Origin of the sequence: Rhizobium sp. 42MFCr.1 (genome assembly GCF_000377185.1) — a bacterium.
In the GTDB taxonomy this organism is placed as follows: Bacteria; Pseudomonadota; Alphaproteobacteria; order Rhizobiales; family Rhizobiaceae; genus Rhizobium; species Rhizobium altiplani.
Genome location: NZ_KB897819.1, coordinates 112,988 through 336,419 on the forward strand (window position 1 = coordinate 112,988; position 223,432 = coordinate 336,419).

Sequence of the window (223,432 nt, forward strand, 5' to 3'; positions counted from 1 at the left end):
CAGCGTCATCGACGCCGAGGCGTCCGTTCTGACGATCGAATTCAAGGTCAACCTGCTGTCGCCAGGCCGTGGCGATCGCTTCCTCTTCAGGGGCGAAATCACCAAGCCGGGATCGAACATCATCGTTGCGGACGGGCGCGGCTATGCGATCGGCGACGGACCGGCAAAGCTGATCGCTTCCATGACAAGCACCATGATGATCATCCGTGGCAGAGAGGGCATTTCGGGATGAAGTTTGAGCTGAAATCGGTCGCCGGCAAATCCATTCTCTTCGTGATGGCGGCGGAGGCCGAGTACGGTCCGTTCCTACGCTCCCGCTTCGAGCCGCTGATGACGGGGGTCGGTCCCGTCGAGGCGGCAATCGTCCTCACCCGGGCGCTGGCGCAATTAGCGCAGGCCGATGAGTTGCCCGACCTCGTCGTTTCGCTCGGCTCGGCGGGCTCGGCAAAGCTCGAGCAGACCGAGGTCTATCAGGCCACCTCCGTATCCTATCGCGACATGGATGCATCGCCACTCGGTTTCGAGAAGGGGCGCACGCCGTTCCTCGATCTCCCTGCCACCATCGACCTGCCGCTTAGAATCCCAGGCATTCCGGAGGCAAGCCTGTCGACCGGCGGCAACGTCGTGTCCGGGCAGGCCTATAATGGTATAGCCGCCGATATGGTCGACATGGAGACCTTCGCAATCCTGCGCACCTGCCAGGCTTACGAACTGCCGCTGATCGGCCTGCGCGGGATTTCCGACGGTGTCGAAGAGTTGCAGCACATTTCCGGCTGGACAGAATACCTGCATGTCATCGACCGCAAGCTTTCCTATGCCGTCGACAGCCTGTTTACGGCTCTGGAAGACGGCGTATTCTGGTTCTAACCCCTGCGGGATAGGGACAATCAGCACAATAAAATCCTCGGCCGGGGGATTTCGCGCATTGCAAGACCGGGTGCTTTTCATTAAAGGCTCGCCATGACCCAGACAGCACATCCAGACAGCGTCCTCATCGTCGATTTCGGCAGCCAGGTAACCCAGCTGATCGCACGCCGCGTGCGCGAAACGGGTGTCTACTGCGAGATCGTTCCCTTCCAGTCCGCCGAAGAAGGCTTCAAGCGCCTGCAGCCGAAAGCCGTGATCCTGTCCGGCAGCCCGGCCTCGACGGTTGATGAAGGCTCGCCCCGCGCGCCCCAGATCATCTTCGACAGCGGCCTGCCCGTTTTCGGCATCTGCTACGGCCAGCAGACGATGTGCATGCAGCTCGGCGGCAAGGTCGAGAGCGGTCATCACCGCGAATTCGGTCGCGCCTTCCTCGAAGTCGACGAAGACAACCAACTGTTCGAAGGCCTCTGGTCGAAGGGCTCCCGCCATCAGGTCTGGATGAGCCATGGCGACCGCGTGACGGCGCTGCCTGAAGGCTTCAAGGTCGTCGCGACTTCGCCGAACGCGCCTTACGCCTTCATCGCCGACGAGAAGCGCAAATATTATGGTGTGCAGTTCCACCCGGAAGTCGTGCACACGCCCGATGGCGCCAAGCTGATCGGCAACTTCATTCACAACATCGCCGGCATCAAAGGTGACTGGTCGATGTCGGCCTATCGCCAGAAGGCGGTCGAAGCGATCCGCGAGCAGGTCGGCGACAAGCGCGTCCTCTGCGCCCTTTCGGGCGGCGTCGACAGCTCGGTCGCAGCACTACTGATCCACGAAGCGATCGGCGACAAGCTCACGTGCGTGCTCGTCGACCACGGACTGATGCGCAAGGACGAGGCGGCCAACGTCGTCGCCATGTTCCGCGAACACTACAATCTGCACCTCATCCACGTCGACGCATCCGACAAGTTCATCGGCGAGCTCGAGGGTGTTTCCGATCCAGAGACCAAGCGCAAGATCATCGGTCGCCTGTTCATCGAGACCTTCGAGGAAGAGGCCAAGAAGCTCGGCGGCGCCGACTTCCTCGGCCAGGGCACGCTCTATCCTGATGTGATCGAAAGCGTTTCCTTCACCGGCGGACCGTCGGTGACGATCAAGTCGCACCACAATGTCGGCGGCCTTCCCGAGCGCATGAACATGCAGCTCGTCGAGCCGCTGCGCGAACTCTTCAAGGACGAAGTGCGCGTGCTTGGCAAGGAGCTCGGCCTGCCCGACTCGTTCATCGGCCGCCACCCCTTCCCGGGTCCGGGTCTCGCGATCCGCTGCCCGGGTGGCATCACCCGCGAAAAGCTGGAGATTCTCCGCGAAGCCGACGCCATCTATCTCGACGAGATCCGCAAGGCCGGCCTCTACGACGCCATCTGGCAGGCCTTCGCCGTGCTGCTGCCTGTCCAGACCGTCGGCGTCATGGGCGACGGCCGCACTTACGAGTTCGTCTGCGCGCTCCGCGCCGTGACGTCCGTCGACGGCATGACTGCGGATTTCTATCACTACGACATGGAATTCCTCGGGCGCGCCGCAACCCGCATCATCAACGAGGTGCGCGGCATCAATCGTGTCGTGTATGATGTGACCTCGAAACCGCCCGGCACCATCGAGTGGGAATGACTTGAGAGTCGCCTCAATCGAGGCGACATCCATCAGAAATCAAGTGACTGCTGCACCGGCTTTGGCGGCGCCAGGCTAACGCCTTCGAGCTCCAACATCCTCTGCTTGGACGTTGAGCCGCCGGGCGCGGAGAAGCCTCCGATCTTGTTTCCGGCCGCTAGCACGCGATGGCAGGGGATGATCAAGGCGACCGGATTTTTCGCCATCGCCTGGCCGACGTCGCGGGCGGCCTCCGGCCCTACGCCGAGTTGTTTCGCAAGCGCACCGTAGGTGGTCGTGTGGCCCCAGCCGATCTGGCGGGCAGCATCGTAAACCTGCCTGAAGAAGGCATCCTGACCAGCGAGATCGACCTTTACGGTTGAGAAGTCCGTCGGCTCTCCGCTGAAATAGCGCTTCACTGCGGCAACAGCTTCGGCAACGGCAGCCGTCGGCTTTGCCGGCTCAGCGCCGGGAATGCGGCGAAGGAGCAATCGCTCGGTTGCCTCGGCACTCGACGTCGGCAGCTGAAACCGCGTAATGCCGACATCATTCCAGGCGATGCCGCAGAAGCCACCGCTCGTCTCGAAAATCAGATAGTGATGCATTGCCTGTTGCATGGGTCATTGCCTCCCTGCTGCTCTTCTCCGAAGATCGTGCCGTCGCGGCCCGAATTCAACCCGTTTCTTGCGTCGCACGAGCTTGCTCCGGTCGATCGCTCGCCCGTATGTTCTTTTTTTGTTCTTGCCATTTCAAGATCAAATGTTAGCAGGCATCTTTCGATTTCGCTTCGCCGAAGACGCGCCAACAACCATCGCGCTTCGCCAGAGAGAGTCTTTTCTTTGCGATATTGCCGGATCCGCAATCGCTCGACGAATGCGTGTCGATCCAGCAGTGGCTACAGCGGGAACACCTTCCCCTCGCATCGCCGCGTCCGCCGGCGGCCGTGCATGTCTCGCTCTATTGTGTCGGCAAGAGCGCCCGCATTCCCGAAGGGGTCATCGCGGCGGCACGCCAGGCAGGAACGGCGATCGAGGCGTGTCAGTTCGAGCTCGTCTTCGACCATATCATCACCTTCCTGCTGCCGCAGGACAACGCGATCGTACTCGCCGGCAATGGCGGACGGGAACTGTTACGGCAACTGCATGTGCAAATCGCGATCGAGATACACCGGTTGGGCGCAGACGCCAATCTGAACCCGAACTTTCAACCTCACGCCACGCTCCTCTGCGACAAGGACGTGGTGCCGCGGATCGCCCTGCGGAGGCCGGTCGTGATGGCTGCGCGCGAATTCGTTCTGCTGCACAATCGCCGGGGTCAAGCAGGCTACGAAGAGCTCGGGCGCTGGCCGCTTCATGCGCGCGGATAACACCTTGCCTCCGGCTATCGAACTCGCTTAAAGCTCCTGCGACAAGGCATCAAGCGGAGAACGACATGAACACGTCCGAGATCATTATTGCCGGTGACACGGCGGGTATCGAGTGGCGTTTGCCGGTTCTTCATTTCAATGGCAGCGATCCCAAGGCACCGAAGGTCTACATTCAGGCGGCTCTCCACGCCAACGAGCTGCCGGGCACGGCGTTGGTTCACTTCCTGTGTGAAAGACTGCGCCAGTCGGAAAACGCCGGTCAGATCAAGAGCGACTTCATCGTCGTCCCGCATGCCAATCCGATCGGGGCGGCCCAGTCGCATTTCGGCGAACTTCAGGGCCGCTTCGATCTTGGATCGCGCACCAATTTCAACAGGGAGTTTCCGCTGATCTCGGTGAAGGATCGCGACGGGTTGCTTGAGGACCTCGAGCGCCGTTCGGCCGTCGAAAAACTGAAGCGCCAGCTGCTGCATATGGCGCTCGGCTGCGATCTGGTGATCGATCTGCATTGCGATGATGAATCCCTGCAATATGCCTATATCGACGAGGCATTCTGGCCGGAGGCGGCCGATCTGGCCTCTGCGATGGAGATGGAAGCCGTTCTTCTCTCCGATGGCGAGAGTTCCGCCTTCGAGGAGGCCGTCGGTTTTGCCTGGAAATACGAGACCCTAGAGAAACAATCGCGCCTGCCCGGCAAGCTGTCTGTCACCGTCGAGCTTCGCGGCCGGCGTGACGTCTATCCCGAGATGGCGAAGAAGGATGCCGAGGGATTGTGGAAATTCCTGGCAAGCCGCGGCGCAATCGATGCCCCGGTCTCGCTGCCCGCTTTCGATGGCCCCGCTGTCCCGCTCGACAATATCGAGGTGGTCCGCGCGCCGGAGGCCGGCACGGTTCTCTTCCAACGCAACATCGGCGAATGGGTTGGCGAAGGCGATGTGCTTGCCACGTTGATCACCCGCCCCGGCATGGCTGACGGCAGCATCGAGATTTGTGCACCACAGGCCGGCCTGATCGTGACGCGCAGCTCCGAACGGCTGGTTCGCCGGCGCGCCGACCTGATGAAGATTGCTTGCAAGACCGCCAGCAAGGCAACACGCAAGCCTGGAACGCTGGAGGACTAAGTGACCGTCACCATCTACGGCATCAAGAACTGCGACACCATGAAGAAGGCCCGAACCTGGCTGGAAGAGCATGACGTCGCCTACCAGTTCCATGACTACAAGGCTGTCGGGATCGATCGCGCGCATCTGCAGGCCTGGACGAAGGAAGCCGGGTGGGAAACGGTGCTCAACCGAACAGGCACGACCTTTCGGAAGCTGCCCGAGGCCGAGCGCGAAAATCTCGACGAGGGCAAGGCGATCTCGCTGATGCTGGAGCAGCCATCGATGATCAAGCGGCCGGTTGTCGAGGCAGACGGCAAGTTGCTCATCGGCTTCAAGCCCGAGATCTACGGCAGCTTCTTCAAGGCCTGATCGATGTCGAAAACCACACGCGCCACGCAGGTTCTGAGCCAAGCCGGAATTGCCTTCACGGTCCATACCTACGACTATGATCCGAATGCGGAGCGCGTTGGCCTGCAGGCGGCAGAAGCGCTTGGCGAGGAGCCGCATCGCGTGTTGAAGACGCTGATGGCGGAGGTCGACGGCAAAGCGGTCTGCGTCGTCGTGCCGTCGGATCGTGAAGTCAGCATGAAGAAGCTCGCAAGCGCCTTCGGCGGAAAGTCCGCCAACATGATGAAGCCCGCCGATGCCGAGCGCCTGACTGGCTACCACGTCGGCGGCATCAGCCCGTTCGGCCAGAAGAAGCTCGTCCCGACAGCAATCGAGGAAACAGCGCTGACGGAGGCGCAGGTCTACATCAACGGCGGGCAACGCGGCCTGCAGGTTCGGCTGGACCCGAAGGACGCGTTGAAGACGCTGAAGGCTGCCGCCGCGCCCCTCATTGCCTGATCTCAGCTGAAGCGTGACAGCAGCGAGGTCAGCGTCGCGACGTCGACCTCGCTCAGCTTGGCGCCGAAGTTTTCCTCGATGGCTCTGGCATAGACCTTCCACATGCGCTTCTGCAGCGCGCGTCCCTCCTCGGTAACGACCACCCACTGCCCGCGCCCGTCCTGATCGAAGCTCTGGCGCTGCACCAGCCCTGCCTTCTCGAGGCGGTCGATCAGTCGCGAAAGATTGTATTGGGCTAGCAACGTTCGTTCTTCGATCTCGAATGGCCGCAACTTGCCCTGCGGCGACCGCACCAGTTCCCAGAGCACGTCGTACCAGCCGAGCGCTGGGAGCCCGGCCTGCTTGAGATCCGCTTCGATCTGACCGAGCAGTCGCTGCTGCGCGCGCATCAGCCCGATCCAGGCATCGATCACCGCATCGGAGGGCGTGGCTCTATTCGTCTTTTCACCCATACATGCATTTACATCTATCTTGAATCCTGGCGCAACAGTTATTACATGCAATTGCATCTACAATGGAGATTGCCACGATGGATCATTTGCCACCTCAAGTATCCGGTTCCGCTCTGCTGCTCATCAGCCACCACCTTTGCCCCTACGTACAGCGCGCCGCGATCGCGCTTGCGGAAAAAGGAGTGCCGTTCGAGCGCGTGAATATCGACCTCGCGGACAAACCGCGCTGGTTCCTTGAGGTCTCGCCGCTCGGCAAGGTGCCTCTGCTTTGCATTCGCCTCAGCGACGGCAGTCAGGACGTGCTCTTTGAAAGCAGCGTAATCTGTGAATACCTGGAGGAGACGCAGGACGGCCGCCGCCTTCATCCATCCGACCCGCTGACACGCGCCCGCCACCGCGGCTGGATGGAGTTCGGCTCTTCGATCCTCTCCGATCTCTGGGTCTACGAAACGACGCAGGATCGCGCGCAGCTGGAGGCGAAGCGGCAGGTGCTCGCATCAAAGTTCGCCACCATCGAGGCGGAACTGAAGGATGGCCCCTACTTTGCGGGCGTGGACTTCAGCCTGGTCGATGCCGTGTTTGCGCCGATCTTTCGCTACTTCGACGTCTTCGACGCCATCGGCGGCAGCGGCATTTTTGCCGGCCTGCCCCGCGTCCAGGCCTGGCGGACAGCGCTGTCCGAGAGACCGAGCGTGAAGGCCGCCGTCGGACCTGACTATGCCGACCGGCTGATGGCCTTCCTGAAGCGCCACGACGCGGTGCTGTTGCAGCAGCCATCCGTTTCGGCGGCCTAATCCCGCGTGTGGGCCGATGGCGGCAAAGAGCTGCCATCGGTCGACAAGCGAGCTTCAATTTCGCCGTAAAGGGGTCTAAGTCTACCGGCCAATCCGTTTTGTTCGAGGAGTGACCGATCATGAATTTCATGCCGCAAAGCCAGACCTCCGTGGATCCCGTAAAGCTTGAGAAACTGGCGGAGGTGGCCGTCAAGGTCGGGCTGCAGCTGCAGACGGGCCAGGATCTCGTGATCACGGCCCCGGTCGTCGCCCTGCCCCTCGTGCGCCTGATTACCCAGCATGCCTATATGGCAGGTGCCGGGCTGGTGACGGCGTTCTATTCGGACGAGGATTCGACGCTGGCGCGCTACCGATATGGCAGTGATCAGAGCTTCGATCGCGCCTCCGACTGGCTCTACGACGGCATGGCCAAGGCCTATGCCAAAGGCACTGCACGCCTTGCGGTTTCTGGCGACAATCCGATGCTGCTTTCGGAACAGGATCCGGCAAAGGTCGGCCGTGCCAACCGGGCGAACTCGGCGGCCTACAAGCCGGCGCTGGAAAAGATCTCGAATTTCGACATCAATTGGAACATCGTCTCCTACCCCAACCCGTCCTGGGCAGCGCTCGTCTTCCCTGACGATCCGGAAGCAATCGCCGTTGCCAAGCTCGCCAAGGCGATCTTCGCGGCGTCGCGCGTCGATGTCGAAGACCCGATTGCGGCCTGGGCCGAGCACAATGCCAATCTCGCCAAACGCTCGCACTGGCTGAATGGCGAGCGCTTCGCCTCGCTGCACTTCAGGGGACCTGGCACCGATCTGACGGTCGGTCTTGCCGACGGTCACGAGTGGCACGGCGGCTCGTCGACGGCCAAGAACGGCATTACCTGCAATCCGAACATTCCGACCGAGGAAGTCTTCACGACCCCGCATGCGTTGCGCGTCGAAGGCCATGTTTCGAGCACCAAGCCGCTGTCCCATCAGGGCACGCTGATCGACAACATCCGGGTTCGCTTCGAAGGCGGCCGGATCGTCGAAGCGAAGGCTTCGCGTGGCGAGGAAGTGCTGAACAAGGTGCTGGATACCGATGAGGGCGCGCGCCGCTTGGGCGAAGTGGCGCTGGTGCCGCATTCCTCGCCGATCTCGGCCAGCGGCATTCTCTTCTACAACACGCTGTTCGACGAGAACGCCTCGTGCCACATCGCGCTCGGCCAGTGCTATTCGAAGTGCTTCGTCAACGGCGCAAGCCTGACGCAGGAGCAGATCAAGGCGCAAGGCGGCAACTCGAGCCTGATCCACATCGACTGGATGATCGGCTCCGGCCAGGTCGATATCGACGGCATCAAGCCGGACGGCTCGCGGGTTCCGGTGATGCGTCAGGGCGAGTGGGCCTGACCGACATCGTGCGCTGACTGAGCCAGACGCTCGCGAGCACCATCGCGAAGCCAAAGATCTGCGCGGGCGTCAGGCTTTGCCCGAGAGCCAGCCAACCGATAAAGGTGGCGGTGACCGGGCTCAGGAAGCCCAACGAGGCCGCAGCTGACGGTTCGATACGCGCGAGCCCCCGGAACCACAGCAAATAGGTGAACGCTGCGCCGATCAGGCCAAGATAGGCGATGCCCAGCACATTGGCCGCGGTCGGCACCGGCAGTGTGGGTTCGACGAAGAAGGCGACGGGCGCGAGCAGGATGCCGCCGGCCGTGAGTTGCCATGCGGTAAAGGCCAGATTCGAAACCGGCGGAACCCAACGTCGCGTCAGCACCGTGCCGAATGCCATCGAAACCGCCCCCGCAATGCCGGCGGCAACGCCGATCGGATCGAGCGCCGCATTGGGTGTGAGCACGAGAAGTGCCACACCTGTCATCCCGACCACGCCGGCCCCAACGGCAACGGCGTGGATCGGCCGGCCGAGGAAGATGCGCGACAGCAGGATGACGATGAGCGGCTGAATGGCTCCGACGGTCGCGGCAACACCGCCCGGCAGACGATAGGCCGACACGAACAGCATTGCCCAGAAGAACGAGAAATTCAGGCCGCCGAGCACGAAGGCGCGAAGCCACCAGATTCCCTGCGGCAGCTGCCGGACGATCGCAAGCAGCAGAAGCCCGGCCGGCAGAGCCCGCAGGAAGGCGACCGTCAGCGGATATCCGTGCGGAAGAAAGGATGTCGTGACGAAATAGGTGCTGCCCCAGATCGTCGGAGCCAACGCCGTGATCAGCACCTCGGAAAGCGGTGCTTGAGTTTTCTTCATCTCAAGAATCTCTACATCAAGATAAATACAATGTAGCGCCATTTATCTTGACGTCAAGATACGCGATGATAACAGTCTTCGCAGAAGAACGGGCTGACCGATGGATCGCGTCGACAAGATACTTGCGCAATGGAAAAACGAGCGCCCCGACCTCGATACCGAGGCGATGGGCATTATGGGGCGACTGAAGCGGCTGACGACGCACCTCGCCCGCGAGGTCGACCACGTGCTGCAGCAGCAGGGGCTCTCCTCCTCGTCCTTCGATGTGCTGGCAACCCTCAGGCGTTCAGGCGCGCCATATCGGCTCTCCCCCGGCGATTTGCTCTCCATGACGATGGTCAGTTCCGGCACCATGACCAACCGGATCGACCAGTTGGAGAAAGCGGGCCTGGTCGAGCGCGTTCTCAATCCGGATGATCGGCGAAGTGTTCTCATCGCCCTGACCGAAGCCGGATTTGCCGCCGTGGAAAGTGCCGTCGGCCTCCACGTCGCCAATCAGCAACGCTTGACGCAGGGTTTCAGCGCGGAGGAGAAGGCCCAGCTCGACGCCCTGCTACGCAAGTTTCTGGCGACATTCGAGTAGCCGGGCCAGCAGCCCTCCTCGTGTGCCGTGACATCGACGGACGGCAGCCTCCCTGTCTTTGGCCTCAGATGTGCAGGTCAACCCAGATGGCGGCATGATCCGACGCCGCGTGTTTCGGCTCGGTGAGTTCCGGATAGGTCTCCCAGCGTTTCGGCCGGCTTCCGGGCCAGGCGCCCTTGCGGAAGACACCGCCTCGCTCGACCTTGTCAAAGAGCTTCGGCGACAGGAACAGGTAGTCGATCTTGTTTCCGGCGTTGCCAAGACCGAAGGTCCCAGGAAAGCCGCCGTCATCGAACGCGGGATGCGTAAAGGCATCCTTCTCCTTCAACGGCGCCAGCGGGGCGCTATCCGGCGTGTCGTTGAGGTCGCCGATCAGTGCGATGTGGTCGAATCCTTCCGCGAGACGCTTCTCGTAGATCTCGCGCGCCCGCTGCGCTTGCGCGTGCCGGCGAGCATCGGAGGACTGAGCGCTGCCGAAACCCTTGCTCTTGAAATGATTGACCATGACAAGCAGCGTCGTTCCCCCGGGCGTCGTCACGTAATATTCGGGGCAATCGCGCGAGAAGATCGGGTTGCTTGCCGCGTCCCTGTCATCGACGTGGCTGCGCATGATGTCGAGCGCTAAACCCTTTCGGGTCATCAGCCCGACATCGATGCCCCGCTCGTCATTTCCGTCGATCACCATGACCTGCGTGAAGGGGTTGCCGCCAACGGCCGGCAGCACCTGGGTGTTGAAAGCGGTGAGCACAGGCCGGCTCTCGACTTCAACGATGCCGAGAATATCGGCCTCGAGATCACTCATGACGCGCGCCGTGTTCTGCATGGCGATCTCGTTGATCGGCTCGTCACGCAATTCCAGCGATCCGACCCAGTCGATGCGACCGTTGGCGGTGATGACCACGCCGCCGGCTCTCGGCCGTTTCAGAAGACTGCCCCTGTTGCGCCGAAGAATGACGAAGGGACCCGTATCACTCTCCTCCATGCCGAGCTCGATAATCAGCGTGGCCATGCGCGCCTTGTCGGCTTCGCTGTAGGTCACCTGCCCCAGCAATTTCTCCAGTTCGGCAAAGCGGTCGAGAACAACCCGGCCGTCGGCCCAGGTTTCCAGGTTCATCGCCTTTGCGCGGTCGAACAGGTTTTCGACATTGAAGGATGCAAGTCTCATGTCACGTCCTCCCGTTTATCGGGGATAATGACACGTATATGTTGCATTTCAATGATGTCGCCCAGGATTGGGTCGTCAGCACCTATCTAGAAGAGAGTGCCTTGCTTTGGCGGCGCCTGCTCATCCTGTGGTTTTTGTGCTCGTTTCTTCGGCGTGGATGAAGACGGGAGCCCCTCGGTGGTCACCGCGCCGACGCGACCATCCGCGAATTGGATTGAGATACCCGAGCCTGCGGACAACATTGCAGCCTGTGACACCGGCCTATTCTCATCGTCCCGGATAACTGCAAAGCCGCGCTTCAAGACATTCTCGTAGGACAACGACTGCAGCACGCGATACTGCGCCGCGACCTCGCCGCGTGCCCGCGTCAGCTGATGCGCCACCGCTGTGTCGGCGTGACGCGATAGATTGGCGAGACGGTCGCGCAGCCGCGATGTCTGCGTCTTCAGACGAGCCGGCAATGTCGCAAAAATAGCATCCGCACGACTGACTGGAGCTCTGGAACGCTCGATAAAACGCTCGATCGTGCGCTCCGCACGCGTGATCCGTTCGTTGAGATACTGGCGGCGCTCGGTGATGCGGTTCGAGAGGACATCGGGCCGCAAATGCGCCGCCGTTCGCTCGAAGCTGCGGCGCTTGTTGATCGTGTTGAGTTCGAGGCCGCGGCCGAGACCGGCGGCAGCCTCGTCGAACCGGCGACGCGGCAGCGCCAAGAGCTGATCCAGCGACGGCAGCGCGCGGACCAGCGCCCGGACGGACTGGCGATGGTGATCCATGCGGCGGCTCATGCAACCCTGTAGGCGGGCGCCAAGAGCGGCCGTCTGCGCCTCCAGTTCGGCCTTCACGGGAACGGCCATTTCAGCCGCACCGGTCGGGGTCGGTGCACGCACATCGGCAGCGTAGTCGATCAGCGTCCAATCCGTTTCGTGGCCGACCGCAGAGATCAGCGGAATCTGGCTTTCGGCCGTCGCGCGAACGACGATTTCGTCATTGAAGCTCCAGAGATCCTCGAGGCTGCCGCCGCCACGCGCGACGATCAGGACATCAGGGCGGGGCATGTCCCCACGCGTCTCGAAGCTATTGAAGCCTCGGATGGCATTGGCGACTTCCTCGCCCGAGCCTTCGCCCTGCACCTTTACCGGCCAGACAATGACATGAACCGGGAAGCGATCGGAGATGCGGTGGAGAATGTCGCGAATGACGGCGCCTGTGGGCGACGTCACGACACCGATCACCTTTGGCATGAAGGGAAGCCGCCGCTTGCGGGACGGGTCGAACAGGCCCTCGGCGCCAAGCCGGCGCTTGCGCTCCTCGATCAGCGCCATCAGCGCGCCGGCGCCGGCCGGCTCCAGCGTCTCGATGACGATCTGATATTTCGATGAACCCGGGAAGGTCGTGATCTTACCGGTGGCGATTACCTCCATCCCTTCCTCGGGACGGAATTTCAGCCTTGAGAAGTTGCCCTTCCAGACGACGGCATCGATACGGGCACGGTCATCCTTCAAGGAAAAATAGGCGTGACCGGAAGAGTGCGGGCCCCGGTATCCGGAAATTTCGCCGCGCACGCGCACCTGGTCGAAGGCTGTCTCGACCGTGCGCTTGATCGAGCCGGACAGCTCCGAAACCGAGTACTCGGTAAGATTGCTCGGCGAATCATTCTCGAAGACGTTGCTCATGATCCTGTTCTAGCCGATGAGGCGGCAAAGAGCAGCCTCCAAAGGGGGATGATTTTATGCGCTCTTCCGTAGCCAAAAACGGCGGCACCCTTATTTTTCGTTCAGCATCAACAGCTTAGATCGGCCGAACCGGAAAGCAGGCGAATCGATCACCTCTCCGTTTCCCTCGGCAATCCTTGCGGAGCGAAGATCGGACAACCGACAAGAGGAGTTTTCCATGTCCGACCGTTTCGCCTCCCATGGCCCTTCGCTCACCGGTCCCGCGAGCGCCGGTTTCGCCATCATCCCCAATGACAGTCTTGACCTCGTTGAGATCACGAGGGCAGTCTCTGTCGGCATCGGTGGAGACCTTGTCGTGACCGTGGCGTCTGGGCAGGCGCTCACCTTTGCTTCGGTTCCAGACGGCTCGGTCCTGCCACTTCGAATCTCTCGGGTCCACGCCACCGGCACCACGGCAGAGAGCATTCTTGGGCTGACCTCGCTTGCCTTTGTGCTGCAGGCCGGAATCGTGCCGGTTGCAACCACTGGGGAAAAAGGTAATAAGCCGCGAGATTAATTGTTCGGTAAGATGGACACGCCTATGCTGCCGCGACTCAGGAGAGGCTGATGATCGCTCTGACGACCACAACACTTGGTTTCGCTACCGCGCCAATGCGCTCGATCTTTTCGATGGTGTTGGTCGGCTGCCTCATCTGCGTCGCCTATGCTGGTGCGGCCTGGGTCTCATCCACATCCATTCTTGATCTTGCGGCCGCCATCGTCTGCTATGACGCTGGTCTCATGATCTGCCTGCTTGGCCTCTACGCCTTCGATCGCAGCCGGGACCGCCGACGCTTCATCTAGGCCTTACGAGCCGGTGGGCATGTAACGGAAGAGCCGGATGGGCGCGCCCCCGGGCGTCGGTATGGATTGCAGGTAAGCCGGAACGACGCCCTTCGCCAGTTGCGCATAGAGGCCGTCCGGCTTCATTTTCGTAAGCTCCCTGGTCTGCGGATTGTCGGCGCAATAGGCAAGGACCGTAGCCCCGACCCCCTTCAGGAAGGCCTCGGCTTCCTGCGGTTCTGCCAGGCCAATATGTATTTCCGTCAGCATGCCGCCCTGGTTTCGATGATACGGCGCCGCCAGTATGCGATTGCCGGTAAAGCGAAGGATCGACACACCGACGTCCGACGGCGCGACCACCAGGCCGGCCGGCAAATCGGCCAAAGGCGCGATCGACGACTTCGACGAGCAGGACGGTTTTGCCGGTGCGGTCTGCAGGATGCTTTCACCATTCCCCATCTGCATGCCGATAAGCCCCCCCGCTAACCCCCACACCGCCGCCACGCTTAAGAGAACCGTGGAAAGGTAGCAAAAGGCGGCCGCGACATCTTCGCTGTCACTGGCCGATAACCGGCGCATGTCGATGATCAGCAATGTCAGCGGCAGGATTGCAAGAAGATTGGAAAACGCGGTGCCGCGCACTTGCACCGCGGCGATTGTCCAACTGACGGCGAGAAGGGACAGCAGAACAAGATGGACCCGCACGCGATCGCCGTAAGCGAGGCGGAACACGCAGACGGCAAGCGCAAAAGCCCCAGTCGAATAGTAGAAGCCAAGCGTAAAAGGGTCCTGCCAATTGGCGCCAAGGATCGACTGTGCCTCCTGCACGCGGTCTAACCAGAGCTCGACAAGAAGCGGATCGAGGTCGGCCAGCGGACTATGAAGGCACTGCGGAGCGATCGTGACGGCGGAGACGAGCACGACCGCGCCGATCCCGCCGACGGCCGCAAATCGCAGCAGTCGGCTCCGTCCGCTCGCGAACGTGGCGGCAAAGAGCAACAGCCCGCCGCCGATGGCCGCAAGACTGTAATAGCCGAGCGACAGGTTATCGCAGGTCACGGCCGAATAAAGCCTTGGCGGTACGGTTCCGACGAAAAGCAGGCTGATGGACAGAGCCAGGGCGAGCCCGAAAGCCTTGGCAGCGCGCGCGAACGGCTCGCCTTCCCAAGCCCACGAAACGGCGACGACAACGCATACCACCGCCACGAACGGCGTCGTTTCGGCCCCAATCGCGATCGCCATCGCGGCCGCCAGCCCGGCGACGGCGTAGCTGAGCGGCCGATGGTTTTCGTCGAGCAACATCGCCGTCATGATGGCGACCAGTGCAAACTGGACGTTATGGTGGTCGATGGCGCCCGGCAGAAAGCGGTTGTTCGGAACCAGGAGCAGAGCGGTGAGCCCCAAGGCGACATGCATGCCGAACGTGCCGCCGATGCGGCGGCCGGCAAGTCCCATGGCCCACAGGCTCGGAACGATCAGCGACAGCGGCCAGACGGCCAGCGCAACCGCCTCTGCCCGCTCTTGCGGGAAAAAGAAGCCGAAAAACCGGATCAGCGTCGCGATCGGAAGGTCGATCAGCCGGGACCAGTGCATCAGCGTACCATCACCGAGTCCCATGCGGTATTGCATGAGGTCGAACCAGCCCTGCCCATTCAGGAAATCACGCACTTCGACAAGCCGCATGCCGTCATCATTATCGGCGCCGACGTAGTCGGTCGCGCTAGGCAGCTTCAGAGCGAGGATCGCGGCAATAAGGACAGCGCTGTAAAAAAGCACCGATGGCCATAACCGGGTCATCATGGCGCGCAGCTTGGCGATCGGCGATGCCGATGTGGAACCAGGGATCATCTGGGCTACATTCGTCATGAAGCGGATCTCACCGTTTGAGTGCCAAGATCCTACCGTTCGCCGGTCAAGAAACCGTAAAAGTCCTGCTCACGCGCAGTTTTCGCCGGCTCCATAGCCACTTGTTAACGCGCGCCGTCTATTCTTGCCGAGATTTCTTCGCCGCGGGTGTGATCATGACCGGATCGCGTATCGACAATCTGAATATTGCCGTGCTCCTGCCCTGCTACAACGAGGCCTCGACGATCGGCGCCGTTGTCCGGGGATTCAAGTCTGCGTTGCCGGGCGCCCCCATCCACGTCTACGACAACAACTCCACGGATGGCACGGCACTCCACGCGATGCTTGCCGGTGCCCACGTGGCGCGCGAACGTCGGCAGGGCAAAGGCCACGTTGTCCGGCGCATGTTCGCCGACATCGACGCCGACATCTACATCATGGCCGATGGCGACGGCACCTACTCGCCCGACGATGCTGAGGAACTGATCCGCACCCTGCTGACGGAGCGCGCCGACATGGTCGTCGGCACACGGCGCGGCGTCCATTCGGATGCCGGCAGGCAGGGGCATGCCTTCGGCAACAAGATCTTCAACATGATGTACCGGACGATCTTCGGTACCGATTTCACCGATATCTTCTCGGGCTACCGCGTCTTCTCGCGACGCTTCGTCAAAAGTTTCCCTGCCGTCTCGGGAGGCTTCGAGATCGAAACGGAAATGTCCGTGCATGCGTCGCGTCTGAAGCTGCCTGTCAGCGAGCTGGAACTGGATTACGGCCGTCGGCCGGAAGGTTCTCACTCGAAGCTTTCGACCTTCAAGGATGGCGCCAAGATCCTCTGGATGTTCGCGATGCTGATGAAGGAAACGCGGCCCTTCGTGTTCTTTGGCATCATCAGCGCGATTTTTATGTCAGCGAGTCTCGGATTCATGACGCCCGTCCTCTTCGAGTATTTTGAAACGGGTCTCGTCAGCCGAATGCCGACATGGGTCCTGTCTATGGCACTGATCATGGTGTCGTTCATGATGTTTACCGCCGGCGTGATCCTCGATTCCGTTTCGCGCGCCCGCGCAGAGCAGCTTCGCATCCACTATATGAGCCTTATGGCTCCGCGCCCGCGCGAGCAGACACCCTTGCTGGCTGATGATCTCGACGATTATCATCAACAGTCGGCCAAGATCAGCACCAGATGAAGAAGCTGCTCCGCTTCGGGATTGCTGGCGGCCTTGGCTTTATGGTCGATGCGGGCGTTCTTGCGCTCTTGCTGCATATCACGCCGCTTGGCCCATTCATTGCTCGCGTGATCGCGATCGCTCTGGCAATGGCAGCGACGTGGATCTTCAACAGAACATTCACCTTCGATCGCTCGGGACACTCGCTCGCCGTCGAGGGATTTCGCTACGGCTCCGTCGGGGTGACGGCGGCGCTGGTGAACTATGGGCTTTATTCGGCGCTGCTGCTGCGGCTACCTGACTTGCAGCCACTCGCGGCGATGGTTCTTTCCACCGCCGCGTCCACGGTCTTCAGCTTCGTCGGCTATTCCCGCTTCGTTTTTCGAGGCGACTGAGCTCAGACGGGCTCCCAGCCGTCCTTCTCGCTGGCGCGGTAGATCGCATCGATGAACTTCTGGCTGAGCTTCGAGCTCTCCAGCGTCACCACCTCTTCATTCTCACCCTTGGCAGCGCGCGCAAAGGCCTCGGCTTCGCGCTTGTACTGGCGGCTGTCGGGGAAGCGGAAGAGCGTTGATTCATTGTGGCTGCGGTTGGTGAGTTCGATCTCCTCGGCGCCCCAGCGGTCAGCATTGAACGGTGACTTCACCTCGATGAAGCCGTCGGTGCCATGGAAAACCATGACCTGGCGGTTCGCCATCTGGGTAGCGATATAGAAGGTCAGTTCAAAATCGCCGAAATCGGCCTTGACGCTGGAATAGATGTCGGTGCCGAATTCCGGGTCGCGGCGGGTGACGGCCTGGACGCGCAGCGGCTCCTTGCCGGTGGAAAAGCGTGTGCCGATCGTCGGATAGACGCCGATATCAGGCAGCGCGCCGCCGCCGAGTTCGGGAATGTTGCGCATGTTGCCGGGGTCGCGGTTGAAATAGGTGAAGGCGCCCTGAACATGCAGGATTGTGCCAATCGCGCCGTCCGTTATCAGCGAGCGAACCTTCCGCCAGACCGGTGCGTAGGTGACCATGTAGGCTTCGGTGATGAGAACCTTGTTGCGGTCGCGGGCGGCAATCAGGCTGTCGATCTCGTCTGCCTTGAGCGCGATCGGCTTTTCGCAGAGCACGTGCTTGCCGGCATCGGCGGCCTTGATCGTCCACTCGACGTGCTGCGAGGTTGGCAGCGGAATATAGACGGCATCGATCTTGTCGGAAGCGAGCATCTCCTCGTAGGAGCCGAAGGCGTGCGGAACGGAAAAACGATCCGCCATCTCGCGAGCCCTCGCCAGATCGCGGCTCGCAACGGCCGTCACGACGCAGTTTTCCGCATCCTGAATGGCGGGTACGACGAGTTCACGGCCGATCTTTGCGGTCGAAAGAATACCAAAACGCAGCATAGCCTGGGTCCTTCTGGTTCGATTTTTGCGCACCTTAGTAAGCCGGCCACGGCGGCGCAATGGCGCGATCACAAATCGCGGAGTTGGTTTCCATTCGTTCGAAGCCACGCTAGGTTAGACTTCGGCGGTGTTCTGCCGCGTCAACGATTTCAATCAATCCTGCACTTTAGGAGAGCGCTATGGATATGCGCCGTCTTGGAAAAACCGGCCTTTCGATCGCCCCGATCGTCTTGGGCGGCAACGTCTTCAGCTGGACCGCCGACGAGAAGACGTCCTTCGATATTCTCGATGCCTTCTTCGACGCGGGCTTCAACACGATCGACACGGCCGACGTCTATGGAGCGTGGGTGCCGGGCAACAAGGGCGGCGAGTCCGAGGAGATCATCGGCAAGTGGCTGAAGCGCGGCAAGGTGTCCCGCCACAAGGCTGTCGTCGTCACCAAGGTCGGCTCCGACATGGGTCAGGGCAAGACGCTGAAGGAAACCTATATCCTGAAGGCGGTTGAGGATTCGCTGCGCCGGCTGCAGACCGACTATATCGACCTCTATCTCTCGCATTGGCCGGACGAGAACACGCCCTATGAGGAGACGCTCGGCGCCTTCGCCAAGCTGAAGCAGCAGGGCAAGATCCGCGCGATCGGCTGCTCCAATCTCGACGCCACGCAGCTTCAGGCGTCCTTCGATGCTGCCGAGAGGGCCGGCGTGCCGCGCTACGATGTCATCCAGCCGGAATACAATCTCTATGCACGCGCGAGCTTCGAGGGACCGTTGGCTGATCTCTGCGTCAAGGAAGATATCGGCGTCATCACCTATTTCAGCCTTGCCGCCGGCTTTCTCTCCGGAAAGTATCGCACGAAGGCCGATACGGAAGGCCGCGCCCGCGAAGGCCGGGTGGCGCAATATCTCGACGACAAGGGACTGCGCATTTTGGCAGCGCTCGACAAGGTCGTGGCGGAAACCGGCGCCAAGCCGGCAGAGATCGCGCTTGCCTGGCTGCTCAGAAAGAAGGGCGTGACGGCGCCGATCGCCAGTGCTACCAGCCTGTCGCAGCTTCAGAGCTTGACCAAGTCAGCGACGCTTTCACTCTCCGATGACGCGATGGCGCTGCTCGACAGGGCCGGCGCCGCCTGACGGGAGGGACCGATGACCGTGACGATCCGCGATGCGAAGCCCGAGGACGAAGCGCGCTGGCGCGAGCTTTGGGCCGGCTATCTCGCCTTCTACGAGGTCACGGTCGATCCTGACATCACCGATGCGACATGGCGCCGGGTCTTCGATCCGGCGTCTGCGATCTTCATGCGTGTCGCCGAGGTGGACGGCAAGATGATGGGTTTCACCCTCAGCCTGACGCATGAGGGCACCTGGATCCGTGGCAAGGACTGCTATCTCGAAGACCTCTTCGTCGATCCGGCCGCACGCGGAAAGGGTGCGGGCCGCGCCTTGATGGACGATCTCGTTTCGCTCTGCAAGAAGAACGGCTGGTCGCGGCTCTACTGGCACACCAGCGAACAGAACAAGACGGCGCGGGCGCTCTACGACAGCTATGTCGAGAACGACGGGCACATCCGCTACCGCATCAATTTCTGAGCGGCGGGAAGCCCTCATACAAGCCGGCGTGGCTGCCCTCCCAGTTCCCCATGCCCGGCTTCGTCAGGATGCCGCGTGGCCTCACATAGCTCTGGATGACCCGGCGCGGGCGTTCGTGCCATTGGATGTTGAAGGCCCAGAGCTTCGGGAAGAAGCAGAGCGAGGCATAGGGCAGATGATCGTGGATCCACCATGCCAGCCTCTGCCAGTCCTCTTCGTTGCTGTAGTTGTCGACCATCCACGGGACGACGACACAGGCGGTGGCACCCATGCAGCCATCGAAATCGCGCAGGTCCCAGATGTGATCGGCGGCCGTCGCGGCATTTAACGAGCAGTTGAGGTTGTTGCGGTTGCCGAACTGGTTGACCTCAGGCGAGCGATAGCCGGAACGGATGTGCAGCCGGCCGAACGTCGCCTGCAGCGGTTCCAGCAACTCCTCGCAGAGCCGCCTTCCCGCTTCGATCGCCAGATCGGGATTTTCGGGGATATTCGGAATGCGATAGAAATCGGCGATTTCGGAATGCAGGAAATCACGGAGGAAGAAATTCTTCGAAAGGCGCGCACGCCCGAGTTCCTCCAGGCCCTTCATCGATCCAGGTTTCTTCACGAAAAGCTCCCGTTGGTTGAACGTCTCACTCTGCCTCCCCCGGCGATCAACGCAACCCGAAAACGACCGGAACAATTAGCTACCTCTTGTCTTTCCCTAGCGTCCGTAGCTCCCCACCAAGGAAGCGCGGATCCCCCACACCCAGGAAGGTAGAGACAATGGCCAAAGAAAAGACCCTCGACGATCTATTCTACGATACGCTCAAGGACATCTATTTTGCCGAGCGGCAAATCCTGCGCACCCTGCCGAAAATGGCGCGGGCGGCTCAATCGCAAGAGCTGAAGGCCGGCTTCGAAAAGCATCGCGAGCAGACCGAGGGACATGTCGAGCGCCTGCAGCAGGTCTTTGACCTCGTCGGCAAGCGCGCCCAGGGCAAGACCTGCGAGGCGATCCAGGGCATCATTGCCGAGGGCGAAGAGATCATCGATGAGTTCAAGGGCTCGCCGGCTATCGATGCCGGTCTCATCTCCTCTGCGCAGGCAGTGGAGCACTACGAGATCGCCCGCTACGGCACGCTGAAGACCTGGGCGCAGACCCTCGGCAAGAAGGACGTCGTTGCCCTGCTCGACAAGACGCTGCAGGAAGAAGCGGCAACCGACAAGACATTGTCGAAGCTGGCCATGACGGCTGCCAACCAGAAGGCCGCGGCCTGACCGTCGATCCGGCGGGATGCCCAACGGCATCCCTCCGCTTCACCCGACATAACGGAAGAAGTCGATGAAGGCACGCAGAGCTGGCCGCATCTGGCGCCGGCTCGGATAGTAGATGAATGGCCCCGGATAGGGCGAACACCAGTCCTCCAGCACACGGACGAGCTTGCCGCTTGCCAGTTCGTGCTCGACGCGCAGGTCGAACAGATAGGCGAGCCCCACGCCATTCAGCGCCGCGATCAATCCCAGCCTGTCCTCACTGACGATCAAGGGACCATCGACTCCCACAACCAGCTCCTGGCCGTCCTTTTCGAATTCCCAGCGATAGATCGTGCCGTTTGTAAAACGCCGCTTGATGCAGCGGTGGTGAACCAGATCGGAGGGATGCAAGGGTTTCGGGTGCCGCTCAAAATAGTCGGGAGAACCCGCAATCACCGTGGTCAGATTCGGCGAGGCCCGCACGGCGATCATGTCCGCCTCGAGGCTCTCCTCCAGGCGAATGCCGGCGTCGAATCCTTCCCGAACGATATCGGTGAACCCATCCTCATTGGCGATTTCGAGCGTGATATCAGGATAGCGGTTCAGGAATTCGCCAAGCCGCGGCGCAAGCAGGATATCCGAGGCAAAACGCGGCGCGGAGATGCGCAGATTTCCGGCCGGCCTTCCACCCGCCTCGGTGACCGCTTCTAGCGCGATCCCGATTTCATCAAGCGCCGGCTTCAGGCGCTGCAGCAGCAGACGCCCCTCCTCCGTCGGCGCGACACTGCGCGTCGTCCGTGCCAGCAGCCGGACGCCGAGGCTTTCTTCCAGGCGCGAGATCGCGTGGCTGACGGCAGATGGCGCAATTTCCAGCTCCTTGGCGGCCGCGCGAAAACTTCGTCGTTCGGAAACGGCGGCGAGAACGACGAGTTGGGCAAGCTGCGTGCGGTTCATTGATCGAACGATTAGAACAGCCTGTTACGGATTGCACCTATTTTTTGAAGGCTGATGGGGCGCTAGGTTTCATCAGTACCCGGCATCGACCGTGGTTTGACCTTTCGCTCACAAAGGAGCCCCGCATGAAAACCCGCAAACTCGGAAACGACCTTGAAGTCTCTGCCGTCGGCCTCGGCTGCATGGGCATGAGCTTCGCCTATGGCGCCAGTGACGAAAACGAGTCGATCAGGACGCTGAACCGTGCCGTCGATCTCGGTATCACCTTCTTCGACACGGCCGAAATGTACGGCCCCTACACCAATGAAGAGCTCCTCGGCCGGGCATTGAAGCCCGTGCGCGACCGCGTCGTCATCGCCACCAAGTTCGGCTTCAAGCTGGATCCGAATAAATCCGGCGCCGCAGCCCTGACCGGGGTCGACAGCCGCCCGGAAAACGTGAAGCGAGTGGCAGAAGCCTCTCTGAAACGGCTCGGCGTCGAAACGATCGACCTTTTCTACCAGCATCGTGTCGACCCCAATGTGCCGATCGAGGAGACCGTCGGCGCAATGGCCGAGCTGGTACGCGAAGGCAAGGTTCGCGCACTCGGCCTTTCGGAAGCCGGCAGCGCCACGATCCGCCGCGCCCATGCCGTCCACCCCATCGCAGCACTGCAGAGCGAATATTCGCTCTGGACCCGCGACCCGGAAAACGGCGTTCTCCACACCTGCCGCGAACTCGGGATCGGCTTCGTGCCCTATAGCCCGCTTGGCCGTGGCTTTCTGACGGGCGCGATCCAGAAGCCGGAGGATCTTGGCGCCGACGATTTCCGGCGCCAGCTGCCGCGCTTCCAGTCGGACAATTTCGACGCCAATGTCGCGCTCGTGGCCAAGCTCGAGGCACTCGCTAAGGAGAAGGGCGTGACCACCGCACAGCTGGCGCTCGCCTGGGTCCTGCACCAGGGCGACGACATCGTGCCGATCCCGGGCGCTCGCAAGGTGAACCATCTCGAGCAGAACGCCGCCGCAGCCGATATCGTGCTGAGCAAGACGGAGCTGACCGAACTGACGGAGACCATCTCGCTCGATAAGATTGCCGGCAAGCGCTACTCCGACGCGTCGCTCGCGATGACCAACCTCTAGCCGAAAGGCGGAGGCATCGATTGCCCCCTGCCGCATCCGGCGATCTTGCCGCACCCATTCGCTGCACTATGCTATTGGGCATGTTCCTGGCGAGGTGAGACATGTCGGACCAGCAGGCAATCGAAGCAGTCGTCCATCTCTACGTCGAGGGCATGACCTTCGCCAACGAAGCTGCATTGCGGAAGGCCTTCCATCCGCAGTGCGACATCATCGGGCACTACGAGAACGCGGTCGAGTGGCTGAACCGGGAAGAATTCATTGCCGCGATCGTCGCCGAAGGTTCGGCACCACCCACAACCCAGCCGCACATGGACATCCAGATGCTTGACATCGTCGGCGATGCGGCGTGCGTGAAGGTCAGCGACGATTTCGCCGGCATGCGCTTCACCGATTACCTCTCGATGCTGAAAATCGACGGCCGCTGGACGATCGTCAACAAGCTCTACTATCTCCACACATAAAAAAGCCGGCGAGACGATCGCCGGCCCAGCTTGCTGACAAAGCCTTATAGCATATTGGGATGGAAGCTCTCTCCGTCGTCACCCCGGCCGATGAGCCGGGGTCCAGCGCGCGCAAGTCCTTGCGCGCAAAAGGCCTTTCGCACCACAGGCGCGGTGCCGCTGGATGCCGGCACAAGGCCGGCATGACGGAGAAACCGAACGTTCCGCAAAAAGAACACTTCGTCAGCAGTCGGAGCCGGCGAAATGATCGCCGGCCCTTTGCTAAGGGAGATCTTGGCCTCAGGCTCTGAGAACACCACCGGTGAACTTCGTCACGCTGGCAACGATCTTCTCAGTCAGCGCCTCGAAATCCTCGTCGGTCAGCGTGCGCTCGACCGGCTGGATCTGCACTTCGATCGCTACCGACTTCTTGCCTTCACCGAGTGACGGACCCTCGAAGATGTCGAAGACATTGACTGATGTGACCAGCTTGCGGTCGGCACCGGTCGCGGCCTTGATGATCGCGCCGGCTTCCACCGACTTGTCGACGACGAAGGCAAAGTCGCGCTTGACGGCCTGGAAGGCAGACAGTTCCAGCGCCGGCTTGGTGCGGGTGGCTTTCTTCTTCGGCTCGGGCATGGCGTCGACATAGACCTCGAAGCCGCAGAGCGCGCCCGAGACATCGAGCGCTTCCAGCGTCGAGGGATGGAACTCGCCGAAATAGCCGAGCACGACCTTCGGACCCATCTTGATCGTACCGGACCGGCCGGGGTGGAACCATTCGGGACCGCCCTGCTCGATCTGGATGTTGCCCATCGGCAGGCCGCAGGCTTCGATCACGGCCAGCGCATCGGCCTTGGCGTCGAAGACGTCCACCGGCTTGCCGCCGCCCTTGGCAGCGTTCGACCACATGCGGCCTGCGCCTGACATCGATGCCGTGCCGCGACGGACGCCGCCGGCAACGCGGCGCTGGCCTTCCGGCCGGTCGTTCTCATAGGTGCCGGACACCTCGAAGATCGCAACGTCGCCATAGCCCTTGTCGCCATTCCGCTGGGCAGCCGTCAGCAGGCCGGGGAGCAGCGAGGGGCGCATGTCGGACATATCGGCAGCAATAGGGTTGGCAAGCTTGAGTGCCGGCAAGCCGCCGCCGAAGAGCTTTGCCTGATCCTCTGAGATGAACGACCAATTGACGGCTTCCAGCATGCCGCGCGAGGCAAGCGCGCGCTTGGCGATGCGAGTGCGGATCTGCAGCGTCGTCAGGATCCTGCCGTTGACGGCTGCATGGCTTTCCAACGGCGCCGGCTTGATGTTGTCGACGCCGTGGATGCGCATGACCTCTTCGACGAGGTCGGCCTTGCCATCGACATCGGGACGCCAGGAGGGAACGGCGACGGAAACGCGTTCGCCCGAACCGGTAACCTTGAAGCCGAGGCGCGTCAGGATCTCGGTGCTTTCCTGCGTGGAAACCTCAAGACCCGTCAGGCGCTTGACCTCGGAGAAGGGGAAGTCGACGATCTTTGCGTCATAACCCATGTAGCCGACGACCTCTGCCTTGGCGGCCGTGCCGCCGCAGAATTCGAGCACCAGCTCGGTGGTGCGCTCGAGACCGGGAACCATATACTCCGGATCGACCCCGCGCTCGAAGCGGTAGCGGGCATCGGTGATGATGCCGAGGCCGCGGCCTGATTTCGCGATGTTCATTGGATCCCAGAGAGCGCTCTCGATCAAGACGTCGGTGGTGTTCTCGTCGCAGCCGGAATGCTCGCCGCCCATGATGCCGCCAATCGACTCGATGCCATCGGCATCGGCGATCACGACATTATTCGGCCCAAGCTTGTACTCGCGCTGATCGAGCGCAAGCACCGTCTCGCCGTCCTTGGCGCGACGGACGGTCAGGTTGCCCTTGACCTTGGCGGCGTCGAAGACGTGCATCGGGCGACCCCGGTCGAAGGTCATGTAGTTGGTGATATCGACGAGCGCGTTGATCGGGCGAAGACCGATAGCGAGCAGACGCTGTTGCACCCATTTCGGGCTCGGGCCGTTCTTGACGCCGCGTACGAGACGCAGCGCAAAGCCCGGGCAGAGCTTCGGATCGTCAAGGTCGAGCGTCAGCCTCACCGGCGTCTCGCCTTCAACAGTGAAGGACGGTGCCGGGCGTGTCTTCAGCGTGCCGAGGCCGGAAGCAGCCAGGTCACGCGCGATGCCGTAGATCGAAGTGCAATCCGGACGGTTCGGCGTCAGGTTGATCTCGATCATGGGATCGTCGAGATGCGCGTAGGCGGCGTAGCTTTCACCAACCGGCGCATCCTCGGGGAGATCGATGATGCCATCGTGGCTGTCGGAGATCTGCAGCTCCTTCTCTGAACACATCATGCCGTGGCTTTCGACGCCGCGGATGTTGCCGACGGTGAGCGTCACGTCGATGCCGGGAACATAGGTGCCGGGGGCCGCGAAGGCGCCGATCAAGCCGGCGCGCGCATTGGGAGCGCCGCAGACGACCTGGACGGGGGCGCCCTTGCCGGTATCGACGGAGAGAACCTTGAGGCGATCGGCCTGTGGGTGTTTCTCGGCGGTCAGGATCTTGGCGATGACGAAGGGCTTGAACGCCGCCTTGTCATCGACGTCCTCGACCTCGAGCCCGATCTCGGTCAGGCGGGTGCAGATTTCATCGAGGGTCGCATCCGTTTCCAGATGATCCTTCAGCCAGGAGAGTGTGAACTTCATAATCTCTATCCTCCCTTACGCGCTCAGGCCGCCGAACAGCGTCGGCATGTCGAGCGGGCGGAAGCCGTAATGGGTCATCCAGCGGACGTCGGCGTTGAAGAAGTCGCGCAGATCAGGCATGCCGTATTTCAGCATGGCGATGCGGTCGAGGCCCATGCCCCAGGCAAAGCCCTGGTATTCATCGGGATCGAGACCGCCGGCGCGGAGCACGTTCGGATGCACCATGCCGCAGCCAAGGATCTCCATCCAGTCGGTGCCTTCGCCGAACTTGACGATCGGACCGGAGCGGTCGCACTGGATGTCGACTTCGAAGGACGGCTCGGTGAACGGGAAGAAGGACGGGCGGAAGCGCATCGTCACACTGTCGACCTCGAAGAAGGACTTGCAGAACTCTTCGAGCACCCAGCGGATGTTGGCGACATTCGCCTTCTTGTCGACGACCAAGCCTTCGACCTGGTGGAACATCGGCGAGTGCGTGGCGTCCGAATCCTGGCGGTAGGTCTTGCCGGGGATGATGATGCGGATCGGCGGCTTCTGCGCTTCCATGGTGCGCACCTGTACCGGCGAGGTGTGCGTGCGCAGCACCTTGCGCTCACCGTTTTCATCCGGATTGAAGAAGAAGGTGTCGTGCATCTCGCGGGCCGGGTGGCCTTCCGGGAAGTTCAGCGCCGTGAAATTGTAGTAGTCGGTCTCGACATCCGGACCTTCGGCGATCGAGAAACCCATGTCGCCGAAGATCGCGGTGATTTCGTCGATGATCTGGCTGATCGGATGGATACGGCCGCGCTCGGCTGGCGAAGAGCGTACCGGCAGGCTGACGTCGACCGTCTCGGCCTTCAGGCGCGCATCGATCGCGGCCTTCTTCAGCTCCGCCTTGCGGTCGGTGATTGCGTCGGTGACGGCGTTCTTCAGTGCGTTGATGGCAGCGCCGCGCGTCTGGCGCTCTTCCGGCGTCATTGCACCGAGCGTCTTCAGGAGCTCGGAGACCGAACCCTTCTTGCCGAGCGCGCCAACACGCACGGCTTCGATCGCCGGCTCGTCGGCAGCGGCTGCCACATCAGACAGAAGTTGCTTTTCCAGGGTTTCGAGTTCGGTCATCTTTTCCTGCCTCACAGGGCGTCAGTCTTGTCGATAATTCACGAAAACATGCATCGAATAGCTCAAGCGCCACGATGAAGCGTCGCAGATCACTACCCATGTGCACGCGGCCAATCAACCGGGCACACCACAAAAAGCCCGCGACGTCGAGAGAGGAACGGCCCATCGCGGGCAATGCCGTCTCAATCGCCATCGCGCCAAATGCAAAGAACCCGCGCAAGCCTGGCCAGCGCGGGTCCTAAATCATCGAAGCAAAAGCTCTGACAGCGCCGGCTTAGTTGACGGCTGCTTCAAACTCGTTCTTCGTACCGGCGTCCTTCAGGTACTCGAGAGCCTTCTTGGAGGCAGCAACGAGTGCACCGAATGCTTCAGGCTCATGGATTGCCATGTCGGAGAGAACCTTACGGTCGACTTCGATGCCAGCCTTGTTCAGGCCGTCGATGAAGCGGCCGTAGGTCAGGCCGAATTCGCGGACAGCGGCGTTGATGCGCTGGATCCAGAGGGCGCGGAAGTTGCGCTTGTTGATCTTGCGGTCGCGGTAAGCGTACTGCTTCGAACGATCGACAGCAGCCTTCGCAGCGCGGATGGTGTTCTTGCGACGGCCGTAAAAGCCCTTAGCGGCCTTCAGAACCTTCTTGTGCTTGGCGTGGGCGGTAACGCCTCTTTTTACACGTGCCATTTCATGATCTCCTTAATCTAAAGCGTTCGCGGAATAGTCTTAGAGACCGTTCGGCAGGTAGTTCTTCACGACCTTGCGGCCATCGGGTTCTGCGAGAACCATCGTGCCACGTGCATCGCGGATGAACTTGTTGGTACGCTTGATCATGCCATGGCGCTTGCCAGCAGCTGCAGCCTTGACCTTGCCGGTCGCGGTGATCTTGAACCGCTTCTTGGCAGCAGACTTCGTCTTCATCTTGGGCATTTTGCTACTCCGTTTCTGGACCCCCTGCTCTTCATCAAAGAAGCCTTCTTGCGATGCCCGGTTTCCGGCCGTCGCAACAAGGTGCGGGAGCGTTTGTTGTTGATCTGCGGCTCCGGTGATGAACCGTTCCGCAAGCATTCGAAACCGCCACGGCATGCCCTGCCGGTCAGTTCGGACGCGCGCTTATAACCGCAGCGTCATAAAAGTGCAACGGGGCGGCCAATGAATCTTCTAAGCAATGGCGGGAGGCCGGCTCGCCATGGCCGGAAGCATCAGTTTCACCTGCAGCCCGCCCCACCGCGAGGCGGAAAGATCGAGCCTGCCGCCGTAAGCCTCAAGGATATCGCCCGAGATCGCCAGCCCTAACCCAGTTCCTGCCGTGCCTTCATCGATCCTGACACCGCGCTTCAGCATCAGGTCGTAGCTACCAGGATCGGCGCCGGGTCCATCGTCGGAAACGCTGAGCACGACATCATCCTGTAAGCGACCGGCGGAAAGATCGATGCGCGTTCTGGCAAAGCGCACGGCATTGTCGAGTACGTTGCCGAGTGCCTCGGCGATGTCCGCGGGGTCCGCCTGAACCGTCAGGGCGGGGTCGATATCGAGATGCCAGTCGATCCCTTTCTCTTCGGTGAAAGGCGTCAGCACATTGACGAGCTTTCCTGCAATGCCGAGCAGCGACGTCGTGGCCATTTGCTCCACTCCCATGCGGGCGGCCTGCAGTTGTCGGTCGGCGCGCTGGCGGACCAGCTCGATCTGTTGCAGAGCCGTTTCGCGCTGGTCCTCGGGCAAGGCTTCAACCAGGTGAGACAGCACCGTGAGAGGCGTTTTCAAACCATGGGCGAGGTCGCTGGCACGCGCGCGGGCGCGCTCGATCGCCGTCTCCCGCTCGCTGAGCAGCAGGTTGATTTCACGAACCAGCGGCTTGACCTCGCTCGGCCCCTGCGTGCCGATATGTGAGCTGCGGCCGGCCCTGATATCCGCAACGCGCTCGCGAAGCCGCACCAGCGGGCGCAAGCCCACCCACCCCTGCAAGAACGCCGCGAGGAGCAGCATGCCGCCGGTCGAAAGCAGCATCAGCCGCAACGGCCGGTGATAGCTTTCAAGCGCCGCTTCCATCTCGGGCTTGGAGAAAGCCGCATAGACGGTGAAATTCTTCTTTGCGGCGCCTTCGCCAAGCGCCATCGTCTTCATCGACACCAGCAGCGGCGAGCCATCCGGCCCGTCCGTTTCCCGGAACCCGCAATACATGTCCTTCGACAGGTCATCCGCGGTGATCTCCTCGTCCCACAGCGAGCGAGACCGCAGCGGCTCCTCGTTGCCATCGGGAGAGATCTGCCAGTAGCGGCCGCCGGCGGGGATCTGGAAGCGCGAGTCGGCAGGCTCGTTCTTCAATTCAAGAGCGCCATTCTCCACGCTGAGCCGCGCCGCCAGCGAATCCATCACCGACGTCATTTCGTTGGAATACTGGTCGGCCAGATAATCCGCGAACAGGTGGCTAAGCACCGCCCAGACGAGCATCAACGCCAGCGCGATCGCGACAAGCGCTCCGGCAGCGAGGCGAAAATGCAGCGAGTGGATCACCGAGGTCGCCCCGGAAGAACATAGCCGAAGCCGCGCCGGGTCTCGATGGCGTCGCTGTCCGTCTTCTTGCGCAGCCGCGCCACCATAGCTTCCACGGCATTCTTGGCGGCATCGTCATCACGGCCCTGAACCTGGCTCGCCAGTTCGGTCGGGCTCAGGACCTCACCGGGCTTGCCGATGAAAAGCGCTATCATCCGGTATTCGAGCGGACTGAGATCAAGTTCGCGTCCATCGAAGGTGACGCGCCTTGCGCTTTCATCGAGAGTGAAGCGGTTGGCGGATTTGACGCGCGATGCGATGGCGCCGGTGCGCCGCAGGAGCGCTCTCAGGCGAGCCAGCAGCTCCTCGGTACGAAACGGCTTCGGCAGATAGTCATCGGCTCCCGCATCAAAGCCGTCGACACGCTCCATCCACGAGCCGCGGGCAGTGAGAACAAGAACCGGCGTGTTGATGCCCGCGCCGCGCCAGCGTTTCAGGATCGACAGGCCATCCATGCCGGGCAATCCGAGGTCTAGGATGATGGCTGAGTAATCGCCCGTCTCGCCCTCTTCCCATACAGCAGGCCCGCTTGCAAATACCTCGACGCGATAGCCTTCCCGCCCAAGCTGTTCGACCACATGGCCGGAAATATTGGGATCGTCCTCCGCCAACAGGATACGCATAGCCCCTACCCTCCCAGCAATGCTCCGTTGCGGGCGTCGACTCGCAATGTCCTGATCGCGCCCGTCCCGTCGCGAACTTTCACTTGATACACATCGCCGAACATGGATCGATGGAGATTGACGTCGATGACCCGACCGTAGCGTTTTGCGTCGATCCGCTGCAGAACGGTCTTCAGCGGCAGGATCCGGCCCTCGCGAACGGCGTCGCGCGCGCGATCGGAATCGGTGTTCCGGCCGCCACTGCCGCGGCCGCTGCTACCGCCGCCTCCGCCTCCGCCGTGGTCGTCGCCGCCGTCATCATCCCCGTGATCGTCGTGGCCGCCACGACCGGAATTGGAACTGCCGCTGCCCGAGTTGGAACCCGAGGATCCGGACGAACCAGAGCCCGACGAGCCGCTGCCTCCGCTCGAACCGCTCCCACCGCTGCTGCCGCCGCCATCATCGCTGCCACCATCCTTGGCCTCAGCATGGGAAACGAACATCGGGCCGGCCGCAGAGAGCGCTATGGCCAGCATCAACATCGTCATGAAACTGCGACGGCTTCTATTCATTGAACTTCAATGTACCTCAATGCTTCTGCAATCGCGGAACCTACACTGAACACTTTATCGCGACCAGACAAGGCTCCGATAAACCAGGAACTCCGCCGGGGCGCGGCGGAGTTCCTTCTTCCGAAGGGGTGGCCGGAAGACCGCGCCGGGCAGATTATTGCGCCGAAGCGGGAAGTATGTTGACGCTGGTGATTGCGCCAGGATTTCGAATAAAGTCACCTCTGTGAGGATGCGCGATCACCTCGTGTGCCCCATGCTCAAGCTCAACCTCGACCTCGAGGCGCCGGCCGAGTTGATCGACGGCGACAAGCGAACCGTTCAGCAGTCCCGTCAGGCTCGCTTCGGACACCGAAAGGGTCACTTCCGGGCGATTGTCGTTGCGGCCGCCGCGGTGCTCGCCAGGATTGTCGTCATTGGCGTCATGGTTGGCTCCGTCATCGCGTCCACGTCCACGGCCGTGATCGTCATCGCCGTCGTCATGACCGCTGCGACCGCTATGATCATCACCGCCACGCCCGCTGCCGCTGTTGTCATCACTGCCACCGCTATGGCTGGATCCACTGTTGCCGCTGCTGCTGCTTCCACCGCCATCATCGCTGCCGCCGCGAGCGAATGCCAACGACGAAAAATGGCCTGACGTGAACGTCTGCATTGTCGGGAGCGACAAGGTCACCGTGATTGCGGCGACGGAAGCCAATAACGCGTGTGAAATGGTCTTTTTCATGATCTTTGCCTTCTGCTCTCTTCTTGTTGAGAACAGATTGCCAAAGTCTCTCTGACAGACTGTTGAGTGCGTTTGTCAGCATCCTGTCAGATTGGTCCGACCACAGCCCCAAAATACAAAAGCCGCCCTTACGGACGGCTTTGATTGGAGAGTGGCGACGCGCCTCACTTCGGCGCGAGTACCATCATCATCTGGCGGCCTTCGAGCTTGGGCTCGGCTTCGACCTTGGCATATTCGGTCGTGTCGGCCTTCACCTGCTGCAGCAGCTTCATACCAAGTTCCTGGTGCGCCATTTCACGGCCGCGGAACTTCAATGTCACCTTGACCTTGTCACCGTCTTCAAAGAAACGGCCCATCGCCTTCATCTTCACCTCATAGTCATGGGTGTCGATGTTAGGGCGCATCTTGATCTCTTTAACTTCGACAATCTTCTGCTTCTTGCGCGCCTCGGCAGCCTTCTTCTGGTTGGCATATTTCAGCTTGCCCAGATCGAGGATCTTGCATACAGGCGGTTCGGCATTGGGGGAGATTTCCACCAGGTCGAGGCCGGCTTCCTCAGCCATTTTCAGGGCCTGGTCGGTGGGCACAACACCCAAGTTCTGTCCTTCAGCATCAATCAGCTGAACTCGGGGGATGCGAATTTCCCGGTTCGAGCGCGGCCCTTCCTTTACGGGCGCGTCGGCTTTAAAGGGTCTGCGAATGGTCGTATTCTCCTCGCGTTGTTTCGGATCGCTGCAGCCCGGGCACTCCCGATGACGGAAGTACAAATGTCGTTTCACCATTGCTGCAACGGAGTCGGTACCATCCTTTAGCGGAAAAATCACCTGCTGTCAGCCTGTCAAGAATCTGTTTTATAGGCCAAAACAACTGGAGTTCCGCGATGTCTGACGCAAATCTCACTTACAACCAACAATATCTTACCGTCGGACAGGGCGAAGCTGCGCGCGAGATCGCCTATATTGCGCGTAGCCAACCTGGCCAAACGGCCGGCCCAACCCTCGTCTGGCTCTCCGGATACCGCTCTGACATGAGCGGCAGCAAGGCGGTGGAGCTGGACAGGTTCGCGGCCGAAAACGGCCTTGCCTGCCTGCGCCTCGACTATTCCGGCCACGGCCTGTCCGGCGGCAAATTCACCGACGGGACGATCTCGCGCTGGCTCGAGGAGGCGCTTGCGGTAATCCTCCACGCGGCGCCCGAGCGCATCCTCGTCGTCGGCTCGTCGATGGGCGGATGGATTGCGCTCAGGCTGGCGCAGGAACTCGCCAAGCGGCAGGACGGGCCGAAGCTCGCGGGCATGGTGCTGATTGCGCCGGCTCCCGACTTCACCTCCGATCTGATCGAGCCGAACCTCACGAAGAAGGAGAAGGCCTCGCTGGCCGAGCGCGGCTACTTCGAAGAGCGGTCGGCCTACAGCCCCGAGCCAAACATCTATACGCGAACCCTGATAGAGGACGGGCGCGACAACAGCGTGCTCAACGGCATCATCGAGACCGGCTGCCCGGTCCATATCCTGCAGGGGATGAAGGATCCGGACGTTCCCTATCAGCACGCTATGAAGCTCGTGGAGCATCTCCCCGCCGACGACGTCGTGCTGACCTTCGTGCGTGATGGCGATCACCGGCTGTCGCGGCCCCAGGACATCGAGCGCATGCTCGCCGCCGTCAAAGGGCTTATCCGCTAGGCCAAACGATCCATGTGTGCCAAATCCTAACGGATTTTAACCATATTGGCGGGTAGTGGCACCTTCCCCAGAAGTAACGATTGACTCTCCGAGCCTCCGTCCGTTAACTTTTTGTTAACAATACATGGGCGATGCAAGGGAACAGCGGGCGTGCGGATCAAGGGTTTCGTCGTGGCCATGATGGCCATGTTTGCTATGTCTACAGCCGCAACGCCGGCTTCCACCAACAATCTCTCGATGGTTACCGGCGCTGCGACGTCCCAGCCGATCGGCCATTACGACTTCTGCCAGAGCCATCGCAATGAATGCGGCCCAAACCGCAACGTCTCGCCGGCCGAGATGTCGGAAGGGAAATGGGGAATGGTGCGGTCCGTCAACACGATGGTCAACAACAACATCACGCCGATGACCGACAAGGAAATCTACGGCAAGGATGAGGTCTGGGCTTATCCGACGACCGCAGGCGACTGCGAGGACTTCGCCCTGCTGAAGCGCCGCATCCTGATACAGCGCGGAATTTCGCCGGCTAATCTTCTTCTCACGGTGGTCCGCAAGCCCGATGGCGAAGGTCATGCCGTGCTGACGCTGCGCACCAGCAACGGCGACTTCGTGCTCGACAACCTGGCGTCCAACATCAAGCCATGGTTCGACACGCCCTACTCCTTCATCAAGCGCCAGTCGAGCAACAATGCCGGTCGCTGGGTCACCATCGAAAATGGCCGCGACGTTCTGGTCGGTGCTTTGCGATAAGCGATAGTAGATTGAACGAAAAAGGCCGGCGAAACGCCGGCCTTTTTTATGCACGACGCCAGTTAGTCTAGCGCGTCATTCCGGCGCATCGCCTGTGCATTCGCGCGCCAGATCAATTCACCGCGTCGATCGCTCCGTAGTGCCGGAGCTCGCTTTATCCATTGCCGATCAGAATGCCGGCACCGAGAACGAGACCGCCGCCCACGACCACCTGGAAGGCAGCGCGCAGGAATGGCGTTTCCATAAATCTGTTCTGGATGAAGGCAATCGCCCAGAGTTCGAAGATCGCGATGATCACGGCCATCGTCGTTGCGATCCAGAAGTACGGGATGAGATAGGGCAAGGTGTGGCCGAGACCGCCAAGCGCGGTCATGACGCCGCAGGCGATGCCGCGCTTGATCGGCGATCCGCGGCCTGAAATCTTGCCGTCGTCATGTGCCGCTTCTGTGAAGCCCATCGAGATGCCGGCGCCAACCGAGGCGGACATGCCGACAAGGAAGGTCTGCCAGGTGTTCTGGGTCGCAAAGGCGGCTGCGAAGATCGGCGCCAAGGTCGATACCGAGCCATCCATCAAGCCGGCAAGGCCGGGTTGCACATAGGTGAGCACCAGTTGGCGGCGGGCAGCGTGATCTTCCTCCGCCTTGACGTCGGCCGGCGTGTGCTTGTCGACAAGCATGTGAGTAATGTCCTCATGGCCCTGCTCCGCCAAGGCGAGGTCACCGAGCAACTGCCGGGTCTGCGCGTCCGTGACGCGCCGTGCCGCTTCGACATAGAAGCGATAGGCCTGCTGCTCCATCGCTTCGGCTTCACCGCGGATTTTCTCGAGCGACAGGTTGCGTCGCAGCCAGTCGGGTTTGCGCTCATAGAAACCCTGAACATGTTCCCGGCGAATGAGCGTGATGCGTTCACCGAACCGCTGGCGATAGATTTCGATCAGGGACTTGCGATGGGTGTCCTCGACCTCGGCCATCTCTTCGAAAATTTTAGCGGACGCGGGATAGTTGCTGCGCAGCATGTCGGCGTAGGCGAGATAGATGCGCGCGTCCTCCTCTTCGGCCCCAATGGCGAGTGCGAGTATTTCCTGTTCCGACAAAGAATCGAACGAGCGCTTGGATGACCAAAAAAGCCTGGACAGCATGACAACCTCAATTTTAGAATTATTCTAAAATAGAGGCTGCCGGCGCGTCGGTCAAGTTTTCACAGGCATGGAAGCCAGTGAATTGACGCATGGCCGCGGCAAGTAAAACGACGCACAGCTTCGCGTACGTGCACCGCCTTTAGCTGGCATCGGAAATAACGTGCACGCTACAGTCTACATCTACGCCGAAAGTGTATGATTATTGGGCAAAAAACCATAACAAAAGCGGGTTGAAATTTACAACTCATGGGATTGAGATATTATGGAAGGCGGGCATAGTACTATGCGTATTGATTGCATTTATAAGGGAACATAACGGTGCCAGATCCGGTAGATATTATTGTTGGTAAAAATGTACGGACACTGAGGGCCAAACGACGCATATCGCAGCTGGAACTGGGCGAGGCGCTGGGGCTGACTTTTCAACAAATTCAGAAATACGAGAAAGGCACCAACCGCGTATCCGCAAGCAAGCTTCACCAGATCGCGGTTTTTCTGGGCGTTGATATTTCGGAACTGTTCGAGGGCGCCAACCCGTCTGACGGATCAGCGCGGCCAGGGCTGAGCCCCGAAGCCTATGAGCTTGCCCTGCACTATGACAAGCTTCGCTCTGCGGCAGGCAAGGAGGCCGTCAAGACCATCTTGTCGATCATGACCGGTGAAAGCTACATCGAGGCTTTGCGCTGAACCCTGTCGGTCAGTGCTCGCACGCGTGAAGCGCGATGAGCAAGTCGTCCTGCGTCCGATGGCCAGCATGGTAGAGATCGATCGCGATGCTCGCGATGGAAAGTCCCTGCTGGCTGCGCAGCTTGATGTTGCGCTCGGCACACCAGGAATAGAGCGCGCCGGCGAGCACATCGACATCATCGGACTGCAAAGAAAAAGAAGTGGCTGCTGCCGTCATGGAAGTTGCCCTTGTTTTTGGTTGATCCCCGAAAGGATACTGGCCGCTTTGCTTCTATTTGCAAAGCGGCATTCACTGCCTGCGTTAACGCAAGGCAGACGTGCATTTTTGCTTGTTTCATAATGGAACACCCGGCAAGCGCCGGCGCTATTCTGACGCGACCCGGTACTCCAGCGAGGCCGAGCATGCCGCGATCGCATCCAGCATTTTCTCGAACCGCGGGTGATCGCGCACCGAATCGAGGTCCGAATCATGCTTGAACCATAGGATGTGATAGCAGGACGATTGCGGCAGCAGTTCTTCCAACAGATCGAGTGCGGCGTCGCATTCGTCCAACAAAGCATAGACACACGCGATGTTGTATTGCGCAACGATGTCATCCGGATCAATCATCTGCGCGCGCTTGACCCACTCCTTAGCGCGTTCCGCATCGCCCATGTGAGCCAATGCGAGCGCACCGCGATGGGCCGGCCCCGAGTTTTCCGGATGCCGCTCCAAGGCCTCTTCCGCACGCTCGATGCAGACGCGCGCCCAATGCGCTCGCTCCTCCTCGAGACCAAGCGACCGGCATGCGCTCATCAGATGAATGGGCGAGAGATAGTCGTCGGGGCGGATCTCGGCCGCCCTAGTGAAGAAGGTGATAGCCCCCTCGAACTTGCCCTCCATGAAAAGGAAGCGACCATAGTGGAAATTCGCTTCATAGAGATCGGGCTCCAGCGCCAGCGCCTTTTCGAACTCGACAAGAGCCTCCTCGTCTCGCCCGTCCTGGTGCAGCGCCAGTCCGCGCGACGCATGCGCCTCGGCAAGATTCGGATCGAGCGCCAGCGCCTTGGCACTCAGATTGAGTATCCCCTGCAGTGTAAACTCACCCGCATGCCAATCGCGCAGCGCCGACTCGCAATCCGCCATGCCGGCATAGGCACGGGCATATTCCGGATCCAACGCAACGGCCGTTGCAAACATGCGCCGGGCCAGAAGTAGATAGGGCCTTGTCCAGGTGTGAGACAGCTGTCGTCCACGCAGATAATAGGTGTAGGCCTCGACATTGCTTGTCGGCTCGGCTGCGATCGCCTGCCTCTCCTCGGGTAGCAGCTTGATCTTGAGTTGATCGACGATTGCGTGGGTGATCTCGTCCTGGATCGCGAAAATATCGGTGAGGTCGCGATCGAAGCGGTCCGCCCAAAGGTGCCCGCCATTTCTCGCATCGATCAGCTGTCCGGTGATGCGGACGCGCTGGCCGACCTTGCGCACGCTCCCCTCGAGAACGAAGTCGACACCGAGTTCCGACGCCACCTGCTTCACCTGCACGGACTTGCCCTTGTAGGTGAAGGCGGTGTTGCGGGCGACCACGTAGAGGTTCGACACCTTCGAGAGGTCGGTGATGATGTCCTCGGTGATGCCGTCGGAAAAATACTCCTGCTCGGCATCGCCGCTCATGTTAGTGAAGGGCAGCACGGCGACAAGCTGCTTGTGCTTTTTTCGGGCTGCGGTCAAAGCCGCCTTGTTCACTTTCAGTGGCAGCGCCCGCTGCGGCGAAATCATATAGACCCGGACCGGTTCCTTGATGTTCTTGAGGCGGTGTTCCCCGCGATCCTCGAAGGACAGGTCGAGCCGTGAGCCGACATGGTCCTTGACGGTGGCCGAAACGGCAATGCCTCCTGGCTCAGCCAGCGCCTCCAGCCGCGCAGCAACATTGACGCCGTCCCCGAAGATATCGCCCTCCTCGACAATGACGTCGCCGAGATGGATGCCGATCCGAAATTCGATACGTTTGTCTTCGAGCACCGACAGGTTTCGTTGCGCGGCCTCTCGCTGCACCTCATCGGCGCAGGCGACAGCATTCACGATGCTGGAGAATTCCGCCAGCATGCCATCGCCGGTCAGCTTGACGATGCGTCCGCGGTGCTGTGCAATCTTCGGATTGAGCAGCTCCGTGCGGCAGGTTTTCACCGCACTTAGCGTTCCGGATTCATCTATGCCCATCAACCGGCCGTAGCCGACGATGTCGATTGCGAGGATGGCTGCGAGACGGCGTTCCAAGTGTCCCTCGACGCTATACGGTTTTCGTCACACTAATTTAGCCTTTTATTATCTCAATGTCCCACCATTCATTCGGTCGACCCGGGATAATAAGGTGTTTTTGACGTTCGAACGTTGAGACAACCCTGCGTAGGCGACCTGACGAAGCAAACAACAAAGGCCCGGCTGCAGCAGCAATCGGGCCTTTGTTACATTTCATATAGGGTCGATCAGCCCTCGAAGAATTCCTTCATGCGCGCGAAGAACCCGGTCGATTCCGGATTGTTCTCCTTCGAGGAGAGCTGCTCGAACTCCTGGAGAAGTTCGCGCTGGCGCTTTGTCAGCTTCTGTGGAGTCTCGATCTGGATCTGGATATAGAGGTCGCCCGTCTGCGGCGAACGCAGCACCGGCATGCCCTTGCCCTTCAGGCGGAACTGCTTGCCGGCCTGCGTGCCTTCGGGCACCGTCACACGCGACTTCGTGCCATCGAGCGTCGCCACGTCAAAGGTGCCGCCGAGTGCCGCCGTCGTCATCGAGATCGGAATGGTGCAGTAGAGGTCGGCGCCGTCACGTTGGTAAAACTCATGCGGCTTCACCGACAGGAAGATGTAAAGATCGCCCGCCGGACCGCCGCGCATGCCGGCTTCGCCCTCGCCCTGCAGGCGGATGCGGGTGCCGTCTTCGATACCGGCCGGAATGTTCACGGACAGCGAACGCTCTTCGGTGACGCGGCCCTGGCCATGGCACTTCGTGCACGGATCGGGAATGATCGTGCCACGACCATGACAGGTCGGGCAGGTCCGTTCGATCGAGAAGAAGCCCTGGGCAGCGCGCACGCGACCCGAGCCCTGGCAAGTGCCGCAGGTCTTCGGCTGCGTGCCGGGTTTCGCACCCGAGCCGGAGCAGACGTCGCAAGTGATCGAAGTTGGCACGCGGATCTGCGCCGTCTTGCTGGAGAAGGACTCCTCCAGCGAAATTTCCATGTTGTAGCGAAGATCGGCGCCACGCTCGCGGCCGCCCGAAGAGCGCTGCCGCTGGCGGCCGCCGCCCATCATCTCGCCGAAGATATCCTCGAAAATGTCGGAAAATCCGCCGCCGCCAAAGCCGCCGCCCATGCCGCCGCCGCCCATGCCGCCATGCTCGAAGGCAGCGTGACCATATCGGTCATAGGCCGCACGCTTCTGCGGATCCTTGAGCATTTCGTAGGCTTCGTTGATTTCCTTGAACTTGCGCTCGGCGTCGTGGTCGCCCGGATTCTTGTCCGGATGGTACTTCATGGCGAGTTTGCGGAAGGCGCTTTTCAGCTCTTTTTCGTCCGCCGTCTTGGCGACACCCAGCGTTTCGTAAAAATCGGCTTTTGCCATTAAGGATTAGACCCCGGAAATGGTTTTCCGGCTGCCGTGGTGGGCAGCCGGAACGTCAGTTTCAAGCTAGACCGTCTCGTCTCGCTTAGGCGGACTTCTTGCGGTCGTCGTCCTTGACTTCTTCGTAGTCGGCATCGACGACATTGTCGTCGCCGGCTTCCGCGGATGCGTCTGCTGCCGCACCGCCTTCAGCCTGCTGTGCTTCGTAGATCGCCTGACCGAGCTTCATGGAGACTTCCATGAGGGTCTGGGTCTTTGCCTTGATGTCTTCAGCATCCGGCTCGGTTGCTTCGACGGCAGACTTCAGAGCAGCGATCGCATCGGAGATCGCGGTGCGGTCGGCCTCGGAAACCTTGTCACCATAATCCTTCAGCGACTTTTCCGTGGAGTGGATCAGGCTTTCAGCCTGGTTCTTGGCTTCCACGGCCTCGCGGCGCTTCTTGTCGGCTTCGGCATTGGCTTCGGCGTCCTTGACCATCTTTTCGATGTCGGCGTCGGAGAGACCACCAGAAGCCTGGATACGGATCTGCTGTTCCTTGCCGGTGCCCTTGTCCTTGGCCGAAACCTGCACGATGCCGTTCGCGTCGATGTCGAAGGTGACTTCGATCTGCGGAACGCCACGCGGTGCCGGCGGCAGGCCAACGAGGTCAAACTGACCGAGCAGCTTGTTGTCGGCAGCCATTTCGCGCTCGCCCTGCGAAACGCGGATGGTGACGGCCTGCTGGTTGTCGTCGGCGGTCGAGAAGGTCTGCGACTTCTTCGTCGGGATCGTCGTGTTACGCTCGATCAGACGGGTGAAGACGCCACCGAGGGTCTCGATGCCGAGGGACAGCGGGGTTACGTCGAGAAGCAGAACGTCCTTGACGTCGCCCTGCAGAACGCCAGCCTGGATGGCTGCGCCGAGTGCCACGACTTCGTCAGGGTTGACGCCCTTGTGTGGCTCCTTGCCGAACAGCTGCTTGACGACTTCCTGGACCTTCGGCATGCGGCTCATGCCACCGACGAGAACGACTTCGTCGATCTCGGCTGGCGTGACGCCGGCATCCTTGAGAGCAGCCTTGCACGGTGCGATCGTGCGCTGGATCAGATCCTCGACCAGGCTTTCGAGCTTGGCGCGGGTCAGCTTCAGCGTCAGGTGCTTCGGGCCGGTTGCATCAGCGGTGATGAACGGCAGGTTGATTTCGGTCTGCTGCGAGGACGACAGTTCGATCTTTGCCTTTTCGGCAGCTTCCTTGAGGCGCTGCAGAGCCAGCTTGTCGCCCTTGAGGTCGATGCCGTTGTCCTTCTTGAACTCGGCAACGAGGTATTCGACGAGACGCATGTCGAAGTCTTCACCGCCGAGGAAGGTATCGCCGTTGGTGGACTTCACTTCGAAGACGCCGTCGCCGATTTCGAGGATCGAGATATCGAAGGTACCGCCACCCAAGTCGTAAACGGCGATGGTCTTGCCGTCCTTCTTGTCGAGACCGTAGGCAAGGGCTGCCGCCGTCGGCTCGTTGATGATGCGCAGAACTTCGAGGCCAGCGATCTTGCCGGCATCCTTGGTTGCCTGGCGTTGTGCGTCGTTGAAGTATGCGGGAACGGTGATGACGGCCTTTTCGACCTTTTCACCGAGATAGGATTCAGCGGTTTCCTTCATCTTCTGAAGGATCATCGCGGAGATCTGGGCAGGCGAATAGCCGGTGCCGCGGGCCTTGACCCATGCGTCGCCGTTGTCGCCCTTGGTGATCTCGAAAGGAACGAGAGCCTTGTCCTTTTCAACCGTCGGATCGTCGTAGCGGCGGCCGATGAGGCGCTTCACTGCGAACAGCGTATCCGTGGGGTTGGTGACTGCCTGGCGCTTGGCCGGCTGACCGACGAGGCGTTCGCCATCTTCGGAAAATGCTACGATCGAAGGCGTCGTGCGCGCACCTTCGGCGTTCTCAATGACCTTCGCGTCCTTGCCGTCCATGACAGCGACGCAGGAATTTGTCGTTCCGAGGTCGATACCAATTACTTTTGCCATGTCATTCTCTCCTTGAAGCAAGCTGTCGGAACCCCGAGAAGGCATTTCCCTGACAGCCCCTTACGGGATGGGTCTTTAAGATTAACGCAATCGTGATTGCGGTGATGCCGCGTATATAAGGAGCGGTTTTCGGGACTGCAAGGCGAGAACTAGCCAGAAAACCGGCAAAAAAAGCGCCCAACAGCTAATTTTGGCACGCACAGGACGATGGCGTTTTTCTGGCCAAAACCCGTCGACTATTGTCCCATGATCAAGTCAAGCAAGGTCGTCCGTTTCCGATGGTGCGCCGGCGACGGTTCAGGCTCGCCAATATCACCCGGCGGCAGCGCATCACCGTAGCCATAACCACCGTCATCGGCGATGTCGGCGGGCGGCACCGGACCGCCATTGACCGGGGCGATCGGCTGGCGTCTTGGCCGGTCATTCGCCTGTGGATAGCGCTCGGCGCTTTCACCAAAGACACCGGAGAGAATGCTGCCGATTGTCGTCGGCTCTTCAAGCGGCGGCGCCATACCGGGCTCCGCAGACGCCATCGGCTGGTCGCCGAAGCCGGGATTGGCTGCCGGATCAGCCATGAATTGCCCGTTGCCGAACAGTGGCGCCGGCGACAGTCCCTTGTGCGCGGCGACCATGAATTCCTGCCAGGCCTTGGCCGGCAAGCCGCCGCCCGTCACCTTCTTCATCGGCTTGCCATCGTCGTTGCCAAACCAGACGCCGGTTGTGAGGTTGCTGGTGAAGCCGACGAAGAGCGCGTCGCGCGAATTCTGGGTCGTGCCGGTCTTGCCCGCGGCCTGCCAACCGGAAAGCTTGGCGCTCTTGCCCGTTCCCTGGTTGATGACGCCCATCATCATCGTGTTCATGTTGGCGGCAATCGCCTCCGACAGGACACGGGGCGGGTTGTCGTAGGTATTTTCGTAGAGCACCTTGCTGCCGTCAGCCGTCGTTACGCGTCGGATCACATGCGGCGTCGCCTTGTAGCCGCCATTCATGAAGGCGGCATAGGCGCCGGTGAGCTCGGTCAGCGACACTTCCGACGTACCAAGAGCGATCGAGGCATTGGGCTGCAGTTCCGATTCGATGCCGAGGCGGTGCGCGAGCTTGATCACCTGGTCCGGCCCGTCATACATGACCAACTGGGCCGCGACGGTGTTCAGCGACTTTGCAAGCGCCGTCGCGAGCGTCACTTCGCCATTGTACTTCTTCTCGTAGTTCTCAGGCGTCCAATCGCCGATGCGGATCGGCGCGTCGTTGAACACCGAAAACGGCGTCAGACCTTTTTCCAACGCCGCTGCATAGACGAACGGCTTGAAGGACGAGCCCGGCTGGCGCTTGGCGGTGACGGCGCGGTTGAACTGGCTGTCGGCATAATCCCTGCCGCCGACGAGCGCGCGGATTGCGCCGGTGCCATCGAGTGAAACCAGGGCTGCCTGCGACGTATCGAGCTTGGCGCCGTCCTTGCCGAGCACATCGTTCAGCGACTGCTCCGCGCGCTTCTCCAGCGTCTTGTCGATCGTCGTATCGACGACGATGTCTTCCTTGACGTCGCCGATCAGGCCAGGGAGCTGGTCCATGACCATATCCGCGACATAGTGGCCGGCGCCCGACCAGTAGCGCTTCGCCTTGGCTGGCGTCTGCGACATCGCGGTCTTCACCTCGTCGTCGGTGATATAGCCTTGCTCGCGCATCGTCTGCAGGACCACCTGCGCGCGGGCATTGGCGGCCTCGGGATCGCGCGCCGGCGACAGCCGCGACGGCGCCTTGACGAGTCCGGCAAGAAGGGCTGCTTCACCGAGGTTCACGTCGCGTGCGGACTTGTTGAAGTAGCGACGCGAGGCCGCTTCGACGCCATAGGCGTTCGAGCCGAAGAAGACGCGGTTGAGGTACATCGCAAGGATCTGGTCCTTGGTGTATTTCTGCTCCAGCCATAGCGCGAGCAGGACTTCCTGCACCTTACGCTCAAGCGTGCGGTCCGGCGACAGGAAAAGGTTCTTTGCAAGCTGCTGTGTCAGCGTCGAGCCGCCCTGAACCATGTGGCCGGTCGTCAGGTTGGTGACGAGGGCGCGTGCGAGGCCAAGGGGATCCACGCCGAAATGCGAATAGAAGCGGCGGTCTTCAATGGCGACGATCGCTTCCGGGATGTAGGGCGACATGTCTTCGAGCGCGAGCGCTTCGCCGCCCGTCGTGCCGCGATTGGCGATGACGCTGCCATCGACGGCAGTTATCTTGACGTTCGGCGGGCGATCCGGAATGGCCCAGGTGCTGGCGCTCGGCATGCGCGACCCGTAGTAGACGACGAGGCCAGCCACGCCGATCCCGGCCCAGATGCCGAAAACGATGCACCAGTAGAGGATGCGACGAATGAAGCCGAAGAAGCTTCCACCCTCGCGTTCGCGACGACCACGTCTGCGTCTTTCGGGTTGGCGCGCGCGAGACGATTTTGACGGCGATCGCTTGGTCGAACGTCCCCTGACGACACGGTCATCGGCGTCGAGCGAAAAATCGTCATCATCGTCGCGGTCGTCGCGACCGCCGAAGGAAGGTTCGATCCTGTCGCGTGATTTGCCTCTGCCCGCCATCTAGTACCGGTACGCCCCTTCTTCGCTCCTTGCGCGGCGACGCCGCAGAAACCGTGCTTTGCCAAACGGTTCTCCGCCCGGTTGAACTTTAAATGCGGCGATTTAAGGGGTGGTTAAGAAGTGGCTAGACCGGCCCGCCCTTGCCCCAACAATGTCAAATTTGGTTCAGCCCCCGTTCACCGAACCGGCTCTCTAATCCATGTGCAAGGGACTTGCATAACAGAGGTGCAGAGATGCGTATGAGAATGATTGCAGCTGCGATCGCCATGTGTGGATTTGGCGTTACCGCGACTGAAGCGATGCCGGTCGCGCCGCTGAACGGCGTTGCGGCCAAGAATACGGTACTCGTCGATTACGCCTGCGGGCGCGGCTATCACCTGACCCGGTGGGGCAATTGCCGGCCGAACTGGGACCGACCGCCACCGCCGCGTTACGGCTGGCGCGCCGATCGCCGCTACGGATGGGGCGGCCCGCCGCGCCATGACTGGCGCTATGAGCGATCCTACGGATGGGATCGCCCGCCACCGTGGGTGCGCGGACGCGATTGGCGCTGATTAAGACAGCAAGGCCCGGGCCGCTCAGCCTGGGCTTTGTTATAATTCGTTTACCAAGCCCCGCTTTTTTGGCATGGCTGCCATTCGTTGCGACTGTCACAAATCTGACGTATAGCACGCGCCGAATTGCGCCTGAGATTAGCGCAGCATGCGCAATATGTAGGCATCCATGACCATCGACATTACCAAAAGCGAAGAATTCAAGCTGCGTGAAGTCTGGGACGTGCACGAGTTTGCACGCCGCTACCGGCTGACAAAAATGGAAGAGAGCCGCCTGAAGATGCTTCACGGCCCGTTCGCGGAATTGCGCGACCTCCTCGCCGGTCGGCAGCGTTCCGTTTCTCTCTGGTAACAGGGAACCATTAGCGAGCTGGTGGATTAACGCCCTAGCGAAACACGCCCTACACGTTTCGCTAAAGGTCGGCCGTCTCCCCCTCAAACGCGCCGATCGCGATCAGGCCCGGTGTCTCTCCCAGAGCGCCGGGCCTTCTCATCTCCCCAATATAAAGGGCGGTCTCGCGGCCGCCCCGATGCGTCACTGCTGGTTGCCGCAGGCCGGATCACCCGGCGGGCAGCGTGGAGGCCCACGACGGCCCTCACCGCCGCGACGCCAGTTCCCATCGTCGTTGCCCTGCGGCGGGCGCTGGAAATCCGGACGATTGTCATGGGGCCGTCCCTGGAAATCCTGGCGGCCGGGGCCGCGGTCGAAATTCGGTTGCTCGGGACGACGGTCCGGTCCGCGGTTTCCATCGGGCCTCCGATCGGGACCCTGATCAAAATCGGGTCGTGGACGGCCGGGGCCGGGGTTTCCGTCGAATTCTGGCGGCCGCACCGGGCGAACGACAGCGGGCGGGCGATCGTAAACAGGATTGCGACGCCAACGATCGCGCTCCCGATAGAAATCGCGACCGCGGTAATAGCGGTCCCAGTAATTTCCGACGCTGAAGACCACGGTCGGGATTCCGAGGGGACGGTAATATTCCGGACCCACATAGACGCGACGGCTCTGGTAGAGCGCCTGCACATAGCGACCTGCGACCCAGCCGCGCCCACCGTAGAACTCCACGTCGCACCAAGGCACATCGGCGAGGCAGCCATGGATTTCCACCGATTCACCGGCCGGAATGACGGTTACAGCGGGATATTGCGTGCTTGGTCCGGCCCGCATGTTGACGTTGGCTGTCGCATATCCCTCTGCCGCCTCGGCAATCGCCGGCGCGAGCAAGAGGGCGGCCGCTGCAGCGGCCTTCATCAAGATGGACTTCACGTTTCAACTCCTCTGACGACGCTGGAGACCGCGCCGCTTGTGTTTTCCGAAAAGGTGCGCAAGCGCCCGGGCACGGCTTCGGCGTTCGTCGCCTCGCGCCGATTTCAGCTCAATCACCTTTTCTTTCAATGATTTGTAGTCCGCGCCGATGAACCTGACTTGAACGCGTGGGCGCTTCAAAATTCAAAAATGCAACACATCTACTTGAAACGCGCGCTCGGCATTCCGACGTGCGAACCAACATATTGCAGCCGACGGAAAGCTGTGCGCGCCAGCAACGTTGCCGCTTCCACCGTCCTGATCGAGGCTCCGCGTTAACCGTTGGTTAACCTTTCCCGATCAGTCTGGCTGCAACATTCGCTTCCTCCTTGACCACGGATGTACTGGCATCGAAGTGAAGCGGATGACGAAAGGCCGGCTCGTTCCGGCCTTTTTGTTTTTCTGGCGTTCAAAGACGAACGCTTTTCCAGCCTATTTGGCCAACGCTTCCAGGATGCGGATCCAAGAACGGATGCCCTTGTGGTAGGAAGCGAGTTCGTACTTCTCGTTCGGCGAGTGAATGCGATCATCGCTGAGACCGAAGCCGACAAGCAGCGACTCCATGCCGAGCATCTTCTGGAAGTCGCCGACGATCGGGATCGATCCGCCCATGCCGATCACCACGGCCGGTTTCGGCCACTCGTCGGAGAGCGCATTCTTGGCCTTCGTCAGCACCGGCGAATCATATGAGAGGTGGATGGCCGGCGAACCGCCATGCGGATGGAAGTCGACCGAGCAGTCCGCCGGGATTTTCGAGCGGACGTAGCTGCGGAAGCTTTCGCGGATGGCGTTCGGATCCTGGGTCCCGACGAGGCGGAAGGAAACCTTGGCCGAAGCCTTGGCTGCGATCACCGTCTTGAAGCCCTCACCGGTGTAGCCGCCCCAGATGCCGTTGATCTCGGCGGTCGGACGCGCCCATGTGAGCTCGAGAACCGACCGGTCCTTTTCGCCCGACGGGATCGACAGGCCGACCTCGCCCAGGAAGGTTTCCGCCGTTTTGCCGAGCGTTTCCCAGGATGCCTTGATATTGGCAGGCGTTTCCTCGACGCCGTCGTAGAAGCCTTCAAGGGTGATGCGGCCGGTGTCATCGTGCAGTCCGGCAAGCGCGGCAGTCAGGATATGGATCGGGTTCGCCGCGGCACCGCCGAACAAGCCGGAATGCAGATCGCGGTCGGCGGCCGTCACGACGATTTCCTCGCCGACAAGACCACGAAGGGCTGCTGCGATTGCCGGCGTATCGCGATCCCACATGCTGGTGTCACACACGAGCGCATAGTCCGCCTTCAATTCCGCGGCGTTGGCCTCAAGAAAAGGCTTCAACGACGGCGAACCCGATTCCTCTTCGCCTTCGAAGAGGATGGTGATGCGGCAAGGCAGTGCACCCTTGACTTCCTTGTAGGCACGGCAGGCCTCGACGAAAGTCATCAACTGGCCTTTGTCGTCGGCGGTGCCGCGGCCCGTCAGGATCTTCCGGCCGTTGCCGACATCCTTGATCGACGGTTCGAAGGGATCATTCTCCCAGAGCTCGATCGGATCGACTGGCTGCACGTCGTAGTGGCCGTAGAACAGCACATGCGGGGCGTCGGCGCTTGCGCCGGCGTGATGGGCCACGACCATGGGGTGGCCGGGCGTGTTACGCACGGACGCCTCGAAACCCAGGGTCTCGAGATAGGAAACCAGCCATTCAGCCGCCTTGCGGCACTCGGCCTTGTAGGCCGGGTCGGTGGAAATCGACTTGATCCGCAACAGCTCGAACAGCTTGTCGAGGCTCGATGTCAAATTCTGGTCCGCACGCGACAGCACCGGCATTACGTCAGTCATTTTCGACTCCTTTTGAAATTCGGCGGGACGATAGACCAAAGGCCGGTCGCTTTCGAGACGAAAAAGCAGGCAGGGAGCCAATGGCGAGAGATGGGCGCGTCAGACACACCCGGGGGACGAGAGCACGAATAGCTGGCGGCGGGCGAGAGTTCTTTTCAGCGCATGCGGAGGAGTTCGACCATAACGGCGGCGGAACAGTGTCGATTACAGCTTCTTGGCATTGTCGAGCAGGCGGCGGATGTACTCGAGCGTCAGTTCGCGCTCGAAGCTCTTGAAGCCCTGAAACAGGGCCAGGTCCGCTTCACGCGCCGCCTCGATGGCGTCGTCTTCCATGCCTTTGGCCTTGTCCGTGAGAAAGATCAGCTGCGCGCGCTTGTCGGACGGATGCGGACGACGATCGATCAACCCGTCGCGCGCCATGCGCGCAAGCGTGTTCGCCATCGTCGCCTGTTCGATGTCGACGCGGGCCAGCAACTGCTTCTGCGTCAGCCCGTCCTCGGCCCAGAGTTCGAGAAGAACGGGGAATTGCCCGGGCGAAAAGCCGAGCCGCGCCGCGCGCTGCTGGAGCGAACGAGCGAAGCCCTTGGCCAGCTGGCTGGCAAGGTAAGCTCCCGAGTCCATTCGATTAATTCCCATCTTCTCAATTAGTCGCAGAAAACTCGATGAAACAATGCAACAAATCGCATACGACGCATCACAAATGCTTCATCGCAGGCTATGTTCGAAAGATAGAGCAGCAAAACAAAGCCGCCATAGCCTGGAGGTCTGGCTATGGCGGCTTTAAAATGGGGACAAAGGCCCGGAGAGGGGATAAGGCCTTTGTCCAAGTCCGAAGCGGCGGGGGACAAGCCAGCTATCAGACCCTCGACGCGATCAAACACGATCAAACGCCGGTAGTAATCATTTGTGATCGGGAATGTGGCTTTTCAAGGGAAAGCCGAGGATTGACTATTACAAATTAGTAACACTTTGGTGAGCCAGAAACTTTTCACCCTCGGAACTTTATATGGACCTTCCAAGGTCGCCGCGCTATCCATGACGCCATGAAAAAAGGCGATCATCTCTTCCTAATCGACGGCTCCGGTTTTATCTTTCGAGCCTTTCACGCACTTCCCCCTTTGACCCGCAAATCCGACGGTTTGCCGGTGGGCGCCGTGTCGGGTTTCTGCAACATGCTGTGGAAACTCCTGACCGATGCGCGCGACACATCGGTTGGCGCGACCCCGACGCATCTGGCCGTCATCTTCGACTATTCGGCAAAGACGTTCCGCAAGGATCTCTACGACGCCTACAAGGCGAACCGCTCGACACCGCCCGACGAACTCATCCCTCAGTTCGGTCTCATCCGTCATGCCACACGGGCCTTCAACCTCCCGTGCATCGAAACGGAGGGCTTCGAGGCCGACGACATCATTGCAAGCTATGCTCGCCAGGCCGAGGCGCTCGGCGCCGACGTGACGATCGTGTCTTCGGACAAGGATCTGATGCAGCTGGTGACGACCAACGTCCACATGTACGACAGCATGAAGGACAAGCAGATCGGCATTCCTGATGTCATCGAGAAGTGGGGCGTTCCACCCGAGAAGATGATCGATCTCCAGGCGATGACCGGCGACTCGGTCGACAACGTGCCTGGCATCCCCGGCATCGGCCCGAAGACGGCGGCGCAACTGCTTGCCGACTACGGCGATCTCGACACGCTTCTCGAACGCGCGACCGAGATCAAGCAGGAGAAGCGCCGGCAGACGATCATCGAGAATGCCGACAAGGCCCGCCTGTCGCGCGAGCTCGTGCGGCTGCGCACCGATGTTCCGCTTGAACTCAAGGTCGAAGACCTGATCCTTGAGCCGCAGAACGGACCGAAGCTGATCGGCTTCTTGAAGGCAATGCAGTTTACCTCGCTGACGCGGCGCGTGGCCGAGGCTTGCGATTGCGATGCCAGCGCGATCGAAGCCGTGGATGTTCCGGTCCAGTGGGGTGCGGCAGCGCGCGGGCCGGATCTCGACGCCGCAAAGCCCGAGCCGGTTGCCGGCGGCATTCCCGACGTTGCCGGCGAGGCCGTGCCCGTTCCGGCAAAGGCGAACGGCGCGAATGGTCGCGAGGGTACCTTCCGGCCGGGCGATCTTGCCAAGGCGCGCGCCGAGGCCTTTGCCTCCCTGCCCTTCGACCACTCGCGCTATGTCACCATTCGCGACATCGCGACGCTCGACAAATGGATTGCCGATGCGCGCGAAACCGGACTGGTTGGCTTCGACACCGAGACCACGTCGCTCGATGCGATGCAGGCGGAGCTCGTCGGCTTCTCGATGGCGATTGCCGACAACGACAGGAACGCCACCGGCACCAGCATTCGCGCCGCCTACGTCCCGATCGCCCACAAGACGGGCGTCGGCGATCTGCTCGGCGGCGGGCTTGCGGACAACCAGATCCCGATGCGAGATGCCCTGCCCCGGCTGAAGGCACTGCTGGAAGACGAGTCGATCCTGAAGGTCGCCCAGAACCTCAAATACGACTACCTGCTGATGAAGCGCTACGGGGTCGAAACCAAGAATTTCGACGATACGATGCTGATCTCCTACGTGCTCGACGCAGGCACCGGCGCGCACGGCATGGACCCGTTGTCGGAGAAGTTCCTCGGCCACACGCCGATCGCCTACAAGGACGTGGCCGGCAGCGGTAAGTCGAACGTTACATTCGACCTCGTCGATATCGATCGCGCGACGCACTACGCCGCCGAGGATGCGGAGATCACGCTCAGGCTCTGGCTGGTGCTGAAACCGCGCCTTGCCGCCGAGAAGCTAACCACGGTTTACGAACGCCTCGAGCGGCCCTTGCTTCCGGTCCTGGCACACATGGAAGAACGCGGCATCACCGTCGACAGGCAGATCCTCTCGCGCCTGTCCGGAGATCTCGCACAAGGCGCCGCGGCACTCGAGGACGAAATTTTCAAGCTTGCAGGCGGTCGCTTTACCATCGGCTCGCCGAAGCAGCTGGGCGACATCCTGTTCGGCAAGATGGGACTTGCCGGCGGTACGAAGACGAAGACCGGCCAATGGTCGACCTCGGCAAGCGTTCTCGAAGACCTCGCCGCCGCGGGCTTCGAACTGCCGCGCAAGATCGTCGACTGGCGCCAGCTGACCAAGCTCAAGTCCACCTACACGGATGCGCTGCCGGGATACGTGCACCCCCAGACGAAGCGGGTTCACACCTCGTATTCGCTGGCCTCGACGACGACAGGTCGCCTGTCCTCCTCGGAACCAAACCTGCAAAACATTCCGGTTCGGACGGCGGAAGGCCGCAAGATCCGTACGGCCTTCATCTCGTCGCCGGGCCATAAGCTGATTTCGGCCGACTACAGCCAGATCGAGCTGCGCGTGCTCGCCCACGTCGCCGAGATTCCGCAGCTGACGCAGGCCTTCGCCGACGGCGTCGACATTCATGCGATGACCGCATCGGAGATGTTCGGCGTGCCTGTCGAGGGCATGCCGTCAGAAGTGCGACGTCGCGCCAAGGCCATCAACTTCGGCATCATCTACGGTATCTCAGCCTTCGGCCTTGCCAATCAGCTCTCGATCGAGCGCTCGGAAGCGGGCGACTACATCAAGAAGTATTTCGAGCGCTTCCCCGGCATCCGCGACTACATGGACAGCCGCAAGCAGATGGCGCGTGACAAGGGTTACGTCGAAACGATCTTCGGGCGGCGAATCAACTATCCGGAGATTCGCTCGTCCAACCCGTCGGTTCGCGCCTTCAACGAGCGCGCCGCGATCAACGCGCCGATCCAGGGATCAGCCGCCGATATCATTCGCCGGGCCATGATCAAGATGGAGCCGGCGCTGGCCGAAGCAGGGCTTGGCGACCGCGTGCGCATGCTCCTACAGGTGCACGACGAACTGATCTTCGAAGTCGAGGACGCAGACGTCGAAAAGGCGACGCCGATCATCGTTTCGGTGATGGAGAACGCCACCATGCCGGCGCTCGAAATGCGGGTGCCGCTGAGAGTCGACGCGCGTTCGGCCACCAACTGGGACGAAGCGCACTGAGCGCTTCGTCGAAAATTCATTAAAATTTTAATTGCCTTCCAAGACATTGATATAAAATGCTTTTCCTTTTGTTTTTCGCCGAATGACCGCGCGGATGGAAGGAACTTATTAACCTTCATTTCCTAATTCGAAAGCCGATATTAGTTGCTAATCATGAGTGAGTAGCGGTCGTATGCGCTTTCCGAGAACCAATCTGACAGGGGCCGAGGAGATTTCCGCGGAAGTCGAAGGTGAACAGCTGCAGGAACACGCAGGCGAGAAGCCTACGGCACCAATTTGGCAGAGCAATTTTTCACTGGCTCCGAATGTGCGGTTCACCCGCACGCCCGAGAATCTGATCAATCCGAAGCGCGTACCGGCGCCGCCCTTTCGCACGCCGCCGCTTGCGCTGCAGGAACGCGTTGCGACGGAAATCGGCGCGAGCGTGGAACAGCAGGCACCTGTTGTCGCGAACGCTCCGGTCGAGGTCTACGAAGCGGAGATCGCGCCGGCGATCGAGGTGCAGCCGACTGCCACCGCATTGCCGTTGATGTCGGTCGAGCCCGAGACTCACACTGTTGTCCGCGCAGCCACGGAACTGGCTGCCATCTCGGACTTCGCATTCTGGGAGGTCATGGCCTTCGAGGAAGCGGCGGCCGAACCGATCCTGTTGCCGCCGGTCTCCCTGCCGAAGGCAGAGGTCAGCCCCGAATCGATCATCAGCCGGTTCCGCGTCATGGAGTGGCGGCCTGGTCGGCAACAGCCCGCAATGGCCGTAGCTTCGGTGCCTCAGCCGGTCACCCCAGCCGCTGTCGCGCCTTCTCCCGGTTTGACGCGTGGCCGCGCCGCGCAAAACCCGGTCGCGACCGAACACAGCCGCGTGGAAGAAGCGGCGCAAGTCGAGCCGAAAGTGCAGCCTATCGCTCCGCTGCCAGTTCGCGCTTTGGCGCCGCAGCCGCTCGCACCGGCACCGCGTTTTACCGCACCGAAGGTCGTCGCCTCGAGGGTCGATGCCTCAGGCTACGAATTCCCGTCTCATTCGCTGCTGCAGGAGCCGCCTGAACGTGTCGGCGAGATCATGTCGCAGGAGACGCTGGAGCAGAATGCCGGCCTTCTGGAAAGTGTTCTCGAGGATTTCGGCATCAAGGGCGAGATCATCCATGTCCGCCCCGGCCCTGTTGTCACGCTTTACGAGTTCGAGCCGGCACCGGGCGTCAAGTCTTCCCGCGTCATCGGCCTCGCCGACGATATTGCCCGCTCGATGTCGGCCCTGTCGGCGCGTGTCGCCGTGGTTCCCGGCCGCAACGTCATCGGTATCGAATTGCCGAACGCGCTGCGCGAGACCGTCTACTTCCGTGAGATGATCGAAAGCCAGGATTTCGAGAAGAGCGGCTACAAGCTGGCGCTCGGCCTCGGCAAGACGATCGGCGGCGAACCCGTCATCGCCGAGCTCGCAAAGATGCCCCACCTGCTCGTTGCCGGCACCACCGGTTCGGGTAAGTCGGTCGCCATCAACACCATGATCCTGTCGCTGCTTTACCGGATGTCGCCCGAGCAGTGCCGCCTGATCATGGTCGATCCGAAGATGCTGGAACTCTCCGTCTATGACGGCATCCCGCACCTTTTGACGCCCGTCGTCACCGACCCCAAGAAGGCCGTCATGGCGCTGAAGTGGGCGGTGCGCGAGATGGAGGATCGGTATCGCAAGATGTCACGCCTCGGCGTGCGCAACATCGACGGCTACAACAGCCGCGTGGCGCAGGCGCGCGACAAGGGCGAGACCATCCATGTCATGGTCCAGACCGGCTTCGACAGAAGCACGGGCGCTCCGATCGAGGAGAGCCAGGAGATGGACCTGACGCCGATGCCCTATATCGTCGTCATCGTTGACGAAATGGCCGACCTGATGATGGTCGCCGGCAAGGAAATCGAAGGGGCGATCCAGCGCCTGGCGCAGATGGCGCGTGCTGCCGGTATCCACCTGATCATGGCGACGCAGCGCCCGTCGGTCGACGTCATCACCGGCACGATCAAGGCGAACTTCCCGACCCGTATCTCCTTCCAGGTGACGTCGAAGATCGACAGCCGCACTATTCTTGGCGAACAGGGCGCGGAACAACTGCTCGGCCAGGGCGATATGCTGCACATGCAGGGCGGCGGGCGGATTTCGCGCGTGCACGGACCGTTCGTTTCCGATGCCGAAGTCGAGAAGGTCGTCGCGCATCTGAAGACGCAGGGTCGGCCGGAATATCTCGACACCGTCACCGCTGACGAGGAAGAAGAGGACGGGGAAGAAGAGGACAGCGCAGTCTTCGACAAGAGCACCATGGGCTCCGAAGACGGCGACGAGCTTTACCAGCAGGCGGTCAAGGTCGTGATGCGCGACAAGAAGTGCTCGACCTCCTACATCCAGCGCCGGCTCGGCATCGGCTACAACCGTGCGGCTTCGCTCGTCGAGCGCATGGAGAAGGAAGGTCTCGTCGGCCCGGCAAATCATGTCGGCAAGCGCGAGATCGTCGCTGGACGCGGCGAAGGCGAATAACGCAGTGGCAGCGGCATCCCACAAGGGGTGCCGCTGCCAGCAGTAATGTCCGCGCCGGAGAATGCTCCGGTACGGCTTGGCCTGGCTGGGAATGGGCAGGCAGCGGTTGTGGTCTATGTGGATTGTCAGGCGGTACCGCCTGCCCGATTGCATCGAGGTCCCCGCGCTTCCAGGCCGACAGGAGCGTCTCTCGGCCTTTCCGTTGCGGTTGATCGCCGGTCCTGACGCCTGCGATCCTCCTCCTGCAAACATCATCGAACGCTGGACTTTCAACCCGTTTTGTCAGATCCGGCTCGCGACCCGGCTCCCTGTCCAATGACGTCATCAGTGTGCGCCAGATCGTTGGCGCGGGGATCGACGGGGAAGATCAGTTCGTCCAAATCACTGAAAGTTCGTTCGATTTTTTCCACGCACAACAAAATTGCGCCGTGACATCAGTCCACTTCGCCAGCCGCGAGACGTAAGGTCTCGCGTACGAAGTCGGTCTTGCCGCCTGTGTAATAGGCCCAATCGTCGTTCGCCTCGCTCATCAGGCGAAGCTTCAGCGCCGCGTATGCTTGCGCCCGCTGGGGATGCGCCCGCAAGTAATCGCGGAAGACGATGCGATCGCGGAGCACACGGTTATCGGATGAACAGAGATAGAGCCGCGCGCCATAGGAGCCCTTGCCGCAGGTGAAGGTCCAGCTCTGGTCGTTGTATTTGTCACCGTGAAACGCGTAGACGGAGAGGCCTTTTACCCGCTCGATCGCGGTCAGCAACCCATCCTCGTTGCGGAAAGCAGCGTGCAGATCGATCTTGGGCTTCGCGGCAAGGCCCGGAACCGATGTGCTGCCGACATGATGAAACACCGGTGCCAAGTCGGATAGCACCGGCTGCAGCTCTGCTTTGACCTCGTTGAAAAGCCGTGGCCACTCGGGGTCGTAAGGAACGACAACGATTGCCATCGTACCTCCCGATCCTAAGCCACTTCGGTGAGGAAGCGGTTCAGCGCATCCACGATCCTGCGCTCGCCGTCTTCAAGCGAGCCGCTGTTATCGACGTCGGTCACGTCGTAGTCGCCACGCACCGTCAGCGGGCCGCGGGCGAGCCGCGCCATGATGTCTTCATGCGTCTCGCGACCGCGCGCCTCGAGTCGGCTTGCCAGAACCTCGGCAGTCGCCGTCACATTGATGACCTTAAGCCGCGGGAAAACAGCCTTGAAATGGTGAAGCGCCGAGCGCGAGCCATTGGCGATGACCAGATTTCCCTGCGCGAGCGACACCGACACTTCAGCTGGAATGCCATATTTCAAGCCGTGCGCTTCCCACCAGACCGCGAAGCTCCCGGCCTGCTCCATCGACGCAAAGCCCTGGTCGGACACGGCGAGATGCTGCTCGCCGCCGGCATGGGTGTGGCGAGTAATGACGCGTCGGACGAAATGCACCTCAGGACGACCCCGAAAGTGCTTGGCGGCGAGCGCCATCAGCGTGTCCTTGCCGGCGCCACTCGGGCCGACGACGACGACCATGATGCCGTGCTCGGTACCTGGAACGATGTGAGGTTCGTGCGACGGGTTCATGCGACACGGCGCCCTTCACGCCAAACAGCACGGGTGACCGGCACGCCGTGATCACGGAAAACGCGGACGAGATCGGCGCGCAGGCCAGTGGCGATGCGGCCGCGGTCGTTGAGGCTAACCGTGCGAGCTGGCGTCGCGGTGACCATGGCGATCGCCTTCGGCAGCGAAATGCTCTCCACCTCGTCGGCAATCAGGAAGGGTGCGTAGAGCAGGCTGAGCGGGACGTAATCAGAGGACAGAACGTCGAGCACGCCGCGTTCGGCGAGATCGCGGGCGGCGATATTGCCGGAATGCGACTTGCCGCGCACGATGTTCGGGGCGCCCATCAGCACGCTCATGCCATGCTCGTGCGACGCCTTGGCGGCGTCGAAGCTGGTCGGGAATTCGGCGAGGCGTACGCCGTTCTCGATGGCTTCGTCGACATGGGCGAGCGTCGCGTCGTCGTGGCTGGCGACGGTGATGCCGCGCTCGGCGCAGACCTTGGAAATGGCCGTGCGGTGCGGCGTGGAATTGCGGTCAGATTCGGACACGCGACGATCAACGAACTTGGCGAACTCCGCATCGGAGAGACCGCGCTTCTTCTGGTAGTAGAAGATGTACTGATCCATCGTCTGGAACTGCCGCTGGCCGGGCGCGTGGTCCATCAGCGAGACAAGACGGACATAGGGATCGTTCTCGAAATCGGCGAAGTGCTGCAGCACGTTGTCGGCGGAGACCTCGCAGCGCAGGTGAAGCAGGTGCTCTGCACGCAGGCGGCCCTCCTGCTCGGCCTTCTGGATCGCATCGGCCATTTCGCGCATCTCGCCATGTTCGAAGCCGCCGTCCTCGTCGGCGCCCATGCGCAGGCAGTCGAAAACCGTGGTGATGCCTGAGGTGACGATCTGTGCGTCGTGCGCCTGGATTGCCGCCGTCTTGTGCCAACGCAGGCCGGGGCGCGGCGAATAGTGACCTTCCAGATGGTCGGTGTGCAGTTCGACGAGACCCGGGATCAGATAATCGCCTTCGAAATCCTCACCGACGCGGGAACTGCCCGTCGAGATATCGGCGATCTTGCCATCGCGGACGAGGACCGATCCTTCAACGATCTCATTCTCGAGAACGATGCGGGCATTTGAGAAGACTGTTTCTTTGGTCATCGAATATGGTCTTTCAATTTTTAGCGCCGGCGAGCGGCCACCAGGAATGGGCTTTGAACGGCGCGCCCCGCGCCTCCTCGACGAAAACGGCAAGGCCGCTAATGGGGAGCGGGCGGCCGATAAAGGCGGCGAAACGCTCCGCCAGAATGGCCTTCATCACGCCTGCACGCTCCTGCGGCACCTGGCCGGTCAGCGTCATGTGGAACCCGAAATCATCCATCACATAGGGATAGCCCCAGCGCAACAGATTGGCCCTCTGGCTTTCGCTCAGTTTCTCCGGGTTGCGGCGCGCTATATCCGCATCCGACAACGCGGCGCGAAACGGTTCGAAGGATTTTACCACCGTGGCGGCGAAATCCTGAAGCGGCGGATGCAGAAAAGCGGGCACCAGCGCAAAGAATTTACCCAACTGCCCAAGCACCAGCTCGGGAATGTCGAAGGCGGACGTGCGGGCGGCGAAATCCTCGACCACCTGGATCAGGTCCTTTTCGGTGACGGAGGCGGCCAGATGGAACGGTGCCTTGATCGTCGCGTGGAAAGCGTAGCGGCGAGGATCGGCTGTCAGTTCGAACTGCTCGGCGGCTGGCAGGTCCGGACAATCGGGAGCCGGATAAATTTCACCGGTGAAGGCATCGCGGCCGAGCCAGAGCGCGGCCGTGCCGTTCAAGGGGTCATCCTTCGGCGGTGTGAAATAGAGTGCGTAGCGCAAGGCTCGTATCCTGGGAATCGCTCGGAGTGCGGTCGCAGTCTTCAGTGATTTGACCACGACCGCAAGCTGGCTTCCGGCTAAAAGATTTCCGTGACAGAATGATGATGGTCCTGAACGATCCCGCGCTTTTTTCAGTAGGCCTTGGTCCCCATCAGACGGTGACGCAGGGCGTTCGACGCCATGTCGAACAGGAACACGACGATCAGGATCAGCAGCACCATGTAGGCGACGTTTTCCCAGTTCGCGTTGGTGCGCATCGCTTCCCACAGCTTGAGACCGATGCCGCCAGCGCCAACCGCGCCGATGATCGTTGCGCCGCGTACGTTCGATTCCCACTGGTAGAGCGTCTGGCTGACGAAGACCGGGACGATCTGCGGGATGATGCCGTAGCGATGGGTGAGCACGGTGGAGGCACCGGTCGACTTGATGCCTTCGCGCGGCTTGTTGTCGACGTTTTCCAGACCCTCGGAATAGAGCTTGCCGAGCGTGCCCGTTTCCGTGAGGAAAATCGCGCCGGAGCCGGCCAAGGGACCGGGACCGAAGGCGCGGGTCAGAAAGAGCGCCCAGATCAACATGTCGACCGAGCGCAGGAAATCAAAGAACCGCTTCAGGACCTGGTTCAGGACCTTGTTCGGGGTGATATTGCGCGCAGCCAGAAAGGCCAGCGGGAAAGCAAGCAACGCGCCGAGCAGCGTTCCCAAAAAGGCCATCACGATGGTCTGGAACAGCTTGGTCCAGACGTCGCCGTGCTGCCAGGCGCTGTTGTGCCAGATATTATCGAAGGCAAGCGACAGGTTGGACTGGCCGGGCTTCAGGTCCGGACCCGAAACGATCAGGCTGATAACCTCGGTCGCCGGCTTGTCGAAGAACGGCGACTGCGTGTCGAAGACGAAATTCGCCCAACCGAGGAAGCGCTTGCGGACTTTCACGCGATCGACCGAGATGCTGACATCGCCGGCAAATCCGAGATCGGCAAGGACGTTGTCATCGTAGACCGTCATCCAGGCAGGGACCGGGCCGACGACCTTCGGGGCGCCGCTGGAGACGTCCACCGGCACGCTGATGCCATGAGCCGTGAGAACCGTTTCCTTGCTGGAGATCGTGACTGTGCGGCTTGTGCCCATGACGGAGGCTGTGACGCTGCCATCGGGATTGTTCACAACCCAGTCGGGATGCGGATCGTCGCCGAGCGGCGAGAAGCGCGGATACTTGACCGTGATACCATCATCACCGATGCGGAACTCCGGCTGCACGTCATAGCTGACCCACTGGCTGAGATAGAGGCCGACGCGCTCCCAGTGAGCTTCGGCAAGCAGCTTCGGCAGGTCGAAGAACCAGGTCGCGTAAAGCGCATAGACGAGAGTCGCGATCACGATCATCAGGCCGCCGAAGCGCTGCTTGAAGGACCGCTTGAAATATTCCGGATAGCGCTGCTCGATCTCGTGCATCCGGTTGGCGTCGATCACCGTCATGGCGGACCTCAATGCTGCAAAAGGAAGGCGTGCTCGCCGACGAGGCGGCGGCGCAGCCATGCGGAGAACTGGTCGACCGCAACGATTGTGATGAAAAGCAGGAGAACGAGCGCCATCGTCTTGGCGCCGAATCCACGCGAGATGGAGAGCTTCAGCTCCTCGCCGATACCGCCGCCGCCGACGGCACCGATGATGGTGGAGGCGCGGACGTTGATCTCGAGGCGCAGCAGTGCGTAGGAGACGAAGTTCGGCATGACCTGCGGCATCGCGGCGAAGCGGACGCGCTCCGACCAGCTGGCACCGACGGCTTTCATGCCTTCATCCGGCTTCATGTCGATGTTTTCGACGACCTCATAGAAGAGTTTACCGAGCGCCCCGATAGTGTGCAGGCTGACCGCGATGATCGCGGCAACCGGACCGATCGATAGGATGGCCGAAAACAGGCCGGCGATGACGATCTCGGGGAAGGCACGCAGGAATTCCGTCAGACGCTTGGCGACGATGCGCAGCGGATTGGATGGTGCCAGATTGCCGGCCACGAGAAAGCTCAGCGGCACGGCGAAGATGAAGCCGATGAGAGTCGAGACCAGCGCGACGTTGATCGTGATGATCATCAAATGGAAATATTCGGGAATATAGAAATCGCCCCAGACATAGACGCGACCCTCGGCGAAATTGTACTCCTCGCCGGTCTTCTGGATCGGGCTTGCGACATCGAACAGGGCGCGCCAGACGTCATTCCAATCCTTGGGAATGAGCCAGCTCAGAAAATCGAAGAGATGCGGCAGGCGTTCGAAGAAATGGCCGGCATTGCTTTCGTCTGCGAACCGTACCGAGGCGACAAAGGCAGCCAGCAGGATCACCAGCCCGAGACCGGTATAGAGGCGACGGCGGGCCACCATCTTGCTCCAGGCGTCACCGATTTCACTTGCGCTTTGCTGGACGGCGGGCGCTTGGGCGTTGGGATCGGCAAAAGTCATGAAGGGTGTCCGCTTTCTTCGCAGGAAAAAGGGCGGCTTGTGACGGCCGCCCTCCAACTGTCAGGATCGATCAACCGCCGATGGCAGCCTTACGAGCGTCGATGATGGCGTTGTAGAAGTCAGCCTGAACCTTGGTGTAGCCCTGGTAGTCGCCGCCTTCGATGGCTGCGAAGCACTTGGCATCCTTTTCCGGGAGCTTCATGAAGAAGTCGGTGAGCTTGGCCTGCCAATCAGCGCCGAGTTCGTTGCGAACGACGAGCGGGCCGTTCGGGATCAGCGGCGAACGCCAGACTTCAACCAGCTTGTTCGGGTCTACGGTGCCCTTGTCGACGGCCTTGCGGAAGGTGCCGGAGGTGTAGCCGTCCTTGAAATCGCCGATGCCCGAGGAGTCATCAACAGCGATGTCGACCTTGCCGTCGTAAGCGGCGAGAAGGTTGTTCTCGTGGCCGCCGTTGAACTGCGTGGACGCGAAGTACTGGTCGTTCGGCATGCCAGTGTCCTTCGGGATCTGCGTCAGCGGGATCAGGTAGCCCGAGGTGGAGTCCGGATCGGCGTAGCCGAGCTTCTTGCCCTTTGCGTCCTTGATGTCCTTGATGCCGGAGGACTTCAGGGCGAGACCGATCGAGTGGTAGCCCGTCGAGCCGTCCTTCTGAACCGTCGTCAGGATCGGCGTAACGGCCTTGTCGTCCTTGATGGCGATGGCGGCGTAGCCGGAAGCGCCGAGCTCCGCGAAGTCGAGCGTGCCGCCGAGCAGACCCTGGATAACGCCGTCATAGTCAGCAGCCGGGAAGAGCGAAACCTTCTCGAAGCCGAACTCGGTCTTCAGGTGGTCAGCCAGGCAAGCGTAGTTGCGCAGGCGGTCGGCTTCGTTTTCGCCGCCGAGGATGCCGACGCGGAATTCCTTGAGGTCTGCGGCATGCGAGACGCCGGCAAGCGCAAACAGCGCCGTCGCGGCAAAGAGTGCTTTCTTCAACATGGTACTCTCCTGATTGACCGGTGTCCCCGGCGATCTCTGGTTAGAAGAAGGTGCCCATAACGCGGGCTTACGATCGAGGCCGCCCCTCTCAGAGACCGGCCAGCGCCAGCGGTTGCAAGCCGGCGGATTGATTGGCGGCAACGGCCGCGGGAATGTTGATCGAGGTCGAGGTCATCGTCTCGTCGATGCTGGCGCCATCCTTGTCGGTGCCGTAGATCTGCTTGACGGCATCGGCGGTCAATTCGGAAGGCCTGCCATCGAACACGACGCGGCCAGCGGCCATCCCGACGATGCGTTCGCAATAGTTGCGGGCCGTATCGAGCGTATGAAGGTTGGTGATGACGGTGATGCCTTCGCGCTCGTTGATATCGCGCAGCGCGTCCATGACAATCTTCGCATTGAGCGGGTCGAGCGAGGCGATCGGCTCGTCGGCGAGCACCATCTTCGGGTTCTGCATCAGGGCGCGGGCAATCGCCACGCGCTGCTGCTGGCCGCCCGACAGAGTGCCGGCCATCTGCAAAGCCGTCTGCTCGATGCCGAGACGCTCAAGGGCAGCGATGGCGTGGATGCGCTCTTCGCGGCTAAAAAGACCGAGCAGGCTCATCGTGGTCGAACGATGGTTGAGACGACCGAGCATGACGTTGGTCAGAACGTCGAGACGCGGAACGAGATTGAACTGCTGGAAGATCATCGCGCAATCGCGCTGCCAGTTGCGCAGCGCCTGGCCACGGAGACTGGAAACCTCGACGCCGGCGAAATGGATCGAGCCCGACGTCGGCTCCTGCAGACGGTTGATCATGCGCAGAAGCGTGGACTTACCGGCGCCGGAACGGCCGATAATGCCGACCATCTGGCCCTGAGGAATGTCGAGCGTCACGGAATCAACAGCTGTCTTCTTTCCGAAACGGCGGGTGACATTCTTCAGTTCGAACATCATGCTCTTCCTCATAGTCCAGATGCGATATGAGGGAGTGCATTAGTCCCGGTTCATGAAGCTCCAATGTCAGTTTTATGTAAGGACTGTCATAATCGAGTTTTGGGGGATAACGAAGCCCGGCCGGTTTGCCTGAAGATAAGAGCCTGCCGGTCGGCGTCTCGCCTCGCGATTTCAACCCCCGGCCTGTCGCCATTGACGGTTGACCGGACCGCCAGTCGATGGCAGGCAATCCGGGACCCGACGATAGTGGAGTAAAGCGATGGACCAGACACTCTTCAAAAGCCTGTGCAAAGACGGGAAGTTCAAAGAGGCCCTCGCTCTCGCCATCCGCGGACACGAGGACGAGAAGTTCACGCCCAGCCGCTTTTCCATGGACAAGAAGACCGGACTGCCGATCTTCTACCGCGGCAACAAGCGCGTCGAACCTGACGAGACCGGTGAATGGCAGCTGGCGAAGAACCCATGGGCGTGAGGGCCGAAGCCAAGAGTTGATTGCGGCAACGGCGACGGCGGCGCGTGCAGCCACCTGGCCTCAAGGCGTTTCGGACAGCTGCGAGCGATATCCGTGCCGGCGGCGCCTATCGGAAACCTGCACTTCCGCGCGCGGGCCGACTTGGGTCAACTTTCATCGGATACCCTTGCCACGCCGTGACAGGCGGCCGCGCTCGGCGAGTTCATCCGCGCGCTCGTTGCCGGCAAGGCCCGAATGGCCCTTGCACCAGGCGATCGTCAGCAGGCGATTGCGCGAGAGTTGAGCGTCTATCGCCTTCCAAAAATCCGGATTTGCGATGGTGCGGCTTCGGACCTTCGCGTTGGCGCTTATCTTCTTCCAGCCGTTGTTCTTCCAGATGTGGCGCCAGTGATTGCAGCCTTTGACGGCGTAAACGGAGTCGGACCAGACGACGGCTGTTTCCCCCGCTGCATTGCTGTTGATCCACGCCACCGCTTCGAGCAGCGCGACCAGTTCGGTCGCATTGCTGGCGGTGTCCCTGACGCAGCCAAAACCGGAGGCGACTTCGGCATCGTCGCGAAAGACCACAAATGCCCAGCCGCCCTCCCCTGAATCGGGTTCGTAACAACCGTCGGCGAAGACGTGGAGATCGTGCCTGGAGCCAATATTTTCAGCAAGGAGAATAGTGTCGGTGTTGTCGGTCATTTGCGCCTTGTGACATCCATCCGCGAGGACCGATCGCGGGAGGCTCGGTCTTATACCGAACCACCAGGAACGCCAGACCTATTCGGCAGCCGCCAGAAACACCGTGTTCTCTGAAGAAGACGCAAGGGCGCGAACCTTGGCTTCCGTCTTGGCGATCAACCGGTAGAACTCGTCCTGCGCGTCGACATCGAGCTGGATGACGGCATTTACGTCGTCCGGCGTATCGCAGACGCAGGCGACCGCCGATATCGGACAGATACCACCCGGATAGCGCTTGCCGGTTCCCGTGTAGGCGCGGCGGCCCCAATGCTCGGAATAGACCGTTTCCTCACGATCAAGCTCCAGGATCGTGCCCTTGCAGGCGGTCACGATCGCAGCCTTGCCGTAGGCGAACCAATGATAGTTGAGCTTGCGCAGAATATACTTACCAGTGATATCTTCGCCGGCCAATTCCGCCGGATCTTCAATCATTCTGATCATGATGACTTCCTCAAGATCAGTCTAATATCCATGAAGTAGGTTTACGAGACAAGTCGGAAAAGGGTAGCTTTTGTAAAGACTTAGTCACAATGTGTTTCCGATTCTTACAGGAATTGGCATTCACGCAAGCTCATCCACGCCCAAGACGCGTGGTTATCCTTGCGGCAAACAGGGGTCGTCTCCTGTTCTTTCTTAGCAGAGACAGGCGCGACTATTGTGACAATGGGGTGAGCCGATGCTTCGTCGGCTGCAAAGTTTTAGGCACCCAGGCGTGCCGCGAGCAACGGCGGTCGGCCGGCCGATTTTGGGCCGGTCAAGCTCCGGGCAGAATGAGCGCCCCAGTCTGGGGCGCCCGATCATGCTTCGTAGCGGGCGAGGAAATCTTCGGCGCTCAGCGCGCGGAAATCGGCCAGCGCGACCCGCAGGCGGTCGTGCTCCCAATCCCACCAGGCGAGCTTGTCCATCCGTTCGCCGACCTCCTTCGGGAAGCGTTCGCGGATCAGCCTGGCGGGGACGCCGCCGACGATGGTGTAAGGGGCAACATCCTTGGAGACGACGGCACCGGCGCCGATGACCGCGCCATTGCCGACCGTAACACCGGGCAGGATGGTCACACCGTGGCCGATCCAGACGTCATGCCCGATGACGACGCGGTTGGAGCGACGCCATTCGAAGAAATCGGTCTCCATATCGGCATCCGGCCAATAGTCGGCGGCGCGATAGGTGAAGTGGTGCAGCGTTGCGCGCCAGGTCGGGTGGTTGGTGGCGTTGATGCGCACCGAGGCGGCGATGTTGACGAACTTGCCGATCGTCGCGCACCAGATGGCGCCGTCCTGCATGACATAGGAATAGTCGCCGAACTCGACTTCCTCGATGCGGCAACGCTCCGAGACCTCCGTGAAGCGGCCGAAGGTGGCGTTCTTCACGGATGCCGTTTCATTGAAATAGGGCTCGAGGCCAATCCTGCGGCTCATGCGGCGATTGCCTTTCGCGGCGAGAACTTCTGAACGTCGATAATGCGGTCGGCGACGGCCTCGCGCACTTCCTCATCGTGGAAGATGCCGAGAAGGGCGACCCCCGCCTTCTTCTTTTCCTCGATCATGCCGACGACGACGGCGCGGTTCCTGGCGTCGAGCGAGGCCGTCGGCTCGTCGAGGAGCAGGACGGTATGCTCGGTGATGAAGCCGCGGGCGATGTTGACGCGCTGCTGCTCGCCGCCGGAGAAAGTGGCGGGCGGGAGCTGCCAGAGCGCTTCCGGCAGGTTCAGCTTCGAGAGAAGGTTTGCCGCCTTCTCCCGCGCCGTTTCCGCCTTCTCGCCGCGGGCGACCAGCGGCTCGGCAACAACGTCAATCGCCGCGACACGCGGCACTGTTCGCAGGAACTGGCTGACATAGCCGAGTGTGTGGCGACGAACGTCGATGATCGTGCGCGGGTCAGCGGTCGCCAGATCGACGATCTTGTCATGATGCTTGATGAGGATCTGGCCGCTATCGACGGCATAGTTGCCATAGGTCATCTTCAGGAGCGAGCTCTTGCCGATGCCCGAAGGGCCGCCGAGGACCACGCATTCCCCGGATGCGACGGAAAAGGATACGTCCGAAACGACCGGCAGCTTGATGCCGTCGCGCAGGTGCATGGTGAAGCTCTTGACGACTTCAGAAACAACGAGTGGCGTTGCCATGATTTCTTTCCTTAGTTTCGCTTGCCACGGACACCTGTAGCCGGAGTCCGAACAGCATTCGCGATCAGACCTGCAGGATGGAGGAAACGAGGAGCTGCGTGTATGGCTCGCGCGGATCGTCGAGGACGCGATCGGTCAGCCCCTGCTCGATGACATGGCCATCCTTCATCACCATCATGCGGTGCGACAGCAGGCGCGCGACGGCGAGGTCGTGGGTGACGATGATCGCGGCAAGGCCTAGATCGTTGACGAGACCACGCACGAGATCGAGCAAGCGTGCCTGCACCGACACGTCGAGGCCGCCGGTCGGCTCGTCCATGAACACCAGACGCGGGCCGGTCACCAGATTGCGGGCGATCTGCAGACGCTGGCGCATGCCGCCGGAGAAGGCGCGCGGCTGGTCATCGATACGGCCTTCGTCGATCTCGACGCGCTGCAGCCAGTCGATAGCTGTGGAGCGGATGTTGCCGTAGTGGCGGTCGCCGATCGCCATCAGGCGTTCGCCGACATTGGCACCCGCAGACACCGTCATGCGCAGACCGTCAGCCGGATTCTGATGCACGAAACCCCAGTCCGTGCGCATCAGGAAGCGGCGCTCGGCCTCGTTCATGCGGTAGAGGTCGCGATAGGCGCCGTCGCGCATGTGGTATTCGACGCTGCCGGCGGTCGGCATCAACCGCGTCGAGATGCAATTGAGCAGCGTCGTCTTGCCTGAGCCGGATTCACCGACGATGGCGAGCACTTCGCCGGGCCAGAGCTCGAAGGAGACCTTCCGGCAGCCGATACGGTTGCCGTAGAACTTCGAGACGTCGTTGACTTTGAGAAGCGGGGTGTCGCTCATTCGGCGGCCTCCTGATTGGGTGCCAACATCTCGCCGGCATGCCCATGGGCGCGGCGATCTTCGCAATGGTCAGTGTCGGAGCAGACGAACATGCGCCCGCCCTTGTCATCGAGGATGACCTCGTCGAGATAGACCTCTTCCGCGCCGCAGAGCGCACAGGGCTTGCCGAAGCGCTGGATCTCGAAGGGATAGTCGTCGAAATCGAGGCTGACGACTTCGGTATAGGGCGGAACGGCATAGATACGCTTCTCGCGCCCTGCCCCGAAGAGCTGCAGCGCCTCCGACATGTGCATTTTCGGATTGTCGAACTTCGGCGTCGGCGACGGGTCCATGACGTAGCGGCCGGCGACCTTGACCGGATAGGCATAGGTCTTGGAGATACGGCCGTTATGCGCGATGTCCTCATAGAGCTTCACATGCATGAGACCGTATTCCTCAAGCGCGTGCATCTTGCGGGTTTCGGTCTCGCGCGGCTCGAGGAAGCGCAGCGGTTCCGGGATCGGAACCTGGTAGACCAGCACCTGGTTGGCGGCGAGCTTTTCTTCCGGGATACGGTGGCGGGTCTGGATGATCGTTGCATCCTTGGTATGCGTCGTCACTGCGACGCTTGCGACCTTCTGGAAGAAGGCGCGGATCGAGACGGCGTTGGTCGTATCGTCGGCGCCCTGGTCGATGACCTTCAGCACGTCATCCGGCCCGACGATCGAGGCCGTGACCTGCACGCCGCCGGTGCCCCAGCCGTACGGCATTGGCATTTCGCGCGAGGCGAAGGGTACCTGGTAGCCGGGGATGGCGATCGCCTTCAAGATCGCGCGGCGGATCATGCGCTTCGTCTGTTCGTCGAGGTAAGCGAAATTGTAGCTGGCTAGATCGGTCATTCCGCAGCCTCCTTGATCGTGTCATCGCCGCCGATGCGGTTGGCTTCGAATTCGTTGCGCATGCGGCGAACCAAATCGAGTTCCGCCTGGAAGTCGACGTAGTGGGGCAACTTCAGGTGTTCGACGAAGCCGGTCGACTGCACATTGTCGGCATGCGAGATGACGAATTCCTCGTCCTGTGCCGGAGCCGTGATGTCCTCGCCGAGTTCTTCGGCGCGCAGCGCACGATCGACGAGCGACATGGACATCGCCTTGCGCTCGCTCTGGCCGAAGACCAGGCCATAGCCGCGGGTAAACTGCGGTGGCGCCTTGGACGAACCCTTGAACTGGTTAACCATCTGGCACTCCGTCACCTGGATGGTGCCGAGCGAGACGGCGAAGCCGAGTTCGGGAACGTCGAATTCGACGTCGACCTCACCGATGCGGATCTCGCCGGTGAACGGATGGTTGCGGCCGTAACCGCGCTGCGTGGAATAACCGAGCGCCAGCAGGAAACCTTCGTCGCCACGGGCGAGCGCCTGAAGGCGCAGATCGCGCGTCATCGGGAATTCCATCGGCTCGCGGGTCAGGTCGCCGATCTCGTGATCCTCGGGCATTTCGCCATCGCCCTCGATCAGGCCTTCCTGCGCCAGGATTTCCGAAACGCGCATGACGCGGCCGGTTTCTGCCTCGCGAAGCGTCGGTTCTTCGACGGCTTCGTCGGTCAGTAGCGAAGGGTCGAGAAGGCGATGCGTGTAGTCGAAGGTCGGGCCGAGCAGCTGGCCGCCGGGCAGATCCTTGTAGGTGGCGGAGACGCGACGCTCGATCTTCATGCGGGCGGTGTCAACAGGCTTGCTATAGCCGAAGCGCGGTAGCGTCGTGCGATAGGCGCGAAGCAGGAAGATCGCTTCGATCATGTCGCCGCGCGACTGGCGGACGGCAAGCGCTGCAAGCGTGCGATCGTAGAGCGAGGCTTCGGCCATGACACGGTCGACGGCCAGCGCCAGCTGCGCCACGATCTGGTCGATACCGATAGCCGGCAACGAACGGTCGCCGCGACGGCGATCCGCCAGCAGGCGATGGGCGTTGGCAATGGCGGCCTCGCCCCCTTTGACAGCAACATACATGGGTCACATCTCCGTCGCGGTGATCTTGGTGGTGCGCGGCAGGCAGACGAACCGGCTGCCCGAGGTCAGCACGATGTCGATGCCGCGCGGGAAGACGGCGCGGTTCTCCGTCCAGAGGCGGAGGAAGGTATCTGGCAGGCCAAGCGGCGCGATGTCGGTGACCGTCTTGATGCCGGGGCCCATGAGCGCCAGCTTGCGGCCGCCTTCGATATCCGCCAGTTCGATGACAACGGTCGTCGAACGGTCCGGATACTCCTGCGTGCCTGCGGCGAAGAGACCGAACGACGACAGAGGTGTTCCGGCTTCGACAAAGGCGAAACGCGCTTCGGCCTTCTCCGGCGTCACCGGCGCACCGGTATAGAAGCCGAGCCATTGCGGCACAGCGGATTTTGCCAGCCCTGATGACAGCCAGACGGGCGTGTCATGGTCGCAGAGCGTGAGGGCGATCGCGCCTGATGCAACGCCGAGCGGGGCCGGCGGCAGAGCATCGGGGGCGACCGTCTGGATCGTGCCCGGACGCGCCATCGCATCCATCATCAGCTTGAACACGCTCTGGGCGTGGAAGACCGGCTCGGCGAAGCCTCCGGCCAATACGTCATTCTTAGGAACTTCCGTCTTGAGGCTCATCAGTCGTCTCCGCGAACCATGGTGAAGAAATCGACGCGCGTTGCCGCCGTCTCGTCGGCCTTGCGGCGATCGGCATCGGCGACGCGGGAAGCGATCGGCTGAAGAAGCGCCTGCTCGACAAGCGGCTGCGTTACCGGCTCCTGCCAGAGGGCGTCGAAGATGGCTGAAAGTCGGGCCTTCTCGTGATCGGTGCCGAGCGCCTGGGCGTGACCGACGGTGCCCGATGCGAGGCGCACGGTGGCGCGGGTGACCGTTACCTCGCCGAGGTTGAATGGCGCACCGCCGCCACCCATCCGGCCGCGAATCATGACGAGGCCCGTTTCCGGTCCACGCACCGGCTGGACCGCAGGCTTTTCCGCCAGCTTGTCCCATGCCGCCAGCAATTCCTGCCGTTCCGCGCGAGCAAGCAGGTCGACGACACGCTTGCGCCCACCTGCCGCCGTCTCATTCTTTTCCGCTAAGGTCATCGCCACATCCTTTAAATGTCTATTGATATAGACAACTATACAAGATATGTTTAGGCTTAAAACGCGGACGTGACAAGCGTGTGACATCGAGGAGCGAAATGGCTGGGCAGGTACAAAGACAGACGGGCGTGGCGCTCTGGCGGCAGATCGCCGATCGTATCCGCCAGGCGATCAGCGCCGGTGCCTATGACGAGACCGGCATGGTGCCGGCCGAGACGCTTCTGGCGCAGCAGTTCGGCGTCAACAGGCATACGGTCAGAAGCGCGATCGCAGCCCTTGCCCAGGAAGGGATCGTGCGCGCCGTGCAGGGACGCGGCACGCTGATTGAGCGCAAGGAGCGTCTGAACTTTCCGATCACCAGGCGGACGCGGTTCACGGCCGGGATCGGCGAGCAGGCGCGCGCGATGCGCGGGCTGCTGCTCAGTCACAGAGAGGAAAGAGCGGACGAAGAGGTGGCGCGCTGGCTGAAGCTGCGGGCGGGGGCGCCCGTGATCCGCATGGAGACGGTGCGCAAGGCCGACGACCGGCCGGTCTCGTGCGCAACGGCTTGGTTTCCGGCGGAACGCTTTGCGGGCTTGCCCGCAGTCTACGAGAAGACGGAATCGATCACCCGCGCCTTTGCCGACCTCGGCCTCTCCGACTATGTCCGCGCGACGACGGAGATCACCGCCGCCCATGCCGATGCCGCCGACCTTGCCGCGCTCGAACTGACACCGGGAGCGATCGTGCTCATCACCAAGGCTGTCAACACCGATCTCGAGGGCGTTCCGGTGCAATACGCGATCACGCGGTTTTCAGCGGATCGCGTGCAGTTCACGATCGAGAACTAAGCGAAGGCGAGTCGTGTCGGGGACCCAGGGATTTCTGCCATAGCCCGCGAGCGAAAAGGCTATTTTCCCTCCCAAGGGAACTTTCCCGCACCCGCCCCGGGTTCGAAATCGGTGGAGACGCTGAGGTCGCGCCATTGCCGATGGGCCTCCGCCCTGACGGCATCGTTCTGTTCGACGCCGCGCACCGCATCGCTGCCTAGCAGTAAGCGCAGCGGCGGTTCGGCGAGGCTGGCGATGTAGACCACAGCAGCAGCCGCCTTCGCCGGGTCGCCCGGCTGCTTGCCGTTATAGTCGCGCTGGTAGCGAGCCATCTTGCCGACCGTGTCTTCGTATTCCGGGCGACCCTCGCGAAGTTGCGTGGACGCACCGGCGAAATCGGTCCGGAAGCCGCCCGGCTCGATGATCGTTACCTTGACGCCGAGCGGGCCAACCTCTCTGCTGAGAACTTCCGAGAAACCCTCGACGCCCCACTTGGCCGCGGCATAGGGCGCGCGACCGGCGGGGCCGATGCGGCCGCCGACGGAAGAAAACTGGATGATGTGGCCGAAGCCCTGCTCACGCATCAGCGGCAGGGCCGCCTTGGTGACGGTGATCGTTCCGAACAGGTTGGTTTCGATCTGGGCGCGGAAATCGGCAAGGCTGGTGTCCTCGATCGATCCGACGTCGCCGTAGCCCGCATTGTTGACGAGCACGTCGAGGCGGCCGAACGTTTCTACCGCCGTCTTCACGGCGGAAGCAGCCGATTGTTCGTCGGTGACATCCAAAGATATCGTCAGGACGTTGTCCCCATAGCGCTCTTTAATGTCTTCAAGCTGCGAAGGATCGCGCGCTGTCGCGACCAGCTTGTGCCCTGCCGCCAGCACCGCCTCCGCAAGCGCCCTGCCGAGGCCGCGGGAACTGCCTGTAATCAACCAAACCTGTGACATCAGAAACCTCCTTGATCCGTCACGAGGGATATAGGCGAGGCAGTTTCATCTTGAAAGAAGGTACCCTGAGGATCTATACATACCTTATGGTAACTGTCCTGAACGATCATACATTCGACTTCTGTGAAACGCTGACGGACGAGGAGGACGCTCTTGCGCGCGCGATGCTGGAGCGCGCCAGTGCCAAATGGCCGCTGCGCGTCATGCACATATTGGCTGAGGCAAAAGGCCCCTTGCGCTTTTCGCGCGTTCTGGAACGGGTGGATGGGATCAGCCAGAAGGTGCTGACGCAGACGCTGCGGACGCTTGAGAGCGACAGCCTAGTGACGCGGACGCTCTACCCGCAGGTGCCGCCACGCGTGGAATACGAATTGACGCCGCTTGGCGGTGAGCTTCTGGTGGAGGTGGTGACGCTCTGGCAGTGGATCGCCAATCGTCTACCGGATTTCGAGGCTGCCCGGAAGAAGGCGCCTCAGGCGGAAAGCACGTCAGAAGGCTAAAAAGCCGGTGCCAACAAGTTGGAAAAGCGCCGCGCAGCAACAACAGATGCGCGGCGCCTTGATGTCAATGCGCGCCGGACATATCGCCGAGCACTTCCTTGGAAGCGACGGTCGAGTCGGCGTTGAGCTTATAGACCATGGGAACGCCCGTCGCGAGATTGAGCGCGAGGATCTGTTCCTTGGACAGGCGGTCGAGCACCATGACAAGCGAACGCAGCGAGTTGCCATGGGCAGCGACCAGCACCTTTTCGCCGCGCAGGACCCTGGGCAGGATTTCCGTCAGGTAGTAAGGCCAGACGCGGGCACCGGTGTCGCGCAGGCTTTCGCCGCCCGGAGGCGGTACGTCGTAGGAACGACGCCAGATGTGGACCTGCTCCTCACCCCACTTGGCGCGGGCGTCATCCTTGTTGAGGCCGGAAAGATCACCGTAATCGCGCTCGTTCAGCGCCTGATCCTTGAAGGTCTTGAGGTCCGGCTGACCGACGTTGTCGAGAATGATCTTCAGGGTGTCCTGGGCGCGCTTCAGGTCCGAGGTGAAGGCGACGTCGAACTTGATGCCGTAATCGGCGAGCGCTTTGCCGCCGGTGTTGGCTTCCTGAATGCCGAGCTCGGTCAGTTCAGGGTCCTTCCAGCCGGTGAAAAGGTTCTTGAGGTTCCAGTCGCTCTGGCCGTGGCGAACGAGGACGAGAGTGCCGCTCATGAAAAATGCCTCCGAAATAGATTACTTTGAAGAAAGCCCGAGCACGTCGAGCATGGAATAGAGACCGGGCTTCTTGTCGCGCGCCCAGAGCGCTGCCTTGACGGCACCGCGGCCGAAGATCGAGCGATCGGTGGCGCTGTGCGACATCGTCACCGTTTCGCCTTCTCCGGCAAAGATCACCGAATGCTCGCCGACAACCGAGCCGCCGCGCAGCGTGGCAAACCCGATTGTGCCCTGCTCGCGCGGACCGGTGTGGCCGTCGCGCACCCGCACCGAATGCGAGGCGAGATCGACGCCCCTACCCTTGGCAGCCGCATCACCCAAGAGCAGCGCCGTGCCCGAAGGGGCATCGACCTTGCGCTTGTGGTGCATTTCAAGCACTTCGATATCCCAGTCTGCGGGATCCAGCGCACGAGCGGCCTGCTCGACAAGAACGCTGAGCAGGTTCACGCCGAGCCCCATATTGCCTGATTTGACGACACGGGCGTGACGCGCCGCAGCCGCGATCTTCGCATCGTCATCAGCAGAGCAGCCGGTCGTGCCGATGACATGGACAATGCGCGCCTGCGCAGCCAGCGCCGCGAACTCCACGGTGCCGGCGGGCGACGTGAAATCGAGGACGCCTTCGGCATGCAGAAAGGCCGCCAGCGGATCATCGCCGATGATAACGCCATTCGCGCCGAGACCGGCAATTTCGCCAGCATCCTTGCCGACGAAGGGAGAGCCCGGACGTTCGACCGCGGCATGCAGCGTCACGCCATCGATGGCGTGGATGAGACGGATAAGCGTCTGCCCCATGCGCCCTGCCGCGCCAACTACAACCAGTTTCATCGCAGCATCGGTCATGTCAGTCGATCATCCTATCAGCGGGCATCCGAGGCGGCTGGCCTCTGAAGATTGTTGAGGCGAGCGTAAAGACCGTCGCTACGCTGCGCAAGGCTATCGTGATTGCCTTCTTCGATGACGCGGCCCTGTTGCATGACGACTATCTTGTCGGCGCGGACAACGGTGGACAGGCGGTGGGCAATGACAACCACCGTGCGTCCGACCATGGCGCCATCGAGTGCCTTCTGCACCGCGGCTTCCGACTCCGTGTCCAGTGCCGAGGTCGCCTCATCCAGGAGCAGGATCGGCGCGTTGCGGACAAGGGCGCGGGCGATCGAAAGCCGTTGGCGCTGGCCGCCGGAAAGCGTCACGCCGTTCTCGCCGACCGGCGTGTCGTAGCCTTGCGGCTGCGCCAGGATGAACTCGTGCGCATAGGCAAGGCGCGCGGCGCGCTCAACATCCTCATCCGTCGCCTCCGGGCGGCCGTAGCGGATGTTGTCGCGGATCGAACCTTCAAAGAGATAGGGCTGCTGGGAGACATAGGCCAACTGCTCGCGCAGCGACCGTTTCGTCACATGCGCAATGTCCTGACCATCGATCAGGATCTGGCCTGCCTTCGGATCGTAGAAGCGCGGAATGAGCGTGATGATCGTCGATTTGCCGGCGCCCGACGGCCCGACGAGCGCCGTCGTCTTTCCGCCATCGGCAACAAGGCTGACATCGCGAAGAACTTCATCGTCGCCATAGGCGAAGGAGACGTTGCGGAACTCTATCTTGGCTTCCGTCACGACGAGCGGCTTTGCGCCGGGCACATCGCGCTGATGCGGCACCGTATCGAGGAATTCATAGATCATGCGGGCGTTGACGACAGCACGCTCCATCTGCACCTGAAGACGTGCGAGGCGGCGCGCCGGATCATAGGCGAGCAGCAATGCCGTTACGAAGGAGAAGAACGCGCCCGGCGGAATGTTGTTATAGATCGTCCCGTAAGCGGCATAGGCAAGGACGCTCGCCACCGCCAGGCCGGCGAAGCTTTCGGTAAGTGGCGCCGTGCGTTCGGACAGGCGGGCGATGCGGTTGGCGCGCCATTCCGCGCTTTGGACAAGCTTGTCGACCTTCTGCTCGAGCTGGCGCTCCATGGTGAAGGCCTTGACGATGGCGATACCCTGGATGGTTTCCTGCATCGCACCGGCGACGTGGCTGTTGACGTTGATCGCCTCCTTGGTTGCCACGCGAAGCCGCTTCGACACGTATCGCAGTGCATAAAGAAGAGGCGGCGCCAGAACAAACACCGCCAGGCTGAGCAGCGGATCCTGAATGATCATAACGGCGAGCAGGGAGACGAACGTCAGGAGATCGCGCACCGTCGACGTGATCGTCAGGTTCATCACATCACGGATGCCGCCGATGTTCTGATTGAGCTGTGCAACGACGTGAGCCGAGCGTGTCTGGTTGAAGTATCCGAGCGACAGCTTCATCAGGTGCGCATAGGCACGCTGCTGGTACCGCGCCACGATGTTGTTGCCGATCTTCGACAGCACCACCGCCTGACCGTAGCTTGCAAAGCCGCGCAACACGAAGGCTACGAAGATGGTGAAACAGATCACCCAGACGATGTCGGCACGTCGGTGTTCGAACGCCTCGTTGATGACAGACTTCATGATCCAGGCGGTGTACGCCGTCGACAAGGCAACGATGACGAGGCAGCTGATCGCGAAAACATAGCCCCAGAGATGATCCCGGCCGTTCTCTGCGATGATGCGCTTCAAGATGCCGGTGATGCTGTCGCTGTTTACGGGCGTCTGCTTGGTGTCCGGTGCTTGCAAAAATCAGTCTTCCTGTGTGTCAGGACACGCATGTCCTCATGACTGCGTGCGCTCGCGCGGGTCTATAAAGAGTTGGCAGCCTTTTGACCAGAGTGTTACGCCCGCCAGCGGCGGCCGTCGGTCGAGACGCCGAAGCTCTCGGGGTTGCGGGCATAGGACGAGAGCCCTGCGACAGCCGCAAGCGGGTGGGTGACGACATAGGTCGGGATCGTCGAAAGCAGCTCGGAATGCGGCGCCTTGTCCTCGAACGCGGCACGGAATTCCGGCTTCTTCAGCGCCGGCAGGATCTTCTGCGAGATACCGCCGGAAAGGAAGACTCCGCCGCGGGCCATGAAGATCATCGCCATGTCGCCGGCGACACGGCCGAGATAGGTCGAGAACAGGCTGATCGTCTCGACGGCAACCGGGTCGGAGCCGGCGAGCGCGTGCGAGGTGATATCAGCAGGGTCGGCGTAAACGGGCTCGATGCCATCCGCCGTGCAGATCGCCAAGTAGAGATTGACGATACCACGGCCGCAAAGGATCTGCTCTGCCGAGACACGGCCCTCAATCGTTTCCACATGCGGGAAGATCTGCAGGTCTCGCGCGGTGCGTGGCCCGAGATCGACGTGACCACCCTCGCCCGGCACCGGAATCCATGAGCCGCGTGCATGGACGAGGCCGCCGACGCCGAGGCCGGTGCCGGGGCCGAGGACGACACGGGATGCGACCATTTTGCCCGACGCATCGCCAAGGCGCTCGCGGTTCTCGTCCGAGAGGTTGGCAATTGCCAGGGCCTGCGCCTCAAAGTCGTTGACAACGAGCACGTCCTCGATGCCGAGTCCAGCGATCATCGTGCGCGGGCGGACAACCCAGTCGCAGTTCGTCAGCGGGATCTCGTCCGCGCTGATCGGTCCGGCGACGGCGAGAATCGCCGAGCGCGGCCGCAGGCTGCTCTTTTCGAGAATGCAGCTTCGGATCGCATCGTCGATCGTCTCGAAATCGGCGGTGCGGACATTCGGAAAATGGATCTGCTCTGCCGTGGCGTCGGGGATGATCGCAAAACGGGCATTGGTGCCGCCGATATCGCCGATCAGGATCGGGAAGGGCATGGCGGTGTCGCGGGTATCGAGCTGGGGCATGGCAGGTTCCGTGCGTGCGCGCTATTCAAGCGCCGGTTACGCGTGAAGGGTGGCAATAAGCTTGTCGGCGGTCGCTTCGTTCAGCGCCATCGGGATATCGTAAACGATTGCAAGCCGCATCAAAGCCTTGACATCGACATCATGCGGCATCGGCGTCAGAGGATCGACAAAAAAGATCAACACGTCGACTTCGCCTGTGGCAATCAGGGCACCGATCTGCTGGTCGCCGCCGAGCGGGCCGCTCTTCAAGCGTGTCACGTCGAGGTCTGGAGCAGCCTCCAACACGCGGCCGCCGGTCGTGCCGGTGGCGACGATCTTCCAGTTCGCGAATGTCTCGCGGTGGCGGCGTGCGAACTCCGCCATGTCGTCCTTCTTCTGGTCATGCGCAATCAATGCAAGGCACTTGCCGCCGGCCATGAAAAGGACCTCCGCCTGAAAATTCAATCGATTTGGCTGCTTCTATACGAAGCGTCCGTCTTTTGAAAGACCGTCGCCCCCATGGCAACGCCTACTCACCGGACGGCTTGTCGTCCGGCACCGGGCCAATGTCAGGCAGTGCATCGTCGGATGCCGTTGCAGGCATCACCGCCATCGGCGCAATCGCCGGAGCGCCGGGGGTTCCACCAAACGTCGCGGCCTGAATGGAGTCGACGGATGGCGCTGCGAGAACCGACGAGCAGGCGTTCGGAAGATCGGAGACCATGACTTCGCGCGGCTTGGCGGGCTTCGTGCCGGGCTTTGGCGGCTTCGGCGGCGCCCATGGTTCCTTCGTGAACCACCATGCGAGCGGCTTGCCGCATCCATCATCGGCGGGCACCGGCGCTTGCGGCTTGCAAGAGGTTGTGCCCGGCGGGCACTTGATGCGGATGTGGAAGTGTGAATCGTGACCGTAGATCGGCCGCAGCTTGCCGAGATTGGTGCGGTCGCCCGTCCAGGTGTCGCACATCTTCTTCTTGATGGCCGGATTGACGAAGATCCGCTCGACCTGCGGATAGCTCGCCGCGCGCATCAACAGGCGGGCGCGCGATTCGGTCCAGACATTGGGATTTATCGTCAGAAACGCATTCTTCTGCAACATCGTCGTGAAAGGCAGCGTTTCACGTTCCTCGATGCTCAGGGGATGAGCGGGCATTGGCGTCAGCCAGACATCTGCATCAAGTCCGATCTGGTGCGAAGCATGGCCGTTGAACATCGGCCCGCCGCGCGGCTGCGAGATGTCGCCGACGAGCAGGCCCGGCCATCCATCATACTGTGCCGCATCACGAGACAGCCGCTCCAGGAGCGAGATCATCGCCGGATTGCCCCAGCGGCGATTGCGCGAAAGCCGCATGGTCTGCCAGGTCGGCCCATCGACCGGCAGCGCGACAGCGCCGGACATGCAGCCTTTCGCATAGAAGCCGAAAGGCTGCGCCGCACCCTGGTTCGGCAGGGAGACGGAACCGAAAATCGCCTTGGCGCTCCCGGGACTCGGTTGCTTCTGTTCGGCGCCGGCTTCGCCGGCAACAAGGCTTGCGCCGAGCACGCCGGCGAATGCCAATTTCAAAAAAGTCTGGAAAGTCCTGGTGGTATGGAGAGCCATGCCATGTCCTGAGCGTCTGCGGGCCGCGGCCGAGTGATTTGCGATCGAATCTACCGTGAAAAGCAATTTTGGTGAATCGATGTTTTCGCCCATGCCCAGTCAGGCAGCATTGTGAGGCTCAGGCGTTAGCAAGAATGTCGGCGGTTTTGCGCACCCGGGCAAGGCGCGGGAAGATGCGCTCGCAGGCAAAGGCATGCATCTCGGCCGAGAACGTCGTCATCGCATCCTCGACGGCGATGACCGCATAATTGTGCGCGAAGGCATCGCGAATGGTGGCCTCGACACCGAAATTGGTGGCGATGCCGGTGAGAACCACGGTCTTGATGCCGCGGCGGCGCAGTTGCAGGTCGATTTCAGTCCCGTAAAAGGCGCTCCATTGATGCTTGGTGATGCGCACATCGGGCGTGAGCGCCGCGATCTCAGGCGGCTCGCGCAGGGCTTCGGCCGGCAGTCCACCCTGTGGGAAGACAATCGGCTCGTCAGTTGGCTGGTTGACAGCATCGGCATAGTCTGCGGAAAATCCGACAGTCACGAAAATCGTGGTGCCGCCGGCGGATTTCAGCGACTTGGCGATCGTGGCGGTATTTTCGATTACCTGCTGGGCGGAATGGGGCGCGACAGGCCTGGAAATGATGAAGCCCTGCAGATCGATGGAGATCAGGGCCGTGGTCTTGGGATCGTAGAGGGACATGGAAGGCTCCAAAATAGATATGAGGATATCCTCACAATTGAAAGTATGAGGATGCCCTCACAAAAATCAAGCCTGGATCCGACGAAACGTTCGCCGAAGCAGAAGCGCGGGCGGGAGCGCGTTGCCGTTCTGACCGAGGCGGCAGCCAGGGTGTTTCTCGACAAAGGCTACGAAGCCGCGACGATGACCGAGATCGCTGCCGAGGCGAAGTCCTCGATCGGCTCGCTCTACCAGTTCTTCCCGACCAAGGTGCTTCTGGCGGAAGCGCTCCATCTCGAACGGCTGCGGCAGCTCAACGCGGCGCTGGTGGATCTGCAGGCGACCGTGGACGGCAAGCGTGCGGCGGAAATCGGCGACGCGATATTTGCCCGACTTGGCGCCTTTCTCGAGGAGCATCGTGAGTTCCCTGTGCTGGCGGCGCGCCGGGACATTCCCAAGGAACGCAAGGTGCAATCGCGGGCAGAACTGCGCGGCAATATCACCGCGCTGCTGCGCAAGGCCGCGCCGTCGATTGGCGACGACGTGGAGTTGCTTGCGGCACTGGTGCTTGAACTCCTTCGGATCATCGTGACCGCAGCGCACGATCCGGATCTCGGAGGCGACCCACGCATGACGGCGGAACTGCGTAGAATGCTGAGGAAACGACTGGAGGAAGCAACGACCTGACGGGCCGCAGCCTTGGTCACGATCCCGCGAGCCGGACAAAAACTGTTGGCTCACCTGTTTTTCGCCTGTTTTTCGCCTATTGTCGGCGAAAGCAGAAAAACAATCGGGGTTGGCGAATGGCGCTTACGTGGTCGAAATTTGGTGTGGTGTTTTCTCTTCTCGGCGCAATGGCGCTGCCCTTGCAGGCCGTTGCCCAGGAGCCAAATTTCCAGATCGGCAGTTCCGTCATCAGCGCGCTGAAATACAAGCCGGGATTCAAGCATTTTGACTACGTCAATCCGGATGCGCCGAAGGGCGGTAACTTGCGGCTTTCCGCCTCCGGCACCTACGACACCTTCAATCCGCTGCTTTCGAAGGGCGAAACGGCAGTCGGTCTGACGCTGCCTTTCGAAACGCTGATGAAATCGGCCGACGACGAGCTGCTCGCCTCCTACGGCCTGTTGGCGGAAGGGCTTTCCTTTCCCGACGACGTGTCGAGCGCGACCTTCCGGCTGCGCACGGAAGCCAAGTGGGCCGACGGAAAGCCGGTGACGCCTGATGACGTCGTCTTCAGTTTCGACAAATCGAAGGAGCTCAATCCGCTCCTGTCCAACTACTACAAGCATGTCGTAAAGGCCGAGAAGACGGGCGAACGCGACGTGACCTTCACCTTCGACGAGAAGAACAACAAGGAGCTTCCCAATATCCTGGGACAGCTGACCGTGGTGCCGAAGCACTGGTGGGAGGGCGCGGGACCGGACGGCAAGCCGCGCGACATTTCCAGGACGACGCTCGAGCCGGTGATGGGATCCGGCCCCTACAAGATCGCTGCCTTCGCGCCGGGCGCGACGATCCGCTACGAGTTGCGCGACAACTACTGGGGCAAGGACCTCAATGTGAATGTTGGCCAGAACAATTTCGGCTCTATCACCTACACCTATTTCGGCGATCGGGACGTGGAGTTCGAGGCCTTCCGGGCCGGCAACAGTGACTATTGGCAGGAGACGCAGGCGGCACGCTGGGCGACCGGCTATGATTTCCCCGCCGTCAAGGACGGGCGCGTGAAGAAGGAGGACGTCCCCAACGCACTGCGCGCCACTGGCATCATGCAGGCTCTGGTGCCGAACACCCGTCGCGATATCTTCAAGGACGAAAAGGTTCGCGAGGCGCTGAATTACGGCTTCGACTTCGAGGAGCTGAACCGCACCGTCGCCTTCAACACCTACAAGCGCATCGACAGCTATTTCTGGAACACCGAGCTTGCCTCCTCGGGTCTGCCTGAGGGCCGGGAGTTGGAGATCCTTGGTGGCCTCAAGGACAAGCTGTCGCCCGCGGTCTTCACTACGCCCTATACCAATCCGGTCGGCGGCGATCCGCAGAAGAGCCGCGACAACCTGCGCAAGGCGATCGGGCTGTTCAAGGAAGCGGGCTGGGAGATCAAGGGCAACCGCATGGTCAATACCAAGACCGGCAAGCCGATGAGCTTCGAGATCCTGCTGTCGAGCCCGATGCTGGAACGCTGGGCGGTGCCTTATACCAACAATCTGAAGAAGATCGGCATCGATGCGCGCGTCCGGACCGTGGATGCCTCGCAATACACCAACCGGGTGCGCAGCTTCGACTACGACATGATCTGGAATGTGTGGGCGCAGACGATGAACCCCGGCAACGAGCAGGCCGACTATTGGGGCTCGGGATCGGCTAACCAGCAGGGTTCCCGCAACTATGCGGGCATTGCCGATCCGGCGATCGACGCACTGATCCGCATGGTGATCTTCGCCCCCAACCGCGACGAGCAGGTTGCGGCGATCAAGGCGCTCGACCGCGTGCTCCTAGCGGGGCACTATGTCGTGCCGCTGTTTTATCGCGGCACGCAATCGATCGCCTATTGGAACACCGTCACGCGGCCGGCCGAATATCCGACCTATGCGACCGGCTTCCCCGATGTTTGGTGGTCATCCGCCGCGGCAAAATGAGCAGGCTTGCATTGGCCTGACGGCTGGGCTCCAAATGAACCATGCGAATCAGGACAAGGCGTAACGTGCCTGCCCACACCACGAGGAGACCGCACGGATTGAACGGCGATAGACTGGACAGCGCTCGACGCAAGCTTTCCCGGAAGGGTCCTTACTAATGGGCGCCTATATCTTTCGCCGCCTGCTTTTGATGATCCCGACGATCATCGGCATCATGGCCATCTCCTTTACTGTCATCCAGTTCGCACCCGGCGGTCCGGTCGAGCAGGTGATTGCGCAACTGACCGGCGATGCGCAGGGCGCGGACTCGCGGCTTTCCGGAGGCGGCGGCGACCTTCTCGGCGGCGGCGGTCTTGACGAAGGCGGCTCGAAATACCGCGGCGCCCAGGGGCTCGATCCTGAGCTCATCGCCAAGCTCGAAAAGCAGTTCGGCTTCGACAAGCCGCCGCTGACGCGCTTCGGCGAGATGATGTGGAACTACATCCGCTTCGACTTTGGCGAAAGCTTCTTCCGCAACACCTCCGTGCTGAACCTGATCAAGGAGAAGCTGCCGGTCTCGGCTTCGCTCGGCGTCTGGATCATGATCTTTTCCTACGGCATCTCGATCCCGCTCGGCATCCGGAAGGCGGTCAAGGACGGCTCGACCTTCGACGTCTGGACCTCTGGCGTCATCATCATCGGCTATGCGGTTCCGAGCTTCCTGTTCGGTATCCTGCTGATCGTGCTCTTTGCCGGCGGATCCTTCTATGACTGGTTCCCGCTGCGAGGCCTCGTCTCCGACAATTTCGACCAGCTCGCCTGGTGGCAGAAACCACTCGACTATTTCTGGCACCTGACGCTGCCGCTGATTTCGCTTTCCCTGGCAGCCTTCGCGACAACGACGCTGCTCACCAAGAACTCCTTCATCGAGGAGATCAAGAAGCAGTATGTGGTGACCGCCCGGGCGAAGGGGCTGAACGAACGGCAGGTGCTCTACGGCCACGTTTTCCGCAACGCCATGCTGATCATCATCGCCGGCTTCCCCGGCGCCTTCATCTCCGCCTTCTTCACCGGCTCGCTGCTGATCGAGAACATCTTCTCGCTCGATGGCCTAGGGCGGCTCGGCTATCTCTCGGTCGTCAACCGCGACTATCCGATCGTGTTTGCGACGCTCTACATCTTCTCGCTGCTCGGCCTGTTCGTCAGCCTGATTTCCGACCTGATCTACACATGGATCGATCCGCGCATCGACTTCGAGCGGAGGGAGGTCTGATGGACACCGCCGCCAATCCGACGACCGCAACGCCGGTCAAGCCGCCGCGCAAGGGCCTGCTGTCGCCGACCAACATCCGCCGCTGGAAGAATTTCAAGGCCAACCGGCGCGGTTACTGGTCCTTGTGGCTGTTCCTTGTGCTGTTCGTGCTCAGCCTGTTTGCCGAGTTCATCGCCAACGACCGGCCGATCGTCGCCAGCTACAAGGGCGAGATCCTCTTCCCCGTCCTGGTCAACTATCCCGAAGAGAGGTTCGGCGGGTTCCTCGCCGAAACGGACTATCGCTCCGACGTCATCGCGGACGAAATCAATGCCAATGGCTGGATGATCTGGCCGCCGATCCGCTACTCCTATCGTTCGGTCAATTCGAACATCCCGCATTCTGCGCCGACTCCGCCCTTCTGGCTGATGAGCAAGGAAGAGCGCTGCTCCGGATATCCGCAGGGAGCGGCCGATCCCGGCTGCAATTTCGGCAATCTCAATTGGCTCGGCACGGACGATCAGGCACGAGACGTGCTTGCCCGCGTCATCTACGGCTTCCGCATCTCCGTGCTGTTCGGTCTGGTGCTGACCATCTGCTCGGCCGTCATCGGCGTCACCGCCGGCGCCATCCAGGGCTATTTCGGCGGCTGGACGGATCTGCTGCTGCAACGCTTCATCGAGATCTGGTCGTCGATGCCGGTGCTCTACATTCTCCTGATCATCGCGGCGATCCTGCCTCCCGGCTTCTTCGTGCTGCTCGGGATCATGCTGCTCTTCTCCTGGGTTGGCTTCGTCGGCGTCGTGCGCGCCGAGTTCCTGCGGGCTCGCAATTTCGAGTATGTCAGGGCGGCGCGAGCGCTGGGCGTCGGCAACCGGACGATCATGTGGCGCCACCTGCTGCCGAACGCGATGGTCGCGACGCTGACCTTCCTGCCGTTCATCCTGTCGGGCTCGATCACGACGCTGACCTCGCTCGACTTCCTCGGCTTCGGCATGCCGCCGGGCTCGCCGTCGCTCGGCGAGATGATCGCACAGGGCAAGGCCAACCTGCAGGCGCCGTGGCTCGGGCTGACCGCGTTCTTCACCATGTCGATCATGCTGTCGCTGTTGATCTTCATCGGCGAGGCGGTTCGCGATGCATTCGATCCCAGGAAGACGTTTCAATGAGTGACGCTGCCGAAACATTGCTGTCCGTTCGCGATCTCTCGGTGGCATTCCACCAGGGCGGCGACACATCGCTGGCTGTCGATCACGTCTCCTTCGAGATCCGCAAGGGCGAGGTCGTGGCGCTGGTCGGCGAGTCCGGCTCGGGCAAATCCGTCTCCGCCAATTCGATCCTGCGGTTGCTCCCCTACCCCGCGGCCAGCCATCCCTCCGGCGAAATCCTGTTCAAGGGCAAGGACCTCCTGAAGGCATCCGACAAGGCGTTGCGTGAGGTGCGTGGCAACGACATCACGATGATCTTCCAGGAGCCGATGACCTCGCTCAACCCGCTGCACACGATCGAGAAGCAGATCGCCGAGATTCTCGAGTTGCATCAGGGTGTGAAGGGACAGGCCGCGCGCAAGCGGATTCTCGAACTCCTCAACCAGGTCGGCATTCGCGAACCGGAAAAACGGCTGAAGGCTTACCCACACGAACTTTCCGGCGGCCAGCGGCAACGCGTGATGATCGCCATGGCGCTCGCCAACCGGCCGGAGCTTTTGATCGCGGACGAGCCGACGACCGCGCTCGACGTCACCGTGCAGGCGCAGATCCTTGAACTGCTGCGGCAATTGAAGGGCCAGCATGGCATGTCCATGCTCTTCATCACCCACGACCTCGGCATCGTGCGCAAGTTCGCCGACCGGGTCTGCGTGATGACCAAGGGCAAGATCGTCGAGACCGGCACTGTGGAAGAGGTCTTCCGCAACCCGAAGCACGACTATACCCGGCATCTCCTGGCGTCCGAGCCGCGTGGCGAGCCACCGCGTACAGACTCCTCGAAGCCCATCGTGATGCAGGGATCGGATATCCGCGTCTGGTTCCCGATCAAGGCCGGGCTCATGCGCAAGGTCGTCGATCATGTGAAGGCCGTCGACGGCATCGATCTGCAGCTGCGCGCGGGCCAAACGCTCGGCGTCGTCGGCGAATCCGGTTCCGGCAAGACGACGCTCGGTCTCGCGCTGACGCGGCTGATCTCGTCGCAGGGCCGGATCAGCTTCGTCGGAAAGGATATAGCCAGCTATTCATTTACGGAAATGCGGCCGCTGCGCAACCAGTTGCAGGTCGTGTTCCAGGATCCCTACGGCTCGCTCAGCCCCCGCATGTCCGTCGGCGACATCATCGCCGAGGGGCTCAAGGTGCATGAACGGTCGCTCTCCTACGAAGAGCGCGACCAGCGTGTCTGCTGGGCGCTGGAGGAAGTGGGACTCGATCCACTCACTCGCTGGCGGTATCCGCACGAATTCTCCGGCGGACAGCGTCAGCGCATCGCCATTGCCCGCGCCATGGTGCTCAAACCCCGCTTCGTGATGCTGGACGAGCCGACATCGGCGCTCGACATGAGCGTCCAGGCGCAGGTCGTCGACCTCCTGCGCGATCTGCAGAAGAAGCACGATCTCGCCTACCTCTTTATCAGCCACGACCTGAAGGTGGTGAAAGCGCTGGCGAACGACGTCATCGTCATGCGTTTCGGCAAGGTCGTCGAACAAGGATCGTCCGCCGACATCTTCGGTGCGCCGAAGGACGACTATACCAAGGCCCTGATGGCTGCCGCCTTCAACATCGAGGCGGTCCCGACGCCCGCCGTCCAACAGTGAAGATTATCATGCCCGCAAAGCCGCCCATTCTCGTCGATCTGAAGTTCGATCCAGACACCGTTGCCGGCATCCTGAAAACCGCCTTTGCAGATCGCGGCAGCATCAATCTCGCCGATCCCGCCAACAAGGATCGCGATCTGACCGGCATCGACTATGCGCTTCTCTGGAAGCCGGACCCGGACCTTTTCAACCGCGCCCCCAATCTCAAGGTCATCTTCTCGGGTGGCGCCGGCGTCGACAGCTTCATGAACCTGCCGGGCCTGCCCGATGTGCCGATCGTTCGCTTCTCCGACCGCAGTTTGACGACTCGCATGAGCGAATGGGTGGTGATGCAGTGCCTCATGCATCTCCGGCAGCAGCATCAGCACGACAAGGATCAGCGGGCGCGCATCTGGGGCAGGCTGGTACCGCCGGAGGCGGCCGAAATCACCGTCGGCATCATGGGCCTTGGCGTGCTCGGCCAGGACGCGGCCTACAAGCTGAAAGTCATGGGCTTCAACGTCATCGGCTGGTCGCGCAGCCGCAAGGAAATCGAAGGCGTCGAGACGTTCAGCGCCGATCAACTCGATGAGTTCCTGTCCAAGACGGACTTTCTCGTCGGGCTACTGCCGCTAACGCCCGAGACGACCGGCTTTTACAATGCAGCGCTGTTTTCAAAGCTGCGGCAGGGCGGCGCGCTCGGCAAGCCAGTGTTCATCAATGCTGGGCGCGGAAAGAGCCAGGTGCAGGCCGATATCGTCGCCGCGGTCGAAGGCGGCGTGCTCGGCGGCGCCTCGATCGACGTCTTCGCCGTCGAGCCCCTGCCCTCCGATGATCCGCTCTGGGGGCTGGAGAACGTGTTCATCACACCGCACGACGCGGCCGTATCCGACGAAACCGCCCTTTTCCGGCATGTCGAACGCCAAATCGCCCGCTACGAGGGCGGCGAGCCGTTGCAATTCGTCGTCGACAGGCAGAGCGGTTACTGACGGCAGGAACCATGCCGCTTTCCATTCGTTTTTCTCCGAGATGAGGTGCCAGGCCGATGTCGGCTCGCGTGATATCGGAAGGAGACAAGCATGGCTCAGCAGACGGAAACGCGCTGGGAAGAAGCGGATGGCAAGGTTCATACCGAGGAAACGATTTCGCCGGTCAAGGCGAAGCAAGGCCGCATGGGCACCCGTGTCCTGATGGTGTTGCTCGTCGCGCTGGTGCTCGCCTTCATCGTGTGGATCCCGGTCGAAATCTGGGGCAAGAAGGAAGCCGTGGAGGTTGCTCCGCAGCAGCCAGGACAGCAGATTCAGTCGCAGCAGCCAACACCGGCACCGTCTCAGCCGCCGGCATCGAACCCGGCACCGGCTACGCCGAATGCCCCCGCGCAATAGAAACGGGGCGGGTCACGCGGTCACTACGAAGCATCCTGTCGGACGGCCGGCAGGTTGCTTTTCTGTTTGCGCTGGACTTTACCGGCTGATTTTTCGATAAGAAACGCACGAGCCGGTCTTCGTGCGTCGGCTTATGACGCGACGTGTCCGGTTTGGGAATGGGCGGAGTTCATGGCCAAGACCGATATCGCAAGGCGCGTTTACAATCACACCTGGAAGCTCGATCCGATTGTTCGCAGCCTGATCGACACAGACTTCTACAAGCTGCTCATGCTGCAGATGATCTGGAAGCTCTATCCAGACGTCGACGCGACGTTCACGGTGATCAACCGCACCAAACGCGTGCTGCTGGCCGAAGAGATCGACGAGGGCGAACTGCGGGAGCAACTCGACCATGCGCGTTCGCTCCGCCTCTCCAAGAAGGAGATGATCTGGCTCGCTGGTAACAGTTTCTATGGGCGCGCGCAGATCTTCGAGCCTGAATTCCTGGCCTGGCTCTCTCATTTCCAGCTTCCCGAATACGAGCTGTCGAAACGCGATGGTCAATATGTGCTCGACTTCCACGGATCGTGGAAGGACACGACCATGTGGGAAATTCCGGCACTTGCCATCATCAACGAGCTGCGCTCGCGCTCCGCGATGAAGGCGCTCGGACCGTTCACGCTCGATGTGCTCTACGCCCGCGCCAAGGCACGGATGTGGGAGAAGGTGGAGCGGCTGCGCGAATTGCCGGGGCTGCGGATCTCGGATTTCGGCACACGCCGCCGCCACAGCTTCCTGTGGCAGCGCTGGTGCGTCGAGGCTCTGAAGGAAGGCATTGGTCCTGCGTTCACCGGCACCAGCAACGTCCTGCTCGCCATGGACTCCGACCTCGAAGCTGTCGGGACGAACGCCCACGAGCTGCCGATGGTGGCGGCCGCATTGGCCAAGAACGATGCGGAGCTGCGCAATGCCCCCTACAAGGTTCTACGCGACTGGAACAAGCTTTATGGCGGCAACCTGCTGATCGTGCTGCCGGATGCGTTCGGCACGGCCGCCTTCCTGCGCGACGCACCCGAATGGGTCGCCGATTGGACGGGCTTCCGGCCGGATAGCGCCCCGCCGATCGAAGGCGGCGAAAAGATCATCGACTGGTGGAAGAAAATGGGCCGCGATCCGCGTCAGAAGCTGCTGATCTTCTCGGACGGGCTCGATGTCGACGCGATCATCGACACCTACAAGCATTTCGAAGGCAAGGTGCGCATGAGCTTCGGCTGGGGCACCAACCTGACGAACGACTTCGCGGGCTGCGCGCCGACGGAAATCTCGGGGCTCAACCCGATCTCCATCGTCTGCAAGGTCAGCGACGCCAACGGCCGGCCGGCCGTAAAACTGTCGGACAATCCGCAGAAAGCGACCGGCGACGCTACAGAGGTCCAGCGTTACCTGAAGTTCTTCGGAACCGAAGACCGCGTCGACCAGGCGGTGCTCGTCTAGCGCTGCCGCCTGGCTCTCTCCAAACACATTCCCTTGCGCTCCGGCCACATTGTCGCCCAACCGTGACTGATGCTCGGCGGGATGATTCCCCGCTTATGGAGAAAGACTTTGAAGAAAGCCTCAGTTGCCGCAATCAGTATTGCCGCGGTGGCACTCGCGACACCGACCCTCGCTGCCGAGAAAGCCGCCACGTCTTCGCTGATTGGCACGCCGTGGATCGAGACCAAAGCCCAGTCCGACCTGCCAGGCCCGATGATGATCTTCCTGCCGAAAGGCAAATTACTGATCGACTCCTGCTGGGAAACCTATGCTCTCAGGACTTGGAAACAGGCGTCTTCCAAGGAGATTTCATGGGATGAGGACGGCGCCATCATACATGCCAGGATCAAGGCCGTTTCAGCCGATGGCCTCACCCTTCAAATCACTGCCGGCAAGGATATCGTCGAGCGGACCTATGCTGCTGCAGAGGCTCCATATGTCTGTCCGGATATGAAGCGGTAGTTTTCAACCGCCAATCCTGAAACGGCGGCGGCGATACGCAGTCTGGCAAAATGCCACGCCAGTCCCCATTTAATGTCGCAAGAAATGGGTGCCGATGTTTACCGCCCATTGTTTGACTGGAAAGGACGTTTCCAATGACCGTAGATCGTGCAGTACTGGCGGGCGGCTGCTTTTGGGGCATGCAGGACCTCATCAGGCGGTTCCCCGGCGTCGTATCCACTCGCGTGGGCTACACCGGTGGCGAGGTCGCCAATGCGACCTATCGCAATCACGGCAATCATGCCGAGGCGATCGAGATCCTGTTCGATCCCGCCAAGACCAGCTACCGCGACATCCTCGAGTTCTTCTTCCAGATCCATGACCCGACAACGGTGAATCGGCAGGGCAATGATCTCGGCGCCAGCTACCGGTCGGCGATCTTCTACGCCAACGACGAACAGCGTGCGACCGCCGAGGACACGATCGCCGACGTAGACGCCTCGGGTCTATGGCCCGGAAAGGTCGTTACCGAGGTTGTTCCGGTCAGCGATTTCTGGGAAGCGGAACCCGAACACCAGGACTATCTGGAACGCATCCCGAATGGCTATACCTGCCACTTTGTACGGCCAGGCTGGAAATTGCCGAAACGCGAGCAAAGGGCCGCGGCTGGCCAATGAGGCATTCCTCGATCCGCAGTGGGGATCGTATGCTCTAGACAAAATAAGGCCTTGCCGTCACGGCAGGGCCTTTTTTGTATGGACGTCGGTGAACAGCGGACAGCGACAGCACGCATTGAACCCGCGGACGCAGGGTGCCACTTGACCACCGAACTGCAGCTTCGCATCGAGAATGAATCGGGTGGATCACTGTCGACAATCTGACGACATGATCGTATAGGCGGCTCACCATCCGGCTCCGCGAACAAGGAAACTCCGATATGTCCTGGTCCCATCCCGTTGCGAAGATCACCGATGACGAACGGCGCCAGCGCCTCGCGCGCCTGCAGGCCGCACTCGAAGATAAAGCTCTTGACGGCTGCCTGCTCGGCTCGACGGAGAGCCTCCGCTATTTCACGGGCCTCGACTGGCACCCGAGCGAACGATTGCTTGGCGCATTGGTGACGCCAAAGTGTGTCCGCTACATCGCGCCGGGCTTCGAAAAGAGCAGGGTCGAGAGCCTGCCGCGTCTGCCGGGTGAAATCGTCATTTGGCAGGAAGATGAAGCGACCGCGGCGCTGATCGCCTCGCTGCTGCCGGCAAATGCCAGACTGGCGCTCGACGATGCCCTGCCGCTGTTCATCTACCACCAGCTTGCCGGCGCCTTCGGCGCCGACCGGCTCGTCGACGGCGGACGACTGATCCGCGACCTGCGGCTCAGGAAGTCCCAGACCGAAATCGCTCTTATCCAGTATGCCATGGGCCTGACGCTGGAGGTGCATCGCCGCGCGCATTCCTTCATCAAGCCGGGCGTCAGGTCTTCGGAAGTCGTGCGTCATATCGACGAACAGCACCGCGCACTGGGCGCCGAGGGCGGATCAAGCTTCTGCATCGTTTCCTTCGGACTAGCGACGTCGCTTCCTCATGGCGCCGATGGTGACCAGATCTATGCACCGGGCGACGTTGTTCTCGTCGATACGGGTTGCCGGCTCGACGGCTATCATTCGGATCTCACCCGAACCTACGTGCTGGAGGAGCCAACGACGGAATTCGCTGCCGCCTGGGCAATCGAGCGCGAGGCCCAGCATGCGGTGTTCGAGGCCGCCCGCCTTGGCGCTTCTTGCGGCAGTCTCGACGATGCCGCCCGCCGTGTACTGGCCGAACATGGCCTCGGTCCGGATTACGCCCTACCCGGCCTGCCGCACCGCGCCGGACATGGTCTCGGGATGGAAATCCACGAAGAGCCCTATATCGTTCGCGGCAACGCCACCCGGCTGGAATCCGGCATGTGCTTCTCCAACGAACCGATGATCGTCTTCCCCGGTCGCTTCGGCATCCGGCTCGAAGACCACATCCACATGACCGAGACCGGAGCTGAGTGGTTCACGAAGCCGGCGAAGGGCCCGACCGAACCCTTTGCGTGATCTCTTGGTGCAGAGTTCGCAAGACTTGCACCTCGATAATTGCCTTTCTGTCGTCGGCACCTGGGATGCCTGGCGCGATCCGCGCTACCGGAATCGAGATTCAAAAACGCAATATGACGAAGCCACGTCGAGCGTCCGTCGAAAGGGTGACTGGCACGGCACGCCCTGATACGACTTGATAGAAATCCCGCGCGATTCCCGGATGGATCAAGGTAGCAACTCAATGAAGCGCAGACCCACGATCGCCGTCATCATGGACGAAAACACCAGTGCTGGTGGTGACCGGTATGATATTTCGAAACGCTACTTTGCAGCCATTGATCGTGCAGGGGGATTTCCATACGGCATTCCCTACGTGCCAGACCTCGTAGACCAAGTGGTTGATGAATTCGATGGGTTTTTAAGTGTCGGAGGGCGCATCAACTTTCCGAAACAGTGGTACGTCGACGGCGATCAGTCTCGCTACCCGATCTCTGATCGTCTCGCAGTCGAGATAGCGCTGATGAAGGGGTTCCTTGCCCGCGATAAACCAGTGCTCGGCGTTTGCAATGGGATGCAGATGCTCGGGTGCCTACATGGTTGTCGCATGGTTTCGGATGTGCACTCCTCCTGGTCGGGTGCGATCAATCATGACCGCGGCAATCCGCTCCATGAGGTAACCATCCAAGCCGGCACAAGAATGGCTGATATCTTTGCTGCCGAGACATTCAGCGTAAACACCTTCCACAGGGAAGCAATCGTAGAGCTGTCCGACAGTGTCGTTGCTACTGCCCGTGGCTTGGACGGCGTTGTCGAAGCGATTGAGGTACCCTCGCTATCTTTCGCGATGGGGGTACAGTGGCATCCGGAATTGTTTGATCCCGCAGACCACCCTGGCTCTCGAATATTTGACGCGTTCGTCGAAGCGGCGAACCAGCGCTTGTAACGCTCCAGCAGAACAGCTCTTCTTCTGCGTACATCCATTTCAGCAACCGGCCTAACGCCATCGTCGCAGCTCTATACCGGTGATCTGCCACGGAGTTCCATGGATCAGCGTCCGGTTAGTCGAATGAAGAAGCGAGGCTGGCGACGGCGGCCCGGTTATTTGACTGTTGTGCCGTGAGGTCGCGGACAACCGCGAAAATTAATTAGGGAAGCTCCACGAAGGAGCGAATTGAACTTCGGCTTGCATGGAATTGGAGAGCATACCCGAGCCGGCGCTCAAATGTTTTCAGGATAATACTCACCACGCGATTTCACGCAGTTTCACGTATCTGAGCGGTCACACACGCGTGAATTGACGGATGTCAAGCGCGACATATATTCCCTGAAAGATACAATATCATGAATGTTTTCATCATCTTATCCTGAAGATTGGCTTTTTCCTGTGGCTGCGCTTTCTGCCATCAGGGGAGCCGAGGAGCATTAAGTGAGATTGAAACATTTCCTATTCGGCCTGCTGGGTGTTGTGATCGTTGCCTGTGCGGGTTTCTTTGCAATTGCCTGGAAATCCGCGATAGCGCCGATCAGGCCGCCGGATCGCACATCCTTCGATCAGGCGCTAATCCACAAGGGCGCGATGCTGGCCGCGGTCGGCAACTGTACAGCCTGTCATACGCAACCGGGCGGCCGTTCCTTCGCTGGCGGTTTCGCCCTGCCGACCCCATTCGGCACCATCTATTCCAGCAATATTACGCCCGATCCGGAAACCGGCATTGGCACCTGGTCGGAGGCGGCCTTCAACCGTGCCATGCGCGAAGGCGTCCGCCGCGATGGCAAGCATCTCTATCCTGCCTTCCCCTTCGATCACTTCACGCTCGTTTCCGATGAGGACAACAAGGCGCTTTATGCCTTCCTGATGACCCGACCGCCGGTCAAGCAGTCGCCGCCGGCAAACGAACTGCCGTTCCCGCTGAACATTCGCCTCGTGCTCGCCGGCTGGAAGCTGCTCTTCTTCAACGAAGGCCCCTTCCAGAAGGTCGCCTCCGAGAGCGAGGAATGGAACCGCGGCGCCTATCTCGTCAACGGCCTCGGCCATTGCGGTGCCTGCCACACGCCGCGCAACATGTTCGGCGCCGAGAGGGCGGGCATGCATCTCGCAGGTGGTCAGGCGGAAGGCTGGAGCGCGCCAGCGCTCAACCCCAGTTCGCCGGCCCCGATCCCGTGGACGCAAGACAGTCTCTTTGCCTATCTGCGCCAGGGCTGGCATGCCGACCATGGCGTAACCAACGGCCCGATGGGCGAGGTGACCGGCAATCTCGGATTGCTTCCGGATTCCGACGTCAAAACGATCGCCACCTATGTCGCCGCGCTGATGGGCACACCCTCGCCCGAACGCCAGCAAAGGGGTGAGCAGATCCGCAAGAAGATCGGCGAGGATCTCGTGCTTGCCAGCGCTCCAACCGATACGCCCGCCGGCCGTGGCGCGGCGATCTATCAGGCCGGCTGCGCCACCTGTCATGACGGGAGCCGCCCCCTTCCTTTCGGCGGGATCAATTTTCACCTGAGCAGCACGATCAATGCGCCCGACGCGCAGAATGCGATCAACATGGTGCTCTTCGGCCTGCCGGCGGCAAGTGGCCGCCAGAGTGCGATCATGCCGGGCTTCGCCGCGGCGATGACCGACGAACAGCTGACCGATTTGCTTGCCTATCTGCGCGAGACCTTTGCCGGCCAGCCTGCCTGGCCGGACGTCGCGGCGCGCGCTGCCGATACCAGAAGTGGGAAGTTCCAGGTCAGCGTCCGGCCGTCCGACGGCATTGAGCGCGGCCCCGATGATATAGGAGCGCAAGACCAATGATGAAGCTCAACGTTAATGGCGCGGTCCACGAGGTCGAGGCGGATCCCTCCACACCGCTCCTTTATGTGCTGCGCAACGACCTCAAGCTGAATGCAGCCAAGTTCGGCTGCGGAATGGGCCAGTGCGGCGCCTGCACGGTCATGGTCGACGGCAAGGCAGTCTTCTCCTGCCTCATCCCCATCATGTTGCTCGAAGGCCGGCGGATCAAGACGGTCGAGGGCCTCGGCACGATCGACAATCCCGGACCGATGCAGCAGGCCTTCATCGCGGAACAGTCGGCGCAATGTGGCTATTGCATCGCTGGCATGATGATGCGGGCGCAGGCGCTCCTGGAATCGAAACCGGACGCCACCGATGCCGATATCCGCACGGCGCTGGAACCCAATCTCTGTCGCTGCGGCACGCATATGCGGATATTGAAATCCGTCCAGCGGGCGCGCGAGCTGATGAAATCGGCCTCCGCCACCCCGGTTTCAGCTGGTTGAGGAGGAAGACGATGAACGCGCCTACTTTCGACATCACCCGCCGAACCTTCCTCGCCGGCACCGGCGCCCTGGTCGTCAGCTTCACCATCCCGCTCGAAGCTTCCGCTCAGGAAGGCGAGGTGCCAACCGCGCCCAAGCCTCCGGCAAAGCTGCAGGGCAGCCTCGCCGACACACCGTCGCTGGATGCCTGGATCCGCATCGATGCGGACGGTACGATTACCGTCTTCACCGGCAAGGCCGAACTTGGCCAGGGTACGAAAACCTCGCTGCGCCAGATCGCTGCCGAAGAACTTGAGGTAGCGCCGAGGGAGATCCATCTGATCACCGCCGATACGGCAATCACACCGAATGAGGGCTATACGGCCGGCAGTCAGACGATCCAGAACAGCGGCACTGCGATCCGCTATGCGGCCGCTCAGGTCCGCCAGATCCTGATCGCCCAGGCGAGCGGCAAGCTCGGCGTCCCGGCCGATCAACTGAAGGCGGAAAATGGAAAAGTTATCGCCCCGAACGGTGCTTCGGTCGGCTACGGCGAACTGGTCTCCGAGCAGATGCTGCACATCGAGGCCGACCCCAATACCAAGATCAAGTCGCCCGACAGCTATCACGCCATCGGCAAACCTTTTGCCCGCATCGACATTCCCGGCAAGGTGACTGGCGGCGAAGCCTATGTGCAGGACATGCGTCCCGAGGGCATGGTGCATGCCCGGGTTGTGCGGCCGCCGAGCTATTCGGCCAAGCTTGTCGAGCTGGACGAAACCAAGATCAAGACCATGCCCGGCGTGATCGCCATTGTGCGCGACGGTGATTTCCTTGCCGTCGTGGCCGAGCAGGAGTTCCAAGCGGTCAAGGCGATGCGCGCCATGACCGCCATCGCAAAATGGCAGGAACAGGCCGTGCTTCCGGACCAGGAGCAGATTCCCGCATGGCTCGAAGCCAACGTCCGCGAGGTCGGCACCGTCACGTCGGTCGGCGCGGACACAGCCGCGGGCGTCAAGACGCTCTCGGCTCAGTTCACCCGTGCCTACCAGATGCACGGCTCCATCGGCCCTTCCGCGGCAGTCGCCGTTTTCAAGGACGATGCGCTGACTGTCTGGACGCATACCCAGGGCGTCTATCCGGACCGCAAGGCGATCGCGCAAATGGTCGGCATGCCGGAGGACAAGGTGCGCTGCATCCATACGGAAGGCTCGGGCTGCTACGGTCATAACGGCGCCGACGATGCCGCGGCCGATGCGGCGTTGATCGCCACCACCCTTCCCGGCCGTCCGGTGCGTGTGCAATGGATGCGCGATCAGGAGCATCTGTGGGAACCCTACGGTCCGGCCATGCTGACCCGCGCCAACGCGACGCTCGATGAAAAGGGAACCATCGTCAACTGGCACTACGATCTGTGGAGCAACAACCACGGTACGCGTCCGGGTTCTGCCGGCTCGCTGATCGCCGGGAGACTGATGGCCAAGCACTTCCCGCCGGATGCGGCCAAGCTGCAGATATCGCCGCTCGGCAATGGCGATCGCAACGCCATTCCGCTCTACGACGTCCCGAACCAGCGCGTGAACTGGCATTTCCTGGCCGACATGCCGGTCCGCGTCTCGGCGCTTCGCGGACTTGGTGCCTATTGCAACGTCTTCTCCATCGAGAGCTTCATGGACGAGCTTGCGGAAGCGGCCGGGGCTGACCCCGTCGAGTTCCGGCTCCGGCACATGAAGGACCCAAGGGCCCGGAAAGTGATCGAGGTCACAGCCGACAAGTTCAACTGGAACAATGATCCGCTACCGGCGGGCAAGGGACGTGGCTTCGCCTTCGCGAAATACAAGAACCATGCCGCCTATCTGGCCATCGCGCTCGAAGCAGAGGTCGATGCCGAGACGGGCATCATCCAGATTTCGCACGTCGTATCCGCCGTCGATTGCGGCGAGGCCGTTGCACCAGACGCCATCGTCAACCAAACCGAGGGCGGCATCCTGCAATCGATGAGCTGGACACTCTACGAGGCGGTGCATTTCAACAATACACGGATCACCAGCCCCGACTGGTCGGCCTATCCGATCCTGCGCTTCAGCGCGGTTCCGGACAGCATCGAGGTGCATGTTGTCGACAATCCCGGCCAGCCTTATCTCGGTGTCGCGGAAGCCGCCCAAGGACCGACGGGGGGAGCCATTGCCAACGCCTTCAAGCACGCGACAGGCAAGCGCCTTTACGATCTGCCCTATACTCGGGAAAGGGTAAAGACAACGCTCGGTGCTTAGGCCGATTATGCCGGCCCGATAGCCGCTGGGAGGAAATGACGCGGAGCGACCGATATCAAGAACGCCGTGACGCTGATCGTGACGGGCTTCCAGGTCTCGCGACTGCTGCACCGACAAGAGGATGCTTCAACGATGGACGCGAACGATCGCATATCGAACAGCTTCAAGACGATAGCGACCTGGCTAGAGCGCATCCTGGCGCTGGTGATCCTTGGCGGGGTCGCCGTTTTTGGCCTGAGCAGCGCGCAGACTCTTTTAGCGATGAGTTGGGGGCAGACGGACACATTCTATGAGTTGATCTATCGGGTGTTGTTGCTGGTGATCGCCATAGAACTCGTCCGCACGCTCGTCACTCACGACCTCAGGGCGATACTGGAGCTGCTCGCGTTTGTCGTGGCCCGCAAAATGCTCAAGCCTGACTTGAACGTCATCGACATTGTCTTAAGCGTTCTGGCATTTGTAGCCCTGTTGGCAGCCAATTATTGGTGGCTCTCCCCTTCCTCGCCTCAAGGGAGCGACGGGTCCGATGTTGCGCCGTGAACTCAGAGCACTGCTTGAGGTCGAAGGGGCTTATTCTGGCGACCCAGAACGGGGACGAGCAAAAGGAAGATTGGCGTGTACGCTTGCCCCGCCGTGTCCGTGCCCAGGTTCCCTCAAGACGTCATGATCGATAGGAATTCAGGATGACGGTTGTGTGTTTTCTCACGACCGATTTCAGGGCCTCGATCCTCTCGGGTGTGATTTCCTGCCAGCCCATCATGTCTTCCACATGCTCCCGAGCAAGATGGACGATAATCAGCTGCCCGTTGATCGTGGTACACACCATGCCGATCTCCTCGTCAGTTAGACGATTTCTGGAGACGCGAGCGACGATGGCAGCGCAACACTCCTGAATTCGCCTGCCCGTGGCACTTTTGCCGCTCGATTTACTGGTCGGCGAATTTGACGGCGAACGATGCTGGGCCACGAACAACGCACGGCTGGCCGCATCCGGCATCGCGAACAGAAAATCCGCGAGAGCCTCCAGAATTCTGCAATAACCGTCGATGACCTTGTCCGCGTCCGCTTTGGCCGTGAGGAGTTCCTCGACCTCACACGTGACAGGTCCGATAGCTTCCCAAGCGGAGGCATGAATGTCCGCGATGCAGGCCTCGTAAAGACCTTCCTTGTTCTGAAAATAATACTGCAAGGACGGTGCCGGCACGCCTGCCGCGCTGGCGATCTCCCGGGCGGAAACGCCAGCAAATCCGTTCTCACCGAACAACGAGATTGCCGTCTTGATGATCCTCGCCTTGGTTTCGTCACCCCTTGGGTAGCCGCTCTCGGCATTGCGTCGTCTCAAACTCGTCATCAATCACTCCTTGTCCAGCGGACAATACCATGACGATAAAATTTATTCCATCTGTAAAAATTCTTCCAGTTGACAGAATTATTACGCGTGTAATAATTCACGCAATTCAACGAACACCAAGCGACTTGACCATGGACGCTATTGTCTCCCCAAAAACCGCTTCCTTGCCGGAAGCAAAAATACAAACGAAGCGCAGCCGCGCGCGATATGCGCTGGCCACCATTGGAGCCATTGTCGCCATCGGCGGCGGTTATTATGGCTACGACTGGCATAAGAACGGACGCTTTATCGAGAGCACCGACAATGCTTATCTTCGCGCCGATCAGGTCTCGATGGCCCCCGTGCTTTCCGGGCAGATCGCGGAGGTATATGTCTCCGATAACCAGACGGTCACGGCGGGCCAGCCGCTCGTCAAGATCGATCCCCGCCGCTACGAAATGGCGGTCCGCGAGGCCAAGGCCACCGTCAACGCCCGCCAGGCGGACGTCGCCAAGAGCGAGGCCGACATCAAGCAGCAGGACTCTGTGATTGCACAGGCTGCGGCCGACCTCGAAAACGCGACCGAGAATGCCGAACTCGCCCAGAAGGACTTCGACCGGACGTCGCCCCTCGCCGCCCGCGGCATCGAGAGCCAGCACAAGGGCGAGCAGGCGAGGAGCGCGCTCGAACAGGCGAAATCCGTTGTTCGGCTGAAGCAGGCTGTCCTTGCTGCGGCCCGGCAGCAGACGACCGCCCTGAAGGCGCAGGTCGAACAGGCCCATGCGCAACTGGTTGCCGCCCAAGAGAGCCTCGGCAAGGCAGAAATTGATCTCGACGACACGGTGCTTCGTAGTGCGATCTCCGGCAGGATCGGCGATCGCACGGTCCAGGTCGGACAATTCGTCCAGCCGGGCACGCAGCTGATGACGGTCGTTCCAACCGACGACATCTACCTTGTGGCCAACTTCAAAGAAACGCAGATCGGGGACATGCACGCGGGCCAGCCCGCCACGGTCACGATCGACGCCTATCCCAATTTCAAGGTCACAGGTGTCGTCGACAGCTTCGCGCCGGGAACAGGCGCGCAGTTCGCCCTGCTGCCTCCGGAGAACGCGACAGGCAACTTCACCAAGATCGTCCAGCGTGTTCCCGTCCGCATCAAGCTGGAAACGGGCCAGAAGATGCCTCCGCTGCTGCCCGGCCTCTCCATTGAAGTCTCGGTCAACACCAAGGTTTCGACCTTCGACAAGGTGGCGTCGGTGCAATGAGCGCGCAATCGATATCGGTCCAGGCGGCTGGGCCTCAGCCGGATGCCGCGAGCCTCACCGACTGGGTCGCCGTCGTCGCCGGCGCGATCGGCGCGCTAATGGCCACGCTCGACATCTCGATCACCAACACCGCGCTGCCGCAAATCCAGGGAGCCATCGGAGCCAGCGGCACAGAGGGGACCTGGATAGGCACGGGATACCTCGTTGCCGAGGTCATCATGATCCCCCTTACCGCATGGTTCACGCGTCTGTTGGGGCTGCGAACATTGCTTCTGGTGACGACCACGGCATTCGTTCTATTCTCCATGTTCTGCGGCCTGTCCGACAGCCTGCTCGCGATGATCATCGGGCGCGTCGGGCAAGGATTTTTCGGCGGCGCCTTGATACCGACCGCGCAGGTCATCGTCAGAACCCGGCTGCCGCCCCGCCAGATGCCTGTCGGAATGAGCATCTTCGGCGTCATCGTGCTCATCGGGCCGATCCTCGGACCGGTGCTCGGAGGATACCTCGCCGAAGAGATCACCTGGAGATGGTGCTTCTTCCTCAATTTGCCTGTCGGCATCGCGCTCGCTGTTCTGCTGCTTGTCGGCCTGCCGCGCCAAGGTCCAAACCTTGGGCTGTTGGCCAAGGCGGATTGGTGGGGAATCGCGGGCATGACGTTGGCGTTCAGCTGCCTGACGGTCGTGTTCGAAGAGGGGCAACGCGAGGCCTGGTTCCAGTCTCCGATGATCGTGCAGCTGAGCCTCGCCTCGCTCCTCGGGTTCGTCGTGCTGTTCGTGACCCAGAAGACCAGTGTCGACCCGGTCATCAAGCTCTCGCTGCTCCGGAACGGTGCCTTCGCCAGCGCTGCGCTGATCGCCCTCGCCGTGGGGGCAGCCACCTACGGCGCGACCTTCATCCTTCCGCAGTTCCTGAGCACGATCGCAGGATACAATCCAAGACAGGCGGGCGGCATCATGGCTTTGTCCGCAGTTCCAGTGCTGTTGCTCGTTCCGATCCTTCCCCGTGTCGTCGGCCGTTTCGACGCGCGGATCATGGTCGCGCTCGGCCTGGTCTTCTTCGCGGCAAGCTGCTTCGTCGACATCGGGCTTAGTCCGGATAGCGCCGGAGGTGATTTCACCATCTCGCAATTGCTGCGGGGCGTGGGACAGATCCTGGCTGCGATGCCGCTCAACCAGGTCTCCATGGCCGCTATCGGACGCGAAAATGCGGCCGACGGCGCCGGTATCTACAGCATGGCCCGCAATCTCGGGGGCTCGATGGGCCTCGCCTTGAGCGGCGTCGTCATCGACCAGCGCAGCGCTGCCCATTCGGACACCATACGCGAGGCGCTCACGGCAAATTCGATCGCCGGACAGGCGCGCCTTGCGGTGAGCGGTGTCAGCCAAGGCATCGATGCGGCCACGGCGAAGCTTCGCGCAATATCGCAGCTGTCGAGCCTCATCGAACGCAACGCGCTCGTTATGACCTATAGCGATTGCTTCTGGCTGATGGGCGTTATGATCATCGCGATGACGCCAGTCGTCTTGCTGCTGCGGCAACCCAAGAAGACCGCTGCGGCGGGGCTCGTCGCTGGACACTGAATATGTCATGCGCGCGACATCGCAGTGTCGCGCCGATTGGCAAGCTCAAGACTGCGGTTCGATCCATCACAAGGATCGTACTCGGTGAATGGGCAAGGCAGAGGAAAAGGGGCGCCCAGTGGGCGCCCCTTCGTCATCGTATGTTCGCTTACTGTTGGGCGTTCTGGATCGCAGGCGGAACGTTGCGGATCGTCAGCGCCGGGTTGTGGGCGAAGAAGTTGTGCGGCTCGATGTGGATGGTCTTCCACTCGGTTGACATGACCGGCCAGTCTTCCATGCGCGGGATGTGGTGGAAGCCTGCAGTGAACCAGGTCACGACATCCTTGCCCATCAGAGGCTTATTCGCCTTCACCCATTCCGGCAGTGTGTCGGAGCCGTCGCTCTGCATGGCAAACTTGCCGCCTGCATACTGCTGGTCCGCATTGTAGACCGTATTCCAAACCGAGTACTCGATGTAGGCATTGCGCTTCATCGGCGGGTCCTTGGCGAAATCGAAGGGACCGTAGGCCACGTCGCCGTGATGGACCATCCAGCCCGGTTCCTGGCCGAGATAGCCTTCGCGCGACGGATCGGAGATCATGAAATAGCGCGGCTTCATCGCCGAGAGCTGATAGCGAGCTTCCATCTCCGTCTTCGGCATGGTGTGTTGCACTTCCCACATCGACCGGCGCGGGTTCTTCGGGTCGACCTTGGAGGGAACGATGTCCATGGTGCCGAAGTGGTTGGCCGGCTGGTCGACGTCGAAGTCGATGCGGAAGTTGAAGTAGTGGTCGTGGTTGGCGGCCACAAGGTTGGGCGCGATCAGCGTGCCGTGGGCGGTATCCGCAGCGGCGGTCGGATCGTTCATCGAGGTCGATGCGACACCCTTCACCGCATCAAGGCCGGTTGCACCGATCATGATGCGGATCTGGCCGTCCTGCTGCAGGCGATAGTCCATCAGGTAGTCGTAGTTGCCGACTTCAGAAGCCGTACGCACGACCAGCTCGGTGGCCGGGCGGCCTTCAGCCGGAAGCGGCTTTTCGGGCGTCTGGGCGAAGACCTCGAAGTGACGCCAGGCCGGATCACCGATCGAGCGCTCGAAGACGCAGATCGCATCCGGAATCGTCAGTGGATTGCCCTTGTCGTCGGCAATCGTCGCCGGCAGGAAGGTAGCGTAGCTCGGGCAGTCTACGCCGGCGCGCAGCGGGCTCAGGAACAGGCCGAAACCGTATTCCCCGCTATCCATGTAGGTGCGCCAGTACCAGCCTTCGGTCGGGTCCATGTAGGGCACGAAGACTTCCGACAGGTGCGACTGGTAGATGACCGAACGCCACTTGTCGCCGTCCTTGACGTCGAGGTTGGAAAGCACCAGGCCCGGACGCTTGTCGACGCGGAAGTTGAAGCGCCACAGGTCCCATTCGAGATGGCTGCCTGTGATCTTGTAGTTCGGGCCGCCTTCCTTGGAAAGCGTGGCCATGTTCATCTTCGGGCGCAGCGGCTCGCGAGCCTCCACTTCCTTCTCGGTATAGCCCCAATTGTCCTTCGGGCCTTCGATGGCACCGTTGTCTATGACCTTCAGCACTTTCTTCTTGCCGATGTCGTAGACGGCGAAGAGACCTTCAATCGGCTTTGCGTAGTAGTTGGAGCCATCCGGCACACGATAGCAGGGCACCTTCATCAGGCGGGAATTCTTGTATTCCTCGGTGAAGAAGTTGCCGGCCGTCAGGGGCAGGCAGAAGGCCTGCTCCGGCGTCAGGCCGCGCTTCTTCAGGCCCGCCACCATGTCCGGATTCTGCAGCGCGCCGGCCAGCGCGTCCATGAATTCGGTGAAGAGGACCATCGGCTGGCCCTTGATCGGCGTCGTGCTTTCGACCTTGCCGGTGGTGATGTTGACGACGGCTTCCTTGAAGCCCTGCGGGCTCGTCAGCTGTACCTTCGCCTCGCGGTCGAGCGGCTTGTCGCCGTCCTTCCAGGAAAGCACGTCGGCCTTGGCCGGCTCCTTAAGCTCGATCAGCGGGTAGAGCGTATTGTCGTCCACCACCTTCTCGTCGCGCAGAATCTTGTTGATCTTCTGGTATTCCTCCGCCGTCAGGCCATCCAGCGGATGGGCGAAGGCAGCGGGCGCGCCAAGCGCCAGCACGAGGCTGGCCGAAGCCAGATATCGCTTCATTGTCATAATCTCCTCCCTTGTTGTCTCAGGACTTGCATGCTCAAGCGAACACCACCTGGATGTCCGTGTATTCCTCTAGCCCCTCTACGGCGAACTCGACGCCGAAGCCGGAGGCCTTGACGCCGCCGAAGGGCGCGTTCGGCTGGATTGCGCCATGCTTGTTGATCCAGACCGAACCGCATTCCATGCGAGCCGCGACCTTCTTGGCGGCGGTGAGGTCGGAGGACCAGACCGAGCCGCCGAGGCCGTTCGGGCTGTCATTGGCCATACGGATCGCGTCCTCGATGTCCGAATACTTGATCACCGGCAGCGCCGGGCCGAACTGCTCCTCGTCGACCAGCGCATCGCCATTCGAAAGGCCCGAGACGATGGTCGGCGGGAAGAACAGGCCCTCGCCCGCTTCACCGCCGAGCAGCACCTTGCCGCGGCCCTTGGCGTCGGCGACGAGGCGGCTCACCTTGTCGAACTGCATGCGGTTCTGGATCGGCCCGAGAACGCTCGTTTCTTCAAGGCCGTTACCGACCGGGATATTCTTCGCATAGGCGACCAGCGCCTCGCAGACGGCGTCGTGGATGGACTCATGCACATAGAGGCGCTTCATGGCGGCGCAGGTCTGGCCGTTGTTGATGAAGGCGCCCCAGAACAGACCTTCGGCGATTGCCGCCGGATCGGCGTCCGGCAGCACGATGCCGGCGTCGTTGCCGCCAAGTTCCAGCGTCAGGCGCTTCATCGTTTCGGCAGCCGAGCGCATGACCTTCTGGCCGGTGGCGCAGGAGCCGGTGAAGACGATTTTGCGGATGTCCGAATGGGCTGCCATGGCGCCGCCGAGGTTGAATTCGCCCGTATCGTCGCCGGTAACGACGTTGAGCACGCCGGCCGGCAGCACTTCGTTCATGATCTCGACGAGGCGCAGCGTCGAAAGTGGGGTCAGCGGCGACGGCTTGACAACCACCGTGTTGCCGGTGCGCAGCGCCGGCATGATATGCCAGATCGCGATCATGACAGGGAAGTTCCATGGCGTGATGGACCCCACGACACCGAGGGGCTTGCGGTGCAGCTCCACGCGGCCCTGCTCGTTGTCCTGAAGCACCTTGACGGGCAGCGAAAGCCCGGTCGTGTAGCCGGCCCAAGCAACCGTGCCGCCGAGTTCCCAGCGCGAGCCCAGGCCGTTCAGCGGCTTGCCCTGTTCGCGGGTCAGAAGTTCCGCGAGTTCTCCGGCATGCGCTTCGATGCGGGCGGTGACGGCGGCACAGGCGGCCTGCAATTCTTCGTCGCTCTTGGCCGACCAGGCCGGAAACGCGGCCTTGGCGGCGGCGACGGCGGCGTCAAGCTCGGCCGCACCCATGTTCGGCGCGCGACCCACTTCCTCGCCCGTCGCCGGGTTCAATACGCTGAAAGTCTTTTGGCCGTTGACCGGCTTACCGTTGATCGTCGCGCTGTGCAGCGTCATGATCGCCTCCTCCCTTCAAGCCCCACCTCATGCAGGACTATTGGCGGGATAGCCTATACGAAGTGCTCGAGCCCCACTTGGACGGGGCCGTCCAGCGCATTGGACAAATCCGTCAATGGCAGCGCTCGACAGGGCTGCGGACAACTGCGCCCGGCGTGATGCCGTATTTTTTGCGGAACTCGCGGTAGAAGTAGGAAAGGTCGTTAAAGCCGGCATCGAAGGCGATGCCCGCGATTCCCTGTCCGCCCTGGCCTTGCTGCGGCGCGCCAAGGCGCGCACGCGCAAGCTCCAGCCGGCGACCGAGCAGCCGGTGGCCGGGCGTCTCGCCGAGCGTCTGGAAATGCCGCTGCAGCATGCGTTCGGAGACATTGAGGCGGCGGGCAAGTTCGCTCGGGCCGAAACCAGGATCGGCGCAGTGGCGATCGATCAGGGCGAGCGCCCGCGACAGCAGCGTTTCGGCCGGCCGCGCCTTCTCCTGGGTCCGGATACCCTGGAGATACGCGCCCATCAGGCAGAAGAAGGCTTCGCCGAGCTGCGTCGTCGCGCCCGGCTCGGCGAGCATTTTCGTCAGCACCGCGCGCATGGCGACCCACAGCGGGTCGTCGCGGCTGATCGCGACGCCACCGGTGCATTCCTTGCCAAAGCGGTGCAGCATTTCGTGGCGCGGCATGTGCAGCGACACCTGGCTGGAGCGTACGCCGTCATAGACAAAGGAGGACGGCAGTACGGAATCGACAAGGAACATATCGCCGGGCAAAAGTGTGGCCGTCTTTTCGCTCTGCTCGACGCGGCAGTGGCCCTCGTCCTGGATCAGAAGGAAGAGATGCTCGCCCGGGTCCTGCCGGATCGAGCGGGTGCTGCGGCTGACATGGCGCGCGTCGAGCCCGACCACGGCCGTCTCGAAGTAGCCGATGCGGCGGCTCGCAACATCACCGGCCATGGTACCGTCGCGGCCCATCGGCTCGAGATCGAAGGCACCGCAAACCTTGCGCAGCTCCGCCTGCAGAATTTCCACCGGAACCGGTTTATGGACTGGTGTTATCAGTGACTGCATCATGCCCTCCCTGGCCTTTGCAGATGGCTTGCATGGGATCGTATCACGTTACCCGTCGCGGGCGCTGGATATACCTCCACCCCCTGCCGGCCATCTCCGCCAGAAGCCACGCCCAAGCGGCCGGCAATGCCACTTCCAGCGGCGCCCGGTGACGGTAGAACATAGTCTCGATGCGGATTTCCTCCCGCGTACGGCCCATAATTGACTGACCGGTCGGTTGATGCAAGTACTTTCTACTGGAGCCGGCTTTCGAATGTGATTGATGCTCACCCTTGGGTACGGCCGCGACTCTCCCGCTTTCACCCCCTTCGATCGTGTCGGGACTGGATGGCCTCTTTTGGGTGGACACGGTGGCCAGGCGAGACGGCAGTGCAACCGGCTGGCAGCACTCCTGGGCGCGCCTTAGCAGCCGCCGTGTTTAAGCTATTGCAACTTCAGCGATCTACAGGAATATTAGTGTCTACTTCGCCGGGGGAGATACTGGTCGTTCAAAGGCGAGGCGCACGTGCATTACAGCTGAGGCGTTGAAGCGGTTGAGGCGGCAAAATGCGTGGTAAATTGTATCGAAGCCTACAATTATCGATCACGCTTGCTGCAACGGCAGCACTATCCGCGTGTGACGGCAGCAAGAACGAATACGTTCCGCCACCACCGCCGGTGGTCCATGTGGCCCAGCCGCTGGTGCAGCCGGTAACCACCTATTTCGAGCTGACCGGCAATACCGCTGCCTTTAACAGCGTCGACATCGAGGCACGCGTCCAAGGGTTCCTCGACACGATTGACTACCGTGATGGCGCGTCGGTCAAACAGGGTGATCAGCTCTTCTCGATCCAGAGCAATACCTATACGGCGCAGCGCGATCAGGCGCAGGCATCGCTGACTTCCGCGAAAGCCTCCCAGGTCGGGCGTCAGCAGGAGTACCAACGACAGCTGGCGCTCATAAAGCAGCAGGCCACCACCCAGACCAATGTGGACACCGCGACGGCCGCCTATGATGAAGCGAACGCGAACATCCTCAACGCCCAGGCGAGCCTGCAACTGGCGGAGATCAATCTCGGCTATACCCGTGTTCTGGCGCCTTTCGACGGCGTGGTGAGCGCTCATCTCGTGGATGTCGGCGCGCTTGTCGGCGTTGCCGGACCGACCAAGCTTGCCACGATCGTCCAGCTAGATCCGATTTATGTCTATTTCAACGTCAGCGAACCGCAGGTCCTGGCGATCAAGCAGGATTTGGCACGGCAGGGCAAGACATTCCGCGAAGTCGACCTTCCGAATGTTCCTGTCGAGATCGGCCTGCAGGGCGAAGACGGCTATCCGCATAAGGGTCGCCTTGATTATGCGGCGCCACAGGTCGATGCCTCGACGGGTACGCTGCAGGTCCGCGGCTTGCTCGACAACAAGGACCGCGCCCTGCTGCCTGGCTTTTTCGCCCGCGTGCGGGTCCCGGTCGGCCATCGCGACGGCGGCATATACGTCCGCGACGAATCGATCGGTTCCAACCAGCAGGGCAGCTACGTGCTGGTTCTCGGCAAGGATGACGTCATCGAGCAACGCCAAGTCAAGACTGGCCAGCGGCAGGGAAGATTACGGGTGATCGAGGAGGGTCTCGATCCCGGTGACTGGGTGGTCGCCGAAGGTATTCAGCGGGCAATTCCAGGCGCGAAAGTCGCGCCGGAGAAGGTCAAACTGGATCCCGGCGAGGACGCAACCTCTGCTCCCCATGCAACAGTCGTGCCCCGGACCGATACGCCTGCACCCTCTGCTGCGGAAGCAGCCAAGCCATGATCTCGCGCTTTTTCATCGAGCGGCCGGTACTGGCCAACGTTCTCGCTCTGGTCATGGTGCTGATCGGCGCCGTGGCGTTGATCCAGCTGCCCGTCGCGCAATATCCGAACGTCGTTCCGCCGACCGTATCGGTGACGACGCGCTATCCCGGCGCCAGCGCCAAGACGCTCGTCGATACCGTCGCATTGCCGATCGAGCAGCAGGTGAACGGCGTTCAAGACATGATCTACATGCAATCGACGAGCGCCAGCGACGGCACCTACTCGTTGAACGTCACCTTTGCCATCGGCACCGATCCAGACCAGGCGCAGGTGCTCGTCCAAAACCGCGTGGCAATCGCCATGTCGTCGCTGCCGCAGGCCGTGCAGCTGCAGGGTGTAACCACGCAGAAGAAATCGACGTCCATCCTCGGCTTCGTCACTCTGACCTCGCCGGACAACCGCTTCGACAGTCTCTTCCTCTCCAACTATGCGGTCATCAACCTGCAAAGCGAGCTCTCGCGTCTACCGGGCGTCGGCAGCGTCACGGTTTTCGGCGCGGGCCAGTACGCGATGCGCATCTGGATGGATCCCAATCTTCTGCAGGCACGGGGCCTGACGCCGAACGACGTGATCTCCGTCGTGCAGCAACAGAGCCAGGAGGTGGCGGCCGGCCAGATCGGCATACCGCCGGTGCCGACCGGCCAGGATTTCCAATACACGCTGAACGTCAATGGCCGCCTCAGCGAGGCGCCCGACTTCGAAAACATCATCGTCAAGGTCGATGCCGAGAACGGTGGCCGCATTACGCGCATCCGGGACATCGGTCGGGTCGAGCTGGGTGCCCAGACCTACAGCCAGACCTTCATGCAGAACGGTCATCCCGCGACCGGCATCGGCATATTCCAGCTGCCGGAAGCCAATGCTCTTACCGTCGCCCAGGAGGTGGGCGTCAAGATGGCCGAGCTCTCCAAGAGCTTTCCGCCGGGATTGCAATACCAGATGCCCTTCGACACCACAAAGTTCGTCACTGCCTCGATCGACGAAGTCTACAAGACGCTTATCGAGGCGGGTGTTCTGGTGCTGATCGTCATTCTCGTTTTCCTGCAGGACTGGCGGGCGACGCTTGTGCCGGCAACCACGGTGCCGGTGACGATCATCGGCGCCTTCGCGGCCATGGCCGCCCTCGGCTTCACCGTCAATCTGTCGACCCTCTTTGCCATCGTCCTTGCCATCGGCATCGTCGTCGACGACGCCATCGTTATCGTCGAAGGCGTCGCTCGCCACGTCGAGAGGGGCCTGCCGGGTCGCGAAGCCGCCGAGAAAGCGATGGATGAGTTGTTAGGGCCGGTGATCGGCATCACGCTGGTGCTGATGTCGGTCTTCATTCCCGCAGCGTTCCTGCCGGGTCTAACCGGGCAGCTCTATCGGCAATTCGCCCTTGTAATTGCCGCCACCGCCCTCATCAGCGCCATCAACGCCATGACGCTGAAGCCGACGCAGTGTGCCCTTTGGCTGCGGCCACCCATCCCGCCGGAACAGCGCAACTTCCTCTACCGGGCCTTCAACCGCGCCTACGATCCGATCGAGCGCCGTTACGCCGGCCTGATCGGCCGGATGGTGCACCACAGCGGCCTGATGGTCGTGATAGCGCTCGCGCTAATCGCGGTGGCTGGCTGGGGTCTGGCCCGCCTGCCGACCGCCTTCCTGCCGGTCGAGGATCAGGGCTATGTGCTCATCGGCGCTCAGTTGCCCGACGGAGCCTCCAAGGAGCGAACCGATCAAGTCTTGCAACAGGTCGGCACGATCGCCGCGGCGACACCGGGGGTCGAAAACGTACTGACCATCAGCGGCATTTCGGTGCTTGATAACAATGCCAGCCTGCCGAACGCAGGCGTTGCCTATGTCGTACTGAAGGATTGGGGCGCGCGCGAGAAGGAGAAGGGGCAGGACCTACTGTCGATCTACGAGCATCTGAACGGCGCGCTGAAGGAGGTGCTCAACGCCAATACACTTGTGCTCGTGCCGCCCCCCATCCAGGGCATCGGCAATGCCAGCGGCTTCACCATGCAGGTGGAGATCCGCAATGGCGACTTCGATTACCCCCTCCTCGAATCTCTGGCCAACAGTATCGTCAGCAACGGCAACAGCCAGTCCGCTCTACAACGGCTGAGCACCAGCTTCCGCGCCGGCGTGCCGCAATTAGCGGTCACCGTCGATCGGATCAAGGCCGAGACCCTTGGCATTGAAGTCGGCCAGGTCTTCTCCGCGCTTTCCGGCTATGTGGGCTCCAGCTATGTGACGCAGTTCAGCAAATTCGGCCGCACCTTCCAGGTCTATGTGCAGGCCTCGCCCGACGCGCGCGTCAGCCCTGAGGACATCCGCAGGCTGATGGTCAAGGCGGGCAACGGCACCATGGTGCCGCTAGGAACCGTGGTCGACGTCACTCCCATGCAGGGTCCGTCCCTGATCAGTCTCTACAACCTCTATCCCAGCGCCACGATCGTTGGCGGGGCGGCGACGGGCTTTAGCTCCGGCCAGGCGCTCGACGTGATGGAGCAGATCGCCAGCAATACACTGCCCCCGACCGCTGGCTTCGACTGGACGGCAATGTCCTACCAGGAAAAAGCCGTCGGTTCGCAGATCTACTTCGTCTTCGCACTCGCCATACTGCTCGTCTATTTCGTGCTCGCCGGCCAATATGAAAGCTGGATCCTGCCCCTCGCTGTGCTGCTGGCGGTGCCTCTGGCGCTACTTGGTACGGTCGGCGCACTCATGGCGATCGGCGTTGCCAATAACCTCTATACCCAGATCGGCGTTATCCTGCTGATTGCGCTCGCCTCCAAGAACGCGATCCTGATCGTTGAGTATGCCCGCGAGCAACGCATGCAGGGGATGGAAATCCTGGAAGCAGCCGTGGAGGCGGCGCGCCTGCGCTTCCGCCCGATCTTGATGACATCCTTCGCCTTCATCCTCGGGGTGCTTCCGCTGGTCCTTGCTACAGGCGCGGGCGCCAACGCACGCCGGTCGATCGGCATCTCCGTGTTCAGCGGCATGCTTGCCTCGACCTGCCTTGCAGTCCTCTTCGTGCCTTCCTTCTATGTCGTTCTTCAGCGCTTCGAGGAATACCTCAAGCGTCGCAAAGCTCCAGCGCCCGCGTCAACCGCCTCCTCGGAAACCGAGGCAAGGGTTACCTCGGCGGGCTCCGACGGTGATTAGAAGATAGCTGATTCGGATGGCAGCCCATGAACGCTGGTCGCTGGGTGGCCCTCTTCCCTGCTGGAATTCTACGTTAACGGGGGGCGACGCGTTTGCTCCAACGGAGCGAGGCGCTCTGTCCGCATTAGCGAAGCGGCAGCTCTGTCGACGCAGGTAGCGACAAACTCAGCCGTGGACCGGCCGCGGGCTGAACGGCGGACCTGACGGACGCCAAAGAAACTATTCTAGTAAAAACAAGTATCTTCAGAAGATATTTGGCGGACAGAGAGGGATTCGAACCCTCGGTACGCTTTCACGTACACACGCGTTCCAGGCGTGCGCCTTCAACCACTCGGCCACCTGTCCTTTGGCGGTCTGCATCGGCGAAGATGCAAATCGTCGGAACGGCCGCGATATATACCGATGAATTTCTGTCGATCAACCCAAATCTAACAGTTTTTTGACTTCTTCCGGTAAAAGTGCGCTCACGCCCTCCATTGCAGCTCCACCCCTCCATCACTATCTTTTGTAGAGGTTGACGAATGGCGCGGCTGGCCGGGAAAATGCCTGCCATGTTTGATCGCCGGAGAGTTCGATGCGTTTCCTTTTGCGTTTGACGAGTCTTGTCGCGCTGGCCGTTGCCGTCATCGCCGGAACGGTCGATTCCATCCAGTCCGTTGCCGCCTCTTCCGTGGTCATTACCCCCATGGGCGACGCATGGCAGGACCTCAGCCCCTCCTCGCTGGAAAGCCTGCAATCGAGCATCGCCTATTATATCCACCCGCGCTTTTACACGCTTGCCTTCCAATGGCTGATGCTTCAGCCAGCATTCGCCGTGTTCCTGGTGTTGTCGCTGCTGTTGTGGATGGCAGGCTACAAGAGATCGCCTGCGGCTGGCCGATTTGCAGCATAACAAATAGCGTCGACCAGTTCCGGGGTTGGCTAGAAAAATCGCAACCCAACGATGATTTTGTGCAAAAAACAGCCCGCCTGAGCTGATTTTTGGCAATTGCGGCAAATTTTTACCAGTCGAAAAATTTCTCGTGAATTTTTTTTTGAGCCATGCAAGGATGCGCCCAGCCAGGCCTCCGGGGGGAGGTCGGTGGTTCCGCAGACATGCCTGAAACAGGCTTGCGGGAGGACCCAAACAAATAGAAACAATAGGGCTGCAACTCATGAAAAAATCCCTTCTGACTCTCCTGGCCGTGGCTGCCATGTCCACGACGGCGCTGGCCGCGGACGTCAAGCCGGCGCTCGTTTACGGCACCGGCGGGAAGTTCGATAAGTCTTTTAACGAAGCAGCCTTTAATGGCGCTGAGAAGTTCAAGAAAGAAACCGGTATCGCCTATCGCGACTTCGAGCCGACCGGTGACACGCAGGGCGAGCAGGCAATCCGCAACTTCGCAAGCCGTGGCTTCAACCCGGTTATTGCCGTCTCCTTCGCCTGGACCTCGGCCATCGAGAAGGTCGCAGCTGAATTCCCCGACACGAAGTTCGTCATCGTTGACGCCGTCGTCGACAAGCCAAACGTTCGTTCGGTCGTTTACAAGGAAGAAGAAGGCTCCTTCCTCGTTGGCACTCTCGCAGGCCTCGCATCGAAGTCCGGCAAGGTCGGCTTCGTCGGCGGCATGGACATCCCGCTGATCCGCAAGTTCGAATGCGGCTACGAGCAGGGCGCACGCTCCGTCAAATCCGATATCGAGGTGTTCCAGAACATGACCGGCACGACGGGCGCTGCCTGGAACGACCCGGTCCGTGGTGGCGAACTCACCAAGAACCAGATCGATCAGGGCGCTGATGTCATCTACGCGGCAGCAGGTGCGACGGGCCTCGGCGTGTTGCAGACGGCCGCTGACAACAAGAAGCTCTCGATCGGCGTCGACAGCAACCAGAACCACCTGCATCCGGGCTCCGTCCTGACCTCGATGGTCAAGCGCGTCGACCTTGCCGTCTACAACGGCTTCAGCGACGTCAAGGGCGACAAGTTCACGGCCGGCGTCCTGGCGCTCGGCGTTAAGGAAGACGGCGTTGCCGCCGCCATGGACGACAACAACAAGGCGCTGATCACGCCTGACATGCAGGCCGCGCTCGACAAGGCCAAGGAAGGCATCATTGCGGGAACCATCAAGGTTCACGACTACACGACGGACAATGCTTGCCCGAAGTGATCCGTGACTGAGACGGGCGTATGGCGGAGTCGCTCCGTCATACGCCCTTTTCGTATTTGGAGCCTGCTGTGACAGACACGCCCGCTATCGAACTTGTGGGCATCGACAAGAAATTCGGTGCCGTTCACGCCAACAAGGACATCAATCTTACCGTCGCCAAGGGTACGATTCACGGCATCATCGGGGAAAACGGTGCCGGCAAATCGACCTTGATGTCGATCATCTATGGTTTCTACCATGCCGATAGCGGCGAGATCCGCGTCAACGGCAATCCCGTCACCATCAAGGACAGCCAGGCTGCAATCGCAGCCGGGATCGGGATGGTGCACCAGCACTTCATGCTGGTCGATAATTTTACCGTGCTTGAGAACGTCATGCTTGGCGCCGAAGGCGGCGCGCTGCTCGCCAGGGGCGTTTCTTCCGCGCGCGCCGAGCTGCGCCGCCTGGAGAAGGACTACGGCCTCGAAGTGAACCCGGATGCGCTGATCGAAGAGCTTCCGGTCGGGCTACAGCAACGCGTCGAGATCCTCAAGGCCATGTACCGCGGCGCCGAAATCCTGATCCTCGACGAGCCGACGGGCGTGCTGACACCTGCTGAAGCGGACCATCTTTTCAAGATCCTTCGCGTCCTTCGCGACCAGGGCAAGACCGTCATTCTGATCACCCACAAGCTGCGCGAGATTATGGCGATCACCGACACGGTGTCGGTCATGCGCCGCGGCGAGATGGTGGCGACCCGCAAGACCTCCGAAACCACGGTCGAGGAGCTTGCCGAACTGATGGTCGGTCGCCGTGTCCTGCTGCGCGTGCAGAAGGGTGAAGCCAATCCGGGTAAGGTGATCCTGTCGGTTCGCAATCTCACGGTCAAGGACAACCGCGGCGTCATCATGGTCGACAACGTATCCTTCGACGTCCGTGCCGGCGAGATCGTCGGCATTGCCGGCGTCGCCGGCAATGGGCAGTCCGAATTGCTGGAGGCGATAGCAGGCATCCGCAAGCCGCATTCCGGCGAGATCTTCCTCGACGGTCAGCCGATCGACAAAGCCGATCCGGCGCGGTTGCGCGAGCTCGGCCTAGCCCACATCCCCGAGGACCGGCATCACATGGGGCTGGTGCTGAAATTCGAGGAGTACGAGAATTCCGTTCTCGGCTACCACCGCAATCCCGGCTACAGCAAGGGCCCGCTGCTCGATCTCGACGCGATCCGTAGGGACGCCATGGAGAAGATCGAAAAATACGACATCCGCCCGCCGAACCCGCGGCTGAAGACCGCGAACTTCTCCGGTGGCAACCAGCAGAAGATCGTCGTCGCCCGCGAAATCGAGCGCGATCCGACGGCGCTGATCATCGGCCAGCCGACGCGCGGCGTCGATATCGGCGCCATCGAATTCATCCACCGCCGGATCATCGAGATGCGCGATGCGGGCAAGGCGATCCTGCTCGTCTCCGTCGAGCTCGACGAAATCCGCGCCCTTTCAGACCGTATCCTTGTCATGTTTGCCGGCCATGTCGTCGGCGAGAAGACGCCCGATGCCGGTGAACAGACCCTCGGCCTGATGATGGCCGGCATTGCCGCGTGAGGCCTTGATGAGCACTGCTTCAGTTCCACTTCCAAATTGGATCAACTACGGCCTCATTCCGCTGTTGAATCTGCTTGTCGCCTTCCTGATCTCCGGCTTCGTCGTCTGGCTGATCGGCGAAAGCCCGCTTGCGGCCCTGTCGCTGCTGATCGAGGGCGCACTCGGCAGCGGCGAAGGCATTGGTTTTACGCTCTATTATGCGACGAGCTTCATCTTCACCGGCCTCTCCGTTGCGGTCGCCATTCATGCTGGCCTGTTCAACATCGGTTCGGAAGGGCAAGCGTATCTTGGCGGTCTCGGCTGCGCGTTGGTTGCGCTGGCGCTCGACCACTATGTCCCCTGGTATGTCACCATGCCGGTGGCCGTGGTGGGTGCCGGCCTGTTTGGCGCCGCCTGGGCCTTCATCCCCGCCTTCCTGCAGGCAAAGCGCGGCAGCCACATCGTCATCACCACCATCATGTTCAACTATATCGGCGCGGCGCTGATGGTGTATCTGCTGGTGCACGTTCTGATCGTCCCCGGCAAGATGGCGCCGGAAACCCGCACCTTCCTGGAAGGCGGCCAGTTGCCGAAACTCGGCTGGTTGATGAACCTGTTCGGTGCCAAGCTCGGCGCAGCACCGTTCAACGTCTCTTTCCTCATTGCCCTCGTTGCCTCCTATTTCGTCTGGCTGCTGATCTGGCGCACCAAGCTCGGCTTCGAGATGCGCACCCTTGGCGTCAGCCACAGCGCGGCGGCCTATGCCGGCATCCCGTACGCCCGCATCGTCATGACCGCGATGCTGCTGTCAGGGGCGCTCGCCGGCATGATGGCGTTGAACCCGGTCATGGGATCCTCGGCCCGCCTGCAGGTCGAGTTCGTGGGCGGCGCCGGTTTCGTAGGCATCGCCGTGTCACTGATGGGGAGAAATCATCCGGTCGGGATCATCTTCTCGGCGATCCTCTTTGGCATCCTCTATCAGGGTGGCGATTGGATCTCCTTCGAGATGCCCAACATCACGCGCGAAATGATCCTGGTCATTCAGGGTCTTGTTATCCTCTTCGCCGGTGCGCTCGAATACATGTTCCGCCCCGCGATGGTTCGCGTCTATCAACAGTTCAAGGCCGCGTGAGGGGAACGGACGATGGATTATTTTGACATCTTCATCAGCGTTCTGAGCTCCACGATCCGTCTGTCGATCCCGCTGATCTTCACGGCGCTGGCTGGTCTGTTCTCCGAACGCGCCGGCATCTTCGATATCGGCCTCGAGGGTAAAATGCTCGGCTCTGCCTTTGCGGCAGCCTGCGTCGCCTACCTGACGGACTCGGCATGGCTCGGCCTCGGTGCTGGCATCATTTGCTCCGTGGCGCTCAGCCTCGTCCACGGCTTCGCCTCGATCACCAATCGCGGCAACCAGATCATCTCGGGCGTTGCGATCAACTTCTTCGTCGCCGGTATCACAATCGTCCTTGGGGGCGCCTGGTTCGGCCAGGGCGGCCGTACGCCACAGCTAACTCAGGAAGCCCGCTTTGCGCCGATCGTGCTGCCGGGCGCCGATGCCGTCCGTGAAGTTCCGATCATTGGCCCGCTCTACGCGAACGTGATCTCAGGCAACAATATCCTGACCTACCTCGCTTTTCTTGCGGTTCCGCTTTCTTGGTGGATCCTCTATCGCACCCGCTTCGGCCTGCGGCTGCGCGCCGTCGGCGAAAATCCGGGCGCGGTCGATACGGCCGGCATTTCGGTGGGCTGGCTGCGCTATCGCGCGGTCATGTGCGCCGGCATCCTCTGCGGCTTCTCGGGGACCTATCTGTCGATCGCGCAGTCGGCTGCCTTCATCAAGGATATGTCGGCCGGTAAGGGCTACATTGCACTTGCGGCACTGGTCTTTGCGAAGTGGAGACCGGTGCCCGTCATGTTCGCCTGCCTGCTCTTCGGCTTCCTCGATGCGCTGGCAAACTTCATGCAGGGCAAGCAGGTTCCGCTGATCGGCGAAGTGCCGGTACAGATCTTCCAGGCATTGCCCTATATCCTGACCTGCATCCTGCTCGCCGGCTTCATCGGCGTGGCAATCCCGCCGAAAGCGGGTGGTGTGCCCTATACGAAGGAACGCTGAGAACATGTCCCACGATCTTTTCGAGGCCGCTCGCGGTGCCATGGCTTTCGCTCATGCCCCCTACTCGAAGTTCCCCGTCGGCGCCGCGATCCGCGCCGAGGACGGCAAGGTCTACGCCGGCGCCAATATCGAGAACCTGTCTTTCCCGCAAGGCTGGTGTGCGGAGCCAACCGCCATCAGCGCCATGATCATGGCCGGCGCCAAGAAGATCGTCGAAATGGCCGTGATCGCCGAAAAGCTGCCGCTCTGCCCGCCCTGCGGCGGCTGCCGGCAGAAGATCTCGGAGTTCGCCTCCAAGGACACGAAGATCTACCTCTGCGATGAGGTCGGCGTGAAGAAGACGATGACCATGGAAGAGTTGCTGCCGTTCAGCTTCGAGACCGAACTCGGATGAGTGCCGCTCTCGACGTGCTTGCCGGAAGGCTCGGCGGCCTTTCGCCGCGCTACGGCATCGTGCTTGGTTCCGGTCTCGGCTCGCTGGTCGGCGAGATGACTGATGCGCATCGCATCCCTTATCACGACTTGCCGGGCTTTCCTGTCAGCGCGGTTTCGGGCCACGCCGGAGAAGTCGTCGCGGGTTTGCTTGGCGGTGTGCCCGTCATCATGCTGTCCGGTCGCGTCCATTTCTACGAGAAGGGCGATGCCAGCGCGATGCGGCTGCCGATCGAGGTGCTCAAAGGTCTAGGCGTCGAGACGCTAGTCCTGACCAATTCCGCAGGGTCGCTCCGAGACGACATGCCTCCTGGCTCGGTGATGCAGATTAGCGATCACATCAACTATTCCGGCATGAATCCGCTGATCGGCGAGGAAAGCGATCGTCGTTTTGTCGGCATGACGAGTGCTTATGATGCAGCTCTCGCCGACAGGATGCGCAATGCTGCGGAGAAGCTCGGTATCGCCTTGTCGCAAGGCGTCTACATGTGGTTCTCAGGCCCAAGCTTCGAAACACCCGCCGAAATCCGCATGGCCCGTATCCTCGGCGCCGATGCCGTCGGCATGTCGACCGTGCCGGAAGTGATTATCGCGCGAATGCTTGGCTTAAGGGTTGCGGCGGCGTCTGTAATCACCAACTATGGAGCCGGCATGACCGGCGGCGAACTGAGCCATGAGGAGACCAAGGATATGGCTCCGATCGGCGGTGCGCGCCTCGCCGCCATACTGAAGGAAATGATTGCAGGAGAACGCGAATAATGACCAACCATTCCAGCAAGGAAACGGCCGCCGTCGCCCTCTCCCTCCTCGATCTTACCAACCTCAAGGATGACTGCACCGAGGCGCAGATCGACGCGCTGTGTGCGCGCGCCCAAACCCCCTATGGCAACACGGCGGCGATCTGCATCTGGCCGCGCTTCGTTGCCCGCGCTCGCGCAGTTCTCGGCACGGGTCATCCGGTGCGGATTGCGACTGTGGTCAATTTCCCGTCGGGCGATATGGAAGTGGCCGACGTTGCCGCCGAAACACGCGAGGCGATCGCCGACGGCGCCGACGAAATCGACCTCGTCATCCCCTATCGCAAATTCATGACCGGTAGCGGCAAGGCTGTCACCGACATGGTTGCGGCGGTCCGAGCCGAGTGCAAGGACCCGATCCTGCTGAAGGTCATTCTCGAGACCGGCGAGATAAAGGATGCGGCGCTGATCCGTCGTGCCTCCGAACTCGCCATCGAGGCGGGTGCCGACTTCATCAAGACCTCCACCGGCAAGGTCGCCGTCAATGCGACCCTGGAAGCTGCCGACATCATGCTGCGGGTCATTCGCCAGAGCGGCCGCAAGGTCGGCTTCAAGCCGGCGGGTGGCATCGGTTCGGTGGCAGACGTAGCGCTTTACCTGAGCCTTGCAGAAACGATCATGGCGCCGGACTGGCCAATGCCATCCACGTTCCGCTTCGGCGCATCCGGATTGCTCGACGACATTCTTGCCGTGCTCAGCGGCACGCAATCCGCGCCCGCCGCTGCATCGAGCTATTGAGATGATCCCCCAGGAGATCATCCGCCAGAAGCGAAATGGCGGAACGCTTTCCGAAGAGGATATCCAATCGTTCATTGCCGCACTTGTGGCCGGTCAGCTCTCCGAGGGGCAGATCGGCGCCTTCGCCATGGCGGTCTGGTTCAAGGGTATGTCGCGCGACGAGGTCGTGGCGCTGACGCTGGCAATGGCCCGCTCGGGCGACACACTGAGCTGGGCAGACATAGACAGACCTATTGCCGACAAGCACTCGACAGGCGGCGTCGGGGACAATGTTTCCCTGATGCTCGCACCGATCGCGGCAGCGTGCGGCCTCGCCGTTCCGATGATATCAGGGCGTGGTCTCGGCCATACCGGCGGGACGCTGGATAAGCTCGAAGCCATTCCTGGCTATACCATCACCCCTGACGCAACAGTTTTCCGCAAGGTCGTGAAGGATGTCGGCTGCGCCATCATCGGCCAAACCGGCTCCCTCGCTCCAGCCGACGGCAAGCTTTACGCTGTCCGGGATGTGACGGCGACCGTTGACTCGATTCCCCTCATCACCGCCTCGATCCTTTCGAAGAAGCTTGCGGCCGGTCTGCAGACGCTGGTGCTCGACGTCAAGGTCGGCACGGGCGCGTTCATGGCCGAGCCTGACGATGCCGAGATGCTGGCCCGCGCCCTTGTCGATGTCGCCAACAGTGCAGGCGTCAGGACATCGGCCCTGATTACCGACATGAACCAGCCGCTGGCGGATGCTGCCGGAAACGCCGTCGAGATCCGAAACTGTCTGGATTTTCTAGCGGGCAAGAAGAAGAACACCCGCTTGGAGGCTGCCGTGCTGGCCTTCGCAGCCGAGATGCTGGCGAAGTCAGGTGTGGTGTCGTCACTTCAGGACGGTGAGGCAAAAGCCGTGGACGCGCTTTCTACGGGCAAGGCCGCCGAAAGCTTTGCCCGCATGGTCAGCCGCCTCGGCGGCCCCTCGGATCTGTTGGAGGCACCGGACAAGTACCTCGTCGAGGCGCCGCTGACGAAACCTGTCCCCGCACCTCGGTCCGGTTGGCTTTCCGGCTGCGACGTACGGGAGATCGGCATGACCGTCGTCGACCTCGGCGGCGGACGGCGTCATCCCGCCGACAGGATCGATCATCGCGTCGGGATATCCGACATTCTGCCGCTTGGCACGCGTGTAGAGAAAGGCGACCCCATCGCGCTTGTGCATGCCTCAAGCGCGGATTCAGCAGATGCGGCGGTTGCCGCCCTCGCCAAACATTACCGGATCGACGAACACCAGCCTGCCACCCCCGCCGTCATTTACGAGCGCATCGTGGCTCTTTCAGCAAGCTAAGGATCGCGTTCCGAAAAGGAGGCAGGCTTCGCCAGGAAGCGCATCCATCCCCTGAGAGCCAGTAACCACGACTTCAACGGCTATTTTGTCATCAAAAACAACCAGGGGATGTTTTGGAGGCAAACAATTTCGCCCTTACGATGAGTTCGCCGTTTACTTGCATCGGAATTGCGCAGAATATTAGCGTATGGGAGGAAGCCTTCGGCCCTCACTCTCTGTAAATTGCGCTCGAACGGCTTTCCTTCCTTGACTCAAGGGAGGACTAATCATGAGGCGGACTTTGCTGTACGCGGTGTCAGCCGCGCTACTATCGCTCGGCGTCTCGCATGCATTTGCGCAGTCGGGCAGCGTCGAGAAAGCAGTTGGCGGCTATAATTTTGCCGAAGCTGCCAAGGAAGATCCCAACACGAAGAACTTCCATTCGGCGGACGGTCATTTGACCTTCGCGATCGTGACTCATACGGCAGGCAATGGCTTTTTTGATCCCGTCTATGTCGGCGCAACCGTCGCCGGCAACATGATCGGCGCCAAGATCCTGCTGCTCGGCTCGGAATCGCCAGTTGACGATCCGGCGCGCGCAATCGAGATCCTCAACCAGATCGTCCAAGATCCGACGATCGACGGCATCATTATGACGACGCCGCAGGTCGGCGCCTACAACGACATCGTCAAAGCTGCCGAGGCGGCCGGCATACCGATCGCCACAACCAACTCATTCGATGCAACCATCCTGCATCGCAGTGCCATCAGCCATACTGGTCAGGACGCATCGGCCGCGGCAATCGGCGGCGAGGCTCTTGCCAATTGTGTGATTGCGAGCGGCGCAACCAGCGGCTCTATTCTGTTGCCGTCGTCAACTGCGATGGGCAACATCGAGGTCAACAACCGGGTCACCTCCGCTTTCAACGCCATCGTCAAAACATTGAAGGAGGCCGGCAAGCTTGACGCTTTCAAGGTTGACGCTGGACCGGAGAACGTCGGCATCGACACGAACCCCAACGATCCGGTCAACGCGCTTGTTTCGCTCTTCGAATCCCGTGGTGACGTGGTCGGTGCCTTCACCGCCAACAACGTCTTCACGCCACCGCTCGTCAAGGCCGTCGCACAGATGGGCAAGACCGGCAAGCTCTGCGCATTCGGGTTCGACCTCGGCCCGGCACAGCAGGAGGGAATCGCCGCCGGAAACCTGACCGGTTCGCTGGGACAGCAACCCTTCCTGCAGGGCTTCTGGCCTGTCATGCAGCTTTACCTGCAGATCGATCGCGGCATTTCCGCCGCCAACCTGGACACGCGTGCCCAGTTGGTGACGAAGGAGAACGTCGCAAAGGTTGGCAAGCGCTTCGAAAACTAACGCTCCGAAACGCCTGAAATCGACGCGGGAGGTGCAAGCCTCCCGCATCGCGACGGCGAGATTGATCGGCAGACACCATGGCGCCCACGACGACATCGCTAGGCCGTGCGCCGCCCCAGCTCGTCGGCGGCTGGGAGGCTGGGCTGCTGATCTTCCTCGCCTTGCTCTACCTCGGCGGGGCTATCGTCAATCCGGCCTTCTTTGGATCAACGGAGGCCCTGTTGGCGCTACTTCGCGACACGTCCCGTGTCGGGATAATCGCGGTCGGAATGACCTTTGTCATCGCCAACAAGGACCTGGATCTTTCGGTCGGCTCGACCTACGGCCTGATCGCCGTCGTTTTTGCGAGGCTCTTTGCGTCTGATGTTCTCGACTTCGGCGTCATCGAGTCGGTGATCTTCTGTGTGCTGCTCGGCACGGTGATTGGCCTCGTCAACGGCGTCCTCGTGACGATGCTGAAAGTGCCCGCGTTCATTGCAACGCTGACGATGCTCTTTATCGGTCGAGGCTTCGTTCTTGCGCTCACGCATGGCCAAGCGATCTACTACTCCGGCAAGGCGGCAGACTATCCGCTCTTCTTTCATCTCGGAGAGATCAACGCTCTCGGCTTCAATAACCAGATCGCGATCTTCCTCCTCGTAGCTGTCATCGGCGCCTATGTGCTTGCCAAGACCCGCTGGGGCTATGAGACCTTCGCGACCGGCGGCAACGAGCAGGCCGCAGCCTATGCCGGCATCAACACCCAGTGGGTGCGAATTCGCGCCTACCTGATCTCGTCGCTCTGCGCGACCCTTTCCGGTCTTCTGGCTGCGGCGCAGGACAAGGGCGTCACCCCTCTTTACGGCGTCGGCTGGGAGCTTACCGTGATCGCATCTGTCGTCATCGGCGGTGCGTCGATCCTTGGCGGGCGCGGGCGCGTGCTCGGGTCCTGCCTTGGCGCGACAGTCGTTGTGCTGATCGACAAGGTGCTGCGCGAAGGTTGGCCGATCACGCGGACCGTCATCATCGATGGAGAGAGCGTTGCCGTCGGCGCCAGGTTCACCTTGCCAGCCGGTGCCGTCATGGTCTTCCTGGGGCTGCTTCTGGTCGTGGCCGTGCTGATCGAGCCCTTCCTCATTCGACGCCAGATCGCGGCCCGGTTCTGGGCCTGGCTCCGCGGTCGGCCACCGCCGCCGGCCTACGAAACCGGCGGCGTCGCTCTGGAAGGCGTGCAGACCAAAGGGGCGATGGCGGCCGACATGGCGCTCTCGGCCACGGGGCTCGGCAAGTTCCTTGCACGGCGCGACGCACTCGCCATCATCCTGACGGTGCTGCTCTGGCTGACCGGCCTGGCGCTAAGGCCAGACTACTGGTGGAACCTGCCCAACACCTTCGCGATCCTGCTCAACTACACAGAGCTGGCGCTCGTTACCGTCGGGCTCACCTATGTCATTGCGGCCGGTGATATCGATCTCTCCGTTGGCTCGGTGCTTGCGCTCGCCGGCAGCACGGCCGCCTATTTCCTCAAGGTGCTGGGCGCCGATCCATTCACTGCCGTGGCGATGGGTCTGCTTGCGGGGACGGCTGCCGGCCTTGTCAATGCCGTCATCACCGTCGGCTTCAAGCTGCCCGCCTTCATTGCCACGCTCGGCATGTTCTACATTGCCCGAGGTCTTGCCGCTTGGTTTGTCGCCGGCCAGCAGCTGACCGGCTGGCCGGAAGGCTACAACCTGCTTGGCCGCAAGGTGAACGACATTTTCCTGCATTTCGGTGTTTCGCTGCCCCCGGGGATGATCCGTACGGTAGCCGAGGTCGTCAGCATCCAGACGATCTTCATGTTTTTCGTCGCCCTCATCGCCGGCATCGTGCTTGCCTACACACCATTTGGGCTGAAGGTCTGTGCAGCAGGCGGAAATGTCCGCGCTGCCGCCTACGCCGGCATCAATACCAACCGTGTTCGCTTCATTGCACTAGTACTGTCCGCGTTCTGCGCAACCATGGCCGGGATCATCAACGTCGCTTATTTCCGCAGCTTCAACCCGGTTGCCGGCCAGTTCCGCGAGCTTGACGCCATTGCCTCCGTGATCATCGGCGGCGGATCAATCTTCGGCGGCTACGGCACGATGATCGGCTCGCTTGCAGGCGCGGCTGTAATAACGCTTGTCCGCGCGCTCCTGCAACTCAATGTCCAAGGCTTCAGCATGCCCCAGCACTGGATCAATGTCTTCATCGGGGTCATCCTCATTGTGGCAGTGCTGATCGACATATGGGTGCGGCAGGCGAATATCTTTGCGCGCCTGCGCGGTCGTTTCACGACAGCAGCACGAACGGGAGAAGCCATCCATGGCTGACGTGACGCCTTCGCGGCCGATTGTGGAAATGCGGGGCATCGAAAAGGCTTTCGGAGCCGTGCAGGCGCTCCGCAAGGTCGATCTCGTGCTCTATCCCGGGGAGATTCTTGGCCTGGTCGGGGACAACTCTGCCGGCAAGTCGACGCTGATGAAGATCCTGACAGGCGCCTATCAGCGCGACTCCGGCGAAATCCTGGTCGCGGGGCAGCCGGTCTCTTTCAAAAGCCCGCACGAGAGCCGCGACGCAGGGATCGAGATGATCTATCAGGACTTCGCGCTCTGCGGGAACATGGATGTCGGCCAGAACATTTTTCTCGGCCGCTGGCCTCTCAGAGGCCCCTTCGTCGATCGGCAAAAAATGTATGCCGAAGCGGACAACGTGTTGAAGCGGCTCAAGGTCGACGTGAATTCCGTCTATCAGAAGGTCGAGAGCCTGTCGGGCGGCCGCCAGCAGTCCGTGGCGATCGCCCGCGCGATCTCCTTCGAGCCGCGCGTTGTCATTCTCGACGAGCCGACCGCCAATCTTTCGGTCATGGCGACCGAGCGGCTGCTCGAAACCATGCTGGAGTTGAAGAAACAAGGCGTTGCCCAGATCATCATCTCACACCGCCTCGTCGACATTTTCGCCGTCGGCGATCGCGTCATGGTCCTCAAGCGCGGTGAATATGTCGGTGACCGCTACGTCAAGAACACCGACGAGCACGAGGTCCTGGAGATAATTGTCTCCGGCACCCGGGAGAGCGCGCTGACGGCCGACGAGGCAAGAAACCGGCCATCGGCGCCCTGACGCCTATTGCTTCAAACTGAGCGATCCATCGGCAACGGAATAGGAAGCGAGCTTGCGCAGGAAGCTCATGCCGACGAGCGTGGAGGACAGGGCGCCATCCTTCAGCACAAAGGCCTCCACATCACGCACGCGGATGCCGCCAATCTCCACCCGATCCAATGTCACGTGCGCTGCCTTCGTCTTCCCGTTGGCTGTGTCGACCGAGTAGCGGAAATCAAGCTGGTTGCCCGTATAACCCAGGCGTCGAGCGAAGCTCTCATTCAGAGCGACGTAGGTCGCGCCGGTATCGATCAGGCCCTGCACCTGACGACCATTGATTCTGAAATCGCCGGAATAGTGGCCTTGAGCATCAGCCCGCAGGCGCATTGTGCCGCCACTTGCCGCGGCTCGCCCCTGTTCTGCATTGTCGGTTACGAAATTGGCCGAGGCGACCATTTCGCCGCTGCGTTTTCCCATGAGGGTCGGTATCTGTGTTGCAAGCACCGCAGCCACGCTTGCAAAAATGACGGTACGCACGAGCATCGGGACAGAAATCCTTCCTGTATAAACCCCGCGTCATGCGTGGCCATGCTTACACGTCCTACTCCCTAATCGCTGACAAGTTGCTAATGCCTGCAAAGCAAATGGTCCGGCACGCGTGTCCGGACCATCGACTGCATCCGAATGGTAAACAGATGACGAATTACTTCGTGCCGTACATGCGATCGCCGGCATCGCCGAGACCAGGCATGATGTAGCCCTTCTCGTTCAGATGGCTATCGATCGAAGCGGTGAAGACGGGCACATCTGGATGCGCCTCGCGGAAATTCTTGATGCCCTCTGGCGCCGCAAGAAGGCAGAGGAAGCGAATGTTATGGGCGCCGCGCTCCTTGAGCTTGTCGATCGCCGCGATCGACGAGTTGCCGGTGGCGAGCATCGGGTCGACGACGATGATCAAGCGTTCGGAGATATCCTCGGGAGCCTTGAAGTAATACTCGACCGGCTGCAGCGTTTCATGGTCACGGTAGACGCCGATATGCGAAACGCGCGCCGACGGCACAAGGTCGAGCATGCCTTCGAGAAGGCCGTTGCCGGCACGGAGGATCGAAGCAAAGACGAGCTTCTTGCCTTCCAGGATCGGCGACTCCATCGTCTGCAGGGGCGTCTCGATGGTCTCCATGGTGAGTTCGAGATCACGGGTCACTTCGTAGCAGAGCAAGGTGGAGATTTCGCGCAGGAGCCGACGGAAACTCCCGGTCGATGTCTCCTTACGCCGCATGATCGTGAGTTTGTGCTGCACAAGCGGGTGATCGATGACCGTTACGCCGTCCATGGCCGAGCCTTCCTATCGTTGTTCTTATCGGATGTTTCTTCCATGGAAATTGCCTTCACCGCAAGAGCGGAGGCAATTTTGCAGCATCGATCCCCAGGGCTAGCCGGATTACATCCGGGCGAAGAGCGCCTGTCGCGTCGGCTCGTCGACGAAAGCTGCCTCAATTCCCGTGCGGGTCATCTCGTTGATCGCAGCATCGCTGAAACCGAAGGCGTCGGCGGCCAATTCGTACTCACGCTTCAGCGAAGTATGGAAGAAGGGCGGGTCGTCCGAACTGATCGTCACGCGAACACCTGACGCCTTGAGCTTTCGCAACGGATGAGAAGCGAAATCCGGAAAGACGTTTAGTGCAATATTGGAGCCGGGGCATACCTCCAGCACCGTTCCGAGATCGGCGAGCCGCTTGACGAGATCAAGGTCCTCGATCGCCCGGACGCCATGGCCGATCCTGGAAGGCCTGACAACGTCGAGCGCATCGGCGACGCTGAACGCACCGCACACCTCGCCGGCGTGAATAGTGAGGCCGAGGCCTGCATCGCGCGCGATGTCGAAGGCACGCGCATAGTCGGCAACCCGACCCATCCGTTCCTCACCTGCAAGATTGAACCCAGTGATAAGCGGATTCTTCGCTTTGGCAGCATATTCGGCGGCGCCGATGACGCTCTCCGGGCCGAAATGACGCTCTCCGGTGACAATCAGGCGTGCCTCGATGTCGCTTTTCGCCTTTGCACGACGCACGCCTTCGCACACGCCCTCGATGTAGGCATCCGCTCCAAGCCCGATCCGCTTGCCGTGATCGGGGGAGACGATCAGCTCGCTGTAGATCGTACCGACCGCGGCAAGCTCATCGAGATAGGTTTCCGTCAGCAGTGCGTAGTCTTCCTCGGTCTTGTAGACCTCCGAGACCTTGTCGTAACACTCCAGAAAGCTCGCGAAATCATGCCAGACATAGGTGCCGTCAGCGAGGTAGGGGCTGATGTCGATGTTATACTTGCGAGCCTGCGCCACGGTGAGCGTCGGCGGCGCCGCTCCTTCCAGATGGCAGTGCAGCTCGACTTTCTTCAAATGCGATGTCATAGAAAGCTTCTCCCGTGCGCGCCCGCCGGAATGCGCAGATGGCGGGCAATCGTCTCGCCGATATCCGCATAAGTGGCGCGAATGCCAATATCGCGAGAACGCAGTCCCGGCCCGTAGGCAATGATCGGCACGCGCTCGCGCGTGTGATCGGTGCCGCGCCACGTCGGATCGCAGCCGTGGTCGGCGGTCAGGATGACGAGGTCGCCGGGCTTCAACTTGCCACCCACTTCGGGAAGCCTGCTATCAAAGGCCTCAAGCGCTGCGGCATAGCCGGCGACATCCCGGCGATGGCCGTAGACCATGTCGAAATCTACGAAATTGGTGAAAACCAGTTCGCCATCCTCGGCGGAATCCATCGCCGCAAGGCTGGCGTCCATCAAAGCCTCATTGCCATTGGCCTTGATAACCCGCGAGACGCCCTTATGCGCGAAGATGTCGCCGATCTTGCCGATGGCATGGACCTTGCGCCCTTCCTTGACCAGCCGGTCGAGAAGCGTCGGTTCCGGCGGCGGCACCGAAAAGTCGCGACGGTTTCCGGTGCGCTGAAACTTGGAAGCGGTTTCGCCGACGAATGGTCGTGCGATGACGCGGCCAATATTGTAATCATCGAGCAGCGCCCGGGCGATCGTGCAGAAGGTCATGAGCCGGTCGAGGCCGAAATGCGTCTCATGCGCGGCAACCTGGAAGACAGAGTCGGACGAGGTGTAGCAGATCGGCTTTCCGGTCCGGATATGCTCTTCGCCGTGGCGGGCAATGATGTCGGTACCAGAGGCGTGGCAGTTGCCGAGTATCCCGGGAATGTCGGCCGCCCTGCAGAGCGCCTCGACAAGCTGCGGCGGAAAGGCATCGCCCTCTGTCGGAAAGTAACCCCAGTCAAACGTTACCGGTGTTCCGGCGATTTCCCAATGGCCGGACGGAGTGTCCTTGCCACGCGAGACCTCGCTGGCGGAACCGTACATCGCGTACACCTTCTCCGGCACCGGCATTCCGGCCGGAAACCTGCCAGACGCCGCCTTGGCGAGATGGACCAGGCCAAGTGCCGACATATTCGGAAGCTGGAGCGGGCCTGAGCGCAATCCCTCGCGATCGCCCGCACCGGCAGCGCAGAATTCCGCGATATGCCCCAGCGTGTCAGCGCCTTCGTCGCCATAGGCTGCCGCATCCGGCGCGCCGCCGACACCAAAGGAATCCAGAACGAAAAGAAAGGCTCGCGCCATGCACCACCTAGCGACAGGAAATTGACGTCCCGCGCATCGCGGGCCACTTCTCAAGCCTTATAACGGCCGAGCGGACTTGGCAAACGAGGCTGACGCGTCAGCAATCGCCGCACGCTATCGTGGTGCTCCCACGGGGAGAAAGAAATGACTGTGGCTGATCGTGATCGTGCTGCCGTTCGGCAGCAAGTTGGGTGCGTTGAGCCGGATCAGAAGTCAAACGGAATTCGCAGATACTCAGCAGCTATTGCTGGCTTGCCGTTGCGGTCTCTGTGCCTTGTTGGCTATGCTGTTCGCAATTCGGAGTACAAGAAAGAACAGAGCGCTCCGTTTGGCGAAAAACGCGAACAGTGTTGGCCTCATCAATCGACACCAGGATGCTCTCATCCAGTATTGCGTTGCCATCCGCATCAAGCAGCACAAGATTGGTTGTTCCGAAACTGCGCCCGGTCAGGACGATCGTCTTGGAATCCGCCACGGTTGCGTCGGCAACCTTGGCGTTTCCGACGATGACCTTGCTCACTGGACGATCGAGTTTCAGAACGCGGGCTTGATCCATGTAGACCCGCAGAATGTCCTGTTGCGCGAGCGCGGATCCGCCAAGGCCGAGGGCGGCAAAAAAGCTGGCCAGGATGATCCTCTTGCCACTCGGCGACATTTGATTCTCTCTCGGGTTACGGCGATTTTCACCAAGCAGCATGAGAAAAATTGGTGAATGAAGTCTTAAGCCTATTATGGTTTATCGAAGACGCCAGTTTTATGAGCCACATTGCGACAGGGGCTTCGAGGGCATTAGCCTTTTCACCGCCATCGAATATCGGCACGAGGACATTCCCTAGCATCAAACGCCTTTACTACCGGGCGCGCAGGACGTTTCTATAAAACTCTTAACAATTGCGATAGGGAATACTTACCATCCTCAGGCATCGGTCATAATTTACCGGACGGTAACCTAACTCTTTAAGTTGATGGAAACAGGCCCGCGCTAAATTGTTGCAATCCGATCAACGGCAACAGTTGGCGGACTGCTGAACATCAACTGGAGTTAGGAGTTACCATGACCAAGCTTGTTAGCCGTTTTCTCAAGGACGAATCCGGCGCGACCGCAATTGAATATGGCCTGATCGCAGCGCTTATCTCTGTTGCGCTGATCACCGGCGCAACCGCAGTGGGCAGCAAACTGAACACTGTCTTCATGGGCATTTCCGGCAGCATGGAAGATGCCGCGACGAAGGCTGCAGCGCAGACAGGGCAGTAATCGGCGTTTTGCGCCCAGGCGCCCGACGCCAACCAAAAACGGCTCACTCGCACACAAACGGGTGAGCCTTTTGTCTTTAGTACGGTGGCACAATGATCGTAGCTGCAGTCCTCGTAGTCTTCCCGCTTTGCCTTGCCATCGCGGCATTCTCCGACCTCTTTACGATGACGATCCCGAATCGGGCATCGATAATTCTTGCACTTGCCTTTGCAATCATAGCGCCATTGACGGCAATGCCCCTTTCGCTAATCAGCATGCATGTCGTCGCCGCTCTTTCCGTTCTCGGCGTATGCTTTGCTCTGTTCGCCCTCAACATCATGGGCGGCGGTGACGCAAAGCTGCTTGCAGCGACATCGCTCTGGTTTGGGTTCAATCCCGCGCTCGTCGAATTCCTCATCTTTGTAAGCATCATTGGCGGTCTCGCAACGCTGATGATCCTGATTATTCGCACACAGGCAAATACAATCCTTGCAATCGGGCTGCCGGTTCCGAGTTCTATCCTGCTCGCTAAGAAGATTCCCTATGGCATCGCGATCGCGATCGGCGGCTTCGTGGCCTTTCCCTCTTCACCGCTTTTTCTTATGGCACTTGAGGGCCTGAAGTAACGGCAAGTTAATCCTCCGTTAACTTAAAATCGAAGGCTTTCATTAACTATAATTATACCAATTGCAGGCCATTCTTCGGGTATTGCGAATCCCTGAGGAATGATTAATGAAGCCCGCCCGCCTTTTGATACTAGGAGTCGCTGTCGTTGCGGCCGGCCTTGCTGGCGTGCTGGCGATGAGCCTCGCGGGTCGTGGCTCCGTTGTCACCCAGGTCAAATCAGTCGTCGAGAAAGAGCCGACCATCAAAATACTGGTCTCCGGTGCCAACCTCCCGGTCGGCGCACGATTGGATGATAAAGCCGTTCACTGGATGGCCTGGCCGCAGAGCGGCGTCGTCCAGGGCTTCATTACCGAAACCGACAAGCCAGATGCCCTGAAAGACCTGCAGGGCGCTGTCGTTCGCCTGCCGATTTTCGAGGGCGAGCCGATCCGAGCGGAAAAGATCGCGGATTCGAACAGCCGCATCCTGTCCTCCCTCCTGCCCTCCGGAAAACGTGCCGTCGCAACCGAGATTTCGGTTTCGACAGGTGCCGGCGGGTTCATCCTGCCGAATGACCGCGTCGACGTGATCATGGTCCGCAAATCGAAGGAAGCCGACAAATATCTGACCGAGACTGTGCTCAGCAATGTGCGCGTACTCGCGATCGACCAGCAGATCCAGGAAAAGGAAGACGGCTCCAAAGCCGTCGTTGGTACCACGGCAACGCTCGAGCTAACCCCCGACCAGACCAAGGTACTGGCCGTTGCCCAGCAAATGGCTGAGCGGCTGTCGCTGGCATTGCGTTCCGTTGCCGACGCCCAGGAACAGGATACGAGCGCTGCTGACTACCTCCTCAGCGGCGATAATGGCAGCGCCATCGTGCAAGTCATCAAATCAGGCTCAATCGTCACAGACAGCAGCAGTGCGCCGAAGGCCGAGTAAAGGAAATGGGAATGGGCAATTTGAAGCGCTACACAAAGCCCTTGATGGCAGGTTGCTTGTCCTTTGCGATCGCATTCACGGGCGCCGCTCCGGGGGTTCTCGCTCCTGTTCTCGGTGCAAGAGCTGCGTACGCGGTTTCCGATGGGATCGTTAACATCACCCAGGCTGGACCTGGCGCACACCGCAGCCTGAAGCTCGGTTTGAAGAAGGCGATTGTCGTTGACCTTCCGGTCGATGCACATGACATCCTCGTCTCGGACCCCTCCATGGCCGACGCGGTCACCCGTAGCTCGCGGCGTATCTATCTGTTCGGTAAGCAGGTTGGCCAGACGAACATATTCATTTTCGGCGCCGATGGGCAGCAGATCGTCAGTCTCGATATCGCGATCGAACGCGACGTCGCCGGCCTGGAGGCCAATCTCCGGCGCTTCATCCCTGACTCCTGCATCAAAGTCGAGATCGTGTCCGACAATATCGTGCTAACCGGCACAGTTCGCACGCCGCAAGACGCGGCACAAGCCGCAGACCTCGCGCAAGCCTTCCTGAAAGGTGGCGAAGCAACAACGCGTACGGAAACAGCCAGCGCTTCTGGCGGAGACGGTTCGGTGGCCCTTTTCGCCGAAGGCCGCCAGACCTCACAGGTCGTCAATCTGCTGCAGATCCAGGGCGAAGACCAGGTCACGCTGAAGGTCACCATCGCGGAAGTTCGCAGAGAGGTACTGAAGCAGCTTGGCTTCAACAATCTCGTTTCCAATTCCAAGGGTCTCTCGGTTGCCCAGCTCGGCTCCCCGAGCTCCGACAGCGCCGCCGCAATCGTTGGCGGCGGCCTAGCGGCCCTCTTCAAGAGCTCGATCGGAAAATACGATATCTCGACCTATCTCAACGCGCTTGAACAAGCGAAGGTCGTGAAGACGCTGGCCGAGCCGACACTAACGGCGATTTCCGGCCAGGCAGCGACCTTCAATTCCGGCGGCCAGGTGCTTTATTCGACGACGGACAATGACGGCAACGTCACGATCGTTCCTTACAACTACGGCATTAATCTCGCCTTCAAGCCGGTCGTCCTGTCCTCCGGCCGAATCAGCCTAGAAATCAAGACGAACGTATCGGAGCCCGCCCCTTCCGTTTCCGGCTCAACGCCAACCTACCAGCGCCGTTCGGCCGAGACCTCCGTCGAGCTTCCCTCGGGTGGCTCCATCGCGCTTGCTGGGCTGATCCGCGACAACGTATTGCAGACCTCGAACGGCACGCCGGGTGTCAACAAGATCCCTCTGCTTGGCACATTGTTCCGGCAGCGCACTGTCGAGCGTGATGAGACCGAACTTGTCATCATTGCAACGCCCTATCTCGTTCGCCCGGTTGCTCGCGATCAGCTCAGCCGCCCGGACGACAACTTCAGCCCGGAAAACGACGCGGCGACCTTCCTGCTCAATCGCGTCAACAAGGTTTACGGCGGCCGTGAAACGCCCGTCGCCGACGCGCAATTCCATGGCTCCATCGGGTTCATCTACAAATGAGCGCGGCAGGATCAGCAATGGCACAACACAGAGATCAGCCGATGGCCCACATGCAGAACACCGCACATGATTCCCGCCGTTCGAAATCGCTGCTGACATTTATCGCGGTGGCTGCCGCCCTGCTTTCCGGCTGTGCCTCCCATGACCAACTGACGACCGGTGGCATTCCCGACGACTATCGCCAGCGACACCCGATCGTGGTTGCCGAAGCAGAGCAATCGGTCGATATCCCGGTCGCGTCGACGGACCGCCGCCTCAACATCGCCCAGCGCGACATGATCCGCGGCTTCGCGCAGAATTACACGTCGCGGGCAACCGGGCCGGTTTATCTGCTGACGCCCGAGGGATCGCCGAATGCGGCGGCAGCACGGCAGCTGCGGGGTCAGGTACGCGCTGAGCTTTCCGCCCGCGGCATCGCAAGTTCCAAGATCGTCAACAGTTCCTACGGAGCGGCCGGCGCGGGTGACGCAGCGCCCATTCGCCTGACTTTCGTCGGCACGACAGCAATGACGTCGCAGTGCGGTCAATGGCCGAGAGACATCATCAACGATTTCACCAACCAGAATTATTACAATTTCGGTTGTGCAACGCAGAACAACCTGGCTGCACAAGTGGCAAACCCGGAAGACCTGATCGCGCCTCGCGGCATGACCCCGATTGATGCGGCCCGCCGCAACGCTGCGATCAAAGAGTATCGCGAAACGACAAGCACGATTGAAGACGTCACCAGCAGCTCCAACAGCTTCTGATCAGTTTAGGACCGAACGATGAGTACAGTCGAATACGAGATCAAGAATACGACGGAGCTGCGCAACGCAGAAGATGCCGTTCGTATGGCCGAGCTCGAGAACATGCGGCCCTTGCCCCGCATATCGGTCCACGCCTTCTGCGAAAGCGAAGAACTGCAGCGTGTCATGGAGCGTTGCAGCCATGACCGCCGCATGTCGAAGGTCAGCCTGCGCATCACAAGCGGCGGCATTGCGGCGGCCGCTAACATGTTCGCCACGGCGCCAACGCCCAATCTGATCATTCTCGAAACCAGGACGGTATCTGCAAGTGTGCTGAACGAGCTGGCGCCGCTTGCCGCCGTCTGCGACCCGTCCACCAAGGTCATCATCATCGGCTATCACAACGACATCGCGCTCTATCGCGAACTTGTGCGCAACGGCATTTCCGAGTATATGGTCCAGCCCGTCGCCATGCCCGATATCATGATGGCGATGGCGACGATCTTCGTCGACCCTGATGCCGAGCCGCTCGGCCGCAGCCTCGCCTTCATCGGCGCCAAGGGCGGCGTCGGTTCCTCAACGATCGCCCACAATTGCGCCTTCGGCATCTCCAATCTGTTTTCGACCGAAACGATCCTGGCCGACCTCGACCTGCCCTACGGCACGGCCAATATCGATTTCGACCAGGACCCGACCCAGGGCATCGCCGAGGCGGTTTATGCGCCGGAACGCCTGGACGAAGTGTTTCTCGATCGCCTGCTGACGAAGTGCTCCGAGCATCTGTCGCTGCTTGCGGCCCCTTCCCTTCTCGACCGCGCCTATGATTTCGAAGGACAGGCGTTCCAGCCCGTGCTTGAGGTCCTGCAGCGCAACGCCCCCATCACCGTGCTCGACGTACCGCATGCCTGGTCGGAATGGACACGCTCGGTGCTGGCCAGCGTGGACGAGGTCGTCATCTGCGCCTCTCCCGATCTTGCCAACCTGCGCAACACCAAGAACATGATGGATGCGCTGCGCAAGATGCGGCCCAACGACAAGATGCCGCATCTGATCCTCAATCAGGTCGGGATGCCGAAGCGGCCGGAGATCAGTCCGGCCGATTTCTGCGGTCCGCTGGAAACCGATCCGATCGCGATCATCCCCTTCGATGCCAACCTCTTCGGCAACGCGGCCAACAGTGGCCGGATGATTTCGGAGATGGATGCAAAGTCACCGACGGCGGAAACATTCTCGCAGATATCGCACATCGTGACCGGGCGGATTGCCATCAAGAAAGCACGCAAGGGCGGATTGCTCGGCCTGCTGAAGCGCAAATGACGCCCGCCAAGATCGGATTGGAATAAGGCATGTTCGGAAAACGCGGAAACGAGGGTTTTGGCAAGGCGGGCGGCACCATCGCGCCGCCTCCGCCGGTTCTACAGCCCTCCCCGTCTGCCCCTGCGATTCTGGTCGAGCCGCAGCGCGAGCCCCCGCGCCAGCAGGTTCCGCCGCCGCCGATGCAGACGCCGCAGCGCAAGCGCCCGACCCGCACGGATGAATATTACGACACGAAAGCGCAGGTCTTCTCGGCGCTGATCGATACGATCGATCTGTCGCAGCTTGCCAAGCTCGACGGAGAAAGCGCGCGCGAAGAAATCCGCGACATCGTGAACGACATCATCACGATCAAGAACTTTGCGATGTCGATTTCCGAGCAGGAGGAACTGCTCGAAGACATCTGCAACGACGTTCTCGGTTACGGCCCGCTCGAACCGTTGCTCGCCCGAGACGATATCGCCGACATCATGGTCAACGGCGCCGGCCAAACCTTCATCGAAGTCGGCGGCAAGACCATCGAATCCGAAATCCGCTTCCGCGACAATTCGCAGCTGCTCTCGATCTGCCAGCGCATCGTTAGCCAGGTCGGCCGCCGCGTCGATGAATCAAGTCCGATCTGCGACGCCCGCCTGCCCGACGGCTCCCGTGTCAACGTCATTGCGCCTCCGCTCGCGATCGACGGGCCGGCACTCACCATCCGCAAGTTCAAGAAGGACAAGCTGAACCTCGAACAGCTCGTTCGCTTCGGCGCCATCACGCCTGAGGGAGCGACGCTTCTCCAGATCATCGGCCGCGTCCGCTGCAACGTCGTCATTTCGGGCGGTACCGGTTCGGGCAAGACGACGCTGCTCAACTGCCTCACCCGCTACATCGACGTGGACGAGCGCGTCATCACTTGCGAAGACACGGCAGAACTGCAGCTGCAGCAGCCGCACGTGGTACGCCTCGAAACCCGGCCACCGAACATCGAAGGCGAAGGCGAGATCACCATGCGCGATCTCGTCAAGAACTGCCTGCGTATGCGTCCGGAGCGGATCATCGTCGGCGAAGTGCGCGGACCGGAGGTTTTTGACCTGTTGCAGGCAATGAACACCGGTCACGACGGCTCGATGGGCACGATCCACTCGAACTCGCCGCGCGAATGCCTGAGCCGTATCGAGTCGATGATCGCAATGGGCGGTTTCACTTTGCCGGCAAAGACCGTGCGCGAGATCATCTCCGGTTCGATCGACATCATCGTCCAGGCGGCCCGCCTGCGCGACGGCTCGCGTCGCATCACGCAGATCACCGAGGTGATCGGGATGGAAGGCGACGTCATCATCACCCAGGACCTGATGCGCTACGAAATCGACGGCGAGGATGCGTCCGGCAAGTTGATCGGCAGGCACAAGTCGACCGGTATCGGCAAGCCGCATTTCTGGGATCGCGCGCGCTACTTCAACGAAGAAAAGCGCCTTGCCGCGGCACTCGACGAAATGGAAGCGAAATCCAAGGATTAGTGAGATGTTCGGGTTCGATCCTGTTGTGTTGGCCATTGTCGCGCTTGCCGCCATTGCGGCTGGCGCCGTTTGCTATGGCCTTCTCTTCACGCGGATGGAAACCGAAAAGAAGTCGGCCAATCGCGTCAACCGCGTCGCTTCGGCGGAGGCTGACAAGGCCGGCGTCAAGGCAGCCCGCGACCGCGTCCAGGAAATGTCGAAGCGCCGGAAATCGGTGCAGGACAACCTGAAGGACCTTGAGAAGCGCCAGCAGGAAAACACCAAGAGGAAGCTGTCGCTGAAGTCGCGGCTGACCCAGGCCGGCCTCAAGACCACGCCGGGACGGTTTTACATGTTCAGCGCCATTGTTGGCCTTGTCTTGATGTTCGTTGCCTTCCTTGCCGATGCGCCTGTCATGGTCGTGCTCGGTCTGCCCATCATTGCGGGACTTGGCATGCCGCGCTGGGTACTGGGCTTCCTGATCAAGCGGCGCCAGAACAAGTTTCTCGATGAGTTTCCCAACGCTCTCGACGTCATCGTACGCTCGATCAAATCAGGCCTGCCCTTGAACGATGCCATCCGGCTCATCGCCAATGAGGGCAAGGATCCCGTGAAGAGCGAATTTCGCCGCGTCGTCGAATCGCAGCAGGTAGGCCTCAGCGTACCGGATGCCTGTGCACGTATGAGCAATTTCATGCCTCTGCAGGAGGTCAGCTTCTTTGCAATCGTTATTGCGATCCAGTCGCAGGCAGGCGGCAACCTTTCTGAAGCCATCGGCAACCTCGCAAAGGTCCTGCGCGACAGAAAGAAGATGAAGGCGAAGGTCAAGGCACTGTCGATGGAAGCAAAGGCGTCGGCCGTCATCATCGGCGCGCTGCCGTTCATCGTTGCAACCCTCGTCTATCTGACATCGCCGGAATACATGCTGATCCTCTTCACCGACCCTCGCGGCCACCTGATCATGGGTATATCGGCGGTCTGGATGTCGATCGGCATTTTCGTCATGCGCAACATGGTCAATTTCGACATCTAGTGGAGAACGGGCGTGTCATCTGACCTCGCGACCAAACTGACAGACCCCTCCATGCTGATCGCAGTGTTCGTGGCGATCGCTGTCTTCGCCAGCCTGTATACAATCGCTGTCCCGTTCTTCGAGCGCGGCGACCTCAACAAGCGCATGAAGGCCGTATCGACGGAGCGCGAGCAGATTCGCGCTCGCGAACGCGCGCGCATGAACACCGATTCCGCCGGGAAAGCTTCCCTTCGTACCCAGAACAACCGCTCAGTGCGACAGATCGTGGAGAAGTTCAACCTTCGCGAGGCACTGGTCGACGAGAACACCATGAACAAGCTCCGGGCAGCCGGGTTTCGTTCCGAAAATGCCTTGAACATGTTCCTTGTCGCGCGCTTCCTGTTGCCGTTCCTGTTCTTCGGCCTTGCAGTTTTCTGGGTCTTTGGTCTCGATCATCTGGCCGACAAGCCAACGACGATGCGCTTCCTGGTGACGCTCGGCATCGCCTATGTGGGCTTCTATGCACCGAACATTTTCATCTCCAATCGCATGTCAAAGCGCCAGCACTCGATCAAGCGTGCCTGGCCCGACGCGCTCGACCTGATGCTAATCTGCGTCGAGTCGGGTATTTCGATCGAGGCCGCCATGCGTCGTGTATCCGAAGAACTCGGCGAGGCCTCGCCGGCGCTGGCGGAAGAGATGATTCTGACGACCGCCGAGCTTTCCTTCCTTCCCGATCGGCGGGTTGCGCTTGAGAACCTCGGCCTGCGCACGCAGATCCCACTGGTGCAGTCCGTCACCCAGGCCCTGATCCAGGCGGATCGCTACGGCACGCCGGTTTCCCAGGCGCTGCGCGTCCTCGCACAGGAAGGCCGCGACGAGCGCATGAACGAGGCAGAGAAGAAGGCTGCGGCACTTCCCCCGAAGCTCACGGTGCCGATGATCCTGTTCTTCCTGCCGGTTCTCGTCGCCGTCATCCTCGGGCCAGCTGGCATCCAGGTCGCGGATCGCTTCTAGTATTTCGACGAGGCTGGCGATCTACACGCATTGGGCATAGGGTCGGGCGTTTTCCGAGTCAGCTGGAGCCCGCGATGTCGTCTGTAAGCATCTTCCTGAGTATCATTGCCACCCTTTCGATAGGGGCGATGAGCCCCGGTCCGAGCTTTGTCCTCGTTTCACGCATTGCAATGTCGCGTTCACGTCTGGACGGGCTTGCGGCAGCACTCGGCATGGGCATTGGCGGCGTTGCCTTCAGCGCGTTAGCGCTGGCGGGGCTGACGGCACTGCTTGCGCAATTCGAGTGGCTTTATCTGGCGCTGAAGGTGGCGGGTGGCGCCTATCTCGTCTACATCGCCCTCAAGATCTGGCGTGGCGCGCGCGAGCAGATCCATATCGGCGACGCGGCAAGCGACCATCGCTCACTCGCCCGCAGCTTCATCACCGCTCTGCTGACACAGCTCAGCAACCCAAAGGCGATCGTCGTCTACGCCAGTATCTTCGCAGCCTTGTTGCCGAAGACGGTTCCGCTTGGACTGATTTTTTCGCTGCCGATCGGCGTGTTTGCCGTCGAAGCCGGCTGGTACACGATCGTCGCGCTCGCATTCTCGGCCAGCCATCCGAGGCGGCTTTACCTCGCTGCGAAGACGTGGATCGATCGCCTGGCAGGGACGGTCATGGCCGGCCTCGGCGTGCAGCTTGTCACCTCGGGGCTAGCCGGCCGCTAACGTCAGTTCGTGGCGGTGGGACCGCTACCGCTATCCTTGGCCGCAAGCTTTTGCCAGGAATTCTGCTGTGACAGCATAGAGCGCAGATAGGCGACATTGGCGTCAGCCTGTTCTTGCGAAAGCTCGCCACGCGCAATCTTTTCAGCTTCCGGGAACCGGCCTTGAAGGCCAATGACGAGCGCCAGATTCTGACGGACCCGACTATCGGCGGTGGGCTGGCCTGCGGCCTGACGCAGATAGGTCTCGGCCGTTCGGAGGTCACCGGTCAGCACATAAGACATACCGAGGTTCGACAGGATCGATGCTTCGTTCGGCTGGGTGTCGAGCGCTTCGCGATAGCGCTGGCGGGCTTCGGCAGAGCGGCCGAGCTGATCGAGGATCGCGCCCTCCGCCGATGTGAGCTTCCAGTCCGGACGATCCGGCGTCTGAGCGCGACCGATCGTATCAAGCGCCTGCTGTAGTTGACCGGCGGCAGCCTGGGCCTTTCCGTAGGCCGCGAGCACGGTTCGATCAGTCGGGTTGGCAATGGCAACCTGCTGCATGACCGCCAGCGCCTGGGCGTCGCGGCCCTGCATGCGCAAGAGGTTGGCATAGTTCACGCCATTGACGGCATCGCGCGGGTTCTTTTCGTAGGCCTGTCCGACACGCTCGGACGAGCTGCGCAACTCGGCTTCGTTCATCGCTTCGACCGGCTTGGCGAGGGTCGGCACCGATCCCGTCGTCATCCGATCCTTGGTTGTCGTGCAGCCGGCGAGTGCCAGGGCGACGAGCGCGGTCGAAGCGCCCTGAAAAACCCGAGTTTTGAGCGAAGTATTGGCCGAAGCAGGCATCATGTGTCCCTGAGATCCGAATCGGCGTCTGACCTCAAAGCGGAACAGGGAAAGGCTTTGACGCAATCTTCACTCCAGCAATAGTCTGTTAACCCTAACATACCGTTAAGACGCGATTCCCGGACTTGCCTCGAAGGAAACACATGGCACCCTATCAGTTCATCGAGAGACCGACCCCGTTCAACACCAAGGGCGGCTCGACCCTGCCGATCTTTGCCGTCACCCCGGCGCATATTGAAACCGGCACGATCGATCCCATCGCGCTCGATTGGGCCAAGAAGGCGGGATATAAGGCCGAAAGCGGCTCACTGCTGCTCATTCCGACAGAGGACGGTCATCTCGGGGGCGCGTTGTTCGGGCTCGGCACCAATCCGTCCGAGCAACCTTACATTACCGGTAAGCTTGCGCGCACGCTGCCGGCCGGCGACTGGCACATCGAAACCGCACCGCTGACGGCCAACCGTCTCTCGCTTGGCTTCGGCCTCGGCAGCTATCGCTTCGACCGGTACAAGTCGGAGAAGGCGTCCGCTCCAACGCTGATGATCCCGCGCGATGCTGACGGAGCGGATATCAAGCGACAGCTTGCCGGCGTCTTCCTGGCGCGCGACCTGATCAACACGCCGACTAACGACATGGGACCGAACGAACTGGAAGCCGCCTTCCGCGGGCTTGCCGCCCATTACAAGGCGGAAATCAATGTCGTCAGCGGTGACGATCTGCGGCAGAACTTCCCTCTGGTCTATACGGTCGGCCGCGCGAGCGCCGATGCGCCGCGCCTGCTCGAAATGCGATGGGGCAAGAAGGGTCACCGCAAGATCACGCTCGTCGGCAAGGGTGTGTGCTTCGACACCGGCGGTCTCGACATCAAGCCGGCCTCTTCGATGCTGCTGATGAAGAAGGACATGGGCGGCGCGGCAAATGTCATGGGGCTGGCGCTGATGATCATGGACGCCAAGCTCAAGGTCGATCTCAGGGTTATCATTCCCGTCGTCGAAAACTCGATCTCGTCCAACGCCTTCCGCCCGGGCGACATCTACCGGAGCCGCAAGGGGCTGACGGTACAGATCGACAATACCGACGCCGAAGGCCGGTTGATCCTCGCAGATGCGCTTGCCTACGCTGACGAGGATGCTCCCGACCTCCTGATCGACATGGCGACGCTGACGGGTGCGGCGCGCGTGGCTCTCGGTCCTGACCTGCCGCCCTTCTTTACCGACGATGCCGAACTCGCCGAGGACTTGACCGAAGCAAGCCTTGAGACGGACGACCCCCTGTGGCGACTGCCGCTCTATGCCGGCTATGAAAAGGATATCCGCACCAAGTTTGCCGACATCACCAATGCGCCGGCGGGCGGCATGGCCGGTGCAATCACCGCCGCCCTGTTCCTCAAGCGCTTCGTCTCCAGCGCCACAAGCTGGGCGCATTTCGATATCTACGGCTGGGCGCCATCGGAACGACCGCACTCCCCCGGCGGCGGCGAGGCGCAGGCCATTCGTGCGCTCTATCACCACATCCGGCAAAGTGTGCGTTAACGCGATCGTTAAAATTTTATTCACCCTTTGGGGCGTCAGATTTTCCGCCCCATTGCGTTGCGCGACCACGTGCCGGAAAATGGAACGTGGGGCGTAACGAGTTTCCGGAGGAGCCATGCCGATCGCACTGACGGCTTCGCAGGCATTGGGCCTGTGGCATGGTGTGACGCTCGATCAGGTCAGACTCGATGATCGCGATTTGACGTTGCGCCAGATGGCGATCCTGCTGCATATCTATCTCGTGCCGCCGCCGCATACCGTGCGCGGCCTAGCTGCGACGCTCAACGTGACCAAGCCTGTCATCACGCGGGCCTTGGATACGATGGGGGAAATGGGTCTGGTCGACCGTGTGCGCGACGAACGCGACCGGCGAAATGTCGTGATAAAGCGTACCGTCGGAGGGGCGCTCTATCTGGAAAAGCTTGGCGATCTCGTGCGCGACCAAGGTCGCCGCCTGACGCCGTGAAAGGGATACAATGACGATGCTTGATCGCCGCTTGCATGCCTACCGACCGGATCTCGCCGAGGCGAGACTGGAAGGACGTGTGGAAGCCCTGCGCTTCGTTGCCGGCACACCGGCCCGGGTAGCCGTGCCGGTCATCGGTTTGCGGCCAGTGCCCGATCTCGCCAAGGGAATCGATACGGAACTGCTCCTCGGAGAGGAGGTCACCGTCTACGATCGCGCCGACGGATGGTGCTGGGTCAAGGCCAGCGGCGACAACTATGTCGGCTATCTGCCGGAGACCGCCCTTTCGGACGTGCTTGTTGCGCCGACACATGTCGTCACGGTCCAGCGGACTTTCCTCTATCAAGAGGCGGAGCTGCGCAAACCGTACCAATCCATCCTATCCATGGGCAGCCGCGTCCGGATTGTCGGTGAGGCAGAAACACGCGGCAACCACTATGTGATGCTGGAAGACGGCACGGCGATCTTCGCAAAGCACGTGCGGCCGATCGGCGAAGCTCAAGGTGGCGACTATGTCGACGTCGCAAGCCGGTTTCTTGAGACCCCCTACCTCTGGGGTGGTCGCTCCGGACTTGGCATCGACTGTTCGGGCCTCGTTCAGCTCTCGATGCTGATGACGGGACGAAGCGTGCCGCGCGACACCGACATGCAGGCGGCGGGCCTTGGCGAGCCGATCGACCGGGCCGACCTGCGCCGAGGCGATCTGGTCTTCTGGAAGGGGCACGTTGCCATCCTGGAAGATCCGGAAACGATCATCCACGCCAACGGCCATACAATGACCGTGGCTCGCGAAAACCTCCAGGATGCCATCAAACGCATCGGCTGGCTCTACGAGCAACCGACAGGCTATCGCCGCCCGGTCATCTGACCGGCGGCTTCGGCCATGACCTGATCCCGCCCGTCCACGTTTCAAAAGCCTTCGACAGCTTCAAGACGAACATGTCATTGAAGCGGGGGCCGACGATCTGCAGCCCGATCGGCATCCCTGATCGCGAAAAGCCGCAATTGATCGAGGCGGCGGGCTGCTCGGACAAGTTCCACGGCACCGTGAAGCAGATGTGCTCGAAGGGACGCGCGGGATCGTTCGTCGGCGAAGCCCATTCGGCCGGATAGGAGACGATAGGGTTGGTTGGCGAAATCACGGCGTCGACCTTCGTGAACAGTCTACCGCAACTCCTGCGCATCTCGATCGTCTGATTGAAGCCCCTGACGGCGTCCACGCCGCTTACGGAAGCGCCGCCCTCGGCCCAGGCGTAAATGTAGGGGAGGATGCTGTTTCTGCGCTCACGGCTTAGCTTCTCGATTTCGCCCCAGAAGCGCGCACGCCAGAAGCTATCCAACCCGTCCAGCATCTCCCGCGTCAGAACAGGCTGAACAGGGATGACAATCGCGCCGGCCTCCTCAAAACGTCGGCCGGCAGCCTCAACGGCCGCCCGCACCTCGTCCTCGACCGCGAGGCCACAGCCGGCATCAAGCATCAGCCCAATCTTCAATCCGCGAACATCGATCTCAAGATCCATCCAATCGAGATCCGCTGGAGGCAGGCTGGTGCCATCGCGCCAGTCCGGACGCGAGAGCGTCGCCATCGCGTGGGCCGCGTCTTCGACGGTACGTGTCATCGGTCCGGCGCAACGGCCGACATAGAACGGATCGATCGGGATGCGACCGTGGCTCGGCTTGAAGCCGAAGATCCCTGTCCAGCCTGCCGGCAAGCGCACCGAACCACCGATGTCGGTACCGATGTGCAGGGGCCCATAGCCCGCAGCGGCCGCAGCGGACGCCCCGGCGCTCGATCCTCCGGGATTCTGCGTGGTATCCCAAGGATTGCGGCTTAGGGGGTGGAAGCTGGAAAGACCCGAGGAAAGCATCCCGTAATCGGGGCAGGTCGTCTTCGCAAAGAGCACCGCGCCGTCCTCGCGCAACCTGGCCGCGGCCGGCGCATCCTCGGTCGCAGGCTGCAGTTCGACCGCCTTGGTCCCGAGCGGCACCGGCTGCCCCTTGGTAGCGATCAGTTCCTTCAGCGTCGCCGGGATGCCATCGAGGAGCCCAAGCGTTGCTCCCCTCATCCATCGGTCGCTTGACGCTTGCGCCTGCTTGCGCGCCGCCTCCGGGTCATAGGCGTAGAGCGCGCAGATGGCAGGCTCCCACGCTTCAATGTGTCGTTCCAGCGCCAGCCAATATTCAAGCGGAGACAGGCTTCGATCGGCGAAGCGCCGCCTCAATTCGTGGATCGTCAAGTCGGTTTCGGACATGGCACTCTCATCCGCACCTGTGGTTTCGAACACTGACGGCACTCGTCACGCGCGGGTCGAGCATGTCGCGCAGGCCATCGCCAAGCATGTTGAAGCCGAAGACGCAGAGTGCGATGGCAAGGCCGGGCAGGATGGCCAGCCATGGCGCGAGCGCCAGGTAGGTTTGCGCGTCGGCCAGCATACGGCCCCAGGTCGGGGCGGGTGGTGCGATCCCGAGGCCAAGGAAGCTGAGCCCGGCCTCCGTCAGCACGGCCAAGCCCAACTGGATCGTCACTTGGACAATGATCTGGCTCATGATGTTCGGGAGCACGTGGCGGACGGAGATCGCGAAGCGGCTGTTTCCGATTGCGCGGGCAGCGAGCACGTAGTCCCGCCTCCAGGCTTGGAGGGCCGTGGCAAGCGTGACGCGGGCAAAGACGGGAATCATGAACGTTGCAATGGCAACGATCGCAGTAAGCCGGCCCGGACCGAGAAAGGGGCCCAGCATCATCGCCGAAAGAATCGGCGGCAGCGCGAAAACGACGTCGCAGGCGCGCATCAGCAACGTTTCGAACACGCCCCGCACGGCAGCGGCCGAGATACCGGCGATCGAACCGAGCGTCCCGCCGATCGCCACGGCGGCAACGGCGATGGAAAGGGAATTCCAGCAGCCGACCATCAGCATCGAGAGGACATCTCGGCCGAATTGGTCCGTGCCGAGAACGCCGAACGCGAAAGGGGGCTGCAGCTTGTGAATGATCTGCATCTTCGCTGGCGGCAGCGGCGTCCAGACCACCGACAGCACCGCGACGGCGACAAGAAGGGTGATGACACCGCCGCCGACGACCAAATTCATTCTCCGGCTAATGTCAAATCGCCGGCGCTTGAGGCCTATTGGATTGGAGGCAATCGGCGCCATGTCAAATGCCTTTCCGCAGGCGCGGGTCGATCGCCAGATAGGAGAGATCGACGATGAAGTTCATGACGATAACGAGCCCAGCAAAGAGCAGGACGACATCCTGCATGACGATGATGTCGCGCTGCGACAGCGCCTGATAGGCAAGGCGACCGAGGCCCGGAAGGTTGAAGACATTCTCGACCAAAACCGCGCCAGCAACCAGGAAGGTGAACTGCAGGCCGAGGATCGTCAGAACGGGAACGAGGGCGTTCGGCACCGAGTGCCGCCACAGGACGCGCCGCTTCGACAATCCCTTGGCAAGGGCTGTCCTCGTGAAATCCTCATGCAGGGTTTCCAGAACGGCAGAACGCGTGACGCGTGTCAGGACGGCCGCTTGCGGTAATGCGAGCGCCACCGCGGGCATAAGAAGCGCTTTGAGGGCTGGCAGGAAGCCGGCGTTCCAACCCGGGAAACCTCCGGCCGGCATCCAGCCGAGCGCCGTCGAAAACAGCATGATCAGCAGTAGAGCCACCCAGAAGCCCGGAACGGCGATGCCCATCTGCGAAAATATCGAAGCGACAGCGTCAGGCAATCCGCCTCGATGCGCCGCCGCAAGGGCACCGAGAGGGATCGCGATGGCGACGGAAAGCATGATCGCCATCAGCGCCAGCGGAAGCGTAACCGCCAGTCTCTCAAGAATCAGGCCGGCAACGGGCACACCGTAGGTGTAGGATTGGCCGAGGTTTCCACGGAATACGCCAGCGAGCCATTCTCCATAGCGCCACAGGAGCGGCTGATCGAGCCCAAGCTCGTGACGCAGGCTTGCGAGCGTTTCCGGTGCGGCTGACGTGCCCAGCATGATGGAGGCCTGATCGCCCGGCAGCAGATCCATCACAGCAAAAATCAGCAGCGAGACGACAGCGAGCGTGACAATCAGACCGACAAGGCGACGAGACAGAAGCGTTATCATTTCACGTCCGGTACGATCCGCCGCCTCACCATATCATCAGCCCGTAATCAGTCTTCCCAGGAGACGTTCGTAAGGACGTTCGAGGGAATGGGTTCATTCTCCCAGAGACCCTTCAGCTTCTTGTCCCAGACGCCCAGCTTGGGCATGACGAAGAGATAGAGCGCCGGCACATCCTCGGCCAGAATCTTCTGGGCGTCGCCGAAGATCTTCGCTTGCGCTACAGGATCCGAGGTCTCCTGCACCTTCTTCATCAGCTCGTTGAACGCGGGATTCTTGTAGTTGAAGTAGTACGGATCACGGGCGTAGATGTCGATGTCGAGCGGTTCGGCGTGCGCTACGATCGTCATTTCGTAGGCGCGGTCCTTCATGACATCCTGCACCCACTTGGCCGGGAATTCCGTCGGTTCGATGTTCATGGTTACGCCGATTTCAGCCAGCATCGCCTGCATGACCTGCGCGCTACGTGGCGCATAAGCCATTTGCGGCGACTTGATCGTGAAGGTGAAACCATCAGGATAGCCGGCTTCGGCAAGCAGCGCCTTCGCCTTTTCGGGATCATAGGGCAGCGCGCCGGTGAGATCGACGTAGCCGGGGTCGTTCGGCGTGTAGTGGCTGCCGATCGCCGTACCTAGCCCCGACCAGGCGCCGTCAATGACCGTCTTCCGGTCGATCGCCATCATCAACGCCTGACGGACGCGTTTGTCGTCGAAAGGCTTCTTCGCGTTGTTCATGCCGGCGACAACCTTCAGCTCGGTATTGCCGATCTTGGTCGTAAGCTTCGCATCGCCGTCAAACGAACTCATCAGCTCAGGCGCCGCGAATTCCGGAATGGCGTCGACATCGCCCGACTTCAAGGCCGCGGCCTGGGCCTGCGGATCGGCGATGAAGCGGAAGGTCACCTTGTCGAGCTTTGCCGTGGCGTCCTTGCTCCAATAGTCGGCGTTCCTTGCGAGCTCGACCTTGTCGCCCTTTGCCCAATTCACGAACTTGAACGGGCCGGTGCCAACGGGCGTCGTCTTATCCCCGGCGGCAGACTTCGGGCCGACCATCACCGAGGCCGGCCAGCCGAGCCAGTAGAGGAGACTGCCTGTTGGAGCCGCGAGATGCAGGACGAGCGTTTCCGGGTCCGGTGTCTCTATGGAAGTGATCGAGGCGAAGAAGCGCTTTTGCGGGTTTACCGAGTCAGCACCGCGCGCGCGATCGAGCGCAAATTTCGCTGCAGCGGAATCGAAAGCCTCGCCATCATGGAATTTGACGCCGCTCTGCAGCTTGAACGTATAGGTTAGACCGTCCGGGGAAACCTCCCAGCTCTTGGCGAGCTGTGGCTGGATCTTCCCGGTCTCGTCAATCGTTACAAGGCCTTCGAAAACGTTCTGCCAGGTGACCTGGCCGATCGCGACAGGGGCTGCGATCGTCGGATCAAGGCCGGTTGGCTCCACCGTCATGCCAAGGGTCAGCGTGGTCTTGGCGGCTTCCGCGGGGGTCTGCCCCAGCAGCACGAGGCCAACTGAAACCGCCGCACCGAGATAAAATCGCCGAGCCAACAGCGCCGACGGCGCACGCGAAACCTTCATCAATTTATTCCCCTGTCTGCCCGCCGCCGTGGCGATGACTTTTATGAGCCAACTTGTCACTCCCAAAACGCACACCGCCTGGCGGGAATTAAGGCCGAGATCTGCATTCGGGGTCTCCGTCGATTTAGGCGCTTTGTTTAGACGAACTTGCGCGATCAGGGTAGCGGTCTCCAGGGTAGCGGTCTCGCCAAGCCTGCTGGGCGCCAGCGACTGGCAGTGCGGTGGCCTCAAAGACTCCCCGCGCAATGGCGCGTGCCATGACCATCGTGGCGAGATGGCAGAGCTCGAAAAAGGCGGGCAAATCCGGTCGGGGCCTCCTGCCCGTCGAGGCAGCAAAGACAGTGTCGCCGTCGAAAGGCAGGTGCGCCGGCAGCAGGGCGCGGGCGAAACCGTCATGGGCCATGATCGCGAGACGGTGCGCCTCCTGCTTGGTCAATTCGGCGTCGGTAACGATGGCGCCAATCGTTGTCGCTATCGTGTTCATGCCCTTTAGCCGCATGCGGATGTCGGCTTGTGAGATTGGCGCGGGCAAGCCGAGGCCGCCAAACTCCCGGCCCTGCTCGAACGGCGCCGACCAGAAATGCGGCCCCTCGCCCACTGTCGCCGAGCCAAGCGCATTGACGGCGACGATCGCTCCAATCCGCAGGCCGGTGCTGGTCTCGCCACTTGCCGAACCGAGCCCACCTTTGACGGTCGCGGTTGTGGCACCGGCTCCCGCACCGACGGAACCGAGGGTAAACGGCCCTTTCGCCGATGTCTTGAAGGCTTGATAGCCCATGTCGCGATAGGGCGACTGCAGCCCCCAATCCTTGTCGCCGCCGTTCAGCAGGTCCATCAGGATCGCCTGCGGAACGATCGGCACCTTCAGGTCGCCGACGGGAAAACCTCGCCCGGCTTCCCGAAGTCCCGCCTGAACGCCGCCAGCCGCGTCAAGGCCGAAGGCCGAGCCACCTGACAGCACGAAGGCATCGACTGCGCCGACCGTCATCGACGGATCGAGAAGCGCCGTGTCACGACCGCCCGGAGCGCCTCCGAGAACCACAGCGGAGGCCGTTGCCGGTTCGTCGAAGACGATCGCGGTCACACCTGAGCCGAGCCTCAGATCCGTCGCGTTTCCGACCGAGACGCCATCAATGTCGGTAATCAGATTGAGCAAGCGCGCCACCCTTGTTGAGCAAGAGCGCGATAGGACCGCAATGGCGGTCAAAACACAAGACCGGCCTCACCTTTGGCAAGACCGGTCTGAAATCTGTCAGGGCTGGTTGGGCATGCCCTCAGGCATGGATAGGCTTCGGGTGACGGCGGGTCATCAGATCATGGATCGCGAGCTTCACCTCAGCCGGCGAGCTGAAATGCTGCTCGTCCAGATCGTGAACGTGAAACTTCACTGCGATGAACTTCAACCGGTTCTCATCCGGGATGACGATCCCGACGGGAACGCCTGCGTATTCGATTACTTCTTTTTTCATGCGTAGAACTCCTGCCGCGCGGTATGCGCTGGCGATGGCGAATTGACTTGTCTGATTCCGTTAAGGGTGGACGAAGGTCACATTCGACAGTTCGGGCGGGAGAGAGCGCCCGGACGGTCATTGCCAAGCACAGATCGCCCAGGGAAATTGGCGAGAGTGTCGATGTCAGTCATGTCTCGTTCCTTTCTCTGGCGTTGCGCTTGTTTGAGGCCCTGGTGTTCCAAGACCGGCGACGGCCGCGCTATTAATCTACTTTGTTGGTAGACTATAGCTAGCAGCCTACAAGAAACATATTCCGAAACGTGTCAAAATATCGACCATTCGGAAAATTTCATTCCATTAAGATCGAATTGACTGAAAGAACTCTATCAAGTCTTTGTGCAATTCGCGTGACAGTCCGACGGTCTCTTTCGATCACGGCGCAGAGATAGGAAGTCCCGCTGATTCCGGCAATGGGCATCTGATGAAAAAACGGGAAAGCCTCGAAATGACCGAAATGGTTAACGCGGGCAAAAAACAGGCTACCACCCCTCGGAGAGCACCTTTTCCAGCATGTCGACGAAGAAATCGGCGCTCTCCACTGTCAGGCAAAGGGGAGGCTTGATCTTCAACACATTGAGGTGATCGCCGGTCGGCTGCATCAAGACCCCGAGATCGAGCAGGCGGCCGCAGATTGCCGCTGTCTCTTCGCTCGCGGGTTCCAGCGTCGTTCTGTCGCGGACGAGTTCGAGCCCGAGGTAAAGTCCCATGCCGTGCACCGCGCCGACGATCGGATAGCGGTCGATCAGCGCGACCAGACGGCTCTTGAGATGATCGCCAACATCGCGCGCATTCGCCTGCAGTTCTTCATCGGCCATGATATCGAGGACGGTCATACCCACCACGGAACTGACCGGACTGCCGCCAGCGGACGAGAAGAAATAACCTTCCTTCTCCAGCGAATCGGCAATGGCCCTGGTCGTGATCACAGCGCCGAGCGGATGTCCATTGCCCATGCCTTTCGCTACCGTGATGATGTCGGGGACGACGCCCTGTTGCTCGAAGCCCCAGAAATGGTGCCCAAGCCGACCGTAGCCCACCTGTACTTCGTCGGCGATGCAGACGCCGCCGCGGGCCCGCACCTGCCTGTAGACTGCGGCAAGGTATCCGTCCGGCAGCGATATTCCGCCGGCATTCCCGTAGACCGGCTCGGCGATGAAGCCGGCCAACCCCTCGCCCCGTGCATCGACGGCTTCAAGGGCGTCGACGACGGCCTCCACGTAACCAATCGTCGATTCCGAACCGCGGAACGCACCACGATAGGTATTGGGCGAGAGGACGGCGTGCACCCAGTCGGGCCGCGTCGTCAAAGCCTCCGGATTGTCGGCGATCGAGGTGGACACCGCATCGCTCGCAACCGACCAGCCGTGGTAGGCTTCGAGAAGGCTGAGCATATGCTTGGCGCCCGTGTGCGCCCAAGCTAGTCGCAGGGCGAGGTCGTTGGCTTCCGATCCGCTGTTGACGAGGAACACCGCATCCAGCCCTTCCGGCGCCAGGGAGGTCAGGCGCTCGGAAAATTCCGCAATGGCGCCATAGTGAAAGCGTGAATTGGTGTTCAGCCGCAGCCACTGTTCGCTGACCGCCTCCGCCAGGCGCGGGTGGCCATGCCCCAGAATGGTGACGTTGTTCAGCATGTCGAGATAGGCACGGCCCTCGACATCGAACATATGCTCCTGCCAGCCGCGCTCCATTTGCGGCGGTATTTCGTAGTAGTTCTTCTGCGGCCTTGCGAGATGGGCCTGCCTGAGCGCGAACAACGCTGCCGACGCCAGCTTCGGCGCATTGACGCCAACGCCCAGAAGGGCAGCCGGCGATGGACATAGTTCCGACCAGGCCATGGCCTCCTGCGGAGTGCAGAACAGCGGCGGTTCGACGCCTGGCAAGGTGGAGAGTTGTACGCGCAGCCCGCCGAGAGATCCGCTCTCACCGGATATGGTCCCGAGCGGTTGCCCGGGCTCGACCTCGGCTTCGTTTTCAAGCGACGGCTCAATCCCGTCGAGATGAAGGCTGACACCCTCGCCTGCCAGAACGAAATGGTGATCCTTCCGAATGACCTTCCCCGCGAATGGAGCAGCAACCGTGCTGCCGCCCGCAAGACAGACGTCGGAATGCAGCGTGAAGGTTGCGGATGGGGTGGCGCTCCGAGGCTTCGAGCGCGACAATCGGTATTCGCCGTAACGCGTGGCCGCAGTGCCCGTCTCGGCTGCCGCGCGCGCGAGCAGGCGCCAATCCATGTCGGACTGCGCCCAGTTTCCCGCAGCGAAATGCGGGCTTTGGACACCGAGATCGACGAAGGATATGGTCGCCGGGTCGATGTCGGGCAACAATGGACGCCAGTCCTCCATCGAAACCGCGGCCGTTTCGATGCCCACCGCCTTCAGGACCGCGACTTCCATGAGTTCGAATGGAACGGATACCGCCATATCGAATATGCGGCGTTCGAGCTCGAGATTGCCGCGAACATAGTCGTTCTCGGGATCGATCGAGATCTGCTGCTCGCTGCTGGCGACCAGAATGACCGCGCGGGCAACGACGAGCGGCCAGAGCGCGCGCAGCTCCTCCTCGGTGAGCGGATAGACCTCGTGATATGCCTTCACTGCAGGAAGAATGTACTGCGGATCGCCATCAGCCTGATGTAGCAGCGAGGCGCAGGTGACCGCCAGATCGCCGATCAGCCAGCCGCGAATGATGTCGCCGAAATCGATGACGCCGTCAGGGACCAGATGGCCCCGCTCATCACGACGGCTGACAACGTTGTCGCCGGTCACGTCATGGTGCACGGCCTGTAGCCGCAAGGACGGCGCCAGGGGTTGGATTCGCCTCACGGCTGACACCATCGTCTTGGCGATGCGATCACGTGCGGCGCTGTCGGTGATCGCCGACAACAACTGGACCGCGACCGGACCGGCGCGGCGCAGGTCCCATTGCAGGCTGCGGTCGAGACCAGGATGCGTGAAGTCGGCCAGCGACTGCGCCAGGCGGGCGCAGAGAGCTCCCAGTGCCGCCACCGACTCTTTCGGCAGGTGCTTGCGGTGCGTCAGCCCCTCGCCTTCAAGATACTCCAGCAGTCGAACCTGAAAGGTCTGGTCGCGCACGGTGACAGCGACGATGTCCTGCCCGTCCGTCGATGGGATGACGTGAGGAACGCGCGGCGCATCCTCTTTCGTGCCGATGTGGCGGATGGCTGCGTTCTGCGCCTCGAGCTCCACCGTCTCATAGGTCACATGGCATATCTTGAGCACGTAGCTTCGTTCGCCGGTATCGAGGCGATAGTTGCGATCCTGCTGGCTGCCGAGCTCGGTGATCGCTCCTGACAGGCCATAACGCGACTGAAGGATGTCGCCGGCTTCCGCAGCGGTCACGTCAGGGCGTGGCAACGTCGCGCGATCGGCAAGCGTCTCGTCAGTCATGGCATCCCCCGCGGCATGATTCGATTTCGCAGACTACGCAGATAATCGAATCCTTGCCACCGGCAAGCGAGGAGATCGCGGTCGATCGACGGCAAAGCCGCCGCGGCGATCAGCCCATGCGTTCCGATGCGTAGCTGCCCGGACTTGCGGGAAATACGATCGTGCGGTTGCCGTTCAGGAAGACGCGGCGATGGATATGCGCATGGATGGCGCGTGCCAGAACCTGGCTCTCCACGTCGCGGCCGATGGAGACGTAATCGTCGGCGCTCTGAGCGTGGGTGATGCGGGCGGTATCCTGCTCGATGATTGGCCCCTCATCGAGATCGGCCGTCACATAATGCGCCGTGGCGCCAATGAGCTTCACGCCGCGCTCATAGGCCTGCTTGTAGGGGTTGGCGCCCTTGAAGCTCGGCAGGAAGGAGTGATGGATATTAATGATCTTGCCGGACATCTTGCGGCACATGGCATCGGAAAGGACCTGCATGTAGCGGGCGAGCACAATCAGTTCGGTGCCGGTCTGGTCCACGAGATCAAGGAGCTGAGCCTCGGCCTGCGGCTTGTTTTCCTTCGTCACCTTGATGTGGTGGAACGGAATATCGTGGTTCACCACGACCTTCTGATAATCGAAGTGATTGGAGACCACGCCGACGATATCGATCGGCAGCGCACCGATCTTCCAGCGGTAGAGCAAGTCGTTCAAACAGTGGCCGAAGCGCGACACCATCAAAAGCACCTTCATGCGGCTGGCGCCATCATGGATTTCGGCTTCCATGTCGAATTTCTCTGCGACCGGCTTGAAGCCTTCCTTGAGTGCCGCAAGACCGACGCCTTCTTCTGAAATGAAGCTGACACGGGTGAAGAACTTGCCGGTATCGAGATCGTCGAACTGCGACGAATCGACGATGTTGCAGCCCTGATCGGCCAGGTAGTTCGCGATCGCCGCCACGATCCCGCGCGTCGACTTGCACGTCACCGTCAATACATAGCTCGTCATCTGTTTCCGTCCTTCTCGCGCCGCCTGTCGGCCGGCTGCTTAGATCAAAGAGAAAGTCACGGATAGAGCACCGCGCCTTCATTCGTGCAACTATTTGCAAGAGACGCCATCAGAAGCTTTCAGGTTCCTGGCGCCTCCCCGTCGCGATCAACTTACGGCAGAGCGTGCAAAACTCCGTTCCGCTTGCGTCGTCAAGACGCGTATCCCCGCCGTGGGCCGCACTTGCGCGGCCCCTTCGACGAAGTCACGTTTTCGAGATGACGGCCACCCGAGCGAAGCGCTCGCTTGATGGAAGCCGACGCCGCGCCTACATCGACAATAGAGATGTAATACGACGGATCCGGCGATATGCGGTTCGCAAGAGTGTGGTTGATAGCCTTGGCAGCAACCGGCGCAAGTTTGGCGCCCGGCGCGAGCTTTGCCGCGGATTGGCGGCGAGCCGGCGAGCCGCAGGTCCAGTCGATCTATCCCTATGCAAACCTGCCGGGCGTCAAGGCGCAGCCGGATCCAAAGGACGAGGAACAGTATAGCTGCCGGACGGAGACACGGCCGCTGCGCCGCGGATATGACAAAATCTTCCGGACCGGCGGGCTGCCAACCCTCGTCTACGTCTGCGATCGTGACGGCGTGGAAAGTGTCGGCACGCAGGTGCCGCTGCGCGGACACTATCAGCCGGTCCGCTGACCCGTTGGGCTGCCCAGGCGGTCGCCCCTACTGCGCATTATGAGTGTTCGGGAGCCCGTGCAGCCGGATTTTACGCCCAGCATTGTCCGAACGACAGCTCGCTGGCGACAGCGCGCCCAAGTCCTGATCGCAACCGCAATCAGCAGCCTGATCGGACGTCTTTACCTGCGCTGTTAATGTCTTTGGGGGAAGAAATGGGAAGACCTTATATCGGCCTTCACTTTGCATTTCTTAGGGAAATGGTGCCCAGAAGAGGACTCGAACCTCCACGCCTCGCGGCACAGGTACCTGAAACCTGCGCGTCTACCAATTCCGCCATCTGGGCGACGGAGAGCCATGTACGGGGGCGGCCCCTTGCTGTCAACAGGGTTTTTGAAGTTTTCCTGACAGGCAGCAAAAAAGTCGTTGATGCCACTCTTCGCCAGCGCGGTTGCAATCTGAGGCGGCCGCGATAGCGATTGCTGCAAAGGCGTCCTATATACACAGCAGAAAGGATCGTCTGATGGCCGGCTCTCGTAATTTTTGCCTGATCGCGCTCTTCTCCCTGCTGCCCTACACGGCGTTTGCGATGCCGCTCGGCGTGTCTCCGCCCGCCGCCGGCGCATCGGACATCATCCGTGTTGGGTCGACGATGTGTGACGCGCGCGGCTGCTTCACTTTCGGGCCGGTCCAATCGTTCCGCCCGTCCTATGTGCAGCCGAACTATCGGCCGCCGACGGCCACCGGTCCGACCTACTATCGGCCGGCTGCGCGAGGTCGCGGACCGCTCTATTACGATCCCCCGCCCGTGCGCACGGTGCAGCCGAAGGCACAGGGACAACAGTTCCATGTGGATTGGTGCCGTAACCAGTACCGGACCTACAATCCGAAGACTGATCGGTTCCTGACCTATGAGGGTATCTACAAGACCTGCAATTCGCCTTACGACTAGGCTCAGCTTTCCAGCGAAGTGCGATCGACATGGCCGAGATCCCGGCCGGGTTCGATGATGTCGCGCACGCGCTGCTTCAACTCCTTCGGACCGGGAAAGCCGCCATCGCGCTTGCGCTCCCAAATCAGGTCGCCATCGACCCGGATTTCGAAATTGCCGCCGGTGCCGGGAACGAGCGCCACTTCGCCGAGACTGTCGGTGAAGGTCTGCAGAAGCTCCTGCGCCATCCAGCCGGCGCGCAGCAGCCAGTTGCATTGGGTGCAGTAGAGGATCGTCACGCGGGCTTTCTTGTCGCTCATATCAGGGGTTTCCTTTCGTCACTCCGATTTAAGAACTGCCGTGGCGTGGCGCAATCCGTATTGCAATCACCGGGCGCTTGGTGTTCCTCTCGGAGCCAGAAATCGTACTGGAGATGCTGATGCGGGTCGCCGTCATCGAAAACATGAAAAGCACGCCGCTCGGCTCGCTGGGGCTGGCGCTGGCGGAAGCCAAGGCCGAGATCGAGCACTTCTACCCCTGGATCGACGGCAAGCTACCGGCAGGCATTGCCGATCATGACGCCCTGGTGGTGCTCGGCGGCGAGCAGAATGCGATCGACGACGCGAACTATCCCTACCTGCCAGGACTTGCACAGCTCATGCGCGACTTCGCCGAGGCCGACAAGGCGGTGCTCGGCATCTGTCTTGGGGCGCAGATCCTGGCGCGCGCCTACGGTGCGGAGAACCAGCTGAATGCCGGACTGGAGTTTGGCTGGCACTCGGTCAGCAAGTCCGAGGATGGGCACGCGGATCCGTTGCTCTCCAACCTCGAGGCGGATTTCACGACATTCCAGTGGCACAGCGACACCTTCACACTGCCGCAGGGTGCGACGCGTCTTGCAGTGAGCGAGCTTACTCAGAACCAGGCGTTTCGTATCGGGCGCGCGGCCTACGGCACTCAGTTCCATTTCGAGGCCAGCGCATCTGTCATCGATAGCTGGAAGGGCGAGTTTGCGGAATCGATCGAACAGATGGAGCCGGGCTGGCATGAACGCTACGCGGCGCTTGCCTCCGCGCACGCCGCGGCATCAGATGCCACCGGCCTTGCCATTGGCCGCAATTGGGTCCGCATGATCCGAGCGGAAGTCCGATCACAGCCCATGGTCGCCGGCGTTTAAGCCGGCGACCTGACATCCCTAGCCGGCTTAGGTGGCGGAGCGGATCCAGACGAGCATTTCGCCGGGCGCGCGGTTGTCCCAAAGATGGTAAGGCACAAAGCGGGCCGTACCCGTTCCGGCTGCCGGCGGCTTGGTCCGATAGAGCGTCGCACCCCAATCCGACTCATCCTTGGTCACAGCGATATCGAGAGCCACCGCACCACCGAGTTCGGCGATCTCAGCCGTCTTCGCGGATATATCCTCGCCGAGCCTGATTCCGTTCAGGCCTGCGCCGTTATCCGTCGCCTCGACGCAATAGACGAGCGGGCCACGCATCAGGGCAGTCCGTCCGGCATCCTGCCGCACCAGCGGGTTTGCCCAGAGAGCGCGTGCTTCGAGCGGAATGTTCAGGTCGATCTTGTCGCCATCGCGCCATTCGCGTTCGATGCGGGCGTAACCATCGAGTTCGACCGAGCCGAGATCGATTGTCTCACCGTTGACGGCAAGTGTCGTCCCCTTTGCCCATTCCGGGATGCGTAGCGAAACCGCAAAGCGTGCCTGCTTGCTCGTCTTGATGTCGAAATGGACGGCCCCGTGCCAGGGATAGCGGGTCTTTTGCGTCATCTCGACATTGGCATCCGCGATCTTGAACCGCGCGCGTCCTTCGCCATAGAGGTGGACGGCGATCTCGTCATCCGCGACGCCATACATGTAGGAACCGATAGAGGCGAGCAGGCGGGCAATGTTCGGCGGGCAGCAGGGGCAATGGTGCCAGACCCAGCGATGATGCTTGCCGGCACTTTCCAGCGGGTTCTCGTAGAAGAACGTCTTGCCGTCGAGCGAGAGCCCGGCCATCGCGCCGTTGTAGAGTGCCTGCTCCATGATATCCGCATAGCGCCGGTTCGGGCCGCGGCCGAGCATGCGGTTTGCCCAGAACACCAGACCGACGGAAGCGCAGGTCTCGGCATAGGCGCTTTCGTTCGGCAGGTCATAATAGTCGGTGAAGCCCTCATTGGCGGCCGCCGGCCCGATGCCGCCGGTGACATACATCTGCTTGGTCGTCAGATCGTCCCACAAGGTTTCTAGGGCGCCGGTCAGGCTGTCATCGTTGTATTCCGTCGCGATGTCGGCCATGCCGGAATAGAGGTACATGGCACGAACGGCGTGGCCGACGACCTTTTTCTGTTCGCGAACCGGCTGATGAGCTTGGCCGTACTCATAGGTCTTCTGGTGAAAGTCCGCTGCACTGCGGCCGTCGCGGTTCGCCTCGTCGGTGAAGAAGTGCGGCTCGGTTCCGCGCTCATCGACGAAGAACTTGGCAAGGTCCAGATACTTCTTCTCGCCGGTCGCGCGGGCAAGCTTGACCAGTGCCAGCTCGACTTCCTCGTGGCCGCAATAGCCAGGAATCTTGCCCGGGCCATGACCGAAGACCGTAATCATGTAATCGGCAAAGCGGCACATGATATCGAGCAGCTTGCGCTTGCCGGTGGCCTGATAGTAGGCGACGGCGCCTTCCATCAAGTGGCCGGCGCAATAGAGTTCGTGGTGGTCACGCAGGTTGGTCCAGCGACGCTCGGGCTGAACCCGCTGGAACCAGGCATTCACATAGCCGTCCTTGTCCTGCAGTTTCTCATACATGTCGACGATGGCGTCGACCCGGGCTTCGAGCTCCGGATTGGCCCGGCGATAGAGCGAATAGGCCACCGTCTCGATCGATTTGCCGAGGTCGCTATCCCAGAACATCTGCGTGGAGCCGCCCCAGGGACCGATGGGGATCACGACGCCGGGGCTCGGCTTGGTGACGTCGATCGCCTGCAGCATACCCGCCGTGACGCAACGGTCGAGCAGCGTTTCAGCGGTGCTGTCGCAGATCGCGTCCTGGCGCTCCCCGAACAGCCCTTGCACATCGACATCCGGCACGGGAAGCGGGCGAAACTGGCGGTCTCTTTTCAACTTGTTCATGGCTTGATCCATCTTTCTTCAGAAGTCATTTCACCGCGCCGGCCATCAGCCCGCGCATGTAGTAGCGTTGCAGAAGCAGGAAAACGATGAGGCAGGGGATCGTCATGACGGCGACACCTGCCTGCACGGCGCCCCAGTTGATCGCCCCGAGACGGCCGGCGCGCACGGCCATCATCAGGACGGGCAGCGTGTATTTCTCGTTGCTGGAGAGCAGCACGAGCGCGGCCAGAAATTCGTTCCAGGCATTGAGGAAGGCAAAGATCGCCACGGTCGCGACGCCCGGCAGCACAAGCGGCAGCAGAACCAGCACGAGCATCTTCAGGTCATGGGCGCCGTCGATACGCGCGGCCTCCTCGATCTCCTTCGGCACCGCGTCAAAGGCGTTGCGCATCATGAACACCGAAAACGGCAGCTGCAGCGTCACGTAGACCAGCGTCAGGCCGAAGAGCGAGTTGTTGAGCCCGAGCCTGGCGAGGATGATGAAGAGTGGCGTCAGGATCGACTGGAAGGGGATCATCAGCGTCGCGATGATCAGGATGAAGAAGACATTCTTCATCGGAAAGCGATAGCGCGAGAAACCGTAACCGGCGAGCAGGCTGATGACCACGGTCAGCACCACGGTCGCAACCGACACGATGAGCGAATTGAGCGTGTGCTGCCAGATGCCGGCACCGAAACTGTCGAGCGAGCGATAGGAATCGAAGCTGATACCGTTCGTCGGCCATGGCGGCAGCGGTGGCAGCCGCGCCTCCGTGCCATGCCGGAGTGAGGCCAGCAGTGTGATGACAAAGGGAGCGAGAAAGAAGATGGCGATGGCTATACCGGTGCCGTGATAGGCGGCCTGCCCACGGATTACACGGCTTTTCTTGCGACCGGTGACGAGGCTCATCAGCGCTCCTCCCCGACACGCAGCAGCCAAAGCTGCACGACACTGATGACCACGAGAATGGCCAGAAGCGCAATCGACAGCGCCGCGCCGTACCCGAGATTGAAGGACACGAAGGACTGGTTGAAGATATAGTAGACGACAGAGATCATTCGGTTTTGCGGCCCGCCTGAGGTCATGATGTAGAACTGATCGAAGGCGAGGATCGAGCCGGTCACGGAGATGATCAGCGCGAGCGCGATCGTCCTGCGCATCAACGGCAGCGTCAGAAAGCGGAAGCGCTGCCACCAATTGGCGCCATCGACGACGGCGGCCTCCGTCAGATCGGTCGGGATCGCCTGCAGCCCGGTCAGCAGGATGATCATTGTAAAGCCGGCTATCTTCCACACGACCATGACGCAGATCGTCAGGAATGCGCTGTCGAAGGTGGCAAGCAGATTGGGGCTCTTTTCGACAAGTCCGAGCGCCTTCAAGGCAGGACCGATGAAACCGCTGTCGACATTGGCCAGCCACACCCACAGCAGCGATGCAGAGGCCAGACCGACGACGACGGGCAGGAAGATGACGGTGCGATAGGTGCTGACGAAGGCCCGCTGCCGCTCGACGAAAAGAGCAAGCGGAAAGGCGACCGCGAAGATCAGGATCGTCACGATGACCGTATAGTAGGCGGTGAAGTTCAGCGCCGCGACGAAGCGGCCGTCATTGAACATGCGGAAGTAGTTGTTGAAGCCGATCCACCGCTGGGCGCCCATCAGCGGCCAGTTGTGAAGGCTCATCCAGGCGGTAAATCCGACCGGCAGCACGAAGAACATGATCACCAGAAGCATCGCCGGAGCGATATAGAGGAGGCCCGTCCATTCCGGTCGTGGGGCACGTCTGCGCACGCATGCTGTCTGCTTTCGACCCGTCACGGTCATCGAAACACTCCGCATCATCCTAGTAAAATCGGCCGGAGGACTGCCACACCCTCCGGCCACGGCCTCTGGGAGATTATTGGCCGCTGTCGATGATCGACTGCATCTCCGACTGTGCATTCTTGAAGGCGCCGTCGACGTCGTCACCGAAGATGGCCGCATTGGTAAAGGTCGCCCACGGACCGTTGGCGCTGTTGATCAGATCGTTGAACTGCAGCGTGTAAGGTGTCTTGGCGACCGATATGGCCTTCAGGCCGACCTGCAACCTCGGATCGAGGCCCTCGAGCACCTTGTCGGCGATATCACCACGGGTCGGCAGGCTACCGTACTTCGCCATGATCTTCTGGCCGTCCATCGAATAGATATATTCGAGGAATTCCTTCACTGCGTCGATCTTCTTGGTGCCCTTGGTGATGACGAAGTTGTCACCGCCGGCAAAGGAGGACGGATTGCCGTCAACGCCCGGGATGAGCGTCACGCCGAAGTTGATGTCGGGATGCTCGGTCACCAGCGTGCCGATCGCGAAGGCGCCAAGGCTCTGCTGCCCAATCTTGCCGTTGGTGAAGCTCAGGAAGTTGGCACCGTTGTCGCTGGCGGCACTTGCCGGGACGAGGTCCTTCTTCACCATGTCGCGATAATAATCGACCGCCTTGCGCATCTGCGGGGTGTCGAGCGTCGCCGTCTTGCCGTCGGCCGACAGGATATCGGCACCTGCACCCCAGGTGAGCGGCGTGAACGTGAAGATCATGCAGCCGCCGCAGCCGCCGCCGGAGAAATAGAAACCGTAGGTATCGTCACCGACCCTGCGGATCTTCTCGGCGTTGGCGGTGATTTCCTCCCAGGTCGCGGGCGCCTTTTCAGGATCAAGTCCCGCCTTCTTGTAGAGGTCCTTGTTCCAGGCGAAGACCGAGGTTTCGACCGACAGCGGCAGGCCGTAGACGCGGTCCTGATAGGTGCCGAGGCGGACGTGCGACGGCGACAGCGAATTGAAATAAGGCAGCTTCTTTGCCCAGTCTGTCAGGTCTTCCAGCTGTCCCGCAGCAGCAAAGGCCGGGTTATAGATGAGGTCCATCGACAACGCATCCGGCGCCTGGCCGCCAGCGATGGCGGTGGCGTATTTCTGGACAAGCTCCGAGAACGGCACCTCGGTCGCGACGACCTGGTTCTCGTGGCTGGAGTTGTAGGCTTCGACAACCTTCTTGAAGGATTCGCCGATACCGGAACGAACCCACATTTCGACTTTCTCGGCGGCCGATGCTCCGGACACCAGGCATAGGGTGGCAACGCTTGTCGCAGCCAACAGACGCTTAATCATGGCACTCCTCCCAAATTGGCGCACTCCTCCGCGCCAGTTCCTCATCTCCTGGGGCTTTGGGCCCCGCATGACTGCCGCACCACGAGGCGGCACGGCAATTTCCTGACGCCCGGCTCCACTGGGCGTCCTTCGGCCAGCGCCAGAATCGTCAATCCGGCCTGGCGCCCCAGCTCCTTCAACTCCATGTCGACGGAAGTGAGCGGTGGCCGCGTCTGGCCTGCGACAATCTCCCAATTGTCGAATCCGACTACGGAAACATCTTCCGGCACCCGAATACCGCGCTCGCGCAGCGCATCGACAGCACCACGCGCGATCTGATCGTTTCCGCAGAAGATCGCGTCCGGCTTTTCGTCCTGACGGCTCCATATCTGCGCGACGGCCTCGTGGCCCCAGGCTTCCGCCCACCGGCCGAACATGACGATCCCCTCCCCGCCGATAACATTGCGGTAGGCACCCGCGCGCTCGCGAACCGAGAAGAAATCCTCCGGCCCCGTGATATGCGCGATCCGTCGACGGCCCATCTTCACCAGCCACTCCACCGCCAATCGCGCACCCTGCGCGTCGTCGGAGCGGAAGGTGACGCTCGTCGGCGTCCCTTCGGTGAAGGCGTAGACCACGGGGACATGCAGGTTCGACAGATCGACCGGAAGCTGCCGGTCCAATCGCTTGCCGGTGGCGATAATGCCATCCACCTGCTTTTCCAGCATGGCATCGACATGGGTCTGACCGAGCGCCGGATCGTCTTCGATGGCGCAGAGAAAAACCGACACGCCGTGATCGACGAGCGCTTCGGAAATACCGGCCATGACCGGCAGCGTGAAGCGCCCGTAGGTATCGTTGGTCAGCAGCCCGATAGTGAAACTGCGCTTGCTCAAGAGGCCCCGGGCGAGCGCATTCGGGCGGAAACCGACCTCGCCGGCAATGCGCTTTACCCGCTCCCGGGTTTCGACGCTCATCCGACCGGTTTCGTTCAGCGCCTTCGAGGCGGTGGAAATACTGACCCCCGCCGCCGCCGCGACGTCGTGGATGGTAATCCGGCCTCTTTTTCCTCCCGCGACGTTCACAGCGCTTCTCCCCATTTGCAGATGAGAAAAGCTTTTCCCAACCGAAGCGTCAAGTGAGAAAAGGTTTTCTCAAGCAAAAATCATACAATTGCCATCAGCGCCTCAGGAGCGGCCGGGAATAACGAAAATCGCGGCAGGCCAATGCCCGCCGCGATCCAAAGCTTGAGCGATGTGAGCTTCGATCAGCCTTTGATCGTCTCCTTGCCTTCTTCCAGCAGGCGGGCGGCCGCTTCGGCAGGCGTCGTCCGCTCGAATGCAAGCTCATCGGCAATCGGGCGGAAGACGCGCTGGTCGAATTGCGTCGAACCGAGCGGCGCAGGAGCAGGGTACTCGCCCACCTGATCCTTCAGCAGGTTTACATACTGCACGGTAGCCTGTTCGGCTGGATTGAGTTGCGGAAGAATCGCCTCGCGCACGGTAGGCGACATAGGCACGCCGCGCTCCACGCCAAGGATCTTGCCGGCCTCGACGTTATTGACGAAGAAATCGATGAACTTGGCGGCAGCCTCACCGTTCTTCGTGGCTCCGCCGACGCTCCAGATCAACGCCGGGCGATAGTAGTGGCCGGAAGGACCACCCTTCTTTTCGCGCGGCAGGAGCGTGATCGCAAGCTTGTTCTTGGAAATCAACTGGTAGCCGACGAGCTGATTGGAATAGGCCATGCCCATCGCCGACTTGCCGAGCGCGAGTGCGTTCGTGTCGATGGTGTTCTGGTCGAGCGTCTGAACGTCGGCAGCGACCGTGCCGCCCTTCTTGCGCAGATCTTCCCAGAACGTGTACCACGCCGTTGCATCGTCGGCATTGAAGCCGAGCTTGCCGTCGGCATAGAGGCTCTTGCCGCGCTGGCGCAGCCAGGCATCGAAGACGTAGGTGTAGCGCGCGCCATAAGGGCCGCCCCAGTAATTGTTCTTGCCGCCGGCCTTCGTCAGCTCGACTGCGATCTTGGCGTACTCGTCCCAGGTCAAATCCGCCGTCGGTACCGGAATGCCTGCCTTTTCAAAGGCCGTCTGGTCGAAGAACAGCGCGAAGGAGTTGAGGCCGAGGCCGATGCCGTAGAGCTTGCCGTCGACCGTCGTCAGCTTCAACATATCCTTGCCGAACGAGTCGACCTTCAGCGTCGAAGGCACGAATTCGTCGAGCGGCAGGCATGCGCCGCGCTTCGAATAGTCGGAGATCGTGCTCGGTTCGAGCTGGAAGACGTCGGGCACGGCGCGGCCGGCCATCTGGGTGGCGAGCTTTGTCCAGTAGCCGTTGCCGTCAAGCGATTCGCCGACGATCGATACGCCGGGGTTCTCGCTTTCATAGAGCCTGGCGACATCAAGCGTGCGTTTGGCGCGATCGTTCGATCCCCACCACATGGCGCGCAGCTTGGCATCTTCCGCAAAGGCCGGAATTGAGCTTGTGGCACCAAAGGCCAGCCCGGCAGCGACGCCTGCCGAACCCATCAGAAATGAACGGCGATTGACCTGCATGTTTCATCCTCCTCTTTCATTGCCCCGCCATCCTCCAACAGCTCTACGGGCTTATGCGGCGTAGATTACGCAAAAAATTCATCAATGCAACAAATTATCTTTTGCTTGCAAATTTGCATTATTTGCATAATCTTCGCCGTATGAACGAGATCAAGACCAAGAGACTGCGACAGGCCGACATTGCCACCATGGCGGGGGTTTCCGTATCCACCGTTTCCCGCGTGCTCGCCAATGAGCCCGGCATCAGCGAAAGCGTCCGCCAGCACATTATCAAGGTGGCGGCCGAAAACGGCTACTCGGCGCGCACCGCAACCGGCGCGCTTCGTGGCACCCTCGCCCTGATTGCGAGCGACGGGGTGACGGGCGGGCTTAGCGTCTTCTACGAAGGGATCGTCGAAGGCTTGCGCGCCGGGGCGCTCGATGCCGGTGTCCCCTTCGAGGTGCGGCTGATCCGCGAGAACAGGGCCACGCCTGATGTGGTCCACGAGTACATGCAGACGGCCGGCGCCGGCGGCTTGTTCCTGGTCGGGATCGATTCAAGCGCCGAGTTGCGCGCCTGGTTAGAGGACGCGGCAATCCCGACGGTGCTGGTCAATGGCACCGATCCGAAGCTCAGGCTCGACGGCGCGTCACCCTCCAACTTCTTCGGCGCATATGAAGCGACGACCCGACTGCTGGATGCCGGCCACCGCAAGATCCTGCATCTGACGGGATCGCATCGAAACACCATCCGCGAGCGTGTGCGCGGCTTCAAGGCCGCGATCACCGACGCGGACGGTGCGGAAGGGCGCCTTGTGTCGATGAGCTTCCAGGGCAGCGCAATTCATGAGGCGCACGAGCTGACGTCCGCAGTACTCGCGGAGAAGGCCGGCTTTACCGCCGCCTTCTGCATGAACGACTTCATCGCCGTCGGCGTTCTCGAAGCCGTCACCGAAGCCGGGCTTCGGGTGCCCGAGGATTTCGCCATCGTCGGCTTCGACGATCTTCCCTGCGCGCTGATGACCAACCCGCCGCTATCGACCATGCGTGTCGATCGCGTGGCGCTTGGCAGGGAGGCGGTCAGTCTCATCGTGGCGCGATTCAGGGACCGCAACGCCCCCGCCCGCCAGATTTGCCATGCCGTCGTTCCGATTGCCGGCGGCACCGTTCCGAACCCCTGACATGAGCAATGCCGATGACCTATGATCCCGCCAGTTCAAATCCGCTTGCCAACAATCCGCTGAAGACGCGCGAGGACATGTCGCGCGCGCTTCGCGACCTCTTCGATCCGCTGCTCCCCTATTTCTCGGCCGGCAATGCCCGCGTCCGCCTTGACGGCGCAGCTGCGCATTTCGACCGCGCAGCAGCGGATCTCGAAGGCTTTGCGCGGCCGCTCTGGGGATTGGCGCCGTTTGGCGCCGGTGGCGGCGACTTTGCCGAATGGCATCGTATTGCCGAGGGTATCGCCAACGGTACGGACCCAAAGCATCCGGAATATTGGGGCACGGTCAACGGCCGAGACCAGCGCATGGTCGAGCTTGCGGCGCTCGGATTTGCCTTGGCGCTTGTGCCGGAGAAGGTCTGGGAGCCGCTTGGCGGCCGGGCGCGCGACAACGTGGTCGCCTATCTCAAGCATGCCCGGCAATTCGACTACGCCGATAACAACTGGAAATTCTTCCGCATCTTCGTCGACATCGCGCTCGACTGCGTCGGCGCCAATTTCGACCGGAGTCTGACCAAGCAGTATCTCGAGGAGCTTGAGGGCTTCTATCTCGGCGACGGCTGGTACCGCGACGGCAATGTTCGCCGGATCGACCATTACATTCCGTTCGCCATGCACTTCTATGGGCTGATCTATTCCAAGCTCGTCGATGACGACTACGCACAGCGTTACCGCGAACGCGCCCTCCTCTTTGCAAACGACTTCAAGCATTGGTTCGGCTCGGATGGCGCGACGATTCCCTTCGGCCGCAGCCTGACTTACCGTTTCGCCTGCGCCGGCTTCTGGTCGGCCCTCGCCTTCGCCAATCTTGAAGCGCTGCCCTGGGGCGAAATCAAGAGCCTTTGCCTGCAGCACCTGCGCTGGTGGAAGGACAAGCCGATGACCAACCGCGACGGCATTCTGTCGATCGGCTTCGGCTATCCCAACCTGCTGATGTCGGAAAATTACAATTCGGCTGGTTCGCCCTACTGGGCGTTCAAGGCGTTCCTGCCGCTGGCCCTGGCCGAAGATCACCCTTTCTGGACGGCTGAGGAAACGCCGCCTTTGGAAACTGTAAGCGTCCTGCCGCAACGCCATCCCGGTATGGTGCTCATGCGCAATGGCGGCGACGTCGTCGCGCTGTCCTCTGGCCAGGAGAACCTGCAGATGCGGTTCGGCACGGAGAAATACGCGAAGTTCGCCTATTCCAGCCGCTACGGTTTCAGCGTCGAATCCGACGAGCGCAACTTCGCCGGCGCGGCCTTCGATTCCGCCCTCGCCTTCAGTGATGATGGCCTGCACTACCGCGTTCGCGAGACCAACCGCGAAGCCAAGCTTGCGGGTGATGTTCTTTATTCCAAGTGGTCGCCATTCCGGGATGTGGATGTCGAAACCTGGCTGGTGCCGGCGGCGCCATGGCACATCCGCGTCCACCGCATCAACACGCCCCGGCCGCTGCAGACGGCGGAGGGTGGCTTTGCGATCGCACGCCGGGATTTCGAGCTCGATACGCTTTTCGCGAATGGCTCAAGCGCCTATGCGATCGGCGAAGCCGATTTCAGCGGGATCACCGATATCGGCTCCCTGACGCCGCGCGCCGGTCTCACGCAGAAGGCTCCGCCGAATACCAACATGATCGTTGCGAAAACGCTGGTGCCGCAACTGCGTGGTGAAATTCCGGCAGGCCAAACGATCCTGATGACCGCCGTCCTTGCCGCCAACGACGCGGGCACTGTAACCGGCGCTTGGACCACTCCCCCAAAGGCTCCTGACGTTGCGGAGCTTGAAGCGCTTGTTGCGAGCGCGGGCATAAGGGTCAGCGCCATCGAGGCGCCGGGGCAGATGCCATGAAGCGCCCCTCCATCGCACTTGCGATGCAGCCTTCGCGAACGGAGCATGTCCTCACCGCGGAGGCCCTGCACCGGCTTGCCGAGATCGGCCAACTTCTCGATCCTCTACCGCTCCGGAGTTTTAGCGACGATCGCGCCCGGCGCATTCTCGCCGAGACTGACATTCTCATCACGGGTTGGGGATCGCCCTATGTCGGGCGCGAGGTAGTTGCGGCGGCCCCACGGCTGCGGCTGATCGCCCATGCGGCCGGAACAGTTAAGGGAATTGTCGACGAGCAGATCTTCGATGCCGGCATAGCCGTGACGCACGCCGCCGAGGCAAATTCGATTCCCGTTGCGGAGTTCACGCTTGCGGCAATCATCTTCGCCGGCAAGCAGGTATTTCGCTTCCGCGACCTCTATCTGGCGGATCGCAATCGCGACCGGACGCACCCGATGCAACGGTTGGCGATCGGCAACTATCATCGCACGGTCGGCATCATCGGCGCCTCACGCATCGGCCGACGAGTGATCGAGCTCTTGCGACCGTTCGAATATCGCGTCCTTCTTTTCGACCCCACCGTCGATGCGATCGAGGCAATCAGCCTCGGAACCGAGAAGGCAGATCTGCCGACACTGATGACGCAGTCCGACATCGTCTCCGTGCACGCACCGTCGCTGCCATCGACGCGCCATATGATCGGAGCCCGGGAGCTGTCGCTGATGAAAGAAGGAGCGACGCTGATCAATACGGCGCGTGGCGCCTTGATCGACGAAGCCGCGCTGCTGGAGACGCTCAGCACCGGGCGGATCGACGCGATCATCGACGTAACGGATCCTGAAGTCCCGGAGACGGCATCGGCCTTCTATGACCTGCCGAATGTGTTCCTGACGCCGCATATCGCCGGCGCGGTAGGGCTGGAGCGCGGGCGGCTCGGGGATATGGCAGTCGATGAAATAGAGCGGTTCACCAAAGGCGAACCGCTCCTCTATCAGATCCTGCGTCGCGACCTCGCCCTAATTGCTTAGCCGGCTTTCAGATTCGTCGAAGCGCCGCCCGCGACTATCTCAGGCATCAGGTCGGCGATCTTGACAACCTTGCCGCTGCGCGAGCTCGTCAGAGCAGCAATGCCGCACAGCACGGACATTGCGCCGGCCCGCGTCCCTGCACGCTGACCAAGCTTGTCTTCCATGCCCTGCTTGAAGATCATGTTGCGCATCCGGTCGTCGCCGCCGTAGTGGCCGCCCGAAGAATGCGGCACGACGATGCGTTCGACGGCCGGCTTGTCCTTCGGGAAATTGCGGACGAGCAGGATCGTGTCCTCGTCAGGCGTCTCCCATGGCTGTTTCTCGTATTGCCTGAGTTCGATACGCCCATGCGTGCCGTTGAAGGCGATGTGGTGGCCTTCGATCGGCTGGAAGGTGTTCAGCGAATAGGAAACGTGGACGTCGTTCTTGTAGCGGATGCTGACGACCATGGTGTCGGGGATGTCGATATCCTCGCGATAGACGCAGCCGTCTCGGAAGTAGCCGTCAATCTTCGACGGATCCTCGTAGAGCGTGTCGAGGAAGGGATCGGCCTCGAGGTCGAGGAAGTAGTCGCACTCACCCGAATGCGGACAGAGCTTGCAGCGTGGACCACGGAAGGGGCCCTTGCGCCCGTAGTTCTGCAGGTCGGCAAAGGAGGTGACGGCATCCGGATCGCTATCCAGATACCAGTTCAAAAGGTCGAAGTGGTGGGTCGCCTTGTGCACGAAGAGGCTGCCGGAATTTTCCGTGTAGGCGTGCCAGCGGCGGAAGTAGTCCGCACCGTGCTTGGTGTCGAGGTACCAGTGGAAGTCGACCGAAGTGACGCGGCCGATCTCGCCGGCGTTCAGCAGTTCCTTGATCCTGGCGGCCGTCGGCGAATAGCGATAATTGAACGAGACATCCACCCGCTTGCCGCTGCGCTTCTCCGCATCGAGGATACGGCGGATTTTGTCGACCGCTGTGGTCATCGGCTTTTCGGTGATGACGTCGATGCCCGCTTCCAGCGCGCGCACGACGATATCGTCATGCGTATAGTCGGGCGTGCAGACGATGACGAGATCGACCTGCTGCTCGGCGAGCATGGCATCGATGTTTTCGTAGATCGGCGCATTGCTGCCGATCATCGTGCGGGCTCGCTCGGCCCGCAGCGAGTTGGTATCCACGATCGCGACGAGATCCACATGCTCGCGCCAGCCGGCAAGCAGTTCCTTGCCCCACATGGTCGTGCCGCGGTTTCCCGTTCCAATCAAGGCAAAGCGACGTTTCTCCATCGAATGATCCTCCTCATGCGTATGAAACGAACAGCGTCCTGACGCCTGGCCGACAAAAACCGCGCCCCCTACTCGCGGCTCATGGCAAGGCTGTAACTAAACGGTTACCTGACGACAGAGATGGTTTCCTGTCAATAGCCGATCTCGAATTTCGCGGGTCAGGCAGAAATCGATGCGAGGGTCACGTGGACGATGTGGCGTTCCCAGGCATCGAGATTGCCGGGCTCGACCAGGTCGCGGCCGAAAATCGTCGAAAGCGTGTACTGATTGGACAGGTAGAAATATCCGAGCGAGGCAATCGTCAGATAGACATTGAGCGGATCGGCGTTTGCGATGAAGACACCGGCCTTCTTGCCGCGCTCCAGCACGTCGGAGAGTTCTCCAATCAGATGCGAATGCAGCTCCTTGAGCCGGACGGATTGGCGCAGCCAGCGCGCGCGGTGAAGGTTCTCGGTCCCGAGCAGGCTGAGGAATTCGGGATGCTTCAGAAAATACCGCCAGGTAAACAGCGCCAGTTCGCCAATGCCTTCCTCCGGCGTCCGGTCGCCGATATGCAGCTCGCGCTCGGCGGTGCGGATACCAACATAGGCCTCCTCGAGCACCCTGAGATACAGCTGCTCCTTGTCGCCGAAGTAATGGTAGAGCATCCGCTTGTTTGTCCCGGCACGCTCGGCGATGGCATCGACACGAGCCCCGCCCATGCCGTTCTCGGCGAATTCCTTGGTCGCGGCCTCGAGGATTGCTGCACGAGTCCGTTCCGGATCGCGTTGCAGTACACGCTCGGGCGATTGCCGCCTTACTCTCTTCTTTTCCCCATTTCCGCCGGCGCCTTCCATCGGCTCACCTTTCTAATTTCCCCATTGCGCTCATAATACGTTGAGAACAGATTGTAAAAACGAGAAGCGAGAGGAGGGCTATCACATCAGCGCTTGACAGCCTCAACGCTTCTCCATAGCTTGTAACCAATTAGTTATTTGTTGCAAGAGAAACCAGCAAGGAGCGTGTGGAGGCGCTCCCCAAGGGAGGAGGAGAACAGATGACACTACGCGTAAGCAGACGTAACTTCATGGCGGGGGGAGCAACGCTTCTTTCACTGTCCGCACTGGGATCCAAGGCTTTTGCCGCCGACACCCGCTTGCGGCTTCTATGGTGGGGTTCGCAGCCCCGCGCCGACCGCACCAACAAGGTCTCGCAACTCTATCAGACAAAGAATGCGGGAACGTCCATCACCGGTGAATTCCTCGGATGGGGCGACTATTGGCCACGCCTGGCGACGCAGGTCGCCGGCCGCAATGCGCCCGACGTCATCCAGATGGACTACCGCTATATCGTTGAATATGCACGGCGCGGCGCGCTCGCCCCGCTCGAGTCCTACATGCCGTCGAAGCTCAATCTTGGCGATTTCGACCCGGCGCAGATCGAGGGCGGCAGCGTTGACGGGCACTTCTACGGCGTCAGCCTCGGCGCCAACGCCGCAGCGACGGTTCTGAACACCACCGCGTTCCAGGAAGCTGGCGTCGATCTGCCGACGCAGGCAACCACCTGGGAAGAGTTTGGCAAGATCGGTGCCGAGATTACCAAGGCCGGCAAGCGCAAGGGCTTCTTCGGCTTTGCCGACGGCAGTGGCAACGAACCGCTCCTGGAAAACTATCTCAGACAGCGCGGCAAGGCACTCTACACGGCCGATTCCAAGGTCGCCTTCGGCGCAGAGGACGCTTCTGAATGGTTCGACATGTGGAGCAAGTTCCGCGAAGCGAACGCCTGCGTGCCACCTGATGTCCAGGCGCTCTACAAGGATACGATCGACACTAGCCCGGTCACGCTCGGCAAGGCTGCTGCCGACTACGCGCACAGTAACCAGTTCGTCGGCTTCCAGGCCGTCAGCAAGGACAAGCTGGCGCTGAACAACTATCCGCGCATCAAGTCGGATTCGAAGGGCGGCCACTACCGCAAGCCGTCGATGTTCTTCTCCGTATCCTCGCAGTCGAAGGTGATCGACCAAGCTGTCGACTACGTCAACTTCTTCGTCACCAACCCCGATGCCGCTCTCGCGCTCGACGTCGAACGCGGTATTCCGGAATCGAAGGCGATGCGCGACGTCGTGGCTGCCAAGCTTGATGCAACAGGCAAGATCGCGCTCGACTATGTCAGCGGCCTTGGTGACCTTGCCGGCAAGTTGCCGCCGCCGCCGCCCTCCGGTGCCGGTGAAGGCCAGGTCGTGCTTCGCACGATCGCCGAGCAGATTGCCTTCGGCCAGCTTTCGCCGAGCGACGGTGGCAAGCAGTTGGTCGACGAACTCAGCCGCATTCTCGCCAAAGGCTGACGCGGATGAGTGATGTGATGCGCACGACCGCCCCGGAGGGTATCAAGAGTGAATATGGGGCGGCAGCCCAGGGGCGTTTCAAACGCCTCTGGACCGCCAATGCCCCAGGCTATCTCTTCCTTTTGCCGTGGCTGATCGGCTTCTTCGGGCTGACGCTCGGACCGGCCGTCATCTCGCTCTACCTCTCGTTCACGGATTTCGACATGATCCGGTCGGCCGAGTGGGTGGGCGCGGCAAACTACGTGCGCATCGCAACCGCCGACCCGAAATTTGCCGCAGCGATGCGGGTCACGCTGACTTATGTGGTGCTGTCGGTGCCCTTCAAGCTGACCTTCGCGCTATTGGTCGCAATGGCCCTTAACAAGGGCGTTCGCGGCCTGCCGCTCTACCGCGCGATCTTCTATCTGCCGTCGTTGTTGGGCGGCAGCGTGGCGATCGCCGTCCTCTGGCGACAACTGTTTGCCGGCGACGGACTGGTCAATGCCGCACTTGCTCACTTGGGCATCCAGGGACCGAGCTGGATCTCGCATCCGAGCTACTCGCTCTACACGCTCGTGGCACTCAGCGTCTGGCAGTTCGGCTCTCCGATGATCATCTTCCTGGCTGGTCTGCGGCAGATTCCGACCGACATGTATGAGGCGGCCAGCCTCGACGGAGCATCCAAGTTCCGGCAGTTCTACAAGATCACCCTGCCGCTTCTGACGCCTGTCATCTTCTTCAATGCCGTCGTCCAGACGATCGACGCCTTCAAGGCCTTCACGCCGGCCTTCATCATCTCGGGTGGGACGGGCGGGCCGATCAATTCGACGCTGTTCTACACGCTCTATCTCTATCAGGAGGCTTTCGGAAACTTCCGCATGGGCTACGCTTCGGCGCTTGCCTGGATCCTCGTGCTGATCATCGCGATCTTCACTGCCTTCTCCTTCCTGACCTCGCGTTATTGGGTGCACTACGATGACTAACGGGATCACCACTGCTGTCACGGCGCCGCCGTCTGATATCACCAAGCGCAGCTTTCCGACGTCAATCGCGATCCACACGCTGCTGATCCTTGGCTCGCTGCTGATGCTCTATCCGCTGCTGTGGATGGTGTCCGCTTCAGTCCGCCCAGAAAACGAGATCTTCTCGTCTACGTCGCTTATTCCGTCGTCGATCGACTTCTCGTCCTACCTGCGCGGCTGGATCGGGCTCGACATCACTTTCGGCCGCTTCTTCTGGAACTCGCTCGTCATCTCGATTTTGACAGTCATCGGCAATGTCGTTGCCTGCTCGCTGGCAGCCTATGCCTTTGCACGCCTGCGCTTTGCCGGCCGGAACTTCTGGTTTGCGATCATGCTCGGCACGCTGATGATCCCGTATCACGTGACGCTCATTCCGCAGTATGTGCTGTTCCTCAACCTCGGGTGGGTGAACACCATCCTGCCGCTTGTCGTGCCGAAGTTCCTGGCAAGCGATGCCTTCTTCATCTTCCTGATGGTTCAGTTCTTCCGCGGTATCCCGCGCGAGCTCGATGAGGCCGCCATGATGGACGGCTGCAGCGCCTGGCGCATCTATTGGAAGATCATGCTGCCGCTGTCGCTGCCGGTGCTTGCGACCGCCGCGATCTTCTCCTTCATCTGGACCTGGGACGACTTCTTCGGGCCATTGATCTACCTCAACGATATGAACACCTACACGATCCAGCTCGGTCTGCGCACATTCGTCGACTCGACCAGCGCATCGGATTGGGGCGGCCTGTTCGCCATGTCCACGCTGACGCTGGTGCCGGTGTTCTTCTTCTTCCTGTTCTTCCAGCGCCTGCTGATCGAGGGCATCGCCACGACCGGCATGAAGCGCTGATGCAATTACGGACATAGGTCAATGAGTATCAAGAGAGTTGCCATCGTCGGCTGCGGTATCGGCCGTTCACACATCGTCGAAGGCTACCTGCCGCATCCCGACAAGTTCAAGGTCGTGGCGATCTGCGACCTGAACGAGGAACGCCTGCGGGAAATCGGCGACGAATTCGACATCGCCAAGCGCACGACCTCGTTTGCCGATGTGCTTGATGACGCGAGTGTCGACATCGTCGATATCTGCACTCCGCCCGGCATTCACCTTGAGCAGGTGGTGGCAGCTCTCGCCGCCGGCAAGCACGTCATCTGCGAGAAGCCGCTAACCGGATCGCTTTCCGGCGTCGACACGATCATGGAGGCGGAGAAGACGGCCAAGGGCACGCTGATGCCGATCTTCCAGTATCGCTACGGCGACGGCATCGAGAAGGCGAAGCGGATCATCGAGGCGGGTATCGCGGGCAGGCCTTATCTGGGCTCGGTGGAGACTTTCTGGCGCCGAATGCCCGAATATTACTCCGTGCCCTGGCGCGGCAAATGGGCAACAGAGCTTGGGGGCGTGTTGGTAACCCATGCGCTGCACCTGCACGATATGCTGTTGCATCTGATGGGGCCGGTATCGAAGGTGTTCGGTCGCGTTGCAACTCGCGTCAACGACATCGAGGTCGAGGACTGTGCGTCGGCAAGCCTATTGATGCAGAGCGGCGCCTTCGTGTCTCTCTCCTGCACGCTGGGCTCCCAGGAGGAGATCAGCCGTTTGCGGCTGCACTTTGAAAACGTCACCTTCGAAAGCAATCATGAACCTTACTCGCCAGGCAAAGATCCATGGAAGATCATCGCCGCGAATGACGATGTGCAGGCGCGCATCAATGCCATCATCGGTCATTGGCGACCGGTCGCGCCGCGCTTTACCACGCAGATGGAGCATTTCCACGCCTTTCTCAGCGGCAATGGACCGCTGCCGGTGACAACAGGGGACGCGCGCCGCGCGCTGGAACTCGTGACCGCCATCTACCAATCGTCCGATACCGGCAGCGAAGTCATCCTGCCAATCGGATCGGACAGCCCGAAGTACGCCGACTGGCGTGCTCGCACGAAATAATGGACCAGGGAGGATCCTGAGATCATGGCAACAAGCGTCGTTCTCCAGAAGGTCGAGAAGCGGTACGGCTCCCTGGACGTCATTCACGGTATCGACCTGAAGATCGATCCCGGCGAGTTCGCGGTCTTTGTCGGCCCGTCAGGCTGTGGCAAGTCCACCCTGCTGCGCATGATCGCGGGGCTCGAGGAGATTAGCGGCGGCGCACTTCTACTCGACAACGAGCGGATGAATGAAGTGGCGCCGGCCAAGCGCGGCATCGCGATGGTCTTCCAGTCCTATGCCCTCTATCCCCATATGTCGGTTTACAAGAACCTTGCCTTTGGATTGGAGACTGCTGGCTACAAGAAAGCCGAAATCCAGCCGAAGGTGAAGCGCGCCGCCGAAATCCTGCAGATCGAAAAGCTGTTGGAGCGCAAGCCGAAGGCACTCTCCGGCGGCCAACGCCAGCGCGTGGCGATCGGCCGCGCGATCGTACGCGAGCCGCGCATCTTCCTATTCGACGAACCGCTCTCCAACCTCGACGCGGAACTGCGCGTGCAGATGCGTGTGGAGATTTCCCGGCTGCACCGCAGCCTCGGCAACACGATGATCTACGTCACCCACGATCAGGTGGAAGCCATGACCATGGCCGACAAGATCGTCGTGCTGAACGCTGGCCGCATCGAGCAGGTCGGTGCACCGCTCGATCTCTACAACAATCCGGCCAACCGTTTCGTGGCAGGCTTTATCGGCAGCCCGAAGATGAACTTCCTGCAGGCGCGCGTCGAGCAGGTCGGCGAAGCCGAGACGACCATCAACGTCTGCGGCAATTCCGTTCGCCTGCCGCGCAGGCTGAAGGCCGACGCCGGACAAACCGTCACTTTCGGCATCCGCCCGGAGCATCTCTCCGTGCTTGAAAACAGCGGTATCACGCTCGCGACCGTCAACGTGGATCTTGTCGAGAACCTCGGCGGCGCGACGATGCTCTATGCAACGACGCCGGATGGGCAGCAACTGACGATCGCGCTCGACGGGCAGCAGAAGGTCGAACGGGGGACGAACGTGAAGGCCTCGTTCGACCCGGCGCGGTGTCACGTCTTCGACGCCTCGGGTGCTACCATCTAGCACGCTTGACAGCCGATCCCGCTCTGGCCATGATTTCAATAGGATAGGCCGCGAGGGGAGACTAGCGTGACGCCTGAAGATCGGATTTATGCACTCGGCATCTGGCAGGGTCCGATCGAGATTGAGCCTATCACCGGCGGCATCACCAACCGGAATTATCTGGTGCGGGATCGCGCGGTTCGCCGTGTCGTTCGGCTCGGAGAAGACATTCCCGTTCATCACATCAGCCGGCAGAACGAGCTTGCCGCCAGCCACGCCGCACACGCAGCCGGGCTTTCGCCGGCCGTAATCCATCATCAGCCCGGCGTACTGGTCCTTGATTTCATCGAAGCCAGGGCGCTGACACCCGACGACATAAAGAATCCCGCAATGCTCAAGCGCGTGGTGCCGCTCGTGCACGCTTGTCATCGGGAGATCGCCCGACACTTCCGCGGCCCCGCCGCAATCTTCTGGGTGTTTCACGTCATTCGAGACTATGCGGCGCATCTCGCTGCCACCGGCAGCACCTATGTTGCGCGCCTGCCAGCCGTGCTTGAAAAAGCGGAGCGGCTCGAGAAGGCGGCCGGTCCCTTTGACATAGCCTTCGGCCACAACGATCTACTTGCGGCAAACTTCCTCGATGACGGCAAGCGCCTCTGGCTGATCGATTGGGACTATGCCGGCTTCAATACACCGCTCTTCGATCTCGGGGGGCTCGCCTCCAACAACCAGCTTGGCGAGGAGGACGAACACCAAATGCTGGAGATCTACTTCGGTCAGGCAGTGACGAGCGATCTCTGGTACCGCTACACGGCGATGAAATGCGCTTCGCTGCTGCGTGAGACGCTGTGGAGCATGGTCTCCGAGATCCATTCCACCATCGATTTCGACTATGCCGGCTATACGGCCGAGAATCTTGCGCGCTTCGAGCGCGTCTACGACCTTTTTGAACAGGATCGATAATATGACGAAGGAATTGCCAAAGACCGCCAAGGCGGTCGTCATCGGCGGCGGCATCATCGGCTGCTCGACGGCCTACCATCTCGGCAAGCTCGGTTGGACGGACACGGTTCTCCTCGAGCGCAAGAAGCTGACCTCGGGTACGACCTTTCATGCCGCCGGCCTCGTCGGCCAGCTGCGCACCAGCGCCAACATCACCCAGCTGCTCGGCTATTCCGTCGATCTCTACAAGAAACTGGAAGCCGAGACGGGGTTGGGCACCGGCTGGAAAATGAATGGCGGTCTCAGGCTTGCCTGCAACGAGGAACGCTGGACCGAAGTCAAACGGCAGGCGACAACGGCGCAATCCTTTGGGCTCGATATGCAGCTGCTGGCACCGCAAGAGGCTTTCGACCTCTGGCCGCTGATGACGATAGACGACCTCGTCGGCGCCGCCTACCTGCCGACCGATGGCCAGGCCAATCCGTCCGATATCACGCAGGCGCTTGCCAAGGGCGCACGCATGTCGGGCGTCTCGACATTCGAGGATACCGAGGTTCTCGATCTCGAGATAGACAACGGCCGGATCCGCGCCGTGATCACCGAGCACGGGCGGATCGAGTGCGAGCGCGTCGTTGTATGCGCTGGCCAGTGGACGCGATCCTTTGCTGCGCGCTTCGGCGTCAACGTGCCGCTCGTCTCCGTCGAGCACCAATACATCATCACCGAATCCTTCGGCGTTCCGTCGAACCTGCCGACGCTGCGCGATCCGGACCGGCTGACCTATTACAAGGAAGAAGTCGGCGGCATCGTCATGGGCGGATATGAGCCGAACCCTATCCCCTGGGCGGTGAAGGGCATTCCCGAGGGTTTCCACTACACCCTGCTCGACAGCAATTTCGACCATTTCGAGCAGATCATGGAGCAGGCGCTTGGCCGCGTTCCGGCGCTCGAGTCTGTCGGTGTCAAGCAGCTGCTGAACGGACCGGAGAGCTTTACGCCTGATGGCAACTTCATTCTCGGCGAGGCCCCGGAGCTGAAGAATTTCTTCGTCGGTGCCGGCTTCAATGCCTTTGGCATCGCATCCGGCGGTGGTGCCGGCATGGCGCTGGCCGAATGGGTCGCCAGGGGCGAGCCGCCCTACGATCTCTGGCCGGTCGATCTCCGCCGCTTCGGCAGGCCGCATTTCGATACCGACTGGGTGCGAACCCGCACGCTCGAGGCCTATGGCAAGCATTACACGCTGGCCTTCCCCTTCGAGGAATATTCGAGCGGCCGGCCGTGCCGCAAATCGCCGCTCTACGACCGGCTCAAGGCACAGGGCGCCTGCTTCGGCGAAAAGCTTGGCTGGGAAAGGCCAAACTGGTTTGCCGATCTCTTCGCCAACGAGGAACCGAAGGATGTCTACACCTATGGCCGCCAGAACTGGTTCGATGCCGTCGGCCGCGAGCACGAGGCTGTGCGCGAGGCCGCCGTCATCTTCGACCAGACCTCCTTCGCCAAGTTCGTGCTGAAGGGGCGCGATGCCGAGGCGGCGCTGTCGTGGATCGCCTCCAACGATGTTGCCAAACCGATCGGATCGCTGATTTACACGCAGATGCTGAACGACAAGGGCGGCATCGAATGCGACGTGACCTGTGCGCGCATCGCCAACGACGAATACTACATCGTCACCGGCACTGGCTTTGCGACCCACGATTTCGATTGGATAGCGCGCAGTATTCCGAGCGGAATGCATGCGGAACTTGTCGATGTCACCTCAGCCTACTCCGTGCTGTCTCTGATGGGGCCGAATGCGCGCGCAGTGTTGGAGAAGGTGACCAGCAGCGATGTTTCCAACGCGGCGTTCCCGTTCGGCCGCGTCAAGACGATCGGCATTGCCGGCTGCCCGGTCCGGGCGCTGCGCATCACCTATGTCGGCGAACTCGGCTACGAACTTCATATGCCAATTGAATATGCGACGACCGTTTATGATGCGCTGATGGCGGCGGGCGGTCCGCTACAGCTTGTCAATGCCGGCTATCGCGCCATCGAGAGCTGCCGTCTTGAGAAGGGCTATCGCGCCTGGGGCTCGGATATGGGTCCGGATCATACACCTGTTGAAGCCGGGCTTGGCTGGGCCGTGAAGACGAGGAAGAACACGCCGTTTCGTGGCCGCGAGGCGATCGAACGGCAGCTCGCGTCGGGCGTCAAGAAGATGCTCGCCTGCTTCGTGCCCGAGGATCCCGATGTCGTGCTGCTTGGCCGCGAGACCATCTATCGCGACGGCAAACGTGTGGGTTGGCTTTCCAGCGGCGGCTTCGGCTACACGATCGGGAAGCCGATCGGCTACGGCTATGTGCGCAACCCGGACGGTGTGAGCGAAGACTTCGTGCTGTCCGGCAGCTACGAACTCGACGTGGCACGCGAGCGCGTGCCATGCAGCGTCTCGCTGCAGCCGCTCTACGATCCTGCTATGGCGCGCGTGAAGGCATAGGCATAGGCGTAGGCACTGAGCCTAATAGACCGTCATTCCTGTGCTTGTCACAGGAATCCAGCCACCGGCCGGCGCGGTGAACGACCATAACTCGTGGAAAAGGATCTCCTGCGCCCAAGGACTTGGGCGCTGGATCCCTGTGACAAGCACAGGGATGACGGGTTATGGGAGGGCAACGCGCTAAAACCCAGCCCTCGCCACAGATGGAAGGGCCTCGAAAATCCATACTGCGACGGCCCGCACCGTCGCAGCACCCTTCCTTAGAACAGCGGCAGCTTGTTGTCCTGGATCAGGATCTCAAGCTTGTTCGCCACATCCTCGGTCCAGCCGATATTGCCAATCAGCGCCGCCGGGAAAAGGCCCGCCAGCCCGAACAGGGCTTTCGACACCGCGCCGCCATTGCGCGGCACGTCGGCCAGGAGCGCAGCAATTTCCCCCGCGCGCGGGTCGCGCAATTCGTAGCGTTCGCCATCCCGGTTAACGCCAAGGGCATAGCGCATCCAGGCAGCCACTGCGATCGCATAGGTTTCCGCCTTGCTGCCGTTCGCCAAGGCTTCGGCGGCCGGCTCGAGGAGGCGCTGCGGCAGCTTCTGCGTGCCGTCCATGGCGATCTGATAGGTGCGGTGAGCAATCGCCTTGTTCGCAAAGCGCGCTATCAACTCGTCGGCATAGGCTTCAAGATCGATACCGGGCACGGGATCGAGCGTGGCGGCGGCCGCGTTCATGTGGCGGCGCGCAAGCGCCGCAAGGCCGACGTCATCCATGACGTCGCGGATAAATTCATAGCCGCCTATGTAACCGAGATAGGCGAGCAGCGAGTGCGCGCCGTTCAGCATCCGCAGCTTCATCTTTTCGTAAGCGGAGACTTCCTCGACCATCAGCGCGCCGGCCTTTTCCCATTCCGGGCGGCCGTTGGCGAAGTGATCCTCGATCACCCATTGCGTGAAGGGTTCGGTCTCGATGGCCACCAGATCCTGCCTGCCGGTGAGTCTTTCGGCATCGCGATAGGTGGCATCGGTACTTGCCGGCGTGATGCGATCGACCATGGTCGATGGGAAGGGCACGTTCTTTTCGATCCACTCGCGAAGCTCCGGATCGATGCGAGCGGCGAACTCGAGCACGAGCCGCTTCAGGACGGCGCCGTTGCTCGGCAGGTTATCGCAGCTGAGCGGCGTGAACGGCGCGATACCCTTGGCGCGGCGGCGTGCAAGCCCCTCGACGATGTAGCCGATGACGCCACGGGGCGCATGGCGGTTGGCAAGGTCGGCGGCAATGTCGGGATGCTTCAAGTCCAAGCCGCCGGTCGCGGAATCGAAGCCATAAGCCTTCTCCGTGACCGTCAGACTGACGATCTTGATCGCGGGATCCTCAAGCCGGGCAAGGAGATCGCCGGGATTGCGGGTCGCCACATGCGCGCGCAGGATCGGACCGATGACATTCGCCGTCGTGCCCGATGTATCGCGCACGAGCATCGTATAGAGGCCGTTCTGCTCATTCAGGTGATCGGCGACGTCGGCTGTCCGCAGGCTCGCAACCTCGATGCCCCAATCGCCACCGGCGGCCGCAATCGCGGCATCCGTGAACGGCGCGAAATGGGCGCGAAAGAATGCGCCGGGACCGAGATGCAGGATACCCGGCTTCAACCCGTTGCGATTATAGCCGGGAAGCTTGGCAGTCGGCGCGAGGTCGGAAAGGCTCGTCAGACGTTCGGTCACAGCTTGTATGCCTTCTTCGCATTTCCGTAGGAGAGCTCGCCGGCGACGATCTCGGCTTCCTTGCGGGACATGCGGTGTTCGGTCACGAACTGCGCCAGGAAGCGGCAGACCTCGCGGCGCCAGACATCGTGGCGCGCCGGGATCGACAGAAGCGCGCGCGTATCGTCGTTGAAGCCCGCCAGGTTGGCGAAACCGGCCGTCTCCACCACCTGGTCGAGATAGCGGCGAATGCCGTTCGGGCTGTCGTGGAACCACCAGGGCGGACCGATCATCAGGCAGGACCAATGGCCGGCCATCGGTGCCAGCTCGCGGGCATAGGTCGTCTCGTCGAGAGTGAAGAGGAGCACTCGCAGGCCCGGCGCATTGCCATACTTGGCGAGCATTGCTGAAAGCCCGCCGACCCAATCGGTCGGCGTCGGGATATCCGCGCCCATGTTCGGGCCGCGGGTCTGGAACAGTTCGCGATCGGTGTTGCGGCGCGAGCCGGCATGGATCTGCATCGTCATGCCGTCTTCGGCTGAAAGCCCGGCCATTTCGGTCAGCATCTGGCCGCGGTAAAGCTCCGTTTCCTCGGCGCTCAGCGTCCCCTTGTGCGCCCTGTCGAGCAAGCGCTGCTTGTCAGCCAGCGGCAGGTCCGCCGTGAAGGCCGTCGGCACGCCATGGTCGGTGGCAGTCGCGCCGTACTGGCGGAAATAGGCGCGGCGCTTGCGGTGGGCATCGATCAGCCCATCCCACTTTGTCACGTCGCAATCGGTCAGTTCGCCAAGCCGAACCAGGTTTTCGCGGAAGCCGACGGCATCCGGGTCGGTGACGCTGTCCGGCCGGTAGGTGGTGCGGACGCGGCCGATCCAGCCGTCTTCCGCCATCTTCTGGTGATGCACCAGCGGGTCGAGCGCGCCCTCGGTCGTGGCGATCGTCTCGATACCGAAGCGCTTGTGCAGGGCGCGCGGGCGGAACTCCGGCAGCGCCAGCTGCGCATTGATATGGTCGTAAAGCGCATCCGCATTTTCAGGCGTCAGCGGCTCTTCACAGCCGAGGACGGCCGACATCGCATGATCGACCCAGAGGCTGGAGGGCGTACCGCGGAAGAGATGGTATTGCGCGGCGAAAGCGCGCCAGATGTCACGGCCCTTGGCGACCGGCTTGCCGTCGAGGCGAGGCACGCCGAGATCGTCGAGCTTGACGCCAACGCTGTGCAGCATGCGGAAGAGATAATGATCCGGAATGACAAGCAGCGAGGACGCATCCTCGAACGGCTTGTCGTCGGCAAACCATGAGGGTTCCGTATGCCCGTGCGGGCTTACGATCGGCAGGGCCCGAACCGTCTCGTAGAGGTCCCGCGCGACCGTGCGGGTTGCCGGATCGGCCGGAAAGAGCCGGTCTGGATGAAGAAAGCCGTTACCAAGATCCATGAGAATTCCTCCCTGAAGGGCTATGGCCCTACCCCACAACGTGGGGCGCGGCAAGGGCTTTTAGTAACCAAACGGTTCACTTTTGCAAATCGCACGTCACCGCCCTCGAAACGATTGACCGCGCGGACTATTTCCGCTTTTCAGATGGCATGACATTGGCCGGTTGCGGCGAGGAGGTTCCATGTCCGAAGAGACGAACCGCATTACAAAGCTCGAGGAAATCGTTGCCCATCAGGCAAAGACGATCGAGGAACTGTCCGACCAGCTGGCCGAACAATGGAAGGCCGTGGAGCAGACGCGGGCCAAGCTGGACAGGCTGACGGAACGGTTTCTGTCGCTTGAGGAGCAATCGCTGGAAGCGCCGGCGATTACACGGCCGCCGCACTACTGAGCAGGGTCCTGCCCTTGTCTTCGGCTGCCAGAATACCTATTAAAAGGGTGTGAGGACGACCTCCCCCTCTATGGGCATCAACTCGGGACGACCCGAACATTCCCACTGGGGGTAGACCATGCGTAAAACCGCAGACCGTGTCCGTCACGCCATCAGCTTCGAAATTATCGGACTTGCGCTTGTCACGCCGCTCGGCGCGCTGGCCTTCGGCATGCCTATGGCCGATATCGGCGTGATCGGCGCCGCCGGCGCGACGCTCGCGACAGCCTGGAACTATCTCTACAATCTCGGCTTCGACCATCTGATGCAATACCTCACCGGCGGCACGCAAAAGAGTGTTGCGGTCCGCGTTCTGCATGCGGTCATGTTTGAGGTCGGGTTGCTGCTCGCGCTACTGCCGATGATCGCCTGGTACCTCGACATCAGCGTCATCCAGGCGCTGACGATGGATGTGTCCTTCGCGCTTTTCTACGTGGTCTACGCGTTCGTTTTCAACTGGGCCTATGATCGCATCTTCCCGCTGCCGGATTGGCAGCTGGGAGGGCAAGCACAGCAAAGCTAACCGAAAAAGACGGGACCGCCGCGGCCGGCGATCCCGTTTGCAATGCCTCAACTGTCGTGAGTGACGTGTCGCTCAGACATTGCCCATGCAGAGATACTTCATCTCCAGATAGTCATCGGCACCGTGGCGCGAGCCTTCGCGGCCGAGGCCAGACTGCTTGATGCCGCCGAAGGGTGCCGTTTCCGTCGACATCAGGCCGGTATTGATTCCGACCATGCCGTATTCCAGCGCCTCTGCGACACGCCAGACCTTTTTCAGGTCGCCGGCGAAGAAGTAGGCGGCGAGGCCGAACTCGGTGTCGTTGGCCTGGGCGATCACATCCTCGACCGTATCGAAGCGGAAGAGCGGCGCGACGGGACCGAACGTTTCTTCGCGCGCGACCTTCATCTCGCGGGTGACGCCGGTGAGCACGGTCGGTGTGAAGAAGGTGCCGGCACCCTCGACGCGCTTGCCGCCCGTCAGAATCCTCGCTCCCCTCGAAACAGCATCTGCAACGTGGCTCTCCACCTTGGATAGGCCCTGCTCGTCGATCAACGGGCCGATCGTCACGCCAGCCTTGAAACCGTCACCGACGGCCATCGTCTCGACTTTGGCCGCAAGTTTGGCGGCGAAGGCATCATAGACTCCTGACTGGACATAAAGGCGGTTTGCGCAGACGCAGGTCTGGCCGGCATTGCGATACTTGGACGCCAGAGCGCCCTCGACCGCTGCGTCCAGATCCGCATCGTCAAAGACGATGAAGGGCGCGTTGCCGCCAAGCTCGAGGCTGATCTTCTTGATCTGATCGGCGCACTGGCGCATCAGAATGCGGCCGACCTCCGTCGATCCGGTGAAGCTGATCTTGCGCACCTTGTCGTTGCCGCAAAGCTCCTTGCCGATTGCCGGGCCGTCTTCTCCGACGATGACGTTGAAGACGCCGGCCGGAATACCGGCCTGCTCGGCGAGAACGGCAAGTGCCAGCGCCGACAGCGGCGTCTGCTCGGCAGGCTTTGAGACGACCGCGCAGCCGACAGCCAGCGCCGGGGCGATCTTGCGAGTGATCATCGCGGCCGGAAAATTCCAAGGCGTGATCGTGCCGACGACGCCAACCGGCTGCTTGATGACGATCATGCGCTTGTCGCTCGACGGCGCAGGGATTGTCTCGCCATAGATGCGTTTGGCCTCTTCCGCATACCATTCGACATAGGCTGCAGCGTAAAGGATCTCGCCGCGGGCCTCGGGGAAAGGCTTGCCCATTTCAGCGGTCAGGATGGCGGCCAGTTCATCGGCATGAGCGACCATCAGGTCATGCCATTTGCGCAGAATCCCGGCGCGCTCCTTTGCGGGCCGCGCGGCCCAGGCCGGCTGAGCAGCGTAGGCGGCGTCGATTGCTTCCCGCGTCTCGGCAGCCGCCATGTCGGGCAGCGAGGCGAGAACCTCGCCGGTGGCAGGATTGAGGACGTCAAAGGTCTTGGTCGCGCCGCCGGCCGTCCAGCTACCGTTGATATAGCCGGCATCGCGCAGGAACGGCGAGGAAAAGGGAACGTGTTTTGTCAATGCAGTTGTGAATGCCATGTCATGTAACTCCAGGCAAAGAAGGGCTGGCCCTACTTACCGCTTGCTTCGAGGATCGAGGCTTCCAAAATGTCGAGCGCTTCGCCAAAGACACTATCCTGGATCGTGATCGGGGCGAGGAAACGGATGACGTTTCCATGCACGCCGCACGTCAGCAGGATCAGGCCTTTCTCAAGCGCAATCAGGCGAACCTTGTTGGCGAAATCGGCGCTCGGCAGCTTCGTCGTCTTGTCGTTGAACTCGACAGCGTTCATGAAACCCGGACCGCGGATATCGACGATTTCAGGCACCTTTTCGCGCAGTGATTCCAGGCGCTGCTTCAACCGGTTGCCAAGCTGATTGGCGCGATCGCAGAGATCTTCGTCCTTGATGACGTCGAGGACTGCGTGAGCCGCAGCTATGCCAAGCGGATTGCCTCCATAGGTACCGCCGAGACCGCCCGGTCCGGGCGCATCCATGATCTCGGCACGACCCGTGACGGCGGCCAGCGGGAAGCCGCCAGCGAGGCTCTTTGCCATCGTCATCAGGTCGGGTGCGACCTCATGATGATCCATCGCGAACATCTTGCCGGTACGAGCAAAGCCGGTCTGCACCTCATCGGCGATCATGAGGATGCCGTGTTGGTCGCAGAGTTCGCGCAGCGCCTTCATGAAGGCGACCGGCGCCGGGTAGAAACCACCCTCGCCCTGAACTGGCTCGATAATGATGGCGGCAACACGCTGCGGATCGACATCAGCGGCAAACAGCTTCTTCAGCGCGGCCAGCGACTGATCCGGCGTCACGCCATGCAGCTCGACCGGAAACGGGACATGGAAGACATCGCCCGGCATTGCGCCGAAACCGACCTTGTAGGGCACGACCTTGCCGGTCAGCGCCATACCCATGAAGGTGCGGCCATGGAAACCGCCGCCAAAGGCAATCACGGCGGAGCGGCCGGTCGCGGCACGGGCGATCTTCACCGCATTCTCGACGGCTTCGGCACCTGTTGTGACGAAGATCGTCTTCTTCTCGAAGTTGCCGGGCGTCAGCGCATTGAGACGCTCGGCCAAGTGGACGTAGCTCTCGTAAGGCACCACCTGGTGGCAGGTGTGGGTGAAGTGATCGAGCTGATCCTTGACGGCTGCGATCACGCGCGGATGCCGATGGCCGGTGTTGAGGACGGCAATGCCGGCCGCGAAGTCGATATAGCGTCGACCTTCCTTGTCCCAGATCTCGGCATTTTCTGCGCGATCGGCATAGATCTGCGTCGTCATGCCAACGCCACGCGAGATTGCGGCATTCTTTCGGTCTGTGAGGGTGGTCGCGGCCATCGGTGCGTTCCTGCTCTGGAATGGATGAACTATCTTGCATAACTTCGGCAAGACATGTAGAAAATTCCTACATTTTTCCTGCAAGAATGCAAGCTCCATTTGCCGCTTCAAACTGCTGTCGTTTTCAGCGATGGTCGTCGAAGAAAAACTAGGTCGAGCAAGACCTCAAGAAGACAAACGAACCGGGAATATTTGGCTTATGAACAACGGTATGCCCGTGCGCTACAAAGTGGCGGAGGCGGCAAAATCAGCAGGCGTTTCCGCATCGACCTTGCGCCTTTGGGAAAGCCAGGGCCTCGTCGTTCCGGATCGGTCGGAAACCGGGCACCGGCAATACAGCGCCGAGGACGTCGCACGGTTAAAAAAGATAGCCTGGTATCGAACCGAGCGCGGACTCAATCCGGCCGCCATTCGCGAGGCATTGGAAAGCGAGGAACCATCTGAAAATTCGGATGCGTCTGACGCCTCGGATCTAGGTCGGCGGCTGCGCAGTCTGCGCCACGGCGCCGGCAAGACACTGGATCAGGTTGCCGGTGACGTTGGCATTGTTGCCTCGACACTGTCGACGCTCGAACGCACCTCCCAGGGGGTGAGTTTCAAGACGTTGCACGACCTTGCGGCATATTATGGCACCACGGTTTCCAGGCTTTCTGGGGAAGAGCGCGACGACATGCCCGAGGTCGTCCGCGCCGGCGCTTGGCGCACATGGCCGGAAACGACGCCAGGTGTCACGGTGCAGCTTCTGGCCGAGGGCCGCACGATGATGGATTGCCACCGTTTCGTGCTCGCACCCGGTGCGGCGAGCGAAGGCGCCTACCGACACGAAGGGGAGGAGTTCATGCACGTACTCTCCGGGAGGCTGGAGCTGGTCCTCGATTCCGATCAGTTCTTCGATCTCGGACCCGGCGATTCGCTCTATTTCGAAAGCCGTCGCTATCACTCCTGGCGCAACCGTCACGATGGCGAAACCGTCCTCATCTGGATCAATACACCGCCGACATTCTGAGCCTTGGCGGTATCGCCCGCCATGGCTTTGCGCTATAGGCCACAAGTGACAGTTCGAGTGTGAGAAGAAATCGATGGCAGCCATCATACGTTACCATGAAGGTGATATTTCCGCGGCTGATGCCGCCCGCTATACCGGAGCGATTGCCATCGACACCGAAACGCTGGGCCTTGTGCCGCGCCGCGACCGACTGTGCGTGGTGCAACTCTCACCGGGCGACGGCACGGCCGACGTGATCCGCATCGCCGCCGGGCAGAAGGAAGCGCCGAACCTCGTGGCGCTGCTTGCCAATGGGCAACAGAAGATCTTCCACTATGGCCGCTTCGACATTGCCGTCTTGTTCCACACCTTCGGCGTCACCATGCAGCCGGTGTTCTGCACCAAGATCGCCTCACGTCTCTGCCGAACCTATACCGATCGGCATGGACTGAAGGACAATCTCAAGGAAATGCTCGACGTCGATATTTCCAAGACGCAGCAATCCTCCGACTGGGCTGCCGCAACTTTGTCCCCTGCGCAGCTGGAATACGCGGCCTCTGACGTGCTTTACCTGCACGCGCTGCGCGACAAGCTGACCGAGCGGCTGGTGCGAGACGGCCGCATGGATCATGCCAACGCCTGCTTCCAATTCCTTCCGACGCGCGCCAAGCTCGATCTGCTCGGCTGGGAAGAAGCCGACATTTTCGCCCACAGCTAAGACGTTTCTGGATTTTGCACGTATTGAACCGGGCGCGGCGATGCGCGTACCGGCCATTAGTAATTCGTTAACGCCGCTTCGTTAGATTGTTTACCAATTTTTATGCATTCAACGGCGCGATGGAGCGCCGCGTCGGGCAGACCGAACTGCCGGGGAATGCAACGGGCCGGATGAGCGCGGCCTTCTGTGTAGCCTGCCTTCACCGCACTTTACGAAAGAAGGAGCATGACATGTTGTCTCCGGTTCGTGCAGCGTCAAACGGAAGCCTTTCCTCCCAGAGCCAGACCGCGGCCGTCAGTACCGATGGCCTGGTGCGCGCGGCCAGCGCCGTTGCTCCCGTGCATCAGATTCAGGGCGCCGATCTCAATTCTTCTGTTGCCGGCAAGCTCAGCATTCTTCTGCTAGCTGTCCGGGCGCGGATGGTCGACGCCCTTCTCGATGTGCTCAGTGCCACGAGCGAGGCGCTTGCGACCCCGCGCGAGGACGACGAAACCGACCTAGCCTTTGCCTCCCGCATGGCAGCTGCGATCGAGAAGCTGCCGCCGGCGAAGATCGAAAAAGTCGAGCGACAGCTTGCGATGCAAGGCCACGCAGTTCCGCTTCGCCTGCTTGCAGAGGCGCTCCGGAACCCGGCTGGACCGGAGGCTGCCCGCATCGCCACCTATCTTGAAACGATCCGCTACAAGGATCGCGATCTCGCCGCCCGCGCCGTGGTTCGCTCCTACGGCCAGAACGACGCCTCGCCGACGCGCCAGGAACAGCGGACGGAAATTCGCATCCATAGGGACAATCTTGCTGGGACTGCGCAGGTACCTTTGCCGACAAAGCAGGAACCGGAATCTGCACGGCCGCAGACCGCACTGGTTGCCGCGGCCCATATCGATGGCGGCGACGAGCGGACCGAACTCATCAAGAACGATGCAGTCGCTGACGAACCGATCGTCAATCCGACCGCCAAGGCGTCCGCCGAAGAAACACTCGCGGAGCCTAATCAAGATGTGCAGGAGAGCGTGCCGCCCAGGCACGCCGCGGATCCGGCACGGGAAACCGTGCAAGCCGAGACCGCTCGGACAACGTCCAAGGACGACCCGATCATTCCGAAGAGCTGGCCGGCGATATCAGCCTCGCTGTCGAACGATACCACGAAGCTGATCGTTACAATCATTCAGGACCAGGAAACGGAAGTGCTGCTGGAAGCCGTCGATCCCGATCCTGCGGTCGAGATCGATATCATCCTCGACGAAACGGTCCTCGCCGATCTGCCGGAAGAATTGACCACCCTGCCCGATCTGCATCCATTGCCGGAGGGCATTGCGCGCCAATCGCCCCTCATCGCGGAACAACCGGCAACCGAAGCGGCCGCAGCGGCGGCAAAACGACACCCTGCCCCGGAACCGCCAGCACCCTTGACGGTGCAGCAAGCGATCGACGAGACCTATGCGCCGGTGCTCATGAAAATCGTCGAGGGCGTGCCGTACGCGACGCAGCCTTACGAGTTCTCGAAGGACGAGACCGACGATAGTGGCGCCCACGCGATGTACCGCGAGGACCACAACGGCGGCGAGCCGTCGGAAGAGGAAGAGCGGCAGGGCGAGCCGTCGGACGACGACGAAACGGACATCCTGATGGACAGTGAGGCGGCTGCAGCGATTGCCGCCCGAGAAAGTCTGATCAAGGCTGGCACGCCGCCTCACCGCCCGGCGCCGGCCCTGCCAATCGCCGTGAGTGGCGACGAAGCCTATTCGCTCTACCGACGCAAGGTCGACTGGGAATAGCTCGCCATTGCAACGACAGTACAGAAACGAAGAACCCGCCGGATCGCTCCGGCGGGTTCTTTTGTTCTTCAAGCCTGCTGGCGATTATTCGCCGCCGCGGTTCTTCAGAGCCGCGCCGAGAATGTCTCCGAGCGAAGCGCCGCTGTCGGACGAACCGAACTGAGCAACAGCTTCCTTCTCTTCCGCGATTTCCAGAGCCTTGATGGACAGCATGATCTTGCGGTCCTTCTTGGAGAAGTTGGTGACGCGGGCGTCAACAACCTGGCCAACCGAGAAGCGTTCCGGACGCTGCTCGTCGCGGTCGCGCGACAGGTCTGCGCGGCGGATGAACGACGTGATGTCTTCGTGGTCGACGAGCTTCACTTCGATGCCGCCGTCGTTGACTGCGATGACTTCGCAGGAAACGACTGCATTCTTGCGCAGGTCGCCCGAAGCTGCGGCTTCGCCGACAGCGTCCTTGCCGAGCTGCTTGATGCCGAGCGAGATGCGCTCCTTTTCGACGTCAACATCGAGAACGACCGCCTTAACGACGTCGCCCTTGTTGAACTCTTCGATGACCTGTTCGCCCGGACGGTTCCAGTCGAGGTCGGAGAGGTGCACCATGCCGTCAACATCGCCGTCGAGGCCGATGAACAGGCCGAATTCGGTCTTGTTCTTGACTTCGCCTTCGACTTCAGTGCCAGCCGGATGGTTGCGAGCGAATGCCGCCCACGGATTTTCCAGCGTCTGCTTGAGGCCGAGCGAAATACGGCGCTTGGACGGATCGACTTCGAGAACGACGACTTCGACTTCCTGGCTCGTGGACAGGATCTTGCCGGGGTGTACGTTCTTCTTGGTCCAGGACATTTCCGAAATGTGGATCAGGCCTTCGATGCCCGGCTCCAGCTCGACGAACGCACCGTAGTCGGTGATGTTCGTGACGGTACCGGAAATCTTCTTGCCTTCCGGATACTTGGCTTGGATGCCATCCCACGGATCCGACTCGAGCTGCTTCATGCCGAGCGAGATGCGGTGGGTTTCCTGGTTGATGCGGATGATCTGAACCTTGACCTGCTGGCCAATGGACAGGATTTCCGACGGATGGTTCACACGGCGCCATGCCATGTCGGTGACGTGCAGCAGGCCGTCAATGCCGCCGAGGTCAACGAACGCACCGTAATCGGTGATGTTCTTGACGACGCCGTCAACAACCTGGCCTTCTTCGAGGTTCTGAACGATTTCAGAACGCTGCTCGGCACGGGATTCTTCCAGAACCGTACGACGCGAAACGACGATGTTGCCGCGGCGCTTGTCCATCTTGAGGATTTCGAAGGGCTGCGGGTTGTGCATCAGCGGGGTAACGTCGCGGATCGGACGGATGTCGACCTGCGAACGCGGCAGGAAGGCAATCGCGCCGTCGAGGTCAACCGTGAAGCCGCCCTTGACCTGGTTGAAGATAACGCCTTCAACGCGCTCACCAGCTTCAAACTTGGCTTCGAGCTTGACCCAGCTTTCTTCGCGGCGAGCCTTCTCGCGCGACAGAACTGCTTCGCCAAGAGCGTTTTCGATGCGCTCGACGTAAACTTCGACTTCGTCGCCGACCTTGAGCGAGCCGTCCTTGGCCTTGGCGCCGAATTCCTTGAGTAGGATGCGACCTTCGACCTTGAGGCCGACGTCGACAACGGCAGAGTCCTTCTCGATTGCCGTTACGATGCCCTTGGTGACATAGCCTTCAGCCAGGTCGTGCTTGGCAAAGGATTCTTCGAGAAGGGCCGCGAAATCTTCGCGAGAGGGAGTAGCTACTGACATGTAATCTCCTGCATATCCGAATCCGGATACGTATGCGCCGGTTGGTTCGTGTTGAACGGGCCTGAACCCAGTCCGCTTCCTGTCGGGAAGCAATCCGGCGCTTGGACGGAATTTCAGGCTTAGTCTTCGGAAGCGGCCCAGGCAAAGCTTGGGCAAATCGCTCGAATTAGGTATTTCGGCTCAAAGCTGCATCGATGATCGATTTCGCAGCTTGAAACGCGGCCTCTATACTCATTTCCGACGTATCAAGCAAGTGCGCGTCTTCGGCTGGTTTCAAAGGGCTGTCGGCCCGTCCCATGTCGCGTTCGTCGCGGCGCTTGACGTCGTCGAAAATGGCATCGAAATCGGCAATTCCTCCCTTGCCTGTTATTTCGTCGTAGCGGCGTTTCGCCCGAACCTCGGGACTTGCCGTTACATAGAGCTTTACCGGCGCCGCCGGGCAGACGACGGTTCCGATATCACGGCCGTCGAGCACCGTTCCGGGCGCCTTTTCAGAAAACCGCCGCTGCGCCTCCACCAGTGCACGCCGCACCGAAGGCATGACCGCGATCTTCGAGGCCGCCTCGCCAATCTCATGCTTCGAAAGTATATCGCGATCGAGACCGGCCAGTTCAACCTCGCGCGCCATCTTTTCTGCCACCGCCTCGTCGTCGAGCGTCAGGCCGGCGTCAAGCAAAGCCTTTGCCGTCGCGCGGTAAGTCAGCCCCGTGTCGAGATGATGAAAGCCGTAGGTCTCCGCGATGCGGCGCGAGAGCGTTCCCTTGCCTGCGGCTGCGGGTCCATCGATGGCGATCGTAAACTGTTTGGAGCTCATCTGTCCGTTCATTTCTCCGCCAATCCGCCGTAGCGGCGGACGAGATCGACCATGTCTTCCCGACCGGACTCTTCACCGAGACCGGCAACAACACCTTCGCGATCAGCAACCGGTCGGTTCTGGCTGACCTTCCACTTGCCTTCAATCGCTGCAATCTCGATTTCGACGCCGATGATGCCTTTCATCTGCGCGCGGATGAAATCATCAGGCGCATCACCCACTGCCCAAGGCCTGTCGCGTGGGCCTTCCTGTTGCGTGGTGATCGCGTTGATCTGCTGAAGCAGCCAGTCCGCGTCGTCGATGACACGGGCCCTGCCCCTGACCTGTACGATCGCGTAGTTCCAGGTCGGCACGACTTTACCGGTCTCCTGCTTCGTCTGGTACCAGGATGGCGTGATGTAGGCATCGGCGCCCTGGAAGACGGCGAGCACATCCGCGCCGGCGTCGATATCGCGCCACTGCGGATTGGCCTTGGCGAGGTGAAGGCGCAAGATCCCCTTTTCGGAGGCTGCGGCATCCAGATGGAAAGGGACCGAATTCGCCATCAAGCCCGAAGCACCCGCAGTGATCAGCATGCCGAGCGGATGTGCCCGGATCAAGGCGTGCTGGACACTCAAATCTTCCTCACGAAAATGCGGCGGCTGGTACATTTCTCGCACCTATCCCGGCAGCCGGCCACGCGCCGATCTACCCTGCAAATGAACAATCGCCGGCTCACTATCACAAATGGCGGCGCCGGTCATCTGGCGCGCATGAGCGATGCATGAAGTTTGGCTTTGACATGCCGTGCTGCAACGATTATGGGGACCGGCTTATAAATTCCGAATAGAACGCCGGGTTTCACGGCATTTGCCGAATCTTGATTCGGCCATTCTCACGAGGCTAACAGTGGCGAAAGCTGAACTTGGAACGAAGCGTACCGATCCGGAAACCGGCAAGAAGTTCTACGACCTGAACCGGGATCCGATCGTTTCTCCCTATACGGGCAAGTCCTATCCGCTCTCCTTCTTCGAGGAAACCTCTGCTGCCGCAGCAGCTGAAGCCCAGGATGAAGAGGAAGTGGCAGAAGTCGATACCGAAAGCACGGAAGTCGAACTGGTGTCGCTCGAGGACGCTGATGAAGGCGCATCCGGCGACGAGATTCCAGATATGGGTGATGACGACGTCGAAATCGAAGGCGACGACGACGACACCTTCCTCGAAGCCGACGAAGACGACGATGACGACGACATGAGCGACATCATCGGCGTCACCGGCGACGAAGACGAAGTCTGATCGGATTAAGTCTCGGCCCGGACGAGAAAATTTCGCCGGGCCGATTTTTTTGGCTTGCTATCTCCAAAAACCGGAAGTAAGAAGCCGCCACTCCGCGAGGCAAGCGCTTCGCGAAGCATCCCAGGACCGGCCTAGCCGGACCGCCTTGATGGGGCTATAGCTCAGCTGGGAGAGCGCTTGCATGGCATGCAAGAGGTCAGCGGTTCGATCCCGCTTAGCTCCACCAAATTTCTCCCGACACGAATAACACTGGCTGTTCGACGCGTTTGGAACCACTTTCGTCTTAACGGCTGTCGCGCCCGAGGACTGTTCGCTCGCGGTCATTTCCTCATACACTGCGTTGCCAAATTTTTAGCAACTGCGGGTATGTATGGTTCCGATGCCGACTGATCGGCAGCCTGGAGCCTTGGTTCAATGACACGAGAAAGACGGCGGCGCATCATACACACGCGCAGAACGACGACCGGCCTGGTGCTTGCCGGCGCGATTTCCTTTCTGGCGGGTATGACCGATGCGACAGGACTGGCGCTGACCGGTGATTTCGTGTCGTTCATGACGGGCAACACAACGCGCGCCGCCCTGTCGCTCGGCGGCGGCGATCTACGGCATGCGGCCATTCTACTCTCGGCGATCATGGTCTTCGTGCTTGGCAATGCGGCCGGGATCGTGATCGCGCATTTCGCGGACCGGCGCACGTTCGCCGTGCTTTCCTGCGTCAGCATCGCGCTGGCTACCGCCTCTCTCATGATGGGCGAGAGCGTGGCGATGCCGCGCTTCTATCTCATCGTCGCTTCGATGGGGATGGTGAACGCGGCCGTGGAGCAGATCGAGGGGCTGCCGATCGGGCTGACCTATGTGACCGGAGCGCTCTCGCGTTTTGGGCGTGGCCTTGGGCGCTGGATTATCGGCGACAAGCGATTAGAGTGGACGATCCAGATCGTACCGTGGGCCGGCATGTTTGCGGGCGCGGTGATGGGCGCGCTGCTCACACAGATCGCGGGTGCAGCGGCCCTGTGGGTGATTGCCGTCTTTGCGATGCTGGTTGCGCTCGCCTCTCTGCTCATCCCCAAACGCCTGCAACGTCGGTTTAACGCCACGCCACGTTCGGCGGTGCGCACGAAATGAAGTCGCAATAGAAGCCTATCGAATCAGATAGATGGCGGGCGGAAACCGCTGAAGGAAGACATCCTTGTTTCTCTTTTCAAAGCTCATCTGGATTTTCGGGCAGCCATTGTCGCTCGCTTTCCTTTTCGTCCTGTTTGCCCTGGTGACGGGCCTTGTCCGCTGGCGTGCGACAAGTCTCGTTTCGTCGGCGATTGCGGGCCTGATTTTGTTCGTCACGCTCTACACCACCGTCGGCAACTACCTTCTGCAGGGTCTCGAGGATCGGTTTGTCAAACCGCAGGATCCGCCAAGCCTGCAGTGCATGATCGTCTTGGGCGGTGCATTCGAGAACGAGGTGAATACCGCCCGCCACGGAATAGAGCTCAATGCCGGGGCCGATCGCTTCGTCGAAGCGCTGCGCCTGGCGCAGAAATTTCCGCAGACGCGAATCCTGATTTCCGGCGGCGATGGGTCGATCTCCGGCATCTACGAAGGTGACGCGGCGATATCGGCGCGCTTCTTCCCGATGTTCGGCATTGGCCGAGATCGCCTGGTCGAAGAAACGACATCGCGCACGACCTTCGAAAACGCGATGAACACCAAGGAGCTTCTGGCAAGCCAAGGTCTTTCGAACTGCCTGCTGATCACCTCCGGCTACCATATGCCGCGATCGGTCGGCATCTTCCGTAAACTTGCAATCGACGTCGTGCCGTGGCCGACGGACTACCGCACTGACGGGCGAGAAAACCTTGGCTTCGATTTCACGCAGCCGAGCCGGAATTCCCAGAACCTGGCAACGGCAATCCGCGAATGGTTCGGGCTCGTCGGCTACTACCTCGCCGGCCGCACTTCAGAGCTCTATCCGGGCTGAACTAGCTATTTCTTGGAGATCGTCACGAACTTGGTGCCGCGCACACGGGCTGTGACGACACAAGGCTCCTTCGCCTTGTCAGCATCCGGACGATCGCAGAAACGCGGGTGCATCTTCATTGCCAGCACCATGTTGCCGAAGCGCTTCACGAAGTCATAACCGTAGACCTGGGCGGTCGCGATCATGAAATAGCCGCCCTCGGCGACCTGCAGATAGAAATTATAAGTGCAGCCGTCATCATTGCACTGCGGACCCTTCTCGCCGTCGCAGGTGAGCTCACCCTCGTTGACGACGGCGTCGATCAGACCGTCATTGTTGATATCCTGGCGGAGGACGAAGCCGTCCGAAAATTCCGCCTTGGTGCACTGCTCCTGAAAGTGCTTCTTCTCATAGACCTCCGGATCCGAGATAAGCGATTGCTGTGCGAAGGCCGCAACTGGGGCGACGAGTAGCGCGGCAAGATTCAGAGCGATCAGGAGCGTTTTCACGAAGGGTTTCTCTTTTGGTCGAATAAGGACGCTGTTGGCCGGACAGTTTGCTTGATCCGGCTTGCGCCGCCCTTGCCGCCGTGATTCATATTCGAAAGATTACGCGCCGGTTCTGGAGGACTGCATGCCGCTGTTCGTCTATGTGGATTATGTCGGCGTTGCGCTTTTTGCGGCAACAGGCGCGCTCGCGGCGTCGCGGAAACAGCTTGACCTGATCGGCTTCCTGTTCTTCTCCATCGTCACGGGGACGGGTGGCGGTACGGTGCGCGACATTGTCCTTGGCCGTGTGCCGGTGTTCTGGGTTCTGAACCCGACTTACGTCATCGTCTGCTGCGCTATCGGCGTCCTGGTGTTCTTTACTGCCCACCTCGTTGAATCGCGCTATCGCTTGCTGATCTGGCTCGATGCCGTAGGGCTGTCGGCTTACTGCGTGATGGGTGCCGCGAAGGGCCTCGCCGCCACGGGCTCGCCAACGATCGGCATCGTGACCGGGACGTTGACGGCGACCTTCGGTGGCATCCTGCGCGATCTACTGGCCAACGAGCCGTCCGTGCTGTTGCGGCCCGAAATCTACATCACGGCAGCACTGGTCGGCGGCGGCATATTTACGGCTGCGAACGCGCTCGACCTGCCGCTCTATGCGGCCTCTGCCGTCGGTGTCGTCGCGGCATTCTCAGTGCGCGGCGGCGCGCTCTATTTCGGTTGGACCTTTCCGACCTACAAGGCAAAGCCCGGCCGGCATCCTGACGATGTGATGTGAAATCAGCGCCGCTTCGCGCGCAGGCGGATCACGACGTCGACGTGGGCGATTTCCAGCCCTTCCGGCGGCTCCGGCAGATTGCCGATCGTCAGATTACTAACCGGGATATCCAGCACGTCGTTTTCGCCTTCGACGAAGAAGTGATGGTGGTCGGAGACGTTGGTGTCGAAATAGGTCTTGGCGCTTTCGACTGCGAGAACGCGGATCATCCCTGCTTCGGTAAACTGGTGCAGCGTGTTGTAGACGGTCGCCAGCGACACCGGCACTCCCGCCTGCACGGCCTCCTCGTGGAGTTCCTCGACCGTCAGGTGCCGATCGCCTTTGGCGAAAAGCAGGTCACCGAGCGCGACGCGCTGGCGCGTCGGACGAAGGCCGGCGTGTCTCAGCCGTGCCTCAATGGTAAGCGGGGCCTCTGCCACCATCCGACGAACTCCGGTTTAATCTAGCGTCAAGCAATCAGGTTTCATTAGCCATATAACTTTTGCGCAAAAGCGTTTCAATAGTTTCAATGGGGACAAAGAGTGCGAAAACGCCGCAAAATCGGGCTTTTGGCGCAATTAGTGCTGGCCGGGGGCTTGGCCTTCCTGTATGCGACCACCAAATAAGGCGCGCAGCCGGTCCTCCGGAGGTTGGATGAAGCTCAGTCATGCTTATGCTTCATTTTCCGCTGAACTTGGACTAAACGTTCACATCCATCGGCATAGTTGCGGGGGGAATTAGAGTTTTCATGGCGACGAAACAATCCAGCTTCAACTACGAGGAAATTCTGGCCTGCGGCCGCGGCGAACTGTTCGGTCCGGGCAACGCACAGCTTCCTCTCCCGCCGATGTTGATGGTTCATCGCATTACCGACATTTCCGAAACCGGTGGCGCCTTCGACAAGGGCTACATTCGCGCTGAATACGACGTGAAACCCGACGACTGGTATTTTCCCTGCCACTTCCAGGGTAACCCGATCATGCCCGGCTGCCTCGGCCTTGACGGCATGTGGCAGTTGACCGGCTTCTTCCTCGGCTGGCTGGGCGAGCCCGGTCGCGGCATGGCGCTTTCAACCGGCGAAGTGAAGTTCAAGGGCATGATCCGCCCGACCACGAAGCTGCTTGAGTACGGCATCGATTTCAAGCGCGTCATGCGCGGCCGCCTGGTTCTCGGCACCGCCGATGGCTGGCTGAAGGCCGACGGCGAAACCATCTACCAGGCAACCGACCTGCGCGTCGGCCTGTCCAAGGACAAAGAAGCCTGATTGCACCGGGCGTAGTTGCCCGGTTTCCAAGTTAGAAAAAACGAAAAGGTCGAAACACATGAGACGGGTAGTTGTTACGGGTCTGGGTGTTGTCTCCTCGATCGGCAATGATGCCGCCGAGGTCACTGCGTCGCTGCGCGACGCCAAGTCCGGCATTTCCTTCTCCAACGATTTTGCTGAGCACGGCTTCAAGTGCCAGGTCTGGGGTCGCCCCTCGCTTGATCCGACGGATCTGGTCGACCGCCGCGCCATGCGCTTCCTGAGTCAGGGCGGCGCCTGGAACCATGTGGCAATGAAGCAGGCGATTGCCGATTCCGGTCTGGAAGAGAGCGACATCAGCAACAACGAGCGCACCGGCATCATCATGGGCTCCGGTGGACCTTCGACGCGCACGCTGATCGAAGCTGCCGAGATCACCATCAAGAACAACAGCCCGAAGCGCATCGGCCCGTTTGCCGTGCCGAAGGCGATGTCCTCGACGGCATCGGCAACGCTCGCCACCTGGTTCAAGATCCACGGCGTCAACTACTCGATCTCGTCGGCCTGCTCGACCTCGGCACACTGCATCGGCAATGCCGCAGAGATGATCCAGTGGGGCAAGCAGGACGTGATGTTCGCTGGCGGCCACGAAGACCTTGACTGGACGATGTCGAACCTCTTCGATGCCATGGGCGCCATGTCCTCCAAGTACAACGAGACGCCGGCAACGGCGTCGCGTGCCTATGATGTCAGCCGCGACGGCTTTGTCATCGCCGGCGGCGCGGGCGTTCTCGTCCTGGAAGAGCTGGAGCGTGCCAAGGCGCGCGGTGCAAAGATCTACGCTGAAATCGTCGGCTACGGCGCGACTTCGGATGGTTACGACATGGTCGCTCCGTCGGGCGAAGGCGCGATCCGCTGCATGCGCCAGGCGCTCGCGACGGTGAAGGGCGATGTCGACTACATCAACACGCACGGCACCTCGACCCCTGTTGGCGACAGCAAGGAAATCGGTGCAATCCGCGAAGTCTTCGGCGACAAGATCCCGCACATCCAGTCGACCAAGTCGCTGACGGGCCATTCGCTGGGCGCAGCCGGCGTGCAGGAATCGATCTACTCGCTGCTGATGATGCAGGCTGGGTTCATCGGCGAAAGCGCGCATATCACTGAGCTCGACCCTGAATTCGACGGCGTTCCGATCGTTCGCAAGCGCATCGACGATGCCAAGATCGACATTGCCCTTTCCAACTCCTTCGGCTTCGGCGGCACCAACGCCACGCTCGTCTTCCAGCGCTACAACGGATAATAATATGACGGGAATCATGCAGGGTAAGCGCGGCCTCATCATGGGTGTCGCGAACAACCATTCCATCGCCTGGGGAATTTCGAAGGCGCTGGCAGCACAGGGCGCGGAACTTGCCTTCACCTATCAGGGCGATGCTCTCGGCAAGCGTGTCAAGCCGCTGGCCGCCGAAGTCGGTTCAGAATTCGTTCTGCCGTGCGACGTCGAGGACATCGCCTCGGTCGAAGCCACCGTCGATGCCATCAAGGAGCGCTGGGGCAAACTGGACTTCGTCGTTCACGCCATCGGCTTTTCCGACAAGAACGAGCTGAAGGGCCTTTACGCCGACACCACGCGCGACAATTTCAGCCGCACGATGGTGATCTCCTGTTTCTCCTTCACCGAGATCGCCAAGCGCTGCGCGCCGCTCATGAATGCCGGCGGTTCGATGCTGACGCTGACCTACAATGGCTCGACGCGCGTCATCCCGAACTACAACGTCATGGGTGTTGCAAAGGCTGCTCTCGAGGCGTCGGTGCGTTATCTGGCTGCGGATTACGGGCCGAGCGGGATCCGCGTCAATGCGATCTCTGCTGGCCCGATCCGGACGCTCGCGGGCGCTGGCATTTCCGATGCACGCGCAATCCTCTCCTGGAACCAGCGGAACTCGCCGCTGCGCAAGACGGTGACGATCGATCAGGTCGGCAATTCCGCCCTTTATCTGCTGTCGGACCTGTCGGCAGGCGTTACCGGCGAAATCCATTTCGTAGATGCAGGCTTCAACATCACCTCGATGCCGACACTGGACGCACTGCGCACGGCAGACGTGGAATAAGGACCGAAGCCGGGCTTGGAAACGAGCCCGGCTTTTCCGAAAGGCATCCCCTAGGGATGCGTGACCTGCCGCAGAATAGCAGCCGAATCTCTGGCGCCCCAGCGGGTCGCAATCTTTCCGTTTTCGACGACAAACCACTCCATCGCGGTGAGCTCGTAGCTCTTGTCAGTCGGGTCGTGACCCACGAGACCGCGGAAGAAGCCGGAATAACGCCCGCTTTCCCGGTAGCGGACGACGACGTTCTTCCCCTCGGCGGCGATATCGAGGATCTCGAGGTTGATGTTCATCCCCTCGTGGAGCTCACGCCAGATAGGCTCGATTTCATCGAGACCGCCATATCCCAGAACACCGTAAATCCGCGCATCGGAGGTAAAGAGCTCGCGCAACGCCGCCATGTCGAAGCGGTTGAACGCCTCGACATAGGCCGTCACGAGTTGCTTGTTTGCTTCCGTATCCATAGCTCCCCCTCCCCTTTGGGCTGTTCCGTGGCTACTTCTTCGCCCACAGCACCTTGAAGCGCGCATTGCGGCAAGTTTCGCCGCTCTCCTTGAAGTTTGCTGCAAGCACCGGCTCGTAAGGCAATCCGCGATTGGCAACCAGCAAGAGACGCCCGCCTCCGCGCAGCGCTGAGGCAGCGGTCTTGATCATCGCCTGACCGAGTGACGGCTCCGCCGCATGTCCTTCATGGAAGGGCGGGTTCATGATGATGAGGTCGTACCTGTCCTTGACCGGTTCGCTCGCCAGGTCATGCCAGAAGAAGCGCGCCGGCACGTCGGGGCAGTTCTCCGCCATGTTGCCCTTGGCGGCTTCAAGAGTCGCGTGGTTGGCCTCGTAGAGGTCGAGGCGACTGACACCCGGCGAGCGCTCCGCCAGTTCGACGGACAGATAACCCCAGCCGGCGCCAAAGTCGGCGACATCACCGGTGAAATCGGCAGGCAGACGCGAGGCGAGCAACTCCGAGCCATCATCGACGCGGTCGTGCGAGAACATGCCGGCCGCGGTCAGGAAACGGCCATCCACGCGCACGGACGGCTTGGAAAACTTGCTGACGACCTCACTAACGTCGGCCGGCCGTCCGAACCAGAGCGCCACGCCGTGATATTTCGGCATGTGTTCGATCTCGAGGCCGAAGCCCTCCATACGCTTACGGAGCGACTGGACGCCATCCTCCTTGCCGCCGGCGATGACGATCAGGCCGCCCACCTTCACGTGCTGAAGCGCGGCAGCGATGTTCGCCTCGTTCTCGCCCTTGTGCTTGTTGCAGAGAACCAGCGCGGCATCGTAGTCCTCGCCTTCGATCTCAGGCGTGGTTTCGATCCGCTGCGAGAGGAGTTGCCTAAACAGCGGCCGGAAGCCCTGTACGGCGCTCAGCGAGGCGGCAAAGCCCTCCGGCAGGGCAAAGCCTGCCTCGGCGCCGAGGAAGAGCACACGCTCGCCCTCGCCGGGCGCTTCAACGGTACCGCTGGCAAAGGGATGGAACAGGGTCTTCAGGGTTTCGCGGCTCATGATCTCTTCTCGCCTTCGGATACAAAAAGGGCGCGGGAAAACTCCCACGCCCTCGAACGGTTTGAAAGGCGCGGCTTATTCAGCCGCTTCCTCCTTCTTCTTGTCGGACTTTTCGGCAGCCGGGAGTTCCTGGCCAGTTGCCTGGTCGACAACCTTCATCGACAGGCGGACCTTGCCACGCTCGTCAAAGCCGAGGAGCTTGACCCAGACCTTCTGGCCCTCCTTGACGACGTCCTGCGTCTTGGCAACGCGCTCGGAAGCAAGCTGCGAGATGTGGACGAGGCCATCGCGGGCGCCGAAGAAGTTGACGAAGGCGCCGAAGTCGGCGGTCTTGACGACCGTGCCTTCGTAGATCTGGCCAACTTCCGGTTCAGCAACGATCGAGTGGATCCACTTGCGGGCCGCTTCGATTTCCTTGCCGGACGAGGACGCGATCTTGACCGTGCCGTCGTCTTCGATGTTGATCTTCGCGCCGGTCTTTTCGACGATTTCGCGGATGACCTTGCCGCCGGAGCCGATGACTTCGCGGATCTTGTCGACTGGAATGTTCATGACTTCGATGCGCGGTGCAAACTCGCCGAGCTGGCCACGGCTCTCGGTGATGGCCTTGGCCATTTCGCCGAGGATGTGGGCGCGGCCACCCTGAGCCTGGCCGAGAGCGACCTTCATGATCTCTTCTGTGATACCAGCGATCTTGATGTCCATCTGCAGCGAGGTGATGCCGTCTGCGGTACCCGCAACCTTGAAGTCCATGTCGCCGAGGTGGTCTTCGTCACCGAGGATGTCGGAGAGAACCGCGAAGCGGTCGCCTTCGAGGATCAGGCCCATGGCGATACCGGCAACCGGCTTGGCGAGCGGAACACCAGCGTCCATGAGTGCAAGCGATGTGCCGCAAACGGTCGCCATCGAGGACGAGCCATTCGATTCGGTGATCTCGGAGACGACGCGCAGGGTGTAAGGGAACTGCTCAGCAGACGGCAGCATCGGACGGATGGCGCGCCACGCGAGCTTGCCGTGACCGATTTCGCGGCGACCTGGGGAACCCATGCGGCCGGTTTCGCCAACCGAGTAGGGCGGGAAGTTGTAATGGAGCAGGAACCGCTCCTTGTACATGCCCGTCAGGCTGTCGACGTACTGCTCGTCTTCGCCGGTGCCGAGCGTGGCAACGACGATCGCCTGCGTTTCACCGCGGGTGAAGAGCGCCGAACCGTGAGTGCGCGGCAGGAGGCCGACTTCCGAGACGATCGGACGAACGGTTTCGAGGTCGCGGCCGTCGATACGGCTCTTGGTGTCGAGGATGTTCCAACGAACGATCTTCGCCTGCAGGTGCTTGAAGATCGCGCCGACTTCTTCGGCCGTGTACTTCGCTTCGCCTTCCTCCGGCAGGAAGTGTGCCTTGACCTTCGCCTTGACGGCGTCGACGGCAGCGTAGCGTTCAGCCTTCTGCGTGTTCTTGTAGGCGGTGCGAAGCTCGGCTTCGAAATGCTTCAGCATCTCGCCTTCGAGTTCGGAGTAGTCTTCCGGCTGGAAGTCACGCGGTTCCTTGGCAGCCACTTCAGCGAGCTTGATGATCGCATCGAGGACCGGCTGGAAGCCCCGGTGGCCGAACATGACGGCGCCGAGCATGACTTCTTCATTAAGTTCCTTGGCTTCGGATTCAACCATCAGAACGGCGTCGTGCGTACCTGCTACAACGAGGTCGAGGATCGACTCTTCCATCTCGTCGAGATGCGGGTTCAGAACGTATTCGCCGTTGATGTAGCCGACGCGGGCGCCACCGACCGGGCCCATGAAGGGAACGCCCGACAGCGTCAGAGCTGCCGACGCAGCAACCATCGACAGGACGTCGGGGTTGTTTTCAAGGTCATGCTGGATGACGGTGACGACGACCTGCGTGTCGTTCTTGTAGCCTTCCGGGAAGAGCGGACGGATCGGGCGGTCGATCAGGCGGGAAACGAGGGTTTCGTTTTCCGACGGACGGCCTTCGCGCTTGAAGTAGCCGCCGGGGATCTTGCCGGCTGCGTAGGTCTTTTCCTGGTAGTTGACGGTCAGCGGGAAGAAGTCCTGGCCCGGCTTCGGCGCCTTGGCGGAAACGACGGTGGCGAGAACCACGGTTTCGCCGTAGGTCGCGAGAACGGCACCGTCAGCCTGACGGGCGATCTTGCCGGTCTCGAGCTTCAGCGGGCGGCCTGCCCACTCGATTTCCACACTATGAGTATCGAACATATGTCTTGTCCTTCAATGCGGGAACATGCGCCTCGCCTTCCAAGGCACGGTGCACGGTCAACCGCAATCGGTGTGACGCATCATGGGCAAGACAACGGGAGGCTTTACATTCATCGGTCCATAAGAGACCGGGCCAAAGCTTGCGAGGCTCTGGCCAAAAGCATCCGGCAATCCTGCCCCATGACAGGTCAACGGTTGGTTTAGCAGAACCGGCCCATCCGGGTCTGCCGGGCAATCCGCCACGCGTGGCGGGATGGGGAAGTCTCTCCCCGAAAAAATCCGGCGGGCGTCCCAAGGGGAACGCCCGCCGAAAAAAGCCTTAGCGGCGGATACCCAGGCTGGTGATCAGCTTGGTGTAACGGCCTTCGTTCTTCTTCTTGAGGTAGTCAAGAAGCGAGCGGCGGCTGGAAACCATCGTCAGCAGACCACGTCGGGAATGGTTATCCTTCTTGTGGTCCTTGAAGTGGCCGGTCAGGTTGTTGATACGCTCGGTCAGGATGGCAACTTGAACTTCCGGAGAACCGGTGTCGCCTTCGAACGTTGCGTATTCCTTGATCAGAGCCGTCTTGCGCTCAGCAGTAATCGACATCGGATGTTCCTTTCTATGAGAGGAGATTAGGTCGCCAAAAGCCGGGATGTCGTCCAGCTTCGGCCGCGAATGCATCCGGGCAGAGCCCGATTGCTGGCGCTGCGTATAAACCAAATGCGCTGCAATTGAAAGAGGCATGCCGCAGATGGCCGATTCGTCACTTTCCAGCTATGGCATCGCGGATCATGGCATTGTAGCCCTCTGGATCCTGCAGCATGGCGAAGTGGCTTGCGTCCTTGAGGATCACCAGCTTCGAACCTGGAATTTGTTTGGCCATCATCTCGGTATGGTCGAGCTTGATTGCCTCGTCGTGGTCGCCGATCGTCAAGGTGACGGGTACCTTGATCTTGCCGAGGTCGTCGGCTGTCCAGGCAGGCTGGCTTCCCCACATCGCGGAGATCTGGGTGACGAAAGCATCATACTCGTTCGGCGTCGGCGACAGCTTCTTGTAGGTCTCGCCGGACGCATCGATGTAGCCGCTGAAGGTCTTGTTGGTCATGACGTCGGCTTTGACGCCGTCCGTCGTCACATTCGCCGCCTGCGCGATCACGCGCGTCAGCTTCTCCGGGTTCTTCATCGCCATGTCGATGCCGATGATGCCGCCATCAGACCAGCCGACCAGGGTGACCTTGTCTAGCTTCAGATAATCGAGCAGAGCGACATAGTCGGAGGTCATCAGATCATACCCGAACGGCTGCTCGCTGCGCGTCGAGCGGCCATGCCCGCGGCTGTCGGCGACGATCACCAAATGATCCTTGGCAAACTCGGCCACTTGATAGCCCCAGACATCGGCGCTGCCGAGTCCGCCGTGGATGAACAGCATCGGCTCACCCTCGCCGTATTCGGCGTAGTACATCTTGATGTCGTTGACGGGGGCCATGCCGCTCGTCTTTGCGGTCGGCATTGGCTGGAAGGCTGGCAACGTTGCCCAGCGCTCCGCGGAATAAGCGTTGGCGGCTATCAAAACCGCGGAGAAGAACATCAGGATGCCGGCTGCAAGTCTGCGCATAACTGTCTCCCTGATCTGAAGGACCCGACGGCCCAGATCAGGGAAACATATCTCAATGCCGAGCATTGACAATTGCTATCTGTGGTTTGGCCGACCCACCGCAAAACCGGAGGTTTAACGATCCTCAGCCAAAGACCCGCTTTGGGCGGAACTCGCCCTGACCGATCTCGCCGATCGCGATCAGCTTGCCGCGGGACGTGGCATAGGCTTCGCTTTCGGCAACCGGCGCATCGCGACCCCGCACGAGGATCGGATTGCCCATCTTCAAACGATGCGCCTGGTCGTCATTGACAACGAGGTGCGGCAGTGAGGAGAGCGCTTCGCTGGTGTCGATTAGCAGGGCATCCAGCGCTGCAAGCCGTTCGTCCGCGTCTTCGACCGCCTCGATCGCGACGAGATCGGCAAGTGGTATCATGGTCTCTTCGGCAAAGGGCGCGACAAAGCTGCGACGCAGGCCGGAGATATGGCCATAGCAGCCGAGCTCGCGGCCGAAATCGCGCGCCAGCGCACGCACATAGGTACCCTTGCCGCATTCGACTTCGAAATGCGCCGTATTGGCATCCTGGCAGGACAGCAGCGTCAGGCGGAAGATCTCGACTTCGCGAGAGGGGATTTCCACTGCCTCACCGTCGCGCGCCAGATCGTAGGCGCGCTCGCCTGATATCTTGATGGCGGAAAACTGCGGCGGAACCTGGCTGATCACACCGGTGTACTTCGGCAGGAGGTCGCGGATCTGCTGTTCGCTCGGGCGCTTGTCGGAGCTCTGCGTTACATCGCCCTCAAGATCGTCGGTTGCGCGCTCCTCGCCCCAGGTCACGGTGAATTCGTAGATCTTGCGACCGTCCATCACGTAGGGAACGGTCTTTGTCGCATCGCCAAGGGCGATTGGCAGCATGCCCGAGGCCAGCGGGTCAAGCGTGCCGGCGTGACCGCACTTCTGCGCCTTGAACAGCCATTTGATCTTGGAAACGGCTTCGGTGGAGCCGAAATCGACCGGCTTATCAAGGATCAGCCAACCCGAGATCGGGCGGCCCTTCGGTTTACGTGGTTTGGACATCAGTCTCTTCTACTATTCTTCTTCGGTATCGCCGTGATCGAGATCGCGGCTCACCTCAGGCGAGCGCAGCAACTCGTCGATCTTCTTGTAATTGTCGAAGCTCGTATCGTCGCGGAAGCGGACCTCCGGCATGTACTTCATCTGCCGAAGCTGCGACCCGAGGCGGCCGCGAATGTATTTTGCATTGCGGTTCAGCGCGCCAATCACCGCATCATGATCCGTTACACCAAGTGGCGTCACATAGGCCGTCGCGATCTTCAGATCGGGCGACATGCGGACTTCGGAGATGGAAATGACGGTCTTCTCGATCACGTCATCGCGCACTTCGCCGCGCTGCAGAACCTGCGTGATCGCGGCGCGAACCTGCTCGCCGACGCGCAGCATGCGCTGCGAAGGTGCGGAGGTTGTTGGTCTTGTTGCCATTTTTCTTTGCCTCAAAAGGTTCGGGCGCCGGCCTCAGTTGATCCGGCGCCCGTCCAAATTTCCAATATCACACGATCAGAGCGTACGGGTGATGTGCTCGACGCGGAAGCACTCGATCGTGTCGCCGGCGCGGATGTCTTCGTAATTCTCGAAAGCCATACCGCATTCCTGGCCGGAATGCACTTCCGAGACTTCATCCTTGAAGCGCTTGAGCGTCTTGAGCTTGCCTTCGTGGATGACGACGTGGTCGCGGACGAGGCGAACGCCGACACCACGTTCGACCTTGCCTTCGGTAACGCGGCAACCCGCGACCTTGCCGACTTTCGTGATGTTGAACACCTCGAGGATCTCGGCATTGCCGAGGAAGGTTTCGCGACGCTCTGGCGACAGCAGGCCCGACATCGCTGCCTTCACGTCATCCACCAGATCGTAGATGATGTTGTAGTAGCGGATTTCAATGCCCTGGCGCTCTGCCAGCGTACGAGCCTGTGCGTTCGCACGGACGTTGAAGCCGATGATCGCGGCGCCAGATGCCTCGGCAAGCGAGATATCCGATTCCGTCACACCGCCGACAGCCGAGTGAACGATGCGGGCACGAACTTCGTCCGTACCGAGCTTTTCGAGTGCGCCGGCAATCGCTTCAATCGAACCCTGCACGTCGCCCTTGATGACCAGCGGGAACTCCTTGACGCCTGCGGACTGCAGCTGCGTCATCATCTGTTCCAGCGAGCCGCGCTGGCCCGAATGGCGGGCGGCAGCCTTGTCGCGAGCGAGGCGCTGACGATATTCCGAGATCTCGCGGGCGCGGCTTTCGTTTTCGACGACGGCGAACTTGTCACCTGCCTGCGGCGTGCCGGAAAGGCCGAGCACCTCGACCGGCATGGCCGGCGGGGCTTCCTTGACATGATCGCCCTTGTCGGTGACGAGGGCGCGGACACGACCCCAAACATCGCCGGCAACGATGATCTGGCCGGGCTTAAGCGTACCGTTCTGAACCAGAACGGTGGCAACCGAACCACGGCCGCGATCGAGCTGGGCTTCGATGACCGTGCCTTCCGCGGTGCGGTTCGGGTTGGCCTTGAGGTCCAGGATTTCGGCCTGCAGCAGGATGGCTTCCAGCAGCTTGTCGAGGTTCAGGCCCGTCTTGGCGGAAACTTCGACGTCAAGAACTTCACCGCCCATCGATTCCACGAAGACTTCGTGCTGCAGGAGTTGCGTGCGCACCTTCTGCGGATCGGCGGTCGGCTTGTCGACCTTGTTGATCGCCACGATGATCGGAACACCAGCGGCCTTGGCGTGGTTGATCGATTCAATCGTCTGCGGCATGACGCTGTCGTCAGCGGCAACGACCAGGATCGCAATGTCGGTCGCCTGCGCACCACGGGCACGCATCGCCGTGAAGGCGGCGTGGCCGGGGGTGTCGATGAAGGTGATCTTCTGACCGTTCTGCTCGACCTGATAGGCGCCGATATGCTGCGTGATGCCGCCAGCTTCGCCGGCAACCACGTTGGCATGGCGGATGGCATCGAGCAACGAGGTCTTGCCGTGGTCAACGTGGCCCATGATGGTCACAACAGGCGGACGCGAAACGCGATCGCCCTCTTCGTCGGCAACGTTGAAGATACCGAGTTCGACGTCGGATTCCGAAACGCGCTTGACGGTGTGGCCGAATTCGCCGGCGATGAGTTCAGCGAGGTCGGCGTCGATGACGTCGCCCGGCTTCATCATCTGGCCTTCCTTCATCAGGTACTTGATAACGTCGACCGCACGTTCGGACATGCGCTGCGACAGTTCCTGGATGGTGATGGTCTCCGGCAGGATGACTTCGCGAACAACCTTTTCGCGGGTTTCCTGCATCTGGCTGCGGCGGAACTTTTCCTGGCGGCGGCGCATGGCGGCCATGGAACGGCCACGTGCCGTGCCATCTTCGTCGACGCCGGCAGTACCGATCGTCAGCTTCCCGCGGCGACGTTCGTCGTCGGTCTTTGGACGTGTCGTCACCGGCTTTGCCGGTTCCGGGCGTACGACGCGACCGCGAGCGGGTACGCCGCGCGGGGCGCCGCGGTCCTCATCTTCGCTGTCACGGCGACGAGCGCCCGGCGCTGCGGCCGCGGCCGGAGACGGCCTCGCGGGAGCCGCGGACGGCGCCGCATCGGGGCGGCGTGCGGGCGGAGTCTGGGCCTGAACACGCGGCGCTTCAGTGCGCGCTTCGACCGCAGCGGGTGCGGGAGTTGCAACGGCCGTGGCAGCTTCGGCAACGCGCTGAGCCTCTTCGGCAGCGCGACGCTTAGCCTCTTCGGCTTCCGCGGCCTGGCGCACAGCCTCTTCGGCGGCGCGGCGCTTTTCTTCCTCGGCGCGGCGAACCGCATCCTCGGCATCGCGAACTTGTGCCATGGCAAGCGCGCGCCGGCGGGCATCCATTTCTTCCGGCGAGAGGTGGTTCAAGACTACCGGACGCGGACGATCCTGCTGGCGCGTCTGCGAAGACGGCTGCTGCGGACGTGACTGCTGGCCACCGGACGGATGAATGCGTGGGGCAGGGGCCTGCGGTGCGCGCGGCTGATGCGCGACCGGGGCCGGCTCGGCGGCACGGGCGGGCGCCGCCGCAGTGCCCGGCGTAATCGGGCGCTCGTCTTCCGGACGCATCGGACGCCGCTTGCGGGTCTCGACAACGACCGCCTTGGTGCGGCCGCGGCCCATATCCTGGCGCACGGTGCCCTGGCTCATGCCCGACGGCTTCAGGGTCAGAGTCTTCTTGCCCGGTCCGTTCAGTGTCTTGTCGTCATTGCTATCGGTCATTCGTTCCCGTTCCTTCGGACAGGGAGCGATGACGTCATCAGGCCCTGTCAATCAAATATGTCGATCAATGATCTGGGGACCGGACAAGTCCGGTGACCGCATCATTGTTTTTGCCGGCCAGCGCCGCCCGCTGCCCGGGACTGACCGCCATTGCGGTACTGTTCGAGCATCTTTGCGCGCTTCACTACACCCTCACCCGCCTGCCCTGCAAGCACTGCAGCATGGATAAAAGCGTTCTGGCCCATCAGGCCTTCCATTTCGCTCTCCGAGAAGAGACGGTAGGAAGGTACTTCCTCCTCGGTCTCCATTCCGAGGTGCCAGGCCTTGCGGGCCTGGTCGATTTTTCTCACGCCATCTTCGGCGGCATTCGTTGCGTGGAACACGGCGATCGCGGCTCCACTCCTGACTGCGGCATCCACTTTCGCGGAGCCGGTAACGAACTGCCCCGCCTTGCGAGCCATGTTCATCATCTGCATCAGCTGCTGTACGAGCAGCGTATCGACGGTTTCGCCGAGCTCGGCTGCCGCCTTCACATCCGCTTTCAAGGCACGCGCAAAGAGCTTCTTCGCCACGGCCTTGTCGACCAGCGAGCGATCGATCTTGACCCAACAGCCGCGTCCCGGAAGCTGGCGCTTCAGGTCGGCGACCACAGTCCCATCAGGAGCAGCAACGAAGCGGATCAGCTCATCCTGCGATCCGCTTTCGCGCGTCACGATGCACATGCGGCCATTCACGTCATATCCTGCAAGATCGTCGTCCTCAGGAGAAACGCTCGGCTCACGCGCGGACATTATACTTCCTGCTCGGCCTCGGGAGCTTCTTCAGCTTCCGCGTCCTTTGCGAGGTCTTCCTCGGTGATCCAACCAGCCGCGAGGCGGGCCTGGACAACCATCTGCTCCGCCTCGACGCGCGAAACGTCGAACTTGGAGAACAGGCCTTCGAACTTCTTGGTCTCGCCGTTCTTGCGCTCGCTCCAGCCGACGAGATCGTCAGCGGCGCAGCCGGCGAAGTCCTCGATCGTCTTGATGCCGTCTTCGCCGAGCGCGACCATCATCTGAGCGGTCATGCCGTCGATCTGACGCAGTTCGTCGGAAACACCGAGCGCCTTGCGCTTCTCGTCCATTTCGGCTTCCAGGCGCTCCAGATATTCGCGGGCGCGCGTCTGGATTTCCTGTGCGGTGTCTTCGTCAAAACCGTCGATCGAGGCAATTTCGTCGAGATCGACGTAAGCCAGTTCTTCAACTGCCGCAAAGCCTTCCGACGCCAGAACCTGGCCGACCATTTCGTCAACGTCGAGCGAATCCATGAACAGGTTGGTGCGCTCGTTGAATTCCTTCTGACGGCGCTCGGATTCCTCGGCTTCCGTCATGATATCGATGTCCCAGCCAGTCAGCTGCGATGCCAGGCGGACGTTCTGGCCGCGGCGGCCGATGGCCAGCGACAGCTGCTCGTCCGGAACCACGACTTCAATGCGCTCTGCATCTTCGTCGAGAACGACCTTGGCGACTTCAGCCGGCTGCAGGGCGTTGACGACGAAGGTCGCCGGGTCCTGCGACCACGGAATGATGTCGATCTTTTCGCCTTGTAGTTCGCCGACGACGGCCTGAACACGCGAACCGCGCATACCGACGCAGGCGCCGACCGGATCGATCGAGCTGTCGTTCGAGATCACGGCGATCTTGGCGCGCGAACCCGGATCGCGGGCAACCGACTTCACCTGGATGATGCCGTCGTAGATTTCAGGCACTTCCATCGTGAAGAGCTTGACCATGAACTGCGGATGCGTGCGCGACAGGAAGATCTGCGGGCCGCGCTGTTCACGACGAACATCATATACGTATGCGCGGACGCGATCACCATAGCGGACGTTCTCGCGCGGGATCATTTCGTCGCGGCGGATGATGCCTTCGCCGCGGCCGAGGTCGACGATGACGTTGCCATATTCGACGCGCTTGACGGTGCCGTTGACGATTTCGCCGACGCGATCCTTGAACTCGTCGAACTGGCGGTCGCGCTCGGCTTCACGAACCTTCTGAACGATAACCTGCTTGGCGGACTGAGCAGCGATACGGCCGAAATCCATCGGCGGCAGCGGATCGGCAATGAAATCGCCAAGGGCTGCATCCGGGTTGCGGTCGCGGGCCAGCTCAAGTGGAATCTGGGTCGAATAGTCTTCGGCCTTGTCGACAACTTCGAGCAGACGCTGAAGACGGATTTCGCCGGTCTTCGGGTTGATGTCGGCGCGGATGTTGGACTCGGTGCCGTAGCGGGAGCGCGCTGCCTTCTGGATCGCGTCTGCCATTGCGGCAAGTACGATCTCGCGGTCGATGACCTTTTCGCGCGCCACTGCATCTGCGATCTGCAGAAGTTCGAGCCGGTTCGCACTGACTGCCATTGTCTTATCTCTCCGTCTTGGCGTCCCGGGTTCCCGTCCGTGGAGCCACAAGTTGATCGGTTATTCTTCGTCTTCCGCTTCGTTCTGGTTCGCGGCCTCTGCCTTCGCCAGCTTGTCGGCGCGCAGGGCATCACGGATCAGATCGTCGGTCAGAATGAGCTTTGCATCGGCGAGAGCCGTGAACGGAATAACGATATTCTGCTCTTCACCCTCGGAAACCTGGTCACGCTCGAGCGTGAAACCGTCTGCGTCGGTCGCAACGATCTTGCCACGGAAGCGCTTGCGGTTGCCGACCATGATCGACGTTTCGCACTTCAGAAGGTGTCCCTGCCAGCGCACGAAATCGGATTTCCGCACCATCGGGCGATCGATACCCGGCGAAGACACTTCGAGATGATACTCTCTATCGATCGGATCTTCCACATCGAGAACCGGAGAAACGGCCATCGAGACCTCTTCGCAGCCTTCGACATCCATCGTTCCATCATTGCGTTCGGCCATGATCTGCATGGTGGCGCCGTTCTGGTTGAGCATGCGTACACGGACCAGGCGATAACCCAGGTCGATGAGCACAGGCTCGACGATGTCGGCAAGGCGCTGGTCGAGACCGGTCTCGGTGATCAGCCGCGGCTCAAGTTCATTGTCTGCTTTCGTCGGATCCGACAAGCGATACGCTCCTCGCAATTTCATGCTTTTTGGATGATCGCGGTAATAAAAAAGAGCGGGTCCTTGCGGCCCACTCTTCATCAAAACGATCAAGATTTGAGAGCCATATAGGCCCGTTTTCAAAAAATTGCAAGGTCCGTCGCCAACCTTCGGCCCAATGGGCGCCCGAGGTAGCCAGCGGCGTCATTCAGCATATATTGGCTCCGAGGACCGTCATCGGGAGGGATCGTGCCTTACACTTCGTCGACACTGGCGCCGCTACGGCACGAAACCTACCGGAGGATCTGGTTTGCAAGCCTCGCTTCGAACTTCGGGGGACTGATCCAGGCGGTCGGCGCCGCCTGGATGATGACGACCATCACGGCATCGGACAATATGGTTGCGCTCGTGCAGACATCGACGGCACTGCCAATCATGCTCTTTTCGCTTGCATCGGGCGCCCTTGCAGACAGCTTTGATCGCCGCCGGGTGATGCTGATTGCGCAATATTTCATGTTTGCGGTTTCGGCCGTGCTCAGCATCTCCGCCTACTTCGGCTGGCTTTCGCCCTGGCTGCTCCTCTTTTTCACCTTCCTCATCGGCTGCGGCACGGCGTTGAACAACCCGTCCTGGCAAGCCTCGGTCGGCGACATGGTGCCGCGCGTGGATCTGCCGGGTGCGGTGACGTTGAACAGCGTCGGCTTCAATATCACCCGCAGTGTCGGACCCGCGATCGGCGGCGCCATCGTCGCCGCTGCCGGCGCGGCTGCAGCCTTTGCCGTCAATACAGTGAGCTACTTCGCGCTGATCTATGCGCTGCGGCGCTGGAAGCCGACCCCGCCGGCCTCGACCCTCCCGAGGGAGACGCTCGGCAGCGCCGTCTTTGCCGGCCTTCGTTACGTGTCGATGTCGCCCAACCTGCAAAAGGTGCTGCTGCGCGGGCTCGTCTTCGGGATCAGCGCCAGCTCGATCCTTGCACTGCTGCCGATCGTGGCGATCAACCTTGTTGTCGGCGGTCCGCTGACCTACGGCCTCATGCTCGGCTCTTTCGGCATCGGCGCCATCGGCGGGGCTATCCTGAACGACCGGCTGCGCGAACGCTTTTCGAGCGAGGCGATCGTGCGGATTTCCTTTACCGGCTTTGCGCTGAGCGCAGTGATCGCCGCTTCCAGTCCGATTGCCGCGCTGACCTGTGCCGGGCTGGTGATCGCAGGCGCATGTTGGGTGCTGGCGCTCTCGCTGTTCAATACGATCGTGCAGCTGTCGACGCCGCGTTGGGTCGTCGGCCGCGCCCTGTCGCTCTATCAGACGGTGACCTTCGGCGGCATTGCCGGCGGCAGCTGGCTCTGGGGCGCGGCAGCCGACCGCTATGGCGTTGCCAATGCCCTGCTCATCTCGGCCTTCGTCATGCTCTTCGGCATCGTCATCGGCCTGCGCTTTGCCATGCCGGCCTTTGCCTCGCTCAACCTGGACCCGCTGAACCGCTTCATCGAACCGGCGCTCGGCCTCGATATCACGCCGCGCAGCGGTCCAATCGTCGTCCAGATCGATTACGAAATCGCAGACGCGGACATTGCCGACTTTCTGGCCCTGATGGGCGAGCGGCGACGCATCCGCATTCGCGACGGCGCGCGCAATTGGGCGCTGATGCGCGATCTCGAAAAACCGGGCCGGTGGACGGAGACCTACCACGCGCCGACCTGGGTCGAATACATCAGGCACAATCAGCGCCGCACGCAGGCCGATGCGGAAAATATCGAACAGTTGCGGGCGCTCCACCGAGGCGAAGAACTGCCGCAGGTGCATCGACTGATCGAGCGCCAGGCCATTCCGCCCAGCGATGACGTCTTCTACAAGGCACCGATCGACCTGCATCATTGAGGCAAGACATGCATTCCTTCCGCCCCGCGCGCCGTTCGGATCTGGCTGATATCATTGGCTTGCTCGCCGAGGACGACCTCGGCAGCGCGCGCGAAATCGTTTCGGATCCGCCGGATGCGAGATATGTCGCTGCGTTCGATGCCATCGAAGCCGACGCCAATCAGCTGCTGGCGGTCGCGGTGGATGGGCGCGATCGCGTCCTCGGCTGCTTGCAGCTGACTTTCATTCCCGGCCTGTCCCGAACAGGTGTTTGGCGTGGGCAGATCGAAAGCGTGCGCGTCGCCAAGAGCGCGCGTGGCACGGGCCTAGGCTCCGATTTCATTGAATGGGCTGTTGCACGCTGCGCCGAGCGCGGTTGCGGTTTGGTACAGCTGACCTCGGACAAATCACGGCGCGACGCCATCCTTTTCTACGAGAAACTGGGATTTGTCGCGAGCCACGAGGGGCTGAAGCGCAACCTCTAGGCTCTAGCTACTTCAACCTTCCGATCATCGATGCCTCGGGATAGCAGGTCGGCGTCAAGCCGTTTTTCTCCTGCCACTGGCCGATGGAACGGCGGGTCTTGTAACCGGGGAGACCATCGGAGCCGCCGACGTCGTATCCCTTTTTCTCCAGCGCCTTCTGCATCGTCGCGACGTCGGAGCGCAGCATTTTGCCGACATCGCCCCAAGGCCCCTGGAAAGCCCCGGACCCATAGGCGATGCGATCGGCCAGGTTGCCGATAAAAAGCGCATAGAGGTCGGAGTTGTTGTATTCCTTCAGCACGTAGAAGTTCGGCGTGACGACAAACTCCGGACCGTCGCGCCCAGCAGGGACGAGCATCATGCCGGACGCCTTGCCCTCGCCGGAAGGGAAAGCCTTGCCTGATATGCGCGTGATACCGAGTGAGACCCAGTGCGACACGGGCTTGGCGAGGTCCGGCCCCTCTTGCGCGCAGGATACGCCATCGGGGATGCTCACTTCGTATCCCCAGCCACGACCGCGCTGCCAGCTCTTCTGGGCAAGGAAGTTCGCAATAGAGGCAAGCGTATCGGGAACCGATGTCCAGATGTTGGGGTGGCCGTCGCCATCGAAATCGACCGCATATTTCAGATAGCTGGTCGGCATGAACTGCGGCTGGCCGAGCGCGCCGGCAGATGACCCCTTGAATTCGGCCGGCGTCGCGTCACCGCGATCGATGATATGCAGAGCGGCGAGCAATTCGGTGCGGAACATGTCCTTGCGCGTCGACATAAAGGCCTTGGTCGCCAGCACCTCGATGGCGGAATTCGGGATCTTGGCAGCCCCGAAGCCGGTTTCGCGCCCCCAGACGGCAAGGACGATCGAGCCGGGAACCCCGTAGGCTTTTTCAATCTTCTTCAGCGTCGAGGCATATTGCGCGGCAAAGCCGCGGCCGGTGCTCCCCAGCCGCTTCAGCCGATCCTCGTTGAAGTACGGCGCGGGCGAGGAGAATTCGGCCTGCGTCTGCTTCTGTTCCTTGGCAGGTGGGAAGCCGGGAGGGGCGAGATCGGTCAAGGTCCAGTTCAGCTCGACGCCCGCAAAGGCTGCTTGAAACGCCTTCTCGGAAATGCCATTGCGCTGCGCCTCCGGCCAGAGATCGGCCCTGACCCACTTTTCGAACTGCGCTTCAACATCGGCCTTGGAAGCGGAAAAAGCTGGCGGGCCCGACAGTGCCAGCAGCGCCGCCGTCGCGATCAAGAGGCGCCCGAAAATGCGCTTGCTCATGCTTCCCCCTAGATTGCCGTGCGGGCTCTGAGCGCCGCCTGCAGCGTTCCTTCATCGAGATAGTCGAGTTCGCCACCGACCGGGACGCCATGGGCAAGGCGCGTGATCTTGACGTTCAGTCCGGTCAGCTGGTCGGTTATATAGTGTGCTGTTGTCTGCCCCTCGACGGTGGCGTTGACCGCGATGATCAGTTCGCGGATGCCGCCGGCCGTGACGCGCTCGATCAGGCCGCGAATGTTGAGATCATCCGGGCCGACGCCATCCAAGGGAGACAAGGTGCCACCGAGGACATGATAGGCGGCGTTCAGCGCGCCGGCGCGCTCCAACGCCCATAGGTCGGAGACATCTTCGACGACGATGATGACGGACTGGTCGCGCCGGTCGTCCGTGCAGACCGTGCAGGGATCTACCGTATCGACATTGCCGCAGAGAGAGCAGATCTTGACCTTGTCGTAGGCCTCGCCCATAGCGTTCGACAGCGGGCCGAGCAGTTGGTCTTTCTTCTTGATGAGATGCAAGGCAGCGCGGCGCGCGGACCGCGGACCGAGGCCGGGGACCTTTGCCAGAAGCTGGATCAGTTTTTCGATTTCGGGGCCGGTGACTCGCTTTGCCATGAGCGGTTATTAGCCCATATGCTGCAAAAACGGAAACATGTTGGGAGCGCCGCTTGATGAAAATCCTCGCCGTCTGCATCGGCAGTGCCGAGCGGCTGCCCGGCAAGAGCTACAAGACGGGCATCTACAAGCATCCCATCACCGGCAGCGTGCTCGTCGATGCGGAGGGCGTGGTCGGTGATGCGATCTGCAACCGGAAGCATCATGGCGGCGTCGACCAGGCCGTCTATCTCGAGGGGTCGCTGACGCTCGACTGGTGGTCGAAAGAGCTTGGGCGGCCGATCGTGCCAGGCACATTCGGAGAAAACCTGGTGATCGACGGTCTCGACAACCGCTCCGTTTCGGTCGGCGATCGATTCATAGCCGGCGATCTTGTTCTGGAGGTTACCAGTGCGCGCATTCCCTGTGCGACCTTTGCCGCCCGGATGGGCGACCCGCGGTTCGCCAAGCGCTACGCGCGAGCTGCCCTGCCGGGCATCTATTGCCGGGTGCTTCACGGTGGAGCAATCACCGCCAGATCAACGGTCGACTATCAGCCTTATGACGGCGAAAAGGTTACGATGCCGGAGATGATCGCCACCTTTGGCAAGACCCTCGCCGCCCAAGATCGCAACCGCTATCTGGCGGCTCCGATCCACTACAAACTTCGGAATATTCTGGAAGTGCAGGCCGGCGCCTAGCGCAAGCGCACCTCAAGGGCCGCCAAAGCCGCCCGTCCCTCCGGCCAATCGCCAAGCCCACTGGCTCCGTTGATGTGACCGCGGGCACCAATATTTGTGAATTGGCTACCCCACTCATCAGCCCTGGCACGTGCGTAGTCGAGCGAACCGTACGGGTCGTCGCTGCTGGCTACGACAAGCGAGGGGAACGGAAGCGCCCCGAGAGGTGTTTCGGCAAAGCCGGCTGCTTCCGGCGGGTAGGCTGCGGCGCGCGGGTCCGGCGGCGCGACGAGCAAGGCGCCGCTGGCGCGATGCCTGGCCCGCCGTGCCCAATGCGCCACCAGCAGGCAAGAGAGACTATGGGCAACGAGAATCGGTTCGGCCTCCGCCTGCCCGACTGCCCTGTCCAGCGCCTCAATCCAGTCCTCAAGGTCCGGCTGATCCCAACTCGAGGGTGAAAAGCGCCGAATGCGACGGTCGGCCGTCTCCCATCGGGACTGCCAATGGGTTTCGCCAGACCCGCCAATGCCGGGCACCGTGATGATTTCTCTCATCGCTTCCTTCCTGTTGCTCGACGGACAAGTTGCGCGAGAGGGGCCGCAAATGACATAAGAAATCATCGGCAAAGTCATCGCTCAGCCGATAGATTAAAGGCGGGCATTCATGGCCGATTTCATGAGCCGACAACTCGACCCAACTGACATGATGATTATCGAGATCATGCAGGCTGATGGGCGCATTTCCGTTTCCGAGCTGGGGCGCAAGGTCGGCCTGTCGCAGCCGGCAGCCTCCGAGCGGCTGAAACGCCTGGAGGAACGGGGGATCATCAAAGGCTACGGCGCCCGTATCAATACCGCGGCGCTCGGGCTGGGCATGATGGCCGTGATCCGGCTACGCACCACCCACGAACATATCCGCACCTGCCTCAAGCAATTTGCCGACATGCCGCAGATCATCGAAGTTTTCAGGCTGACAGGAGAGGATTGCTTCGTCTTGAAAGTCCTCGTCCCTTCGCCCTCCGAGCTTGAAGTCATCGTCGATAGCATCGCGCGCTATGGTGCGGTCACCACCTCGCTCGTCTTGCGTGGGGAGCCGACCAAACCCGTCGGTCGCGAACTGATGAAATTGGCGCGAAACCACGTCTGAGGTGATTTCAACGGCTGCCACTTGCTGACGAGAAGGAGCCTCCTAGTTTTTCATCCACGGGGTGCAAATCGAAGGAGGCTCGCATGTCCATCGCAAGACTTATCGCGGCGGCAGTCATCGCCGCAACGGCCACTACCTTCCTATCAGCAACGCCGGCTGCAGCCCGCGTCAAGGTCGGCTCGTTGGGCTGTGATATTTCTCCCGGATTCGGCGTCATCATCGGCTCGAAACGGACGCTAAACTGCATATTCACGCCGTCCTCGCCCGATCGACCAAGCGAACGCTACACCGGCACGATCACCAAGTTTGGTGTCGATATCGGCGCTCTCGCTGGCGGCGGATTGATCTGGCTCGTCTACGCGCCGACAAACCGGCTCGACGGCGCCCTGCAGGGCAGCTACTCCGGCGTCGCAGCCAATGCGACGGTCGGCCTCGGCGTCGGGGCGAATGTCCTGATCGGCGGTTTCGAGGGCTCGATTGCTCTGCAACCTGTCTCGGCTGAGGGCACGTCCGGTCTCAACATCGCGGCAGGCGTTGCCAATATGATCCTGACCTGGGTGCCGCCGGCACCACCGCCACCAGCTCCCAGGCGGCATGTGTCACAGCGATAGCCTAGCGCATCGCGATCGCCAAAGCGGCGCCGGCCATCGTTCCGGCGCTGGCGCGGTTGGCCGCGCGAATAGCACGACGGCTCCTCAGGAAGCGCCGGGCTTTGGCAGCAAGCAGCGTCCAACTGAAGTCGATGAAGATCAGCACGAAGAGCATGGTGGCCACGAGTTCTGCCCAACCGACGATCGTTACCCCGCGAACGTCGATGATCGAGGGCAGCAGCGCCATGTAGAACATCATGATCTTCGGGTTGCCGAGCGTCACCGTCATGCCGGCGAGGAAAAGCCTTGTGGGTGATTGCGCCTCGGGCAACGCTTCGCCATCACTATCGGGCGACGCGAACCACATTTTCCAGGCAAGATAGAGCAGGTAGCAGACGCCGAGCCACTTGATGGCAACGAAGGCATAGTGGAAGGTTTCGGCGATCGCCGCCAAGCCGGCGACGGCGCAGGTCAGCCAAATTGCTTCGCCGAGCCACATAGCTGACAGGAAAGGCAGAACGTCACGGGCGCCCTTGGAAATCACCCGGGCGACGAGTGCGGCAACGCTCGGACCGGGAGAGCCGGCGGCCACGAACAATGCGCAGGCAAAGACAAACAGACTGGTCAACGTCATCGGCAATCCTCCTGTTGCGTGACGGAAGCGATGCCAGCGCAGCTGACACCGCTCTCTTGGTCTACCGGCTGGTCAGAACGGCATCTTGAAGCCAGGAGGAATCGGCAGGCCGGCGGTCAGCGCCTTGGTCTTTTCGGCAGCGGCGGCTTCCGCCTTGTCCTTGGCATCCTTATGCGCGGCAACGATCAGGTCTTCGAGGATTTCGACATCGTCTTCCTTGAAGAGGGACGGGTCGATCTTCAGGCTCTGCATCTCGCCCTTGCCATTGAGGATCACGGTGACGAGACCGCCACCCGACTTGCCTTCCGCCTGGAGTTCGGCGATCTCCGCCTGCATCTTCTCCATCTTGGCCTGCATTTCCTTGACTTTGCCCATCATGCCCATGATGTCGCGCATCGTCTCGCTCCTTCTCGATACTCTAGAAAATTATGTCGTCGCCGGGCAGGATGTCGCCCTCTTCGGATTCGGCAGCGGCAGGCGCCTTGACTTCCTCTTCCTCTTCCGGCTCGGGCGCCCTTACGCGGACGTCGATGATCTTGGCGCCCGGAAACTGGGCGAGGATCGCCGCCACATCCGGATCTTGGCGCGCGTCGCTGACCTGCTGCGCCTTGGCGTTGGCTTCGGCCTCGACGATCGTCGGCTGAGCTTCCTCGCGGCTGAGGCTGACGATCCAATGGATGCCTGTCCAGTCCTTGAGCTTGACAGCCAGTTCGTTCAGCAGCGTACCGGGGGCGCCTTCGGTCAGATTGACGTCGAGGCGGCCGGGCTCGATGCGAACCGGGCGTACGAAGTTGCGCACCAGCGCCTTGACCTTCACATCGCGCTTTTCACCGGCCAGATTGGCGATATCGGTGATCGAGTTTACCGAAACCAGTGGTTTCGGCGCCTCGGCCGGCTTCGTCTCGACGCGGCCGACCGGCACGTTCTGCGGGTCGGGATTAGGGACGGCGCGCAGCATCGCGGTCGGGCCGGCGGGCTCCGGGCGCGGGATCGACTCGGTCGATCGTGCCGCCAGATTGCCTTGATAGTTCACCGTTGCGCCGCCACCGCCGTTGCCCGATGGGACGGATGGACGGCCGCCACCGTTCGTCTCGGAAAACTCCGCGAGGCGACGGGCGGCGTCTTCCGGCGCCGGCAGATGGGCGGCATGTGTCAGTCGGATCAGCACCATCTCAGCGGCGCCGGCCGGGCGCGAGGAGCCTTCGGCTTCCGGAATGCCCTTTAGTAACATCTGCCAGATGCGCGACAGCGTCGTTACCGCCACGCTCTGCGCGAATTCGGCGGCCCTGGTACGTTCGATTTCGCTGAGCGAAGGATCGTTAGCGGCATCCGGCACGTATTTCAACCGCGTGACCAGATGCGTGAAATCAGCGAGATCGGTCAGCACGGCAACGGGATTGGCACCGGCTTCATACTGGCTTTCGAATTCGCCGAGCGCTGCTGCGACATCGCCTTTTACGATATGATGAAAGAGATCGACGATGCGGGCGCGGTCGGCAAGGCCGAGCATCCCGCGCACCGTTTCCGCCAGCACCGCGCCGCCGCCATGGGCGATCGCCTGGTCGAGCAGCGAGAGACCGTCGCGCGCCGAACCTTCGGCGGCACGGGCAATCATCGCCAGGGCATCCGGCTCCGCCTCGATGCCTTCCTTCGATGCGATCGTGGTAAAGAGCCCAACGAGATCGGAGGCACTGATGCGGCGCAAGTCGAAACGCTGGCAGCGCGACAGGACGGTGATCGGGACCTTGCGGATTTCGGTGGTAGCGAAGATGAACTTCACATGCTCCGGCGGCTCTTCGAGCGTCTTCAGCAGGCCGTTGAAGGCCTGTGTCGAGAGCATGTGCACTTCGTCGATGATGTAGACCTTGTAGCGCGCCGAAACCGGGCGATAGCGCACCTGCTCGATGATCTCGCGGATATCGTCGATACCCGTGTGGGATGCAGCGTCCATCTCGATGACGTCGACATGCCGGCCTTCCATGATCGCCTGGCAATGCTCACCCGGGATCCGCAGATCGATCGTCGGCTTGTCGATGTCAGCGGTCTTGTAATTCAGCGCGCGAGCGAGGATGCGGGCGGTCGTCGTCTTGCCGACCCCGCGCACGCCGGTCAGCATGTAGGCTTGGGCAATACGGCCGGTCTCGAAGGCGTTGGTCAGGGTCTGAACCATCGGCTCCTGGCCGACCATCAGATCCGTGAAATCCTTGGGGCGGTATTTGCGTGCCAGCACCCGGTATCCGGTGCCCGTCGAGGCGGCATCTTGTGACTGTCGCTCGGTGTCGCTCATCGCCCTGCTTATCACCCGGACCGCCCGAGCAAGAATGGAGAGAAAGGTGGGAGGCTGGCACGATGACCCGTGCCGGGCTCGTTAGGGCTGCTTCCTTCCGGACCTGACCCGGTTGGCGAGTGGCTCGTCCACCACCAACCTCCCGGATGCACATATCGGCAATATCGCCATCAAAAGCAAGCCAAGCTCAAAAAAAACTGCTAGCCTCAGGAAAACATGGAGGAATGCCTGTTGGACGAATTCAAACTCGACCGTCGGCTGGAGAGCGATAGCGACCGAGTTATTCAGACCGGGCTCTGCGATCTCAGGCTGTCGAAGGACGCCCGCTGGCCGTGGCTGATTCTCGTGCCACGCAGAACGGATATCAGCGAAGTCTTCGAACTGACGCCCCTCGATCAGGTGTTGCTGACATTCGAGACGGAGATGGTCGCCTCCGCCCTGAAGAAGATCACCGGCGCCACAAAAATCAATATTGGGGCCCTTGGCAACATCGTCCGTCAGCTTCATGTTCATGTCATTGCCCGCTTCGAAGGCGATGCCAATTGGCCAAATCCCGTCTGGGGTTTTGGCAAGGCTGAACCTTACGCGGCGGATAAGAGAGATGACCTTATAGAGAAGTTGCGGGAAGCCCTTTCATCATGAGCCGTTCGCTTTTCGATTCGGATGTTCCGCATCCGGAACCCAGTAGCCTGACTGCCTTCGCAGCCAATGACCTGATCCGTGATTCCGAACATCGCGACGAGACATCCGTCGACAAGGCGCTTGCCAAGGAAGGAACGCATATCTTCGCCTTTGCCGGCGACAAGCTGGTCTTGAAGCATGACGGGCAGGTGCTTGATCCGCTGTTTGCACGCTACGAGCTGAAGGACCTGCGGCCCAACTGGGATGAGACCGTCCTGCTCGGCTATCGAAAAACCGGGGAGCCGCGCCTTGCCGTGCCGGTGGGTGTTCCGGAAGAAGAGTTGGCCAGCCATTACAAGCCTTCGGATGGCCGTTCGCTATTTCGCGAGATGCTGATCGACGAGGTTCTACTCGGGGAGTTTGCGCAGGGAGCGAGCCTCATCCGCTGGAACCGCGACAACAAGTTCTGCGGCCGCTGCGGCTCGACCATGGAGATCCATATCGGCGGCTACAAGCGCGTCTGCACAGCCTGCGGACATGAAATCTTCCCGCGCACCGACCCCGTCGTCATCATGCTCACGATCGACGAGGAGCGCGATCTCTGCCTTCTTGGCCGCAGCCCGCATTTCGCTCCGGGCATGTATTCTTGTCTTGCCGGTTTCGTAGAACCGGGTGAGACGATCGAGAACGCTGTGCGCCGTGAGACGCTGGAAGAATCCGGAATTCATACCGGACGGATCCGCTATCACGCTTCGCAACCCTGGCCGATGCCCCATACGCTGATGCTTGGCTGCTTCGCCGAAGCCAAGTCCAAGGACGTCAAGTACGATACCCAGGAGCTGGAGGACTGCCGCTGGTTCACGCGTGAAGAAACGCTTGAGATGCTTGAACGCCCCGGCGTGACCGGCAAGGCACCACCGCCCAAGGGGGCGATCGCCCATCGGCTGATGCGCGATTGGATAGAGTGGAAAAGCAATAAGGCCTGAGAGAACGAGGCCCCTGACATGGCACGCTCCGAACGCCTTCTGACGTTGCTGCAAACCCTGCGGCGCTATCGCCGGCCGGTCAGCGGCGCTGTGCTTGCCACCGAAACTGGCGTCAGCATCCGCACGCTTTATCGCGATATTTCGAGCTTGCAGGCACAGGGCGCCTTGATCGAAGGAGAGCCAGGTCTCGGCTACGTGTTGAAGCCGGGTTTCATGCTGCCACCGATGATGTTTTCGCAGGACGAGATCGAGGCGCTCGTCCTCGGTTCGCGATGGGTTGCGCGTGCCGCCGATCCACGCCTTGCCGCCGCCGGCGCCGATGCCCTCGCCAAGATCGCCGACGTGCTGCCGCAGGAGATGCGAGACGAGATCGAGACCTCGACGCTGCTCGTCCATCTCCGACCGCCCGTTGCCGACAAGGCTGATCTCAGTGCCATTCGCAAGGCGATTCGCGCCGAACGAATCCTCAAGTTGACCTACTCGGATGAGGGCGGAACCGTCTCCGTCCGCAATATCTGGCCTTTCGCGCTGAGCTATTTCGAGCAGGTGCGGGTTGTCGTTGCCTGGTGTGAATTGCGTCAGGATTACCGCCACTTCCGCACCGACCGGATCGTCGAAATGATCCCTCAGGACGGCCGTTATCCGCGCCGGCGCGCGGTCCTGCTCAAGGAATGGCGAGACCAGCAAGATATTGCATCCTGACCGCGACACTACTGCCATAAACTGACAGTGGTCAGCGCTATTATCGGTACCAATCCAATAGGAGGACCGATGATGATGAGCCTGAACCTGAGCCGATCTACGCGCGGCAACCATGCTGTCGACGAGACCTCTTCCGATGCAGGATATCCGCAATCCACGCTGCTGCGCATGATGCTGAACGCGTCGCGCCAGATGGCGCATCGCAGGTGTTCGCGCCTCGATCCGGACACCATGCCCGAGTGGAAGAAACGCGATCTCGGCTTCGTCGATTGGGGCAGCCCCTGCCACGAAGGCTAGCCGCACACGACACAACTCCCAAGACGCATGACCGACCGCCGCCGCTGCCAACGAGGCGGCGGCGTTTCTTCGCCTGCCACCCTGTCACAACGAGGACGACCCGATGAACAGCCCGAACCTCATCATTCTCTACGTCAAGGACCCGGCCACAAGTGCCGGTTTCTACCGGTCCTTGCTCGGCCGAGAGCCTGTCGCCGAAGCCCCGAACTTTGTCGCCTTCGCGCTTGATGGCGGCTTCACGCTCGGCCTCTGGCGGCTGAGCAAGGTTACCCCGCAGCCATCCGCTACGGGCAGCCGCGCCGAGATCGCCTTCATGGTTCCCGGCGAGAACGGCGTGTCGACGCTTTACGAGGATTGGCGCAAGCGCCAGTTGCCGATCGCGCAGGACCTTACGGACATGGATTTCGGCCCGACCTTCGTCGTGCTCGACCCGGACGGCCATCGCCTGCGGGTGTGTGAGCCGGACAAGTAAATCACAAAGAAAAGGGCGCCCGAAGGCGCCCTCAGACTGCTGACAAACCCGTCGATATTTTCGGCGGGTTTGTTTTTTGGACGTTGGTTGTTTTAGTTGGGTTCTGAGGCGGGG

General features: G+C 61.2%; 214 protein-coding genes, 3 tRNA genes and 1 other RNA gene (1 of these 218 only partly in view). 111 read left to right on the top strand and 107 right to left on the bottom strand.

The genetic code is table 11. The annotated features are described in order from the left end of the window. The 3 genes from C934_RS0102880 to guaA all read left to right on the top strand — a co-directional run. Positions 1 to 232, top strand: the 3' portion of a protein-coding gene (locus C934_RS0102880) for a PaaI family thioesterase (protein WP_025658634.1). The gene continues 218 nt to the left of window position 1, outside the view; 232 of the gene's 450 nt are visible here — the last part of the coding sequence; its start codon lies beyond the left edge, outside the window; its stop codon occupies positions 230 to 232. Then, the gene (locus tag C934_RS0102885; protein WP_018855200.1) at positions 229 to 867 is read left to right on the top strand and encodes a 5'-methylthioadenosine/S-adenosylhomocysteine nucleosidase; all 639 of its coding nucleotides are present in this window, start codon (positions 229 to 231) and stop codon (positions 865 to 867) included. Before C934_RS0102880 ends, C934_RS0102885 begins: the two co-directional genes overlap by 4 nt. A 93-nt stretch (positions 868 to 960) precedes the next feature. Then, positions 961 to 2,523 carry a glutamine-hydrolyzing GMP synthase gene (guaA, locus tag C934_RS0102890; protein WP_018855201.1) on the top strand — a complete coding sequence of 521 codons (1,563 nt, stop codon included), beginning with the start codon at positions 961 to 963 and terminating at the stop codon, positions 2,521 to 2,523. A 32-nt stretch (positions 2,524 to 2,555) separates the two neighbouring features. On the opposite strand, the gene C934_RS0102895 is transcribed toward guaA, so the two are convergent. Beyond that, positions 2,556 to 3,119, bottom strand: coding sequence for a methylated-DNA--[protein]-cysteine S-methyltransferase (locus C934_RS0102895; protein WP_018855202.1), 564 nt, complete (start codon positions 3,117 to 3,119; stop codon positions 2,556 to 2,558). Positions 3,120 to 3,379: 260 nt separating this feature from the next. On the opposite strand from C934_RS0102895, the gene C934_RS31565 reads away from it, so the two are divergent. The 4 genes from C934_RS31565 to ybaK all read left to right on the top strand — a co-directional run bounded on the left by C934_RS31565 (position 3,380) and on the right by ybaK (position 5,817). Then, positions 3,380 to 3,868 (top strand): 2'-5' RNA ligase family protein, encoded by a 489-nt coding sequence (locus C934_RS31565; protein ID WP_198011792.1) that lies wholly within the window; start codon positions 3,380 to 3,382, stop codon positions 3,866 to 3,868. Between the two features lie 65 nt (positions 3,869 to 3,933). Further along, entirely contained in the window at positions 3,934 to 4,989 is a 1,056-nt protein-coding gene (locus tag C934_RS0102905) for a M14 family zinc carboxypeptidase (protein WP_018855204.1), read from the top strand. Continuing rightward, positions 4,990 to 5,340 (top strand): ArsC family reductase, encoded by a 351-nt coding sequence (locus C934_RS0102910; RefSeq protein WP_018855205.1) that lies wholly within the window; start codon positions 4,990 to 4,992, stop codon positions 5,338 to 5,340. 3 nt (positions 5,341 to 5,343) lie between these two features. Further along, on the top strand, positions 5,344 to 5,817 hold the full coding sequence (gene ybaK, locus C934_RS0102915; RefSeq protein ID WP_018855206.1) for a Cys-tRNA(Pro) deacylase: 474 nt from the start codon (positions 5,344 to 5,346) through the stop codon (positions 5,815 to 5,817). A gap of 2 nt (positions 5,818 to 5,819) precedes the next feature. Here ybaK and C934_RS0102920 read toward each other — a convergent pair whose 3' ends face one another. Further along, positions 5,820 to 6,269, bottom strand: coding sequence for a MarR family winged helix-turn-helix transcriptional regulator (locus C934_RS0102920; protein WP_018855207.1), 450 nt, complete (start codon positions 6,267 to 6,269; stop codon positions 5,820 to 5,822). Between the two features lie 77 nt (positions 6,270 to 6,346). Between C934_RS0102920 and C934_RS0102925 the strand changes: the two genes are divergently transcribed. Further along, the gene (locus C934_RS0102925; RefSeq protein ID WP_018855208.1) at positions 6,347 to 7,063 is read left to right on the top strand and encodes a glutathione S-transferase family protein; all 717 of its coding nucleotides are present in this window, start codon (positions 6,347 to 6,349) and stop codon (positions 7,061 to 7,063) included. A gap of 119 nt (positions 7,064 to 7,182) precedes the next feature. After that, positions 7,183 to 8,436 carry an aminopeptidase gene (locus C934_RS0102930; RefSeq protein WP_018855209.1) on the top strand — a complete coding sequence of 418 codons (1,254 nt, stop codon included), beginning with the start codon at positions 7,183 to 7,185 and terminating at the stop codon, positions 8,434 to 8,436. On the opposite strand, the gene C934_RS0102935 is transcribed toward C934_RS0102930, so the two are convergent. Further along, complete coding sequence (locus tag C934_RS0102935) at positions 8,384 to 9,292, bottom strand: EamA family transporter (RefSeq protein ID WP_018855210.1); 909 nt, start codon at positions 9,290 to 9,292, stop codon at positions 8,384 to 8,386. The two genes, C934_RS0102930 and C934_RS0102935, sit on opposite strands and share 53 nt — an antisense overlap. A gap of 100 nt (positions 9,293 to 9,392) precedes the next feature. Between C934_RS0102935 and C934_RS0102940 the strand changes: the two genes are divergently transcribed. After that, positions 9,393 to 9,875, top strand: coding sequence for a MarR family winged helix-turn-helix transcriptional regulator (locus tag C934_RS0102940; protein WP_018855211.1), 483 nt, complete (start codon positions 9,393 to 9,395; stop codon positions 9,873 to 9,875). A 64-nt stretch (positions 9,876 to 9,939) separates the two neighbouring features. Here the strand turns inward: C934_RS0102940 and C934_RS0102945 are convergent, their stop codons facing one another. Together C934_RS0102945 and xseA are read right to left on the bottom strand one after the other, a co-directional pair. After that, positions 9,940 to 11,040 carry an endonuclease/exonuclease/phosphatase family protein gene (locus C934_RS0102945; protein ID WP_018855212.1) on the bottom strand — a complete coding sequence of 367 codons (1,101 nt, stop codon included), beginning with the start codon at positions 11,038 to 11,040 and terminating at the stop codon, positions 9,940 to 9,942. Between the two features lie 86 nt (positions 11,041 to 11,126). Continuing rightward, on the bottom strand, positions 11,127 to 12,716 hold the full coding sequence (gene xseA, locus C934_RS0102950; RefSeq protein WP_018855213.1) for an exodeoxyribonuclease VII large subunit: 1,590 nt from the start codon (positions 12,714 to 12,716) through the stop codon (positions 11,127 to 11,129). Positions 12,717 to 12,933: 217 nt separating this feature from the next. Between xseA and C934_RS31570 the strand changes: the two genes are divergently transcribed. Both C934_RS31570 and C934_RS0102965 read left to right on the top strand, forming a co-directional pair. Further along, entirely contained in the window at positions 12,934 to 13,272 is a 339-nt protein-coding gene (locus C934_RS31570; protein ID WP_018855215.1) for a spike base protein, RCAP_Rcc01079 family, read from the top strand. A gap of 50 nt (positions 13,273 to 13,322) precedes the next feature. After that, positions 13,323 to 13,559: a hypothetical protein gene (locus C934_RS0102965; protein WP_018855216.1), complete on the top strand. Its 237-nt coding sequence runs from the start codon at positions 13,323 to 13,325 to the stop codon at positions 13,557 to 13,559. A gap of 3 nt (positions 13,560 to 13,562) precedes the next feature. Here the strand turns inward: C934_RS0102965 and C934_RS0102970 are convergent, their stop codons facing one another. Continuing rightward, positions 13,563 to 15,404 (bottom strand): hypothetical protein, encoded by a 1,842-nt coding sequence (locus C934_RS0102970; RefSeq protein ID WP_018855217.1) that lies wholly within the window; start codon positions 15,402 to 15,404, stop codon positions 13,563 to 13,565. 155 nt (positions 15,405 to 15,559) lie between these two features. Here C934_RS0102970 and C934_RS31575 point away from each other — a divergent pair, with 155 nt between their 5' ends. Further along, entirely contained in the window at positions 15,560 to 16,573 is a 1,014-nt protein-coding gene (locus C934_RS31575; RefSeq protein ID WP_037089145.1) for a glycosyltransferase, read from the top strand. Further along, complete coding sequence (locus tag C934_RS0102980) at positions 16,570 to 16,947, top strand: GtrA family protein (RefSeq protein ID WP_018855219.1); 378 nt, start codon at positions 16,570 to 16,572, stop codon at positions 16,945 to 16,947. Before C934_RS31575 ends, C934_RS0102980 begins: the two co-directional genes overlap by 4 nt. A gap of 2 nt (positions 16,948 to 16,949) precedes the next feature. On the opposite strand, the gene C934_RS0102985 is transcribed toward C934_RS0102980, so the two are convergent. Continuing rightward, positions 16,950 to 17,936: a Gfo/Idh/MocA family protein gene (locus C934_RS0102985; RefSeq protein ID WP_018855220.1), complete on the bottom strand. Its 987-nt coding sequence runs from the start codon at positions 17,934 to 17,936 to the stop codon at positions 16,950 to 16,952. A 179-nt stretch (positions 17,937 to 18,115) separates the two neighbouring features. On the opposite strand from C934_RS0102985, the gene C934_RS0102990 reads away from it, so the two are divergent. Beyond that, positions 18,116 to 19,066: an aldo/keto reductase gene (locus C934_RS0102990; RefSeq protein ID WP_018855221.1), complete on the top strand. Its 951-nt coding sequence runs from the start codon at positions 18,116 to 18,118 to the stop codon at positions 19,064 to 19,066. Positions 19,067 to 19,078: 12 nt separating this feature from the next. Further along, positions 19,079 to 19,522: a GNAT family N-acetyltransferase gene (locus tag C934_RS0102995; protein WP_018855222.1), complete on the top strand. Its 444-nt coding sequence runs from the start codon at positions 19,079 to 19,081 to the stop codon at positions 19,520 to 19,522. Here C934_RS0102995 and C934_RS0103000 read toward each other — a convergent pair. Then, on the bottom strand, positions 19,512 to 20,129 hold the full coding sequence (locus tag C934_RS0103000) for a hypothetical protein (RefSeq protein WP_025658617.1): 618 nt from the start codon (positions 20,127 to 20,129) through the stop codon (positions 19,512 to 19,514). The two genes, C934_RS0102995 and C934_RS0103000, sit on opposite strands and share 11 nt — an antisense overlap. A 158-nt stretch (positions 20,130 to 20,287) precedes the next feature. Between C934_RS0103000 and C934_RS0103005 the strand changes: the two genes are divergently transcribed. Continuing rightward, positions 20,288 to 20,782 carry a YciE/YciF ferroxidase family protein gene (locus C934_RS0103005; protein WP_018855224.1) on the top strand — a complete coding sequence of 165 codons (495 nt, stop codon included), beginning with the start codon at positions 20,288 to 20,290 and terminating at the stop codon, positions 20,780 to 20,782. 39 nt (positions 20,783 to 20,821) lie between these two features. Here the strand turns inward: C934_RS0103005 and C934_RS0103010 are convergent, their stop codons facing one another. Beyond that, positions 20,822 to 21,712 carry a LysR family transcriptional regulator gene (locus C934_RS0103010; protein ID WP_018855225.1) on the bottom strand — a complete coding sequence of 297 codons (891 nt, stop codon included), beginning with the start codon at positions 21,710 to 21,712 and terminating at the stop codon, positions 20,822 to 20,824. Positions 21,713 to 21,837: 125 nt separating this feature from the next. On the opposite strand from C934_RS0103010, the gene C934_RS0103015 reads away from it, so the two are divergent. Together C934_RS0103015 and C934_RS0103020 are read left to right on the top strand one after the other, a co-directional pair. Further along, positions 21,838 to 22,833, top strand: coding sequence for an aldo/keto reductase (locus tag C934_RS0103015; RefSeq protein WP_018855226.1), 996 nt, complete (start codon positions 21,838 to 21,840; stop codon positions 22,831 to 22,833). Positions 22,834 to 22,934: 101 nt separating this feature from the next. After that, entirely contained in the window at positions 22,935 to 23,294 is a 360-nt protein-coding gene (locus C934_RS0103020; RefSeq protein WP_018855227.1) for a nuclear transport factor 2 family protein, read from the top strand. 279 nt (positions 23,295 to 23,573) lie between these two features. Here the strand turns inward: C934_RS0103020 and pheT are convergent, their stop codons facing one another. The 7 genes from pheT to C934_RS0103060 all read right to left on the bottom strand — a co-directional run bounded on the left by pheT (position 23,574) and on the right by C934_RS0103060 (position 30,814). Beyond that, positions 23,574 to 25,997 (bottom strand): phenylalanine--tRNA ligase subunit beta, encoded by a 2,424-nt coding sequence (gene pheT / locus C934_RS0103030; protein ID WP_018855229.1) that lies wholly within the window; start codon positions 25,995 to 25,997, stop codon positions 23,574 to 23,576. A 15-nt stretch (positions 25,998 to 26,012) separates the two neighbouring features. Next, positions 26,013 to 27,095 carry a phenylalanine--tRNA ligase subunit alpha gene (gene pheS / locus C934_RS0103035; RefSeq protein WP_018855230.1) on the bottom strand — a complete coding sequence of 361 codons (1,083 nt, stop codon included), beginning with the start codon at positions 27,093 to 27,095 and terminating at the stop codon, positions 26,013 to 26,015. A gap of 274 nt (positions 27,096 to 27,369) precedes the next feature. Beyond that, the gene (gene rplT / locus C934_RS0103040; protein ID WP_007798644.1) at positions 27,370 to 27,774 is read right to left on the bottom strand and encodes a 50S ribosomal protein L20; all 405 of its coding nucleotides are present in this window, start codon (positions 27,772 to 27,774) and stop codon (positions 27,370 to 27,372) included. Between the two features lie 39 nt (positions 27,775 to 27,813). Then, the gene (gene rpmI, locus C934_RS0103045) at positions 27,814 to 28,017 is read right to left on the bottom strand and encodes a 50S ribosomal protein L35 (RefSeq protein ID WP_007529267.1); all 204 of its coding nucleotides are present in this window, start codon (positions 28,015 to 28,017) and stop codon (positions 27,814 to 27,816) included. A 231-nt stretch (positions 28,018 to 28,248) separates the two neighbouring features. Next, complete coding sequence (locus tag C934_RS0103050) at positions 28,249 to 29,601, bottom strand: ATP-binding protein (protein ID WP_018855232.1); 1,353 nt, start codon at positions 29,599 to 29,601, stop codon at positions 28,249 to 28,251. Further along, the gene (locus C934_RS0103055) at positions 29,598 to 30,263 is read right to left on the bottom strand and encodes a response regulator transcription factor (protein WP_018855233.1); all 666 of its coding nucleotides are present in this window, start codon (positions 30,261 to 30,263) and stop codon (positions 29,598 to 29,600) included. The genes C934_RS0103050 and C934_RS0103055 overlap by 4 nt, the downstream gene beginning before the upstream one ends. 5 nt (positions 30,264 to 30,268) lie before the next feature. Further along, on the bottom strand, positions 30,269 to 30,814 hold the full coding sequence (locus tag C934_RS0103060) for a PepSY domain-containing protein (protein ID WP_026371523.1): 546 nt from the start codon (positions 30,812 to 30,814) through the stop codon (positions 30,269 to 30,271). A 253-nt stretch (positions 30,815 to 31,067) separates the two neighbouring features. On the opposite strand from C934_RS0103060, the gene C934_RS34515 reads away from it, so the two are divergent. Then, a complete protein-coding gene (locus C934_RS34515; RefSeq protein ID WP_018855235.1) occupies positions 31,068 to 31,451 on the top strand; it encodes a hypothetical protein in 384 nt (127 codons plus the stop codon). A 251-nt stretch (positions 31,452 to 31,702) separates the two neighbouring features. Here C934_RS34515 and infC read toward each other — a convergent pair whose 3' ends face one another. Beyond that, positions 31,703 to 32,239: a translation initiation factor IF-3 gene (infC, locus tag C934_RS0103075; RefSeq protein ID WP_025658610.1), complete on the bottom strand. Its 537-nt coding sequence runs from the start codon at positions 32,237 to 32,239 to the stop codon at positions 31,703 to 31,705. Between the two features lie 179 nt (positions 32,240 to 32,418). Here infC and C934_RS0103080 point away from each other — a divergent pair, with 179 nt between their 5' ends. Then, positions 32,419 to 33,219 carry an alpha/beta hydrolase gene (locus tag C934_RS0103080; RefSeq protein WP_018855237.1) on the top strand — a complete coding sequence of 267 codons (801 nt, stop codon included), beginning with the start codon at positions 32,419 to 32,421 and terminating at the stop codon, positions 33,217 to 33,219. A 150-nt stretch (positions 33,220 to 33,369) separates the two neighbouring features. After that, on the top strand, positions 33,370 to 33,969 hold the full coding sequence (locus tag C934_RS0103085) for a transglutaminase-like cysteine peptidase (protein WP_018855238.1): 600 nt from the start codon (positions 33,370 to 33,372) through the stop codon (positions 33,967 to 33,969). A gap of 154 nt (positions 33,970 to 34,123) precedes the next feature. On the opposite strand, the gene mbfA is transcribed toward C934_RS0103085, so the two are convergent. Then, positions 34,124 to 35,107: an iron exporter MbfA gene (gene mbfA / locus C934_RS0103090; RefSeq protein WP_018855239.1), complete on the bottom strand. Its 984-nt coding sequence runs from the start codon at positions 35,105 to 35,107 to the stop codon at positions 34,124 to 34,126. A 318-nt stretch (positions 35,108 to 35,425) separates the two neighbouring features. Between mbfA and C934_RS0103095 the strand changes: the two genes are divergently transcribed. Beyond that, the gene (locus C934_RS0103095; protein ID WP_018855240.1) at positions 35,426 to 35,794 is read left to right on the top strand and encodes a helix-turn-helix domain-containing protein; all 369 of its coding nucleotides are present in this window, start codon (positions 35,426 to 35,428) and stop codon (positions 35,792 to 35,794) included. Between the two features lie 10 nt (positions 35,795 to 35,804). On the opposite strand, the gene C934_RS0103100 is transcribed toward C934_RS0103095, so the two are convergent. The 5 genes from C934_RS0103100 to C934_RS0103120 form a co-directional block, all read right to left on the bottom strand. Next, positions 35,805 to 36,011 carry a hypothetical protein gene (locus C934_RS0103100; RefSeq protein ID WP_018855241.1) on the bottom strand — a complete coding sequence of 69 codons (207 nt, stop codon included), beginning with the start codon at positions 36,009 to 36,011 and terminating at the stop codon, positions 35,805 to 35,807. Positions 36,012 to 36,158: 147 nt separating this feature from the next. Further along, positions 36,159 to 38,051: a TPR end-of-group domain-containing protein gene (locus tag C934_RS0103105; protein ID WP_018855242.1), complete on the bottom strand. Its 1,893-nt coding sequence runs from the start codon at positions 38,049 to 38,051 to the stop codon at positions 36,159 to 36,161. 209 nt (positions 38,052 to 38,260) lie between these two features. Then, positions 38,261 to 39,394, bottom strand: coding sequence for a molecular chaperone DnaJ (dnaJ, locus tag C934_RS0103110; protein WP_018855243.1), 1,134 nt, complete (start codon positions 39,392 to 39,394; stop codon positions 38,261 to 38,263). An 85-nt stretch (positions 39,395 to 39,479) separates the two neighbouring features. After that, the gene (gene dnaK / locus C934_RS0103115; protein WP_018855244.1) at positions 39,480 to 41,399 is read right to left on the bottom strand and encodes a molecular chaperone DnaK; all 1,920 of its coding nucleotides are present in this window, start codon (positions 41,397 to 41,399) and stop codon (positions 39,480 to 39,482) included. Between the two features lie 236 nt (positions 41,400 to 41,635). Beyond that, positions 41,636 to 43,975 carry a transglycosylase domain-containing protein gene (locus C934_RS0103120; protein WP_018855245.1) on the bottom strand — a complete coding sequence of 780 codons (2,340 nt, stop codon included), beginning with the start codon at positions 43,973 to 43,975 and terminating at the stop codon, positions 41,636 to 41,638. A gap of 233 nt (positions 43,976 to 44,208) precedes the next feature. Between C934_RS0103120 and C934_RS0103125 the strand changes: the two genes are divergently transcribed. Continuing rightward, on the top strand, positions 44,209 to 44,529 hold the full coding sequence (locus tag C934_RS0103125; protein WP_026371524.1) for a GCG_CRPN prefix-to-repeats domain-containing protein: 321 nt from the start codon (positions 44,209 to 44,211) through the stop codon (positions 44,527 to 44,529). A gap of 169 nt (positions 44,530 to 44,698) precedes the next feature. Beyond that, on the top strand, positions 44,699 to 44,881 hold the full coding sequence (locus C934_RS0103130) for a hypothetical protein (RefSeq protein WP_018855247.1): 183 nt from the start codon (positions 44,699 to 44,701) through the stop codon (positions 44,879 to 44,881). Between the two features lie 183 nt (positions 44,882 to 45,064). Here C934_RS0103130 and C934_RS0103140 read toward each other — a convergent pair whose 3' ends face one another. The 3 genes from C934_RS0103140 to C934_RS0103155 form a co-directional block, all read right to left on the bottom strand. Continuing rightward, positions 45,065 to 45,796 (bottom strand): SH3 domain-containing protein, encoded by a 732-nt coding sequence (locus C934_RS0103140; RefSeq protein WP_018855249.1) that lies wholly within the window; start codon positions 45,794 to 45,796, stop codon positions 45,065 to 45,067. Between the two features lie 471 nt (positions 45,797 to 46,267). Then, on the bottom strand, positions 46,268 to 47,656 hold the full coding sequence (locus tag C934_RS0103150; RefSeq protein WP_018855251.1) for a M20/M25/M40 family metallo-hydrolase: 1,389 nt from the start codon (positions 47,654 to 47,656) through the stop codon (positions 46,268 to 46,270). Positions 47,657 to 47,860: 204 nt separating this feature from the next. Further along, complete coding sequence (locus tag C934_RS0103155) at positions 47,861 to 48,277, bottom strand: MarR family winged helix-turn-helix transcriptional regulator (RefSeq protein ID WP_016552356.1); 417 nt, start codon at positions 48,275 to 48,277, stop codon at positions 47,861 to 47,863. 422 nt (positions 48,278 to 48,699) lie between these two features. Here C934_RS0103155 and polA point away from each other — a divergent pair, with 422 nt between their 5' ends. Both polA and C934_RS0103165 read left to right on the top strand, forming a co-directional pair. Continuing rightward, the gene (gene polA, locus C934_RS0103160) at positions 48,700 to 51,699 is read left to right on the top strand and encodes a DNA polymerase I (protein ID WP_018855252.1); all 3,000 of its coding nucleotides are present in this window, start codon (positions 48,700 to 48,702) and stop codon (positions 51,697 to 51,699) included. 172 nt (positions 51,700 to 51,871) lie between these two features. After that, positions 51,872 to 54,220, top strand: a complete 2,349-nt coding sequence (locus C934_RS0103165; protein ID WP_018855253.1) for a DNA translocase FtsK — start codon at positions 51,872 to 51,874, stop codon at positions 54,218 to 54,220. Positions 54,221 to 54,654: 434 nt separating this feature from the next. Here the strand turns inward: C934_RS0103165 and C934_RS0103175 are convergent, their stop codons facing one another. The 8 genes from C934_RS0103175 to phnC form a co-directional block, all read right to left on the bottom strand. Next, positions 54,655 to 55,164 carry a GrpB family protein gene (locus C934_RS0103175; protein WP_018855255.1) on the bottom strand — a complete coding sequence of 170 codons (510 nt, stop codon included), beginning with the start codon at positions 55,162 to 55,164 and terminating at the stop codon, positions 54,655 to 54,657. 14 nt (positions 55,165 to 55,178) lie between these two features. Beyond that, positions 55,179 to 55,778, bottom strand: coding sequence for a phosphonate metabolism protein/1,5-bisphosphokinase (PRPP-forming) PhnN (phnN, locus tag C934_RS0103180; RefSeq protein WP_018855256.1), 600 nt, complete (start codon positions 55,776 to 55,778; stop codon positions 55,179 to 55,181). Continuing rightward, complete coding sequence (locus tag C934_RS0103185; RefSeq protein WP_018855257.1) at positions 55,775 to 56,914, bottom strand: alpha-D-ribose 1-methylphosphonate 5-triphosphate diphosphatase; 1,140 nt, start codon at positions 56,912 to 56,914, stop codon at positions 55,775 to 55,777. The genes phnN and C934_RS0103185 overlap by 4 nt, the downstream gene beginning before the upstream one ends. A gap of 13 nt (positions 56,915 to 56,927) precedes the next feature. Continuing rightward, the gene (locus tag C934_RS0103190; protein ID WP_018855258.1) at positions 56,928 to 57,623 is read right to left on the bottom strand and encodes a DUF1045 domain-containing protein; all 696 of its coding nucleotides are present in this window, start codon (positions 57,621 to 57,623) and stop codon (positions 56,928 to 56,930) included. A 131-nt stretch (positions 57,624 to 57,754) separates the two neighbouring features. Then, a complete protein-coding gene (gene phnE, locus C934_RS0103195) occupies positions 57,755 to 59,095 on the bottom strand; it encodes a phosphonate ABC transporter, permease protein PhnE (protein ID WP_018855259.1) in 1,341 nt (446 codons plus the stop codon). Positions 59,096 to 59,103: 8 nt separating this feature from the next. Then, positions 59,104 to 60,075, bottom strand: coding sequence for a phosphonate ABC transporter, permease protein PhnE (phnE, locus tag C934_RS0103200; protein WP_018855260.1), 972 nt, complete (start codon positions 60,073 to 60,075; stop codon positions 59,104 to 59,106). A gap of 70 nt (positions 60,076 to 60,145) precedes the next feature. Next, on the bottom strand, positions 60,146 to 61,051 hold the full coding sequence (gene phnD / locus C934_RS0103205; protein ID WP_018855261.1) for a phosphonate ABC transporter substrate-binding protein: 906 nt from the start codon (positions 61,049 to 61,051) through the stop codon (positions 60,146 to 60,148). Between the two features lie 88 nt (positions 61,052 to 61,139). Next, entirely contained in the window at positions 61,140 to 61,985 is an 846-nt protein-coding gene (gene phnC / locus C934_RS0103210; protein WP_018116733.1) for a phosphonate ABC transporter ATP-binding protein, read from the bottom strand. Positions 61,986 to 62,247: 262 nt separating this feature from the next. On the opposite strand from phnC, the gene C934_RS0103215 reads away from it, so the two are divergent. Beyond that, positions 62,248 to 62,460 (top strand): hypothetical protein, encoded by a 213-nt coding sequence (locus C934_RS0103215; RefSeq protein WP_016552344.1) that lies wholly within the window; start codon positions 62,248 to 62,250, stop codon positions 62,458 to 62,460. Between the two features lie 153 nt (positions 62,461 to 62,613). Here the strand turns inward: C934_RS0103215 and C934_RS0103220 are convergent, their stop codons facing one another. The 9 genes from C934_RS0103220 to phnG all read right to left on the bottom strand — a co-directional run bounded on the left by C934_RS0103220 (position 62,614) and on the right by phnG (position 69,224). Further along, entirely contained in the window at positions 62,614 to 63,144 is a 531-nt protein-coding gene (locus C934_RS0103220; protein ID WP_018855262.1) for a ribonuclease H family protein, read from the bottom strand. 78 nt (positions 63,145 to 63,222) lie between these two features. Further along, positions 63,223 to 63,624, bottom strand: a complete 402-nt coding sequence (locus C934_RS0103225; RefSeq protein WP_018116731.1) for a hypothetical protein — start codon at positions 63,622 to 63,624, stop codon at positions 63,223 to 63,225. Positions 63,625 to 63,980: 356 nt separating this feature from the next. After that, positions 63,981 to 64,598, bottom strand: coding sequence for a DapH/DapD/GlmU-related protein (locus C934_RS0103230; protein ID WP_018855263.1), 618 nt, complete (start codon positions 64,596 to 64,598; stop codon positions 63,981 to 63,983). Beyond that, entirely contained in the window at positions 64,595 to 65,305 is a 711-nt protein-coding gene (gene phnL, locus C934_RS0103235; protein WP_018855264.1) for a phosphonate C-P lyase system protein PhnL, read from the bottom strand. The genes C934_RS0103230 and phnL overlap by 4 nt, the downstream gene beginning before the upstream one ends. Positions 65,306 to 65,369: 64 nt before the next feature. Next, positions 65,370 to 66,146 (bottom strand): phosphonate C-P lyase system protein PhnK, encoded by a 777-nt coding sequence (phnK, locus tag C934_RS0103240; RefSeq protein WP_018855265.1) that lies wholly within the window; start codon positions 66,144 to 66,146, stop codon positions 65,370 to 65,372. Next, a complete protein-coding gene (locus C934_RS0103245) occupies positions 66,143 to 67,024 on the bottom strand; it encodes an alpha-D-ribose 1-methylphosphonate 5-phosphate C-P-lyase PhnJ (RefSeq protein WP_018855266.1) in 882 nt (293 codons plus the stop codon). The genes phnK and C934_RS0103245 overlap by 4 nt, the downstream gene beginning before the upstream one ends. After that, positions 67,021 to 68,130 carry a carbon-phosphorus lyase complex subunit PhnI gene (locus C934_RS0103250; protein WP_018855267.1) on the bottom strand — a complete coding sequence of 370 codons (1,110 nt, stop codon included), beginning with the start codon at positions 68,128 to 68,130 and terminating at the stop codon, positions 67,021 to 67,023. Before C934_RS0103250 ends, C934_RS0103245 begins: the two co-directional genes overlap by 4 nt. A gap of 3 nt (positions 68,131 to 68,133) precedes the next feature. Further along, positions 68,134 to 68,757: a phosphonate C-P lyase system protein PhnH gene (phnH, locus tag C934_RS0103255; RefSeq protein ID WP_018855268.1), complete on the bottom strand. Its 624-nt coding sequence runs from the start codon at positions 68,755 to 68,757 to the stop codon at positions 68,134 to 68,136. Then, positions 68,757 to 69,224 carry a phosphonate C-P lyase system protein PhnG gene (gene phnG / locus C934_RS0103260; protein WP_018855269.1) on the bottom strand — a complete coding sequence of 156 codons (468 nt, stop codon included), beginning with the start codon at positions 69,222 to 69,224 and terminating at the stop codon, positions 68,757 to 68,759. The genes phnH and phnG overlap by 1 nt, the downstream gene beginning before the upstream one ends. A 98-nt stretch (positions 69,225 to 69,322) precedes the next feature. On the opposite strand from phnG, the gene phnF reads away from it, so the two are divergent. Then, positions 69,323 to 70,054, top strand: coding sequence for a phosphonate metabolism transcriptional regulator PhnF (gene phnF / locus C934_RS0103265; protein ID WP_018855270.1), 732 nt, complete (start codon positions 69,323 to 69,325; stop codon positions 70,052 to 70,054). Between the two features lie 59 nt (positions 70,055 to 70,113). On the opposite strand, the gene C934_RS0103270 is transcribed toward phnF, so the two are convergent. Then, a complete protein-coding gene (locus C934_RS0103270; RefSeq protein ID WP_018855271.1) occupies positions 70,114 to 70,980 on the bottom strand; it encodes an oxidoreductase in 867 nt (288 codons plus the stop codon). A gap of 86 nt (positions 70,981 to 71,066) precedes the next feature. Here C934_RS0103270 and C934_RS0103275 point away from each other — a divergent pair, with 86 nt between their 5' ends. Beyond that, positions 71,067 to 71,480 (top strand): winged helix-turn-helix transcriptional regulator, encoded by a 414-nt coding sequence (locus tag C934_RS0103275; RefSeq protein WP_018855272.1) that lies wholly within the window; start codon positions 71,067 to 71,069, stop codon positions 71,478 to 71,480. Positions 71,481 to 71,544: 64 nt separating this feature from the next. Here C934_RS0103275 and C934_RS0103280 read toward each other — a convergent pair whose 3' ends face one another. The 7 genes from C934_RS0103280 to C934_RS0103310 form a co-directional block, all read right to left on the bottom strand. Further along, positions 71,545 to 72,180, bottom strand: coding sequence for a 2,3-bisphosphoglycerate-dependent phosphoglycerate mutase (locus C934_RS0103280; RefSeq protein WP_018855273.1), 636 nt, complete (start codon positions 72,178 to 72,180; stop codon positions 71,545 to 71,547). A gap of 21 nt (positions 72,181 to 72,201) precedes the next feature. Beyond that, positions 72,202 to 73,026 (bottom strand): 4-hydroxy-tetrahydrodipicolinate reductase, encoded by an 825-nt coding sequence (dapB, locus tag C934_RS0103285; protein WP_018855274.1) that lies wholly within the window; start codon positions 73,024 to 73,026, stop codon positions 72,202 to 72,204. 17 nt (positions 73,027 to 73,043) lie between these two features. After that, positions 73,044 to 74,831 (bottom strand): ABC transporter ATP-binding protein, encoded by a 1,788-nt coding sequence (locus C934_RS0103290; RefSeq protein ID WP_018855275.1) that lies wholly within the window; start codon positions 74,829 to 74,831, stop codon positions 73,044 to 73,046. A gap of 95 nt (positions 74,832 to 74,926) precedes the next feature. Continuing rightward, a complete protein-coding gene (locus tag C934_RS0103295) occupies positions 74,927 to 75,952 on the bottom strand; it encodes a glucokinase (protein ID WP_018855276.1) in 1,026 nt (341 codons plus the stop codon). Between the two features lie 36 nt (positions 75,953 to 75,988). Further along, positions 75,989 to 76,369 carry a methylglyoxal synthase gene (locus C934_RS0103300; RefSeq protein WP_018116716.1) on the bottom strand — a complete coding sequence of 127 codons (381 nt, stop codon included), beginning with the start codon at positions 76,367 to 76,369 and terminating at the stop codon, positions 75,989 to 75,991. A 91-nt stretch (positions 76,370 to 76,460) separates the two neighbouring features. Further along, complete coding sequence (gene mepA, locus C934_RS0103305) at positions 76,461 to 77,531, bottom strand: penicillin-insensitive murein endopeptidase (RefSeq protein ID WP_026371527.1); 1,071 nt, start codon at positions 77,529 to 77,531, stop codon at positions 76,461 to 76,463. Positions 77,532 to 77,649: 118 nt separating this feature from the next. After that, the gene (locus tag C934_RS0103310) at positions 77,650 to 78,222 is read right to left on the bottom strand and encodes a hydrolase (protein ID WP_018855278.1); all 573 of its coding nucleotides are present in this window, start codon (positions 78,220 to 78,222) and stop codon (positions 77,650 to 77,652) included. 51 nt (positions 78,223 to 78,273) lie between these two features. Here C934_RS0103310 and C934_RS0103315 point away from each other — a divergent pair, with 51 nt between their 5' ends. From C934_RS0103315 to C934_RS0103390, 16 genes are all read left to right on the top strand, one after another. After that, positions 78,274 to 78,888: a TetR/AcrR family transcriptional regulator gene (locus C934_RS0103315; RefSeq protein ID WP_018855279.1), complete on the top strand. Its 615-nt coding sequence runs from the start codon at positions 78,274 to 78,276 to the stop codon at positions 78,886 to 78,888. Between the two features lie 116 nt (positions 78,889 to 79,004). Then, on the top strand, positions 79,005 to 80,843 hold the full coding sequence (locus C934_RS0103320; protein ID WP_018855280.1) for an extracellular solute-binding protein: 1,839 nt from the start codon (positions 79,005 to 79,007) through the stop codon (positions 80,841 to 80,843). Positions 80,844 to 81,000: 157 nt separating this feature from the next. Beyond that, a complete protein-coding gene (locus tag C934_RS0103325; protein WP_018116711.1) occupies positions 81,001 to 82,095 on the top strand; it encodes a microcin C ABC transporter permease YejB in 1,095 nt (364 codons plus the stop codon). After that, positions 82,095 to 83,243, top strand: a complete 1,149-nt coding sequence (locus tag C934_RS0103330; protein WP_018116710.1) for an ABC transporter permease — start codon at positions 82,095 to 82,097, stop codon at positions 83,241 to 83,243. The genes C934_RS0103325 and C934_RS0103330 overlap by 1 nt, the downstream gene beginning before the upstream one ends. Continuing rightward, the gene (locus tag C934_RS0103335) at positions 83,240 to 84,877 is read left to right on the top strand and encodes an ABC transporter ATP-binding protein (protein WP_018855281.1); all 1,638 of its coding nucleotides are present in this window, start codon (positions 83,240 to 83,242) and stop codon (positions 84,875 to 84,877) included. The genes C934_RS0103330 and C934_RS0103335 overlap by 4 nt, the downstream gene beginning before the upstream one ends. An 8-nt stretch (positions 84,878 to 84,885) precedes the next feature. Beyond that, a complete protein-coding gene (locus tag C934_RS0103340) occupies positions 84,886 to 85,845 on the top strand; it encodes a 2-hydroxyacid dehydrogenase (protein WP_026371528.1) in 960 nt (319 codons plus the stop codon). Positions 85,846 to 85,935: 90 nt separating this feature from the next. Then, positions 85,936 to 86,241, top strand: a complete 306-nt coding sequence (locus C934_RS0103345) for a hypothetical protein (protein WP_018116707.1) — start codon at positions 85,936 to 85,938, stop codon at positions 86,239 to 86,241. A 171-nt stretch (positions 86,242 to 86,412) separates the two neighbouring features. Continuing rightward, positions 86,413 to 87,717: a nicotinate phosphoribosyltransferase gene (gene pncB, locus C934_RS0103350; RefSeq protein ID WP_018116706.1), complete on the top strand. Its 1,305-nt coding sequence runs from the start codon at positions 86,413 to 86,415 to the stop codon at positions 87,715 to 87,717. Between the two features lie 108 nt (positions 87,718 to 87,825). After that, positions 87,826 to 88,218, top strand: coding sequence for a hypothetical protein (locus C934_RS0103355; RefSeq protein ID WP_018855283.1), 393 nt, complete (start codon positions 87,826 to 87,828; stop codon positions 88,216 to 88,218). A 134-nt stretch (positions 88,219 to 88,352) separates the two neighbouring features. Beyond that, the gene (gene msrA / locus C934_RS0103360; protein ID WP_018855284.1) at positions 88,353 to 88,874 is read left to right on the top strand and encodes a peptide-methionine (S)-S-oxide reductase MsrA; all 522 of its coding nucleotides are present in this window, start codon (positions 88,353 to 88,355) and stop codon (positions 88,872 to 88,874) included. Between the two features lie 260 nt (positions 88,875 to 89,134). Then, complete coding sequence (locus C934_RS0103365; protein WP_018855285.1) at positions 89,135 to 90,277, top strand: M24 family metallopeptidase; 1,143 nt, start codon at positions 89,135 to 89,137, stop codon at positions 90,275 to 90,277. Between the two features lie 202 nt (positions 90,278 to 90,479). After that, entirely contained in the window at positions 90,480 to 91,202 is a 723-nt protein-coding gene (locus C934_RS0103370) for a gamma-glutamyl-gamma-aminobutyrate hydrolase family protein (RefSeq protein WP_018855286.1), read from the top strand. Positions 91,203 to 91,685: 483 nt separating this feature from the next. Beyond that, complete coding sequence (locus tag C934_RS0103375; protein WP_026371529.1) at positions 91,686 to 93,056, top strand: c-type cytochrome; 1,371 nt, start codon at positions 91,686 to 91,688, stop codon at positions 93,054 to 93,056. Beyond that, positions 93,053 to 93,541: a (2Fe-2S)-binding protein gene (locus C934_RS0103380; RefSeq protein WP_018855288.1), complete on the top strand. Its 489-nt coding sequence runs from the start codon at positions 93,053 to 93,055 to the stop codon at positions 93,539 to 93,541. Before C934_RS0103375 ends, C934_RS0103380 begins: the two co-directional genes overlap by 4 nt. 11 nt (positions 93,542 to 93,552) lie before the next feature. Beyond that, a complete protein-coding gene (locus C934_RS0103385; RefSeq protein ID WP_018855289.1) occupies positions 93,553 to 95,793 on the top strand; it encodes a xanthine dehydrogenase family protein molybdopterin-binding subunit in 2,241 nt (746 codons plus the stop codon). A 66-nt stretch (positions 95,794 to 95,859) separates the two neighbouring features. Beyond that, positions 95,860 to 96,333: a hypothetical protein gene (locus C934_RS0103390; protein ID WP_018855290.1), complete on the top strand. Its 474-nt coding sequence runs from the start codon at positions 95,860 to 95,862 to the stop codon at positions 96,331 to 96,333. 121 nt (positions 96,334 to 96,454) lie between these two features. Here the strand turns inward: C934_RS0103390 and C934_RS0103395 are convergent, their stop codons facing one another. Beyond that, the gene (locus C934_RS0103395) at positions 96,455 to 97,144 is read right to left on the bottom strand and encodes a CerR family C-terminal domain-containing protein (RefSeq protein ID WP_018855291.1); all 690 of its coding nucleotides are present in this window, start codon (positions 97,142 to 97,144) and stop codon (positions 96,455 to 96,457) included. A 131-nt stretch (positions 97,145 to 97,275) separates the two neighbouring features. Between C934_RS0103395 and C934_RS0103400 the strand changes: the two genes are divergently transcribed. Beyond that, positions 97,276 to 98,391, top strand: coding sequence for an HlyD family secretion protein (locus C934_RS0103400; protein WP_018855292.1), 1,116 nt, complete (start codon positions 97,276 to 97,278; stop codon positions 98,389 to 98,391). Beyond that, positions 98,388 to 99,974: a DHA2 family efflux MFS transporter permease subunit gene (locus C934_RS0103405; RefSeq protein WP_018855293.1), complete on the top strand. Its 1,587-nt coding sequence runs from the start codon at positions 98,388 to 98,390 to the stop codon at positions 99,972 to 99,974. Before C934_RS0103400 ends, C934_RS0103405 begins: the two co-directional genes overlap by 4 nt. 148 nt (positions 99,975 to 100,122) lie before the next feature. On the opposite strand, the gene C934_RS0103410 is transcribed toward C934_RS0103405, so the two are convergent. The 3 genes from C934_RS0103410 to C934_RS0103420 all read right to left on the bottom strand — a co-directional run bounded on the left by C934_RS0103410 (position 100,123) and on the right by C934_RS0103420 (position 104,627). Further along, positions 100,123 to 102,123, bottom strand: coding sequence for a copper amine oxidase (locus C934_RS0103410; protein ID WP_018855294.1), 2,001 nt, complete (start codon positions 102,121 to 102,123; stop codon positions 100,123 to 100,125). Between the two features lie 40 nt (positions 102,124 to 102,163). Then, complete coding sequence (locus tag C934_RS0103415; protein WP_018855295.1) at positions 102,164 to 103,573, bottom strand: aldehyde dehydrogenase family protein; 1,410 nt, start codon at positions 103,571 to 103,573, stop codon at positions 102,164 to 102,166. 112 nt (positions 103,574 to 103,685) lie between these two features. After that, positions 103,686 to 104,627 (bottom strand): helix-turn-helix domain-containing protein, encoded by a 942-nt coding sequence (locus C934_RS0103420; RefSeq protein WP_018855296.1) that lies wholly within the window; start codon positions 104,625 to 104,627, stop codon positions 103,686 to 103,688. Positions 104,628 to 105,173: 546 nt separating this feature from the next. On the opposite strand from C934_RS0103420, the gene C934_RS31580 reads away from it, so the two are divergent. Further along, the gene (locus tag C934_RS31580; protein WP_051085557.1) at positions 105,174 to 106,412 is read left to right on the top strand and encodes an efflux RND transporter periplasmic adaptor subunit; all 1,239 of its coding nucleotides are present in this window, start codon (positions 105,174 to 105,176) and stop codon (positions 106,410 to 106,412) included. Beyond that, a complete protein-coding gene (locus tag C934_RS0103430; protein WP_018855298.1) occupies positions 106,409 to 109,609 on the top strand; it encodes an efflux RND transporter permease subunit in 3,201 nt (1,066 codons plus the stop codon). Before C934_RS31580 ends, C934_RS0103430 begins: the two co-directional genes overlap by 4 nt. Positions 109,610 to 109,864: 255 nt before the next feature. Here C934_RS0103430 and C934_RS0103435 read toward each other — a convergent pair. Then, positions 109,865 to 109,954: transfer RNA gene (locus C934_RS0103435), tRNA-Ser, on the bottom strand. Between the two features lie 229 nt (positions 109,955 to 110,183). On the opposite strand from C934_RS0103435, the gene C934_RS0103440 reads away from it, so the two are divergent. The 12 genes from C934_RS0103440 to C934_RS0103495 all read left to right on the top strand — a co-directional run bounded on the left by C934_RS0103440 (position 110,184) and on the right by C934_RS0103495 (position 123,193). Beyond that, positions 110,184 to 110,501, top strand: a complete 318-nt coding sequence (locus C934_RS0103440; RefSeq protein ID WP_018855299.1) for a hypothetical protein — start codon at positions 110,184 to 110,186, stop codon at positions 110,499 to 110,501. Positions 110,502 to 110,763: 262 nt separating this feature from the next. Then, positions 110,764 to 111,756 (top strand): BMP family lipoprotein, encoded by a 993-nt coding sequence (locus C934_RS0103445; protein WP_018855300.1) that lies wholly within the window; start codon positions 110,764 to 110,766, stop codon positions 111,754 to 111,756. Between the two features lie 68 nt (positions 111,757 to 111,824). After that, a complete protein-coding gene (locus tag C934_RS0103450) occupies positions 111,825 to 113,336 on the top strand; it encodes an ABC transporter ATP-binding protein (protein ID WP_025659799.1) in 1,512 nt (503 codons plus the stop codon). Positions 113,337 to 113,343: 7 nt separating this feature from the next. Continuing rightward, the gene (locus C934_RS0103455; protein ID WP_018855302.1) at positions 113,344 to 114,447 is read left to right on the top strand and encodes an ABC transporter permease; all 1,104 of its coding nucleotides are present in this window, start codon (positions 113,344 to 113,346) and stop codon (positions 114,445 to 114,447) included. 12 nt (positions 114,448 to 114,459) lie between these two features. After that, positions 114,460 to 115,431, top strand: a complete 972-nt coding sequence (locus C934_RS0103460) for an ABC transporter permease (protein WP_018855303.1) — start codon at positions 114,460 to 114,462, stop codon at positions 115,429 to 115,431. Between the two features lie 4 nt (positions 115,432 to 115,435). After that, entirely contained in the window at positions 115,436 to 115,825 is a 390-nt protein-coding gene (locus C934_RS0103465; protein ID WP_018855304.1) for a cytidine deaminase, read from the top strand. After that, complete coding sequence (locus C934_RS0103470; protein WP_018855305.1) at positions 115,822 to 116,622, top strand: purine-nucleoside phosphorylase; 801 nt, start codon at positions 115,822 to 115,824, stop codon at positions 116,620 to 116,622. The genes C934_RS0103465 and C934_RS0103470 overlap by 4 nt, the downstream gene beginning before the upstream one ends. Next, the gene (gene deoC / locus C934_RS0103475) at positions 116,622 to 117,398 is read left to right on the top strand and encodes a deoxyribose-phosphate aldolase (protein ID WP_018855306.1); all 777 of its coding nucleotides are present in this window, start codon (positions 116,622 to 116,624) and stop codon (positions 117,396 to 117,398) included. Before C934_RS0103470 ends, deoC begins: the two co-directional genes overlap by 1 nt. A 1-nt stretch (position 117,399) precedes the next feature. After that, positions 117,400 to 118,725: a thymidine phosphorylase gene (gene deoA / locus C934_RS0103480; RefSeq protein WP_018855307.1), complete on the top strand. Its 1,326-nt coding sequence runs from the start codon at positions 117,400 to 117,402 to the stop codon at positions 118,723 to 118,725. A 268-nt stretch (positions 118,726 to 118,993) separates the two neighbouring features. Further along, positions 118,994 to 120,076, top strand: coding sequence for a substrate-binding domain-containing protein (locus C934_RS0103485; RefSeq protein WP_018855308.1), 1,083 nt, complete (start codon positions 118,994 to 118,996; stop codon positions 120,074 to 120,076). 77 nt (positions 120,077 to 120,153) lie between these two features. Further along, positions 120,154 to 122,406: an ABC transporter permease gene (locus tag C934_RS0103490; protein WP_018855309.1), complete on the top strand. Its 2,253-nt coding sequence runs from the start codon at positions 120,154 to 120,156 to the stop codon at positions 122,404 to 122,406. Next, positions 122,399 to 123,193 carry an ATP-binding cassette domain-containing protein gene (locus C934_RS0103495; RefSeq protein ID WP_018855310.1) on the top strand — a complete coding sequence of 265 codons (795 nt, stop codon included), beginning with the start codon at positions 122,399 to 122,401 and terminating at the stop codon, positions 123,191 to 123,193. The genes C934_RS0103490 and C934_RS0103495 overlap by 8 nt, the downstream gene beginning before the upstream one ends. 3 nt (positions 123,194 to 123,196) lie before the next feature. Here C934_RS0103495 and C934_RS0103500 read toward each other — a convergent pair whose 3' ends face one another. The 5 genes from C934_RS0103500 to C934_RS0103520 all read right to left on the bottom strand — a co-directional run bounded on the left by C934_RS0103500 (position 123,197) and on the right by C934_RS0103520 (position 127,454). Further along, positions 123,197 to 123,715, bottom strand: a complete 519-nt coding sequence (locus tag C934_RS0103500; protein WP_018855311.1) for a TIGR02281 family clan AA aspartic protease — start codon at positions 123,713 to 123,715, stop codon at positions 123,197 to 123,199. A gap of 160 nt (positions 123,716 to 123,875) precedes the next feature. Beyond that, positions 123,876 to 124,505, bottom strand: coding sequence for a uracil phosphoribosyltransferase (gene upp / locus C934_RS0103505; protein ID WP_018855312.1), 630 nt, complete (start codon positions 124,503 to 124,505; stop codon positions 123,876 to 123,878). A 108-nt stretch (positions 124,506 to 124,613) separates the two neighbouring features. Continuing rightward, positions 124,614 to 125,582, bottom strand: a complete 969-nt coding sequence (locus C934_RS0103510) for an adenosine deaminase (RefSeq protein ID WP_018855313.1) — start codon at positions 125,580 to 125,582, stop codon at positions 124,614 to 124,616. Next, positions 125,579 to 126,799: a phosphopentomutase gene (locus C934_RS0103515; RefSeq protein WP_018855314.1), complete on the bottom strand. Its 1,221-nt coding sequence runs from the start codon at positions 126,797 to 126,799 to the stop codon at positions 125,579 to 125,581. The genes C934_RS0103510 and C934_RS0103515 overlap by 4 nt, the downstream gene beginning before the upstream one ends. A gap of 241 nt (positions 126,800 to 127,040) precedes the next feature. After that, positions 127,041 to 127,454: a pilus assembly protein N-terminal domain-containing protein gene (locus tag C934_RS0103520; protein WP_018855315.1), complete on the bottom strand. Its 414-nt coding sequence runs from the start codon at positions 127,452 to 127,454 to the stop codon at positions 127,041 to 127,043. A 399-nt stretch (positions 127,455 to 127,853) separates the two neighbouring features. Here C934_RS0103520 and C934_RS0103525 point away from each other — a divergent pair, with 399 nt between their 5' ends. The 10 genes from C934_RS0103525 (at position 127,854) to C934_RS0103570 (ending at position 137,357) form a co-directional block, all read left to right on the top strand. Next, positions 127,854 to 128,054 carry a Flp family type IVb pilin gene (locus C934_RS0103525; RefSeq protein WP_018855316.1) on the top strand — a complete coding sequence of 67 codons (201 nt, stop codon included), beginning with the start codon at positions 127,854 to 127,856 and terminating at the stop codon, positions 128,052 to 128,054. Between the two features lie 92 nt (positions 128,055 to 128,146). Beyond that, on the top strand, positions 128,147 to 128,659 hold the full coding sequence (locus tag C934_RS0103530) for an A24 family peptidase (protein ID WP_018855317.1): 513 nt from the start codon (positions 128,147 to 128,149) through the stop codon (positions 128,657 to 128,659). A gap of 106 nt (positions 128,660 to 128,765) precedes the next feature. After that, positions 128,766 to 129,581 (top strand): Flp pilus assembly protein CpaB, encoded by an 816-nt coding sequence (gene cpaB, locus C934_RS0103535; protein WP_018855318.1) that lies wholly within the window; start codon positions 128,766 to 128,768, stop codon positions 129,579 to 129,581. Between the two features lie 5 nt (positions 129,582 to 129,586). After that, the gene (locus C934_RS0103540; RefSeq protein WP_442965916.1) at positions 129,587 to 131,098 is read left to right on the top strand and encodes a type II and III secretion system protein family protein; all 1,512 of its coding nucleotides are present in this window, start codon (positions 129,587 to 129,589) and stop codon (positions 131,096 to 131,098) included. A gap of 17 nt (positions 131,099 to 131,115) precedes the next feature. Then, positions 131,116 to 131,847 carry a CpaD family pilus assembly protein gene (locus tag C934_RS0103545; RefSeq protein ID WP_026371530.1) on the top strand — a complete coding sequence of 244 codons (732 nt, stop codon included), beginning with the start codon at positions 131,116 to 131,118 and terminating at the stop codon, positions 131,845 to 131,847. 18 nt (positions 131,848 to 131,865) lie between these two features. Further along, positions 131,866 to 133,143, top strand: coding sequence for an AAA family ATPase (locus C934_RS0103550; protein WP_018855321.1), 1,278 nt, complete (start codon positions 131,866 to 131,868; stop codon positions 133,141 to 133,143). A gap of 29 nt (positions 133,144 to 133,172) precedes the next feature. After that, the gene (locus C934_RS0103555; protein ID WP_018855322.1) at positions 133,173 to 134,642 is read left to right on the top strand and encodes a CpaF family protein; all 1,470 of its coding nucleotides are present in this window, start codon (positions 133,173 to 133,175) and stop codon (positions 134,640 to 134,642) included. A gap of 4 nt (positions 134,643 to 134,646) precedes the next feature. Next, on the top strand, positions 134,647 to 135,654 hold the full coding sequence (locus C934_RS0103560) for a type II secretion system F family protein (protein WP_018855323.1): 1,008 nt from the start codon (positions 134,647 to 134,649) through the stop codon (positions 135,652 to 135,654). Positions 135,655 to 135,666: 12 nt separating this feature from the next. Next, positions 135,667 to 136,650, top strand: coding sequence for a type II secretion system F family protein (locus C934_RS0103565; protein ID WP_018855324.1), 984 nt, complete (start codon positions 135,667 to 135,669; stop codon positions 136,648 to 136,650). Positions 136,651 to 136,724: 74 nt separating this feature from the next. Further along, positions 136,725 to 137,357: a LysE family translocator gene (locus tag C934_RS0103570; protein ID WP_018855325.1), complete on the top strand. Its 633-nt coding sequence runs from the start codon at positions 136,725 to 136,727 to the stop codon at positions 137,355 to 137,357. A gap of 2 nt (positions 137,358 to 137,359) precedes the next feature. On the opposite strand, the gene C934_RS0103575 is transcribed toward C934_RS0103570, so the two are convergent. After that, complete coding sequence (locus C934_RS0103575; RefSeq protein ID WP_026371531.1) at positions 137,360 to 138,187, bottom strand: tetratricopeptide repeat protein; 828 nt, start codon at positions 138,185 to 138,187, stop codon at positions 137,360 to 137,362. Positions 138,188 to 138,330: 143 nt separating this feature from the next. Between C934_RS0103575 and C934_RS0103580 the strand changes: the two genes are divergently transcribed. From C934_RS0103580 to C934_RS0103590, 3 genes are all read left to right on the top strand, one after another. After that, positions 138,331 to 139,719, top strand: coding sequence for a leucyl aminopeptidase (locus C934_RS0103580; RefSeq protein WP_018855327.1), 1,389 nt, complete (start codon positions 138,331 to 138,333; stop codon positions 139,717 to 139,719). Between the two features lie 115 nt (positions 139,720 to 139,834). Next, positions 139,835 to 140,185, top strand: a complete 351-nt coding sequence (locus tag C934_RS0103585; protein ID WP_018855328.1) for a MarR family transcriptional regulator — start codon at positions 139,835 to 139,837, stop codon at positions 140,183 to 140,185. 10 nt (positions 140,186 to 140,195) lie between these two features. Further along, a complete protein-coding gene (locus C934_RS0103590) occupies positions 140,196 to 141,053 on the top strand; it encodes a C40 family peptidase (protein ID WP_018855329.1) in 858 nt (285 codons plus the stop codon). Here C934_RS0103590 and C934_RS0103595 read toward each other — a convergent pair. From C934_RS0103595 to purU, 8 genes are all read right to left on the bottom strand, one after another. Then, entirely contained in the window at positions 141,046 to 142,437 is a 1,392-nt protein-coding gene (locus tag C934_RS0103595; RefSeq protein WP_018855330.1) for an amidase, read from the bottom strand. The two genes, C934_RS0103590 and C934_RS0103595, sit on opposite strands and share 8 nt — an antisense overlap. A 7-nt stretch (positions 142,438 to 142,444) precedes the next feature. After that, positions 142,445 to 143,335, bottom strand: a complete 891-nt coding sequence (locus C934_RS31585) for an ABC transporter permease (RefSeq protein ID WP_051085558.1) — start codon at positions 143,333 to 143,335, stop codon at positions 142,445 to 142,447. A 1-nt stretch (position 143,336) separates the two neighbouring features. Continuing rightward, a complete protein-coding gene (locus C934_RS0103605; RefSeq protein ID WP_018855332.1) occupies positions 143,337 to 144,284 on the bottom strand; it encodes an ABC transporter permease in 948 nt (315 codons plus the stop codon). Positions 144,285 to 144,331: 47 nt separating this feature from the next. Continuing rightward, positions 144,332 to 145,861, bottom strand: coding sequence for an ABC transporter substrate-binding protein (locus C934_RS0103610; RefSeq protein WP_026371532.1), 1,530 nt, complete (start codon positions 145,859 to 145,861; stop codon positions 144,332 to 144,334). 121 nt (positions 145,862 to 145,982) lie between these two features. After that, positions 145,983 to 147,023: a P1 family peptidase gene (locus C934_RS0103615; RefSeq protein ID WP_018855334.1), complete on the bottom strand. Its 1,041-nt coding sequence runs from the start codon at positions 147,021 to 147,023 to the stop codon at positions 145,983 to 145,985. Between the two features lie 109 nt (positions 147,024 to 147,132). Further along, positions 147,133 to 147,327 (bottom strand): hypothetical protein, encoded by a 195-nt coding sequence (locus tag C934_RS0103620; protein WP_007529092.1) that lies wholly within the window; start codon positions 147,325 to 147,327, stop codon positions 147,133 to 147,135. A 521-nt stretch (positions 147,328 to 147,848) separates the two neighbouring features. After that, a complete protein-coding gene (locus C934_RS0103625; protein WP_018855335.1) occupies positions 147,849 to 150,776 on the bottom strand; it encodes an aminotransferase in 2,928 nt (975 codons plus the stop codon). A gap of 109 nt (positions 150,777 to 150,885) precedes the next feature. After that, positions 150,886 to 151,770 carry a formyltetrahydrofolate deformylase gene (gene purU / locus C934_RS0103630; RefSeq protein WP_018855336.1) on the bottom strand — a complete coding sequence of 295 codons (885 nt, stop codon included), beginning with the start codon at positions 151,768 to 151,770 and terminating at the stop codon, positions 150,886 to 150,888. Positions 151,771 to 152,118: 348 nt separating this feature from the next. Here purU and C934_RS0103635 point away from each other — a divergent pair, with 348 nt between their 5' ends. Further along, entirely contained in the window at positions 152,119 to 152,454 is a 336-nt protein-coding gene (locus tag C934_RS0103635; RefSeq protein WP_026371533.1) for a hypothetical protein, read from the top strand. Between the two features lie 240 nt (positions 152,455 to 152,694). Here the strand turns inward: C934_RS0103635 and C934_RS0103640 are convergent. Beyond that, positions 152,695 to 152,779: transfer RNA gene (locus C934_RS0103640), tRNA-Leu, on the bottom strand. 177 nt (positions 152,780 to 152,956) lie between these two features. On the opposite strand from C934_RS0103640, the gene C934_RS0103645 reads away from it, so the two are divergent. Further along, complete coding sequence (locus tag C934_RS0103645) at positions 152,957 to 153,385, top strand: BA14K family protein (protein ID WP_018855338.1); 429 nt, start codon at positions 152,957 to 152,959, stop codon at positions 153,383 to 153,385. A gap of 2 nt (positions 153,386 to 153,387) precedes the next feature. Here the strand turns inward: C934_RS0103645 and C934_RS0103650 are convergent, their stop codons facing one another. Then, positions 153,388 to 153,684 carry a SelT/SelW/SelH family protein gene (locus tag C934_RS0103650; RefSeq protein ID WP_018855339.1) on the bottom strand — a complete coding sequence of 99 codons (297 nt, stop codon included), beginning with the start codon at positions 153,682 to 153,684 and terminating at the stop codon, positions 153,388 to 153,390. Positions 153,685 to 153,803: 119 nt separating this feature from the next. On the opposite strand from C934_RS0103650, the gene C934_RS0103655 reads away from it, so the two are divergent. Next, on the top strand, positions 153,804 to 154,541 hold the full coding sequence (locus C934_RS0103655) for a type 1 glutamine amidotransferase (protein WP_018855340.1): 738 nt from the start codon (positions 153,804 to 153,806) through the stop codon (positions 154,539 to 154,541). Positions 154,542 to 154,568: 27 nt separating this feature from the next. Here the strand turns inward: C934_RS0103655 and C934_RS0103660 are convergent, their stop codons facing one another. The 6 genes from C934_RS0103660 to C934_RS0103685 all read right to left on the bottom strand — a co-directional run bounded on the left by C934_RS0103660 (position 154,569) and on the right by C934_RS0103685 (position 162,133). Beyond that, complete coding sequence (locus tag C934_RS0103660) at positions 154,569 to 156,482, bottom strand: glycoside hydrolase family 127 protein (RefSeq protein WP_026371534.1); 1,914 nt, start codon at positions 156,480 to 156,482, stop codon at positions 154,569 to 154,571. A gap of 25 nt (positions 156,483 to 156,507) precedes the next feature. Next, positions 156,508 to 157,371, bottom strand: coding sequence for a carbohydrate ABC transporter permease (locus tag C934_RS0103665; protein ID WP_018855342.1), 864 nt, complete (start codon positions 157,369 to 157,371; stop codon positions 156,508 to 156,510). Continuing rightward, positions 157,371 to 158,285, bottom strand: a complete 915-nt coding sequence (locus C934_RS0103670) for a carbohydrate ABC transporter permease (RefSeq protein ID WP_018855343.1) — start codon at positions 158,283 to 158,285, stop codon at positions 157,371 to 157,373. Before C934_RS0103670 ends, C934_RS0103665 begins: the two co-directional genes overlap by 1 nt. Positions 158,286 to 158,358: 73 nt before the next feature. Further along, entirely contained in the window at positions 158,359 to 159,597 is a 1,239-nt protein-coding gene (locus tag C934_RS0103675; protein ID WP_018855344.1) for an ABC transporter substrate-binding protein, read from the bottom strand. A gap of 41 nt (positions 159,598 to 159,638) precedes the next feature. Next, on the bottom strand, positions 159,639 to 160,661 hold the full coding sequence (locus C934_RS0103680; RefSeq protein ID WP_018855345.1) for a LacI family DNA-binding transcriptional regulator: 1,023 nt from the start codon (positions 160,659 to 160,661) through the stop codon (positions 159,639 to 159,641). Positions 160,662 to 160,843: 182 nt separating this feature from the next. Next, on the bottom strand, positions 160,844 to 162,133 hold the full coding sequence (locus C934_RS0103685) for an ABC transporter substrate-binding protein (RefSeq protein WP_018855346.1): 1,290 nt from the start codon (positions 162,131 to 162,133) through the stop codon (positions 160,844 to 160,846). Positions 162,134 to 162,273: 140 nt separating this feature from the next. Between C934_RS0103685 and C934_RS0103690 the strand changes: the two genes are divergently transcribed. From C934_RS0103690 to C934_RS0103700, 3 genes are read left to right on the top strand one after another with little or no spacing between them, the layout of a single operon-like run. Beyond that, a complete protein-coding gene (locus tag C934_RS0103690) occupies positions 162,274 to 163,293 on the top strand; it encodes a LacI family DNA-binding transcriptional regulator (RefSeq protein WP_018855347.1) in 1,020 nt (339 codons plus the stop codon). A gap of 14 nt (positions 163,294 to 163,307) precedes the next feature. Continuing rightward, a complete protein-coding gene (locus tag C934_RS0103695) occupies positions 163,308 to 165,164 on the top strand; it encodes a DUF2264 domain-containing protein (RefSeq protein ID WP_018855348.1) in 1,857 nt (618 codons plus the stop codon). Beyond that, the gene (locus C934_RS0103700; protein WP_018855349.1) at positions 165,161 to 166,171 is read left to right on the top strand and encodes a hydroxyacid dehydrogenase; all 1,011 of its coding nucleotides are present in this window, start codon (positions 165,161 to 165,163) and stop codon (positions 166,169 to 166,171) included. The genes C934_RS0103695 and C934_RS0103700 overlap by 4 nt, the downstream gene beginning before the upstream one ends. Here C934_RS0103700 and C934_RS0103705 read toward each other — a convergent pair. Both C934_RS0103705 and C934_RS0103710 read right to left on the bottom strand, forming a co-directional pair. Next, positions 166,168 to 167,442: a Gfo/Idh/MocA family protein gene (locus C934_RS0103705; RefSeq protein WP_018855350.1), complete on the bottom strand. Its 1,275-nt coding sequence runs from the start codon at positions 167,440 to 167,442 to the stop codon at positions 166,168 to 166,170. The two genes, C934_RS0103700 and C934_RS0103705, sit on opposite strands and share 4 nt — an antisense overlap. 158 nt (positions 167,443 to 167,600) lie before the next feature. Continuing rightward, positions 167,601 to 168,278, bottom strand: a complete 678-nt coding sequence (locus C934_RS0103710) for a TetR/AcrR family transcriptional regulator (RefSeq protein WP_018855351.1) — start codon at positions 168,276 to 168,278, stop codon at positions 167,601 to 167,603. Positions 168,279 to 168,478: 200 nt separating this feature from the next. Between C934_RS0103710 and C934_RS0103715 the strand changes: the two genes are divergently transcribed. From C934_RS0103715 to C934_RS0103745, 7 genes are all read left to right on the top strand, one after another. Continuing rightward, the gene (locus tag C934_RS0103715; RefSeq protein WP_025659755.1) at positions 168,479 to 169,765 is read left to right on the top strand and encodes an ABC transporter substrate-binding protein; all 1,287 of its coding nucleotides are present in this window, start codon (positions 168,479 to 168,481) and stop codon (positions 169,763 to 169,765) included. 5 nt (positions 169,766 to 169,770) lie between these two features. Beyond that, positions 169,771 to 170,727 carry a carbohydrate ABC transporter permease gene (locus C934_RS0103720; RefSeq protein ID WP_025659754.1) on the top strand — a complete coding sequence of 319 codons (957 nt, stop codon included), beginning with the start codon at positions 169,771 to 169,773 and terminating at the stop codon, positions 170,725 to 170,727. Next, positions 170,720 to 171,604, top strand: a complete 885-nt coding sequence (locus C934_RS0103725; protein WP_018855354.1) for a carbohydrate ABC transporter permease — start codon at positions 170,720 to 170,722, stop codon at positions 171,602 to 171,604. The genes C934_RS0103720 and C934_RS0103725 overlap by 8 nt, the downstream gene beginning before the upstream one ends. Before the next feature lie 21 nt (positions 171,605 to 171,625). After that, positions 171,626 to 172,699: a Gfo/Idh/MocA family protein gene (locus C934_RS0103730; RefSeq protein ID WP_018855355.1), complete on the top strand. Its 1,074-nt coding sequence runs from the start codon at positions 171,626 to 171,628 to the stop codon at positions 172,697 to 172,699. Between the two features lie 24 nt (positions 172,700 to 172,723). Beyond that, on the top strand, positions 172,724 to 173,803 hold the full coding sequence (locus tag C934_RS0103735) for an ABC transporter ATP-binding protein (RefSeq protein WP_018855356.1): 1,080 nt from the start codon (positions 172,724 to 172,726) through the stop codon (positions 173,801 to 173,803). Between the two features lie 66 nt (positions 173,804 to 173,869). After that, positions 173,870 to 174,745: a phosphotransferase gene (locus C934_RS0103740; protein WP_018855357.1), complete on the top strand. Its 876-nt coding sequence runs from the start codon at positions 173,870 to 173,872 to the stop codon at positions 174,743 to 174,745. Between the two features lies 1 nt (position 174,746). Beyond that, positions 174,747 to 177,197 (top strand): GcvT family protein, encoded by a 2,451-nt coding sequence (locus tag C934_RS0103745; RefSeq protein WP_018855358.1) that lies wholly within the window; start codon positions 174,747 to 174,749, stop codon positions 177,195 to 177,197. Between the two features lie 260 nt (positions 177,198 to 177,457). Here the strand turns inward: C934_RS0103745 and C934_RS0103750 are convergent, their stop codons facing one another. Together C934_RS0103750 and uxaC are read right to left on the bottom strand one after the other, a co-directional pair. Then, positions 177,458 to 178,912: a mannitol dehydrogenase family protein gene (locus C934_RS0103750; RefSeq protein WP_018855359.1), complete on the bottom strand. Its 1,455-nt coding sequence runs from the start codon at positions 178,910 to 178,912 to the stop codon at positions 177,458 to 177,460. After that, entirely contained in the window at positions 178,909 to 180,324 is a 1,416-nt protein-coding gene (gene uxaC / locus C934_RS0103755) for a glucuronate isomerase (protein ID WP_018855360.1), read from the bottom strand. Before uxaC ends, C934_RS0103750 begins: the two co-directional genes overlap by 4 nt. Before the next feature lie 181 nt (positions 180,325 to 180,505). Here uxaC and C934_RS0103760 point away from each other — a divergent pair, with 181 nt between their 5' ends. Both C934_RS0103760 and C934_RS0103765 read left to right on the top strand, forming a co-directional pair. Next, positions 180,506 to 180,715 (top strand): SlyX family protein, encoded by a 210-nt coding sequence (locus C934_RS0103760; RefSeq protein ID WP_018855361.1) that lies wholly within the window; start codon positions 180,506 to 180,508, stop codon positions 180,713 to 180,715. Positions 180,716 to 180,833: 118 nt separating this feature from the next. Next, complete coding sequence (locus C934_RS0103765) at positions 180,834 to 181,277, top strand: PACE efflux transporter (RefSeq protein ID WP_018855362.1); 444 nt, start codon at positions 180,834 to 180,836, stop codon at positions 181,275 to 181,277. Between the two features lie 72 nt (positions 181,278 to 181,349). On the opposite strand, the gene C934_RS0103770 is transcribed toward C934_RS0103765, so the two are convergent. Then, positions 181,350 to 182,831, bottom strand: coding sequence for an NAD-dependent succinate-semialdehyde dehydrogenase (locus C934_RS0103770; RefSeq protein ID WP_018855363.1), 1,482 nt, complete (start codon positions 182,829 to 182,831; stop codon positions 181,350 to 181,352). Positions 182,832 to 182,863: 32 nt separating this feature from the next. Continuing rightward, a complete protein-coding gene (locus C934_RS0103775) occupies positions 182,864 to 184,141 on the bottom strand; it encodes a 4-aminobutyrate--2-oxoglutarate transaminase (protein ID WP_018855364.1) in 1,278 nt (425 codons plus the stop codon). Between the two features lie 199 nt (positions 184,142 to 184,340). Between C934_RS0103775 and C934_RS0103780 the strand changes: the two genes are divergently transcribed. The 3 genes from C934_RS0103780 to C934_RS0103790 all read left to right on the top strand — a co-directional run bounded on the left by C934_RS0103780 (position 184,341) and on the right by C934_RS0103790 (position 187,619). After that, the gene (locus C934_RS0103780; RefSeq protein ID WP_018855365.1) at positions 184,341 to 185,147 is read left to right on the top strand and encodes a MerR family transcriptional regulator; all 807 of its coding nucleotides are present in this window, start codon (positions 184,341 to 184,343) and stop codon (positions 185,145 to 185,147) included. Between the two features lie 73 nt (positions 185,148 to 185,220). Continuing rightward, positions 185,221 to 185,844 (top strand): ribonuclease D, encoded by a 624-nt coding sequence (locus tag C934_RS0103785; protein WP_018855366.1) that lies wholly within the window; start codon positions 185,221 to 185,223, stop codon positions 185,842 to 185,844. 230 nt (positions 185,845 to 186,074) lie between these two features. Next, positions 186,075 to 187,619 (top strand): hypothetical protein, encoded by a 1,545-nt coding sequence (locus C934_RS0103790; RefSeq protein WP_018855367.1) that lies wholly within the window; start codon positions 186,075 to 186,077, stop codon positions 187,617 to 187,619. An 84-nt stretch (positions 187,620 to 187,703) separates the two neighbouring features. Here C934_RS0103790 and rpsA read toward each other — a convergent pair whose 3' ends face one another. The 3 genes from rpsA to C934_RS0103805 form a co-directional block, all read right to left on the bottom strand. Next, the gene (rpsA, locus tag C934_RS0103795; protein ID WP_018855368.1) at positions 187,704 to 189,407 is read right to left on the bottom strand and encodes a 30S ribosomal protein S1; all 1,704 of its coding nucleotides are present in this window, start codon (positions 189,405 to 189,407) and stop codon (positions 187,704 to 187,706) included. A 166-nt stretch (positions 189,408 to 189,573) separates the two neighbouring features. Next, positions 189,574 to 190,221: a (d)CMP kinase gene (cmk, locus tag C934_RS0103800; RefSeq protein WP_025659740.1), complete on the bottom strand. Its 648-nt coding sequence runs from the start codon at positions 190,219 to 190,221 to the stop codon at positions 189,574 to 189,576. An 8-nt stretch (positions 190,222 to 190,229) separates the two neighbouring features. Continuing rightward, positions 190,230 to 190,871 carry an FMN-binding negative transcriptional regulator gene (locus C934_RS0103805; RefSeq protein WP_018855370.1) on the bottom strand — a complete coding sequence of 214 codons (642 nt, stop codon included), beginning with the start codon at positions 190,869 to 190,871 and terminating at the stop codon, positions 190,230 to 190,232. A gap of 238 nt (positions 190,872 to 191,109) precedes the next feature. On the opposite strand from C934_RS0103805, the gene C934_RS0103810 reads away from it, so the two are divergent. From C934_RS0103810 to C934_RS0103825, 4 genes are all read left to right on the top strand, one after another. Further along, entirely contained in the window at positions 191,110 to 191,496 is a 387-nt protein-coding gene (locus tag C934_RS0103810; RefSeq protein WP_018855371.1) for a TIGR02300 family protein, read from the top strand. 150 nt (positions 191,497 to 191,646) lie between these two features. Continuing rightward, positions 191,647 to 191,722 (top strand) — tRNA-Ala (locus C934_RS0103815). A 188-nt stretch (positions 191,723 to 191,910) separates the two neighbouring features. Continuing rightward, positions 191,911 to 192,621: a YoaK family protein gene (locus C934_RS0103820; protein WP_018855372.1), complete on the top strand. Its 711-nt coding sequence runs from the start codon at positions 191,911 to 191,913 to the stop codon at positions 192,619 to 192,621. Between the two features lie 64 nt (positions 192,622 to 192,685). Next, positions 192,686 to 193,471 (top strand): YdcF family protein, encoded by a 786-nt coding sequence (locus C934_RS0103825; protein WP_018855373.1) that lies wholly within the window; start codon positions 192,686 to 192,688, stop codon positions 193,469 to 193,471. A gap of 5 nt (positions 193,472 to 193,476) precedes the next feature. Here the strand turns inward: C934_RS0103825 and C934_RS0103830 are convergent, their stop codons facing one another. Continuing rightward, complete coding sequence (locus tag C934_RS0103830; protein ID WP_018855374.1) at positions 193,477 to 193,959, bottom strand: hypothetical protein; 483 nt, start codon at positions 193,957 to 193,959, stop codon at positions 193,477 to 193,479. Positions 193,960 to 194,083: 124 nt separating this feature from the next. On the opposite strand from C934_RS0103830, the gene C934_RS0103835 reads away from it, so the two are divergent. Further along, positions 194,084 to 194,719 (top strand): trimeric intracellular cation channel family protein, encoded by a 636-nt coding sequence (locus C934_RS0103835; protein WP_018855375.1) that lies wholly within the window; start codon positions 194,084 to 194,086, stop codon positions 194,717 to 194,719. A 2-nt stretch (positions 194,720 to 194,721) separates the two neighbouring features. Here C934_RS0103835 and irrA read toward each other — a convergent pair whose 3' ends face one another. After that, complete coding sequence (gene irrA / locus C934_RS0103840; protein WP_018855376.1) at positions 194,722 to 195,141, bottom strand: iron response transcriptional regulator IrrA; 420 nt, start codon at positions 195,139 to 195,141, stop codon at positions 194,722 to 194,724. Positions 195,142 to 195,446: 305 nt separating this feature from the next. Here irrA and fabA point away from each other — a divergent pair, with 305 nt between their 5' ends. The 3 genes from fabA to fabI are packed head-to-tail and all read left to right on the top strand — an operon-like array spanning position 195,447 to position 198,055. Then, positions 195,447 to 195,962, top strand: a complete 516-nt coding sequence (fabA, locus tag C934_RS0103845; RefSeq protein WP_016552232.1) for a 3-hydroxyacyl-[acyl-carrier-protein] dehydratase FabA — start codon at positions 195,447 to 195,449, stop codon at positions 195,960 to 195,962. A 58-nt stretch (positions 195,963 to 196,020) separates the two neighbouring features. Continuing rightward, the gene (gene fabB / locus C934_RS0103850) at positions 196,021 to 197,244 is read left to right on the top strand and encodes a beta-ketoacyl-ACP synthase I (protein ID WP_018855377.1); all 1,224 of its coding nucleotides are present in this window, start codon (positions 196,021 to 196,023) and stop codon (positions 197,242 to 197,244) included. 4 nt (positions 197,245 to 197,248) lie between these two features. After that, the gene (fabI, locus tag C934_RS0103855) at positions 197,249 to 198,055 is read left to right on the top strand and encodes an enoyl-ACP reductase FabI (protein WP_018855378.1); all 807 of its coding nucleotides are present in this window, start codon (positions 197,249 to 197,251) and stop codon (positions 198,053 to 198,055) included. A 50-nt stretch (positions 198,056 to 198,105) separates the two neighbouring features. Here the strand turns inward: fabI and C934_RS0103860 are convergent, their stop codons facing one another. From C934_RS0103860 to rimP, 11 genes are all read right to left on the bottom strand, one after another. Next, positions 198,106 to 198,513, bottom strand: a complete 408-nt coding sequence (locus C934_RS0103860) for an ester cyclase (RefSeq protein ID WP_018855379.1) — start codon at positions 198,511 to 198,513, stop codon at positions 198,106 to 198,108. Between the two features lie 31 nt (positions 198,514 to 198,544). Then, positions 198,545 to 199,561, bottom strand: coding sequence for a class I SAM-dependent methyltransferase (locus tag C934_RS0103865; protein WP_018855380.1), 1,017 nt, complete (start codon positions 199,559 to 199,561; stop codon positions 198,545 to 198,547). Positions 199,562 to 199,636: 75 nt separating this feature from the next. Further along, the gene (gene pnp / locus C934_RS0103870) at positions 199,637 to 201,787 is read right to left on the bottom strand and encodes a polyribonucleotide nucleotidyltransferase (protein ID WP_018855381.1); all 2,151 of its coding nucleotides are present in this window, start codon (positions 201,785 to 201,787) and stop codon (positions 199,637 to 199,639) included. A gap of 319 nt (positions 201,788 to 202,106) precedes the next feature. Further along, on the bottom strand, positions 202,107 to 202,376 hold the full coding sequence (gene rpsO, locus C934_RS0103875; protein ID WP_025659731.1) for a 30S ribosomal protein S15: 270 nt from the start codon (positions 202,374 to 202,376) through the stop codon (positions 202,107 to 202,109). 157 nt (positions 202,377 to 202,533) lie between these two features. Beyond that, positions 202,534 to 203,385: an alpha/beta fold hydrolase gene (locus tag C934_RS0103880; RefSeq protein ID WP_018855383.1), complete on the bottom strand. Its 852-nt coding sequence runs from the start codon at positions 203,383 to 203,385 to the stop codon at positions 202,534 to 202,536. Positions 203,386 to 203,509: 124 nt separating this feature from the next. Further along, positions 203,510 to 204,442, bottom strand: coding sequence for a tRNA pseudouridine(55) synthase TruB (truB, locus tag C934_RS0103885; protein WP_018855384.1), 933 nt, complete (start codon positions 204,440 to 204,442; stop codon positions 203,510 to 203,512). Positions 204,443 to 204,454: 12 nt separating this feature from the next. Beyond that, on the bottom strand, positions 204,455 to 204,865 hold the full coding sequence (rbfA, locus tag C934_RS0103890; RefSeq protein WP_018855385.1) for a 30S ribosome-binding factor RbfA: 411 nt from the start codon (positions 204,863 to 204,865) through the stop codon (positions 204,455 to 204,457). Between the two features lie 75 nt (positions 204,866 to 204,940). Then, positions 204,941 to 207,664 (bottom strand): translation initiation factor IF-2, encoded by a 2,724-nt coding sequence (gene infB / locus C934_RS0103895; protein ID WP_018855386.1) that lies wholly within the window; start codon positions 207,662 to 207,664, stop codon positions 204,941 to 204,943. A gap of 101 nt (positions 207,665 to 207,765) precedes the next feature. Further along, entirely contained in the window at positions 207,766 to 208,455 is a 690-nt protein-coding gene (locus C934_RS0103900; RefSeq protein ID WP_018855387.1) for an RNA-binding protein, read from the bottom strand. Next, positions 208,455 to 210,059, bottom strand: a complete 1,605-nt coding sequence (gene nusA / locus C934_RS0103905) for a transcription termination factor NusA (RefSeq protein WP_007798988.1) — start codon at positions 210,057 to 210,059, stop codon at positions 208,455 to 208,457. The genes C934_RS0103900 and nusA overlap by 1 nt, the downstream gene beginning before the upstream one ends. 60 nt (positions 210,060 to 210,119) lie before the next feature. Further along, positions 210,120 to 210,725 carry a ribosome maturation factor RimP gene (gene rimP, locus C934_RS0103910; protein ID WP_018855388.1) on the bottom strand — a complete coding sequence of 202 codons (606 nt, stop codon included), beginning with the start codon at positions 210,723 to 210,725 and terminating at the stop codon, positions 210,120 to 210,122. 228 nt (positions 210,726 to 210,953) lie between these two features. On the opposite strand from rimP, the gene C934_RS0103915 reads away from it, so the two are divergent. Both C934_RS0103915 and C934_RS0103920 read left to right on the top strand, forming a co-directional pair. Beyond that, positions 210,954 to 212,585, top strand: a complete 1,632-nt coding sequence (locus tag C934_RS0103915; protein ID WP_018855389.1) for an MFS transporter — start codon at positions 210,954 to 210,956, stop codon at positions 212,583 to 212,585. Positions 212,586 to 212,593: 8 nt separating this feature from the next. After that, entirely contained in the window at positions 212,594 to 213,049 is a 456-nt protein-coding gene (locus tag C934_RS0103920; RefSeq protein ID WP_018855390.1) for a GNAT family N-acetyltransferase, read from the top strand. Positions 213,050 to 213,056: 7 nt separating this feature from the next. Here the strand turns inward: C934_RS0103920 and C934_RS0103925 are convergent, their stop codons facing one another. Further along, positions 213,057 to 214,310, bottom strand: coding sequence for a lytic murein transglycosylase (locus C934_RS0103925; protein WP_018855391.1), 1,254 nt, complete (start codon positions 214,308 to 214,310; stop codon positions 213,057 to 213,059). Between the two features lie 8 nt (positions 214,311 to 214,318). After that, positions 214,319 to 214,924, bottom strand: a complete 606-nt coding sequence (gene recR / locus C934_RS0103930) for a recombination mediator RecR (protein ID WP_018855392.1) — start codon at positions 214,922 to 214,924, stop codon at positions 214,319 to 214,321. 56 nt (positions 214,925 to 214,980) lie between these two features. Between recR and C934_RS0103935 the strand changes: the two genes are divergently transcribed. Continuing rightward, positions 214,981 to 215,604 carry an MOSC domain-containing protein gene (locus C934_RS0103935; RefSeq protein WP_018855393.1) on the top strand — a complete coding sequence of 208 codons (624 nt, stop codon included), beginning with the start codon at positions 214,981 to 214,983 and terminating at the stop codon, positions 215,602 to 215,604. Here C934_RS0103935 and C934_RS0103940 read toward each other — a convergent pair. Continuing rightward, positions 215,601 to 216,137 (bottom strand): RBBP9/YdeN family alpha/beta hydrolase, encoded by a 537-nt coding sequence (locus tag C934_RS0103940; RefSeq protein WP_018855394.1) that lies wholly within the window; start codon positions 216,135 to 216,137, stop codon positions 215,601 to 215,603. The two genes, C934_RS0103935 and C934_RS0103940, sit on opposite strands and share 4 nt — an antisense overlap. Before the next feature lie 109 nt (positions 216,138 to 216,246). Here C934_RS0103940 and C934_RS0103945 point away from each other — a divergent pair, with 109 nt between their 5' ends. Together C934_RS0103945 and C934_RS0103950 are read left to right on the top strand one after the other, a co-directional pair. Further along, the gene (locus C934_RS0103945; RefSeq protein WP_018855395.1) at positions 216,247 to 216,729 is read left to right on the top strand and encodes an Lrp/AsnC family transcriptional regulator; all 483 of its coding nucleotides are present in this window, start codon (positions 216,247 to 216,249) and stop codon (positions 216,727 to 216,729) included. 83 nt (positions 216,730 to 216,812) lie between these two features. Continuing rightward, complete coding sequence (locus tag C934_RS0103950) at positions 216,813 to 217,340, top strand: DUF992 domain-containing protein (RefSeq protein ID WP_018855396.1); 528 nt, start codon at positions 216,813 to 216,815, stop codon at positions 217,338 to 217,340. Between the two features lies 1 nt (position 217,341). On the opposite strand, the gene C934_RS0103955 is transcribed toward C934_RS0103950, so the two are convergent. The 4 genes from C934_RS0103955 to ffs form a co-directional block, all read right to left on the bottom strand. Further along, positions 217,342 to 217,953 (bottom strand): LysE family translocator, encoded by a 612-nt coding sequence (locus C934_RS0103955; RefSeq protein ID WP_018855397.1) that lies wholly within the window; start codon positions 217,951 to 217,953, stop codon positions 217,342 to 217,344. A 72-nt stretch (positions 217,954 to 218,025) separates the two neighbouring features. Then, a complete protein-coding gene (locus C934_RS0103960) occupies positions 218,026 to 218,349 on the bottom strand; it encodes a YbaB/EbfC family nucleoid-associated protein (RefSeq protein WP_018855398.1) in 324 nt (107 codons plus the stop codon). 22 nt (positions 218,350 to 218,371) lie between these two features. Next, a complete protein-coding gene (locus C934_RS0103965) occupies positions 218,372 to 220,240 on the bottom strand; it encodes a DNA polymerase III subunit gamma/tau (protein WP_018855399.1) in 1,869 nt (622 codons plus the stop codon). A gap of 46 nt (positions 220,241 to 220,286) precedes the next feature. Beyond that, positions 220,287 to 220,383, bottom strand: an RNA gene (gene ffs / locus C934_RS33450) — signal recognition particle sRNA small type. A gap of 88 nt (positions 220,384 to 220,471) precedes the next feature. Here ffs and C934_RS0103970 point away from each other — a divergent pair. From C934_RS0103970 to C934_RS0103990, 5 genes are all read left to right on the top strand, one after another. Beyond that, on the top strand, positions 220,472 to 220,882 hold the full coding sequence (locus C934_RS0103970) for an HIT domain-containing protein (RefSeq protein ID WP_026371535.1): 411 nt from the start codon (positions 220,472 to 220,474) through the stop codon (positions 220,880 to 220,882). After that, positions 220,879 to 221,847, top strand: a complete 969-nt coding sequence (gene nudC / locus C934_RS0103975; RefSeq protein WP_018855401.1) for an NAD(+) diphosphatase — start codon at positions 220,879 to 220,881, stop codon at positions 221,845 to 221,847. Before C934_RS0103970 ends, nudC begins: the two co-directional genes overlap by 4 nt. A gap of 18 nt (positions 221,848 to 221,865) precedes the next feature. Then, positions 221,866 to 222,549 (top strand): helix-turn-helix transcriptional regulator, encoded by a 684-nt coding sequence (locus C934_RS0103980; protein WP_018855402.1) that lies wholly within the window; start codon positions 221,866 to 221,868, stop codon positions 222,547 to 222,549. A 69-nt stretch (positions 222,550 to 222,618) separates the two neighbouring features. Beyond that, on the top strand, positions 222,619 to 222,846 hold the full coding sequence (locus C934_RS0103985) for a hypothetical protein (RefSeq protein WP_018855403.1): 228 nt from the start codon (positions 222,619 to 222,621) through the stop codon (positions 222,844 to 222,846). Positions 222,847 to 222,949: 103 nt separating this feature from the next. Continuing rightward, positions 222,950 to 223,318, top strand: coding sequence for a VOC family protein (locus tag C934_RS0103990; RefSeq protein WP_018855404.1), 369 nt, complete (start codon positions 222,950 to 222,952; stop codon positions 223,316 to 223,318). The last annotated feature ends 114 nt before the right edge of the window (positions 223,319 to 223,432 follow it).

Bases quoted from the DNA above. Each gene is read 5' to 3' on its own strand.
- C934_RS0102990 (WP_018855221.1), top strand. From the start codon at position 18,116: ATGGATATGCGCCGTCTTGGAAAAACCGGCCTTTCGATCGCCCCGATC.
- C934_RS0103100 (WP_018855241.1), bottom strand. From the start codon at position 36,011: ATGACGGCAGCAGCCACTTCTTTTTCTTTGCAGTCCGATGATGTCGAT.
- phnG (WP_018855269.1), bottom strand. From the start codon at position 69,224: ATGACCTTAGCGGAAAAGAATGAGACGGCGGCAGGTGGGCGCAAGCGT.
- C934_RS31585 (WP_051085558.1), bottom strand. From the start codon at position 143,335: ATGGCGCCGATTGCCTCCAATCCAATAGGCCTCAAGCGCCGGCGATTT.
- C934_RS0103960 (WP_018855398.1), bottom strand. From the start codon at position 218,349: ATGCGCGACATCATGGGCATGATGGGCAAAGTCAAGGAAATGCAGGCC.
- C934_RS0103520 (WP_018855315.1), bottom strand. From the start codon at position 127,454: ATGTCGCCGAGTGGCAAGAGGATCATCCTGGCCAGCTTTTTTGCCGCC.
- C934_RS0103560 (WP_018855323.1), top strand. From the start codon at position 134,647: ATGTTCGGGTTCGATCCTGTTGTGTTGGCCATTGTCGCGCTTGCCGCC.
- C934_RS0103955 (WP_018855397.1), bottom strand. From the start codon at position 217,953: ATGACGTTGACCAGTCTGTTTGTCTTTGCCTGCGCATTGTTCGTGGCC.
- upp (WP_018855312.1), bottom strand. From the start codon at position 124,505: ATGGACGGCGTAACGGTCATCGATCACCCGCTTGTGCAGCACAAACTC.
- mepA (WP_026371527.1), bottom strand. From the start codon at position 77,531: ATGGCTCTCCATACCACCAGGACTTTCCAGACTTTTTTGAAATTGGCA.
- C934_RS0103715 (WP_025659755.1), top strand. From the start codon at position 168,479: ATGACACTACGCGTAAGCAGACGTAACTTCATGGCGGGGGGAGCAACG.
- C934_RS34515 (WP_018855235.1), top strand. From the start codon at position 31,068: ATGCTCAAGCTCAACCTCGACCTCGAGGCGCCGGCCGAGTTGATCGAC.
- C934_RS0102970 (WP_018855217.1), bottom strand. From the start codon at position 15,404: ATGACGAATGTAGCCCAGATGATCCCTGGTTCCACATCGGCATCGCCG.
- C934_RS0103395 (WP_018855291.1), bottom strand. From the start codon at position 97,144: ATGACGAGTTTGAGACGACGCAATGCCGAGAGCGGCTACCCAAGGGGT.
- pnp (WP_018855381.1), bottom strand. From the start codon at position 201,787: ATGTTCGATACTCATAGTGTGGAAATCGAGTGGGCAGGCCGCCCGCTG.
- C934_RS0103055 (WP_018855233.1), bottom strand. From the start codon at position 30,263: ATGCGTATCCTGTTGGCGGAGGACGATCCCAATATTTCCGGCCATGTG.
- fabB (WP_018855377.1), top strand. From the start codon at position 196,021: ATGAGACGGGTAGTTGTTACGGGTCTGGGTGTTGTCTCCTCGATCGGC.
- C934_RS0103405 (WP_018855293.1), top strand. From the start codon at position 98,388: ATGAGCGCGCAATCGATATCGGTCCAGGCGGCTGGGCCTCAGCCGGAT.
- C934_RS0103490 (WP_018855309.1), top strand. From the start codon at position 120,154: ATGGCGCCCACGACGACATCGCTAGGCCGTGCGCCGCCCCAGCTCGTC.
- C934_RS0103460 (WP_018855303.1), top strand. From the start codon at position 114,460: ATGGATTATTTTGACATCTTCATCAGCGTTCTGAGCTCCACGATCCGT.
- deoA (WP_018855307.1), top strand. From the start codon at position 117,400: ATGATCCCCCAGGAGATCATCCGCCAGAAGCGAAATGGCGGAACGCTT.
- dapB (WP_018855274.1), bottom strand. From the start codon at position 73,026: ATGACCGATGCTGCGATGAAACTGGTTGTAGTTGGCGCGGCAGGGCGC.
- C934_RS0103585 (WP_018855328.1), top strand. From the start codon at position 139,835: ATGCCGATCGCACTGACGGCTTCGCAGGCATTGGGCCTGTGGCATGGT.
- truB (WP_018855384.1), bottom strand. From the start codon at position 204,442: ATGTCCAAACCACGTAAACCGAAGGGCCGCCCGATCTCGGGTTGGCTG.
- C934_RS0103385 (WP_018855289.1), top strand. From the start codon at position 93,553: ATGAACGCGCCTACTTTCGACATCACCCGCCGAACCTTCCTCGCCGGC.
- nudC (WP_018855401.1), top strand. From the start codon at position 220,879: ATGAGCCGTTCGCTTTTCGATTCGGATGTTCCGCATCCGGAACCCAGT.
- phnE (WP_018855260.1), bottom strand. From the start codon at position 60,075: ATGACTTTTGCCGATCCCAACGCCCAAGCGCCCGCCGTCCAGCAAAGC.
- C934_RS0103625 (WP_018855335.1), bottom strand. From the start codon at position 150,776: ATGACTGACGAGACGCTTGCCGATCGCGCGACGTTGCCACGCCCTGAC.
- C934_RS0103500 (WP_018855311.1), bottom strand. From the start codon at position 123,715: ATGCTCGTGCGTACCGTCATTTTTGCAAGCGTGGCTGCGGTGCTTGCA.
- C934_RS0103295 (WP_018855276.1), bottom strand. From the start codon at position 75,952: ATGCCCCAGCTCGATACCCGCGACACCGCCATGCCCTTCCCGATCCTG.
- irrA (WP_018855376.1), bottom strand. From the start codon at position 195,141: ATGGTGGCAGAGGCCCCGCTTACCATTGAGGCACGGCTGAGACACGCC.
- xseA (WP_018855213.1), bottom strand. From the start codon at position 12,716: ATGAGCAACGTCTTCGAGAATGATTCGCCGAGCAATCTTACCGAGTAC.
- C934_RS0103175 (WP_018855255.1), bottom strand. From the start codon at position 55,164: ATGGCAATCGTTGTCGTTCCTTACGACCCCGAGTGGCCACGGCTTTTC.
- rbfA (WP_018855385.1), bottom strand. From the start codon at position 204,865: ATGGCAACAAGACCAACAACCTCCGCACCTTCGCAGCGCATGCTGCGC.
- rpsO (WP_025659731.1), bottom strand. From the start codon at position 202,376: ATGTCGATTACTGCTGAGCGCAAGACGGCTCTGATCAAGGAATACGCA.
- C934_RS0102895 (WP_018855202.1), bottom strand. From the start codon at position 3,119: ATGCAACAGGCAATGCATCACTATCTGATTTTCGAGACGAGCGGTGGC.
- phnK (WP_018855265.1), bottom strand. From the start codon at position 66,146: ATGAGCGACACCCCGCTTCTCAAAGTCAACGACGTCTCGAAGTTCTAC.
- C934_RS0103015 (WP_018855226.1), top strand. From the start codon at position 21,838: ATGAAAACCCGCAAACTCGGAAACGACCTTGAAGTCTCTGCCGTCGGC.
- C934_RS0103990 (WP_018855404.1), top strand. From the start codon at position 222,950: ATGAACAGCCCGAACCTCATCATTCTCTACGTCAAGGACCCGGCCACA.
- C934_RS0103250 (WP_018855267.1), bottom strand. From the start codon at position 68,130: ATGTATGTTGCTGTCAAAGGGGGCGAGGCCGCCATTGCCAACGCCCAT.
- C934_RS0103900 (WP_018855387.1), bottom strand. From the start codon at position 208,455: ATGTCCGCGCGTGAGCCGAGCGTTTCTCCTGAGGACGACGATCTTGCA.
- C934_RS0103400 (WP_018855292.1), top strand. From the start codon at position 97,276: ATGGACGCTATTGTCTCCCCAAAAACCGCTTCCTTGCCGGAAGCAAAA.
- C934_RS0103550 (WP_018855321.1), top strand. From the start codon at position 131,866: ATGAGTACAGTCGAATACGAGATCAAGAATACGACGGAGCTGCGCAAC.
- C934_RS0103060 (WP_026371523.1), bottom strand. From the start codon at position 30,814: ATGAATAGAAGCCGTCGCAGTTTCATGACGATGTTGATGCTGGCCATA.
- C934_RS0103020 (WP_018855227.1), top strand. From the start codon at position 22,935: ATGTCGGACCAGCAGGCAATCGAAGCAGTCGTCCATCTCTACGTCGAG.
- rplT (WP_007798644.1), bottom strand. From the start codon at position 27,774: ATGGCACGTGTAAAAAGAGGCGTTACCGCCCACGCCAAGCACAAGAAG.
- phnC (WP_018116733.1), bottom strand. From the start codon at position 61,985: ATGTTCGAACTGAAGAATGTCACCCGCCGTTTCGGAAAGAAGACAGCT.
- C934_RS0102965 (WP_018855216.1), top strand. From the start codon at position 13,323: ATGATCGCTCTGACGACCACAACACTTGGTTTCGCTACCGCGCCAATG.
- C934_RS0103605 (WP_018855332.1), bottom strand. From the start codon at position 144,284: ATGATAACGCTTCTGTCTCGTCGCCTTGTCGGTCTGATTGTCACGCTC.
- C934_RS0103920 (WP_018855390.1), top strand. From the start codon at position 212,594: ATGCATTCCTTCCGCCCCGCGCGCCGTTCGGATCTGGCTGATATCATT.
- C934_RS0103595 (WP_018855330.1), bottom strand. From the start codon at position 142,437: ATGTCCGAAACCGACTTGACGATCCACGAATTGAGGCGGCGCTTCGCC.
- C934_RS0103005 (WP_018855224.1), top strand. From the start codon at position 20,288: ATGGCCAAAGAAAAGACCCTCGACGATCTATTCTACGATACGCTCAAG.
- C934_RS0103950 (WP_018855396.1), top strand. From the start codon at position 216,813: ATGTCCATCGCAAGACTTATCGCGGCGGCAGTCATCGCCGCAACGGCC.
- C934_RS0102985 (WP_018855220.1), bottom strand. From the start codon at position 17,936: ATGCTGCGTTTTGGTATTCTTTCGACCGCAAAGATCGGCCGTGAACTC.
- C934_RS0103300 (WP_018116716.1), bottom strand. From the start codon at position 76,369: ATGGCCGGCGGCAAGTGCCTTGCATTGATTGCGCATGACCAGAAGAAG.
- C934_RS0102920 (WP_018855207.1), bottom strand. From the start codon at position 6,269: ATGGGTGAAAAGACGAATAGAGCCACGCCCTCCGATGCGGTGATCGAT.
- C934_RS0102905 (WP_018855204.1), top strand. From the start codon at position 3,934: ATGAACACGTCCGAGATCATTATTGCCGGTGACACGGCGGGTATCGAG.
- C934_RS0103805 (WP_018855370.1), bottom strand. From the start codon at position 190,871: ATGTACCAGCCGCCGCATTTTCGTGAGGAAGATTTGAGTGTCCAGCAC.
- C934_RS0103470 (WP_018855305.1), top strand. From the start codon at position 115,822: ATGAGTGCCGCTCTCGACGTGCTTGCCGGAAGGCTCGGCGGCCTTTCG.
- C934_RS0103790 (WP_018855367.1), top strand. From the start codon at position 186,075: ATGTTGTCTCCGGTTCGTGCAGCGTCAAACGGAAGCCTTTCCTCCCAG.
- polA (WP_018855252.1), top strand. From the start codon at position 48,700: ATGAAAAAAGGCGATCATCTCTTCCTAATCGACGGCTCCGGTTTTATC.
- C934_RS0103545 (WP_026371530.1), top strand. From the start codon at position 131,116: ATGGCACAACACAGAGATCAGCCGATGGCCCACATGCAGAACACCGCA.
- C934_RS0103225 (WP_018116731.1), bottom strand. From the start codon at position 63,624: ATGATCAGAATGATTGAAGATCCGGCGGAATTGGCCGGCGAAGATATC.
- C934_RS0103635 (WP_026371533.1), top strand. From the start codon at position 152,119: ATGCGGTTCGCAAGAGTGTGGTTGATAGCCTTGGCAGCAACCGGCGCA.
- C934_RS0103935 (WP_018855393.1), top strand. From the start codon at position 214,981: ATGAAAATCCTCGCCGTCTGCATCGGCAGTGCCGAGCGGCTGCCCGGC.
- C934_RS0103165 (WP_018855253.1), top strand. From the start codon at position 51,872: ATGCGCTTTCCGAGAACCAATCTGACAGGGGCCGAGGAGATTTCCGCG.
- rpmI (WP_007529267.1), bottom strand. From the start codon at position 28,017: ATGCCCAAGATGAAGACGAAGTCTGCTGCCAAGAAGCGGTTCAAGATC.
- C934_RS0103835 (WP_018855375.1), top strand. From the start codon at position 194,084: ATGCCGCTGTTCGTCTATGTGGATTATGTCGGCGTTGCGCTTTTTGCG.
- phnL (WP_018855264.1), bottom strand. From the start codon at position 65,305: ATGGCAACGCCACTCGTTGTTTCTGAAGTCGTCAAGAGCTTCACCATG.
- C934_RS0103695 (WP_018855348.1), top strand. From the start codon at position 163,308: ATGACCTATGATCCCGCCAGTTCAAATCCGCTTGCCAACAATCCGCTG.
- C934_RS0103670 (WP_018855343.1), bottom strand. From the start codon at position 158,285: ATGACCGTGACGGGTCGAAAGCAGACAGCATGCGTGCGCAGACGTGCC.
- C934_RS0103445 (WP_018855300.1), top strand. From the start codon at position 110,764: ATGAAAAAATCCCTTCTGACTCTCCTGGCCGTGGCTGCCATGTCCACG.
- C934_RS0103620 (WP_007529092.1), bottom strand. From the start codon at position 147,327: ATGAAAAAAGAAGTAATCGAATACGCAGGCGTTCCCGTCGGGATCGTC.
- C934_RS0103315 (WP_018855279.1), top strand. From the start codon at position 78,274: ATGCCCTCACAAAAATCAAGCCTGGATCCGACGAAACGTTCGCCGAAG.
- C934_RS0103730 (WP_018855355.1), top strand. From the start codon at position 171,626: ATGAGTATCAAGAGAGTTGCCATCGTCGGCTGCGGTATCGGCCGTTCA.
- C934_RS0103420 (WP_018855296.1), bottom strand. From the start codon at position 104,627: ATGCAGTCACTGATAACACCAGTCCATAAACCGGTTCCGGTGGAAATT.
- C934_RS0103010 (WP_018855225.1), bottom strand. From the start codon at position 21,712: ATGAACCGCACGCAGCTTGCCCAACTCGTCGTTCTCGCCGCCGTTTCC.
- C934_RS0103820 (WP_018855372.1), top strand. From the start codon at position 191,911: ATGACACGAGAAAGACGGCGGCGCATCATACACACGCGCAGAACGACG.
- C934_RS0103440 (WP_018855299.1), top strand. From the start codon at position 110,184: ATGCGTTTCCTTTTGCGTTTGACGAGTCTTGTCGCGCTGGCCGTTGCC.
- C934_RS0103330 (WP_018116710.1), top strand. From the start codon at position 82,095: ATGGACACCGCCGCCAATCCGACGACCGCAACGCCGGTCAAGCCGCCG.
- C934_RS31575 (WP_037089145.1), top strand. From the start codon at position 15,560: ATGACCGGATCGCGTATCGACAATCTGAATATTGCCGTGCTCCTGCCC.
- C934_RS31580 (WP_051085557.1), top strand. From the start codon at position 105,174: ATGCGTGGTAAATTGTATCGAAGCCTACAATTATCGATCACGCTTGCT.
- C934_RS0103125 (WP_026371524.1), top strand. From the start codon at position 44,209: ATGCGTATGAGAATGATTGCAGCTGCGATCGCCATGTGTGGATTTGGC.
- deoC (WP_018855306.1), top strand. From the start codon at position 116,622: ATGACCAACCATTCCAGCAAGGAAACGGCCGCCGTCGCCCTCTCCCTC.
- C934_RS0103310 (WP_018855278.1), bottom strand. From the start codon at position 78,222: ATGTCCCTCTACGATCCCAAGACCACGGCCCTGATCTCCATCGATCTG.
- C934_RS0103525 (WP_018855316.1), top strand. From the start codon at position 127,854: ATGACCAAGCTTGTTAGCCGTTTTCTCAAGGACGAATCCGGCGCGACC.
- C934_RS0103780 (WP_018855365.1), top strand. From the start codon at position 184,341: ATGAACAACGGTATGCCCGTGCGCTACAAAGTGGCGGAGGCGGCAAAA.
- msrA (WP_018855284.1), top strand. From the start codon at position 88,353: ATGACCGTAGATCGTGCAGTACTGGCGGGCGGCTGCTTTTGGGGCATG.
- C934_RS0103685 (WP_018855346.1), bottom strand. From the start codon at position 162,133: ATGCAGGTCAATCGCCGTTCATTTCTGATGGGTTCGGCAGGCGTCGCT.
- C934_RS0103940 (WP_018855394.1), bottom strand. From the start codon at position 216,137: ATGAGAGAAATCATCACGGTGCCCGGCATTGGCGGGTCTGGCGAAACC.
- C934_RS0103660 (WP_026371534.1), bottom strand. From the start codon at position 156,482: ATGAACAAGTTGAAAAGAGACCGCCAGTTTCGCCCGCTTCCCGTGCCG.
- C934_RS0103230 (WP_018855263.1), bottom strand. From the start codon at position 64,598: ATGAGCCGCAGGATTGGCCTCGAGCCCTATTTCAATGAAACGGCATCC.
- C934_RS0103785 (WP_018855366.1), top strand. From the start codon at position 185,221: ATGGCAGCCATCATACGTTACCATGAAGGTGATATTTCCGCGGCTGAT.
- C934_RS0103945 (WP_018855395.1), top strand. From the start codon at position 216,247: ATGGCCGATTTCATGAGCCGACAACTCGACCCAACTGACATGATGATT.
- C934_RS0103150 (WP_018855251.1), bottom strand. From the start codon at position 47,656: ATGACTGACGTAATGCCGGTGCTGTCGCGTGCGGACCAGAATTTGACA.
- C934_RS0103650 (WP_018855339.1), bottom strand. From the start codon at position 153,684: ATGAGCGACAAGAAAGCCCGCGTGACGATCCTCTACTGCACCCAATGC.
- C934_RS0103455 (WP_018855302.1), top strand. From the start codon at position 113,344: ATGAGCACTGCTTCAGTTCCACTTCCAAATTGGATCAACTACGGCCTC.
- C934_RS0103280 (WP_018855273.1), bottom strand. From the start codon at position 72,180: ATGAGCGGCACTCTCGTCCTCGTTCGCCACGGCCAGAGCGACTGGAAC.
- dnaK (WP_018855244.1), bottom strand. From the start codon at position 41,399: ATGGCAAAAGTAATTGGTATCGACCTCGGAACGACAAATTCCTGCGTC.
- C934_RS0103515 (WP_018855314.1), bottom strand. From the start codon at position 126,799: ATGGCGCGAGCCTTTCTTTTCGTTCTGGATTCCTTTGGTGTCGGCGGC.
- C934_RS0102935 (WP_018855210.1), bottom strand. From the start codon at position 9,292: ATGAAGAAAACTCAAGCACCGCTTTCCGAGGTGCTGATCACGGCGTTG.
- C934_RS0102995 (WP_018855222.1), top strand. From the start codon at position 19,079: ATGACCGTGACGATCCGCGATGCGAAGCCCGAGGACGAAGCGCGCTGG.
- C934_RS0103320 (WP_018855280.1), top strand. From the start codon at position 79,005: ATGGCGCTTACGTGGTCGAAATTTGGTGTGGTGTTTTCTCTTCTCGGC.
- C934_RS0103430 (WP_018855298.1), top strand. From the start codon at position 106,409: ATGATCTCGCGCTTTTTCATCGAGCGGCCGGTACTGGCCAACGTTCTC.
- C934_RS0103745 (WP_018855358.1), top strand. From the start codon at position 174,747: ATGACGAAGGAATTGCCAAAGACCGCCAAGGCGGTCGTCATCGGCGGC.
- ybaK (WP_018855206.1), top strand. From the start codon at position 5,344: ATGTCGAAAACCACACGCGCCACGCAGGTTCTGAGCCAAGCCGGAATT.
- C934_RS0103705 (WP_018855350.1), bottom strand. From the start codon at position 167,442: ATGGAGAAACGTCGCTTTGCCTTGATTGGAACGGGAAACCGCGGCACG.
- phnH (WP_018855268.1), bottom strand. From the start codon at position 68,757: ATGAGCCTCAAGACGGAAGTTCCTAAGAATGACGTATTGGCCGGAGGC.
- mbfA (WP_018855239.1), bottom strand. From the start codon at position 35,107: ATGCTGTCCAGGCTTTTTTGGTCATCCAAGCGCTCGTTCGATTCTTTG.
- C934_RS0103655 (WP_018855340.1), top strand. From the start codon at position 153,804: ATGCGGGTCGCCGTCATCGAAAACATGAAAAGCACGCCGCTCGGCTCG.
- C934_RS0103155 (WP_016552356.1), bottom strand. From the start codon at position 48,277: ATGGACTCGGGAGCTTACCTTGCCAGCCAGCTGGCCAAGGGCTTCGCT.
- C934_RS0103980 (WP_018855402.1), top strand. From the start codon at position 221,866: ATGGCACGCTCCGAACGCCTTCTGACGTTGCTGCAAACCCTGCGGCGC.
- C934_RS0103275 (WP_018855272.1), top strand. From the start codon at position 71,067: ATGGTAACTGTCCTGAACGATCATACATTCGACTTCTGTGAAACGCTG.
- C934_RS0103965 (WP_018855399.1), bottom strand. From the start codon at position 220,240: ATGAGCGACACCGAGCGACAGTCACAAGATGCCGCCTCGACGGGCACC.
- C934_RS0103575 (WP_026371531.1), bottom strand. From the start codon at position 138,187: ATGCCTGCTTCGGCCAATACTTCGCTCAAAACTCGGGTTTTTCAGGGC.
- phnD (WP_018855261.1), bottom strand. From the start codon at position 61,051: ATGTTGAAGAAAGCACTCTTTGCCGCGACGGCGCTGTTTGCGCTTGCC.
- fabI (WP_018855378.1), top strand. From the start codon at position 197,249: ATGACGGGAATCATGCAGGGTAAGCGCGGCCTCATCATGGGTGTCGCG.
- C934_RS0103415 (WP_018855295.1), bottom strand. From the start codon at position 103,573: ATGACGCTGCACAGCGCGACGATCAACGGTAAGCCGGTCAACGGCCAA.
- C934_RS0103325 (WP_018116711.1), top strand. From the start codon at position 81,001: ATGGGCGCCTATATCTTTCGCCGCCTGCTTTTGATGATCCCGACGATC.
- C934_RS0103665 (WP_018855342.1), bottom strand. From the start codon at position 157,371: ATGAGCCTCGTCACCGGTCGCAAGAAAAGCCGTGTAATCCGTGGGCAG.
- C934_RS0103380 (WP_018855288.1), top strand. From the start codon at position 93,053: ATGATGAAGCTCAACGTTAATGGCGCGGTCCACGAGGTCGAGGCGGAT.
- C934_RS0103370 (WP_018855286.1), top strand. From the start codon at position 90,480: ATGGATCAAGGTAGCAACTCAATGAAGCGCAGACCCACGATCGCCGTC.
- nusA (WP_007798988.1), bottom strand. From the start codon at position 210,059: ATGGCAGTCAGTGCGAACCGGCTCGAACTTCTGCAGATCGCAGATGCA.
- infB (WP_018855386.1), bottom strand. From the start codon at position 207,664: ATGACCGATAGCAATGACGACAAGACACTGAACGGACCGGGCAAGAAG.
- C934_RS0103985 (WP_018855403.1), top strand. From the start codon at position 222,619: ATGATGATGAGCCTGAACCTGAGCCGATCTACGCGCGGCAACCATGCT.
- C934_RS0103495 (WP_018855310.1), top strand. From the start codon at position 122,399: ATGGCTGACGTGACGCCTTCGCGGCCGATTGTGGAAATGCGGGGCATC.
- C934_RS0103765 (WP_018855362.1), top strand. From the start codon at position 180,834: ATGCGTAAAACCGCAGACCGTGTCCGTCACGCCATCAGCTTCGAAATT.
- C934_RS0103700 (WP_018855349.1), top strand. From the start codon at position 165,161: ATGAAGCGCCCCTCCATCGCACTTGCGATGCAGCCTTCGCGAACGGAG.
- C934_RS0103245 (WP_018855266.1), bottom strand. From the start codon at position 67,024: ATGACCGATCTAGCCAGCTACAATTTCGCTTACCTCGACGAACAGACG.
- fabA (WP_016552232.1), top strand. From the start codon at position 195,447: ATGGCGACGAAACAATCCAGCTTCAACTACGAGGAAATTCTGGCCTGC.
- C934_RS0102945 (WP_018855212.1), bottom strand. From the start codon at position 11,040: ATGAGACTTGCATCCTTCAATGTCGAAAACCTGTTCGACCGCGCAAAG.
- C934_RS31570 (WP_018855215.1), top strand. From the start codon at position 12,934: ATGTCCGACCGTTTCGCCTCCCATGGCCCTTCGCTCACCGGTCCCGCG.
- C934_RS0103130 (WP_018855247.1), top strand. From the start codon at position 44,699: ATGACCATCGACATTACCAAAAGCGAAGAATTCAAGCTGCGTGAAGTC.
- C934_RS0103645 (WP_018855338.1), top strand. From the start codon at position 152,957: ATGGCCGGCTCTCGTAATTTTTGCCTGATCGCGCTCTTCTCCCTGCTG.
- C934_RS0103185 (WP_018855257.1), bottom strand. From the start codon at position 56,914: ATGACCAAAGAAACAGTCTTCTCAAATGCCCGCATCGTTCTCGAGAAT.
- C934_RS0103540 (WP_442965916.1), top strand. From the start codon at position 129,587: ATGGGAATGGGCAATTTGAAGCGCTACACAAAGCCCTTGATGGCAGGT.
- C934_RS0103340 (WP_026371528.1), top strand. From the start codon at position 84,886: ATGCCCGCAAAGCCGCCCATTCTCGTCGATCTGAAGTTCGATCCAGAC.
- purU (WP_018855336.1), bottom strand. From the start codon at position 151,770: ATGACGAGCTATGTATTGACGGTGACGTGCAAGTCGACGCGCGGGATC.
- C934_RS0103720 (WP_025659754.1), top strand. From the start codon at position 169,771: ATGAGTGATGTGATGCGCACGACCGCCCCGGAGGGTATCAAGAGTGAA.
- C934_RS0103690 (WP_018855347.1), top strand. From the start codon at position 162,274: ATGAACGAGATCAAGACCAAGAGACTGCGACAGGCCGACATTGCCACC.
- phnF (WP_018855270.1), top strand. From the start codon at position 69,323: ATGGCTGGGCAGGTACAAAGACAGACGGGCGTGGCGCTCTGGCGGCAG.
- cmk (WP_025659740.1), bottom strand. From the start codon at position 190,221: ATGAGCTCCAAACAGTTTACGATCGCCATCGATGGACCCGCAGCCGCA.
- C934_RS0102930 (WP_018855209.1), top strand. From the start codon at position 7,183: ATGAATTTCATGCCGCAAAGCCAGACCTCCGTGGATCCCGTAAAGCTT.
- uxaC (WP_018855360.1), bottom strand. From the start codon at position 180,324: ATGGATCTTGGTAACGGCTTTCTTCATCCAGACCGGCTCTTTCCGGCC.
- pncB (WP_018116706.1), top strand. From the start codon at position 86,413: ATGGCCAAGACCGATATCGCAAGGCGCGTTTACAATCACACCTGGAAG.
- C934_RS0103710 (WP_018855351.1), bottom strand. From the start codon at position 168,278: ATGGAAGGCGCCGGCGGAAATGGGGAAAAGAAGAGAGTAAGGCGGCAA.
- C934_RS0103775 (WP_018855364.1), bottom strand. From the start codon at position 184,141: ATGGCCGCGACCACCCTCACAGACCGAAAGAATGCCGCAATCTCGCGT.
- phnN (WP_018855256.1), bottom strand. From the start codon at position 55,778: ATGAACCCGTCGCACGAACCTCACATCGTTCCAGGTACCGAGCACGGC.
- C934_RS0103335 (WP_018855281.1), top strand. From the start codon at position 83,240: ATGAGTGACGCTGCCGAAACATTGCTGTCCGTTCGCGATCTCTCGGTG.
- pheT (WP_018855229.1), bottom strand. From the start codon at position 25,997: ATGAAGTTCACACTCTCCTGGCTGAAGGATCATCTGGAAACGGATGCG.
- pheS (WP_018855230.1), bottom strand. From the start codon at position 27,095: ATGACCGAACTCGAAACCCTGGAAAAGCAACTTCTGTCTGATGTGGCA.
- C934_RS0102885 (WP_018855200.1), top strand. From the start codon at position 229: ATGAAGTTTGAGCTGAAATCGGTCGCCGGCAAATCCATTCTCTTCGTG.
- phnE (WP_018855259.1), bottom strand. From the start codon at position 59,095: ATGACGGTGATCGACGCCAACCGGATGCACGAGATCGAGCAGCGCTAT.
- C934_RS0103590 (WP_018855329.1), top strand. From the start codon at position 140,196: ATGACGATGCTTGATCGCCGCTTGCATGCCTACCGACCGGATCTCGCC.
- recR (WP_018855392.1), bottom strand. From the start codon at position 214,924: ATGGCAAAGCGAGTCACCGGCCCCGAAATCGAAAAACTGATCCAGCTT.
- C934_RS0103510 (WP_018855313.1), bottom strand. From the start codon at position 125,582: ATGACATCGCATTTGAAGAAAGTCGAGCTGCACTGCCATCTGGAAGGA.
- guaA (WP_018855201.1), top strand. From the start codon at position 961: ATGACCCAGACAGCACATCCAGACAGCGTCCTCATCGTCGATTTCGGC.
- C934_RS0103580 (WP_018855327.1), top strand. From the start codon at position 138,331: ATGGCACCCTATCAGTTCATCGAGAGACCGACCCCGTTCAACACCAAG.
- C934_RS0102940 (WP_018855211.1), top strand. From the start codon at position 9,393: ATGGATCGCGTCGACAAGATACTTGCGCAATGGAAAAACGAGCGCCCC.
- C934_RS0103925 (WP_018855391.1), bottom strand. From the start codon at position 214,310: ATGAGCAAGCGCATTTTCGGGCGCCTCTTGATCGCGACGGCGGCGCTG.
- C934_RS0103865 (WP_018855380.1), bottom strand. From the start codon at position 199,561: ATGAGCCGCGAAACCCTGAAGACCCTGTTCCATCCCTTTGCCAGCGGT.
- C934_RS0103530 (WP_018855317.1), top strand. From the start codon at position 128,147: ATGATCGTAGCTGCAGTCCTCGTAGTCTTCCCGCTTTGCCTTGCCATC.
- C934_RS0103365 (WP_018855285.1), top strand. From the start codon at position 89,135: ATGTCCTGGTCCCATCCCGTTGCGAAGATCACCGATGACGAACGGCGC.
- C934_RS0102925 (WP_018855208.1), top strand. From the start codon at position 6,347: ATGGATCATTTGCCACCTCAAGTATCCGGTTCCGCTCTGCTGCTCATC.
- C934_RS0103880 (WP_018855383.1), bottom strand. From the start codon at position 203,385: ATGCGCAGACTTGCAGCCGGCATCCTGATGTTCTTCTCCGCGGTTTTG.
- C934_RS0103220 (WP_018855262.1), bottom strand. From the start codon at position 63,144: ATGACCGACAACACCGACACTATTCTCCTTGCTGAAAATATTGGCTCC.
- C934_RS0103570 (WP_018855325.1), top strand. From the start codon at position 136,725: ATGTCGTCTGTAAGCATCTTCCTGAGTATCATTGCCACCCTTTCGATA.
- C934_RS0103725 (WP_018855354.1), top strand. From the start codon at position 170,720: ATGACTAACGGGATCACCACTGCTGTCACGGCGCCGCCGTCTGATATC.
- C934_RS0103675 (WP_018855344.1), bottom strand. From the start codon at position 159,597: ATGATTAAGCGTCTGTTGGCTGCGACAAGCGTTGCCACCCTATGCCTG.
- C934_RS0103270 (WP_018855271.1), bottom strand. From the start codon at position 70,980: ATGTCACAGGTTTGGTTGATTACAGGCAGTTCCCGCGGCCTCGGCAGG.
- cpaB (WP_018855318.1), top strand. From the start codon at position 128,766: ATGAAGCCCGCCCGCCTTTTGATACTAGGAGTCGCTGTCGTTGCGGCC.
- C934_RS0103080 (WP_018855237.1), top strand. From the start codon at position 32,419: ATGTCTGACGCAAATCTCACTTACAACCAACAATATCTTACCGTCGGA.
- C934_RS0103770 (WP_018855363.1), bottom strand. From the start codon at position 182,831: ATGGCATTCACAACTGCATTGACAAAACACGTTCCCTTTTCCTCGCCG.
- C934_RS0102980 (WP_018855219.1), top strand. From the start codon at position 16,570: ATGAAGAAGCTGCTCCGCTTCGGGATTGCTGGCGGCCTTGGCTTTATG.
- C934_RS0103860 (WP_018855379.1), bottom strand. From the start codon at position 198,513: ATGGATACGGAAGCAAACAAGCAACTCGTGACGGCCTATGTCGAGGCG.
- C934_RS0103410 (WP_018855294.1), bottom strand. From the start codon at position 102,123: ATGAAGCGATATCTGGCTTCGGCCAGCCTCGTGCTGGCGCTTGGCGCG.
- C934_RS0103735 (WP_018855356.1), top strand. From the start codon at position 172,724: ATGGCAACAAGCGTCGTTCTCCAGAAGGTCGAGAAGCGGTACGGCTCC.
- C934_RS0103120 (WP_018855245.1), bottom strand. From the start codon at position 43,975: ATGGCGGGCAGAGGCAAATCACGCGACAGGATCGAACCTTCCTTCGGC.
- C934_RS0103215 (WP_016552344.1), top strand. From the start codon at position 62,248: ATGGACCAGACACTCTTCAAAAGCCTGTGCAAAGACGGGAAGTTCAAA.
- C934_RS0103345 (WP_018116707.1), top strand. From the start codon at position 85,936: ATGGCTCAGCAGACGGAAACGCGCTGGGAAGAAGCGGATGGCAAGGTT.
- rpsA (WP_018855368.1), bottom strand. From the start codon at position 189,407: ATGTCAGTAGCTACTCCCTCTCGCGAAGATTTCGCGGCCCTTCTCGAA.
- C934_RS0103485 (WP_018855308.1), top strand. From the start codon at position 118,994: ATGAGGCGGACTTTGCTGTACGCGGTGTCAGCCGCGCTACTATCGCTC.
- C934_RS0103555 (WP_018855322.1), top strand. From the start codon at position 133,173: ATGTTCGGAAAACGCGGAAACGAGGGTTTTGGCAAGGCGGGCGGCACC.
- C934_RS0103760 (WP_018855361.1), top strand. From the start codon at position 180,506: ATGTCCGAAGAGACGAACCGCATTACAAAGCTCGAGGAAATCGTTGCC.
- dnaJ (WP_018855243.1), bottom strand. From the start codon at position 39,394: ATGGCAAAAGCCGATTTTTACGAAACGCTGGGTGTCGCCAAGACGGCG.
- C934_RS0103465 (WP_018855304.1), top strand. From the start codon at position 115,436: ATGTCCCACGATCTTTTCGAGGCCGCTCGCGGTGCCATGGCTTTCGCT.